At 56.2% G+C, this 167,924-nt stretch carries 159 protein-coding genes, 1 tRNA gene, 1 pseudogene and 1 riboswitch (1 of these 162 only partly in view); of the genes and pseudogenes, 91 read left to right on the top strand and 70 right to left on the bottom strand.

Annotation, left to right across the window (positions count from 1 at the left end; translation table 11 throughout):
* A partial coding sequence (locus P4L78_RS19180) for an IS3 family transposase (protein ID WP_309328651.1) occupies positions 1–109 on the top strand: 109 nt, incomplete at its 5' end.
* Between the two features lie 136 nt (positions 110–245).
* Entirely contained in the window at positions 246–512 is a 267-nt protein-coding gene (locus P4L78_RS19175; protein ID WP_309329960.1) for a hypothetical protein, read from the top strand.
* A 235-nt stretch (positions 513–747) separates the two neighbouring features.
* Here P4L78_RS19175 and gyrB read toward each other — a convergent pair whose 3' ends face one another.
* Both gyrB and dnaN read right to left on the bottom strand, forming a co-directional pair.
* Complete coding sequence (gene gyrB / locus P4L78_RS19170) at positions 748–3,180, bottom strand: DNA topoisomerase (ATP-hydrolyzing) subunit B (protein WP_283151160.1); 2,433 nt, start codon at positions 3,178–3,180, stop codon at positions 748–750.
* A gap of 80 nt (positions 3,181–3,260) precedes the next feature.
* A complete protein-coding gene (gene dnaN / locus P4L78_RS19165; RefSeq protein WP_283151159.1) occupies positions 3,261–4,367 on the bottom strand; it encodes a DNA polymerase III subunit beta in 1,107 nt (368 codons plus the stop codon).
* 431 nt (positions 4,368–4,798) lie between these two features.
* Here dnaN and aceK point away from each other — a divergent pair, with 431 nt between their 5' ends.
* Positions 4,799–6,637, top strand: a complete 1,839-nt coding sequence (aceK, locus tag P4L78_RS19160) for a bifunctional isocitrate dehydrogenase kinase/phosphatase (RefSeq protein WP_309329958.1) — start codon at positions 4,799–4,801, stop codon at positions 6,635–6,637.
* A gap of 134 nt (positions 6,638–6,771) precedes the next feature.
* On the opposite strand, the gene P4L78_RS19155 is transcribed toward aceK, so the two are convergent.
* On the bottom strand, positions 6,772–8,493 hold the full coding sequence (locus P4L78_RS19155) for an LTA synthase family protein (RefSeq protein WP_309329956.1): 1,722 nt from the start codon (positions 8,491–8,493) through the stop codon (positions 6,772–6,774).
* A 384-nt stretch (positions 8,494–8,877) separates the two neighbouring features.
* On the opposite strand from P4L78_RS19155, the gene P4L78_RS19150 reads away from it, so the two are divergent.
* Complete coding sequence (locus P4L78_RS19150; protein ID WP_309329954.1) at positions 8,878–10,227, top strand: MFS transporter; 1,350 nt, start codon at positions 8,878–8,880, stop codon at positions 10,225–10,227.
* 281 nt (positions 10,228–10,508) lie between these two features.
* Here the strand turns inward: P4L78_RS19150 and P4L78_RS19145 are convergent, their stop codons facing one another.
* Entirely contained in the window at positions 10,509–10,901 is a 393-nt protein-coding gene (locus tag P4L78_RS19145) for an OsmC family protein (protein WP_309329952.1), read from the bottom strand.
* 141 nt (positions 10,902–11,042) lie between these two features.
* On the opposite strand from P4L78_RS19145, the gene P4L78_RS19140 reads away from it, so the two are divergent.
* The 3 genes from P4L78_RS19140 (at position 11,043) to P4L78_RS19130 (ending at position 13,663) form a co-directional block, all read left to right on the top strand.
* A complete protein-coding gene (locus tag P4L78_RS19140) occupies positions 11,043–12,245 on the top strand; it encodes an MFS transporter (RefSeq protein WP_309329950.1) in 1,203 nt (400 codons plus the stop codon).
* A 105-nt stretch (positions 12,246–12,350) separates the two neighbouring features.
* Complete coding sequence (locus P4L78_RS19135) at positions 12,351–12,959, top strand: DUF2239 family protein (protein ID WP_309329948.1); 609 nt, start codon at positions 12,351–12,353, stop codon at positions 12,957–12,959.
* 86 nt (positions 12,960–13,045) lie between these two features.
* Positions 13,046–13,663: an FUSC family protein gene (locus tag P4L78_RS19130; protein ID WP_309329946.1), complete on the top strand. Its 618-nt coding sequence runs from the start codon at positions 13,046–13,048 to the stop codon at positions 13,661–13,663.
* A gap of 78 nt (positions 13,664–13,741) precedes the next feature.
* On the opposite strand, the gene P4L78_RS19125 is transcribed toward P4L78_RS19130, so the two are convergent.
* A complete protein-coding gene (locus P4L78_RS19125; protein WP_309329944.1) occupies positions 13,742–14,743 on the bottom strand; it encodes an aldo/keto reductase in 1,002 nt (333 codons plus the stop codon).
* Between the two features lie 223 nt (positions 14,744–14,966).
* Between P4L78_RS19125 and P4L78_RS19120 the strand changes: the two genes are divergently transcribed.
* The gene (locus P4L78_RS19120) at positions 14,967–15,866 is read left to right on the top strand and encodes a LysR family transcriptional regulator (protein ID WP_309329942.1); all 900 of its coding nucleotides are present in this window, start codon (positions 14,967–14,969) and stop codon (positions 15,864–15,866) included.
* A 130-nt stretch (positions 15,867–15,996) separates the two neighbouring features.
* Positions 15,997–17,928, top strand: coding sequence for a Cache 3/Cache 2 fusion domain-containing protein (locus P4L78_RS19115; RefSeq protein WP_309329940.1), 1,932 nt, complete (start codon positions 15,997–15,999; stop codon positions 17,926–17,928).
* Between the two features lie 80 nt (positions 17,929–18,008).
* On the opposite strand, the gene rsfS is transcribed toward P4L78_RS19115, so the two are convergent.
* The 8 genes from rsfS to P4L78_RS19075 all read right to left on the bottom strand — a co-directional run bounded on the left by rsfS (position 18,009) and on the right by P4L78_RS19075 (position 24,925).
* On the bottom strand, positions 18,009–18,380 hold the full coding sequence (gene rsfS / locus P4L78_RS19110; protein WP_309329938.1) for a ribosome silencing factor: 372 nt from the start codon (positions 18,378–18,380) through the stop codon (positions 18,009–18,011).
* Between the two features lie 78 nt (positions 18,381–18,458).
* On the bottom strand, positions 18,459–19,115 hold the full coding sequence (gene nadD / locus P4L78_RS19105; RefSeq protein ID WP_309329936.1) for a nicotinate-nucleotide adenylyltransferase: 657 nt from the start codon (positions 19,113–19,115) through the stop codon (positions 18,459–18,461).
* Complete coding sequence (locus tag P4L78_RS19100; protein ID WP_309329934.1) at positions 19,112–20,368, bottom strand: glutamate-5-semialdehyde dehydrogenase; 1,257 nt, start codon at positions 20,366–20,368, stop codon at positions 19,112–19,114. The genes nadD and P4L78_RS19100 overlap by 4 nt, the downstream gene beginning before the upstream one ends.
* Positions 20,369–20,446: 78 nt before the next feature.
* Complete coding sequence (locus tag P4L78_RS19095; RefSeq protein WP_283151145.1) at positions 20,447–21,223, bottom strand: serine protease; 777 nt, start codon at positions 21,221–21,223, stop codon at positions 20,447–20,449.
* Positions 21,224–21,378: 155 nt separating this feature from the next.
* Complete coding sequence (locus tag P4L78_RS19090) at positions 21,379–21,765, bottom strand: hypothetical protein (protein ID WP_309329931.1); 387 nt, start codon at positions 21,763–21,765, stop codon at positions 21,379–21,381.
* Positions 21,766–21,991: 226 nt separating this feature from the next.
* Entirely contained in the window at positions 21,992–23,293 is a 1,302-nt protein-coding gene (locus tag P4L78_RS19085; RefSeq protein WP_309329929.1) for an ATP-binding protein, read from the bottom strand.
* 191 nt (positions 23,294–23,484) lie between these two features.
* Complete coding sequence (rstA, locus tag P4L78_RS19080) at positions 23,485–24,207, bottom strand: two-component system response regulator RstA (protein WP_309329927.1); 723 nt, start codon at positions 24,205–24,207, stop codon at positions 23,485–23,487.
* 55 nt (positions 24,208–24,262) lie between these two features.
* A complete protein-coding gene (locus tag P4L78_RS19075; RefSeq protein WP_309329925.1) occupies positions 24,263–24,925 on the bottom strand; it encodes a pyridoxamine 5'-phosphate oxidase family protein in 663 nt (220 codons plus the stop codon).
* A gap of 118 nt (positions 24,926–25,043) precedes the next feature.
* Between P4L78_RS19075 and def the strand changes: the two genes are divergently transcribed.
* Positions 25,044–25,580: a peptide deformylase gene (gene def, locus P4L78_RS19070; RefSeq protein ID WP_309329923.1), complete on the top strand. Its 537-nt coding sequence runs from the start codon at positions 25,044–25,046 to the stop codon at positions 25,578–25,580.
* A 109-nt stretch (positions 25,581–25,689) separates the two neighbouring features.
* Here the strand turns inward: def and P4L78_RS19065 are convergent, their stop codons facing one another.
* The 3 genes from P4L78_RS19065 to P4L78_RS19055 form a co-directional block, all read right to left on the bottom strand.
* Positions 25,690–25,890, bottom strand: coding sequence for a hypothetical protein (locus P4L78_RS19065; protein WP_283151139.1), 201 nt, complete (start codon positions 25,888–25,890; stop codon positions 25,690–25,692).
* A 485-nt stretch (positions 25,891–26,375) separates the two neighbouring features.
* Positions 26,376–26,585 carry a cold-shock protein gene (locus P4L78_RS19060; RefSeq protein ID WP_283151138.1) on the bottom strand — a complete coding sequence of 70 codons (210 nt, stop codon included), beginning with the start codon at positions 26,583–26,585 and terminating at the stop codon, positions 26,376–26,378.
* A gap of 276 nt (positions 26,586–26,861) precedes the next feature.
* Positions 26,862–27,713, bottom strand: a complete 852-nt coding sequence (locus P4L78_RS19055) for a S1/P1 nuclease (protein WP_309329921.1) — start codon at positions 27,711–27,713, stop codon at positions 26,862–26,864.
* A gap of 341 nt (positions 27,714–28,054) precedes the next feature.
* On the opposite strand from P4L78_RS19055, the gene P4L78_RS19050 reads away from it, so the two are divergent.
* The 7 genes and pseudogenes from P4L78_RS19050 to P4L78_RS19020 all read left to right on the top strand — a co-directional run bounded on the left by P4L78_RS19050 (position 28,055) and on the right by P4L78_RS19020 (position 33,378).
* Positions 28,055–29,377 (top strand): NAD(P)/FAD-dependent oxidoreductase, encoded by a 1,323-nt coding sequence (locus tag P4L78_RS19050; RefSeq protein WP_283151136.1) that lies wholly within the window; start codon positions 28,055–28,057, stop codon positions 29,375–29,377.
* Between the two features lie 341 nt (positions 29,378–29,718).
* On the top strand, positions 29,719–30,204 hold the full coding sequence (gene purE, locus P4L78_RS19045; protein ID WP_309329918.1) for a 5-(carboxyamino)imidazole ribonucleotide mutase: 486 nt from the start codon (positions 29,719–29,721) through the stop codon (positions 30,202–30,204).
* Entirely contained in the window at positions 30,201–30,467 is a 267-nt protein-coding gene (locus P4L78_RS19040; protein ID WP_283151134.1) for a hypothetical protein, read from the top strand. Before purE ends, P4L78_RS19040 begins: the two co-directional genes overlap by 4 nt.
* 5 nt (positions 30,468–30,472) lie before the next feature.
* The gene (locus P4L78_RS19035; protein WP_309329916.1) at positions 30,473–31,612 is read left to right on the top strand and encodes a 5-(carboxyamino)imidazole ribonucleotide synthase; all 1,140 of its coding nucleotides are present in this window, start codon (positions 30,473–30,475) and stop codon (positions 31,610–31,612) included.
* On the top strand, positions 31,609–32,292 hold the full coding sequence (locus tag P4L78_RS19030) for a DNA alkylation repair protein (RefSeq protein WP_309329914.1): 684 nt from the start codon (positions 31,609–31,611) through the stop codon (positions 32,290–32,292). Before P4L78_RS19035 ends, P4L78_RS19030 begins: the two co-directional genes overlap by 4 nt.
* A 51-nt stretch (positions 32,293–32,343) precedes the next feature.
* Positions 32,344–32,832 (top strand): annotated as a pseudogene (locus tag P4L78_RS19025) (FMN-binding negative transcriptional regulator); the annotation flags it as partial.
* 114 nt (positions 32,833–32,946) lie between these two features.
* Positions 32,947–33,378 (top strand): VOC family protein, encoded by a 432-nt coding sequence (locus P4L78_RS19020; protein ID WP_283151423.1) that lies wholly within the window; start codon positions 32,947–32,949, stop codon positions 33,376–33,378.
* Between the two features lie 518 nt (positions 33,379–33,896).
* Here P4L78_RS19020 and P4L78_RS19015 read toward each other — a convergent pair.
* Positions 33,897–34,622, bottom strand: a complete 726-nt coding sequence (locus P4L78_RS19015) for a TIGR01621 family pseudouridine synthase (RefSeq protein ID WP_283151131.1) — start codon at positions 34,620–34,622, stop codon at positions 33,897–33,899.
* Between the two features lie 57 nt (positions 34,623–34,679).
* Between P4L78_RS19015 and rlmH the strand changes: the two genes are divergently transcribed.
* The gene (gene rlmH / locus P4L78_RS19010) at positions 34,680–35,150 is read left to right on the top strand and encodes a 23S rRNA (pseudouridine(1915)-N(3))-methyltransferase RlmH (protein ID WP_283151130.1); all 471 of its coding nucleotides are present in this window, start codon (positions 34,680–34,682) and stop codon (positions 35,148–35,150) included.
* A 35-nt stretch (positions 35,151–35,185) separates the two neighbouring features.
* A complete protein-coding gene (locus P4L78_RS19005) occupies positions 35,186–35,782 on the top strand; it encodes a nucleoside triphosphate pyrophosphatase (RefSeq protein ID WP_283151129.1) in 597 nt (198 codons plus the stop codon).
* Between the two features lie 164 nt (positions 35,783–35,946).
* Here the strand turns inward: P4L78_RS19005 and P4L78_RS19000 are convergent, their stop codons facing one another.
* The gene (locus P4L78_RS19000; RefSeq protein ID WP_283151128.1) at positions 35,947–36,564 is read right to left on the bottom strand and encodes a hemolysin III family protein; all 618 of its coding nucleotides are present in this window, start codon (positions 36,562–36,564) and stop codon (positions 35,947–35,949) included.
* Between the two features lie 273 nt (positions 36,565–36,837).
* Positions 36,838–37,716 carry a phosphoribosylaminoimidazolesuccinocarboxamide synthase gene (locus tag P4L78_RS18995; protein ID WP_309329912.1) on the bottom strand — a complete coding sequence of 293 codons (879 nt, stop codon included), beginning with the start codon at positions 37,714–37,716 and terminating at the stop codon, positions 36,838–36,840.
* Positions 37,717–37,882: 166 nt separating this feature from the next.
* On the opposite strand from P4L78_RS18995, the gene P4L78_RS18990 reads away from it, so the two are divergent.
* On the top strand, positions 37,883–38,512 hold the full coding sequence (locus P4L78_RS18990) for a LysE family translocator (protein ID WP_309329910.1): 630 nt from the start codon (positions 37,883–37,885) through the stop codon (positions 38,510–38,512).
* 813 nt (positions 38,513–39,325) lie between these two features.
* Here P4L78_RS18990 and hslU read toward each other — a convergent pair.
* A complete protein-coding gene (gene hslU, locus P4L78_RS18985; RefSeq protein WP_309329964.1) occupies positions 39,326–40,645 on the bottom strand; it encodes an ATP-dependent protease ATPase subunit HslU in 1,320 nt (439 codons plus the stop codon).
* A 161-nt stretch (positions 40,646–40,806) separates the two neighbouring features.
* Here hslU and yedA point away from each other — a divergent pair, with 161 nt between their 5' ends.
* Complete coding sequence (yedA, locus tag P4L78_RS18980; RefSeq protein WP_309329908.1) at positions 40,807–41,685, top strand: drug/metabolite exporter YedA; 879 nt, start codon at positions 40,807–40,809, stop codon at positions 41,683–41,685.
* Positions 41,686–41,791: 106 nt separating this feature from the next.
* Here the strand turns inward: yedA and P4L78_RS18975 are convergent, their stop codons facing one another.
* On the bottom strand, positions 41,792–41,956 hold the full coding sequence (locus P4L78_RS18975; protein WP_309329906.1) for a hypothetical protein: 165 nt from the start codon (positions 41,954–41,956) through the stop codon (positions 41,792–41,794).
* 95 nt (positions 41,957–42,051) lie between these two features.
* Between P4L78_RS18975 and cysD the strand changes: the two genes are divergently transcribed.
* From cysD to cysN, 3 genes are all read left to right on the top strand, one after another.
* Entirely contained in the window at positions 42,052–42,978 is a 927-nt protein-coding gene (gene cysD / locus P4L78_RS18970) for a sulfate adenylyltransferase subunit CysD (protein WP_283151124.1), read from the top strand.
* A gap of 75 nt (positions 42,979–43,053) precedes the next feature.
* Entirely contained in the window at positions 43,054–43,347 is a 294-nt protein-coding gene (locus tag P4L78_RS18965; protein WP_283151123.1) for a YciI family protein, read from the top strand.
* 100 nt (positions 43,348–43,447) lie between these two features.
* Positions 43,448–44,887: a sulfate adenylyltransferase subunit CysN gene (cysN, locus tag P4L78_RS18960; RefSeq protein WP_309329904.1), complete on the top strand. Its 1,440-nt coding sequence runs from the start codon at positions 43,448–43,450 to the stop codon at positions 44,885–44,887.
* Positions 44,888–45,033: 146 nt separating this feature from the next.
* Here the strand turns inward: cysN and P4L78_RS18955 are convergent, their stop codons facing one another.
* Positions 45,034–45,570, bottom strand: a complete 537-nt coding sequence (locus tag P4L78_RS18955; protein ID WP_283151121.1) for an REP-associated tyrosine transposase — start codon at positions 45,568–45,570, stop codon at positions 45,034–45,036.
* Between the two features lie 711 nt (positions 45,571–46,281).
* Complete coding sequence (locus P4L78_RS18950) at positions 46,282–46,776, bottom strand: pilin (protein WP_309329901.1); 495 nt, start codon at positions 46,774–46,776, stop codon at positions 46,282–46,284.
* A gap of 144 nt (positions 46,777–46,920) precedes the next feature.
* Here P4L78_RS18950 and P4L78_RS18945 point away from each other — a divergent pair.
* Positions 46,921–46,996: transfer RNA gene (locus tag P4L78_RS18945), tRNA-Thr, on the top strand.
* Positions 46,997–47,263: 267 nt separating this feature from the next.
* Here P4L78_RS18945 and P4L78_RS18940 read toward each other — a convergent pair.
* The 4 genes from P4L78_RS18940 to P4L78_RS18925 form a co-directional block, all read right to left on the bottom strand.
* Positions 47,264–48,433 carry a nitronate monooxygenase family protein gene (locus P4L78_RS18940; protein WP_309329962.1) on the bottom strand — a complete coding sequence of 390 codons (1,170 nt, stop codon included), beginning with the start codon at positions 48,431–48,433 and terminating at the stop codon, positions 47,264–47,266.
* A gap of 144 nt (positions 48,434–48,577) precedes the next feature.
* Positions 48,578–49,306: an anaerobic ribonucleoside-triphosphate reductase activating protein gene (locus P4L78_RS18935; protein WP_309329899.1), complete on the bottom strand. Its 729-nt coding sequence runs from the start codon at positions 49,304–49,306 to the stop codon at positions 48,578–48,580.
* A gap of 22 nt (positions 49,307–49,328) precedes the next feature.
* Positions 49,329–49,517, bottom strand: coding sequence for an anaerobic ribonucleoside-triphosphate reductase (gene nrdD, locus P4L78_RS18930; protein ID WP_309329897.1), 189 nt, complete (start codon positions 49,515–49,517; stop codon positions 49,329–49,331).
* A gap of 128 nt (positions 49,518–49,645) precedes the next feature.
* Entirely contained in the window at positions 49,646–51,640 is a 1,995-nt protein-coding gene (locus P4L78_RS18925) for a ribonucleoside triphosphate reductase (RefSeq protein WP_309329895.1), read from the bottom strand.
* A gap of 740 nt (positions 51,641–52,380) precedes the next feature.
* Between P4L78_RS18925 and P4L78_RS18920 the strand changes: the two genes are divergently transcribed.
* Complete coding sequence (locus P4L78_RS18920; RefSeq protein WP_309329893.1) at positions 52,381–52,578, top strand: hypothetical protein; 198 nt, start codon at positions 52,381–52,383, stop codon at positions 52,576–52,578.
* A gap of 95 nt (positions 52,579–52,673) precedes the next feature.
* Here P4L78_RS18920 and P4L78_RS18915 read toward each other — a convergent pair whose 3' ends face one another.
* On the bottom strand, positions 52,674–53,297 hold the full coding sequence (locus tag P4L78_RS18915) for a TetR/AcrR family transcriptional regulator (RefSeq protein ID WP_309329891.1): 624 nt from the start codon (positions 53,295–53,297) through the stop codon (positions 52,674–52,676).
* Between the two features lie 55 nt (positions 53,298–53,352).
* Here P4L78_RS18915 and P4L78_RS18910 point away from each other — a divergent pair, with 55 nt between their 5' ends.
* The gene (locus P4L78_RS18910; protein WP_309329889.1) at positions 53,353–53,925 is read left to right on the top strand and encodes a hydrolase; all 573 of its coding nucleotides are present in this window, start codon (positions 53,353–53,355) and stop codon (positions 53,923–53,925) included.
* Here P4L78_RS18910 and P4L78_RS18905 read toward each other — a convergent pair.
* The 5 genes from P4L78_RS18905 to argH all read right to left on the bottom strand — a co-directional run bounded on the left by P4L78_RS18905 (position 53,922) and on the right by argH (position 58,091).
* Positions 53,922–54,467, bottom strand: coding sequence for an MOSC domain-containing protein (locus P4L78_RS18905; RefSeq protein ID WP_309329887.1), 546 nt, complete (start codon positions 54,465–54,467; stop codon positions 53,922–53,924). The genes P4L78_RS18910 and P4L78_RS18905 overlap by 4 nt on opposite strands.
* A gap of 63 nt (positions 54,468–54,530) precedes the next feature.
* Positions 54,531–55,298: a pyridoxine 5'-phosphate synthase gene (locus P4L78_RS18900; protein WP_309329885.1), complete on the bottom strand. Its 768-nt coding sequence runs from the start codon at positions 55,296–55,298 to the stop codon at positions 54,531–54,533.
* Between the two features lie 127 nt (positions 55,299–55,425).
* Positions 55,426–56,040: an NUDIX hydrolase gene (locus P4L78_RS18895; RefSeq protein WP_309329883.1), complete on the bottom strand. Its 615-nt coding sequence runs from the start codon at positions 56,038–56,040 to the stop codon at positions 55,426–55,428.
* A gap of 77 nt (positions 56,041–56,117) precedes the next feature.
* Positions 56,118–56,606 (bottom strand): GNAT family N-acetyltransferase, encoded by a 489-nt coding sequence (locus tag P4L78_RS18890; protein WP_309329881.1) that lies wholly within the window; start codon positions 56,604–56,606, stop codon positions 56,118–56,120.
* Positions 56,607–56,705: 99 nt separating this feature from the next.
* Positions 56,706–58,091, bottom strand: a complete 1,386-nt coding sequence (gene argH / locus P4L78_RS18885; protein ID WP_283151109.1) for an argininosuccinate lyase — start codon at positions 58,089–58,091, stop codon at positions 56,706–56,708.
* Positions 58,092–58,422: 331 nt separating this feature from the next.
* On the opposite strand from argH, the gene P4L78_RS18880 reads away from it, so the two are divergent.
* Together P4L78_RS18880 and P4L78_RS18875 are read left to right on the top strand one after the other, a co-directional pair.
* On the top strand, positions 58,423–59,103 hold the full coding sequence (locus tag P4L78_RS18880) for an SPOR domain-containing protein (RefSeq protein WP_283151108.1): 681 nt from the start codon (positions 58,423–58,425) through the stop codon (positions 59,101–59,103).
* 116 nt (positions 59,104–59,219) lie between these two features.
* Positions 59,220–59,891 carry a thiol:disulfide interchange protein DsbA/DsbL gene (locus tag P4L78_RS18875; protein ID WP_309329879.1) on the top strand — a complete coding sequence of 224 codons (672 nt, stop codon included), beginning with the start codon at positions 59,220–59,222 and terminating at the stop codon, positions 59,889–59,891.
* 88 nt (positions 59,892–59,979) lie between these two features.
* Here P4L78_RS18875 and P4L78_RS18870 read toward each other — a convergent pair whose 3' ends face one another.
* The 4 genes from P4L78_RS18870 to P4L78_RS18855 form a co-directional block, all read right to left on the bottom strand.
* Positions 59,980–60,432, bottom strand: coding sequence for an SCP2 sterol-binding domain-containing protein (locus P4L78_RS18870; RefSeq protein ID WP_309329877.1), 453 nt, complete (start codon positions 60,430–60,432; stop codon positions 59,980–59,982).
* A complete protein-coding gene (locus tag P4L78_RS18865; protein WP_309329875.1) occupies positions 60,426–61,316 on the bottom strand; it encodes a U32 family peptidase in 891 nt (296 codons plus the stop codon). The genes P4L78_RS18870 and P4L78_RS18865 overlap by 7 nt, the downstream gene beginning before the upstream one ends.
* A gap of 59 nt (positions 61,317–61,375) precedes the next feature.
* Positions 61,376–62,374 (bottom strand): peptidase U32 family protein, encoded by a 999-nt coding sequence (locus tag P4L78_RS18860; RefSeq protein ID WP_309329873.1) that lies wholly within the window; start codon positions 62,372–62,374, stop codon positions 61,376–61,378.
* Positions 62,375–62,584: 210 nt separating this feature from the next.
* Positions 62,585–63,526 (bottom strand): carbohydrate kinase family protein, encoded by a 942-nt coding sequence (locus tag P4L78_RS18855; protein WP_309329870.1) that lies wholly within the window; start codon positions 63,524–63,526, stop codon positions 62,585–62,587.
* 420 nt (positions 63,527–63,946) lie between these two features.
* Between P4L78_RS18855 and P4L78_RS18850 the strand changes: the two genes are divergently transcribed.
* Entirely contained in the window at positions 63,947–65,392 is a 1,446-nt protein-coding gene (locus P4L78_RS18850) for a catalase (protein WP_309329868.1), read from the top strand.
* Between the two features lie 594 nt (positions 65,393–65,986).
* On the opposite strand, the gene P4L78_RS18845 is transcribed toward P4L78_RS18850, so the two are convergent.
* Together P4L78_RS18845 and P4L78_RS18840 are read right to left on the bottom strand one after the other, a co-directional pair.
* The gene (locus tag P4L78_RS18845) at positions 65,987–67,054 is read right to left on the bottom strand and encodes a patatin-like phospholipase family protein (protein WP_309329866.1); all 1,068 of its coding nucleotides are present in this window, start codon (positions 67,052–67,054) and stop codon (positions 65,987–65,989) included.
* Positions 67,051–67,782 (bottom strand): pseudouridine synthase, encoded by a 732-nt coding sequence (locus P4L78_RS18840; RefSeq protein WP_309329864.1) that lies wholly within the window; start codon positions 67,780–67,782, stop codon positions 67,051–67,053. Before P4L78_RS18840 ends, P4L78_RS18845 begins: the two co-directional genes overlap by 4 nt.
* A gap of 88 nt (positions 67,783–67,870) precedes the next feature.
* Between P4L78_RS18840 and P4L78_RS18835 the strand changes: the two genes are divergently transcribed.
* The 17 genes from P4L78_RS18835 (at position 67,871) to gpmA (ending at position 85,572) form a co-directional block, all read left to right on the top strand.
* A complete protein-coding gene (locus tag P4L78_RS18835) occupies positions 67,871–68,455 on the top strand; it encodes a uracil-DNA glycosylase family protein (RefSeq protein WP_309329862.1) in 585 nt (194 codons plus the stop codon).
* Between the two features lie 58 nt (positions 68,456–68,513).
* Positions 68,514–69,029 carry a MarR family transcriptional regulator gene (locus tag P4L78_RS18830; RefSeq protein WP_283151098.1) on the top strand — a complete coding sequence of 172 codons (516 nt, stop codon included), beginning with the start codon at positions 68,514–68,516 and terminating at the stop codon, positions 69,027–69,029.
* Between the two features lie 68 nt (positions 69,030–69,097).
* Positions 69,098–70,528 carry an efflux transporter outer membrane subunit gene (locus P4L78_RS18825; protein WP_309329860.1) on the top strand — a complete coding sequence of 477 codons (1,431 nt, stop codon included), beginning with the start codon at positions 69,098–69,100 and terminating at the stop codon, positions 70,526–70,528.
* 90 nt (positions 70,529–70,618) lie between these two features.
* A complete protein-coding gene (locus P4L78_RS18820) occupies positions 70,619–71,791 on the top strand; it encodes an efflux RND transporter periplasmic adaptor subunit (RefSeq protein ID WP_283151096.1) in 1,173 nt (390 codons plus the stop codon).
* A 140-nt stretch (positions 71,792–71,931) separates the two neighbouring features.
* On the top strand, positions 71,932–73,494 hold the full coding sequence (locus tag P4L78_RS18815) for a DHA2 family efflux MFS transporter permease subunit (RefSeq protein WP_309329858.1): 1,563 nt from the start codon (positions 71,932–71,934) through the stop codon (positions 73,492–73,494).
* 118 nt (positions 73,495–73,612) lie between these two features.
* On the top strand, positions 73,613–73,990 hold the full coding sequence (locus P4L78_RS18810) for an antitoxin Xre/MbcA/ParS toxin-binding domain-containing protein (RefSeq protein WP_283151094.1): 378 nt from the start codon (positions 73,613–73,615) through the stop codon (positions 73,988–73,990).
* Positions 73,965–74,666, top strand: a complete 702-nt coding sequence (locus P4L78_RS18805; RefSeq protein ID WP_309329855.1) for an RES family NAD+ phosphorylase — start codon at positions 73,965–73,967, stop codon at positions 74,664–74,666. The genes P4L78_RS18810 and P4L78_RS18805 overlap by 26 nt, the downstream gene beginning before the upstream one ends.
* 242 nt (positions 74,667–74,908) lie before the next feature.
* On the top strand, positions 74,909–75,925 hold the full coding sequence (locus P4L78_RS18800) for a substrate-binding domain-containing protein (protein ID WP_309329851.1): 1,017 nt from the start codon (positions 74,909–74,911) through the stop codon (positions 75,923–75,925).
* 481 nt (positions 75,926–76,406) lie between these two features.
* On the top strand, positions 76,407–78,035 hold the full coding sequence (locus tag P4L78_RS18795; protein ID WP_309329849.1) for an alpha-glucosidase family protein: 1,629 nt from the start codon (positions 76,407–76,409) through the stop codon (positions 78,033–78,035).
* A 114-nt stretch (positions 78,036–78,149) separates the two neighbouring features.
* On the top strand, positions 78,150–79,253 hold the full coding sequence (locus tag P4L78_RS18790; RefSeq protein WP_309329847.1) for a sn-glycerol-3-phosphate ABC transporter ATP-binding protein UgpC: 1,104 nt from the start codon (positions 78,150–78,152) through the stop codon (positions 79,251–79,253).
* A gap of 215 nt (positions 79,254–79,468) precedes the next feature.
* Entirely contained in the window at positions 79,469–80,674 is a 1,206-nt protein-coding gene (gene malE, locus P4L78_RS18785; protein WP_283151089.1) for a maltose/maltodextrin ABC transporter substrate-binding protein MalE, read from the top strand.
* A gap of 250 nt (positions 80,675–80,924) precedes the next feature.
* Positions 80,925–82,454 (top strand): maltose ABC transporter permease MalF, encoded by a 1,530-nt coding sequence (gene malF / locus P4L78_RS18780; protein ID WP_309329844.1) that lies wholly within the window; start codon positions 80,925–80,927, stop codon positions 82,452–82,454.
* A 3-nt stretch (positions 82,455–82,457) separates the two neighbouring features.
* Positions 82,458–83,348, top strand: coding sequence for a maltose ABC transporter permease MalG (gene malG / locus P4L78_RS18775; protein WP_283151087.1), 891 nt, complete (start codon positions 82,458–82,460; stop codon positions 83,346–83,348).
* A 282-nt stretch (positions 83,349–83,630) separates the two neighbouring features.
* Positions 83,631–83,828: a hypothetical protein gene (locus P4L78_RS18770; RefSeq protein WP_309329841.1), complete on the top strand. Its 198-nt coding sequence runs from the start codon at positions 83,631–83,633 to the stop codon at positions 83,826–83,828.
* Between the two features lie 162 nt (positions 83,829–83,990).
* A complete protein-coding gene (locus tag P4L78_RS18765; RefSeq protein ID WP_309329839.1) occupies positions 83,991–84,467 on the top strand; it encodes a CreA family protein in 477 nt (158 codons plus the stop codon).
* 47 nt (positions 84,468–84,514) lie between these two features.
* Positions 84,515–84,715 (top strand): SlyX family protein, encoded by a 201-nt coding sequence (locus tag P4L78_RS18760; protein ID WP_283151084.1) that lies wholly within the window; start codon positions 84,515–84,517, stop codon positions 84,713–84,715.
* A gap of 167 nt (positions 84,716–84,882) precedes the next feature.
* Positions 84,883–85,572, top strand: a complete 690-nt coding sequence (gene gpmA / locus P4L78_RS18755; RefSeq protein ID WP_309329837.1) for a 2,3-diphosphoglycerate-dependent phosphoglycerate mutase — start codon at positions 84,883–84,885, stop codon at positions 85,570–85,572.
* Positions 85,573–85,679: 107 nt separating this feature from the next.
* Here the strand turns inward: gpmA and P4L78_RS18750 are convergent, their stop codons facing one another.
* Positions 85,680–85,853 carry a hypothetical protein gene (locus P4L78_RS18750; RefSeq protein ID WP_309329835.1) on the bottom strand — a complete coding sequence of 58 codons (174 nt, stop codon included), beginning with the start codon at positions 85,851–85,853 and terminating at the stop codon, positions 85,680–85,682.
* On the opposite strand from P4L78_RS18750, the gene P4L78_RS18745 reads away from it, so the two are divergent.
* Positions 85,839–87,434, top strand: a complete 1,596-nt coding sequence (locus P4L78_RS18745; protein ID WP_309329833.1) for a bifunctional metallophosphatase/5'-nucleotidase — start codon at positions 85,839–85,841, stop codon at positions 87,432–87,434. The two genes, P4L78_RS18750 and P4L78_RS18745, sit on opposite strands and share 15 nt — an antisense overlap.
* Positions 87,435–87,486: 52 nt before the next feature.
* On the opposite strand, the gene P4L78_RS18740 is transcribed toward P4L78_RS18745, so the two are convergent.
* From P4L78_RS18740 to P4L78_RS18725, 4 genes are all read right to left on the bottom strand, one after another.
* Positions 87,487–88,434 (bottom strand): DegV family protein, encoded by a 948-nt coding sequence (locus P4L78_RS18740; RefSeq protein WP_309329831.1) that lies wholly within the window; start codon positions 88,432–88,434, stop codon positions 87,487–87,489.
* A 708-nt stretch (positions 88,435–89,142) separates the two neighbouring features.
* Positions 89,143–89,628, bottom strand: coding sequence for a gluconokinase (locus P4L78_RS18735; RefSeq protein ID WP_309329829.1), 486 nt, complete (start codon positions 89,626–89,628; stop codon positions 89,143–89,145).
* A 60-nt stretch (positions 89,629–89,688) separates the two neighbouring features.
* The gene (locus P4L78_RS18730) at positions 89,689–91,026 is read right to left on the bottom strand and encodes a GntP family permease (RefSeq protein ID WP_309329827.1); all 1,338 of its coding nucleotides are present in this window, start codon (positions 91,024–91,026) and stop codon (positions 89,689–89,691) included.
* A gap of 309 nt (positions 91,027–91,335) precedes the next feature.
* Complete coding sequence (locus P4L78_RS18725; protein WP_309329826.1) at positions 91,336–92,604, bottom strand: amino acid deaminase; 1,269 nt, start codon at positions 92,602–92,604, stop codon at positions 91,336–91,338.
* Positions 92,605–92,726: 122 nt separating this feature from the next.
* Between P4L78_RS18725 and P4L78_RS18720 the strand changes: the two genes are divergently transcribed.
* The 10 genes from P4L78_RS18720 (at position 92,727) to P4L78_RS18675 (ending at position 101,980) form a co-directional block, all read left to right on the top strand.
* On the top strand, positions 92,727–93,596 hold the full coding sequence (locus P4L78_RS18720) for a MurR/RpiR family transcriptional regulator (protein ID WP_309329825.1): 870 nt from the start codon (positions 92,727–92,729) through the stop codon (positions 93,594–93,596).
* Positions 93,597–93,642: 46 nt separating this feature from the next.
* Positions 93,643–95,097 (top strand): D-aminoacylase, encoded by a 1,455-nt coding sequence (locus tag P4L78_RS18715; protein ID WP_309329824.1) that lies wholly within the window; start codon positions 93,643–93,645, stop codon positions 95,095–95,097.
* A 101-nt stretch (positions 95,098–95,198) separates the two neighbouring features.
* Complete coding sequence (locus P4L78_RS18710; RefSeq protein ID WP_283151075.1) at positions 95,199–95,588, top strand: RidA family protein; 390 nt, start codon at positions 95,199–95,201, stop codon at positions 95,586–95,588.
* A gap of 36 nt (positions 95,589–95,624) precedes the next feature.
* Positions 95,625–95,963, top strand: coding sequence for a 2Fe-2S iron-sulfur cluster binding domain-containing protein (locus P4L78_RS18705; protein ID WP_309329823.1), 339 nt, complete (start codon positions 95,625–95,627; stop codon positions 95,961–95,963).
* Between the two features lie 99 nt (positions 95,964–96,062).
* Positions 96,063–97,061 (top strand): sulfate ABC transporter substrate-binding protein, encoded by a 999-nt coding sequence (locus P4L78_RS18700; RefSeq protein ID WP_309329820.1) that lies wholly within the window; start codon positions 96,063–96,065, stop codon positions 97,059–97,061.
* A 121-nt stretch (positions 97,062–97,182) separates the two neighbouring features.
* Entirely contained in the window at positions 97,183–97,821 is a 639-nt protein-coding gene (locus P4L78_RS18695; protein WP_283151072.1) for a peroxiredoxin, read from the top strand.
* A 114-nt stretch (positions 97,822–97,935) separates the two neighbouring features.
* Positions 97,936–98,754, top strand: coding sequence for an EAL domain-containing protein (locus P4L78_RS18690; protein WP_309329818.1), 819 nt, complete (start codon positions 97,936–97,938; stop codon positions 98,752–98,754).
* Positions 98,755–98,756: 2 nt separating this feature from the next.
* Positions 98,757–99,338, top strand: coding sequence for an alpha/beta hydrolase (locus P4L78_RS18685; RefSeq protein WP_283151070.1), 582 nt, complete (start codon positions 98,757–98,759; stop codon positions 99,336–99,338).
* Positions 99,339–99,627: 289 nt separating this feature from the next.
* Positions 99,628–100,677 (top strand): NADP(H)-dependent aldo-keto reductase, encoded by a 1,050-nt coding sequence (locus P4L78_RS18680; protein ID WP_309329816.1) that lies wholly within the window; start codon positions 99,628–99,630, stop codon positions 100,675–100,677.
* An 88-nt stretch (positions 100,678–100,765) separates the two neighbouring features.
* Positions 100,766–101,980, top strand: a complete 1,215-nt coding sequence (locus P4L78_RS18675; protein WP_309329814.1) for an MFS transporter — start codon at positions 100,766–100,768, stop codon at positions 101,978–101,980.
* Positions 101,981–102,194: 214 nt separating this feature from the next.
* Here P4L78_RS18675 and P4L78_RS18670 read toward each other — a convergent pair whose 3' ends face one another.
* The 3 genes from P4L78_RS18670 to P4L78_RS18660 all read right to left on the bottom strand — a co-directional run bounded on the left by P4L78_RS18670 (position 102,195) and on the right by P4L78_RS18660 (position 106,029).
* Positions 102,195–103,520: a hemolysin family protein gene (locus P4L78_RS18670; protein ID WP_309329812.1), complete on the bottom strand. Its 1,326-nt coding sequence runs from the start codon at positions 103,518–103,520 to the stop codon at positions 102,195–102,197.
* A gap of 144 nt (positions 103,521–103,664) precedes the next feature.
* Complete coding sequence (gene hemB / locus P4L78_RS18665; protein WP_283151066.1) at positions 103,665–104,672, bottom strand: porphobilinogen synthase; 1,008 nt, start codon at positions 104,670–104,672, stop codon at positions 103,665–103,667.
* Between the two features lie 40 nt (positions 104,673–104,712).
* Positions 104,713–106,029 (bottom strand): D-amino acid dehydrogenase, encoded by a 1,317-nt coding sequence (locus tag P4L78_RS18660; RefSeq protein WP_309329809.1) that lies wholly within the window; start codon positions 106,027–106,029, stop codon positions 104,713–104,715.
* Positions 106,030–106,146: 117 nt separating this feature from the next.
* Between P4L78_RS18660 and P4L78_RS18655 the strand changes: the two genes are divergently transcribed.
* The 4 genes from P4L78_RS18655 to P4L78_RS18640 all read left to right on the top strand — a co-directional run bounded on the left by P4L78_RS18655 (position 106,147) and on the right by P4L78_RS18640 (position 109,260).
* On the top strand, positions 106,147–106,635 hold the full coding sequence (locus tag P4L78_RS18655) for an Lrp/AsnC ligand binding domain-containing protein (protein ID WP_283151064.1): 489 nt from the start codon (positions 106,147–106,149) through the stop codon (positions 106,633–106,635).
* Between the two features lie 365 nt (positions 106,636–107,000).
* Positions 107,001–107,330 (top strand): helix-turn-helix domain-containing protein, encoded by a 330-nt coding sequence (locus P4L78_RS18650; RefSeq protein WP_309329806.1) that lies wholly within the window; start codon positions 107,001–107,003, stop codon positions 107,328–107,330.
* 82 nt (positions 107,331–107,412) lie between these two features.
* On the top strand, positions 107,413–108,591 hold the full coding sequence (locus P4L78_RS18645) for a HipA domain-containing protein (RefSeq protein WP_309329804.1): 1,179 nt from the start codon (positions 107,413–107,415) through the stop codon (positions 108,589–108,591).
* A 480-nt stretch (positions 108,592–109,071) separates the two neighbouring features.
* Complete coding sequence (locus P4L78_RS18640; protein ID WP_309329801.1) at positions 109,072–109,260, top strand: hypothetical protein; 189 nt, start codon at positions 109,072–109,074, stop codon at positions 109,258–109,260.
* Positions 109,261–109,478: 218 nt separating this feature from the next.
* Here the strand turns inward: P4L78_RS18640 and P4L78_RS18635 are convergent, their stop codons facing one another.
* Together P4L78_RS18635 and P4L78_RS18630 are read right to left on the bottom strand one after the other, a co-directional pair.
* Positions 109,479–110,681: an ammonium transporter gene (locus tag P4L78_RS18635; protein ID WP_283151060.1), complete on the bottom strand. Its 1,203-nt coding sequence runs from the start codon at positions 110,679–110,681 to the stop codon at positions 109,479–109,481.
* 264 nt (positions 110,682–110,945) lie between these two features.
* Positions 110,946–111,848, bottom strand: coding sequence for a 5'-nucleotidase (locus tag P4L78_RS18630; RefSeq protein ID WP_309329799.1), 903 nt, complete (start codon positions 111,846–111,848; stop codon positions 110,946–110,948).
* Positions 111,849–112,119: 271 nt separating this feature from the next.
* On the opposite strand from P4L78_RS18630, the gene P4L78_RS18625 reads away from it, so the two are divergent.
* Positions 112,120–112,794, top strand: a complete 675-nt coding sequence (locus tag P4L78_RS18625; protein WP_309329797.1) for a glycine zipper 2TM domain-containing protein — start codon at positions 112,120–112,122, stop codon at positions 112,792–112,794.
* A 130-nt stretch (positions 112,795–112,924) separates the two neighbouring features.
* Here the strand turns inward: P4L78_RS18625 and P4L78_RS18620 are convergent, their stop codons facing one another.
* From P4L78_RS18620 to prmC, 3 genes are all read right to left on the bottom strand, one after another.
* Positions 112,925–113,902 carry a glycosyltransferase family 9 protein gene (locus P4L78_RS18620; RefSeq protein ID WP_309329795.1) on the bottom strand — a complete coding sequence of 326 codons (978 nt, stop codon included), beginning with the start codon at positions 113,900–113,902 and terminating at the stop codon, positions 112,925–112,927.
* 147 nt (positions 113,903–114,049) lie between these two features.
* Entirely contained in the window at positions 114,050–114,355 is a 306-nt protein-coding gene (gene grxD / locus P4L78_RS18615; protein ID WP_309329793.1) for a Grx4 family monothiol glutaredoxin, read from the bottom strand.
* 69 nt (positions 114,356–114,424) lie between these two features.
* Positions 114,425–115,267, bottom strand: a complete 843-nt coding sequence (prmC, locus tag P4L78_RS18610; protein WP_309329791.1) for a peptide chain release factor N(5)-glutamine methyltransferase — start codon at positions 115,265–115,267, stop codon at positions 114,425–114,427.
* Positions 115,268–115,384: 117 nt separating this feature from the next.
* On the opposite strand from prmC, the gene corA reads away from it, so the two are divergent.
* From corA to P4L78_RS18565, 9 genes are all read left to right on the top strand, one after another.
* Positions 115,385–116,344 (top strand): magnesium/cobalt transporter CorA, encoded by a 960-nt coding sequence (corA, locus tag P4L78_RS18605; RefSeq protein WP_309329789.1) that lies wholly within the window; start codon positions 115,385–115,387, stop codon positions 116,342–116,344.
* A gap of 202 nt (positions 116,345–116,546) precedes the next feature.
* Positions 116,547–117,845, top strand: a complete 1,299-nt coding sequence (gshA, locus tag P4L78_RS18600; RefSeq protein WP_283151053.1) for a glutamate--cysteine ligase — start codon at positions 116,547–116,549, stop codon at positions 117,843–117,845.
* Between the two features lie 139 nt (positions 117,846–117,984).
* The gene (gene gshB, locus P4L78_RS18595) at positions 117,985–118,932 is read left to right on the top strand and encodes a glutathione synthase (RefSeq protein ID WP_309329787.1); all 948 of its coding nucleotides are present in this window, start codon (positions 117,985–117,987) and stop codon (positions 118,930–118,932) included.
* Positions 118,932–119,984 carry an FAD:protein FMN transferase gene (locus P4L78_RS18590; protein ID WP_309329785.1) on the top strand — a complete coding sequence of 351 codons (1,053 nt, stop codon included), beginning with the start codon at positions 118,932–118,934 and terminating at the stop codon, positions 119,982–119,984. The genes gshB and P4L78_RS18590 overlap by 1 nt, the downstream gene beginning before the upstream one ends.
* Positions 119,985–120,186: 202 nt before the next feature.
* On the top strand, positions 120,187–120,588 hold the full coding sequence (locus P4L78_RS18585; RefSeq protein WP_283151050.1) for a PTS sugar transporter subunit IIA: 402 nt from the start codon (positions 120,187–120,189) through the stop codon (positions 120,586–120,588).
* A 17-nt stretch (positions 120,589–120,605) separates the two neighbouring features.
* Entirely contained in the window at positions 120,606–120,875 is a 270-nt protein-coding gene (locus P4L78_RS18580; RefSeq protein ID WP_283151049.1) for an HPr family phosphocarrier protein, read from the top strand.
* Positions 120,876–120,937: 62 nt separating this feature from the next.
* Positions 120,938–122,665: a phosphoenolpyruvate--protein phosphotransferase gene (ptsP, locus tag P4L78_RS18575; protein ID WP_309329782.1), complete on the top strand. Its 1,728-nt coding sequence runs from the start codon at positions 120,938–120,940 to the stop codon at positions 122,663–122,665.
* Between the two features lie 227 nt (positions 122,666–122,892).
* Positions 122,893–123,222, top strand: a complete 330-nt coding sequence (locus P4L78_RS18570; protein ID WP_283151047.1) for a YegP family protein — start codon at positions 122,893–122,895, stop codon at positions 123,220–123,222.
* A gap of 249 nt (positions 123,223–123,471) precedes the next feature.
* Positions 123,472–124,848, top strand: coding sequence for an MFS transporter (locus tag P4L78_RS18565; protein ID WP_309329779.1), 1,377 nt, complete (start codon positions 123,472–123,474; stop codon positions 124,846–124,848).
* Positions 124,849–124,851: 3 nt separating this feature from the next.
* On the opposite strand, the gene P4L78_RS18560 is transcribed toward P4L78_RS18565, so the two are convergent.
* The 3 genes from P4L78_RS18560 to thiC form a co-directional block, all read right to left on the bottom strand.
* Positions 124,852–126,255 (bottom strand): phosphomannomutase CpsG, encoded by a 1,404-nt coding sequence (locus P4L78_RS18560; RefSeq protein ID WP_309329777.1) that lies wholly within the window; start codon positions 126,253–126,255, stop codon positions 124,852–124,854.
* Positions 126,252–127,691 (bottom strand): mannose-1-phosphate guanylyltransferase/mannose-6-phosphate isomerase, encoded by a 1,440-nt coding sequence (locus P4L78_RS18555; protein WP_309329775.1) that lies wholly within the window; start codon positions 127,689–127,691, stop codon positions 126,252–126,254. The genes P4L78_RS18560 and P4L78_RS18555 overlap by 4 nt, the downstream gene beginning before the upstream one ends.
* 351 nt (positions 127,692–128,042) lie before the next feature.
* Positions 128,043–129,959 (bottom strand): phosphomethylpyrimidine synthase ThiC, encoded by a 1,917-nt coding sequence (thiC, locus tag P4L78_RS18550; protein ID WP_309329773.1) that lies wholly within the window; start codon positions 129,957–129,959, stop codon positions 128,043–128,045.
* A gap of 56 nt (positions 129,960–130,015) precedes the next feature.
* A riboswitch (TPP riboswitch) is annotated at positions 130,016–130,112 on the bottom strand.
* Positions 130,113–130,200: 88 nt separating this feature from the next.
* Between thiC and P4L78_RS18545 the strand changes: the two genes are divergently transcribed.
* The 12 genes from P4L78_RS18545 (at position 130,201) to P4L78_RS18490 (ending at position 142,143) form a co-directional block, all read left to right on the top strand.
* Positions 130,201–130,854 (top strand): protein-L-isoaspartate O-methyltransferase, encoded by a 654-nt coding sequence (locus P4L78_RS18545; RefSeq protein WP_309329771.1) that lies wholly within the window; start codon positions 130,201–130,203, stop codon positions 130,852–130,854.
* 81 nt (positions 130,855–130,935) lie between these two features.
* The gene (locus tag P4L78_RS18540; protein ID WP_309329769.1) at positions 130,936–131,259 is read left to right on the top strand and encodes a rhodanese-like domain-containing protein; all 324 of its coding nucleotides are present in this window, start codon (positions 130,936–130,938) and stop codon (positions 131,257–131,259) included.
* A 157-nt stretch (positions 131,260–131,416) separates the two neighbouring features.
* A complete protein-coding gene (rfbB, locus tag P4L78_RS18535; protein WP_309329767.1) occupies positions 131,417–132,475 on the top strand; it encodes a dTDP-glucose 4,6-dehydratase in 1,059 nt (352 codons plus the stop codon).
* Position 132,476: 1 nt separating this feature from the next.
* The gene (rfbD, locus tag P4L78_RS18530) at positions 132,477–133,370 is read left to right on the top strand and encodes a dTDP-4-dehydrorhamnose reductase (protein ID WP_309329764.1); all 894 of its coding nucleotides are present in this window, start codon (positions 132,477–132,479) and stop codon (positions 133,368–133,370) included.
* Positions 133,371–133,380: 10 nt separating this feature from the next.
* Positions 133,381–134,271: a glucose-1-phosphate thymidylyltransferase RfbA gene (gene rfbA, locus P4L78_RS18525; protein ID WP_309329762.1), complete on the top strand. Its 891-nt coding sequence runs from the start codon at positions 133,381–133,383 to the stop codon at positions 134,269–134,271.
* Positions 134,271–134,813 carry a dTDP-4-dehydrorhamnose 3,5-epimerase gene (gene rfbC, locus P4L78_RS18520; RefSeq protein WP_309329760.1) on the top strand — a complete coding sequence of 181 codons (543 nt, stop codon included), beginning with the start codon at positions 134,271–134,273 and terminating at the stop codon, positions 134,811–134,813. The genes rfbA and rfbC overlap by 1 nt, the downstream gene beginning before the upstream one ends.
* 2 nt (positions 134,814–134,815) lie before the next feature.
* A complete protein-coding gene (locus P4L78_RS18515; protein ID WP_309329758.1) occupies positions 134,816–135,634 on the top strand; it encodes an ABC transporter permease in 819 nt (272 codons plus the stop codon).
* Entirely contained in the window at positions 135,624–136,994 is a 1,371-nt protein-coding gene (locus P4L78_RS18510) for an ABC transporter ATP-binding protein (protein WP_309329756.1), read from the top strand. Before P4L78_RS18515 ends, P4L78_RS18510 begins: the two co-directional genes overlap by 11 nt.
* Positions 136,995–136,999: 5 nt before the next feature.
* On the top strand, positions 137,000–138,085 hold the full coding sequence (locus tag P4L78_RS18505; RefSeq protein ID WP_309329754.1) for a class I SAM-dependent methyltransferase: 1,086 nt from the start codon (positions 137,000–137,002) through the stop codon (positions 138,083–138,085).
* A gap of 63 nt (positions 138,086–138,148) precedes the next feature.
* Positions 138,149–139,441, top strand: coding sequence for a glycoside hydrolase family 99-like domain-containing protein (locus P4L78_RS18500; RefSeq protein WP_309329752.1), 1,293 nt, complete (start codon positions 138,149–138,151; stop codon positions 139,439–139,441).
* 14 nt (positions 139,442–139,455) lie between these two features.
* Positions 139,456–141,030 carry a rhamnan synthesis F family protein gene (locus P4L78_RS18495; RefSeq protein ID WP_309329750.1) on the top strand — a complete coding sequence of 525 codons (1,575 nt, stop codon included), beginning with the start codon at positions 139,456–139,458 and terminating at the stop codon, positions 141,028–141,030.
* A gap of 6 nt (positions 141,031–141,036) precedes the next feature.
* Positions 141,037–142,143, top strand: a complete 1,107-nt coding sequence (locus P4L78_RS18490; protein ID WP_309329748.1) for a glycoside hydrolase family 99-like domain-containing protein — start codon at positions 141,037–141,039, stop codon at positions 142,141–142,143.
* Between the two features lie 92 nt (positions 142,144–142,235).
* Here the strand turns inward: P4L78_RS18490 and P4L78_RS18485 are convergent, their stop codons facing one another.
* From P4L78_RS18485 to P4L78_RS18455, 7 genes are read right to left on the bottom strand one after another with little or no spacing between them, the layout of a single operon-like run.
* Positions 142,236–144,032 carry a hypothetical protein gene (locus tag P4L78_RS18485; RefSeq protein WP_309329746.1) on the bottom strand — a complete coding sequence of 599 codons (1,797 nt, stop codon included), beginning with the start codon at positions 144,030–144,032 and terminating at the stop codon, positions 142,236–142,238.
* Entirely contained in the window at positions 144,029–144,838 is an 810-nt protein-coding gene (locus P4L78_RS18480) for a glycosyltransferase family 2 protein (RefSeq protein ID WP_309329744.1), read from the bottom strand. Before P4L78_RS18480 ends, P4L78_RS18485 begins: the two co-directional genes overlap by 4 nt.
* 23 nt (positions 144,839–144,861) lie before the next feature.
* Positions 144,862–145,218 (bottom strand): hypothetical protein, encoded by a 357-nt coding sequence (locus P4L78_RS18475; RefSeq protein WP_309329742.1) that lies wholly within the window; start codon positions 145,216–145,218, stop codon positions 144,862–144,864.
* Positions 145,215–146,051 carry a sugar phosphate isomerase/epimerase gene (locus P4L78_RS18470; RefSeq protein WP_309329740.1) on the bottom strand — a complete coding sequence of 279 codons (837 nt, stop codon included), beginning with the start codon at positions 146,049–146,051 and terminating at the stop codon, positions 145,215–145,217. The genes P4L78_RS18475 and P4L78_RS18470 overlap by 4 nt, the downstream gene beginning before the upstream one ends.
* Complete coding sequence (locus P4L78_RS18465) at positions 146,048–146,836, bottom strand: pyridine nucleotide transhydrogenase (RefSeq protein WP_309329738.1); 789 nt, start codon at positions 146,834–146,836, stop codon at positions 146,048–146,050. Before P4L78_RS18465 ends, P4L78_RS18470 begins: the two co-directional genes overlap by 4 nt.
* A 31-nt stretch (positions 146,837–146,867) precedes the next feature.
* Complete coding sequence (locus P4L78_RS18460) at positions 146,868–147,980, bottom strand: FAD-dependent oxidoreductase (RefSeq protein WP_309329736.1); 1,113 nt, start codon at positions 147,978–147,980, stop codon at positions 146,868–146,870.
* Between the two features lie 20 nt (positions 147,981–148,000).
* Entirely contained in the window at positions 148,001–149,017 is a 1,017-nt protein-coding gene (locus P4L78_RS18455; RefSeq protein WP_309329734.1) for a glycosyltransferase, read from the bottom strand.
* Between the two features lie 670 nt (positions 149,018–149,687).
* Here P4L78_RS18455 and P4L78_RS18450 point away from each other — a divergent pair.
* A complete protein-coding gene (locus P4L78_RS18450) occupies positions 149,688–150,512 on the top strand; it encodes a glycosyltransferase family 2 protein (RefSeq protein WP_309329733.1) in 825 nt (274 codons plus the stop codon).
* 58 nt (positions 150,513–150,570) lie between these two features.
* On the top strand, positions 150,571–151,677 hold the full coding sequence (locus P4L78_RS18445) for a glycosyltransferase (RefSeq protein ID WP_309329731.1): 1,107 nt from the start codon (positions 150,571–150,573) through the stop codon (positions 151,675–151,677).
* A 45-nt stretch (positions 151,678–151,722) separates the two neighbouring features.
* Here the strand turns inward: P4L78_RS18445 and rng are convergent, their stop codons facing one another.
* From rng to leuS, 4 genes are all read right to left on the bottom strand, one after another.
* Entirely contained in the window at positions 151,723–153,174 is a 1,452-nt protein-coding gene (gene rng, locus P4L78_RS18440; RefSeq protein WP_309329729.1) for a ribonuclease G, read from the bottom strand.
* Positions 153,175–153,276: 102 nt separating this feature from the next.
* Positions 153,277–154,296, bottom strand: coding sequence for a DNA polymerase III subunit delta (gene holA / locus P4L78_RS18435; RefSeq protein ID WP_309329727.1), 1,020 nt, complete (start codon positions 154,294–154,296; stop codon positions 153,277–153,279).
* Positions 154,262–154,777: an LPS assembly lipoprotein LptE gene (gene lptE, locus P4L78_RS18430; protein WP_309329725.1), complete on the bottom strand. Its 516-nt coding sequence runs from the start codon at positions 154,775–154,777 to the stop codon at positions 154,262–154,264. Before lptE ends, holA begins: the two co-directional genes overlap by 35 nt.
* A 39-nt stretch (positions 154,778–154,816) precedes the next feature.
* On the bottom strand, positions 154,817–157,429 hold the full coding sequence (gene leuS / locus P4L78_RS18425; protein WP_309329722.1) for a leucine--tRNA ligase: 2,613 nt from the start codon (positions 157,427–157,429) through the stop codon (positions 154,817–154,819).
* Positions 157,430–157,914: 485 nt separating this feature from the next.
* Here leuS and P4L78_RS18420 point away from each other — a divergent pair, with 485 nt between their 5' ends.
* The 3 genes from P4L78_RS18420 (at position 157,915) to P4L78_RS18410 (ending at position 160,439) form a co-directional block, all read left to right on the top strand.
* Positions 157,915–158,454, top strand: coding sequence for an iron transporter (locus tag P4L78_RS18420; RefSeq protein WP_309329720.1), 540 nt, complete (start codon positions 157,915–157,917; stop codon positions 158,452–158,454).
* Between the two features lie 160 nt (positions 158,455–158,614).
* Positions 158,615–158,947: a cupredoxin domain-containing protein gene (locus P4L78_RS18415; protein WP_309329718.1), complete on the top strand. Its 333-nt coding sequence runs from the start codon at positions 158,615–158,617 to the stop codon at positions 158,945–158,947.
* A 97-nt stretch (positions 158,948–159,044) separates the two neighbouring features.
* Positions 159,045–160,439, top strand: a complete 1,395-nt coding sequence (locus P4L78_RS18410) for a 4Fe-4S binding protein (protein WP_309329716.1) — start codon at positions 159,045–159,047, stop codon at positions 160,437–160,439.
* 261 nt (positions 160,440–160,700) lie between these two features.
* On the opposite strand, the gene P4L78_RS18405 is transcribed toward P4L78_RS18410, so the two are convergent.
* The 4 genes from P4L78_RS18405 to P4L78_RS18390 all read right to left on the bottom strand — a co-directional run bounded on the left by P4L78_RS18405 (position 160,701) and on the right by P4L78_RS18390 (position 163,944).
* Positions 160,701–161,381: a VC0807 family protein gene (locus P4L78_RS18405; protein WP_309329714.1), complete on the bottom strand. Its 681-nt coding sequence runs from the start codon at positions 161,379–161,381 to the stop codon at positions 160,701–160,703.
* Positions 161,378–161,890 carry a helix-turn-helix domain-containing protein gene (locus tag P4L78_RS18400; RefSeq protein WP_309329712.1) on the bottom strand — a complete coding sequence of 171 codons (513 nt, stop codon included), beginning with the start codon at positions 161,888–161,890 and terminating at the stop codon, positions 161,378–161,380. Before P4L78_RS18400 ends, P4L78_RS18405 begins: the two co-directional genes overlap by 4 nt.
* 97 nt (positions 161,891–161,987) lie before the next feature.
* Positions 161,988–162,953, bottom strand: coding sequence for a phosphatase PAP2 family protein (locus P4L78_RS18395; RefSeq protein WP_309329710.1), 966 nt, complete (start codon positions 162,951–162,953; stop codon positions 161,988–161,990).
* Positions 162,946–163,944 (bottom strand): integrase domain-containing protein, encoded by a 999-nt coding sequence (locus tag P4L78_RS18390; protein ID WP_309329708.1) that lies wholly within the window; start codon positions 163,942–163,944, stop codon positions 162,946–162,948. Before P4L78_RS18390 ends, P4L78_RS18395 begins: the two co-directional genes overlap by 8 nt.
* Before the next feature lie 1,718 nt (positions 163,945–165,662).
* Between P4L78_RS18390 and P4L78_RS18385 the strand changes: the two genes are divergently transcribed.
* A complete protein-coding gene (locus tag P4L78_RS18385) occupies positions 165,663–166,847 on the top strand; it encodes an acetyl-CoA C-acyltransferase family protein (protein ID WP_309329706.1) in 1,185 nt (394 codons plus the stop codon).
* A 204-nt stretch (positions 166,848–167,051) separates the two neighbouring features.
* Positions 167,052–167,924: the 5' portion of a fatty acid--CoA ligase gene (locus P4L78_RS18380; protein WP_309329704.1), read on the top strand. The gene runs 765 nt beyond the window's last position; only the first 873 of its 1,638 coding nucleotides appear in the window; its start codon is at positions 167,052–167,054; the stop codon falls past the right edge of the window.

Here is a 167,924-nt window from a genome sequence, read left to right as displayed (position 1 = left end):
GGATGTGTTCGATTACATCCGGTTTTACAACCATCATCGCCGCCATTCGACGCTGGGGTATCTGACCCCGGCGGAATTCGAGCTGCGTAATTCAGCACTCAGTGCTTAACCCGGTGTCCGTTGAGGCCGGGCCAGACCAATGAGTCGTGCCAGAACAAGCAGTCATCATTCACCTGGATGGAGTCGGTCTACCTGCGAATGTCTATGCGCAGCATGATATTGCTATCCTGGCTATGGGGTGAGGAATGAATGATGCTGTCCATTTAGTACCACTTGAGCAGCCGCTCTCGACCTTGCCGCTCGAAGCCCCGCAGGCGAGACTTTCTTTAATGGCGGGGCTGAATGCGCCAACAGACTATTGGATTGAACTAGCTCTTTCCTGGCTGGAGGATGGATTCCCGGTTGACGAAGAAATCAAAGCAGTTCTCACACGGATTGTAGCCACTCGCATCTATTCGCAACGCACCCGACACCGGGCTCAAGCGCTGGTCGCGAAGAGCAGACCAAAGTAGCTCTGTATCCCCCAATAAGCATTTATCTTGCTCTAGATGCTACGAAAAAGTCGATTCATAGCTTGTCCTCGGCTGGGCAGCAGCCTCCGAATTGGTGAGGGTTGTAATTGATATCGCCGAACAAAATCTGGCTAGAGCATAAAAAGACAAAGGCCCCGCGATAACTGCGGGGCCTTTGTCTTTGTGTCACTTTATGGTTCCAGAAATGACACTTTATGGGTAGCTCTACAACATATCAAATATCAATATTCCGAGCCACCAGCGCATTCTGCTCAATGAAATGCCGACGCGGTTCAACCTGGTCGCCCATCAGGGTAGTAAACACTTCATCCGCCGCAATGGCGTCTTCTACGTTCACTTTCAGCAGGCGGCGGACGGTGATGTCCATGGTGGTTTCCCACAGCTGTTCCGGGTTCATTTCGCCCAGGCCTTTGTAGCGCTGGATGGTGACGCCACGGCGCACTTCGTTCAGCAGCCAGTCCAGGCCTTCTTTGAAGGTGTTGATGGCGATGTCGTGGTCGCCACGGCGGGCTTTGGCGCCTTCGGTGATCAGGCCAGACAGCATGTCGCCGGTCTTTTTCAGCTGGGCGTAGTCGCCAGACAACACAAAGTCTTCATCGATGTACTGGATGGTCACCACGCCGTGCAGGTGGCGTTCGATCTTCAGCACGCTGCCAGCGTCTTCAAAGGTGCTGGCGTGGACGATGAAGGCCGGATGCTTGAGCGCGGCGGTCAGGCGGGCGGCGGAGTCTTCTGCCGCTGCGTGGGTGGATAGGTCCATTGCGCCGCTGTAGAGCAGGGCGTTGAGCACCATCGGGTCGATAAAGCGGCTGCAGCGCGCGATCACGGCGTTGGTGATCAGGTATTGGCGTGACAGGCTTTCCAGTTGTTCCTGGGCAATGGCCGGTTTGTCGGTGCCGGGAATGATTTCGGCGCCGTTCACGGCCAGTTTCAGCAGGTACTGGTCCAGTTCCTGATCGTCTTTCAGATACGCTTCGCTCTTGCCGCGCGCTGCACGGTACAGCGGCGGCTGGGCGATGTAGATGTAACCACGCTCAACCAGTTCTGGCAGCTGGCGGTAGAAGAACGTCAGCAACAGCGTACGAATGTGCGAACCGTCCACGTCGGCATCGGTCATGATGATGATGCGGTGGTAGCGCAGTTTTTCGATGTTGAAATCGTCTTTGCCGATACCGCAACCCAGCGCGGTAATCAGCGTGCCAACTTCCTGGCTGCCCAGCATCTTGTCGAAACGCGCGCGTTCGACGTTCAGGATTTTACCCTTAAGCGGCAGAATGGCCTGGAACTTGCGGTCACGGCCTTGCTTGGCAGAACCACCGGCGGAATCACCCTCGACCAGGTAGATTTCAGACAGCGCCGGGTCTTTTTCCTGGCAGTCGGCCAGTTTACCTGGCAGGCCCAAGCCATCCAGAATGCCTTTACGACGGGTGAGGTCGCGCGCTTTGCGGGCGGCTTCACGGGCGCGGGCAGCTTCTACCACCTTGCCGCTGATGATCTTGGCGTCAGCCGGGTTTTCCAGCAGGTAGTCGTTCAGTGCCTGGCCCAGTACTTCTTGCACGACCGGGCTGATTTCGCTGGAAACCAGCTTGTCTTTGGTCTGGCTGCTGAACTTGGGATCTGGCAGTTTCACGCTCAGTACGCAGGTCAGGCCTTCGCGCATGTCGTCACCGCTGGTTTCCACCTTGGCTTTCTTGGCGACTTCGTTCGCCTCAATGTAATTATTGAGGGTACGGGTCAGCGCCATACGCAGCGCGGTCAGGTGAGTGCCACCGTCGCGCTGCGGAATGTTGTTGGTGAAACACTGCACGGATTCTTGATAGGTATCGTTCCATTGCATGGCCACTTCAACGGTCATGCCATCGCGCTCGCCCACAGAGTGAAAGATGTGCGGGTGCAGAACGGTCTTGCTGCGGTTCATGTATTCCACAAAGCCGCTCACGCCGCCCACGTAGGCAAAGTTTTCTTCTTTGCCGCTGCGACGGTCGATCAGCGTAATGCCCACGCCATTGTTCAGGAACGACAGTTCGCGAATCCGCTTGGCGAGGATTTCATAGTGGAATTCGATCAAACCAAAGGTTTCGATCGAAGCAAAGAAGTGGACTTCGGTACCACGGCGATCGGTGTCACCGGTGATTTCCAGTGGCTTGACGCGTTCACCCTGGCGGAACTCCATGGTGTGCACTTTGCCATCACGGCGCACAGTCAGCTTGAGCCAGTCCGACAATGCATTCACCACCGACACCCCCACGCCGTGCAGGCCGCCAGACACCTTGTAGCTGTTCTGGTCAAACTTGCCGCCGGCGTGCAGTTCAGTCATGACGATTTCAGCGGCAGAGCGCTTGAACTCGTCGTCTTCTTTGATCTGCGTAGGAATACCACGGCCGTTATCTTCCACGCTGATGGAGTTGTCGGCGTGGATGATGACGCGAATGGTGTCGCAATGGCCGGCCAAAGCTTCGTCAATTGCGTTGTCCAGGACTTCGAACACCATATGATGCAGACCGGTACCGTCGCCGGTATCGCCGATATACATGCCGGGGCGTTTGCGTACGGCTTCCAGACCCTTGAGGATCTTGATGCTATCGGCGCCGTATTCCTGGCTGGTACTGGAAATTTGCGGGGCTTGCGGGTCGATATTTTCGCTCATGTCGATGCTTGTTCCTGGACTGCAATAAAAGACGAAAGGCCGGGGAAGCCCCAGCCTGACGGTGATTTCAACGGCGTACGTTAGATACGCATCGGCATCACGATGTACTTGAAGTGTTCATTGTCTGGAATGTTGACCAGCACGCTGGATGTCACATCACCGAAGACAAAGTCGAGGGTTTCGACTTGCAGGTTGGTCAGCACATCCAGCAGATACTGAATGTTGAAGCCGATATCCAGCGGCGCGCCGGTGTAGTCGATCTCGACTTCTTCTTGCGCTTCTTCTTGCTCGTTGTTGTTACACAGGATCTTGATCACGCCATCAGTCAGCACCAGGCGCACGCCACGGAATTTCTCGTTGGAGAGAATTGCGGCACGTTGCAGGGCAGACAACAGAGTCTGGCGTTCAATCTTCAGGAATTTGTCGTTGTTCTGCGGAATAACGCGTTGGTAATCCGGGAACTTGCCGTCAACCACCTTGGAGTGGATCACGATATTGCCAAAGGCAAAGCGCACCTGGTTGCTGGCGATATCAATGGTGACTTCGTCATCCACTTCGGCCAGCAGTTTGTACAGTTCCAGAATGGTTTTGCGCGGCAGGATCACTTCGTTTTTCTCGAAGCTGGAATCCAGCTCCGCCGAAGCAAACGCCAGGCGGTGACCGTCAGTGGCAACCAGTTTCAGATGGCTGCCTTCAGTCACAAAGAACAAACCATTGAGGTAATAACGGATGTCTTGATGCGCCATCGCAAATTGCACGCGGCCCAGCAACGCTTTGAGCTGGCCTTGCGGCATGCGGATGGTGGCTTTCAGGTTGGTATCCACCGCCAGTGTCGGGAAATCGCCCGCTGGCAGGGTTTGCAACTGGAAGCGGCTCTTGCCGGCTTTGAGCGTCAAACGGCCTTCGTTGTCTTCAAACGTCACCACGGCGCGATCCGGAATGGCGCGCAGGATGTCGGAGAGCTTCTTGGCCGAAACGGTGATGGCGAAATCTTCGCCAGAGAAACCTTCGTTTTGCTGGCTGGCGATCTGGATTTCCAGATCAGTCCCGGTAAAGGCGAGGGTGTCGCCTTGTTTGCGGATCAGCACATTAGACAGAATTGGCAGCGTATGACGGCGCTCGACGATACCGGTCACGGTGGCGAGCGGCTTCAGCAGGGCATCACGTTCGGCTTGCAACAAGGGCATGGCTACAGGTCCGCAAAAGTGGGTTCAAATAGGAAAAGATTTTACCCGAAACCGGGCCTCAAGACACGTGCAAGCTACCTTTACCGCCCTGCCATGTTTGCCAGAGGACGGTTATCGGCTGCAAGGCTTCGTTTAGCGGGCAGAAAGGGAGTGCAAGGCGGGGAGGGAAAGGTGAACGTAGCCCGGATGGAGCGTGAGCGGGAATCCGGGATTGCAATGCTTCCGCGGGCAATGAGCTTTGAACTTGCCAACGGCATCCCCGGATTCTCGCTTTGCTTCATCCGGGTTACGAAGTCACTTACCGCTTCAAACACCCGCCTGCGGGTTTGGCCCAATCGTCTGTTGCAATGCACCACGCTAACGTGGTCCCACGCAATCGGCAGTACCGCCCTAAACTGGACTGAACGCGAACCGAGCGTTGTGGAGGTTGTATGGGACACCTGGAGCAAGCTGTTGTCGCGCCGTCGGTGAGCGATATCGCCGCAAATGGTGATGCCGCTGAACTGGCACTGGCGATTCTGCAAGGCTTTGATTTCCACTACCGGCTGTTTCGTGAGTGTACCCAGTCGGCCAAGGGGCATTTTGAGTCCGGCGACATTGCCGCGTTACGGGAGACGGTGCGCCAGCGGATTGCCTTTTACGATGCGCGGGTGGATGAGGCCGTTGCGCGCATCGAACAACGCTTCGCGCTGCAAACCCTGCCCGACGAACTGTGGGCCAGCGCCAAAACTGCGTATATCGCGCTGCTGATCAACCACAAGCAGCCAGAGCTGGCCGAGACCTTCTTCAACTCGGTCTGCTGTCGCATCCTGCATCGCACGTATTTTCACAACGATTTCATCTTCTACCGGCCAGCGGTGTCCACCGAATACATCGAGGCGCATCACCCGCAGGTTTATCGCACCTACTACCCGTCGCGTAGCTGGCTGGAAGACACCCTTGAAAAACTGCTGACGGATTTTGGCTGGAGCCTGCCGTTTGAAGACCTCAAGCGCGATGTGCGCTACATTCTGCGGGCGGTACACGCGCATCTGGGACACTGGCCCAAGCTGGCGTTCAACGCCCATATCCAGGTGATGGCCTCGCCGTTTTATCGCGGCAAAACCGCGTACATCATTGGCCGGGCGATCAATGGCGATGTGGAAATCCCGTTCGCGTTGCCCTTGTTCCGCAATGCTGCCGGGCAATTGTATGTAGACGCCGCGCTGTTCAATCACTATCACATCCGCCATTTGTTCTCGCTCTCGCGAGCGTATTTTCTGGTGGATATGGAAGTCCCCTCCGCCACCGTGCAGTTCTTGCACGAAGTGTTGCCGGATTGCTCACGCGCCGAGCTGTACACCATGCTGGGCCTGGGTAAGCAGGGTAAAACCATGTTTTACCGCGAGCTGTTTCACCACCTGCGCCATTCCACCGACCGCTTTACCGTCGCGCCGGGGATCAAAGGCATGGTGATGATCGTGTTCACGCTGCCGTCATTCCCGTTCGTGTTCAAGGTCATCAAAGACGTGATCCCGCCACCGAAAGAGGTCGACCGCAAACTGGTACGCGCCAAGTACCAGATGGTGAAGCAGCATGATCGGGTAGGGCGCATGGCCGACTCGTGGGAGTTCTCCAACGTGGCCTTGCCGCGTAACCGTTGTGATCCGGAATTGCTGGAAGAACTGGCCCGGCTGGCGCCGACCATGTACGAGGAAGACGGCGACACTGTGGTGATCCGCCATCTATACATTGAGCGCCGCATGGTGCCGCTGAATATTCTGCTGGATAACAATCGCGGCGAAATCGTCGAAACCGTCATCCGCGATTACGGCAACGCGCTGCGCGAACTGGCCATTGCCAATATCTTCCCCGGCGACATGCTGTTCAAGAATTTCGGCCTGACCCGCGCCGGGCGCGTGGTGTTTTACGATTACGACGAAATCGAATACATGACGGACTGCGACTTCCGCCGCATTCCGCCACCTTTGGCACCGGAATACGAATTAAGTGGCGAGGCGTGGTACACCGGCCACAAGAACGAGGTCTATCCGGAAGAGTTTGGTGATTTCTTGCTCAACCGCGCCGACATGCGCGAAGCTTTCCTCAAATACCATGCCGATTTGCTCAAGCCCGAGTTCTGGCAGCAAACCAAAGCACGTATCCAGCAGGGGATTGTGGAGGACTTTTATCCTTATCCGCAGGACGCGCGGTTTTGTAACCGCTTTAAGGCGGTGGCGGCTTCAGATGCGGCAGATGGGTTGGCTCCCCACCCAAACCCATTCCCGTAGCCCGGATGGAGCGCAGCGGGAATCCGGGATTGCTGTGTTTGCCGTGTCCGCCGCAATCGATCCGGCCACTGGGTTTGCCCCGGATTCCCGCCTGATGGCTTCATCCGGGCTACAGTGTTTCTAATTAATGCAGGCTAAAACAACCGCTCCGCATACAACGCCGGTGGGAAGGTATTCTCCCAACCGTGCTCGCCATATGGCATGCCGTTCATTTCATCGCACACTCGGGCGAGCGAGCCGAAGAACTGACCCTGGCGTTCGGTGGTTTGGGCCAGTTGCGACGACATGCACAGCAGCGGTTTGCCGGTCATATTGTCGGCCATCTCGCCCGCCAATTTCTTTTGCTTGCCGACGTACTTCACCAGCACCGGAATGCTGCCGCGTTCGGCCAGTTGTTCGGGAGACAGGCGTGGCACAAAGCGGAAGTCTTCATTGCGCTCGCCCGCACTGGCGAACAGGTTGTTGCTCAGCACACCGTCGCGATTGAACACGGCGGTCAGGCCGGGTTTGTGATCGCCAAACACCACAATCAACAATGGCCGTTTGCGCTTGGTTGCGGCCTTTTGCAGGTTGGTCACAAAGCTCTGCATGTCGGCAATGGATTTATCCAGGCGGTTGCGGTAATCCGCTTCGCCGTTGTCATCATTGGCGCCGACGTATTTGCCATGGGTCATTACCGTGGCCAGGAACATCATGGTTTTTTGCTTGCGCGGACTCTTGCCGTACAGGTCCAGCACCTTGTTAAACAACAAGGAGTCATCCGGCCAGCCTTCTTCGCTCCAGTCCATTTCATCGACAAAATACGTCTCGTCAAAGCCGAACTTTGGATAAATGATGTTGCGCTTCCAGAAGGTCGAGTAATAGTCATGCAGGCCGTAGGTGTGATACCCCTCGTGGCGGAAGTGGCTGACGATGGTATGCGCATCGCTGCGATACTGGTTGGCAAAGTTCTGGTAATCCACCCCCGGGAAAACCTTGCTGGACAGGCCCGTTAGCACTTCAAATTCGGCCTCCGCTGTGCCGCCGCCGTATACCGGGCTCACCATGTGAGTCAGTGCAAAGCCCTGGTCTTTGAGCTTGAGTACAGACGTGGGAAAGCGCTGGTCTTCGGTGGTGAAGCAAGACTCACACAGGACCACGAATACATCTGGCGTGGAGGCATCAAATTGGCGCAGTGGCGCGGCGGCGTAGAAATTATGCGGGCCATGCTCCGGCGGCGGCACGGTTTCGGCGTTCAGGTACAAGTGCCCCAGAATGCCGTTGCTGCGCGCGTTTTCACGGAAGTTGTATGACAGATACTGGGTATCGAGGGCATCGGTCAGGCGCGGGGTAATGTAGTCATCCAGCCGGGCCGGGTTATCCATGCGGATAAAAAACAGGGCGGGCAGGATGGTGGCCGGTAATAGCCGCCACGACAGTATTTTGGGATGCCGATACAGGCCATAGCCCACAGCCAGCAAAGTCAGCACCACGTAGAACACCAGATGCCAGTCGGCATAACCAGTCAGCGCGGCGCCCTGCGACACTTCAAACAGATCCCGCGTCAGCAACGGCTCGCCCGTCGCGTCTTCCTTGATCCAGCTACCGTTCAGCAACGCGCCTTCCAGCCCGATGGTGGCGGCTACCGCGGACCAGCGTTCCAGAAAAGCAAAAAAGAAGCAGAACAACAGCAATTGAAACAGCACGCGCGGGGCGGCCCAATCGGTATCGACCAGAATGCGCATGGCCAACAACAGAAGCACTGGCGCGACGGGGCTGACTTTTTTCCAGGCAGGCGCTAGCCATGCCGGCACGGTGGCCGGGCGCAGTTTGCGGAATCCAATATCCGCAATGGCGGCGGGGCTGAGCAATTTCATGGGCGCAATGAGGTGGGTGGCAGCGGCAAAACCCCCGACCTTAGACCGAGAGCCGGGGCCACGCAAACGGCAATTTTTACATTTTTGTGAAAATCCTGAAGAGAGACTGACGAAAAGCATGGCGGGTTCCCCTGCTTGCAGGTTTTTTTGCGCATCCTTATCATCTTTTCCAGCTTATCCAGCCGCAAACGCATTCCGGTTCGAGACCCAGCCCGCGGCACATCCGCCGCCCGTTGTGTCCTGGTGCAAATTCGCACCCGTCGTCCGCCCGTTTGCCAGACTCTCCCCATACATACCTGACGGCATGACTGGAGGATGGCGGCTGCTGGATCAGCAACTGGCGTTCTCTGCCACGCAATGTCATAAAAATACAGAGAACCAGCCATGACGACTTCTGCGATCAGCCCGCCTGCCAATTCCACGGCGCGGGTTGCGGTGGCCAGCTTTATCGGTACCGCCATCGAATTTTTTGATTTCTATATCTTTGCGACGGCCGCCGCGCTGATCATCGGCCCGACGTTTTTCCCCAAAGAATCCAGCACCGCCCAGGCGCTCAATGCGTTTGTCACTTTCGGCATCGCCTTTCTGGCGCGGCCGATTGGTTCTGCGCTGTTTGGTCACTTTGGCGACCGCATCGGGCGTAAATCGACGTTGGTGGCTTCATTGCTGGTAATGGGCGTATCGACCACGCTGATTGGCTTCTTGCCGGGCTATGACAGCATTGGCACGTTGGCGCCGCTCTTGTTGTGCGTGCTGCGCTTTGGTCAGGGCATCGGACTGGGGGGCGAATGGGGCGGTGCCGCTTTGTTGGCCACCGAGAATGCGCCCGCAGGCAAGCGTGCGTGGTTTGGCATGTTCCCGCAAATGGGGCCGTCGATCGGCTTTCTATTTGCCAATGGTTTGTTCTTTGGCCTGGCTGTGCTGCTCAGTGACGAACAATTTAAAAGCTGGGGCTGGCGCGTGCCGTTTATTTTCAGCGCCGCGCTGGTGATGGTCGGCTTGTATGTGCGCCTCAAGCTGCACGAAACCCCGGTGTTCGCCCAAGCCATGCAACGCAATGAACGCGTGAAAGTGCCGCTGTTCGAGACTTTCTCTGGCCATCTGTTGCCAGTGGTGCAAGGCGCTTTCTCGATGGTGGTGTGTTACGCGCTGTTTTACATCTCCACCGTGTTCTCGCTGTCTTATGGCGTGAAAGTACTGCATTTCTCCAAGCCCGAATTCCTGGCGTTGCTGTGCTTTGCGGTGCTGTTTATGGCACTGGGCACGCCACTGTCAGCTTGGGCCAGCGACAAATGGGGCCGTCGACCGGTGCTGTTGCTGGGTACTGCGCTGGCGATGTTGTCCGGTTTTGCCATGGCGCCGCTGCTTGGCGGTGGCACCACCGTTTCGGTCGGGCTGTTCCTGGTGATCGAGCTGTTTCTGATGGGCTTTACCTTTGGACCGATGGGCGCGTTGCTGCCGGAAATCTTCCCGACCCGCGTGCGTTATACCGGGGCCTCCATTGCCTATAACGTCGGCGGGATCATCGGGGCCTCAATTGCGCCATTCATTGCGCAGGTGCTGGTGGAAAAAGGCGGTCTGAGCTGGGTGGGAGGATATGTATCGGTGGCGGCGTTGTTGAGCTTCCTGGCGGTGTTGTCGATGCGTGAAACCAAAGGGGCTGATCTGGTGAGCGATGTGGTTACCAGTGAGGCTGCAGAAGTGGGTGCGCAGCCGGTGGCTCAGCGGGGCTAGTTCACTTGCATAGGGTGCAATACCCCAAAAGGGCGTTGCACAGATCAAAGTCATCTGCCCCAACAAGCCAAGGTTATGTGGTGCTGTCATTGAGGCGGCATTGCCGGTGGGTTACGCCGGGTCGGCTAACCCACCCTATGTGCTCATTGAGTGTCGTGTCTAGTAGGGTGGGTACAGCGCCGCCGCGTGCTTTGGGCGGATACTGATTCGGGCGGAGCGCGGCGGGTTGTAGCCGCCCTGCATATGTTTATGCGAAGGGGTGAAGCTAGCCGAGCTAACCGTTAACCCACCAACTCAGTCGCAATCTCAAATCGCCCGCTCAACGCTTTATGAATCGGGCACTTCTCCGCTACCCGCAGCAAATCGGCGCGGGCGGCGTCATCCAGATTACCGCCCAAGGTGATCTGGCGTTGCAACCGGTACACCCCGTCTTCCTCGTGCCGCGTCACACTCACTGCAATGTCTGCCAAAGCATAACCACGGCGTTGCGCGTACATCTGTAGCGTCAGCACGGTGCAGGCACCCAGCGCGGAATCCAGCAAATCGTGGGGGTCTGGCGCTTTGCCGTTGCCACCGGCGGCCGGGCTGATATCTGCCACCCATTGCGCGGTACCGTTGCTGATATGGGCTAGCGACTCACCGCTGGCCGCTTGCCAGTTCACATTGATAATCATGATTACTCCGCCAGAAAAGTGAGACCTTACCCAGGTGGTCTGCACAGTGTAGCTCGCCAATTGTTTCACCACGCGCCGGCACCGCTAGAATCCAGACTCTGACGCCGGCTGGTCCTGGGCGTCGAAACTTGGGGAGCTTGCATGCTGGAGCGGCACGTCTGGCGGGATTTTGTGGCGGTGACATTCAGTGTGGCGATTGTCGGCATCGGTTTGGGCTGCACCTTGCCGCTGACCGCGCTGGCGCTGATCCGGCAGGGCTTTGGCCCGGAAGTGGTCGGCTGGCTGGCCGCGGCCAGTGCGCTGGGTGGGGTGACCGGCACCTTTGCCGCGCCAGCAATCACCCGACGCCTTGGGCGGCGCACCGTCATGTTGTCTTGCATGCTGCTCGCGACCGCTGCGGTGATGCCGTTGCAGTTCACCTCTTCGCTGGCGAGCTGGGCGCTGCTGCGGTTTTTGTTTGGTTTGTCGATGGCGCCGCTATTTGTGCTGGGCGAAGCGTGGATCAACCTCTTGCCGCCCGATGCTTCACGCGGCCGCGTGGTGGCGATCTACTCCACCAGTTTCAGCCTGTGCCAGATGCTGGGACCAGGGCTGACCACTTGGTTGTCCGGCTTGCCTGATACCGGCTTTTTGATTGCCGGTGCATTGTTCTTGCTGGGCGCGCCTGGCGTTGCCCTGGCCCGTGGCGGCACGGATGACGACCACGCCAGCGAGATCGCCCCAGCCGACGCCACCCAGAATGCCAACGCCTCCTGGTGGGCCATTATGCGATTCGCCCCGGTGATCATCGCGGGCACCGCATTCTTCGCCCTGTTTGATACCGTCACCCTGAGCTTTCTGCCACTGTTTGCACTGGATTACGGTTTCTCGCGCGAGCAAGCATTGCTGGCCGCCGCAGTGGTCATGGCTGGAGATGCCATGCTGCAATTTGCTGTGGGCTGGCTGGCCGATCACTGGGGCCGCGCACGCATCCATCGCTTATGTGGTTTGCTGTTGTGTCTGCTGTTGCCGCTCATGCCGTGGGTAGTGCATGCCTCGTGGCTGTGGTGGCCGTATCTATTTGTGCTTGGCGGGCTGGCGGGCGCGGTGTACACGCTGGCGGTCGTGGCCAGTGGCGATTACTTTACCGGCGCGGCCTTGCTGCGTTCTGCCGGGTTGATAGCGCTGACCTGGAACGTGAGCAGCAGCGCCGGTCCGGCCATTACCGGCATGGCGATGCAGGCTTGGGGTTCGGCCGCCATGGTCGCAGTGTTGCTGGTGGTGGCAGTGGGATTCTTGCTGGTGGCGCGGGTCCGCCCGAATGGCAAGTTGGTCGTTGCCGATGCCGTTACTGAGCGGGCCTGAGCGAATTTGGCGGAATCGGGATATATTTACCCGGATAAAATATTGACATGGTTATTATTGTCCGGGTAAATTATGTCGATCGAATGCGCCTGAAGGGGCCGATCCATGAATTCCAGTCAATCACAAACCTGTTCCGCTTTTGCCGGAAGCAACCTGCTGGCGTCGGGTGCGCTGGCACAAGTAGCCGTTGCGGCCAAAGCCGCGCTCGATGGCGGTGAATCGGCATCTATCCTCATTTTTGATGACGTTACCAGCCAGCTTGTTGAGGTGGATTTTCGTGGTACTGCTACCGATGTGGCCCAGCGTCTGGCCGCATCCACCGTAGCCGAACCGGCGCTCGAACCCGCAGTGCAAGCAAACGACGAACCAGCGCGTGGTCGAGGTCGGCCCAAGTTGGGTGTCGTGCCGCGCGAGGTCACTTTGCTGCCGCGCCACTGGGAATGGCTCAATGCCCAACCGGGCGGCGCCTCGGTGGCATTACGCAAATTGGTAGAAGCTGCGCGGCACGCCAATGAAGGTAAAGACCGGCAACGAAAAGCGCAGGAGGCGTGCTATCGCTTTATGGCGGCCATGGCGGGCGATCAGCCCGGCTTTGAAGAGGCCAGCCGCGCGCTGTTTGCTGGCGATGCCGTGCAGTGGGCGAGCCAGATTGCCCGCTGGCCGACGGATATCCGCAACCATGCAGACAAGCTGGCCGCAGCTGCATTTGCCTGAGGCCAAGGCGCCAGCGATTGGACGCAACTCGCCGCGCGGCCTACGCTGAACTACCAAAAGGTGTCGGTTGAAAATCGGGAGTACCAATGGAAGTCGAGTTCCGCCACCGGGCGTTTGACATGATGAGCTTTGTGATCCGCTGCGCCGGATCGGCCACGCTGGCATATTTGCTGGCGTTGGTACTGCAGTTGCCGCATCCGGTGTGGGCGTCGATGTCGGCGCTGATCGTTTCGCAAGAGAACATCCACGCCACGCGCGACTCCATGTCCGGGCGGATTATCGGCACCTTGCTGGGCGCGCTGATTGCCTTGATCGTGCATCGCTCAGGTTTGTGGCTAAACGTGCCGTTGGCATGGCAGCTGGCGCTGGCGGTGGGTATTTGCGCCGTCATCGCCAAAGGGCGCCCGACCATCCGGGTCTGTTTGTGGACCGCGCCGTTGGTGTTGTTAACGTCTTCAACTGACGTCACGCCGGAACTGACCGCGCTGTTTCGCACCGGTGAGGTCTTGCTGGGCGTGTTGATTGGCGGTGTTTTGCATTTTGCCGAGGCCAGTTTGATGACGCTGTTCAAGCTGGGGCGCTATCGGCACATAGAAGAACAACCGGCGCTGCCCGCCAAGTTGTTTGAAGCGCATCAGCGCGGTGTTTTGCAGCATCGCAAAGACGTGGCGCGCGATTATCGCGGTGGTCAGGCGGATGATTGAGCCGCTATCGCAATTGATGTGAATGGCGATCTGAAATGGCCGGGCAGTTAACTCACCCGGCCATGCCCGTTGGCTGGATCAGCCGTGCTTCTCGCTATCCATATGCGCCAGCTGCGCTGCCGGATAACGCTCACCGGCGGCGGCATCGGCGGGGATGGCATTCTCGATTTGTGCGAGATCGGCGGCGCTCAGCGGTACATCCAGCGCGGCCAATGATTCGGCCAGACGTTCACGCCGGCGGGCACCCACCAGTGGCACGATATCCTCGCCACGCGCCAGCACCCAGGCAATGGCAATCTGCGCCACGGTGACGCCTTTGGCTTGCGCAATGCCACGCAGCGTATCTACCAGTGCCAGGTTGTGGACCAGGTTGTCGCCCGAAAAACGTGGGCTCACGCCGCGGAAATCACCCTTTTGCAGTGACCGTTCTGGCGTCCAGTGACCACTGATCAAGCCGCGCGACAACACACCATAAGCCGTGATGCCAATGCCTAGTTCTCGGCAGGCGGGCAGAATGTCCGATTCCAGCGAGCGCGAGATCAGCGAGTATTCAATTTGCAGATCGGCAATGGGCGCTACTGCCGCAGCGCGGCGGATGGTTTGCGCGCCCACCTCAGACAAACCAATATGGCGGATGTAACCCGCTTTGACCAGATCGGCCATCGCGCCAATGGTTTCTTCAATCGGCACGGTCGGGTCCAGCCGGGCGGGGCGATAGATATCAATGTGATCCACACCCAGGCGCGTCAGCGTATAGGCGAGGAAATTCTTGATCGCCGCCGGGCGGGAGTCATAACCAGACCAGCCGCCCGCCGGATCACGCAGTGCGCCAAATTTGACGCTGATCTGTACCTGATCACGGTTTTTGCCTTGCAGCGCTTTGCCGATCAGCATTTCGTTGTGACCCATGCCGTAAAAATCACCGGTATCCAGCAAAACCACACCTGCGTCCATCGCGGCGTGAATGGTGGAGATACTTTCGGCCTCGTCCGCCGGGCCATACATGCCAGACATGCCCATGCAGCCCAGACCCAGCGCAGAGGTCAGCGGGCCGGTCTTACCAAGTTGTCGTGTTTGCATTGTCAAACTCCAGTCTCAAAACAGTGGATGGGCAGCGGCAGATATTTGTCGATGCCTCAGTGTAGTAACCCTGTGCTTGCGTTTGATGATTCTCTGTTGGGGCAGAGGCCAGCGCGTTGGAGTGCATTGTTATTGATCGCGATACCTGGATAAATACCGCAAAACTGGATTTATTATCCGAATGTAAATAACAATTAATGTATCAACCTCTCAGAGCTCAGCAATGGATCGCATTCAGGCCATGCAGGTTTTTCTTAAAGTGGCCGAGTTTGGCAGCTTCACCAAAGCGGCGGACTGGCTGCATTTGCCGCGCGCTACGGTCAGCAATGCCATTCAGTCTCTGGAAAAACGTCTTGGCGCGCAGTTATTCCAGCGCACCACACGCCGGGTCAGTTTGACGCAGGAAGGCTTGTTATATCAGGAGCGCTGCACCCGGCTGGTGGCCGAACTCGAGGAGACCGAAACCTTGTTCAGTGGCGCCACGCAGCAACCCACGGGCGTTGTTCAGGTGGATATGCCCGAGCGCATGGCGCGGTTTGAGGTGATTCCACACCTGCCGGATTTCTTCGCTCGTTATCCGGATATCCAGCTGCGTTTTGGCGCGTCGGACCGGTTTGTCGATCTGGTCGGCGAGGGTGTGGACTGCGCCGTGCGCGTGGGGCCGCTGGCCGATTCCACATTGATGGCCCGCCGCGTTGGCATGATCGAGCAAATCAACTGCGCCTCGCGTAGTTATCTGGAACAGTACGGCACGCCTCAAACGCTGGCGGATCTGGCTTCGCATCTGGCGGTGAATTTTCATTCCAGCCGCGCCGGGCGCGATCTGGATTGGGAATACTTCGTGGCCGGCGAGCCGCGCACGCTGCGGATGCGCAGCCTGATCTCGGTTAGTAGCTCGGAGGCCTATGTGGCTTGTTGCCAGGCCGGGCTGGGGCTGATTCAAGCGCCGCACGCAGGTTTACAGGAGCTGTTGGCCAGCGGCGAGTTACAGGAAGTCTTGCCGCAATATCGGGCGGCGCCGCTGCCGGTTTCCGTGGTCTATGCTCAAAACCGGCGCTTGTCCGCCCGTGTTCGGGTGTTTGTGGATTGGGTGGCGGATATTCTGCTGGCCACTTCACGCTAGCAAAGATTTGCGCGGATGAAATTGTCTGGATTGTCGCCGTTTGTCGGTGAATAAGTCGTACTGTCACGTGCTCAGCATTCATTTGGCATAATCCGCGCATTATAAAATGCTGATACAACCAGGATTCCCCATGCCGCACTCTTTGCAGGGTCGTGTTGCCACGGCTGTTGCTGCGATTTTACTTCCGGTTATTTTGGGAGGCGCACTGCTGTTTGCCTTGAACGAGAGCGATCGCGTTCATCAACAAACCGATGCCCAAGCTGAACAGGCCGCCCAAAACGCAGTCGATCAACTGCAGTTGACCAACGACCAGATGCAAGCGCGGGTTCAGGCCTCCATGAAGCTGCTCAAGTCGCGCGGTATAGCGACGGGCGTTCCCGCCGCCGGGCCTGCGGTGGCAGTCAAAGACAAACAAGTCCCCGAATTACTGTTAGGTACGCAGCCGCAAGCCAATCATTTTGAGCTGGTCGATGGCCTGTTCGACATCATGGGCGGCACCGCCACGTTGTTCTCCCGTTCCGGTGAAGACTTCGTGCGCGTGTCTACCAACGTCAAAAAGGACGGCGTGCGTGCCATTGGCACCATGCTTGATCCAAAGGGCCGTGCCATCGCTGCCATCCGCCAGGGCCAGCCGTTTTATGGGCAGGTGGATATTCTGGGCAACCCGTATATCACCGGCTATGAACCGATTCGCGATGCCGCCAATGCGGTGATCGGCATTTGGTATGTCGGTTACAAAGTGGATCTGACGCCGCTGCAAACCACGGTCGGGCGCACGCGTCTGCTGCAAAGTGGTTTTGTGGCGGTGGTCGATGACAAAGGCAAAGTGCGCTTTCATTCCTCTGGGGTAGACGACGCCACGGCGCAGCAAGTGATCGAAAGTACGCCTGCGGGTTGGGCCAAGGTCGAGCGCCCGTTTGATGCCTGGCAATTCAAAGTGGTGGCGATGTGGCCGGAATCTGAGGTCAACCAGATCGCCCGTCAGCGCGCATTGGTGATTGGTGCCAGTGCAGTGCTGGTGGCGGTCTTGCTGCTGTTGGTATTGCTGGCGTTATTGCGGCATCTGGTACTCAAGCCATTGGGCGGTGAGCCGGAACTGGCTGTTCGTGCGGCACAGGCCATTGCCGACGGTGATTTGTCGTTTCCGCTGAAGATCAGCAATGCAGCGCCAGGCAGCATGCTGGTAGCCATGTCGCGAATGCGCGATGCGCTGCGGGCCATGATTGAAGAAATCCAGCAAGAAGCGCGCGGGGTGAACGAGATTGCCGCCCGCTTTAAAGCGACGTCCCGGCAGATCGCCGAGGGCTCGGCCCGCCAGAGTGATGCCACGACGACCATGGCAGCGGCGCTGGAAGAACTGACCGTGAGTGTGAATCATATTGCGGCCAGTGCGCAGACGGCGCTGGAAAGCACGGACGAAAGCGCGGCGTTGTCGCGTCAAGGCGGCCAGGTGATCGCCCGCACCGTGACGGAAATCCAGGGCGTGGCGAATCAGGTTGATGAAACCGCCAAAGTGATTGAAGCCACTGCGCAGCAAACCGGCGCGATTGCCAGCGTGGTGCAGGTGATTCGTGAAGTGGCCGATCAAACCAACTTGCTGGCGCTGAACGCGGCCATTGAAGCCGCGCGCGCCGGAGAACAAGGCCGTGGCTTTGCGGTGGTCGCGGACGAAGTACGCAAGCTGGCCGAGCGTACAGCGCAATCAACCCAGGAAATCAGTCGCACCATCGAAGCCGTCCAGACCAGTGCCAACGACACGTCCAGGAACATCCAGATGACGCAATCACGGGTGACGCAGGGCGTGGATATGGCGAATGAGGCAGGCGAAGCCATCCGCCGGATTGAAGGTGCATCCAGTGAGGTATTGCGGGTGACGCGTGAGATTACCGGCGCACTGCGCGAGCAAAGCCAGGCCAGCAATGAGATTGCCACCAACGTGGAACGTGTGACGCAGATGATCGTGCAGAACGAAGCCGCGTCGCGCGAGGCGGCGGCGGAGGCAGAAGAAATGCATCAGGTGGCAAGCAACCTGAATACCACGCTGGGGCGTTTCAGGCTCTAGCGCGTTGTCAGCGGCGGCCGGTTTGTGGCCGCGCCAGAAACACAAAAGACCGGGTCAAACCGGTCTTTTGCATTCAAGCCTTATACCGCAGACCAGCTCTTGCCCAGCGGATTGAAGGTTGGCTTCTGGCCGCCCCACAATTGTTCCAGGTCGTAGTAGTCGCGTACTGGCGGCAGCATCACGTGCACGACCAGATCACCCGCGTCGACCAGTACCCATTCGCCGGAGTCTTCGCCTTCGGTGCTGACGATCTCAAAACCCTTGGCCTTGAGCTCAACACTGACGTTGTTGGCCAGGGCGCGAACCTGGCGGTTTGATTCGCCAGTGGCGACGATCATGCAATCAAAAAGATCGGTGAGCTGCGTGGTATCCAGGACCAGGATTTCTTTGCCCTTGATATCTTCCAGTGCCGCTACGGCAACTTCGCGCATCTGCTGTGTGTGTTCGTTCATGCATCCATATCCTGCGGTGACCGACGGAACCGGCAAACAAGTCTGACTGACGTTTGCCCATCCGGCGGTAAAGCCGCTTCAAGTTAGGTAAAGCCCGGACTGCCGAATGGCTTCGGCGACCGGAGTCAGGCCGTTGATATCTTCACCGCGCGCGAGTTTTTCGCGCAGATCGGTAGCAGAAAACGGCATGAGCGGAGTTGGCAGGATGCTGATCCTGCCTTTGCCCAACGCGTCGGTTTGCGCTGGCACTTCGCGGGATTGCAATACCCGCGTGAGTTCTTCAGAAAGCTTAGTCCAATCGTAGCCGGGACGTGCGGCAATCACCATATGACCGGCTTCAAGCAGGTCGGTCCAGCGCTGCCAGGTGGTCAGGTGGTGGAACGAATCTGCCCCGATCAACCACACCAGCAAGGTATCCGGCAGAGCCTGTTGCAACTCGGCCAAGGTATCTACCGTATAACAGTAGCCGTCGCGGCGCACCTCCCGGTCGTCGGCTGTCAGCCCGGATTCGCCAGCCAGGGCTTGTTTCACCCAGTCAAAACGTTGCTGCGGCGAAACCGGTGGGACCGGTCGATGCGGTGGCAAACCGGTGGGGATCAGCCGTACTTCGGGCAAGACGAACGTATCGCGCAAGGCCCGGGCCAGGATCAGGTGGCCATTGTGAATCGGGTCAAAGGTGCCGCCGAAAATACCCAAAGTGGCTTTCGGCGGCATGGCTATATCAGGGGTACTCAAACGCGGACTTCTCCGTTACCGAGCACAATCCATTTTTCGCTGGTCAGGCCATCGAGCCCAACCGGGCCGCGGGCGTGGATTTTGTCGGTGGAGATACCAATCTCTGCACCCAGCCCGTATTCAAAACCATCGGCAAAACGGGTTGAGGCGTTGACCATCACCGAAGCCGAATCCACTTCACGCAAGAAACGGCGCGCTTTGGAGTAGTTTTCGGTGACGATGGCGTCGGTATGGTGCGAACCATAAGTGTTGATATGGTCCATCGCCGCATCCAGATCGTTCACGATCTTGATCGACAGAATCGGCGCCAGGTATTCGGTGCGCCAGTCGTCTTCAGTAGCCGGAATCGCGTCAGGCAGGATATCGCGCGTTGCTGCACAACCGCGCAGTTCTACGCCCTTGGCGCGATAAATATCAGCCAGCGGCGGCAGAATGGCTTGCGCCACTTTGGCGTTCACCAGCAGCGTTTCCATGGTGTTGCAGGGCGCGTAACGATGCGTTTTGGCGTTATCGGCAATGCGGATGGCTTTGTCGGCATCTGCTTCTTCATCGATATAAACGTGGCAGATGCCATCCAGATGCTTGATCACCGGCACGCGGGCATCTTTGGCCACGCGCTCAATCAGACCCTTGCCGCCACGCGGCACGATCACATCCACGAATTCGGTCATGGTGATCAGCTCGCCCACCGCAGCGCGATCTGGTGTTTCGATAATCTGTACGGCGGTTTCCGGCAAACCGGCCACGGCCAGGCCTTCTTTCACCAGTTTGGCAATCGCCTGGTTGCAGTGGAACGCCTCGCGCCCACCGCGCAGGATGGTAGCGTTGCCGGATTTGATGCACAGCCCGGCCGCATCAGCGGTGACGTTGGGGCGGGCTTCATAAATGATGCCAACCACGCCCAGCGGCACACGCATCTTGCCGACCTGAATGCCGGAAGGCTGATATTTGAAATCGCCCATCTCGCCCACCGGATCACGCAAAGAGGCGATCTGACGCAAGCCTTCGGCCATGGTGCGGATGGTTTTTTCAGTCAGTTGCAGACGATCGAGCAGGGCAGGTTCAAGGCCATCAGCGCGGGCTTGTTCCATATCCTGGTTATTGGCGGCGATCAGCAACGCAGCATCGCGTTCAACAGCGGTGGCAATTGCTTCCAGGGCAGCATTTTTGGCGCGGGTGTCAGCCTTGGCCATGGCGCGACTGGCCTGGCGTGCTTTACGACCAACATCCTGCATGTATGCCTGAATATCCATCTTCTGCTCGAAAATCAAGGGAATAGCATGTCATTGTAGCGAAATGGCATGCTGCTGTCCGCTCCGGCTGCTGCTGGCTTAACGTTGCGGCAGTACCGGCATTTGCAACACGGTAACGCCAACGTTGTCGGCGATCTTGCGATTGAACCAGTCTGGCGCCGAACTTTGCACGCCAATCAGCAACGGGCCGTGAGCTGTTTCCACCCAGATGGGCGAGCCGCTGTCGCCAGACAAGGTGTCGCAGCGGTGATAAATCGTGTTGTTGCTACGTAGCTTGGTGATGCTGCAACCACGATGCGCAGTGAGCGCGTCGTCGTGGTCTTCGGCAAAACCAGCCTGGGTGACCGTGAACTTGCTTTGCTTGAGCAGCGCTTCAAGCTCAGCGCGATTGCCGCTGAAAGCGGGGATAGGCTGCGGCGCGGTGCCATCAACCAGCTCCAGTTTCAGGATGGCCATATCGTAGGGCGCGGCGGCAGGCATGATGTAGACATCATCACCTTTGTATTTCAGCCCGGCTTGAAAGCGGGGATTAAAAATCTGGCTGACCACGCGATAACGGGCGGTGTATTTGCCTTTGTTAAAACCCGCGAGGAACCAGCGGCCCGGATCAACGGTGCGGCCTTCCATCAAAAAACAATGCGCAGCGGTAACGGCGGTAGTGGGGGAAATTAGTGTCGCGGTGCATTCGCTTTGTTTTTCGGTCTGCAATACGCCAATCGCATTAAACGGCGCAGCATACGGCGCGGGAATAAACACGCGGTCATCGTGACCAAAAAACAGCGCCTTGCGTTCTTGCTCAGGGTTGGCGTGAGCCAAAGCGGCGGCAAAAGAGAGCAGAACGATTAACCACTTCATGAGAAACCTCGAAAACCAGTCCAACTAAACCAGGGAAATAGCGCTGACCCCATGTCAGGCTTTGTGCCTAGGTGGCAGACGCCTGGCACGCCGGGTAGTTCAAAAACAAAAACGGGGACAGAAGTCCCCGTTTTTGTTGGTATTACCGGAGCCAATTACTTAGCTGCGGATGCCTTCACTGCGGAAGCAGCGGAAGCCTTGTGCTTTTTAGCTTGAGCTTTTTGGGCTGCGGAAGCTGCCGAAGCCTTGTGCTTCTTGGCTTGAGCCTTTTGCGCTACGGAAGCAGCAGAAGCCTTCTTGGCTTGTGCTTTTTGTACCGAGGAAGCTGCGGAAGCTTTCTTGGCTTGAGCCTTTTGTGCTACGGAAGCAGCGGAAGCCTTCTTCGCTTGAGCTTTTTGCTCGGTAGCGCCGGAAGCCTTCTTGTGAGCGTGTTTTTCAACCTTCACCGATTTAACGGTGGAAGCAGGAGCGTCAGCAGCAACGCCAAAAGCAGCGGCGCCGGCAAACATGGTAGCGACGAGAGCAGCAACCAACTTGTTCATGGTGTTTCTCCAACAATATTTTGAGGAATGCGGGACACGTGTGTTTCGTGTTGGAGTGGATTATTGAGAATTGCGAGCGTGCGGTCAGTGCGGGGATGGTTGCGTGTTGTAACTGAATGTACTTCGGCGGTGCATGAATCGTTCTTTTTGTTATTAGCCGCACCAGCGTGGGGCTGGTTTTTCCTTACAATTCAAAGGGCTGATGGGGTGGCATCAGCCCTTTAACTTACAGTTTATCGGCGTCTTTCATGTTCGTTGGCCAGAACAACAAGGCGCGAGCCCCGCCCAACGGTGAGGTTTCTATGCGCAAATTGCCGCCGTGCCCGCGCATGACCATGGCCACAATCGCCAAACCCAGGCCATATCCGCCCGTAGTCCGGTTGCGGCTGCTTTCCAGTCGCTCGAACGGCTGCAACAAACGTTCGCGTTCTGCTTCGGGAATTCCGGGGCCGTTGTCGTCCACCATCAGGCGCGCTACGCCGTCGGACCAGGTCAATACCACCTGGATTTTGCCGCCACCATAGCGGCGGGCGTTGCTGATCAGATTACCCAGCACGCGCGACAGATAATAGCTATCGGCCGACATCAGCGGCGCACGCATACCGGTGGCGTTTTCCAGTGGCACCGGCGTGCCGCCGACGGCCAGTTCAGTCAGCTGGCGCTCCAGCCACGGCAGCATTTCAATGGGCTGGACTTCCAGCTTGAGTTGCGAGCGTTCCAGTTTGCGCAGCGTGAGCCATTCTTCGACCAGCTGATCGATCTGTTCCAGATCGCGCTCCATACCTGCGGCTTGCGAGTCCGTTTCAGCGCCGGCTTTGAGCGCTTCCAGCCGATAACGCATGCGGGCCAGTGGTGTACGCAGATCGTGCGAGATGGCGTCGATCATTTGCTGGCGGCTGGCGGTCAGCTCTTGCACGTCGTGCGCCATGCGGTTGAAGGTGGAGCCCAGTGTCGACAGCGGCGAGTTCTCGGAAAGCTCGGCGCGCACTTGAAAGTCACCGCTGCCCATTTTGCGACTCTGGCGAATCAGCGAGCGCAAATCACGATAGAACGGTCGCAGCCATAACCACGTGGGCAAGCCCAGCGCCGCGCACATCAGCAGCAAACCGAGAATGTCGGGCCAGGAAATATTGTCCAGCCGGTTCAGATACGGCACCGGTCCCAGCACGACAATCAGTTGGGTGTCCGGAATGCGGTGCAGATAGATGTCTTCATCTTCCAGCAAAATGATGTCGCCATCGGCCAGTGCCTTGCGGTTGGGCGTACTCAAGGTATAGGCATCGAGTTGCTCGATCTCGACCGGTACCGGCAGCTTGCCACGTAAACGGCTGATTTCGCTATGCCAGATCGATTGCGGCAAATCGCCCAGTTCTTCTTCCACAATGCTGATGGTGGTCTGGAAGATATCGGTGAGGTAATGCTGGTTGATGCGCTCGATCATGTGCTTGTACAGGCCGCCGATGATTAACGCCGAGGCCAGAAAACACAGCACAACCGTGAGATAGAAACGCAAAAAAAGCTGGCGCATTGCAAAACCCGCCGGGAAAGAACGCCGGGAACGGCGCAGGGTTAAAGTCAGACGTGTCAGGCGATGGCGACGTGGGCGGGCAGACATGGTCAGTCACGGCGCTCCGGCAGGGATGCCACGCCCGCGCAGGACCGGGTGAGGTCGGATCCTGGCGCCGGGGGGGCATCCGGTTCACTTCCTGGCAGCAGGCCTTATTCTTGCCACCAGATGTCGGTCGCAAACAAATAGCCTTTATGGCGAATGGTCTTGATCTTGCGTGGCTCGATCGGATCATCTGCCAGTTTCTTGCGCAAACGCGAAATCGCCACGTCCACACTGCGATCAAGCCCGTCGTATTCAATCCCGCGCAAACGCTTGAGCAAATGATCGCGCGAGAGGATTTCCCCAGCGTGGCTGGCCAGCTCCCACAACAAGTCAAAGTCACCGGTCGACAGGTGCAGCGGCTCGGTGCGGTAAGTTGCAGTGCGGTTGCGCGAATCAATGATCAGATGACCAAAGTTGGTGGTCGTGCGGTCATCTTTGGCGGCGCTGATGGTCGGGGTGACGGTGCCGGTGGACTGACGTAGATGCGCTTTGATGCGAGCCACTAGTACCGACGGCGGCGTGGTCTTGACCACGTAGTCGGTGGCGCCGATCTCAAACCCCAGAATCTGGTTCATGTCGCTATTGAGCGAGGTCAGAATCACAATTGGGCCAGTGTAGAACTCGCGCAGTTCGCGGCAGATGGTCATGCCGTCTTTGCCGGGCAGCATCAGGTCCAGCAAAATCAGTGTGGGTGGGTTGGCGCGCACGTTTTCGATCACGTGGTTACCGTCAGCCAGGTGTTCTACTTCAAATTCAAAGTTCTTCAGGAAACTGCCGATCAAACCGGCCAGTTCCAGATCATCCTCAACGAACAGAATGCGTTGGGTCATCGATTACTCCGAATCCACTCATCAGTTAATACGTTATTAAAAATGGCCACGATGATCAGCCGGCGCGCAGTTGGGCGAGTACCGCTTCGCGCAGCGCCGGGATATCGGTCGGGCAGGTGTCGAAGGCATAACGGATGAACCTGCCATTGCGGTGGACATCCATCCCGTCAAAATCTACGCCGATGAGTGATACCTCACTTTGTGGGGCCAGTTCACTCAACAGCGCGTGTTCGTCTTCCAGCGATAAAACCGGTGCAGCTTGCCACTGTTCGGTGTTGCTCCAGCCCATGCGCCCGAACCCGGCAATGTAGCGCAGAACCTCTACCTGCAAGCGCCAGACCGAAAAGTCCCCCAACGCCAGAAATTGCGCTGCCTGTGGCTGATACCGCTGGAGTCGCGCCATAAGCAAGGGCGTGGCGGCAACCGGCTGCGCAATGCCGACCAGCGTGACACGCTCGGCAGCAACGGCGTCGTCGGTGCTGTCATATACCAGCAGACTGGACCTGCCATCGGCCAGCAGGTTCTGGGTATGTTCGGCCAGACGACTGATCACAAACAGTGGACTGGCCGTTTCATCGCAGGCGTAGGGCAGCCAGGACGCATACGGAAACCCGGCCAGCTGGGCTGATTGCGTTGCCAGCGCGCCTTCGCGACTGCGGCGTAATAACTTGCGGGCCGACGGCACCCACTCGGGGGCCGCGTTCGCGGCATGGGACATGACAGCCAGCTATTGTTTTGGGAATATGTCGATTGTAGCGGCAGCCGCCGCCGCGCGTCCTTTTTATGGGGCCGCAATCTGCACACTTTGTGAGCCCAGCGGGCTGGAGCAACTGAAAATGACCGTACGTACGGTGCTGAAAATGGGAACGCCGAGCCTGCAGGAGCCATCGCTGCCGGTTGCGGCCTTTGATACCCCTGAACTGCATATGTTGATCGAAGACCTGTTCGACACCATGCATGCCTATAACGGCGTGGGCATCGCCGCCCCGCAGATTGGCGTTAACTTGCAGGTGGTGATTTTTGGTTTTGAAGCCAGCCCGCGTTACCCCGACGCCAAGCCGGTGCCGCAAACCATACTGATTAATCCGGTCATTACGCCGCTGAGCGATGAGGAAGAGTCTGGCTGGGAGGGTTGCTTGTCCGTGCCTGGTTTGCGTGGTGAAGTGCCACGTTATACCCGCATCCGCTATCAAGGGTTCGACGAGCACGGTCACGCCATCGACCGCATTGCCGAAGGCTTCCACGCCCGCGTGGTGCAGCATGAATGTGATCATCTGTGGGGTGTGTTGTACCCGCAGCGTATCCGGGACATGACGCGCTTTGGTTTTCTGGACGTATTGTTTCCGGATCTGACCGATGCGCCGGATGATTGATTGAACGGTGTTGCGACAATGCTCAACGCCGAAAACAAAAAAGCCCTGCAACTGCAGGGCTTTTTATTGCGCGTCACCACACGGTGCCGGGCATTTGACTCAACAATAATTACTCAACGATCAGGGTCAGGTCGCGTACAGATTCAACGCTCTGGTTGCCCGGGCCCCAGCACACTTTGGCCTTGTTGCCCTTCTGGAACATCACGATGCCATCAACTGCTTCTGGCTTGCTGACGGTCGCTACGCGGTTCACGCGGGTGTTGCGTTCAAATTGTGCGGACTTGCCGAAGAAAGGGATGCTGATTGCCATGATGTTTCTCTCCAGAGAACTGATTGAATTTTGATGACGTCAGTATAACTGTTTCGTAGTTATACTACGTAGTAATTATTTACGGAATGTACACGTAACAACTACATGGTGCTCAGTGCTCTGGAGTGGCTTTGATTGTACTTATATCATTGTTTTTAAATAACTAAATATAAAATCATGCTTTCTTTTGCATCACCAAACAATCATGTTTTTGTCATAATCGTGTAGTTTTAGTTCTTGTTTTGTACGTAGTCCATGAAGAATTTAATGCGTTTTCATGCATTAGTACGGTTTTACACTTGCTGGGCGTAGCCGACTTGTGGGCGCGGATGATCAATATCTGCGTGTCACAGCAGATGTTGATCAACGGGTTGGGCAAGTTTCGGGGGCCAAGGAGCATAGCTCGGTGCAGGGCTGGCCCGGCAGGGGCAATAAAAAAACCGCAGCAAGCTGCGGTTTTTTTCAAGCAAATCTAATCGGAAGGATTAGATGGCGCGGATGGCACCAGCTTGCAGACCCTTAGGGCCGTTCTTTACTTCGAACTCAACGCGTTGGTTTTCTTTCAGCGTCTTGAAGCCTTGACCGGTGATTTCGGAGAAGTGCGCGAACAGGTCGTCGCCGCCGTTATCAGGGGTGATGAAGCCGAAGCCCTTGGTGTCGTTAAACCATTTAACAGTACCGGTAGTAGTAGACATGCTACGTTCCTTTGAAACAATTTTTTAAAAATGGGCTGAAAGCCCGGTGGTGCATACGATCAGGAAACGTACCGGAAACTCTGGCAAAACGCCTACAAGGGCAAAGCAGGGTAAACCGTGGTCATGCTGAATCGAGAAGTGCAAGGCCGCACCATACACAGGTTTTTTTTTACTGTCGATAGCTACAAATGATTTTCGACAAGTGGCGCAGGGCCATGATTGGTGCGGGCTGCGTGGCAATTCTGCCTGTTTTGCGTTAGTCGTTTGCCGCCAGCTTTAGCGATAGCCGCTCGCCGGCAAGTTGCCTTGACTGTCGGAGTCGCCGCCCCGGTAAACAGCAAAGGCCTGATTCAGAGTGCTGGCAATTCTCGCAGCGCTTTTAGCCAACTGGTGCCGCAAAACGGGGGCCATGGCGTCGGCGTAGGCCAGCGGCACATCATTCGTCACGCCAGCGGTGCGCTGCGGACAAGTGAACCCGCCTGGCAACTCGCCATACGCCAGTGCGCGTGCCAGAGCGTTGGATTCATCGGCCCAGTCTTGGGGCGTACCCGCTGCCCACGCCGCCAGTTGCGGCGCGAAATCACTTAACAATTGATCGGCAAAAGCAGCTTCACTGGTGCCACGCAACAGCCGCTTGAGCATGACGCTGTCCCACAAGGCATGCAGATTGGTCGGGCGACCCGCAAAGGTCACTTGTTCGTCATTGCCGCCACGGTCGGCATTGTTGGCCGCGTGTAGTGGTTGGCTTATATCGGCAGCCAGGTGAATGACAATGCGCAAAGCGAGCTGTTTCGCCTCGCGCGTGGCTGCGGAATCACTCAAGGTAGCGCTCTCGCGGCGCAAGGTATCAGTCGCGCATTGGCCGTTCGGACAGTAGCTACTGTAATCAGCGGTGCTACAAAGAGGGATGTCGTCGTAATGCCACTGCGCGGAGCCCGGGTGACTAAGGGCGAGAGCAGCGCGGTTACGATCCAGCCAGGTTGTCGCATCAGCCAGATTGTCGGAGCCCAGCAGGTCACGTACCGCAGCCCGGCTCTGTGGCGTAAGCAGGTTCCATGCGGCCAGTCCGGTAATGCGGTGGCCTTGGGCTCCCCACGCCAGGGCCGGCTGGTTTACAAGACAAAGCATCAAGCTGGCCAAAGCAAGGAGCCAGGGGAAGGGGCGGTGTTTCTTGCTTGTTCTCATATAAATGTTCGCAAGGGATTGTGCAAACTTGTAATTAGAACGCTGTTGGCTACGTAATTTTTTTGTTTTCAAGCAAGGTATTTGGCAGGCATTCTCCGGTTATCCGTGCGAAATTACGCCAAAAGTTAACCATTGGGCTTGAAATTGCCAAAAGCCGTGGGCCGGGTGTCCAGAAAGTCGCCGCTTCAGCTTGCCGTTGCCCGGCAACTGACTGCGTTGCGTAACCAGCCAGCGCACCGCTTGATACCAGATTCGCTACTTATATTGAAGATTCGGGGAACACCATGAGCATCGCTACAGAACCAGGAAAGCCGCATCGTATTGTCATTGTTGGTGGAGGTGCAGGCGGACTGGAGTTGGCAACCCGGCTTGGCCACAACCTGGGCCGCACGCATAAGGCCAAGGTGACGCTGGTAGATGGATCGCCGACGCATATCTGGAAACCACTCCTGCATGAGGTCGCAACCGGCGCGCTCAATACCGGCGAGGATGAAGTGAACTACTTCGCCCACGCTCATCGCCACGGCTACGAGTTTGAATTCGGCTTCATGAGCGATCTGGATCGGGAAGAGAAAACCATCCGGCTTGATGCGGTGCGCGATGAGGATGATGGCACGGTGCTGACCGGCCCACGCTTGATCCCCTACGACACGCTGGTTCTGGCGGTAGGCGCCATCTGTAATGACTTTGGTACACCAGGTGTGCAGGAAAACTGCATGCAACTGAATACCCCGACCGAAGCCGACCGCCTGCGCAAACGCATTTTGGGTCAGTCGTTTATTGTTGGTACCGCCAACGACCCACTGCGTGAGCTACGGATATCCATCATTGGTGCGGGCCCGACCGGTGTGGAATTGGCGGCGGAGATTCATCATGCGGTGACGGAAGCGCATAACTACGGCTCGCATCTGGCCCCGGCCCAACTGCGCATCAACATCATTGAAGCTGCGCCGCGTATTTTGTCGGGTGCGCCGGAATCGCTGTCTTTATATGCCACGACTGAGCTGGAGCGCCGTCATATTTCGGTGCTCACCAACAGCAAAGTGGCGCAAGTGAACCCGGACAGCGTGTCGCTGGCGGATGGCCGGATCATTCCGTCGGACATCATCGTCTGGGCCGCCGGGGTGAAGGCCGCGCCGTGGTTATCGACGCTGGGTTTGCAAACCAACCGCAACGGCCAGATCGAAGTGACTTCGGTCATGCAAACCGTGACCGACAAACATATCTTTGCCATTGGCGATTGCGCGTTTGCGACCGACGGTGAAGGTGGTCCGCCGCTGAACGCGACGGCGCAAGTGGCTCACCAGCAGGCGCGCTGGCTGGCACAAATGCTGGAGCAATATTTTGAAGGGCGCGAAGTGGCGCCGTTCCGCTTCAAGCCGCAGGGCATCATGGTGTCGCTGGGCAAGAGCACGGCGGTAGGCAGTCTGGCCGCGGTGGTCGGGCCCAAGCGCGATTATTACGTGGAAGGGCTGGGCGCCAAGCTGATTTACTCTTCGCTGTACCGCATGCACCAAGCCGCGTTGCACGGCTGGTTTATGGCTACTTTGCTGTATCTGGGTGACAAGCTGCGCCGTATCGCCAACCCGGCGCTCAAGCTGCACTAAGCAGTGGGCGTGTGCCATATCGCGTTGGGCAGTCAGAAGCCACTCGCGTTTGGTACAGGCAAAAAAAACGCCGACCTATCGAGGCGGCGTTATAAACAGAGGATGGAAACGAAACCGCGCGGCGTGGTAACACGTCGCGCAATACGAATCCTCTGCTTGCCTGCACCGACGGTCATTATCGCGATCTAATTATTGACTGTTTAATAAAATTGTGATTTTTGGTTTGTCGTCCCCACTTCCTGTCTTTTATTGCGTATTTCAGCGCACACTGACCAATGGCAATTGGCAGCATGCCCCCTTTCTTCGGTAAGATTTGGTGTTTTTCCCGTGAGTGATATCGCATGGCGCAAGTTGGCGTAGTCATGGGCAGCAATAGCGACTGGGACGTCATGCGTCAGGCCGCCGAGCAGCTCAAAGCATTTGGCATCGAGTTTGAATGCAAAGTGGTCTCGGCGCACCGTACGCCGGATCTGATGTTTGAATACGCAGAAACCGCCAGGTCGCGCGGGCTGAAATGCATCATTGCCGGTGCTGGTGGCGCCGCCCATTTGCCGGGCATGATTGCAGCAAAGACAACGGTTCCAGTGCTGGGCGTGCCCGTGCCATCCAAGTATTTGCGCGGCGAAGACTCTTTATTGTCTATCGTTCAAATGCCTAAAGGTGTGCCGGTCGCCACCTTTGCCATTGGCGAGGCCGGTGCGGCCAATGCGGGCCTGTTTGCGGTGGCCATCCTAGCTGCTGAAAACCCTGAACTGGCCGAGAAACTGGCTCAGTTCCGCATGCGCCAGGAACGTACCGTGCTGGATATGACGCTGCCAGAGGTATGAATCAGGATGAGTTGGCACGCTACCAAGCCGTCGTTTCCGGCGGCTGGTGGCGCTGTGTGCTGTGGCGTGGCGTAGTGTGTTGGGGTGTTCCGACCAGTGCGCTGTTGTATTTAGTGCGTACGCTAAATGGTATTAGCAAAGACCCTATTTCAGGGCTGTTACACACGTTTCCATTGGGTTTGACGGCCGGTTTTGTCTATGGACTGGCCTTATGGGGCTTTGCGCAGTTGCAAATCCTCAAAGCAAAACGAGAAAAGGACTGAAAATAATGGCGATCAAGCCGATTCTTCCACCCGCGATGTTGGGTATTCTGGGTGGTGGCCAGCTTGGCCGCATGTTTACAGTCGCTGCCAAAACCATGGGCTATCAAGTCACCGTGCTTGATCCGGACCCACATTCCCCCGCGGCAGACTTCGCCGACATCCACATTGCGCGTCCGTACACTGATCCGCAAGCGCTGGCGCAACTGGCACAAACCTGTGCCGCCATCACCACCGAATTCGAGAACGTCAACGCCGACAGCATGCGCTGGCTGGCACAGCAAGGCGTGCCGGTCAGCCCATCGGGTGAATCAGTCGCCATTGCGCAAGATCGCATCGCCGAGAAAACCTTTATTCGTGGTGCGGGTCTGGATACCGCGCCATTTCTGGCCGTGAATAACGCGGGTGATCTGGCGGGTGATTTGTCACCATACTTGCCCGGTATTCTGAAAACCGCGCGTATGGGCTACGACGGCAAAGGCCAGGTCCGCGTCAACAGCGCTGAAGAAGCGCGCCTCGCCATGTCGAACATGAAGCATCAGGCCTGCGTGCTGGAGAAAATGCTGCCGCTGGTGGCAGAGGTTTCGGCCATTGTCACCCGTACCTGTGCCGGCGAAGCAGCGTGCTTCCCGGTGGCGGAAAACCAGCATGTTAATGGCATTCTGGATATCTCGATTGTCCCGGCGCGCATCAGCCAGGCCTTGCTCGACAAGGCGCGCAGCATGGCGCTGCAACTGGTAGAAAAACTCGATTATGTCGGCGTGCTGGCGGTCGAGTTCTTTGTGCTGGAAGGCGATCGTCTGGTGATCAACGAAATGGCGCCGCGCCCGCATAACTCCGGTCACTACACGCTGGACGCCACCGTCACCAGCCAGTTTGAACAGCAAGTGCGCGCCATGTGCGGCTTGTATCCTGGCCGCCCGGATTTACTGCGCCCGGTGGTCATGGTCAACTTGCTGGGCGATAGCTGGGGCGAGAACAACGCCGAGCCGCATTGGGAAGTACTGCTGACCGCACCCAATACCAAGCTGCATTTGTACGGCAAGAAAGAAGCGCGCATTGGCCGCAAGATGGGTCACTTCAACGTGCTGGCCGACACGCCCGACGCCGCACTGGAACAAGCCGTGGCCATCAAGGACACGCTGTGACAGAGACCACCGCAGCATGGCTTGAGCGCTATGTTGCGGTGCTGGCACCGGCAGCTGATCCGCTGCGAGCCCCACAAATGGTCGCGTATATGCGCGGCCATTTTGTATATCTGGGTGTCGCAACGCCGCAGCGGCGCATCCTGACCAAACCGCTAGAGAAAGAAGCGCGCCAAGCGTTGGCCGAGGCGGCTTTGCTTGATCTGGCCGATGCGTTGTGGGCGCAAACCGAGCGCGAATACCAATACGCCGCTTGTGATCTGCTGGCCGCCTGCGCAAAAGCGCTCACGCCCGTCGCCTTACCGCGTCTGCTGGCGCTGGTGGTGGCCAAGTCCTGGTGGGATTCGGTCGATACGCTGGCGGGCCGCATCATTGGTACTCTGGTGTTGCGCCATCCAGAGCTCATCCCGCAAATCGATCAACTGGTACTCGCCGAGAACCTGTGGCTGCGCCGTACCGCCATCATTTATCAGTTGCACTGGAAAGCCAGCACCGACGTATCACGGTTGTTTCACGCCTGCCTGGCCAATGCGGCCGATACCGATTTCTTTATCCGCAAAGCCATAGGCTGGGGTCTGCGCGAACACGCGTGGACTGATCCGGATATCATCCGGGCGTTTGTGCAGCAGCATGCGGAGCGGTTATCACCGTTGTCGATTCGCGAAGCCAGCAAGCACCTCTAGCCGAGCGCCCTCGCTGGGCGTCACTAGCCGCACCGGGCCTGGCGTGGCACGATGCCGGTTCACCTTTGCCCAGTGCCCGCCATGTATATTCCCAGCCATTTTTCGGTCACCGAGACTCAATCCATCCACGACTTTGTGCGGGCGCACGCCTTTGCCACCGTCATCAGTACGGTCGATGGCATGCCTTACGCCAGTCATGTGCCACTGGTTTTGCATACCGGTGCTGACGGTGATCGACTGCAAGGCCACGTGGCACGGATCAATCCACACTGGCAGGCCTGGTCTGACGATGCGCAGGTTCTGGTGATTTTCCGTGGGCCGCACGGATATGTTTCGCCAACCTGGTACGCCGCTGGCCCAGCTGTACCAACGTGGAATTACATGGCGGTGCATGCCACGGGAACGGTGAGCTTGCTGGATGATCCGGCATCTACCCTGGCGGCGCTTATTGGCAGTTACGAAGCCGCGCCGCTGTCTGCCGAGCTGATGCCGCCGGCTTATGTCGAAAAGCTGTCCGCGCATATCGTGGCGTTCGAGATTCGGGTCGACCGGTGGGAAGGCAAGTCCAAACTCTCGCAGAATCGCCCCCAGGTAGATCAAGCCAAAGTGGCACGTGCGCTGGCTGCACGCGGTGAAGCGGAACTGGCTCATGCCATGCAAACGGCCGACGCACCTGCTGCGGCTACCGGTTTGAATCACCTGACACTGGCCGTGGGTGATGTGAATCGCGCGGTGCGGTTTTATGTGGCTGGCCTGGGCGCGCAATTGCATGCGCAGTGGGATGGCGGCGCGTATCTCACCGTCGGCGCGCAATGGCTGTGTTTGTCACTAGACCCGGCGCGAATTCATTCAGCCAGCCCGGATTACACACATATCGCGTTTGGCGTTGCCGCTGCGCAATTTGCCGAACTGAGCCAGCGCGTGCTGGCCTGTGGCGCTCGGGAGTGGAAGGCGAATCGCAGCGAGGGTGAATCGTTCTACTTTCTGGACCCGGATGGGCATCAACTGGAACTGCATGTGGGCGATCTCGCCAGCCGTCTTGCGGCCTGCCGGAACAAGCCTTATGCCGGGATGATTTTCTCCTGAGGTTCATGCCGTCAAACTGTGCTCTCCCAAAAAAAGGCGGCCCCATGAAGGGGCCGCAAGGTGGGCGCGTACAGCACTGCTACTACCACTACGGTGAAACCGTGAAACTCAATTGATCAGACAGCGGGAATTTGGTGTTTTCTGGAACAGGTAAGCGAGCCATGGCGCAGCATCGCCTGGCGTCAGGCAAGGGATTAGTAAATGCTCACCTGATGGCGTGCACTGACACATGGCTGATGGTATCTGGTGTTGTAACTGACTATGCTTGCGGACGCATGCACGCGTTCGGTGTGGCATGTGGGGTATGCCGCGCAGGAGTGGGCTGCATTTGGCGCAGCCGATAGCGCGGATAAGGCAGAAGGCCGGATCCATTGCATCGTGTTTCATCCTCGTCAATCTCTTGTCTACCCGTCTTTTGCGAGCAGTGAGCCGATGGTAGCGGAGTTACGCACGGCAAAGCACACCGCTGACCTGGCCACTGCAGCCGGTTGGCAGAATTGCTGACTTTAATCTGACGATTATTTATCTGTTTTGGCTGCGGGCCAGGGCAAATTCCACGGTGCCTGCAGATCGGGCTGCGCCAGTAATGGCCACTGCTGTGGCCAATGTTCGCCAGACTGTGGCAATAGCCGAAACGCCCAACTCTGGTTTTGCCAGGTAAAGCGCAGGGCAAAGGCATGCAGATAACCACGATCAGCCGCCTCACCACCGTAACGAATATCGCCCAGAATCGGTGCTGACAAGCTTTTGAGCGCCACCCGCAACTGGTGAGTGCGACCCGTGCGCGGGCGCAGCAGAAAGCCGCGCAAGCCGTTACCCAAGCCGTAGCTGAAAAACTGGGTGACGGCATGGTTGGCGGTATCGCGGGTCAGCAGCCAGTTACCGCCGCGCCCGGACTGCATGCCACCGGCGATGGTGCCCTGCTTTTTGAGCGGCTTGCGTGAAGAGAGTGCCAGATAGAATTTTTCCAGCTGGCGTGAGGCAAACATCTCGCCAAACTCGCGTGCGGCGTTCTCATTGCGGGCGATCAGTAGCAAGCCAGAGGTAATGCGATCCAGCCGGTGTAGTGGAAACAACGGACCATCCTGCTGCTGGCGCAGGATATCCATAACGCCCGGCTCGTCGCCTTCCCGATGAAAACTCATGCCAGGTGGCTTGTAGATCACCAGAAAATCAGCGTGGGTAAACAGGGTGGATAACTGCGCAGGATCGGCGCAGTGCAGAGCATGATCAACATCGGCCATTTCGGTCTGGGCGGCTTGCGGGTAAAGTTCGACCCAACATATATACCTTGAAACGCCATGAAACTCATCATCATTGCCGTCGGGCACAAAATGCCCGGCTGGATCGAAGACGGCTTTGGCGAATACGTCAAACGCATGCCGCGCGAGTTCGCGATCAGTCTGGTTGAACTCAAACCGGATAAACGCTCGGGCGGACGCACGCCACAACAGGTGATGGAAGAAGAGGCCGGGCGCATTCTGGCCGCCATTCCGCAAGGTGCACGCGTGTTTGCGCTGGATGAACGCGGCGCCAACTGGACCACCATGAAGCTGGCCGAGCAAATGAAAGACTGGCACACCGATGGTCGCGATGCGGTGTTTATCATCGGCGGCACCGACGGGCTGGACCCATCTGTTAAAAAGCGCGCCGACCAGTTACTGCAATTGTCTGCCCTGACTTTGCCGCACGGTATGGTGCGGGTGTTGCTGGCCGAACAGCTGTACCGGGCGTATTCCATTTTGCATAACCACCCGTATCACCGCGAATAAGTGGTTCGGGTAAACCCATCAAAGAATCTGATCATATGATTGATATTGACTTGTACCTCGCCTCCGCCAGCCCGCGCCGCAAAGAACTGCTGACGCAAGTAGGCGTGATATTTGAACGCATCGCCGCGCCGGTGGATGAAACGCCGCTGCCAGGCGAAAATCCGCGTGATTACGTATTACGGCTGGCGCATGACAAAGCGGAAAGCGGCTGGGCGGCGATGGTCAAACAAGGGTTACCGGTGCGCCCGGTGCTGGCTGCGGATACGACCGTGGTGCTGGGTGAGTACATCCTGGGCAAGCCGGAAAATGCCACGGATGCCACGCGCATGCTGCGGGACCTATCCGGCTCCAGTCACGAAGTGCTGACCAGTCTTGGCCTGCGCCATGCTGGAGGCGTGGAGGTGGCGTTGTCAGTGAGCGTGGTGCATTTTGCCAAACTGACTGAAGCGCAAATTGCCGCTTATGTAGCCAGCGGCGAACCGATGGATAAAGCCGGGGCGTATGGCATTCAGGGCGGTGGTGGTTTGTTTGTCTCGCGGCTGGAGGGCAGCTTTACCGGCGTAATGGGCTTGCCGCTGCATGAAACTGCGGTGCTGCTGGGCAAATATGGGATGGGGTTGCTGGCGCTGTGAGTGGGGCCGTCGTTGTGTGGGGTAGATGCGCGTAGCCATCCCCATTCAAATTCACCCCATGATCTATCACAGAGCATTACGGCGGGTTTCACCCGCCCTACGGACACCAGCCCGATAAAGCCAGCTTCGCAGGGCGGGTGAAACCCGCCGTTACCGTTACTTCCTTACTTCACGTATCCCAAAATACTCACAAACTGGCACGCGCTGCCCGCCAGCACAAACATGTGCCAGATGCCGTGAAAGTGTTTGACCTTCTCGTCGAACAGAAAGAACACAATCCCCACGGTGTAGATGATGCCGCCCGCTGCAAGCCAGTAAAAACCAACGATAGGCAGCGCCGCCATGAGCGGTTCGAGGGCAAACACCACCATCCAGCCCATGGCCACGTAAATCAGCATGGAGAACAGTCGGGTGCGCTTGCCGATCAGGATTTCCTGCACGATGCCAATCACCGCCAGCGCCCAGTTCACGCCAAATAGCGTCCAGCCCCACGGCCCGCGCAAGGTGACCAGCGCAAATGGCGTGTAGCTCCCGGCAATCAGCAGGTAAATGGCGCAGTGGTCCAGCTTCTGGAATACCGCTTTGGCCTTGCCATGCAGGCTGTGATAGAGGGTTGAGATGGTGTACAGCAACACCAGCGTGCTGCCGTAAACAGCGGTGCTGACCACTTTCCAGGCATCGCTATGCATGCTGGAATAAACAATCAGCAACACCAGGCCGATGACCGAAAGAATCGCACCGGCCAAATGGCTATAACCATTGAATCGTTCGCCGCGATACATAGAAGCCTTTTCTTGAAATCTCGTTTCGCAAGTGCTCTAACTTACCTGCTTGCCTGGTTTCAGGGGTGGTATTTATGCAGAATGGTTAAATCCACTGCAACCATCCGGCCCGACAAACCTGCCGAGCGGCATTCTTGACCTAATCGGACAACTAGTTCTCAGAAATAGCTGAATTTATTGCGCTTGGACAACTTTTTTTGTGCGGCGCAATGCAGACAAACAACAAAGGGCCGCTGTGGGCCCTTTGTATTTACAACAATGTGACACCGGTGATCAGCCCGTGAGCTTTTCCAGCGCTTCGCGATATTTGGCGGCAGTGCGTTCTGCCACTTCCAGCGGCAGTGCTGGTGCGGGTGGCGTTTTGTTCCAGCCAGTAGTTTCCAGCCAGTCGCGCACAAACTGCTTGTCGTAGCTGGGCGGGTTGCTGCCAGGCTTGTACTGGTCGGCAGGCCAGAAACGGCTGGAATCCGGCGTCAACGCTTCGTCCATCAGCGTCAGAGTGCCGTTTTCATCCAGGCCGAACTCAAATTTGGTGTCAGCAATGATGATGCCGCGAGTCGCCGCGAATTCAGATGCCGTCTTGTACAGGCGAATGGCGGTGTCGCGCACTTGTGCAGCCAGATCGGCACCGATCAGTTGTTCGCACTGTTCAAACGAGATCGGCTCGTCGTGGTCACCCACAGCCGCTTTGGTCGACGGGGTGAAAATGGGTTCGGGCAGCTTGTCGGCTTCTTGCAGGCCAGCAGGCAGCTTCACGCCGCTGACGATGCCGGTAGCCTGGTAGTCTTTCCAGCCACCGCCCACGATATAACCACGCACCACGGCTTCAACCGGCACCGGTTTCAGGCGCTTGCACACCACGGCGCGGCCTTGAACTTGCGGCAGGTCTTCCGCACTGACGACGTCTTCCGGTTGCTCGCCGGTGAAGTGGCTGGGCACCAGACCCTTGAATTTGTCGAACCAGAAATTGGAAATAGCGGTCAGGATCTTGCCCTTTTCCGGGATCGGTTCGGCCAGGATCACGTCAAACGCGGACAGGCGATCGGTGGCGATCATCAGCATGCGCTGGTCATCAATCTCGTACAGATCGCGTACTTTGCCGGAGTAGATTTTCTTCAGGCTTTTCAGGTTGGTGGTCGTCAGTCCGGTCATGGGGCATCCCTGCGCTGGCAAAAATGCGAATTATGCCTGTAGTTGATGGCGGCGGGCAGCGTTGATGCACTTTCCGCCTGACCAGAGGGGCGTTGCGGCCGCAGTTTCGCCGTCAGCCGTGGCGACGTAAGATGCGTCATTCCCACGCATCTCAAAAAGACTTTATATGCTGCTCGCACCCGAACAGTTTTTTGGCTTTCTGGCCGCAGCCATGCTCATCACCGTATCCCCCGGCCCAGATAACCTGATGGTGCTGGGCATCGGCATCTCGCGCGGGCGCAAACGCGGGATGGTGTTTGGTCTGGGCTGCGCGTTGGGTTGTCTGAGTCATACCGTGCTGGCGGCTGTGGGAATCAGTGCGCTGATCGCGGCATCGCCCATTGCGTTTACCGCGCTCAAGGTAGGCGGAGGTTTGTATCTGGTCTGGCTGGGGATTCAGGCTTTGCGCAGCAGCGGCGGCGCCCGCGTAGCCGATGGCCGGGCAGCGGACGAATCGTTGCGCAAGCTGTTTGCCAAAGGCTTGTTTGCCAATGCCATTAACCCAAAGGTGGTGCTGTTCTTTCTGGCATTTCTGCCGCAGTTTGTGGTCACTGCCCACGGTGCGGTGGGTTGGCAGACTGCGCAGCTCGGGCTGGTGTTTACCGCGCAGGCGGCGGTGTTGTTTGGATTGTTGGGATATTTTTCTGGTGCGGTAGGGCAGTGGCTGAATCGCCGGCCACGGGCTGGGTTGTGGCTGGATCGTATTGCGGGGACGATTTTTGTGGGGTTAGGGGTGAGGTTGATTGTGGCGAGATGATGAATGTAGGGCGGGTGTAACCCGCCTTGAGATTCTGGTTCTTACTTCGACGTCAAATGCCTGTTTTGTTAGTGCCTTGCGGCACGGGCCTTTAAAAGCGTTTGATACCCCGGGGTGCCGGGGAACACATTACTTTTCTTTGCTTCGCCAAAGAAAAGTAACCAAAAGAAAGGCGACCCGGGACGCGAGCGTCCGACGGGGCCTGAAGTCAAAAGCCGTGCCCCTCGGGGGTACCCCCATAACGATGCAGAATGCTTCGAATGCAGGTTGCAGGGGGGAACGAACAGTTTGTTTGTGGGTGTTCTTTGCGCGCCTCCGGCGTTCCCTCGGTCGGTCGGAGCCTGAGGTCTCCGACTCTCGGTCGGCGTGGTTTGCAGGGTGGAATGCTTGGGTCAGTTCCAACAGCAGATACCTCATGAATATCACTTACACCGTCATTCCTGGCCTTGGCGGCCCCCTTGGCGGGAATCCAGTGCAACGGTGATTACCAGTAGTGGTAGCGACAATCAGCAATAACTGGCCAACAGACGGTGTGCTCTACCTCCCCTGTCAGGCGCCAAGCGAAGCACGATTGACCCGGGGTTTCGGGTGACGCTTGTCCGACGCCCGCGTGCGGGCTAGTTCGTCGACCCGCCGGGGTAAGCGTGCGAGAGCGCGGGTATCCAGCCGCAGGCTGGACGCTCGGGTGGGGGCGACTTTCTTTTGGTTTCTTTTCTTTGGCGACGCAAAGAAAAGAAACGTGCTCCCGGCACCCCGGGTATCAAAATCAACCCGTGCCGTAGGCACTCAAGCGATTAACTACCCCACGAACAGTTAAAGCATATACCGCGACAAATTTTCATCCCCCACCAACGCCCCCAGCTTGGCATCCACCGCTGCCGCATCAATCCTCACCGGCCCGGATTTAGCCTCATACGACAAATCTTCCAGCAGCTTTTCCAGTACTGTCGACAGGCGCCGGGCACCGATATTCTCGGTACGCTCGTTTACTGTCCAGGCAATCTCGGCAATGCGTTGAACCGCGTCATCGGTCAGATCAAGCTGAACGTCTTCGGTAGCCAGCAGTGCTTCGTACTGCTTCACCAGGCAAGCATCGGTCTGGGTCAGGATGCGTACAAAGTCTTCCACCGACAGCGACGAGAGTTCCACCCGAATCGGAAAGCGCCCTTGCAACTCCGGGATCAAGTCCGACGGTTTGGCCAGATGGAATGCGCCGGAGGCAATAAACAGAATGTGGTCGGTTTTGATCATGCCGTACTTGGTGCTAACGGTAGTGCCTTCTACCAGTGGCAGCAGATCGCGCTGCACGCCCTGGCGGCTGACTTCACCGGCAGAGCCCTCTGCGCGGCTGGTGACTTTGTCGATTTCGTCAATGAACACAATGCCGTTCTGTTCTACGGCTTTGAGCGCCTCAGCGCGGGCCTCTTCCTCATTCACCAGCTTGGCGGCTTCCTCTTCGGTCAGCAGCTTCATGGCTTCGCCAATCTTCACCTTTTGCGTGCGCGTCTTGCCCGCCATTGCGCCTTTGAACATGTCCTGCAACTGGCTGGTGAAGTCTTCCATGCCCGGTGGGCCCATTACATCCATGGCAGGGGCCGTAGCAGAGACTTCAATTTCGATCTCTTTCTCGTCCAACTGGCCTTCGCGCAGCATCTTGCGAAATTTCTGGCGGGTTTCGCGACCGGCCTCATCCAGCTCTGGGTTGGGCGCAAACGGGCCTTTTGGCGCACGCGGCACCAGCACGTCCAGCACGCGATCTTCAGCGGCGTCTTCAGCGCGGCCACGGTTTTTGGCGATGGCGCGGTCGCGGGCGCCTTTAACGGCGATTTCGGTCAGATCACGAATGATGCTGTCGACGTCTTTGCCGACGTAGCCGACTTCGGTGAATTTGGTCGCTTCAACCTTGATGAACGGGGCATCGGCCAGCTTGGCCAGACGGCGGGCGATTTCGGTTTTACCAACACCGGTCGGTCCAATCATCAAAATGTTCTTGGGCGTTATTTCGTGGCGCAGCGGCTCGGCCACTTGCTGACGGCGCCAGCGATTGCGCAGCGCAATCGCCACGGCTTTCTTGGCATCTTTCTGGCCAACAATGTGTTTATCCAGCTCATGGACGATTTCGTGCGGCGTCATGGTAGTCATGGTGTATCCGGGTCCTTCAACTTGGTTAGGATCAAGGTTCAGGCTGTAGCGGCCTTTTTCAAGGCCGGCTGTACGCTGCGCCGCCCGGATAAACATGGCAGCATTACCCATCCTGCGCTGGCCTCTTGCCAGCCGGTTACCGGAACACCCTCGTGCAACACACCCAGCCCGCCCGCCCTGCCATTCTCATTCTGTGTCTCGCCATCGTTTACGTTGTCTGGGGTTCCACCTATCTGGGTATCCGCGTTGGGCTGGAAGGCTTTCCACCGCTATTGCTGGCGGCCATTCGCATGACCACGGCCGGCTGTCTGCTGTTGGGCTGGTTCAAATGGCGCAAGGTGGTTTGGCCCAGTGCGCGCCAATGGAAGAATGGCATCATTATCGGCACCATGATGATGAGTATCGGCAATGGCTTTGTTTGCCTCGCCGAGCAAAGCGTGCCGTCCGGGCTCGCCGCCTTGCTGGTCGCCAGCGGCCCGGTGTTTGCCATATTGTTCGGTTGGCTGTTTGGCACGCGCCCGAAGGTCATGGAGTGGCTGGGAGTGGGCTTGGGGATTACCGGCGTGGCGTTGCTCAATTTTGATGCCAGCGCCGCAGCCAGCCCCGGTGGGGTGATTCTGGTAGTGATCGCCGCCGCGACCTGGTCGTTCGCCACCATATTGCAGCCGCGGTTGGATATGCCCAAAGGCGGCATGTCGGCAGGCGTGCAGATGCTTGGCGGCGGGGTGATGTTGTTCATCATGAGCCAGATCCATGGCGAGCATCTGCCCGCGCACATTCCGGCGGCCAGTATCGGAGCGCTGCTGTATCTGATTACCTTCGGCTCGATCATGGCCTACAGCGCGTTTGTGTACGTGATCAACCACTCACGCCCGGCGCTGGCGACCAGTTACGCCTACGTGAATCCGGTAGTGGCAGTGCTGCTGGGTGCCGCGTTTGCCGGTGAGTCGATCAGCCTGCCGTTGCTGGGCGGCATGGCGGTGATTCTGGCGGGCGTAGCGCTGATCGTGATCGGGCACGCGCGCAAGTAGGGTTTGCAAGCGCAGCTTGCGAACGCGTTCAATGGTGTTTAGAGCGAGCACCGACACCAAAAGGCGATGCTGTTCACGGTGCGCGTAAACGCACACCCTACATCCGTCATATGAGGTATCCGGTGGCGTTGCGGGCGCGTCTTCCCAGAGCGGTAGTTGCATCCAGGCTACGTGAATTACCCCCCATCGCCATATCCAGCGCGCCCTGCAGCGCCGTTTCCATATCGTTATAACGATTGAATCTTTCTTGATACCTGGCGATCCGGTACATTCGAACGTTTCCGCGTTCGCCAGGCGTAAACACGCCCGCCCAAAGCGATAAACAAAGTCCAAACGCGTATCCACTCTCAGGTAAAGCAAGCAGCAATGACAGGCATTAGCGAAGCGAGGCTGACTCACCTCAAGCAACTGGAAGCCGAGTCGATCCATATCATCCGCGAAGTGGCAGCCGAATTTGAAAACCCGGTGATGCTCTATTCCATCGGTAAAGACTCCGCCGTCATGCTGCACCTGGCAAAAAAGGCGTTTTTTCCTGGCAAGCCGCCGTTCCCGCTGATGCACGTGGACACCACCTGGAAATTCCAGGAAATGTACAAGCTACGTGAAAAACAGCGTGAAGAAGGCTGGAACCTGATCACTTACGTGAACGAAGAAGGCGTCAAAGCCGGCATCAACCCGTTCACGGCAGGCAGTGCCAAACACACGGACGTGATGAAAACCCAGGGTCTCAAGCAGGCGCTGGATAAATACGGTTTCGATGCCGCCTTTGGCGGCGCACGCCGTGATGAAGAAAAGTCCCGCGCCAAAGAGCGCGTGTACTCGTTCCGCGACAAGAACCATCGTTGGGACCCAAAGAACCAACGCCCGGAGCTGTGGAACATCTATAACTCGCGCATCGACAAAGGTGAGTCGATTCGCGTGTTCCCGCTGTCCAACTGGACTGAACTGGATATCTGGCAATACATCTTTCTGGAAAACATCGAGATCGTGCCGTTGTACTTTGCGGCCGAGCGCCCAGTGGTGGATCTGAACGGCACGCTGGTGATGATCGACGACGATCGCATCTTGCAGTACCTGACGCCGGAACAGAAAGCCAGTATCGAGACCAAGTGGGTGCGCTTCAGAACGCTCGGCTGTTATCCGCTGACCGGCGCTGTGGAATCACACGCTCAATCACTGGCCGAGATCATCCAGGAAATGCTGCTGACCAAAACCAGCGAACGCCAGGGCCGGGTGATCGACCACGATTCGTCTGGTTCGATGGAAAAGAAAAAAATGGAAGGTTATTTCTGAGCCTGCGTAGGGTGGATTGGCTGCTTTGCGTTGATCCACCTGCCCGCGTAGCCCGGATGACAACTGGAAAACCCGATGCCCAAGTTCGTTGTGCTGGTTGATTACATCCGCCCACTGACAGAAATCGATGCCCTGGTGCCCGCGCACCGGGCGTTTCTGCAAACGCATTACGATGCGGGCGTGTTCTTGTTGTCTGGCCCGCGCTCGCCACGTATTGGCGGGGTGATCCTGGCGCAAGCCCAATCGCGCAACGCGCTGGAAAGTATCCTGGCGCAAGACCCATTTGCTGTGGCCGATGCCGCGCGTTATCAGGTGGTTGAGTTCAATCCCAACCTGAGCGCCGCGTCACTGGCTGCGTTGATTGCATAATTGAATTGTAGGGTGTGCATTTGTGCGCACCGGTCGACCTATCGTAATGACGCGTTCGTGGGCAATGCCCACCAAGCATGCAAACCCTACTGGAACTACCATGTCTCACCAATCTGACCTGATCGCCAGCGACATCCTCGGCTACCTGAAACAGCATGAGAACAAAGACCTGCTGCGCTTTATCACCTGCGGCAACGTGGATGACGGTAAATCCACGCTGATCGGCCGCCTGCTGCATGACTCCAAGCTGATCTTTGAAGACCAACTGGCTGCCATCGCCAAAGACAGCAAAAAGTACAACACCACCGACGAAGAACTCGATCTGGCGCTGCTGGTCGATGGCCTGCAAGCTGAGCGCGAGCAAGGCATTACCATTGATGTGGCGTATCGCTACTTCAGCACCGACAAGCGCAAGTTCATCATTGCCGACTGCCCGGGCCACGAGCAATACACTCGCAATATGGCGACCGGCGCATCCACCTGTGATCTCGCCATCATCCTGATCGACGCCCGTTACGGCGTGCAAACGCAGACTCGCCGCCACAGTTTTATTGTGTCGCTGCTGGGCATCAAGCACGTGCTGGTGGCCGTGAACAAGATGGATCTGGTGGATTTCTCTGAAGCGCGCTTCAACGAAATCCGTGCCGAATACCTGCAATTCGCCGATCAACTGGACATCGACGACATCCGCTTCGCCCCGATCTCAGCGCTGCGCGGCGACAATGTCGTAACCCCGAGCGAACGCACCCCGTGGTACGACGGCGGCACGCTGATGAACCTGCTGGAGTCGGTTGAAGTCTCCCGCCACGCCAAACTGGATGCCTTCCGCCTGCCGGTGCAATACGTCAACCGCCCCAACCTCGATTTCCGTGGTTTCTGCGGCACCATCGCCGCTGGCCACGTCTGCCCAGGCGACGAAGTGGTGGCGTTGCCTTCCGGCAAATCCAGCAAAGTCAAAGCGATTGTCACCTATGACGGCGACCTGCCCAGCGCCTTCGCCGGCCAAGCCGTCACGCTCACACTGGAAGACGAAATCGACGTCAGCCGTGGCGACTTGCTTGTGCGCGCACAAGACATCCAGCCCAGCATCAGCCAGGCCTTCGACGCCCATATCGTGTGGATGAGCGAATCCCCGCTGCAAGCCGGCAAGGAATACCAGTTCAAACTCGGCGGCAAAACCGTCTTCGGCCGTGTGCGCGCGATCAAGCACCGTATTGACGTGAACACACTGGCGCATATCTCCGCCGAAAAGCTCGCGCTGAATGAGATTGCCTTGATCACCGTAGAAACCAATGCGCCAGTGGTGTTCGACAGCTACGCGCTGTGCCGTGGTACAGGTGGTTTTATTGTGATCGATCGCTTGAGCAATGCGACGGCTGGGGCGGGGATGGTGACTGGTGCGGTTGGCACAGACGCTGCTTCTGCCACTTACGACATCGCCGCTATGAGTGAACTGGAGCGGCTGCGTGCGTTTGAGCTGGAAATGAACGCGCTGGTGCGCAAGTATTTTCCGGGATGGGGTGCGAAAGATATTTCGTAGGGTTTGCACGCCCGCGTGCGAACGCGTGCAATGTCACAAAAACAAAACACTCGTTGCAATGCATGGATGTTTTGCGGTGTTGTGTATTCGATTGCCACTGAACGCGTTCGCACACGACGTGTGCAAACCCTACGTCGTGTTTGCAATCATTCCATGGTATCAATCAACGGATGGTCGCGAGTCCAATTCAATGGGTAAACTCCGGCCTCCACATATCTGTGGAAGCTCGACCAAGGCCAATCGGCTACGCTCCTGACCAAGCCGTGTTTCAATGGATTGAGATGGATGTAATCCATATGCCGATTAAAATCCGCCTGATCAAGCAATTGATGTTCCCAAAACCGCCTTTGCCAAATGGTCGATTCGCGCCGACTGGTTTTGGATTGGCTCATCCAGCCCGGTTGGTGATATTCCGGCAACTTACGTGACGCCATGCTCTTGATTAGGCTCCAGCGCCCGGAGTAATCATGATCGCCATCCGGCAATGTCCAGATGCAATGCATATGGTCTGGCAGCAAAACCCAGGCATCAATAACAAACGGGCGGGTTGTTCGTACCTTTTGGATTGCGGCCCGTAATGCGTCGCGAAGCGTTTCGTCAGTCAGTATTTTCCGGCGACGAAAAGTAACCACCGTAAAGAACCAGGACGCGGAAGGCGTGTGCGAACGGCGATAGCGAGACATATTCGCAGGTTAGCAATTCGCCGTTCCCCAAAGGTTGATTGCGCGTAGGGTTTGCACGCCATGCGTCCCGATGAATCGGGATAAATGCGAACGCGTTCAGCGGACGGTTCGTTAATCAAATCCACAAAACAAAACACCCGCCGGAATGCAGCGGGTGTTTGGGTGTGGTGGTGCGCATGCATGCGCACCCGTAGGGTTTGCACGCCACGCGTGCGAACGCGTTCAGTGGACGGTTCGTTCATCAAACCCATAAAACAAAACACCCACCGGAATACAGTGGATGTTTGGGTGTAATGGTGCGAATTCATGCGCACCCGTAGGGTTTGCACGCCGTGCGTGCGAACGCGTTCAGCAGACGGTTCGTTCATCAAATCCATAAAACAAAACACCCGCCAGAATGCAGCGGGTGTTTAGGTGTAACGGTGCGCATAAATGCGCACCCGTAGGGTTTGCATGCCGTGCATGCGAACGCGTTCAATGGACGGTTCGTTAATCAAATCCACCAAACAAAACACCCGCCGGAATGCAGCGGGTATTTGGGCGAAATGGTGCGCATAAATGCGCGCCCGTAGGGTTTGCATGCCGTGCATGCGAACGCGTTCAGCGGACAGTTCGTTCATCAAACCAATAAAACAAAACACCCGCCGGAATGCAGCGGGTGTTTGGGTGTAATGGTGCGCATAAATGCGCACCCTACAGGGCTGGTTTAAATTATGTACGGCAAGCTGCAGGAGCGTACTTGGCCAGCAGTGTGCCCACAACAACGCCATTAGGACTTGTAGCGGCAGCAGCACCACATTTCCATTGAATTGCGTCCGTTGGGACTGTACCGACTACCAGTTTGGTTGCACCAGTGGTTACACCATTTGCAACGGTGCCACCGTAATAAGGAATCAGGCGAAGTGTGCCATTACCTGCAGTTGCGGTATAGGTAATTTCAATGAAGGCATCTGTTGGATCGATGGTTACGGACGTAACGTTTGGAGTGGGAGAGGGCTGGGTCCAGCCAGTACCAAAGGCGGAGCCGTTAGAAGCGTTTTCTGCTACGGTTGTTTTTGCCGCATCAGCCAAACTCAAGCCTTCAGTTACCTTGGCGCGAACGATGTAGTCTTGGTAAGCCGGGATAGCCACAGCAGCCAGAATACCGATAATCGCAACCACGATCATCAGTTCGATAAGGGTGAAACCCTTTTGCATACGTTGCATGTTCAATCTCCAAAAATATTTGTTGGTGTGCGGCGTACCCGCGCAGTAGCTATTGAGCAAAAGCCATGCCAGTGTCCTGTATGCCGCCGGCGCATTGTGCCCGGGTTGGTATCCCTTGCAAAGTTGCTTATAATGCCGGCTCTTGCCGTTGTAGCTCAGTTGGTAGAGCAACTGATTCGTAATCAGTAGGTCGAGTGTTCGATTCACTTCAACGGCACCAGATGCAGCAGGGGTCAGGCTTTCAGCCTGGCCCTTTTTGTTTTTGGGCCTGCAGGAACGGGCAGATTTTCGATGGGATTTGTTATGGCTGCGTGCCAGGGCGTTTGCGCCAGGCGGCGACGAGTGGTGGGGATTTTGTGGCAAAACAAAAGGCCGGTTGTTTGCACAATCCGGCCTTTCTCATAAAAGTGACGTTTTTTGTCACGTTCAATTTCTCTAATTCGTCAGATTTCTCTTATATAGCTCTGGGAATCCCGCCAAAACGCGATCAGATAGCAGCCAAGTTTTGTGGGCGTTGGCCGGTGAGCAGGTAGTCGATCAACTCACGCACCGGGCGGATGGCGCTGCCGAAGGGCAAGCTGTCGGCGCCGCGGAAGAACAAGCCACGGTTCACTTCACCACGCATGGCAGCGGCGAGTTTCAGGTCGATGCAGAACTGGCCGACTTTAGCCAAGCCGTCACGCAGGCCGCAGACCGACAGGCAGTTCATACCTTGAGTGCAGCGGGCCGGGTCGGCCTTGGCGTTGGATTGCAGACGCGCTTCGCGATTGATGTAGTTCTTCAGCCATGGTGTGAGCACGGCACGGGCGGGCAGACCAGCCACACTCATGAATTCCACGATGTCTTCATCGCGAGCGTTGGCCAGCACTTCTTTGAAGTTGGGATGAGCATCACCTTCTTCAGTAACGGCAAAGGCCGTTCCCAGTTGCACGCCACTAGCGCCGTTGCTCAGGTAATGCAGAACCTTCTCGTGGCTATTGATGCCACCGGCGACGATCAGCGGAATGCGTGCGCTTTCCAGACCCAGGTCTTTGAAGATCTGATGGGTTTCGGTGAGCACACGGTCGAAATCAAATTTCTCGTTATGAATTTCTTCGATCTTGGTCGCACCCAGGTGGCCACCGGCGTGGGCGGGGTGCTCGATCACAATGGCATCAGGCAAACGGTTCTTTTTAAGCCATTTTTTCAGAACCACATTGATGCCGCGGCTGTCCGAGAGGATCGGTACTAGGGCAACGTTCGGGTAGTCCGCGGTGACTTCCGGCAAATCCAGCGGCAAGCCCGCACCCATGACGATGGCGTCGGTGCCGGCTTCGCAGGCTGCGCGTACGTAGTCGGTATTGGAAGCAACAGCTTTCATCACGTTCACGGCAATCAGCCCGTTACCTTGTGCAGTGGCCTTGGCCAGCTTTACTTCGCGGGCTAACGCCTCAAAGTTCAGGGCATCCAGTTCGGCTTGAACTTTTGTTGCTTTGCTTTGCTCCAGCAGGTCCGGGTGATGATGACGCAGATCAACAGAAGCGATGGTGCCTAGCGCGCCTTCTTTGGCGACGGCACCGGCCAGTTTGTGGGCCGAGATACCAACCCCCATCCCGCCCTGCACGATTGGTAGCAGCGCTTTACCCTTGATGAGCAGCGGTTTGAAAGTGTGGTGCAGCATGAATGCGATCTCCCGCCACAATGGCGTTTTCTTTGTTGAGGGGTGGGAGTCTGCGGGTTTGGTCGTCGAGTGATTTTGATCTAGATCAAGGCGTTGCTGCGCTGATGATGCCGTGTATAAAAATCACGAGATGAGCGGTGATTAATGCGCCCTTATACGTGTGCCAGGTACCAGTTTGCTCAGCTGCTGCAATGTGGCGGGGCTCGGATAATTGGCTGGTGCCGGTTGCTGCAGCAATTGGCTGGAGGCGCAGCCGTTGGGCCGGAAAGGTTGCAGCACGAAGTCTTGCACGCCATAAACCGCCAGTGTTCCGGCCAACCGCAGCAAGGCATCGTCGTTCAGCAAAGATGGGTGGATGGTGGTGCGGCACTCATAGGCCACGCCGCTATCGCGTATGAGCCTTAGCGATTCGCGCGCGGGGTCGCCACTTGAGCGAATCTGCGTTACGCCTTCATATTCGGCAAAGGGGGCTTTGACATCAAAGCCCACCCAGTCCAGATAAGGCAGGCATTGTTTCAGTCGCTCCGGATAGGCGCCGCCGGTATGCAGCGCTACCTCGAACCCCATGGCTTTGACTTGCGCCATCATCAACGGCAACCAACGTTCGGTCAGCGGCTCACCACCACAAAAGACCACGGCATCCAGCAAGCCTTTGCGTCCCTCCAGCCAGTTGACGATGTCATCCCAAGTTGGTTCGGTCGGTGTTTTGCTGCGTGTTTGCAAATGCGGATTATGACAATAGTGACAACGCCAGGGGCAGCCAGAGATGAACACCACGCAAGCGAGCTTGCCCGGATAGTCGCAACTGGAGAACGGCACAAGTCCGCCCAGCTTGGGTGGATGCGGCGCGTGTTCGTCTGGCGTGGTCATATCGGCGTGCTCTTGATGTTATTCAATGTTGTTCGGTAAAGAATTGGCGCTCGGCGAACTCACCCTGCTTGCCGATATTGAATGCGGAAACGGGCCGGTGATAACCCATTACGCGTGTCCACACTTCGCAGCGGGTGCGTTCTTCATCTTTGAGCTGGATGGCCTGTTCTGTGGCGTTGTGCAGATGTTGCTGGATGCTGAGGTCGTTCATGGCGTGCTCCTGTTAGATCACTGGCCCAAAAGATTGCTTGGGTTTTGGGTTGGAAGAGAAGAAAAGAACGCGGCTGGAATTCCGTGGCAACCGTTCAGCCGCGTGCGCTGCATGCATATGCAGCAAACCTAGGCGCAGCAGGGCTGCTTTTTGCTAATCAAGTCGGCATCACATTTCGGGCAGAACTCATGGTGTCCGCTCAAATAGCCGTGCTTGGGGCAGATTGAAAAAGTGGGCGAAATCGTCACATAGGGCAGCCGGTAATTCGCCAGCGCACGTTTAACCAAGGTGCGGCAGGCGTCGGCGCTGGAGATGGCCTCGTTCATATACAGATGCAGTACCGTGCCGCCGGTGTATTTGCGCTGCAGTACTTCCTGGCGCGCCAGCGCTTCGAACGGGTCGTCGGTATAACCCACCGGCAATTGGGTGGAGTTGGTGTAATAAGGTTGCGCCACGGTGCCCGCTTGTAGGATTTCCGGATAACGGCGTTTGTCTTCTTTGGCGAAGCGATAGGTGGTGCCTTCGGCTGGCGTGGCTTCCAGGTTGTACAGATGGCCGGTTTCTTCCTGGAATGTCGTCATCTGATCACGAATGTGATCCATAAGCCGGTTGGCAAAGTCGTAACCCCACGGCGTGGTGATGTCGTGTTCGTTATCCGTAAAGTTGCGGATCATCTCGTTGACGCCGTTCACACCCAGAGTGCTGAAGTGGTTGCGCAGCGTACCCAGATAGCGCTTGGTATAGGGATAGAGGCCGCCCGCAATCAGCCGATCGATCAGTTTGCGTTTGATTTCCAGGCTTTGTTTGGCCAGTTCCATCAATTCATCTACGCGGGCAAAAGCACCGACTTCATCCCCCTTGAATTCGTAGCCAATGCGGGCGCAATTAAGCGTCACCACGCCAAGACTGCCGGTTTGCTCGGCAGAGCCAAACAGCCCGTTGCCGCGCTTGAGCAGCTCGCGCAAATCCAGCTGCAAACGGCAGCACATGGAGCGCACCATGTGCGGCTCCAGATCACTGTTCAAAAAGTTCTGAAAGTAGGGCAGGCCGTATTTGGCAGTCATTTCGAACAGCAAAACGGTGTTGGGGTGATCCCAATCGAAGTCTTTGGTGATGTTGTAGGTGGGGATCGGAAAGGTGAACACGCGGCCCAGCGCATCGCCTTCCATCATCACTTCGATGTAGGCGCGGTTGACCATATCCATCTCGGCTTGCAGTTCGCCGTAGCTGAACGGCATTTCCTGACCGCCCACATACGGGATTTGCTCGCGCAGATCTTCCGGGCAAACCCAGTCAAAGGTCAGATTGGTAAACGGCGTCTGCGTACCCCAGCGGCTAGGCACGTTCAGGTTGTAGATCAGTTCCTGAATGTACTGCTTGACCTGCTTGAAACTGAGTTGGTCGACGCGGATAAACGGCGCCATATAAGTATCGAAAGACGAGAACGCCTGCGCGCCCGCCCATTCGTTTTGCAAGGTGCCAAGGAAGTTGACGATCTGGCCGATGGCGCTGGACATATGCTTGGGCGGCGTAGCGTCCACTTTGCCCGGCACGCCATTGAAGCCTTCGTGCAGCAAGCGGCGCAGCGACCAACCGGCGCAATAGCCGGAGAGCATGTCCAGATCATGGATGTGGATCGCACCCGAGCGATGTGCCGCGCCGATTTCCGGAGGATAAACGTGGTTGAGCCAGTAATTGGCAATGACCTTGCCGCTGGTGTTCAGGATCATGCCACCCAGACTCCAGCCCTGGTTGGCATTGGCATTCACACGCCAGTCAGACTGGTTCAGATATTCGTTGATGCTGGATTCAACGTCCACCACGGTACGGGTGTCAGCGCGCAGGCGGGCATGCTGGCTGCGATATGCAATATAGGCCCGCGCGGTTTGCAGGTGATGCTGCTCCAGCAGGGCTTCTTCTACCTGATCCTGAATCGCTTCAATGCCCGGCGCGTTGGTTCCGGCCAGACGCCCGGTGACCAGTTGGGCTAGTTCCAGCGCCTGGGGTGCATTGAATTCGCCACTCAACTGCGCTGCTCGCTCTAACGCACTGGCGATCTTGGCCGCTTCAAAGGGGACGATACGGCCGTCGCGTTTGCGCACGTAGAGTGGCTGAGTGGTCACGATAAAACCTCTATATATGGTTAACTAATCAATTAACGACACCATATATAGTGTTTATCGAGGGCGATAGTCAGAAGCCGCTACTGTTTGTCGGTTATCAAAAAAGGTGAGACTTTAAAGCCAAAATATGAGACACCCGATATGGCTATCTCACGGGCGCTGTCATCAAGGTCAGCGACGACGCATCACAAGACAAGAAGCTGTGTCTCGTCTACCCCGCCCGCATCACCCTGCCGACCAGCCGCATCCATATCGACAACAGATGGATGAACCAGACCCCCGGTATGGCGGTGACGGTGGGAGTGAAAACCGGACGCAGGCGCGTGGCGGAGTATTTCCTGAGTCCGCTGATTGAATATGCGAGTGAAAGTTTGCGGGAGAGGTAAATTATTTATAATTTAATTATTCTTATTTTTCTTGGGGGGAGGTCTATGGAATTAGCAGTTCATATTTGGTCTGTTCTGTATGGATTGGTATTCCTATTTTACGTTGTTTTTTGTGTTCTTTATTTGCTTGATCGAAGACGACGCCCCAGGGTTCGCGATGCGAATTATCGGTTTTTACAGGATGTGAGAAATAAGGCCCAAGAGGGTTATTGGGTGGCAAAAGTTCTTCTGTTTACGCATTGGGCTATTTTTTCACTTGGTGTTGTGGCGGTTTTTTTTCTAATCAAAAAGCAGTAATTCAGGAATTAACTGGTGGTATTTTTTATATCAAAAAATTAGAGCAGGGGGAGTGCGATGGAAGCTTTGGGCATGATCGGCACATTGAATCAAGCTATTGCAGCTGCGGTACACAGTGCTACCAGTCTCATCTTTGGGCTGTATTTCATTTCATTTATTTTTGTTGAAGCCCAGCCTAAATACCTTAAATTGTTAGCCCCGTTGTCTCATCTTTTCGTAGTCACGACACTGTTTGATGCCGGTCAATTACGATAAAAATGAGAGGCGTGAAGAATGCCCAGTCCAAACTCTGGACAGCTTCTCCACGCTGAGCCCCGACACAGAAGCGGGTCTGCCCAAGACATCAGTTTTCAGGACGTAGCTGGTCCTAACCGGCTTTTTATCCACCCTAGCAGCATCTCGCGTAAAGCTTGCAGCGCGGCGTCGCGCTGGGGGAGATCAGTTTCACCGTTGAGTGCTACCGCGGCTTTCATGATTTGCAGGATCGCAATGGCAATCGGCGTTAGTTCTTCATCGCTGATGGCTGGGGCTTTGCGGCGCAAGATATCCAGCACTTGCTCGCGCAAGCGTTGGCGAATGCCACTGGCGCGCACGAAAGGTGCGCCTCGTGCTTCTACCAGAACAGCAAAGGCAGGATGTGCGGCGCGAAACTCGATCAGCGCGGCGAATAGCTGTGACCCTGTTTCTTGCAGACTCAGGCTGTTGGCCCGTGCCGCCAAGGCACTCATTTGCAAGTGTAGATCAGCCGCGTGTTCGGTCAGGATTGCATCCGCCACATGTTCTTTGGTGGGGAAAAACTGATAAAGCGAGCCAATGGATGCCCCGGCCTGCGCGGCAATCCCGGTCATGGTGGTCGCTTCAAAGCCTTTGGCCGCAAACAGGGTAGCGGCGGCGTCCAGCAAGGCGGCAACCCGTTGGCGACCGCGTTCACGCTGCGGTTGTTTAGCGGTGATACTTGCGTTTTGTGAGGTCATCCTCATATACTCGTTTTTGTGAGGAGTTCCTCACATAATGATGGAGTGCAACGACATGGTAAAGCTTGATCCGCAAACCACCGCATTGGTATTGATTGATCTGCAACAAGGCATTCTGCCGTTTGCTGGCGGCCCGCACACCGCACAAACGGTGGTAGAGCATGGTGATGCATTGGCTCGGCGCTTCCGTGAGTTAGGCGCTCCTGTCGTGCTGGTCCGCGTGGGCTGGGCCGGTGATTTTGCCGATGCGCTTAAGCAACCGGTGGATAAGCCTTCGCCCGCTGCCACTTTGCCGGCCAACTGGCTGGAATTTGCCGCAGACCTGGCAGTAAGCGATCAGGATATCAAGATCACCAAGCGCCAGTGGGGCGCATTTTATGGCACCGAACTGGACTTGCAATTGCGCCGCCGTGGCATCAAAACCATTGTGCTGGCCGGGATTTCGACCAACATCGGTGTTGAATCAACCGCTCGCGCAGCGTGGGAGCATGGTTATGCACTGGTGATTGCGGAAGATGCCTGCAGTGCAGCGAATGTCGAACAACATGCGTTTGCATTCGCGAATATCTTTCCCCGTTTGTCGCAGGTACGCAGTACCGCTGAGGTGCTGGAAGGTCTGGCTGGCTAAACGCGTTCGAGCTTGTGGTGGGGTAGCGGTGGCAACTCGACCCGGATGATTTCGCCGGGACGGGTTTCGCCGCTGCCCAGCACCACGCCCATTACACCCGCTTTGCGTACTAGATTGCCAGCCCCATCTCGCCCCAACACAGCGGCCGTCAGTCCTTGTTGATAGTGATCCAGTTGCGCACATGGGTTACGCAGGCCGGTAATCTCCACCACCGCCTGCTCGCCGATATGCAAACGGGCTCCTCGCGGTAAACCCAACAGATCGATACCGCGGGTGGTGATATTTTCGCCCATTTGCCCCGGCAGCAAATCAAACCCGCGTTCACGCAATTCGTCATGCAGTTCGGCGTGAATCAGATGCACCTGGCGCAAGTTGGGCTGGGTTGGGTCAACCGCCACACGCGAGCGATGCTTAACCGTCGTCCCCATGTGAGCGTCTCCTTCCACCCCCAAACCTGCCAGCAGCCGGATGCTGACCACGTTGGGTTTGCTGAAAGTGTGGCTGGCGCTCACGCTGACTTGCATTACAACGCCGGACTGCATTGGGGTTCCTTGCCGGAGAAAATGCTAAACAAGTTGCGGGATCAATCCCGTATCTGGGCAGGCTTAACGGGCTGCGTGGCAAATGGCGACGTACTGTCGCACCACATTGGCAAAACCGCTTTCCAGTGACTCCACCACCAGCGCATGGCCGATCGAGACTTCATCCACCCCCGGCACCGCCTGCAGAAAATCGCCCAGATTCTGCAGGTTAAGGTCATGGCCTGCATTCAGCCCTAACCCGGCTTGATGCGCTGCTTTGCCGGCTGCTACATAGCCATCCAGCACCTGCGCATGGCTGCCTTCGCCATGGCGCACCGCGTATTCTTCGGTGTAAAGCTCGACTCGCGCCGCGCCGGTTTGCGGGGCCAGAGCAATCTGCTCCACGTCCGGGTCAACAAACAGGCTCACACGAATACCCGCGGCGTTCAGTTCTGCCACGACCGGTTTGAGAAAATCCAGCCGCTCGCGAATGTTCCAGCCATGGTCAGAAGTCAGTTGGCCGGGTTCATCCGGCACCAGCGTGCATTGGGCCGGGCGCGCTTGCAGCACTACGTCGAGGAAATCGCGCGAAGGATAGCCTTCAATGTTCAGCTCGGTGCCGGGAAAGTCGCGTACCAGCGCGGCCAATGCCAAGGCGTCGGCATTGCGGGCATGGCGTTGATCCGGGCGCGGGTGGATCGTGACGCCAGCGGCGCCATTTTCCAGCGCGAGACGGGCAAAGTGCAGCACCGAAGGGTAATCACGTCCGCGCGAATTGCGGATCAGGGCGATCTTGTTGAGATTGACGCTGAGCTGGGTGGGCATGGTGTAGGGCGCGCTGCGGTTTGCCAAAGAAGAGCATTTTTCCCTGAATGACCGTGGGTGTCCATCGCGCCGACCTGCTTTGGGAGGCGTTTCGCAGAAAAAACCGGGTGCTGGCGCTGGATAGCAGGGAGTGAATGCTGTTCCGCCGGTGTGATCAGTCGAAATCAACCCCGCCGCTGGCCCGTAATTCAAACAGCCGCGCAATCTGCTCGGGCAGGATGCGTTGCAATGACAACGGCGGCAGATCATCGAGCGCAAAGAAACCCACGCCATCCGTTTCGATCCCGTCTGGCTGACCTTCGCTGAGGATTTCGCCCTGAAAGATCAGCTTCCAGATATGGAACGGCTCGGGTGGATGAGCATGCTGGTGCATGTCGATCAGCTTCATAAAACGGCTAATGCGCACTACAAAACCCGCTTCTTCCAGCACTTCCCGGGCGGCGATCTGTGCTGGCGTTGAGCCCACGTCGGCCCAGCCTCCGGGCAATGTCCAGTAGCCGTCGCTCAGTTCGCGCACCAGCAAAATGCGATCATCCCGGAACACGGCGGTGCGCACGTCCAGCTTGGGGTTGGCATAGCCCTTTTCAGGGATAAACAACTGCGTGATTTGCTCCGTGGTGGCCGCGCCAGTCAGCTCGGCCAACTGGGCATGGGCGATGGCGGCGATTTCCTGGTAGCGCTGAATATCGAACGGATCGCGGGCGTAATGCAGCCCGGTTTGGGCCACGGCTTGCAGGCGGCGAGCTTGTTCAAGGCGGGAAGTCGTCATCGGGATCATCCTGGGCGAAGGGTGGCCACCATCATTTGACGGCAGGAGCGAGCTTGTCAAACCACTCGTTCACAGCTTCAGTTCGCTGCGGTCGAGTGCGGCGACCAAAGCATGTCTACATGCAGAATGCCATCTTCATCGTAAGGCTCACCCACTGGCTCAAAACCCAATGACTGATACATGCGCTGCAAATGCGCCTGCGCACCAATCCGGTTACCAAGGCCTGGCCAGATTTGCGCCGACTGCCGCAACCCTTCGGCCACCAATCGTTTACCCATGCCACCCTGGCGTGCAATCGGCGCAACCACAACCCGGCCGATCGAAGGTTCGGCATATTTCAAACCAGGCGGCACTAGGCGCAACGCGGCAACGACTTTGCCCTGGGCGTTTTGTCCAACCAGGTGCCACGACGGCGAGTCCAGATCATCCAGATCGGGGTAGACACAGTTTTGCTCAATGATGAACACGTCCTGACGCAGCTTGAGATAGTCAAACAACGTGGGGATATCGAACTCGGCAAAGGCCAGCCAGTGCCATTGGATATCAGCTTGGGAAGGCATAGTCATCGAAGGTAAGTCCAGAGTGTCGGAGCTTGAAACAAAACAGGCCGCAATGGCGGCCTGTTGGGGTGTGCAAATCGGGTTTGACCGATCAAGGCTGCCGGGTCAGACGCCCAGGCGCTGGCGCCATTTGCCAATCTGCAGTCGCACCTGATTGGGTGCGGTGCCGCCGACGTGGTCACGTGCCGCAATGCTGCCTTCGGGTGTGAGCACTTCGGTGATATCGGAATCAATCAGCGACGAGAAGCTTTGCAGTTCTACCAGTTGCAGCTCGGACAAATCCTTGCGCTTTTCTTCGGCGTAACGCACCGCCAAAGCAACGGCTTCATGTGCATCGCGGAACGGCAGGCCTTTCTTGACCAGATAATCGGCCAGATCGGTGGCAGTGGCATAACCCTGTTTGACCGCAGCGGCCATACACTCCGGGCGCACGGTAATGCCACGCATCATGTCGGCGTAAATGCGCAGCGTGTCGACCAAGGTATCCACGGTGTCGAACAGCGGCTCTTTGTCTTCCTGATTGTCTTTGTTGTAGGCCAGTGGCTGGCCCTTCATCAATGTCAGCAGGGATACCAGATTGCCATTCACGCGACCGGTTTTGCCGCGCACCAGTTCTGGCACATCCGGGTTCTTCTTCTGCGGCATGATCGACGAGCCGGTACAGAAACGGTCGGCGATATCAATAAAGCCGAAGCGCGGGCTCATCCACAGGATCAGTTCTTCTGACAAGCGCGACAGGTGCGTCATGGTCAGCGCGGCGGCAGAGGTGAATTCGATGGCGAAATCGCGATCAGACACTGCGTCCAGCGAGTTTTCACAGACGGCTTCAAAATTGAGCAGTTCGGCCGTGTAGTTGCGATCAATCGGGAAAGTCGTGCCCGCGAGCGCGGCAGCGCCCAGCGGCATCCGGTTAACGCGGCGGCGGGCATCGGCAAAACGCTCGGCATCACGGCCCAGCATTTCCACATACGCCAGCATGTGATGACCAAACGTCACCGGCTGCGCCACTTGCAGATGGGTAAAGCCCGGCATGACGGTGGACGCGTGTTTCTCGGCCAGTTCCAGCAGCGAAATTTGCAGGTCGTGCACCAGGCCAATCAGCAGATCAACCGCTCCGCGCAGATACAGGCGGATATCTGTGGCGACCTGGTCGTTGCGGCTACGTCCGGTATGCAGACGTTTGCCCGCGTCGCCGATTTTTTCGGTCAGGCGACGCTCGATATTCATGTGTACGTCTTCGAGATCCAGCGACCACTCAAAAGTGCCGTGACGGATATCGTCCAGGATGTCGGCCATGCCAGACTGGATGGCACGCAGGTCTTCTGCCGTCAGGACGCCCGCGCGTTGCAGCATGGTGGCGTGTGCCAGCGAACCTTGAATGTCCACCTCAGCCATGCGCTTGTCGAAATCGACCGATGCGGTATAGCGCTTGACCAGATCGGAGACGGGTTCGGTGAACCGGCCGGACCAGCCTTTTTTTGAATCCTGCATGGGGAAAAACCCTGGAAACACGAGACGAGGGGCTGATTATATGACGGCCAGACTTCTGTTGCACTGCACCGTCACTTCCTGAGAAGCAAAATTACTCTTTATTATCTGCGGCAAGGCCTATTGCGGGTGCTAGAATTCCGCCGTTTGCCGCGCTAGGCGCCGGTTTCGGGCACATTGACCGTCCGGCGCCCGAAATGAGCCTTTTAGTATCAGGCATAAATCGATATCGTGTTGATTACGGTAAAAACCCGGCCAGGCTGGCGCGATTGTCAGCGAATTGGCGGTACAGGCGTTATGGGAAGCGCCGGAGAAGGAATACATGAGTAGAGATATGAAGCGCACCCGTTCAAGTGGCACATCGTCGCGCGGGGGCGGTGGGGGAGGCGGTGGTTCTTTATTGACGGGGCTTGTGCTGGGAGCACTGGTCGGCGTTGCCGTTGCAGTCGGGGTCGCGTTCTACATCAATCGTGGTACCAATCCGTTTGCCAACAAGGCCGCATCGCCACCGCCGGACGCGGTGTCCAGCGCGCCGGTTTCGGTGGCGAATCAGCCCGAAGTCTTGCGCCCGCAAGGTGAAGGTAAGGATGTTGCACAGCCCTTGCCGCAGTCTGGCGGTGCGGCCACGCCAACACCGGCGCCCAAGGTTGCCAGTGAAGGCGAACGCTTTGATTTCTACAAAGTGTTGCCGGCCATGTCAGATAAAAGCGACAAACAGGCTGCCCCGACCAAAAAACCGGTTCAGCCTGACGCTACTCCGCCCGCTACGGTAGAGGCGCCCAAAGGGGCTTATCTGCAGGTCGGGGCATTCCAGGATGAGCAAGAAGCGGACAACCTGAAAGCCAAGCTGGCATTGATCGGGATTGAAGCGCGCATTCAGACGGTGGAAACCCAGGACAAGGGCGTCTGGCATCGGGTGCGGGTTGGTCCGTTCAGCAGCGTGGCCGATATGGATAAGGCGCGGGGCGATCTCAAGTCCAATGGCATTGTCGCCGCGACTGTGAAAGGGCAGTAACCAGGTCAGTGACTGAACTTGGGTAGTCGCAACATAAAATGGCAAGACAGTGAATTTATGCGGGCAAAGGCGGTCACAGCCGCCGTTGCCATCTAAACAATAAAGGAACGTTAGCAATGACCCGCTGGATCAAATCCTTGCTGCTCGCAGTTGGCCTGGTGGCCGCGGTAGCAGCGCATGCCGATATCAAAGAAGGCACCGAATACAAACTGATGACCAATCCCGTGCCGGTGCAGCAACCTGGCAAGATCGAAGTCATCGAGTTCTTTTGGTACGGCTGCCCGCATTGTTTCCACGTTGAACCGTATGTAGAGAAATGGGCTGCCGCGTTGCCCAAGGATGTGAACTTCATCCGTTATCACGTGGTGTGGCAAGGCCGTAGCGATATCGTCGCTCACGCCAAAATTTTTGTGGCACTGAACCAGATGGGCATTGCGGCCAAGTACCAGCAAGCCGTGTTCAATGCGGTTCAACGTGACGGTCTGGAACTGCGTCGCGATGAAGTCCTGTTTGACTGGGTGAAGAAGCAAGGCATCAATGTCGACAAGTTCAAGGCCGCTTATAACTCGTTCTCGGCCAACGCTGAGTTGGGCAAGCTTTCGCAACTGGTGAACACCTACCAGATTGATGGCGTCCCGACCTTTATCGTGAACGGCAAATTTGTAACTGCGCCGTCCATGGTAGGCAAGGAAGACGGTACCGTGCTGACGGTGATCGACCAGTTGATCGCCAAAGAGCGCGCAACACAGAAAAAACCTGCTGCCGCCGCAACCACCAAGAAAAAATAACAGCACGCTAGTTCGCTGCATGTGCTGTGAAAAGCAAAACGCCCGGTCAGATACTTGCCGGGCGTTTTCTTTTTGGCGGGCGAAACCGTTAGCTGGCGAGATGGCCGGGCGTGAGCCAGCGGGCAATGGGCTTTGGCAAGCTTTGATAGAGCGCGTCCCAATCGGTCGCATCCAGCCGGTTTTTCAGATGCAGGCCTAACTCGGTGTCGCCTTCAATCAGCAGTTTGCGCTGAAAGAACAGCGTGTCCGGATCAGCCTCGTGTCGCATCAACGCCGCCAGATCGCGCCAGTTGGCGGCCAGCGTGACCGAGGCAGGCGCGTTGCTGGCAGCAAAGCGGCGGCCATTATGGGTAAGCGTCAAACCACATCCCAGATCATGGATGGCGATGCGCACTGTCTGCCCGTTCAGCCAGGAAAAATCGTCATCCGCCCACAACCTGGGTGCCAGCCGGTTAAGTACAAAGCCAGCAACCAGCGCCGGTGGCGCTTCGGGTAAACGTGGCAGTACCTTGCGCGGCAAAGTGGTAAAGAAGTTCAGCATGCGACGCTCCCGATCAGATGTTCGATCCCGGCTTTGCCGTACCAATAACCGTTGGCAATACCTTCGGGTTGCCACGTGGCGATATCGGGCTCGACGGCTTCTCCGGCCAAAGCTGCCGCATAGGCGCGCACCCATTCTTCGGTGAAGTGCGCTTGCGGGCTGATGCGCAAAACATCCACGCCGCTGGATTTCAGCTCAGGCAGTGCGCTGAACAGACTTTGGCAAGCGGCGGACTGGGTCTGTATACCATTGATGCGCAAGAACGGCCGACCATCACGTGTGTTCACGTCCAGCCCGTCCGGATGTTCAATACAGCGAAATTCACAGGCATCTTTGCTCAGATCAAAATGCCGTGCCGTGAAACAACGGGCGGAAAAGGCCAGCGGCACATGACCATGGGCGAAAATTTCGGTGGGAATGCTGCAACTGCGTTCTGCCAGCAACTGGCGTAATGCTGCGCCGGGCATTTCTACTGGCGGCACCCAGCTGGTGGCACCACGTGCGGCGTACCAATCCAGCGTAGCGCCGTTGTAGATATTCAAATGCGGGCCAGCTACAAACGGCACGTCCGCGTCCTGGGCAATCTTGACCGCGCCAAGGTCGTTGGCTTCCAGCGCGAACCCGGCGTCGGCCAGTTTGCGCAGGCTGATCAAATCACCCGCCGATTCCAGCAATGCTTGCGACGACAACACCACAGTTTTGCCTGCTTGCTGGAGCGTTTGCGCCAATTCAATCCAGTCGGCAGTACGTAGCTCGTGGCGGCGGGCACAGACCACTTCACCCAGATAAATGATGTCCACCGGCCAGTGGGCGGCGGCGGCGTAAAAGTCGCTGACCTGGCTGCGCGGCCAGTAATACAGCAGAGGGCCTAAGGCGATTTTCATGCGCGTTTCCTTGATCATTGCTTGTTCTGGTTTGGTAGTAACCGCAGGCGTTAGCCGGTTCAGCGCCACGGCCGGTGATAGGCGCCCAGCGTTTGCTGATGCCCTTCCGAGACGTCGGTCAGTTGGCGGGTCCAGTCTGGTTTGACGGCATAACGGCTGCTGGCTGCGGCATCGATGGCCTCACGCATCACTTTGGTCACCTGGGCGGTGTAGGTCGGGCTGCGTTGGCGGCCTTCGACCTTGATGGCGGCGACGCCGATACGTAATAGCTCTGGCAGGATCGCTAGCGTGTTCAGGCTGGTAGGTTCTTCCAGCGCGTAATACGTATCACCGGAGACCTCAAAACGGCCTTTGCACAGGGTCGGATAACCAGCCGGTTCACCTTCGGCAAAGCGGTCAATCAAAATGCCGTTGAGACGGGCATTGAGCGTGCCGCCGGTTTGCTCCCAGCGCACATGCGCAGCGGGTGAGCACACGCCGTGGGTATTAGGCGATTCACCGGTCGCCCACGATGACAGCTGGCAACGGCCTTCTGCCATGACGCACAGGCTGCCAAAACCGAATACTTCGACCTCTACTTTGGTATGTGCGGCCACGTACTCTACTTGCGGCAGGGTCAGCACCCGTGGCAGCACCACGCGGGAAATCCCGAAATGATCGCGGGCCAGGTTGATCGCGTCAGCGTTGGTGGCAGAGCCCTGTACCGAAAGATGGCGCCGCAATTGCGGATGCGTGCGGGTGGCGTATTCCAGCAGACCCATATCGGCAACAATCACTGCATCTGCACCCAGGTCAGCGGCGCGATCTACGGCGCGATGCCAGTGTGTGGTTTGCCCGGCTTGCGGGTAAGTGTTGATCGCCACCAGCACTTCGCGCTGGCGCTGGTGGGCGTAATGCACGCCGTCGGTGAGCTGCTGATCGGTGAAATTGAGTCCGGCAAAATTGCGGGCATTGGTGGGGTCTTTGAAGCCGACGTAGATCGCATCGGCGCCGTGGTCCACGGCTTTTTTCAGGGCTTGCAGGCTGCCAGCGGGGCAGACCAGATGAGGAACACGCATGCAACGCTCCGCCAGAGGCAAAGCGGAGCAGCTTAGGCTGGTTGCCGTGAATGGCCCTTAATCCTGATCAAGATGAATTCTTGTAATTGGCAGGCGCCGACAAAGCGAATGCGGTGAATATCAGGTAGTGCCCAAAGCAAAGACCCGATACGCCGTCATGTACTACTGACGGCGTATCGGGTCTGAGGTTTTGCCAAGCCAGGGGCTCAGTTAACTGGGCCAGCTTTCACCAAATGCCGCTTGATAACGCTGCTTGATATCGGCCAGTTCAACGTGATGATTCTGCGCACCGCGCTGAGCGATCTTGAGTGACCCCAAGAGGGACGCCAGCTTGCCGGTGCTCGGCCAGTCCCAGCCATGGCTGATGCCGTGCAACAAGCCGGCGCGGAAGGCGTCACCGCAACCGGTCGGGTCCACCACCGCTTCGGCTTTGACGGCCGGAATGCGATAAGTCTGGCCATCGGCAAAAATCTCCGAACCCTCTGCGCCATAAGTGACGATCAATGCTTTGACCTTTTGTGCCAGTTGCGCAATCGAGAAGCCGGTCTTTTTCGACATCACTTCGGCTTCGTAATCGTTCAGGGTCAGGTAGTCGGCCTGTTCGGTCATTTCCAGCATTTCTTCGCCCGAGAACAACGGCATGGCCTGGCCCGGATCAAAGATAAACGGCACGCTAGCAGCGGCCAGTTGGCGACAGCGTTCCTGCATGCCCAGCTTGCCATCCGGCCCGACGATGCCCAGCGTGACCGGCACGCCGATTTCAGTGAGTTGCACGAAGTGCGACAGATTCATGGCGCCTGGGTGGAAGGCAGCGATCTGGTTGTCGTCCAGATCGGTGGTCACAAAGCATTGCGCGGTGAAGTGTTCTGGCAATTCTTTGATCCCGACGCGGGAGATGCCCAGTTTATCCAGGCGAGCGGCATAGGGGCCGAAGTCGCTGCCGACCGTGCCGACCATCAGCGGCTCATCGCCCAAGCCTTTCAGGCTATAGGCAATGTTGCCGGCGCAACCACCCAGTTCGCGGCGCATCTCCGGCACCAGGAACGAGATGGAAAGAATATGTAGCTGGTCGGGCAACAAATGATTTTTGAACTGGTCCTGGAACACCATGATGGTGTCGTAGGCAATGGAACCACTGATCAGGATAGCCATGATGCGCTCGGTGCTGGAAATGTTCGCATTATGCCATTGCCCTGACGCGACGGGCGCTGGCGACATGCAATGCCATTTAATCGCACGCAGTGTTTATCCAGTTCTGCATAAATCTGGGCCAAATCCGGTCTATACCGATTGCAGCGCCCCAAGTGGTTGATCCTCGCGGTCGATCAAAGCGGGCAACGGTGGTGAGTCCCAATATAGTTTTTAACTACCAAAGAAGTATGGATATTCAATTTTTATTATTGGCTGGCGTCGCCCACAATCAGTTCATCCCCTCAGGCAAGAGTGCGCATCATGCAGCTATTCAGACGCAGCGAGTGGGCAGAGCTTTGGGCGCATTACAGCGGATCGTATTAGCCGGATTGTTCATCTGTCCCAACCCTTTTCAGAGCACATAGTTCAGGAGCCTTAACCATGTCTGACCGTCCGATTCTGACGTCCAATTTTGGCCAGCCGATTCCCGATAACCAGAACAGCGTGACCGCTGGCCCGCGCGGGCCGGTGCTGCTACAAGACATTCATCTGGTGGAAAAACTGGCCCACTTTAACCGTGAGCGGGTGCCAGAGCGGGTGGTCCATGCCAAAGGCTCCGGCGCATACGGCACTTTCCGGGTGACTGCGGATATAACCGCCTATACGCGCGCCAAGCTTTTCAGTGAACTCGGCAAAGAGACCCCGGTATTCCTGCGTTTTTCTACGGTGGGTGGGGAATCTGGTTCTGCCGACACCGAGCGCGATCCACGCGGTTTTGCGGTGAAGTTCTACACGGAAGACGGCAACTGGGACATGGTGGGCAATAACACGCCAGTATTCTTCATCAAAGACCCGCTCAAGTTCCCGGACTTTATCCACACCCAGAAGCGTAATCCGCAAACGCACCTGAAAGACGCCAATGCCAAATGGGACTTTTGGTCGCTCTCGCCCGAGGCGCTGCATCAGATTCTCATCTTGTTTTCGGATCGGGGCACGCCTGATGGCTTCCGTTTTATGCATGGCTTCTCCAGCCACACCTTCAGCCTGATTAACGCCGCTGGCGAGCGCGTGTGGGTGAAGTGGCATTTCAAGAACAAGGCCGGCATCAAGAATCTGCACCCGAGCGAAGCGGGCCGCCTGGCCGGGGCCGATCCGGATTACGCCCAACGTGATCTGTTCAACGCCATCGACAAGGGGGACTTTCCCAAGTGGCGTGTCTGTATCCAGGTGATGACAGAAACCCAGGCGCAACAGTTCCGGTGGAACCCGTTTGATCTGACCAAAATCTGGCCGCACGCCGAGTTCCCATTAATTGAAGTCGGCGAGCTGGAACTGAACCGCAATCCGCAAAACTACTTTGCCGAAGTTGAACAAGCCGCCTTGTCGCCCGCCAATATTGTGGATGGCATGGGCTTCTCGCCGGACAAAATGCTGCAAGGTCGTCTGTTTGCCTACAACGATGCGCATCGCTATCGCATCGGCAGCAACTACGCGCAGTTGCCGGTGAACGCGCCGCAATGCCCGTTCCACAACTATCAACGCGATGGCTCCATGCGTTTTGACGGTAATGGTGGCGCGGCGCCGGTGTATGAACCCAACTCGCTGGATGGCTCTGCCGAGCAAGCGCCAGGTTACGCCGAACCCGCGCTGGCGCTGGGTGAGGTGAGTGCTGATCGCTATAGCCATGCTGAAACCGAGCATGATCATTACTCGCAACCGGCAGCGTTGTTCCATTTGATGGATGGCTCGCAGCAACAATTGCTGATCGATAACATCGCTGGCTCAATGGCCGCCGTGACGCAACCGGGCGTGGTGCAGCGGATGCTGGGGCATTTCGAGAAGGTCGATCCGAAGCTGGCGGCGGGGATTGCGGCGAAGCTGGGTTAATTTAATTGATGCCGGAGAAAAAAGCGCGGGCCGGGATGGCTTGCGCATTTTTTCGTGGATTGAGTTCATGCCCGTGAAGCTGAGCGTATCTGCATCGCCACCCCGGATTCCCGCTTCGCTCAATCCGGGCTACGGTTCTTGTTTTACGCTGAAGGCGTGTTTTTGTTAGTGCCTGCGGCACGGTTGTGAAAAGCGTTTGATACCCGGTGGTGACCGGGAGCACGACACCTTTCTTTGCGTCGCCAAAGAAAGGTGTCCCAAAGTCCCGCAGAGCGGGATAGCAAAAGGCGACCCGACAGCGCAAGCGCAAACGCAAGCGCAAACGCAAACGCAAACGCAAACGCAAACGCAAACGCAAACGCAAACGGGGCCCGAAGTCAAAAGCCGAAACGAACAGACTGGTGACCAGTTGCCTTTACGCGCATCCTGCGTTCCCTCGGTCGGCCGGAGCCTGAGGTCTCCGGCTCTCGGTCGGCGTGTTCCGTTGCTTTGTCTGCCAGGTAAAGATCAAAAGCCAGGCAAAAGGGTGACGTGGTAACCAGTAGCCCGGATGAAGCGAAGCGAGAATCCGGGGGTGCAATGCCCCAGCGACCCTCACCGCCGCCCTGGCAATGGCTCAACAAACTGTACCGGTTCCCGGCTGTGGATCAACCTCGCAAAGTCCTCCGCCAGATACTGCCCGGCCTCAATCGCCACCTTCCAGTCGCGAACCCGTTCGGCATCGCGGCCTTCGTAACGGATGAAATCTTTGCGATCCGGCACACGTTGGTTTGGCAACAGCTTGAGAAACTCATCGGTCGGTGCCAGCAATACCGTGCGTTCCATAAACAGCGGTTTGCGCCACGGCAGAAATTTATCCAGCCAGCCGGTGGTGACTTTGCTGGCAAAGTGCGGCAACAACATCAGTCCTTGCGGCTCGGCCAGCGCCAGATCCATGTGGTAATCAATCAGCCCGCCATCCAGATAAGTCCCGGCAGGTGCACCGGGGATGTCTTTCACTGCTTCCAGTACGCCAGGGATGGCGCCGCTGGCCAGCAAAGCATCGCTGAAATTGGCGGTATTGAGTGGCACGGCGGTATCACCAAAGCCGTCGTCGATAAAGCGGGCGGGGTGCGCGCCGGTGTGAAATACCACGCGCTGAAAGAAATTGGCCATATGCCGACGGCCACGGGCGTTGGCGAAAACAGCTCGGACCAGCGCTTTGCGGTCACTGCGGCTGCCTGAGCCATCCACGCCGTTCAGGCCGCGTGCGGTGAGGATATGCAAATGCAGCTTGGGGTTGCTGATGATCTGCTCGACGCCATCGCTACCGAACATCGCCGTCATGATCTTGCGGGCTTCGTGGGTGACTTCGCTGGCCGGTGGCTTGACGGTGTAGCGTTGCTCCAGATACGCGGCTTCAAAGCGCTCCAGCCCGGCCAGCGGATCATTCATGGCCACCGCAGCCAGTCGCCACGCGCCTATCGATGCGCCTACGGCTTGCAGCGGCGTGCTCCGCGCGGCCAGCCATTCGCCAAATAGAATGCGATCCAGCCGTGCCAGCACTTGCCACTTGGGACCGCCCGCTGCCGCACCCAGATGAGAGAACATATCCGGCGTGAAACCGGCAGACTGAATCTGCGCCAGGGCTGCTGGCCCGGCCTGGATCTTCAGATACTTCATGCGGAGAGATCCGGTTCCCGGTTCAGTGCGGCGATGTGTTCATCAGTCAGATAACGCCATTCGCCTTCGCCCAAGTCCAGCGATGCCAGTGTCAGTCCGCCAATGGCCACGCGGGTCAGTGCCGCGCAGTGATTGCCCGCTGCGGCCAGCATGCGTTTAACCTGGTGATACTTGCCTTGGTCCAGCACCATCTCGATATGGAATTCGTCGACCATGCGTGCCGACAAAGCGGCAATCGGTGCGGGTTCGTCATGTAATTGCACGCCGTCGCGCAAGTGTTGCACCAATTTCTCGGTGGCCGCTTCGGCGACGGTTGCCAGATACGTTTTAGGCTGATGATGGCGCGGGTGCGATTGCGCGTGGATAAACGCGCCGTCGTCTGACAACAGCAACAGGCCGGTGGTGTCATGGTCAAGCCGCCCGACCGGCTGGATGTCGCGTTCAATCAGCGGGTCCGGCAACAGCGTAAGAATGCCCGGATGATGGCTTGGTTTGCGCGAGCATTCATAATTGGTAGGCTTGTTCAGTGCCACATATAGCCGTTCGCGATAGGGCCAGTCTTCTTCACCGAACAAGGTGATGAGCATGCCGTCCGTTTCGAAAACGGTGCGGTAGTCGGTAGCGAGCTCGCCATTAATGGCGACTTCGCCGTCGGCAATGAGTTCGCGGCAGCCTTTGCGCGAGCCAAAGCCTTGGGATTGGAGAATGCGATCGAGTGCTAGTTTCATGGGCGCAACTTTAACGCGAGTGCGCGTTGACTGAAAGTAGGGCGGCCGCTATCAACGCCGCCGCCTTTTCATTTTTTTGCAGGTGGTGATGAGCGAGCTTGATTTACTGTTGACCGAGATCCGCGCCTGTACGCATTGCGCCGCATCCTTGCCACTTGGCCCAAGGCCGGTATTGAGTGCGTCGACCACTGCGCGAGTGCTGATTGTCGGACAGGCGCCAGGGACCAAAGTCCATGCCTCGGGCGTGCCGTGGTCAGATGCTTCTGGCCGACGCTTGCGCGAATGGTTGGGGGTGGATGAAGCCACTTTTTATGATGCGTCGCGCATCGCCATCGTGCCGATGGGTTTTTGCTATCCCGGCAAGGGCAAGTCCGGAGATTTACCGCCGCGGCCAGAATGCCGCCAGTTGTGGCATTCGCGCTTGTTGCCACTCATGCCACAGGTTGAGCTGGTGCTGGCGATTGGTCAGTACGCGCAGGCATATTTTCTTGGCGCCCAACGCAAAGCCGATCTCACCGCCACGGTGCGCGCATGGCGCGAATACAGCCCGCGCTGCATTCCGCTGCCTCATCCCAGCCCGCGTAATCAGGCGTGGTTAAAACAAAATCCGTGGTTTGCCGAGGAAGTCTTGCCCGAATTAAGGGCGTGCGTAGCGCACGCATTGACCAGATAACCGACTGACGGTTCAAATAATTCTTGCTATAAATAGTACAAATATTTACTATTTATCCATGAACGAAATCCATGATCACACCGATATCCCCAGTTTTGTGGATATTGAACAGCGAATCGAGCGTGTTTGCTCCCGCGTGCCGGGCAGCGATCGGCAGGGCGTATTGCTCAAAATGCTGCTGCAGCACGTCGCCGGTGGCCTGAACGCGCGCATGAATCAAGTGCTGCGTGAGTACAGCCTGAACCGCATCAGTTTTCTGGCGCTGGTCATGCTGGTCAGCTCGCAAGGCAAGCCGTTAAACCCGTCAGATCTGGCTGATTCGACTGGCGAATCGCGCGCCAATGTCACGCGGATTTGCGATGAGCTGGTTGCCAAAGAGTTGTTGACGCGTGAACCCAACCCGGAAGACCGGCGCCGCATCGATCTCTACCTGGCTCCGCATGGCGAAGAACTCGTAAAAGAGCTGCTGCCAAAAATCCAGAATTACGCCTTCGCACCATTTGAGGTGCTGACCGCCGAAGAGCGTGATGTGCTGGAAAGCGTATTGAAAAAATTGTTGGCTCGTCTGACTTGATCAACTACGGTTGATTGTCGCTGGCCACTTTTTTTTGCCTAAATAATTCCACTTTTGATTATAACGATATGAAACAAAAGCTTGCATTTGGCATATTAGTACTGTTGGCGGGATGCGCGAGCGTTCCGGATGACCACCCCTCGGTCAAGATGCGCGACGCCGCCGCCGCCCAGCTTTCCACCCAGCTCAAGCTGGCGCAGGAAGACTGGCCGCAAGCACGCTGGTGGACGCGTTATCAAGATGATCAGCTCAACGCATTGATGGATGCCGCCCTTAAGGGCTCGCCGTCGCTGGCCGTGGCGCAGACGCGCGTGACACTGGCGCAGACCGGCATCAGCCAGGCTCGCGCCGCCGACGGTGTGAACATTCGCGCCAGTGTGAACGTGACGCGTGAGATGACCTCGCAATACGGTATTTATCCACCGCCCCTGGCTGGCACCTGGATCACCGATAGCGAACCGATGGTCAACGCCACTTACCAGTTTGACTGGTGGGGCAAGCACAAGGCCGAGATCGCCGCCGCATTGGGCGAAACCGCTGCCAGTCGTGCGGATTACGCCGCGGCTGAACAAGCGCTGACCGCCGCTGTGGCGCAAGCCTACTTCGCCTGGCAAGCTGATTTGGCACGCATTGAACTGGTCAAGCAGCAGCGCGACGTGCAAAACAGGCTGCAAAAAATCGCGGTACGCCGCGTGCAAAGCGGTCTGGAAAACGACACTGTGCAGCGTAGCGCGAGTGGTGACGTGGCCAATCAGGACAGCGTGATCGCGCAACTGCAAACCAGTGAGCGCAAAGATCGTGAATCGCTGCGGGCTTTGGTTGGCGTGACCGGTAGTGATAGCGGCATCGACCATTTGGGCGCGCGGCCATTGCCGGTCACTGCCGGAGGCGTACCGACCGATCTTGGCCTGAATCTGGTGGCGCGTCGCCCCGACCTGCAAGCCGCACGCTGGCGCGTTGAAGCCAGTGTGCAGCGCACCGATGCCAGCAAAGCTGCGTTTTACCCCGATGTAAACCTGAGTGCCTTCTTCGGTTTCTCCAGCCTGAGTCTGGACGATTTGCTCAAACGCGGCACGCGTACCTATGGCATCACGCCAGGGATCAGCTTGCCGATCTTTGACAGCGGTCGCCTGGCGGCTGGCTTGCAAGGTGACCGTGCGCAGCGTGATGTTGCCATTGCCCAGTACAACCAGACATTGGTAAACGCCGTGCAGGACGTGGCCAATCAGGGCATTGCGCTGCAAGGCTTGAGCGATCAGGAAAAAGCGATGCGCGCTTATCTGCATGCCACTGAAGGCGTGCGCGACAGCCAGCAAAAACGGATGCAAAGCGGCCTGACGGATCAAGGCGCGGTACTGCGCGCCGAACTGCCGGTATTGATGATCCAGGACCAGTTGCTGGTGCTGAAGAATCGCCAGCTGGAAGCCGAAGTCGCGTTGGTTCGCGCCTTGGGTGGCGGTTACGAAGCCCCTGCCGATACCGCAGCGCAGGCCGAATAGGCGCCTGCCAAAGATCAGCATTTAAAAAATTGAGCAAAAGTGGTCAGCACTGACCACGCAAAAAGACAAAACAGATTCCGGAGAAACACCATGACGACAGAAACCAACGCCGCCCAGCCGGCAGCTACGCCTGAGCAAAAAAAGCGCAAACCGATAATGGCCATTATCACCACCGTATTTGTGCTGGCCGGGATCGGCTATGGCATTTACTACGCCACGGTGTTGTCGCAGCGCGAAGAAACCGATAACGCCTACGTGGGCGGCAACCTGGTCACGCTGACCTCGCAGGTCACCGGCACCGTGACTGAAATCCGTGCTGACGAAACACAATTTGTGAAGAGCGGCGAAGAAGTGGTCAAGCTGGACCCAGTGGACGCCAAAGTGGCGTTAGCGCAATCCGAAGCCGCCTTGGGCGACACCGTGCGCCAGTTGCGCCAGCAATATGCCAACGCCGCCCAGTACGATGCCGTGCTGGCCCAACGCAAGATTGATTTGTCCCGCGCTAACGATGACTTGAATCGCCGGGCGCCGCTGGCCGCCGACCATACTGTGTCGACGGAAGAAGTGTCCCACGCCAAAGATGCAGTCGAGAACGCCAAAGCCGCGCTCGATGTGGCGGTGAAGCAATCCGAAGCCCAGCACGCCAGCATTGATGGCGTGGATATCCCGCACCACCCGACCGTATTGCGCGCCAAGGCCAACTTTGAGCAAGCGTGGTTGTCGGTGCAACGCAACGCCATCGTCGCGCCGGTGTCGGGTTACGTGGCCAAGCGTGGTGTTCAGGTTGGTGCGCGTATCGCCCCGGGTCAATCGTTGCTGTCGATTGTGCCGCTGGATCAATTGTGGGTGGATGCCAACTTCAAGGAATCCGAGCTGCGCAATATCCGCATCGGTCAGGCCGCCAAAATCACCGCCGATATCTACGGTGGCAAGGTTGAGTATCACGGCAAAGTAGTTGGCCTGGGTGCCGGTACCGGTAGCGCCTTCAGCCTGCTGCCAGCGCAAAACGCGACCGGCAACTGGATCAAGGTGGTGCAGCGCGTGCCAGTGCGTATTCAGCTGGATGAAAAAGAACTGGCAGCGCATCCACTGCGGGTTGGCCTGTCGACCGTTGTTGAGGTCGATACCCATAACCGCGACGGCGATGTGCTGTCCGCCACCGCCGCCAACAAACCGCTATTCGCCACCGAGGCTTTTGCTCAACCGATGCAAGACGCCGAAAAGCTGGCCAACAACATTGTGACGAAGAACCTCGGCAAGTAAGACGCACCTTGGCGTGGCCGCCGGTGACAAATCAGGTGCGCCACGCAATCCAGCACATCAATTCGTTGATCATTGAATAAAAGAAAGCCAGCCGTCGCCCAAGGTAACGGTTGTGCCAGTTCTTACCCTGGAGGGTAATCATGGCTTCCAGCGACCAGGCGGTTGCACCCAGCCCCGCGCCTTTACATGGCGCCAAGCTCGGGCTAATGACGGTGGCATTGTCGTTTGCCACTTTCATGGAAATTCTCGACACCACCATCGTCAACGTGTCGGTGCCGCATATCGCCGGGGATCTGGCAGTGGCGGCCAATCAGGGCACATGGGCGATCAGTTCGTACGGTCTGGCGGCGGCGATTGCCGTGCCGCTGACCGGCTGGCTGGCTGGCCGCTTTGGCCAGGTGCGCTGTTTTTCGTTATCCGTGCTGTTGTTTACGGTGATGTCGATCATGTGTGGTCTGGCGAACAGCCTGCCCATGCTGGTGGCATTCCGTTTCCTGCAAGGTCTGGTCTCCGGCCCGATGGTGCCGTTGTCGCAAACCTTGCTGCTGAACAATTATCCACCCGAGAAAAAAGGCGTAGCGCTGGCGTTATGGTCGATGACGGTGATTGTTGCGCCGATCTTCGGGCCCTTGCTGGGCGGCTACATCACCGACCAGTTCAGCTGGCCGTGGATTTTCTACATCAATGTGCCGATTGGTCTGGCCGCCGGGATCATGTCCTGGCAGTTGCTCAAGCACCGCGAAACCAAGACCGTCAAACTGCCTATCGACGTGGTTGGGCTGATCTTGCTGGTGGTGGGCGTGGGTAGCCTGCAAGTCATGCTGGATAACGGTAACGATCTGGACTGGTTCAACTCCACCTTCATCGTTACCCTGGCTGTGATCGCAGTAACCGCGCTGACCTACTTCGTGGCGTGGGAGCTGACCGACAAACATCCGATTGTTGACCTCACCTTGCTCAAGCGGCGCAATTTCCGCATTGGCGTAATTGTGCTGTCGCTGGGCATGTTCTGCTTCTTTGGTTCGACCGTGCTGTTCCCGCTGTGGCTGCAAACCGTGATGGGTTACAACGCCACGTGGGCGGGGATCGCCACCGCGCCAGGCGGCGTGCTGGCGCTGCTGCTCTCGCCGATCATTGGCAAGAACATCAACCGGCTTGAGTTGCGCGTGGTGTCGTCAGTGGCGTTCACCGTGTTTGCCGGCACCATGTTCTGGTACGCCAGTTTTACGCTGGATACCAATTTCGGCTACATCGCACTGGCGCGCTTCTCGCAGGGGATTGCGATTGCGTGTTTCTTTATCCCGATCAACCAGATCATTCTGTCGGGATTGGGCGCGCAACAAATGGCTTCGGCTTCGGGCTTGTCCAACTTCTTCCGGACCATCTCGGGTAGCTTTGCCACGGCCATTGCCGTGTTCTTGTGGGATCGGCGCGAAACGTTTTCGCATGCCCGCCTGACCGAAAATATCACCAATGCCAGCCCGGCCACGACGGACTATCTGGCCAAGCTGCAAGACCTTGGTTTATCGGCGCAGGCGGCGTATGCCCAGGTGGATCAGGTGATCAATCAGCAGGCGTACATGATCGCCACAAAAGAAGTGTTCTGGCTGCTGGGTGTGATCTTCCTGTCGCTGGTGGCCATTGTCTGGCTGGCTAAACCGCCATTCACCAACAATGCCGGTTCGGGTGGTGGCGGTCACTGAGTCCACGTGACGACTCAGGCGGGTTCATCAAGACTCACAGAAAAACCCCACGTTGATCGGTGGGGTTTTTCTGTGGAAACAATAAAGTGGTATATTTTCCTCAGAAAGGAGTTTTGCCATGACTGCACTTGAAAAAGTCACGCCGCAAGAAGAAGCAGTAATCACCAAAGCTGTAGTGCGCACGGCAGAGAAGCTCGATTTTCGCCAATCTGACCTGGGCCGACTGCTTGGGTTGTCTGGCGCCAGCGTCAGCCGCATGGTGCACGGTCAGTACGAACTGAATACGCATCGCCCGGAATGGGATGCCGCGCTGGCGCTGATTCGTGTTTATCGCTCGCTGTCGTCGATTCTCGGCGGGCAGGAAGACCTGATCCGGCGCTGGATGCACTCACCCAACACCGATCTGGGTGGCGTGCCGTCCGATATCGTCCGGCGCGGTGCCGGTGGCTTGTTTCAGGTAGGGATTTATCTTGATTCCATGCGCGGCCGAATCTAACGCAGAAGTCGCCCTCAAACCCTGGCGTTCGGTGGAAACCCAACGCGAGGTGGCGACACTGGCGCTGGTGGATAACGATCCGGATGAACAAGCCCTGCTTGAGGCCATTCTGGATGACAACAAACCGCCGCTGCCGACCGATGCCGCCAAACTGCATTACCTGTTAAGCACGCCGTTTCGCTATCCGGCGCATCCTCCCAATGGCAGTCGCTTTGTGCGGCCCGGCGCGCTGGGAATGCTTTATGCCGCCGAAAACAAACTGACGGCCATGGCGGAATCCGGTTACTGGCAGCATCGCTTCAACCGGGCTTCGGCTGGTTTGCGCGATACCCATATCACGCTAGCCCGCACCTTGTTTCAAGTTAGCGTCGCGGGCAAAGCCATTGATTTGCTCAAGCCACCGTTTGCTGAACATGCCAGCCTGTGGAACGCACCAGACAACTACACCGCCACGCACGAACTGGGCAGCGCCGCGCGTGAGAACAGCGATGTCGATCTCATTCTGTATGAATCCGTACGCGACCCGGACCACGGTGTGTGTGTGGCGGTGGTAAACGTGCGGGCATTCAAACGGCGCAAACCATTGGCCAGCGAAGAATGGCATTTAACGCTGCAAGGCCCCAACGTGCTGTTCCGGCGCGGCGTGGAAACCATCTCTTTTCGCTTTGAAAACTGAATCGCGCTTCCGATACCGGAAAAATGGCGCCGTCGATGCCGGTAAACCCGCCAATTAGCCAGGGATACGGCATTCGCTGGATGGCTTTGGCCGGGACGGGCCCGCAGAATGTGCGGCAATGGCAAAACGTGGTCGATCTATCTTGCTGATCGCGTAACAGCATCAGGCAATTAGCCATTTTTGCGCACAACCGTTTAACATCCGCATTTCGTCGCTCTGTTGCCGATCCATACCTGGTGCCCATGAACCTTCGTCAGCTCGCTGCCCATTTACAGCTTTCCCCAACGACCGTCAGTCGCGCGCTCAATGGCTTTCCTGAAGTCAATGCCGAAACCCGCGAGCGCGTTGTAGAGGCGGCGGCGCGTTTGGGTTATCGCGCCAATACTGTGGCGCGGCGTTTGGCGACGGGCAAAACCGACAGCATCGGCATCATTTATCCGTTTGAGCCGTCTGATCTGGGCGATCCGGTATTTCTGGACATCATTGCCGGGATTACCGAACGCCTCGGTGAGGCCGCGATGGACTTGGTGATTGTTTCGGCCGCGCAAGAGAACGAACTGGAAACCTATCAGCGCGTGGTTTCCGGCGGGCGTGTCGATGGCTTGATTGTGGCGCGTACCCAGGTCAGCGATGCGCGTCTGCAATATCTGCAAGAAAAGAACTTCCCGTTTGTGGCGCACGGGCGCAGTGATCTGGCCAAGCCCTATGCCTGGTTCGATTACGACAATGAATACGGCATGCGTATCGCGGTGGACCGCCTGACTGCGCAAGGTCACCGCCATATTGCGTTGATCAGCGCGCCGCTGAGCATGAATTTCGCCGCACAACGGCGCATGGGTTATCTGGTCGGCTTGCACGCAGCGGGCGTGCAAGTGGAACCCGAATTCATGGTGCAAGGTGGCCTGAGCCCGGCGGAAGGCGCTGCCGCGCTTAACCGGTTACTGGCCTTGCCGCAGCGCCCGACGGCGGTGGTGGTGGATAACAACGTCTCTGCGGTTGGCGTAATGAACGCCTTGCGCCAAAGCGGCCTGCAACCAGGGCGCGATATCTCGGTGATCGTGTTTGGTGGTTTACCGGCTTTGCTGGCCGACAGCATGACCGTGAGCGCCATCGTCCAGCCACAAGCGCGCGAAGCCGGTCGCACCATGGCCGAATTGATGCTGGGCCGTCTTGCCGGCAACCCGCCGCAAACACTTAACCGCCTGTGGCGGCCGGAGTTTGTTTGCGGCAGTACCGATATGGCACCGATCACCGCCTGAACTGCGAATTCCTCCTTTTTGCAACGCCCGGTAAAGCATGCAGATGCCTTTATCTGCTGACGCTGAACCCGCGTTCGTCCTTTGCTGCTTGGGTTTGCGGCCGCGGTATGCGTTTCTGCTTCCTCTCTCATAAGTGATTTACCGTAGTTTCTGATTGCTTACTACCAGGTTTAAGATGCGCTCTACGCTGATTCAAACCGGTTTGATTGATGTGAATGCCGGATTTGTCCATCAAATTGAGCTGAAAGTGGCTTGGTCTGGTGCTGGCAAAAGAAGCTGGTGGTAATTGCACTACGCAATAGCCCGCATCATCCGCCGCGCGGATAAGGCACAAACCTGGTTCTCGCAGCGTGCACGGGCGGTCTATAACTGCTACGCACCCGGCGCGCAACGAGGCAGTTGAGTAAACCGGTAACCCGGGTCATTAACCAAAGTATCGGGCAGGACGTTTTGGTTAATGACTCTTTTCAAAGAAGAAATCATGAGTAAGCAACAGGCAGCTTCAGGCAGCACAAAGTGGTGGCGCGGTGCGGTGATTTACCAGATTTATCCGCGCAGTTTTGCCGACAGCAATGGCGATGGCGTGGGTGACCTCAATGGCATCAGCGCGCATCTGGATTACGTCGCCAGCCTGGGTGTCGATGCAGTCTGGATCAGCCCGTTCTTCAAGTCGCCGATGAAAGACTTTGGCTACGATGTTTCTGATTACTGTGCGGTTGATCCACTGTTCGGTTCAATCGAGGACTTCGACCGCCTGCTGGCCAAAGCGCATTCGCTTGGTCTGAAGATCATCATTGATCAGGTGTTGTCGCACACCTCAGATCAGCATGCCTGGTTCAAGGAAAGCCGCCAGGATCGTACCAACGCCAAAGCCGACTGGTACATCTGGGCCGATCCGCAAGCTGACGGCACGCCGCCGAACAACTGGCTGTCGATTTTCGGCGGCCCGTCGTGGCGCTGGGATACTCGCCGCCTGCAGTACTACATGCACAACTTCCTCGGTAGCCAGCCGGATCTGAACTTCCATAACCCGGAAGTACAGGATGCCACGCTGGAACAGATCGAATTCTGGCTCAAGCGCGGTGTGGATGGCTTCCGCTTTGATGCGTGTAATTACCATTTTCACGATCAACAACTGCGCAGCAATCCGCCAGCGACCAAGCGTGATACCGCGTCGGTGAGCATTGAAAATCCGTACGGTTACCAAGCGCATTTGTACGACAAGACCCAGCCGGAAAACGTGGCTTTCCTGCAGCGCATCCGCAAGCTGCTGGATCAATACGGCGCGATGAGCGTCGGTGAAGTGGGCGATGACAATAGCCTGAGCATCATGGCCGAGTACACCAATGGCGGCGACAAGCTGAACATGGCGTACAGCTTTAACCTGCTGACGGCTGACTTCTCCGCCGAACATATCCGCAGCCAGGTCAGCGATCTGGAAGCCGAAATCAAAGACGGCTGGGGCTGCTGGACTACCGGCAACCATGACTCGATCCGCGTTGTTACCCGCTGGGGCAAAGACACGCAACATCCGCGCTTTGCGCCCATGATTCTGGCCATGGAAACCGCCTTGCGTGGCTCCAGCTGCCTGTATCAGGGCGAAGAACTGGGCCTGCCCGAAGCGCAACTGACCTTTGAACAACTGCAAGACCCGTACGGCATTACGATGTGGCCGGAATTCAAAGGCCGCGACGGTTGCCGCACGCCCATGCCGTGGCAGTCTGGCGCGGTTAATGCCGGTTTTGGCGCGCACGAACCTTGGCTGCCAGTTGCCGCGACACATGTACCGCTGGCCGTGGATACGCAAGAGTCGAACAGTGAATCCACGCTCAACGCCTATCGCCGCATTCTGCACTGGCGTAAAACCCAACCGGCCTTGATTGAGGGCGATATCGCGTTCCTCGGATCGGCTGAACCGGTGCTGGCATTCACTCGTAGCTGGCATGGCCAGACGATTGTGGCGGTGTTCAATTTGAGTGAACAAGAAACAACGTTTGAGTTGCCGGTTGCTGCAACCGAACTGGCTGGCCACGGTCTGGCAGGCGCCGAACTGGCGGGCAAGACCCTCAAGCTGGGCGCGTGGGGTGGCTGGTTTGGCGTGGTGGTTTGAAGTTGGTGAGGTGGCGGTGCGCATGAATGCGCACCCTACGTGAGCAGATTTTGCAGGGTTGGCACGCGCAGCGTGCGAACGCGTCCAGCTTGATGCGGTAAACAGAGAGACAGCATGGCAACAGTTAGTCTGAAGAACATCACAAAGCGTTTTGGCGAAGTCACCACGCTGCATGGCATTGATCTGGAAATCAACGACGGCGAGTTCATCGTTTTTGTTGGCCCGTCCGGCTGTGGCAAAACCACGCTGCTGCGCACGATTTCCGGTCTGGAAGACATCAGCGAAGGTGAGTTGCAGATTGGCGGCGTGCGCATGAATGAGCTGCCGCCGGTCAAGCGCGGCATTGCCATGGTGTTCCAGTCTTACGCGCTGTATCCGCACATGAGCGTATTTGAAAACATGGCATTTGGTTTGCGCCTGGCCAATATGAAAAAGGCCGAGTACACGCCGATTGTGCATGACGTCGCCAAAGTGCTGCAGCTGGATCACCTGCTGGAACGCAAGCCGCGCGAATTGTCGGGTGGCCAGCGCCAGCGTGTAGCCATTGGCCGCGCGATTGTGCAAAAGCCGGAAGTCTTTCTGTTCGACGAACCACTATCCAACCTGGACGCCTCGCTGCGTGTACAGATGCGGATTTACATCGCCCAGCTGCATCGCAAACTGGGCGCGACCATGATCTACGTGACGCACGATCAGGTCGAAGCCATGACTTTGGCCGACCGCATTGTGGTGTTCCAGGCCGGACGGCTGGAACAAGTCGGCACGCCGACCGAGCTGTACTACGAACCAGTGAATCTGTTCGTGGCCGGTTTCCTTGGTTCGCCCGGCATGAACTTCCTGACTGGCCGCATTGCCCAGATTGACGCCAGCGGCGTCAGCGTGACGCTGCCGGACAACCAGCAAGTGCGCGTGGCGGTAGATGCCAGCGGCGCGCAAGTAGGTGATGAAGTCACCGTCGGCGTGCGTCCGGAACACTTGAATGTGGCGATCCAGGACAATGTGGTCAGCGGCAAAGTGGTGGTGCTGGAACGCCTGGGCGATTCATCTGTGTTGTATATGGAACACGTCGGCAGCAAGGCGCCGATGGCCGTGCGTATCCCCGCACTCAAGCACGTTGAGATTGGCGAATCCATGTCGATCGGCTTCAAACCGCAGCATGGTTACCTGTTTAACGCGCAAGGCATTGCCTTGCGTCGGCTGGACCCCCTGGCTGAGTGAAGATCGCCCGGAAACCCACATTGTCGTAATGGCTTTTACTGATCGCACATGCGGTGATCTGGTTGAACAATGTGGCTTCCGGCGCTATTCAAACCGGTTTAGGGACTGGAGTAGTCAGTAAAATCTGCCTGGTACGACTCTGAAGCGCCATCAGGTTGGTTTTGCCGGTCACTCACTATCAAAACTCTGAAAATATATCGATGGAGAGTCAAGCAATGGATATCTCGCGCAGTCGTTTGGGTCGAGTAGTGTTGTCGTCGGTTGCAGCTGCAGTCATGGGGCTGGGTGCAATGTCTGCAGTGGCCGCTGAACCTGGCAAACTGCTGATCTGGACCAATGGCGACAAGTCATACAAAGGTTTGATGGCCATTGGTGCTGAATTCACCAAGGCGACCGGCGTGCAAGTGGTGGTAGAGCGCCCGGAAGATGCACCGAACAAGTTCCAGCAAGCTGCCGCTGCTGGTAAAGGCCCGGATATTTTCATTTGGCCACACGACCGCATGGGCGAATGGGCCACTGCCGGTTTGCTGAGCCCGGTTAATCCTAGCGCCAAGGTCAAGGGTGAAATCGATCCGCTGGGCTGGAAGGCCTGGACTTCGGGCGGCAAGACTTGGGGTTACCCGATCGCCATCGAAGCTGTGGCGCTCGTGTACAACAAGGATCTGGTCCCCACACCGCCCAAGTCGTTTGACGACGTGATGGCGCTGGACAAAAAACTCTCCGGCGAAGGCAAAAAAGCCATTCTGTGGGACTACACCAACACCTACTTCACCTGGCCGCTGCTGGGCGCGGGTGGTGGTTATCCATTCAAGCACAAGGCGGACGGCTCTTACGATGCCGACGATGTCGGCGTGAACAATGCCGGTTCGGTTGCTGGTGTGAACACACTGATGAAGCTGATCTCGACCGGCGCGATGCCCAAGAGCGCTTCTTACGCTGAAATGGAAGCAGGCGTGAATCAAGGCAAGGTTGCCATGATGATTACCGGTCCGTGGGCTTGGGAAAACCTGAAGAAGAGCAAGATCAACTTCGGCGTGGCGCCAATCCCGACCGTGAATGGCAAGGCATCTGCGCCGTTCGTGGGCGTGCTGGGCGCGATGATCGTGCAATCGAGCCAGAACAAGGATCTGGCTGTTGAGTTCCTGGAAAACTACATGCTCAGCGTCAAGGGCCTGAAGACCATGAACGACGATGTGCCGCTGGGCGTACCGGCCAACAAGGCGTTCTACAACGAACTGAAGGCTGATCCGAACATCGCTGCCACCATGAAGAGCGCACAAGCGGGTTCGCCAATGCCGAACAACCCGGAAATGGGCAAGTTCTGGTCGACCATGGCTACCACGCTGCAGAACATCACCCAAGGCCGTCAAGGCGTGAAGGATGGTCTGGACGCAGCTGCTGCCAAGATCAAGGCCAAGTAATTGACAACACCGTAGGGTTTGCACGCACTGCGTGCGAACGCGTTCAGCCAAGGCGGGACGGTGCGCATAACGCCGCTGTGCGGCACAAGTGCGCACCCTACGTGAGCAAAGTAGTAAACCCCGGCAATAGCGCTGCCACGCTGTAGCCGGGGTGTTTCCCGCCAGATATCAAGTGGTGGGAGTTCTCGATGATTTGGGTTGTTCCGGATCGCGCGCATTGATGCCGTAGAGCCGGCAAGGAAACACGGAAATGCAAAGCAAACTGGCCCGCTGGGCCGGCCCTGCACTGGGGCTGCTGTTGATACTGGCCTCGATATGGCTGATTGTGGCGGTCTACACCGCCGGGCATACCTGGACAGCCATGGGGTTCACCGTGATCCTGGCGGCATCGATCTGGCTGCTCAGCTCGCCGCGTCTGTATCCATGGCGCTATTTGTACCCCGGTGTATTTGCCGCACTCGTTTTTGTGGTGTTCCCGGCCGCCTATACCGTGAGCATCGGCTTTACCAATTACAGTTCTACCAATCTGCTGACGTTTGATCGTGTCACCCGCTATTTTCTGGATCAGACCTATTCCGCTGGCGGCGACGCGCTGGATATGGCCATTTACCCGGCCGGTGCCGACGCCCGCATTTATCTGAGTTCCGCCGATGGCCACAACTGGGTGAGCGACAGCGTCAACCTGGACCACGCCACTGGCAAACCGGTTGAACTCAAAGTCACCCCGGCCACTGCTGCGCCTGCAGGCGAGAAGATCGCCATTCGCGCCGTGATCGCCATGCAGCCCGCGCTCAAAGAGTTGCGCATTGTGGTGCCGGATCACGTCTCGAAATACCAGATTTCAGGGTTCTCCAAAGTCTCGCCTTCCGCGCCGTTGTACAGCCAGAACGCAGATGGCTCGCTGAAGAACTTGCAAACGGGCGATGTGCTCAAGCCCAATATCAAGACCGGTTTTTATGAAACCGCCGCTGGCGAGAAAGTCACGCCAGGCTTTACCGTCAAAGTGGGTCTGGCCAACTTTGTGCAGTTGTTTACCAGCAGCCAGTTCCGTGGCCCGCTGCTTAAAATCTTTGTCTGGACCGTCTGTTTTGCCGCAGGCACTGTGTTGCTGACCTTTGTGGTGGGCTTCTTGCTGGCGGTGGCATTGAGTTGGGAATCGCTCAAGTTTCGCGGTATCTACCGCGTTGCCTTGTTCTTGCCCTACGCCGTGCCGGGGTTTATCTCGATCTTGATCTTCAGAGGCTTGTTCAACGAGAACTTTGGCGAGATCAACTACGTGCTGCACGCCATGTTTGGCATCAAGCCGGAATGGTTCTCCAACCCGTGGTTGGCCCGCGCCATGTTGCTGCTGGTGAATACCTGGCTGGGTTATCCGTACATCATGCTGCTGGTGATGGGGCTGATCAAATCGATCCCGAGCGACTTGTATGAAGCCTCGGCCATTCACGGTGGCGGCGCGTGGACCAATCTCACCCGCATTACCCTGCCGTTGATTGCCAAGCCGATCATGCCGTTGTTGCTGGCCAGCTTTGCCTTTAACTTCAATAACTTTGTGTTGATCTCGCTGCTGACTGCGGGCGGTCCGGACTTTGCCGACAGCATGACGCCAGCCGGTGCAACCGACATTCTGGTGAGCTACACCTATCGCATTGCCTTCCAGGATTCGGGCCAGAACTTCGGCCTGGCGGCAGCGATCTCGACGGTGATCTTCATCCTGGTGGGCGCGCTGTCGCTGCTGAACCTGAAGCTCACTCGCGTTAATGTGCAGGAAAGGAAATAAACCATGGCCATGGTGCTGGATAAAAGTCATACCGGACGCGTTGCTGCGACCCACATTGCCCTCATCGCGTTTATTGCGCTGTGTTTGTTTCCGTTCTTGATGATCGTGTCGATCTCATTGCGCTCCGGCAACTTTGCTGCTGGCGGCATCATTCCGGATCACATCAGTCTGGAGCACTGGAAGCTGGCGCTGGGCTTTTCGTATATCGACCAGTTCGGGCATCAGGTTGACCCGCCGTTCCCGGTGCTGCACTGGCTGTGGAACTCCTGCAAGGTGGCGCTGATGACCGCCGTGGTGGTGCTGGTGTTGTCCACAACTTGCGCCTATGCCTTTGCCCGGCTCAAGTTTGTGGGCCGCAAGTTTGGCCTGAATGCCTTGTTCTTGATGCAGATGTTTCCGTCGGTGCTGTCGCTGATCGCCATCTACGCCATCTTTGACCAGATCGGCAATTACGTGCCGTGGCTGGGCATTGATAGCCACGGCAGTCTGGTGCTGGCTTACGCCGGTGGCGTGGCGCTGCATATCTGGACCATCAAGGGCTACTTTGAAACGATTCCAGTCGAAATCGAAGAAGCCGCGCTGGTGGACGGTGCCAGCCATTTTCAAACGTTTCGCTACGTATTGTTGCCTATGGCGGTACCCATTTTGATTGTGGTATTTCTGTTGGCATTCATTGGCGCCATTATTGAGTATCCGGTGGCGTCGGTTTTGTTGCACCAGGAACAAAATCTCACGCTGGCTGTGGGATCAAAACTTTACTTATACACACAGAACTATCTGTGGGGCGACTTTGCCGCCGCTGCAATTTTGTCTGGCCTGCCCATTACGCTGCTGTTTTTGTTATCGCAGAAGTGGATGGTGAACGGGCTGACATCGGGCGGGGTGAAGGGCTAAAAGCCGGTGGCAACGTTGTCCTAGCGACGAAACCACAGGCTTCAAGAGGACGGAATAGAAACATTGCAGTAGCAATCCTGGTTATCTTTTGCACGCGACTTGGACCGGTCCCTCCCGCAGGGGGGCCGGTTTTTTTACGTCTGCAGTTCAGGCTGCCGTTTGGCGGGCCGTTGCTGTCGCGGCGGATAGAACTCGCATGCCAAGGCGACTAAAGCTATAGCAGCGCAGACTGGATATCCCTCCGTAATGTGGCTGCACCTTCGGGTTTCCTGGAGAAATCACATGAAGCAAGTCGCACTCACTCTGGCTCTTTTATCCACCTTGGCTATCCCGACAAGCAGTTGGGCCGATGGCATGGGCGCTGGCGGCACCGCTGGTGGTTCACAAGGCGCCGTGCGCCGTCCGCCGCCATGGGAAAAGAACAGCACGCCCATGCCGGTACCCACCATGCAAAAGCATCAACAAGCGGGTCAGATGTAAAGGGTCAGCCATACAGGCGAGACAGATACCCCAGATCAAGCGGCATAAAAAGACTGACGGCGACGCCAGTCTTTTTTTGTGTTTGCGATGCCGCCGATAGCGTATTCATATATTCGTCGCCGTGGCGCAGGTATGCTGGCAAAAACCACTGGAGACGTGACAATGAAAACCTGGCTTGCCGTTACAAGTGGCACGCTGTTGCTAGCGATTGCCATGGGTGCGCGGGCGGAAGAAATCGGCTCGGTGGATACTGCCTTTCAACTGGTCGGGCCGGACCACAAGATCGTGGTCGAAGCCTTTGATGACCCGTCCGTTTCGGGCATTTCTTGCTACGTGTCGCGTGCCAAAACCGGTGGCCTGAGCGGTGCCGTGGGCATGGCCAAAGACCCGTCGCGCTTCTCGGTGGCTTGCCGCCAGGTGGGCGAGATCAAGTTTCTCAAGCCGATCCCGAAGCAGGAAGAAGTCTTCAAGCAAGGGGCATCGTTTATCTTCAAACATGTCCGGGTGGTGCGGCTGGTGGATGCCAAACGCAATACGCTGGCTTATCTGACGTATTCGGACAAAGTGGTGGATGGTAGCCCGGATAACGCCATTGCGGTGGTGGCGGTGAGCGGGCAAACCATTCCGCTCAAACCGTAATCCTGGCCGTAGAATCGCGTCCTCAAAGCTTGAAGACGGAGGCATTTATGGAATCGCGTATCACTGAACTGGAAATCAAGGTCGCCCTGCAAGACGATCTGCTCGAAACGCTCAATAAAATTGTGGCCGAGCAATCGCAACAAATCAGCCGCTTGCAGCAAGATTTGCGGGAGCTGGCAGGCAACGTGCGCACGCTGGAAAACTATCGCCCGACTTCACTGGCCGACGAAATTCCGCCGCATTACTGAGGTCGGGTTCGGCTTGGTCGGCAGGAGAGGTCCCGTAAATAAGCCGGATTGGCGAACTGCATACGCCAGGCTGCGTCAAACTGCGCTTGCCTGCTATTCTTGAAGTCCTGGACCACTGGTAGCCGCAAGGCGACTGCCCGCGCATATTCCTCTCACCGGAGAACCTCATGGCCAAACTGGTACTTGTTCGCCACGGCGAATCGCAATGGAATCTGGAAAACCGCTTTACCGGCTGGATTGATGTCGATCTCACCGAAAAAGGCGCGGCCGAGGCACGGGATGCCGGGCGACGTTTGAAAGCGGCGGGTTACACGTTCGACATTGCGTATACCTCGGTGCTGAAACGGGCGATCCGCACGCTGTGGCATATCCAGGACGAAATGGATCTCATGTGGATTCCGGTGCAGATCGACTGGCGACTGAATGAACGTCATTACGGCGCGCTATCTGGCCTGAACAAAGCCGAAACAGCGGCGCAGCACGGCGATGAACAAGTACGTATCTGGCGTCGCAGTTATGACGTGCGCCCGCCGGCGCTGGAGCCTGGCGACAAGCGCGATGTGTTTGGCGATCCGCGTTACGCCGGAGCGCCACGCGACGAAGTACCGCTGACCGAATGCCTGAAAGACACCGTGTTCCGGGTGCTGCCGTATTGGGAATCGCACATTTCGCAATCGCTGCGCGAAGGCAAGAATGTGCTGATTGCCGCGCACGGCAACTCGTTGCGCGCATTGGTGAAATACCTGGAAAACGTATCTGATGCGGACATCATGGGGGTGGAAATTCCCAACGGTGCACCGCTGATTTACGACTTTGATGCGGACCTGAAACCCACCCGCATCGGCTATCTGGACTGAGCCAGTACCCATAGCACCCAAGGGATTTGCCGTTTCATCTCGGGAGCCATTCCTGCTGCAACAATTTGCGGCGGCATGGCTCCCGGTTTTTGTCTGTTGATCCGTTATCAACCACTGACCCACGTCTGATCTGGATTTGCTTCGTTGCCGCCATGCGCTTTTCGCTTCTGACCGCCGTTTTCTGTTGTGCCATTTTCCTGGCCCGTTTTGCCCAGGCTTCCGAAATGCCAGTGGCGGGCAAACCGTTTGAGGTCGAAATCCTTGCCTTGAATGATCTGCATGGCAATCTGCTGCCCACGCCGTTTTACGCGCCGCAGCCCGATGGCAGTCGCAAGATGATTCCTGCGGGTGGCATAGACGCGCTGGGAGCCATGGTGCGCCAGGAACGCGCCCGCAATCCGCATTTAATATTTGTCGGCGGCGGCGATTTGATCGGGGCCAGTCCGCTCACCTCCGGGCTGTTGCGTGACGAGCCGACCATTGACGCACTCAACCAGCTCGGGCTGGAGTTCAGTGCGCTCGGCAACCACGAACTGGACCGGGGCCGCGATGAACTGCTGCGCATGCAGAACGGCGGTTGCCAGTCCAACGAAGCGCAGCGGGCCTGCAAGTATCAGCCTGGTTACAGCGGCGCAAAATTTCGCTGGATCGCCGCCAACGTCATCGACACCGTTACGCGCCAGCCGTTGTTGCCGCCGTACGTGATCCGCGAGGCTCACGGTGTACCCATCGCCTTTATTGGCGCGGTGCTCAAATCCACTCCGCTGATTGTCGAACCCGATGGCGTTGCCGGTTTACGTTTTGAAGATGAAGCCGAAGCCATCAACCGCACCGTGGCGCAACTGCGCAAACAGGGCATCAAGGTTTTTGTGGCGCTGATTCACCAAGGCGGCGACACCCGCCAGCGCTTTGACGTGAGCGATTGCGATACCTTGACCGGCGAGATTGTCGGCATTGCCAAACGGCTGGACCCGGACGTGCATACGGTGATCTCCGGCCACACCCATCGCGGCTACCAATGCCGGGTAGACCACAAGCTGGTGACGCAAGCGGAAGACTACGGCCACTTGCTGACCCGCATCACGCTGACCATTGACCCGGTCACCGGCAAGGAAATCCGCCAGCGCTCGGTGAACCTGGTGCTCGACCCTGTCCGTTTGCCCGCCGACCCGGCCATGCAGGCGATTGTGGCTCGCGCCGAAGCGCTCACTGATCCCGCCGCGCGCCAGACCGTCGCAAAACTGGCCGTCGAGCAGGTCGTGCGCGCCGGTAAAATGCATCCGGATACGGGCGAAGCGCCACTGGGTGACTTGGTGGCAGACGCTTATCTGTCGGCCACCAAAATCTACGGCACGCAGATCGCATTTTTGAATCGCGGCACCATGCGCGACGATTTGCCGCATGCTTTGCCCAATCCGCAACAGACCGTCAATTTTGGCGATGCCTTTGCCACGCTGCCGTTCAATAACAATCTGGTGGTGATGACGTTGACCGGTGCGCAGATCAAGTCGGCGCTGGAACAGCAATGGGTGCTGACGGCCTCCACCGCGCATGTCATGCAGGTATCAAGTGGATTCAGCTATGCCTGGGATGCGGGTCTGCCCATCAACGAACGTATCGACGCCACTTCAATGATGCTTCACGGGCATCCCGTTGAGCCGGAGCAAAACTACCGTGTGGTGATGAACGATTTTCTGGCGGAAGGGGGAGACGGCGTGACCGTGTTTCGCGATGGGTTAGACCGCGTGGTCACGCCGGTGCTGGATCTGCAAGCGCTGACCGGTTATCTGCAGCACAAGGCCGCAATGGGCCAGCCAGCAGGCCGCAAAGTTGCCGCAGACCGGATTATCCGGCGCAATTAACAACCGCCTCGGGCCTGTGACTGGCGCGGGCGATGACCAACGTGGCCGGGTCTTAGTCCAGCGTGGCTTCGCGCGGCGAAGCGAATGCCACGGAAACCCCGCCAGTGCCGATATTCACCCCCGCAGTCAGGCTCATCTCGCACACCAGCACTCGCACTTCATGCTGGCGGGCGACTTTTTCCAGTCTGCTAAAGCCTGGCAGCGCCGCAACCCGTGCCGGATCGCCACCGTAACTCACGCTGATTGTCGGAGCGTCCAGCCCGCTTTCGATATGCGTGACGGCCAGATCAAACAGTTTCTGCACACCAGCTTCAAACCCGCGCACGCGGCCAACCGGTTGCGTATCGCCCTGGAAGCCACGCACTACCGGTTTGATATCCAGCGCCGAACCCATCATGTAAGACATCAGACCCACACTCTTGTCGCCTTTGCGCCGCGCCTGGGTGCGTAACTGGCCGAGATTTTCCGGAATCAAAAACGCTTGCGTGGTTTTTTGCAGGCGCTCGATATGACGGATGATCTCCAGCGTGGAACTCTCCGCCGCAGCCATCCGCGCCACCTCGGCCACAATCAGCCCTTGCCCGGTAAACAGGTTATTGCTGTCAAACACGCGCAATGAAAACGGCCCGGTAACGCCAGCGCTTTCCCGGATGGGTTTGTAGCTATTGAGAATGCTCAATGACGCTTGCGTGGCGTATTCGTGAATCCGGCTGCGGCTGGACATCACCGTCAGACAAAACACGTAATCGAATTCGACCACCAGTTTGTCCAGGAACAGCTTGCGGATTTCATCGGTGGAAAACGGTGACGATTCAAATCCGGTAGCGCCACCAGTAAGGCGGTCGCGATAAAACGCCTGGGTCGCTTGTGGATCTCGACTATCCAGAAATGTTTGTCCATCCGAGCCGTGGATGGTGATGGGCAGAATCACGATGCCATGTTCGTCCAGGAACGAACGTGGCAAGTCGCAGCAGGAATCGGTAACGATGCCGATGCGCATGCAGAACTCCTCCAGAGTGGTACCGCTATGTGAGTTGTTTTGTTTTTATGTTTTGTGACGCCATCATGACGTCCTGATATAGCGCAATGATGCCAGTTACATTACAGATAGCAAGATGATGAGAGGTTGGGCAACCGGGATGATCGGTAATAGGGGTGTTTGATTGGGGAGATGTGTTGCGGATTTGGTGATTTGCGGGTGTGGGAGGGACGTTGGCGGGAATGTAGGCCGGGTATAACTCGCCGTTGCGGTGGTTTTGTTAGTGCCTTTGGCACGGGGTTTTAAAGGCATTTGATACCCGGGGGTGCCCGGGAGCACGTTTCTTTTCTTTGCGTCGCCAAAGAAAAGAAACCAAAAGAAAGGCGACCCGGGTGCAAGCACCTGACGGGGGCCAAGGTCAAAAGCCGAAACGAACAGACTGTTTACCAGTGTTCTCTGCGCGCATCCTGCGTTCCCTCGGTCGGTCGGAGCCTGGGTCTCCGACTCTCGGTCGGCGTGGTTTACAGAGCGGTATGCTTGTGGCGGAAGCAAAGGCAAAGGCCCGGTGGCACACCCATCACGTCGTCACTCCTGACCTCGGCGGTCCCCTGGGCAGAATTCGGTGCCGGAGTGGATAGCCGCTGCCAACAACAAACAAAAAACCCGGCCAAAGCCGGGTTTCTCACAAGATATTGTCCGGCGACCAATTCGCCGCAGGCCACCAAAAATCTACTTCAACCGCCGCAAAACCTCATCGGCAATTTCATCCGGCGCTGGGGCAATATCCACCACAATCGCGTTGTCCGGAATCTCCAGAATATCAATCTGGCTTTGCAGCAGGTGCGGGTCAAAGAAGTGGCCTTTGCGTTGCGCGAGGCGCTGCTGCAGCAGTGCAACCGAACCATTAAGCAGCACAAAGTGAATATCGCTCTCACCGGGGTGAGCCAGCTTCTCGCGGTAGATTTCCTTCAGCGCGGAGCAAGTAAATACGTGCGTGATGCCGCGGGCGCGGTAGTCCTCGATGGCGGCGCGGATCGACGCCAGCCAGGGCCAGCGGTCATCGTCGGTTAGCGGGATGCCGTTGTGCATCTTTGCAATATTGGATTCGCTGTGAAACACATCGGCATCCGAGAAACCGCAGCCCAGTTTTTGCGCCAGCAGTTGGCCAACGGTGGTTTTGCCGCTGCCAGATACACCCATCAAGATCAGAATCATGCTTACCGCTCCAGATAAAAACGCGGCCCACCTGCGTGGCGGGCCGTTTGCTGCATTGGGTTAAACCACTGTGGCCAGCGCCAGGGTTAGCAACAATGCCACTACCGAGATAATCGTTTCACACACTGACCAGGTTTTAAGCGTCTGCGGTACGGTCATGTTGAAGTATTCCTTCACCAGCCAGAACCCACCGTCATTCACATGCGAGAAGATCAGCGAACCCGCGCCGGTAGCCAGCACCATCAGTTCAGCATGTGCGCCGGCTGCCATGGCGATTGGGGCCACGATGCCGCAAGCCGTGGTCATCGCCACGGTAGCCGAGCCAGTAGCCAGGCGAATCAGCACTGCCACCATCCAGCCCAGCAGCAGCGGCGAGATATGCGCGCTGGTGGCCATATCCACCACTACCTTGGATACGCCGCTATCCATCAGGATGCGGCCAAAGCCGCCGCCCGCGCCGACCACCAGAGTAATGGTGGCGGTTGGAGCCAGACATTCGTTGCTGAACTTGAGGATGGTCTCGCGGCTCAGGCCGCGGGCAAAGCCCAGAGTCCAGAAGCTGACGAGCGTGGCAATCAGCAGCGCCATCACCGAATTGCCGATCAAGCGCAGGAAGTCATTCCCCAGCGAGCCCTTGGCAAAGAAGACGTCAGCCCAACTGCCGATCAGCATCAGCACAACCGGCAACAAAATGGTGGCCAGCGTAATGCCAAAGCTTGGCAGTTCACGCTCTTGCTGTTGCGCGAACTGCTTCATCATCGGGTTTTCGCCATCCAGCTTCACGTACTTGCTGATCTGTTTGGCAAATACCGGGCCAGCCAGAATGGCGGTCGGGATACCGACAATCAAGGCGTAGAAAATGGTCTTGCCGATATCGGCATGATAAGCCGTCACCGCCAGCAACGCCGCAGGGTGAGGCGGGATCAAACCGTGCACCACCGACAAGCCAGCCACCATCGAGATGCCGACCAGCACCATCGAAGAGCCGGTACGTTTGGCAACGTTAAAGGCAATCGGGATCAGCAACACAAAGCCGACTTCAAAGAACACCGGCAGACCCACGACGAGACCGATGGTCACCATGGCCCAGTGCACGTTTTTCTCACCGAACCAGCGAATCAGCGTCAGCGCGATCTGCTCCGCGCCGCCTGATTCGGCCATCATCTTGCCGAGCATGGTGCCCAGCGCAATCACCAGCGCAATATGCCCCAGCGTATTGCCAACCCCCGTTTCAAACGATTTGACGATGGTGGTCATGGGCATGCCGACCGAAACGGCCAGCACAAACGACACCACCAACAAGGTAATAAACGGATTCATCTTGAAGCGCGCGATCAGAACGATCAGCGCCACAATCGCCACCAGGGCGTAAATCAGCAGCATGCTTCCCTGCACCATTTGAATCGACTCCTGCTAATTGGCTGGTAAAGGAACTGGCTCCTTCAGCCTTTGTAGTTGGTTTGCGTCACCTTTCATGCAAAACCTGCACAATTATTTTGCGTCAGGATTGTGGCGACGATCCGTACTTGCCATCCAGCTCTGGGCGGCCGGTTTTTATAACACCATGATTTGCAGCAAATGTTAACGTTAACATTGGCAAAGTTTGTCGTGTATCAGGGATGCACCGTAGTTGCACAACAGCCCGGCCAAATTGCGCCGGGCTGTTTATCGTAGTGCGAATGACGACCATTTCCAGGCGGATTCTGATCAGAAGAAGGTCTGGACTACATCGACAACCCTAAAATCGGCGTCCAGCACCGGGATATGCCGCCATTTGTCGAAGGTCAGGCAGGGGTGGGAGATATCAAAGGCGATCAAATCGCCCACTTGCAGATCATCGCCGGGCTGGATTTGCATATAGGCGTGCTGATCCATCATGCCGGTCAGCTGCCAGTGCACCGGAACAGCAACCGGTGCCGCACTGCCGGGGCGATAGCGTTGCGCCGGCGTAGGCAGGCCGGCATCAAAGGCGGCGTCGCGTTTGCCCAGTGCGATGATGGCTTTCTCTGGTTCCGGAATGGATTGCACGCAGGCCCACAGTTGTAGTGCCGGTTTCAGGCTGGAACGCAGCTTGCGCGCAATCGGGTTACGGGTCTGGATTTGCGCTTGCGCTGCCTTGTAAATGCCCACGTCATGGGTCAGATAACAGCCGGGCCGCAACACCACGTCCAGCGGCATGCCAATATCGGCTTTGGAGAACTCTTGCGCCACCACGTCGTACCAGGCCGAACCGGCACCGGACAACACGGCGGGGTAACGCTTGATCCAGCCGCTTTGGGCCAGCTCACGGGCAACGCCCACGGCGCGCTGCAAAAAGGCGCGGATATCGGCCTCTTCTTTCAGCACGCCTTCGTAGACTTCAACCCCGGCCAGCTTGAGCGCATCCGGCCAGCGGGCAAGGGCGGCGATAATTTCGGCTTGCTGCGCGGCATCGCGCGCGCCGGTACGACCACCGGCCACACCCAGTTCCAGCAGCACTTGTAGCGACTGGCCGCGCTCACTGAAAAACTGCCCCAACAGATTGACCCCGGCGGCGGAGTCGACCAGACAGAAATATTCAAAGGACGGGTCGCGCAGCAGATCGGCCACGATCTCCATATTGCGGCGGCCGACCAGCTGATTAGCCATCAGCACCCGGCGAATACCGTGTTGATAGGCCACTTGCGTCTGATGCGCCGTGGCCAGAGTAATGCCCCAGGCACCCGCAGCGATTTGCCGGGCGAATAGTTTGGGTGCCATGGTGGTCTTGCCATGCGGCGCCAGTTTGGCGCCGTACTCGCTGACAAATTGCTGCATCCATTGCAGATTGTGCTGGATCAAATCTTCATACAGCACGGCGGCAGGCAGGCTGATTTCTTCGTCCAGCAAGCGCCAGCCCAAGCCGGTGGCGGCAGCCGGAGCAACGGGTGCATCCAGTGCGCCCAGCCCCTTGTTGAGCGGATCAATCATGCCGCTTTGGTAGTTTGTATCAGTCATGGAATCCACCATTTATCAGGAGATAGAACAATCAGCAACGCAAGATCGTGTTACCTTCAAATCTGATCTGTTATAAAGTAACAGTCAAGCCCAAAACCTTCCTGACTGGATCAGCGGCGTACATGGAACCCACCTTCGACATCGTTACCCGCATTGCTGAACGCAGTGGCGAGCTGAGCGTATCCGAGCAAAAAGTGGCGCGGCTGATCCTGTCTGATCTGGCCGCCGCCAGTGCCGCCAGTATTGATACGCTGGCCGAACAAGCCGGGGTGAGTAAAGCCAGTGTGACGCGCTTTGCCAAGGTGCTCGGTTGCGCTGACGTGCGCGAACTCAAACGTCGCCTGGCGCAGGCCAGCGCTATCGGCACCCGTTTTTTGCAGCCACGTTCTGACGCGCCTGCCAACAGTGCCGATGTGGTGTATCAGGACATCGTGGCGCTGCTGCAGGCCAATCGCGAGTTGATCAATCTGGATGTAGTACGCAAGGCGGCTAGCGCGGTTGGCAGCGCCCGCATGGTCTATGCATTTGGTATGGGTGGTGGTTCCACTGTAGTCGCTGATGAGGCGCGTTTCCGGCTGGTGCGCCTGGGCGTGCCCGTGGCCACCTATCAAGACGCCGTACTGCAGCGCGTGGTTGCCGCCACCATGGATACGCACAGCGTGGTGCTGGCATTTTCAGTTACTGGTCAGGTGCCGGAGTTACTCGCCAGCGTAGCCATCGCCCGCGAATACGGTGCGCAAGTGGTGGCGATTACCGCGTTGGGATCGCCACTGGCCAAGTTGGCCGACCACCTGTTGCCGATCCAGACCATGGAAACCGACTTTGTGTTCAAGCCATCCAGTTCGCGTTACGCGATGTTGATGGCGCTGGATATTCTGGCCACCGAAGTGGCGTTGCTGGAGCGTGACCAGAGTCAGGAGCTATTGCGGCGGATCAAATACGTGCTCGATACAAGCCGTGGCGGCGATGACCGCCAGCCGCTGGGCGATTGATGAATTGGTCGCGAAGGTTGGGCAAGAACAAATAGGGAGTATCGGTATGAACCAATGCGAAACGCTCATCATCAATGCCCGTATCGTGGACGGCAGCGGCGCCCCCGCATACCCGGCTGATGTGGCTATAAACGAGGGCCGCATCGCCGCCATCGGCCAGCTGCGAGACTGGCAAACAGCCCAAACCATTGATGCCAACGGCAAGGTGCTCAGCCCCGGGTTTATTGACGTGCATACCCACGACGACACCAACGTGATTCGTCAGCCGCAAATGTGGCCCAAGCTCTCGCAAGGCGTGACCACGGTGATTGTCGGCAACTGCGGCATCAGCGCGTCGCCAGTGACGCTCAAGGGCGATCCGCCGGACCCGATGAACCTGCTGGGTACCGCCGAGGCGTTTCAATATCCGACCTTCAGCGCGTATGTGGATGCAGTGAATCAGGCGCAGCCTTCGGTTAACGTCGCTGCGTTGATTGGCCACACCGCCTTGCGCCAGAACCATATGAGCACGCTGGATCGCACTGCTACGCCAGAAGAAACCGCCGCCATGCGTACGCAGTTGAGCGAGGCGCTGGAGCACGGCGCGTTGGGGTTATCCACCGGGCTGGCCTATGCCAATGCCTATGCCGCAAGTCCGCAGGAAATCATGACGCTGGCAGAACCGTTGGCTGATGCTGGTGGCATCTACACCACGCATCTGCGCAGCGAGTTCGCCGAGATTCTCGACGCCATGGACGAAGCCTTCCAGACCGGTAAACACGCTCGCGTGCCAGTAGTGATCTCGCATCTGAAATGCGCTGGTGTCGAAAACTGGGGTCGCACCGTAGATGTGCTCAAGGCGCTGGATGAAGCGCGTAAGGATCAAGTGGTCGGCTGCGATTGCTATCCGTATACCGCCAGCTCATCCACGCTGGATTTGAAACAAGTCACCGATGAGATCGACATTCTGGTCACCTGGTCGCACACCCACCCGGAAATGGGCGGCAACTTGCTGGCCGAAATAGCCGCGGAATGGCGGGTGGAGCAGATCGAAGCGGCCAAGCGGCTGCAACCGGCGGGCGCCGTATATCACTGTATGAGCGAGGCTGATGTGCGCAATGTACTGCGCCACCCGGCCACCGCAGTGGGTTCGGATGGCCTGCCCAACGACCCGTTGCCACATCCACGCTTGTGGGGCGCATTCCCGCGCGTGTTGGGTTACTACTGCCGCGAACAACAGATTTTTGAATTGCCAGAAGCCGTCCACAAAATGACCGGCTTGTCGGCAGAGCGTTTTGGATTGGCCGAACGTGGTTTTGTCCGCGCAGGCTATTGGGCGGATCTGGTGCTGTTCGACCCGGAAACCGTACGCGATGCCGCGACATTTACCGACCCGCTGCAACCGGCGGAAGGGATTGCCGCAGTGTGGGTGAACGGCGTGTTGTCGGCACAAAACAAGCAGCCGACCGGCCAGCGTGCCGGGACGTTTCTGGCGCGGGGAAGAGTAGGCGGCGCGGGTTGATTCCGGGATATCTCCGGCCAGATTGAAGTGGATTGAGCGTATTGGCGGCCTGATGCTGCCCATACCTGATTGATGTGTGTAACTGAAAAAGGAAAGAAACCATGAGCGATATCACCCGGTATGGCGTAGGTGGCGGCACCGGTACTGGTGGTCAGCACCTGCCGTTTGCCCGTGCGGCAGGCGCGGATGGCTGGTTGTTTGTCTCTGGCCAGACCCCGATGGAAAACGGTGAAGTGATTGAAGGCGGCATCGTCGCGCAGTCACACAAGACCATCCAGAACGTACTGGCGATTTTGCAAGAAGCCGGTTACGGCCCGGAACACGTGGTGCGCTGTGGCGTGTGGCTGGACGATCCGCGTGACTTCCAGTCATTCAACAAAGTGTTCAAGGAATACTTTGGCGAGAACCCGCCTGCGCGCGCCTGCGTGGTGTCGAGCATGGTCATCGACTGCAAGGTTGAAGTCGATTGCGTGGCGTACAAGAAGCCATAACTTGATCGTCCAGGCATTCGCTCAGGATAACCACCCATGCCCGCAGTGACGTTTGCTTCAGAAAAACTGGCACAGCCGCTGACAGTCCAGGGTGAGCCGGGTCAGCGGCTGATTGACGTGGTGCGCGACCAGGTGGCGGCGGGCAAGCTGCCCATGGCCTGGCGCTGCGGGCAAGGCACCTGCGGCGCGTGCGTGGTGCGCTTGCTGCACGAAGGCCAGCCGCACCCGGTGCAATTGGGCGGGATTGAACGCAATGTGTTGATCCGCGCCGGGCTGATGGCCCCCTCTGCGCCGCGCACTTTACCCGACAGTCCAGAGCTGCCAAGGCTGGCGTGTCATATCGTGCTGGAGCGCGAAATTTTCGTATATTTCTAAATGGAATTACGATTTAGTTTATTAGTCTTTCACGCCTAAATAACTAACTGGCAGACTTCGGCTTGTTCTAATAAAAAACAAGCCTAAGGGATCGCCGCCATGCAGTTGAAGCCATTGTTGACCTCGCTCGTATTCGCTTTTGCCGCCACCTCGTCGCTGGCCGCCAGCTATGAATTGCTCAACGTGTCGTACGACCCGACCCGTGAACTCTACCAGGACTACAACAAGTCCTTCGCCAAATACTACAAAGCCAAAACCGGTGATGACGTCACCATTCGCCAGTCGCATGGTGGCTCCGGCGCGCAATCGCGTTCGGTACTCGATGGCCTGCAGGCCGATGTGGTAACGCTGGCGCTGGCCTATGACATCGACGTGCTGGCCGACAAAGGCAAGCTGCTGGCGCCCGACTGGCAAGCCAAACTGCCTGATCACGCTACGCCGTATACCTCCACCATCGTGTTCCTGGTGCGTAAAGATAATCCCAAGCACATCAAGGACTGGACCGATCTGGTTCGTAGCGACGTGAAAGTAATTACCGCCAATCCGAAAACCAGCGGCGGCGCACGTTGGGCTTATCTGGCGGCCTATGGCTGGGCCAAGAAGACCTACGGTACCGATGAAAAAGCCAAGGATTACATCCAGAAGGTTTACAAGAACGTGCCCGTACTGGATGCCGGCGCGCGCGGTTCGACCATCTCTTTCACCCAGCGCGGTTTGGGTGACGTCTTGCTGGCCTGGGAAAACGAAGCCGTCTTGTCGCAAAAAGAATTCGGTGCTGACAAGTTTGACATCGTGACGCCGTCGATCTCGATCAAGGCCGAGCCGCCGGTTGCCGTGGTGGACAAAGTGGTCGACAAGAAGGGCACCCGCAAAGTGGCCGAGGAATACCTGAAGTACCTGTACAGCAAGGAAGGCCAGGAGATTGCCGCCCGCAATTTCTATCGCCCGATCGACAAGGATGTGTACGCCAAGTACGCCAACCAGTTCCCGAAAGTGGCGCTGTTTGATATCGACGACGTGTTCGGCGGCTGGACCAAAGCCCAGCAAACCCACTTCTCTGATGGCGGTGTGTTCGACCAGATCTACAACGCACACTAAGCCGCAAAACAGACTATAAGCAGGTAGCGGATGCCGTGATCGCAAGATCGGGGCATCCGCGAGGGCGGTGCTGATGGTGCATGCCAGCACTGAAAATCAATGAAATTGAAGGAGTACCGCAATGACTCTGCGTCTGGGCGATGTCGCCCCCGATTTCTCGCAAGACTCGTCCGAAGGCCCGATTCATTTTCATGAGTGGGCTGGCGACAAGTGGATTGTGCTGTTTTCGCACCCGGCAGACTTCACGCCCGTGTGCACCACCGAACTGGGTTACACCGCCAAGCTGGCGGACGAATTCAAAAAGCGTAACGTCAAACCGTTGGCCGTGAGCGTTGATCCGCTCGAATCGCATCACAAGTGGATCGATGACATCAACGAAACTCAAAACACCCGGGTCAACTTTCCGATCATTGCCGATGCCGACAAAAAAGTGGCCTCGCTGTATGACATGATCCACCCGAACTCGCTGGCCAATGCCACGGTGCGCACGGTGTTCATTATTGATCCAAGCAAAAAGATCCGGCTGACGCTGACCTACCCGGCCTCGACCGGTCGTAACTTCAATGAAATTTTGCGGGTGATCGATTCACTGCAACTCACCGACAACTACAAAGTAGCCACGCCAGCCAATTGGCAAGACGGTGATGAAGTCGTGATCGTGCCTTCGCTGCAAGACGAAGCCGAAATCAAACAGCGCTTTCCCAAAGGGTACCGTGCCGTACGTCCTTATCTGCGCCTGACCCCGCAACCCAACAAGTAAGACCGCCCGCACTGCACGCCAACGGTCTGCCAGCCAGGTCCTGTGGGCCTGGCTTTTTTTCGCCGCCGATTTGTGGCCGCTATTTGCCGTTGTTGTAGAACCAATGAGATATCCATGACCGGCTTTACCTCCTTGCCTGGCGCATTAGCCATGCCTTTGCCCGATTTCGTTCGCCAGGACTGGCCTGAGGCCGAGTTCAATGTCGACGGTGCTCGCGGCATTGGCGTGCGGGCGCTGGGCTTGGCCTTGAACAGCGTATTCCAGCCGATTTTTGATGCGAAAGGGAACGTGCAGGGGCACGAGGCGCTATTGCGCGCATCGGCCCGCAGCAAGCCGATGTCGCCACAAGCCGCATTTCAGGCGGCGGCGGCACATGGCCGCCTGATCTCGTTTGACCGGCTGGCGCGCACGCTGCATTTGTACAACTACGCCACTTTCCAGACCGGCCTGACGGGCTTGTATCTGAACGTGCATCCGCAATTGCTGACCGGAGTCGAGCGCCACGGCGTGGTGTTTGAGCGCGTGCTGCAGACCTTGAACTGGCAACCGGAGCAGATCGTGCTGGAAATCGTCGAGGATGAAATCGCGCCGGGCGAATTGAGCCGGGTACGCGAGGCCGTGAACAACTATCGCAGCGTGGGCTACCGCATTGCCATTGATGACTTTGGCAGTCGTCACGCCAATCTGGACCGCTTGTGGCAGCTGGAGCCCGATGTGGTCAAGCTGGATAAAGCCTTGATCGCCCAGGCTGCGACATCGCCGCGTCTGCAGCGGGCACTGCCCAGGTTGGTGGAGTTGCTGCACGAGCTGGAAGCCACTGTGGTGGTGGAAGGAATTGAAACAAAAGCTCAGCACGCCATTGCCATCGATGCCGGGGCTGATCTGTTGCAAGGATTCTATCTGGGCGAACCACGCCCGCTGGGAAGGGGATAAGCATGGTGGTTGATCCAATTGAGCGCTGGCTGGAAAGCGGCAACAGCATAGTGATTGCGCCGGGCTGGCGCGGATCGGGTGACGAACACTGGCAAACGCGCTGGTGCGAACAATATCCGGAATTGATCCGGGTGGAACAACACGATTGGGAAAACCCGCGTGCCGCCGAATGGGTGGCCGGGCTGGAGCGCACGCTGCACAAAGCGCAGGGTAAAACGGTGCTGGTGGCGCATAGCCTCGGTTGCGTGACGGTAGGCCACTGGTCCGCCTTGTCGCGCCAGGTGGAGCAGATTGTCGGCGCCTTGCTGGTGGCTCCGGCTGATGTCACTCGCGACGAAGCGCCTGACAGCTTTCAGGGCTTTTTGCCACTGCCGGCCAGAGCGTTGCCTTTTCCCAGTCTGATGGTCGCCAGCGATAATGATCCGACTTGCTCGCTGGATCGCGCTACCGCATTGGCCAGCAGCTGGGGCAGCGATCTGGTGCCGTTGTCTGGCGTCGGGCATATCAACGTCGATTCCGGCCATGGCGAATGGCCGGTGGGTATCAAGCTGCTGCGCCAGCTTTTGCGTAAACTCAGCAAGTAAATCGCGCGGGCTAACGGTAATATACGACCGGTCGGGTCAACGTTTACCGGCGCTGCACCGTTACCCATGCTTGGGGAACACAAACGACGCTGGTTCCAGACATCGGGCAACGCATTGCGGGCCGACCTGGAAAAGCCGACAGTCACCGCAGCAATCAATTTCTTCAGCCAGCAAAACCAATGCATGCCGCACCTTGCCGGCATGACGCGCATTGAGTGCATAAGCAATTCAAGCGCTACGGTTCGCTGGGCGAGGGCGCTACGGCGCTCCCGGATAACAAGGAGCCACAATGGAATACCGCAAACTCGGCCTCACCGATCTCGAAGTCAGCCTGATTGGTCTGGGCACCATGACCTGGGGCGAACAGAACACCGAAGCCCAAGCCCACGAGCAGATTGATTACGCCCTGACCCAAGGCGTTAATTTTCTGGATGTGGCCGAAATGTATCCGGTGCCACCCAAGCCAGAAACCCAGGGTCGTACCGAGCAATACATTGGTACCTGGCTGGCTAAAACCGGTCGCCGCAGCGAGGTGGTGATTGCCACCAAAGCGGCAGGCCCGGTGCGCCAGCCGCATCAACCCAACCACATCCGTAACGGCCAGACCAACCATAACCGCGCCAGCTTGTTTGAAGCGGTAGATGGCAGCCTCAAGCGTCTGCAGACCGATTACATCGATCTGTACCAACTGCACTGGCCAGATCGCAGCACCAACACTTTCGGCCGCCTGGCGTACCCGTGGGTGGACGGTGAAGAAACCGTAGCGATTGAAGAATCCGTGCTGGCGCTGGCTGAACTGGTCAAATCCGGCAAGATTCGTCACGTTGGTGTATCGAACGAAACCCCGTGGGGCGTGGCGCAGTTTCTGGCCGCCGCCGAAAAACACGGCGTGGCGAAGATTGTGTCGATCCAGAATCCGTACAGCCTGGTGAACCGCACCTTTGAAATTGGTCTGTCCGAGTTCAGCCACCGTGAGCATGTCGGTCTGCTGGCTTATTCGCCGATGGCCTTTGGCGCACTGTCCGGCAAGTATCTGAACGGTGCGCGTCCAGCCGATGGCCGCATCACGCTGTACGAACGTTTCACCCGCTACACCAAGCCAGAAGTGGAAGTTGCCATCAATGGTTATGTGCAGATCGCCCGTAAACACGGCATCAGCCCGGCGCAACTGGCACTGGCATTCGTAAACAGCCGTCCGTTTGTGACCAGCAACCTGATTGGCGCCACCACCATCGCGCAGCTCAAAGAGAACATCGAGAGCATCAACGTCAAGCTGGGCGCCGAAATCCTCGCGGAAATCGAAGCAGTACACGTCAAGCAGCCTAACCCGGCACCTTGATGTCGGTACCTGAGGAACATCTCAGGCAGTAATAAAAGGAACGGATGCCCACGCATCCGTTCCTGTTTTTTCCTCAGTGGAAAACCGCATGGATTCTTCTTTACTGGCGCTCAAGCCTTATCGTCATTTTCTGGTGAGCCGCCTTGGCTCGTTTCTCGCCTACCAGATGCTGGCCGTCGCCGTAGGCTGGCAGATGTACGACCTCACCCACAGCGCACTCAACCTCGGTTTTATCGGCATTGCCCAGTTTCTGCCGCAATTGCTGTTGACGCTGGTGGTCGGGCATGTGGCGGATCGCTATGACCGTCGCCGCATCGTGACCATTTGCCAGATCGTGGAAGGTACTGCCGCCATAGCGCTGGCCGTGGGCAGTTTCTACCATCTGCTTACGCCGCTGGCGCTGTATATGGGCGCGTTCTGCATTGGCGCAGGCCGGGCGTTTGAATCGCCCAGCTTGCAGGCACTGGTGCCCAACCTGGTGACTGAAAAAGACCTGCCGCGTGCGCTGGCGTTGAACTCCGGCGTAATGCAGATGGCCATCATCTCCGGCCCGGCGCTGGGCGGTTTCATCTACGCCGTGGGGCCGGACGCCGTGTACACCGTGAGCGCGGTGTGCTGGTTGATCGCCGCGCTGGCCATAGGCACGTTGCCGCTGTTACGCCAGGTTCAGCGTACTCAACCTCCGGCATCGCTGGAATTTCTCTTCGCCGGTATCCGTTATATCCGCGAGAAAAAAGTCATCCTGGGCGCGATCTCGCTCGATCTGTTTGCCGTGCTGCTGGGCGGCGCGACCGCGCTGCTGCCCATCTATGCCCGCGACATCTTGCACACTGGCCCGTGGGGCATGGGTGTGCTGCGCTCGGCCCCGGCAGTGGGCGCATTGAGCATGTCGATCTATCTCGCCCATTACCCGCTCAAACAACGCGTCGGCAAAATCATGTTTGGTGCGGTGGGTGTGTTTGGCCTGGCGACCATTGTGTTTGGTTTATCCAGCAACTTCTTTGTGTCGCTGGTCGCACTGGCATTTCTGGGCGCCTCGGACATGATTAGCGTGGTGGTTCGTTCATCGCTAGTGCAATTGGAAACCCCGGACGCCATGCGTGGTCGGGTGAGCGCAGTCAGTTCGATCTTTATCGGCGCATCCAACCAGTTGGGCGAGTTTGAGTCCGGCGTAACCGCCGCCTTGCTCGGGCCGGTTCCCGCCGTTGTACTGGGCGGGATCGGCACGCTGGTGGTGGTGGGTTTGTGGATGCGCTGGTTCCCGCAACTGACCCAGCGCGAGACGCTGGTGAGTGCAACTTAGCCACAGCGCGGCGAACTAGTAGCCCGGATGAAGCGCCAGCGGGAATCCGGGGTTGCGATATTGGCAAAATCAAATGTCGGTCGCCCACTCATACGTTGCCGGCCCGGATTCTCGCTTCCCCACAGCAACCGCTATACGTGATATCCGAACGCTTGATGGGGGTACCCCCGAGGGGCACGCTCCATCCGGGCTACGGGACTCCAACGGTAACTGGCTAAAATCGCACGTGGTCCTGATCTTGTGTGGTCTTTTTCGGGAACACCCGCACCAGCAATATTCGCGGCCCGCGCATTTTCTTGATTACCACACTGAAGTGGTCAAATTCGATGCGCTCGCCTTCTTCCGGCACGCGACCGGTTTTCAGTTGCACCAGCCCGCCCACGGTATCCGCCCCGTCGATATCGATATCTATGCCCAGCGCGCGCTCCAGTGTCACCACGGTGAGCGTGCCTTTGCCGATCATTGAACCGTCGTCCATCAATGTCCAGTCATCCTGACTTTGACGGAACTCATCGCGAATCTCACCGACCATGGCGCTCAACAGATTGTCCATGGTGACAAAGCCGACGGGTTCCTCATCATTCCACGCCACGATGGCAAAGTGCGATGCCCCTTGGCGCATACGCTCCAGCAAGGTACGGGCGGGAATCGTCGGCAACACTACTTCAGCCGGGCGTACCAGTGAATCGAGCGTGGATTCCAGCCTGCTAAAGCGATGCGCCAGAAAAATATCCTTCACGTGGACCACGCCCTTGATCCGGCCATTTTCATCCAGATACGGATAACGGCTGAAACGGTTACGGGCGATGCGATCCAGGTTCTCGTCCATCGGCTGACGTGCATCCAGAATCACCGCGTCGGTGAACGGGTGCATCAGGTCCGCCACGTCCAGTGTCGGGAAATCCAGCGACTGCGCCAGCGTGCGCCATTCCTTGCGCGAGAACCCGGCTTCGGGTTTGCTGGTGCGCATGATCAGCTTGATTTCGTCCGCCGAGTAATCGCTCTCGTGGCCATGTTCCGCGCCGAGCCCAACCAGCTTGAGCACCCACGCCGCGCTGGCATTTAACAGCCAGATCGCCGGATACATGCCCCAGTAAAACAGATACAGCGCCGGAGCCGTCCACAGCCCAATAGTGGTGGACTTGCGGATCGCCATGGATTTGGGGGCAAGTTCACCCACCACAATATGCAAAAACGAAATGGTGAAAAACGCGACGGCAAACGACACGCCGCTGACCAACTCCGGGCTGGTCACCCCAATCCAGCCCAGTATCGGCTCGATCAAATGGGCAAAAGCGGGCTCGCCCACCCAGCCCAAACCCAGCGAGGCTAACGTGATACCCAATTGGCAGGCGGACAAATACGCGTCCAGATTGGCGTGGGTTTTCGCCAGAATGCGCCCGCGCCAGCCATAGGCACGCGCCATGGCTTTGACCTGCGTCTGGCGCAGCTTGACCAGACCGAATTCGGCGGCCACAAAAAAACCGTTTAACAACACCAGCACGATGGCCAGTAGAACCAGCAAAAAGCTGCTACTCATTGAGTCCTGAGGAAGGGGATTACGAAGGGGATTTTTATAATGTAACCGACGCAGACCGGCTTTGTGCCGGAATGTTCCGGTGGCACAAACGGCAAAGCCCGCATTTGGCCTGCGGGCTTTGCGAGGTAAAACCGTCAAATCAGCTTAGAACTGGCCCTTGATCCAGCGGGCAGCATCCAGCGCAAAGTAGGTCAGAATGCCATCGGCCCCGGCGCGTTTGAACGCCAGCAGGGATTCAAGCACCACTTTCTTTTCATCCAGCCAGCCGTTGCGAATGGCCGCCTGCAGCATGGCGTATTCCCCGGACACCTGGTAAACAAAGGTCGGCACACCGAATTCGTCTTTTACGCGGCGCACGATATCCAGATACGGCATGCCCGGTTTGATCATGACCATGTCCGCGCCTTCGGTCAGGTCCATGGCGACTTCGTGTAGCGCTTCGTCCGAATTGGCCGGGTCCATCTGGTATTGCGCTTTGTTGCCTTTGCCCAGCGTGGCCGAAGAACCCACCGCGTCGCGGAACGGGCCGTAGAAGGCGGAGGCATATTTGGCCGAATACGCCAGAATGCGCGTCATTTCATGGCCAGCTTCGTCCAGCGCCTGGCGGATGGAACCAATGCGGCCATCCATCATGTCGCTGGGGGCGATCATGTCAGCACCGGCATTGGCGTGACACAGCGTTTGTTTGATCAGGGCGACGACGGTTTCCTCGTTCAGCACATAACCGTCTTCGTTGATGATGCCGTCCTGGCCGTGGATGGTGTACGGGTCCAGTGCCACATCGGTAATCACGCCCAGTTGCGGAAAGGCTTCTTTCAGTGCGCGGATCGTGCGTGGCACCAGGCCATCCGGATTCCACGCTTCTTCCGCGCCCAGTGTTTTGAGCGAATGATCAATCGACGGGAACAACGCCAGCGCCGGTACGCCCAACTCCACCGCTTCGGCTGCTGTTTTGAGCAGCAGATCGATGGATTGACGCTTTACGCCAGGCATCGAGGCGACGATTTCTTCTTTGTTGACCCCTTCATGCACAAACACCGGCAGGATCAGGTCGCTCGGCATCAGCACATTTTCGCGCATCAGACGGCGGGAGAAATCATCACGACGCATGCGGCGCATACGCGTTGCGGGGAACTGGCGTAGATAACTCATGGCAGGCACTTTGGTCAGAATGAATGGCGGTTGATGTAGATCAATCCGCCCATTTTATCTGACCGGACGTTTTGCTGCCTTCGTGAATACGGGCATTGCCTTTGGCATAACGTGCCATCGACAACTCGCGGGCATCGATTTCCGGGCGGCGACCAAGCACGGTATCGGCAATCACCCGCGCGCTGCCGCAAGACATCGTCCACCCCAGCGTGCCGTGGCCGGTGTTGGTGAACAGGTTGTCATATGGCGTGCTGCCCACAATCGGCGTGCCATCGGGCGTCATCGGGCGCAGGCCGGTCCACTTGCTGGCTTTAGACAAATCACCCGCATGTGGGAACAGATCGTTGGTGACCATATTGAGCGTATCGACGCGCACTGGATCAATGCGTTTGTCGAACCCGGCCACCTCGGCCATGCCGCCCACGCGCAGGCGATTATCAAAGCGGGTCAGCGCGATCTTGTAGGTTTCATCCAGCACGGTGGAGCGCGGCGCGCCTTCCGGGTTGGTGAGCGGCACGGTAATCGAGTAGCCCTTGACCGGGTAAACCGGCAAATCCAGCCCCAGTGGCAAAGCCAGCGCACGTGAAGCACAGCCAGCGGCCAGCACCACCGAGTCAGCGTTTAGCGTTTCGCCACTATCCAGTTCGACCGCGCTAATGCGTTTGCCTTCGGCCACCAGCGACTGCACGGTCACGCCAAAACGGAAATGCACGCCCATCTCGACGCAAATCGCCGCCAGACGTTCGGTGAACAGTTTGCAGTCACCGGTTTCGTCGTTGGGCAGCAGTAGCGCGCCGGTCAGCTTGTGAGCCACGGCTTTCAGGGCGGGTTCGGCTTGGAGCAAACCATCTTGATCGAGCACCTGATTGGCGACGTTCATTTGATCCAGCAAGCCGGAGTCACGGCGCCCGGCCGCCAGTTGTTTGTCGTTACGGAAAATCTGCAATGTGCCCAGCGAGCGCTCTTCGTAATGCAGATTGAGGTCTTTGCGCAGATCACGCAGGCAATCGCGGCTATATTCGGCCAGCGGCACCATGCGGCTCTTGTTGCGGGCATAGGCGGCCTCGGTACAGTTGGCGACCATGCGGGCCATCCATGCCAGCTGAAAGAACGTGCCATCCGGGCGGATACGCAGCGGGGCGTGTTCCGACATCAGCCATTTCATGGCTTTCCACGGAATGCCCGGCGCGGCCCACGGCGCGGCGTAGCCAGGCGACACCTGCCCGGCGTTGCCGAAGCTGGTTTCATCCGCTGGCGCTTCGAGTCGATCCAGCACGGTGACATCGACACCGGCTGCCCTGAGGTAGTACGCGGTGGTGACGCCCACGACACCTGCACCGATCACAATTGCTTTCATCGCTCGACCCGGGGACACACTGTTGTATGTCATATAGTTGGAGAATAAGCCGAGTATATGAAGCGTTAACTAGTGATACTCTCCATTTGTTAGGTCAAAAACAGAGACTACATTGCAATGCGCACTCGTTATCAATCCGGACGCACGCTGGATCGCATCGATTACAAGATTTTGCGCTTGCTGCAGGCCAATGCCCGGCTGCCAATTACCGAGTTGGCCGAGAAGGTCGGCCTGACCGCCACGCCCTGCGCCGAGCGGGTAAAACGGCTGGAAGAAACCAACGTCATCACCGGTTATCACGCCCGCTTGAACCCGCAATTGCTGGAAGCGCCGCTGCTGGTGTTTGTAGAGCTCAAGCTGGGGCGCAAGTCGGGCGAGGTGTTTGATGACTTTCGCCGCTCGGTGGCCACCATCCCGGAAGTGCTGGAATGCCATCTGATCTCGGGCGACTTTGATTACCTGATCAAAGCGCGGCTGCCGGATATGACCCACTACCGGCGCTTGCTGGGCGACATTCTGCTGCGTTTGCCCAGCGCCGCCGAATCGCGCAGTTATGTGGTGATGGAAGAAGTCAAAGAGACGCTGGCGTTGCCATTGCCGGATTGAAGCTGGTGGTGCACAAATGAAAAACGCCGCTCGATGGGAGCGGCGTTTTCGTATTTAGTCGATGAATCGGCGCTGGTTCTAAAAATGCGGAATTAAACCAGGCATCGGGGGATTAAGTCCGGCAAACTGACGCCGGTCTGTAGGCCGTGTAAACGTCTGAAAGCAGGCAAATTGGTCTCGTTTCTGAGAAACACATTTGGTGAAAACAGAGACGGTTTCAAGATCGATAACATCAAAATATTGGTGTTTTAAAGGTATTAACTCCAAAATTTTGCATATTGTTCTGGTTTATTGGCGGGTTATAGAAAAAACCGCAAAATTTTGCTTTAATCAGTAAATAAAGTTCAGAATTTTGAGGTGTTGCCATGAAAATAAAAATTGATCTGCGCACGCCTGCGCAAGGCAATGAGGCGCTGGCCGAGCTCGGCGCCCGTCTGCGCTTCCTGCGCAAAGAAAAAGGTCTGACGATTCCGGATCTGGCCGGCCGTATGTTGATCAGTGAGAACACGCTTCGTTCTCTTGAGCTGGGTGCATCAGGGGTGTCCGTTGGTACGCTTGTCAATGCGTTGTACCACCTTGGTGAACTGGACAGCCTCGCCCGCCTGGCCCCCGTTGATGCGACGTTGGTGCGCAAATCCCGCAAGCAGTCGAATGCCGGGCTTAAGCCGGTAAGGGATGACGAGCGTGACTTCTGACCATCGTTTTTATCTCAGCCTGTTCCAGCCAGATGAATCCGTACCCACACCCGCTGCCGTGGTTCGCTATGGGGCGGGAGCCATGCCGGCCGGCGACTTGTCATACGGTCTGCAATACCTGGCCAACCGCTTCACGATTGCCCTGAACCCGGCATGGCTACCCAAATCACAGGCACCTTTTGAGATTGGGCCCACCCGCTGGCGTGATGGCGGCCCGATTCCGCTGACTATCCAGGATGCGCTGCCTGACGCGTGGGGAGACCTGGTGCTGACCGCGTGCTTCGGCCGCAAGCTGTCACCCGTAGAAGTCCTGATGGAAACCAACCGCGAAAGGGTAGGCGGGCTCGTGTTCTGGGGCAAGGACAAGGCCCTGCAAGAGGCACAGCAACCATCAGCGGCCGACCATGCGATAGAAATGGCCACACTGGAGGAGCTGCAGATCGCCGCAGACCAGATTGCCCAAGGCATTGAGGTGCCCATAACAACGCGCCGCATGTTGAATCCCGGTGCGAGCTTGGGTGGCGCGCGGCCGAAAGCGAGCCTCGTCGATGCGGATGAGCTTTGGCTGGCCAAGTTTGCCGCGCCGGCCGACACCATGGATGTGCAATTGCTGGAAGCTGGGACGCTCACCCTGGCAGCACAGTGTGGTATCCGGGTTCCCGAATTCAGGCTCCGCAAAATCGGGCATCGCAGTGTTTTGCTGCTACGGCGCTTTGACCGCCCAGGCTCGGTAACCTCCGGTCATCGCATCCATTATTTGTCCGGCGCAGCCATGACCAATTGCGCGTATCAAGGCAATGAGGGCTCGTACGTCAAACTGGCCCAGTCGTTGCGTGAGCACGGGGTTTCCGGTGCAATGCGGCTGGATCTGGAAGAGTTGTTTATTCGCTTGCTCTTCAACCTGTTCGTAGACAACACGGATGATCACATCAAAAACCATGGCTACCTGCATGACGGGGCCAATCGTTATCGCCTTTCGCCGGTGTTCGATGTGGTGCCCCAACTAACGAACCTGGGCTATCAGGGGATCAGGGTCAAGGAAAGCAACAACGCAAGCCTTGAAGATGCCATGTCGATTGCGCGCGAGTTCGGTGTAGCGCCCAAAGCAGCCGACCGTGCTCTGCAGAAAATAAGCGATGTTCTTGCCGAGTCTGCGGATGTGTATCGGTCGGTGGGCCTGCCGGAACGGGATGTGCAGCAAGTGATGGCGTGCTTCGCTCGCCAGCGTGCGCTTATCGAGGGGCGAGACGGTACGAGCTGAAGTCAGGGGCATGAGGCATGGTACAGAACCACCGGAAAGAAAGACCCACACCGCTGGAATACGCACCGTGAGCGCATAGCGCCGGGTTGTTGATCCATCCTCCGAGCAAGCGCATTTATACTCATCCCCAACTTGCGCGCGTTCCGGTTTAGGGGCTGCCAATGGCCTCATTGGCCTTCAGCACCTTGATTCGATTCCAGATCATCTGCCGTGGCAGACTTCTATTCAGGCCACACCCAACGTTGGCGACGTCCAGTGTGAGTATCTGCAGCAGGCCAGAAGCGACAGCTGCACGGCACTTTAGCCAAAACGTTCGAACGTCGAGTTTGCGCAACAGGCCGATTATCTCGCTGCTGCATCGTTGGCCGTTGCTTGCAGGCGCATAGGCCGTACTGGATGGCCGGCAGAACCGTCAGAAGGGCATCCCACGGTAAATCCCGATGCTATCCTTGAGGGGACTTCTGCCATGGGACGCAAGATATGACTTCTGATGATCGGAGAATCTGGACACTCCCGCTACAGGACTGCCGCGACGGCAGTGGAGACCGGATACTGGAATTGCCAGACACCCTGCTCGCAGAGTTGGGTTGGTCTGAAGGTGATACTTTGGTCATCGAGCCGCAGGCGACCGGATTTTCGCTCAGAAAGATCAACAACGAAGATGTTTAACTGGGCCTGCTTGCAGGCTCCTGCCTGATCTGCCCACAAGGCTATGGACAGATCACAATGCCCAGCGCGCTACAATGGGTTGGCATGGCGTAGGCCGGTGTCCGCGAAACCAGTCGCAGCCACGCCAGACTTGGTGCAATTTTCCTGCTTTATTGAATCGTTTAAAAACATTGGCTTATTGTGATGTGGATGCCAGTTTTAATTCTTCAATATCAGTTCTACCAGTGGCTCTCGCGCTCGGGCGTGGCGCTGATGCGGTGAATCGACAAGTCCGCGCCGTTGTATTCCTCTTCGTCACTCAAGCGCAGCCCCACGGTTTTCTTGAGCGCGCCGTAGACCAGCCAGCCGCCCGCAAAGGCGACCACAATACCCAGCAGCGTGCCGATGATCTGGCTGACAAAACTCACCCCGCCTGCGCCGCCTAGCCAGGTCTGGCCAAAGATGCCGGCTGCGATCCCGCCCCAGGTGCCGCACAAGCCGTGCAATGGCCACACGCCCAGTACGTCGTCAATCTTCCAGCGGTTCTGGGTAATGGTGAACAGGTAAACAAACATCCCGCCCGCGATGGCGCCGGTGATCAGGCTGCCCAGCGGGTGCATGACGTCGCTACCCGCGCACACGGCGACCAGACCAGCCAGTGGGCCGTTGTGGATAAAGCCAGGGTCGTTCTTGCCACAGAACATGGCGGCCAGCGTGCCGCCCACCATCGCCATCAGCGAGTTCATGGCGACCAGGCCAGAGATACCGGCAACGCGCTGCGCGCTCATTACGTTAAAGCCGAACCAGCCGACAATAAGAATCCACGCACCCAGCGCCAGGAAAGGAATGGATGAAGGTGGATGCGCGCTGACGCCGCCGTCTTTGCGATAACGCCCTTTGCGCGCACCAAGCAGCAACACTGCGGGCAGGGCAATCCAGCCGCCTACGGCGTGAACCACCACCGAACCGGCAAAGTCATGAAACTGCGCACCAAAATGGTATTGCAACCACTTCTGCACGCCGTAATTGCCGTTCCACATCATTCCTTCAAAAAATGGATAGACGAAGCCGACCAGCAAGAAGGTGGCGGCAGACTGTGGATGGAATCGCGCGCGTTCGGCAATGCCGCCAGAGATGATCGCCGGAATCGCCGCAGCAAAGGTCAGCAGGAAGAAAAACCGCACCAGACCATAGCCGTGGTTGGTATTGAGATCATGCACCGGCAACATGAAGTGCACGCCATACGCCACGCCATAGCCAATGAAAAAATAGGCAATGGCTGAAACCGCGAAGTCGGTCAGGATTTTAACCAGCGCGTTGACCTGATTTTTCTGGCGCACGGTACCAAGTTCCAGAAAAGCAAACCCGGCATGCATGGCCAGAATCATGATGGCGCCGATCAGGATGAACAGGACGTCATCACTTGCAGGTAGTTGATTCACTTAAAGCTCCAGGAATTGCAGCAGTGCGCCACTTGCTCGGGCGCCTCTTTTTTAGTGGAGGTGCACCAAAAGCAATCCCTGTGCCAAAGCCATATCTATCTGAAATTTAAAGGAATAGGTGTTTTGTGATTTGCTGCTGGTGCGTTATTCGAACCAAATTGGCGCAATACGGTGATCACAATTTATGTAAACGCACTGTTTTGATGCTTTTGTTGAATGAGTGGATGAAAAACGATCCAATCAAGTGCGATTGCGTAAGCCGGATCAGGATTCGACTTCGTTGGCGACCCCGGCGATCACCTGGCCGGTTGGTCCGGCTAAGGCGCCAGACAGGCAATGGCCGGTTTGATCATCGAAGAAGAAGTCGGGCTCAAATTCGCGCAAGAACGGGCCTTTTTCCAGTCCACCCAGAAACATCGCTTCATCCACTTCAATTTGCCAATCCATAAGGGTACGGATCGCCCGTTCATGCGCCGGGGCGCTGCGTGCAGTGACCAGCGCTGTGCGTAAACGGATTGGTGATGCCGCACGTTGTAATCGGTGCAGGGCTTCGAGCAGTGGCTTGAACGGGCCGGCCGGTAACGGGCGGGTGACGTGCTCGTGCTCATGCTGGTGGAATGCCGGCAGGCCATCGCGTTGATAAATGCGTTCGGCTTCATCGGAAAACAGCACGGCATCGCCATCAAATGCAATGCGGATTTCATGCGGATGCAATCCGGCAGCATGCACCGATTGCGGATAAACCCGAGCCGCGGGAAAACCGGCGGCCAGCGCTTCGCGTACGTCGGCTTCGTTTACGGACAGAAACAGATTGGCGTTGAGCGCATTCAGATATTTGAAGGGGGCACGGCCTTGCGTGAATACACCGCGCTCGAGCGTCAGACCGTGATGCTGGGCCGAGCGAAAAGTGCGCAAACCGCTCACCGGGTCATTGCGCGAAAGAATGACTACCTCAACGCGGTGGGCGCTGCCCTCGTTGAAAGCGAGCAACTTTTGCACCAGGGCGAAGGCCACGCCCGGCGTTGCGGGTTCATCCAGTTTTCGCAGTTGTAATGATTTATAGGCTGAGGCATCCCCCGTTTCGAAGAGGGTGTTTTCTTCTTCGAAATCAAACAGGGCGCGCGAGGAGATGGCGACGACCAATTGATTGGCCAAAGAGTAGGACATGCAAACCTCGCGGATACGTTCGATGGGTATTTGCATCATAACCGCTGGTCGCGCGAACAGGCTGGAAATGGCTGGTCCGGTGACAGATTGTAAAGAATGCGAAAAACGCCGAACCAGATGGCATCCTGGCCATCCAAGTTACTGAACGTAAAAGTGTTTACTGTGAAGCGCATCCTGGTACGCCAGATGCAAAAGCGCGAGAATAGATAAAGTGTGATGTCCCCAATCGGGGTGCAAAGCGCAGCCAGTGTGCTGCAAGCGAGTGGATAAAATGAAAAGAATCGTTCTGCTAATGACCCTTGCCGGAATCGCCGGTGCAGCGCAGGCCGCAGAGTACGGCCGCGTTATCAATACCACGCCGGTGGTGCAGCAAGTTTCAGTGCCGCAGCAGTCATGCTGGGATGAGCAAGTCCAGGTGCAACAACCACGCACCTATGGCGGTGCCATCCTCGGGGGGATTTTTGGTGGTTTGCTGGGTAACACGGTAGGGCACGGTAATGGCAACGTGGCGGCGACAGCTGCCGGTGCCGTCGTCGGCGCACTGGCTGGTGACAACCTGGCGAATCAAAACAGCGGTGTGAGCACACAAACCGTGCGCCGTTGTTCTACCACGCAGACCCAGCAACAACATACCGTTGGCTATGACGTGACTTACGAGTACGCCGGTCAGCGCTACACCACTCGCATGGCCTACGATCCAGGTCGCGAGGTGCCGATTCAGGTAAACGTGGATGGCGGCAGCGCGCCGCAGCAACCGGCTACCACCACTGCCACGACTACCTATGTTGATCAGCCGCAAACCGTGGTCGTACAGCAACCTGCTGTGGTGTATCAGGCCGCGCCGGTTTACTACGGCGCCCCGGTGATCTGGCCTGCTGTGTCCATCAACTATGGTTATTACCATGGCTGGGGTGGTTGGCATGGTGGCGGCTACTACCATCACTAATTGGCTGGCGCACCTGATGCGAATGAAACGGTATGAATTACCCCAATACAAAAAGCCCCGCAATTGTGGGGCTTTTTGTTAGCGGAGCGTGGCACTTCCGAGTAGTGCGAGTGCTGACCTGCTCCTGCACTCAAGACTCGTATGGAACCGTCCTGTCTGATGTGATGGTAGCTACCGGGGGTATTGCCGGTAATGGCGGCCTTAGTTGTTTTTGTGCTGTTTTTCTTAACTTTGCAAACGCGGCCATAACCCGGCTGACCGGAATCACTTCGCGCCAGAAGCGGTCACGTAAAGTTGCGGTGGGTAGAAACCAGGGATAAATCACCCGCGCAGGCGACCACGCCGGCCGCCACATCCGGGCACGTTTGCCGCGACCGGCAATCCACAAAGTAGGGATGCCCAGATTGGATGCCAGATGTCCAATGCCAGATTCATTGCCAATCAGCCAGCCCGAGGCGTGAATGAAGCTGGCGATGGCAGCCAGCGAGGGGAACTCGGGGACTTCAAGGCCATAAGGCTTGATCCACGCCCACTTGTCGTACTCTTCCGGGCCGACAATAAATACGGGCTCAAATCCCTTCTGTTTGAGGGCGAGCCCGAGTTCCATAAAACGCTCTGGCGCCCAACGACGTAGCTCTGATGTCGAAGATGGGTGAATCACCACGCGATTGGCATAGCGGCGATACTGCACGCGCTCGATATCACGCAGCCCGTTGTCGGTGCTGGCATCGCCCAAGCCTAGATGCCGTTTGCAGAACAAGGCAATCTGATCCAGCTTGACGATGCCGCGGCCCGTGACGGCCATGATTTCATCGTAATAGACCACGCGGGCGTGATGCTTGCGCAGCTCCAGCGGCCAGCCCACATGCATGTGCAGCACCAGTTCAAATTCTTGCAGGCTTTGTGTTGCTGTTGCTTCTTCCAGTGCCGGGCGTAAATCGAAGTCGGGAAACCATGGCGCCAGTAACCGCGGATAGTTGCCAAATACCACCACCTCCTTGCCGGCAAGCCGCAAATTCTGCGCCACCACCATCAGTAGCAAGGAGTCGCCCAGGCGGGGAGCCAGAACAACAGCAACGCGGTGATAAGAGGAAGGGAGCACCAGCATGCTTGGGAGGCCTTGTACAAGAGAAAGGACCGGGTTCCAGATCATATAATGCTGAAGAGCAACGCTGCGATGGTACTGGCCCAATGGCACTCAAACAAAAAACGCCAGTGGTCAGCTGGCGTTTAGGCGTGCGTTACTGGCAATCAATCAGTCTTGCAGCAATTGCTGCAGTTCGCCGGAGCTGAACAGTTCTTTCATGATGTCCGAACCGCCGACGAATTCGCCCTTGATATACAGCTGCGGAATGGTTGGCCAGTTGGAGAACTCTTTGATGCCCTGACGGACTTCCGGGTCTTCCAGTACGTTAACGGCAACAAAATTGGCGCCGCAGTTTTTCAGCATCTGCACAGCGGCGGACGAGAAGCCGCACTGTGGAAAAGTCGGTGTGCCTTTCATGAAAAGGACAACCGGGTTTTCGGTGACGGTCTGGCGGATGGACTCTTGAACGCTCATGGGGTGACTCGCTAGGTTGCGGCGCGTCGCAAGCGCAGCGCCTTTAACTGATTAATTTACTCGGGTATTTTAACCAGCGCGACTCGCCGGGGCAAGCCCACCACTGACGCGATCCAGGCCAGCCAGATCTTGCCAAGTCTGCACTGCGGAAAAACCAGCGGCGTCGAGGATGGATCTGGATGCTTGGCCCTGGTCGTAGCCATGCTCAAACAGCAGCCAGCCACCACCGTGCAAATGGGACGGCGCCCCCGCCACAATGGTGCGAATGTGCGCCAGGCCATCGGCTTCATCAGTCAAGGCCGAGCGTGGCTCAAAGCGCAGATCGCCTTGGGCCAGATGCGGATCGTGTTTTTCGATATACGGCGGGTTGGAGACAATCAGATCAAATTGGGCGTCACCCAAGGCTTGGTACCAGTCGCTCAACAACAAAGTGACCTGCGGGGCATGGCGTTCGGCGTTGACCTTGGCAATGGCCAGCGCCGCAGGCGAGGCATCCAGAGCGGTGACGCTAGCAATCGGGCATTCATGTGCCAGGGTGATGGCAATAATGCCGCTGCCGGTGCCCATATCCAGAATGCGCGGCGCGCCGGCTGGCAGGCGCTCTAAAGCCAGTTCCACCAGTAGTTCGGTTTCCGGACGCGGAATCAATACGCCCGGTGCAACGCGGAATGGCAAACTGAAGAACTCTTTTTCGCCGGTGAGATACGCAATCGGCTCGCCATTACGGCGCCGTTCGGCCAGCGCGTTAAAGCGGGCGACGAATTCGTCAGGCGCGGGATCGTCGCCGTGCGCAATCAACCAGGCGCGCCCGAAGCCGCCCAGATGACCAAACAGCGCGTGGATATCGGCCCGGTCCAGCCCGCTTTGGCTGGCAAGATTCTGATAGGTAAGCATGGGCGCAGTGTAAAACATTTTGCCTGGGCCTCCGAATTCGCGCCTGCTGGCGATGTCTGAAGCAGATACACAGCGCAAGCGTGGGCCGGTGACATCTCCTATAATCCGCGCGGTATCTCACGCAGGGCGACACAAATGCTAACCGCATATGGTTTTGTGGAAGGACGACTACGGCCGGTGGCCGTGGAATCGGCGGACGATCTCACGCGTGAGGGCGTGGTCTGGATTGATTCTGTGGAGCCCAACGAGCACGAACGCGCGCTATTGCAGCAGGTGTTCCGGCGCAAGCTCAATGACGACGAAGTAGAAGATATCGAGGATTCTGCCCGTTGCTTTGTTGACGAGGCCGGTATTCATCTGAACTCGTTTTTCCTGCACCAGTTTAATGATGGCGCAGACGTGGTCACGGTGTCATTCCTGCTCAACGACGGGCGCTTGCTGAGCATCCGCAATGAAGAACTCGCCGCCTTTCGCCTGTTCCGGATGCGGGCGCGCATGCAGGCGGACTATGTGCATTCAGCGGAAGACGTACTGCTGGCCATTTACGACGTCGCGGTTGAGTACGCGGCGGATATGCTGGAAGGCGTTTATGCCGATCTGGACAAGGTTAGTCGGCGGGTACTGAACCGCCATAACGTCATGACCGACACTGTCATGGCCGATACGGTGGCCGACATCGCCACGCAGGAAGACTTGAACGGCAAAGTGCGGCTGGATTTAATGGACACGCGGCGTTCGCTGTCGTTTTTGCTGCGTTGTCGCGTCCTCAAGCAAACGCAGGAAGATGACCTTCGCGAAGTGCTGCGGGATCTGGAGTCACTGAACAATCACACCGGCTTTCTGTTCGACAAGATCAACTTCTTGATGGACGCGTTGATGGGCTTGATCAATTTGCAGCAGAACAAGATCATCAAGATTTTCTCGATTGCCGCGGTGGTGTTTCTGCCGCCAACGGTAATCGCCAGTATTTACGGCATGAACTTTGGCGCGATGCCGGAATTACAGTGGCACTTTGGTTATCCGTTTGCGCTCGTGTTAATGGTGCTGTCTGGCATTGCGCCGTACTGGTTTTTCAAGCGCAAAGGCTGGCTGTAGCCGCAAACTGCCACGCGGATTGCCTGTGTTGCGGGCGTGGCTCGTGAATGTTTTCGGCAGTGCGCGGCGTGGTTGTCCCGATTTGTCGGGATAAATTCACACCCTGCAGCGCCGAGTTAGGGATGAAACATATGCATGCGGGTTGTATTATCAGGATGCCGCCCGCATTTCTGGCTGACGCTGTTTTTGATGAGTGTTCCCCATGACCGTTCCGCATCTCACCACCGCGCTTTCTGGCCCATTGCTGGATCTGGAGCGCCGTATTCTTTCCGCCCAGCCTGAAATCGAGCACTGGTTTCGCAATCAATGGCAAGAATCGACGCCGCCGTTTTATGGCTCGGTGGACTTGCGCAACGCCGGGTACAAGCTCGCTCCGGTCGACATGAACCTGTTCCCGGGTGGTTTCAACAACCTCAATCCGGCATTTCATCCGCTGGGTGTGCAGGCGGTGATGAGCGCGCTGGAAAACATGTGTCCCGATGCGCGGCGCGTGTTGTTGATTCCGGAAAACCACACCCGCAATACTTTCTACCTGCAAAACGTGGCCGCGCTGGTGCGCATCATGCGCATGGCGGGCCTCGTGGTGCGTCTGGGCACGTTCAACCCTGAAATCACCGAGCCAACCACGTTTGATCTGGTGGATGGCCAGAAGCTCACGCTGGAGCCGCTGGTGCGAAATGGCCGCCGGATTGGCGTAGCCGGGTTTGATCCATGTGCGGTGCTACTGAATAACGATCTGTCTGCGGGTATTCCGCCGCTGCTGGATGATGTCGAACAAATCATTGTGCCGCCACCGCATGCCGGTTGGTCGGTGCGCCGCAAGACCAATCACTTTGGCGCGTACGACCATGTGGCGGACGACTTCGCCAAACTGATCGGGATTGATCCGTGGACCATCAACCCGTACTTTGCACACGTCGATGGTCTGGATTTCCACAATCGCGCCGGTGAAGAACAACTGGCCGATGCCGTGAACAGCACGCTGGCCAAGATCCGCGTCAAATATGCCGAACACGGCATTGATCACGACCCGTTTGTGATCGTCAAAGCCAATGCCGGTACTTATGGCATGGGCATCATGAGCGTGAAGTCGGCGGACGAAGTGATCGGCCTGAACCGTAAACAACGCAACAAGATGTCGGTGGTGAAGGAAGGGCTGGAAGTGCACGACGTGATCGTGCAAGAAGGCGTGCCGACCTTTGAAAGTATCAATGACGCTGTGGCTGAACCTGTGGTGTACATGGTTGACCGCTTTGTGGTCGGCGGCTTCTATCGCGTGCATACCGGCCGTGGCCCGGAAGAGAACCTCAACGCGCCAGGCATGCATTTCGAGCCGCTGGCGTTCGCTTCGCCGTGTACCACGCCAGATTGCGATGGTGCACCGGATAGCGCACCGAACCGCTTCTATTCTTATGGCGTGGTGGCGCGGCTGGCGCTGCTGGCTGCATCGCATGAAATCGAAGCGACTGCACCCGAGCCACAGTTGTCGTTTGCGGCTTGATCTCATGGTGGAGGGTGGATGTTGGCGTAGCCAATCCACCACTTCACTGCTGCAAAAGCTGAGGCTACGGGAGCGGCAAATTAGCTGCTGTTCCCGTCATCGCCCTGGCTCAGTCATCCAGAATTAACGGGATTCCCTCATGCGCCTGCTCGTCATTGCCGACCCTGTAGCCGGGTTCAAAATCCACAAAGATTCCACCTATGCCATGCTGCGCGAGGCCAACAAACGCGGTTGGGAATTGTGGATCACGCTGGCCGACGATATCCGGGTGAAAGAAGGCGTGGTGCAAGCCCACGCGCAGCGGCTGCGCTTTACCGCTACCCAGGAATACAAGCACTGGTTTGAGCTGGAAGCCCCGCAACACGAAGCACTGAAAGACTTTGGCGCGGTGTTGATGCGCAAAGATCCGCCTTTCGATGCGCAATATCTGTATGCCACGCATCTGCTGACGCTGGCCGAGGCGCAAGGCGCACGCGTGTTCAACCCCGGTCAGACGCTGCGTGACTACAACGAAAAGCTGGCGATCCTCAAGCATCCGCAATTCACCGCGCCCACTCTGGTGACGCAACGCGGTGCCGATATCCGGGAGTTTCTGGCTGAACATCGTGACGTGATTCTCAAGCCGCTGGATGGCATGGGCGGCGCGGGCATTTTCCGCATTACCGCCAACGACCCAAATGTGGGTTCGATTATTGAAATGCTAACCATCAACGAAACCAGCACCATCATGGCTCAGCGCTATCTGCCCGCCATCAAAGACGGTGACAAGCGCGTACTGATCATTGATGGCAAACCGGTGGACTGGTGCCTGGCGCGCATTCCCAAAGCGGGCGAAACCCGCGGCAATCTGGCGGCGGGCGGCACAGGGGTGGCGCGACCACTCACTGCCAAAGACCGCGAAATTGCCGAAACGCTTGGCCCACAACTGGCGGCCAAAGGCTTGTTCCTGGTGGGGCTGGACGTAATTGGCGAGAATGTCACGGAGATCAACGTGACCAGCCCGACGTGCTTCCAGGAAATCACCGATCAATCCGGTATTGATGTCGCGGCGCTGTTTATCAGCGCGCTCGAACGCAAGCTGGGTTGATGTCTGTGCGGACTTTGTTTAGCGCTCTGCGCTGGCTGGGCATGCTGGTGTTGCTGGCCGGTTTAACCAGTTGCAGCAAACCGCCGTTGTTTCAGCAAGACGGTTATGTCTTTGGCACCGCCGTGCAGATCACCATTTACGGCGTCGACGAAGACAAAGCAAAAGCGGCTACGGCCACCATTCTGGCTGATCTGGATCGGCTGCATGCCAAACTGCACGCTTGGCACCCGTCTGACATTACCCGTTTGAATAACGCATTTGCCAAGGGCGAAGCGACGCAGGCCGATCCGGAAATGGTCGCCATTTTGCAGCAGGCCAAAGGCTACGCCGAGCGCTCGGACCAGTTGTTTAATCCGGCCATTGGCGACTTGGTAGCAGCGTGGGGCTTTCATAACGATACCTTCGCGCCCGTGCTGCCTGATCTGGACAAGATTCGCCAACTGGTGGCGATGAAACCGACGCTGGACGATCTGCAATTTGACGGCCCAAACGTCTCCAGCACCAATCCGGATGTGAATATCGACTTGGGTGGCTTCAAAGGGTTTGCGCTGGATCGTGCCGCCGCCTACCTGCGTAAACATCACATGTATAACGCGCTGATCAATATTGGCGGTAACGTGCTGGCGTTGGGCAAGAAGGGCGATACGCCGTGGAAGGTTGGCTTGCAGCATCCGCGCAAACCGGGCGCGATGGCGGTGATCACCTTGGGCGATGGCGAGTCGATCGGCACTTCGGGCGATTACGAACGTTATTTTGAGGTTGATGGCAAACGCTACTGCCATTTGATTGACCCGCGCACCGGCTGGCCCGCGCAAACCATGCAATCGGCCACGCTGATCGCACCCAGCTCGCAAGAAGCTGGCGCCATTTCGGATGCTATTACCAAGCCAGTCTTTATTGGTGGTAAAGACACCGCCGTGCACTACGCCAGCCGCTTTGGCGTGAAAGATGTGCTGATCGTGGGCAATGACGGCAGCGTTTATCTCACGCCATCGATGCAAAGCCGTGTGCAGTGGTTGCAGGCACCGCCGCACATTTACCGGCTGCGTTGATACCGCCTGAGTTGTCGCTTATTTGATTGCTGCAATGCATAAGGGAATTCGGTTATAAATTCAGGAAACGGACGTCAGGTATGATCACAAGGTTGCGGCAGGGCCTTGTGTGTCTGCCGCGCTCGAACAAGACGGATTCGGCCAGCTCGCTTATGGGGGGAGTGCCTGAATCTGCGGTGGTCATGCACAAGGAAGGTCCTGAATGGTAGGTATCATCATCGTCACGCACGTATCGCTTGGCGAAGCGCTGATCTCGTGTGCCGAGCACATCATGAGTCGGCCATTGACCAATATCGGCCAGCTTTCGGTGAGCAAAACCGAAGACCCGGACGACGTGGTACTCAAAGCGCATGACCTGATCGAGATGCTCGATGATGGCTCGGGAATATTGTTGCTGACCGATATTTACGGCGGCACACCATCCAACGTGGCCAACCGGCTGATCCAGCCTGGTCGCGTGGAGGCGGTGGCGGGGGTCAACCTCCCCATGCTGGTGCGCGCGTTGACTTATTGCCATCAGCCGCTGGAAATCGTCGTGAGCAAGGCGATCACCGGTGGACTGGAAGGCGTTTTGTATATGTTGCCCAATGCGGCACAGGGTTGATCAGGGGTTGATGTGTCATGCCGGTAAAAGAACTCTTAATCGTGAACAAACTTGGGCTGCATGCCCGTGCGTCCAGCAAGCTGACCCAACTGGCCAGCCAGTTTCAAAGTGAAGTCTGGATCAGCCGTAATCAGAAGCGGGTCAACGCCAAATCGATCATGGGCGTCATGATGCTGGCGGCGGGCAAAGGCAGCACGGTGACCATCGAAACCACCGGCCCGGACGACCAGAACGCGCTGGATGCGCTGGAAGCTCTGATCGCCGATTATTTCGGCGAAGGCGAATAAACCCCATCCACCGTGCAGCAACAGGCTGTGACGGTGGTTCATTTCTCGGTACTGGAGTCGTAATGAGCCTTACCTTGCACGGGATCGGCATTGGCGGCGGGGTTGCCATTGGCCATGCTCACCTCATATCGCATACCGATATCGAGATCGCGCATTACACGGTGCGCCCGGAAGATATTGCCGGCGAGGTAACGCGTTACGACTCGGCGGTGAAGACTGCCCGCCAGGAGCTGGAAATGCTCTGGGGCAGCATTCCGGATAACGCGCCCACTGAACTGGGCGCGTTTCTGAGCTTGCACATCATGCTGCTCAACGATCACACGCTGTCGGTTGAGCCGCGCGAGATTATTGAAAAGCGCAAGTGCAACGCCGAATGGGCGCTCAAGCTGCAGCTTGATGCCCTGCTGGCGCAGTTTGACGAGATCGAAGAAGAGTATCTGAGAGAACGGCGTACCGACGTCATTCAGGTGACCGAGCGTATCTTCAAAACGCTGGCTGGCCACGACATGGCCATGCATACCCCGGCACCGACTGATCGTGATTCCATTCTGGTGGCGCATGATCTTTCGCCCGCCGATATGGTGCTGTTCAAAGACAGCGAATACACCGCCTTCATTACCGATGTCGGCGGCCCGACTTCGCATACCGCCATTCTGGCGCGCAGCCTGGATTTGCCTTCTGTGCTGGCGTTGCGCCATGCTCGTTCGCTGATTCATGAAGACGAACTACTGATCGTTGACGGCGTGAATGGCGTGGTGATCGTCAATCCGGACGAACGCACGCTGACCGAATACCGCGCTCGCCAAGATGAATGGACTGTCCGCCAGGCCAAACTGCAGGACATCCGGACCAGTCTGCCGGTGACGCAAGACGGCATTGAGATCGAACTGTTCGGCAATATCGAATTGCCGGAAGACACCGACCAGGTGCTGGAAAACCACGCCACCGGTATCGGCCTGTTCCGCTCGGAATTCCTCTTCCTGAGTGAAGACGATCTGCCGACTGAAGAAGAGCAATACCAGGCCTACCGTTCTGTGGCCGAGCAAATGGCCGGGCAGCCGGTGATCATCCGCACCATCGATCTGGGCAAAGACAAGATTCCCAAGTGGCAGGAAGAGTCTGACGCGCCCAACCCGGCCATGGGTTTGACTGGCATTCGTTTGTGCCTGGCCGAAGCACAGCTGTTCCGCACCCAGTTACGCGCACTGTTGCGCGCTTCGGCACACGGCAAGATCAAACTGTTGGTGCCGATGCTGTCGCATGTGGGCGAGGTCAAACAAACCCGCCGCCATCTGGAAGAAGTCAAAGCCCAGTTGCGCGCCGAGAACATTCCGTTTGATGAACAAATTGAGCTGGGTGGCATGATCGAAGTGCCGGCGGCAGCGTTCACGGTTGAGCATTTCCTGCACCACCTGGATTTCGCTTCTATTGGTACCAACGACTTGATCCAGTACACGCTGGCAGTTGACCGCAATGACGATGCGGTTTCGCATTTGTACGACCCGGTGCATCCGGCGGTGATCCGCCTGTTGCATCACGTCATCAGCACCTGCAATCGCGTCGGCAAACCCATCTCGATGTGCGGTGAAATGGCGGGTGACCCCGCGCTGACACGTTTGCTGCTGGGGCTGGGTTTGCGCCGCTTCTCCATGTTGCCAGCGCGGTTGCTCAAGGTGAAAGAACAGGTGTTGTCGACTGATCTGGCCGCAATCCAGCCACTGATTACCCAGTTGCTGGAAGCCGACGAAATCGACGGTTTGCGCCAGGTGATGGAACAACTGCAAGCCTGATTTGCCACCGACGCCCACACAAAACCTGCATGCTGCATCAGCGGCTGCAGGTTTTTTGCTATTGACGCAGCTAAAAACTTTAAAAATGCGTCAGCTTGTTCCAATACTGACCTGGTAGGGTTTTTTTGCCCGCACCCCAGCCGCTGGCGTTGAGTGCCAATTGATCCGGGCACAAGCGCCGTGGCCTTACCGCTGATTCCTGGTTCATAAGCAGATAAGGAACAACCATGTCAGGCAAATTCCATTTGAAACAGGCCAAAGATGGCCAGTACATGTTCAATCTACATGCCGCTAACGGTCAGATCATTTTGACCAGCGAGCTATATCATGCCAAGGCTTCGGCTCTCAACGGGATCGAGTCGGTGCGCAAAAACGCCGCCGATGACGACAATTACGAGCGCAAAGAAAGCAAAGACGGGCATCCCTACTTTGTACTCAAGGCGGCCAATCACCAGGTCATTGGCAAGAGCGAGCTGTACAACAGCAAGGCATCGCAAGAAAACGGCATCGAGTCGGTCAAGAAAAACGGCCCGGAAGCCGTTTTGGTAGAAGACTGATCCAGACCTCGTTGATGGCTGTATCAAACGAGCCAACTGCAAAGAGCGCAGATCGTTGTGGGAGAGAAACCGGATATTGCCCGCAGATCTGCGCTTGACCGATGACAAATCGGCTTGGTAACTTCCCCTTTATGCCTGCGTCATAGCTGCGCGATGTCGCCCACACCGTGGCCGCGTTTGACGCCACTCATGTTCAATCGCCGCCTCCGGCGTTCTAAAGCTCTTGTTTCCACTCCACAGTAGTCACCCATGAATCCAGCCTCGCCCCGGTTTTCTTTTGTCGTTGGCACAACCAGTCTGGCCTTTGTGGTGGGGCAGCTTGATGTAACCATCGTTAACGTGGCGCTGCCGCATATCGCGACCGAGTTTTCCGCCCGAGTGGCCACGCTGCAATGGATTGTCGATGCCTATACGCTGGCTTTTGCGATTTTCATGCTATCGGCTGGTGCGCTGGGCGATCGTTTTGGTAGTCGCCGTGGCTTTGTGATGGGCTTTGCCGTGTTTGGCGTGGCTTCTTTGCTGTGCGGGCTGGCGCCCGATTCTTTGAGTTTGATCGCCGCACGGGCATTACAAGGCTTGGGGGCGGCGGTGATGCTGCCCAATTCACTGGCACTACTTAATCACGTATTTTTTGACGCACCCACTGAACGCGGCCGGGCCATTGGCTGGTGGACTGCGGCGGGTAGCATCTCGATTGCCGCCGGACCGGTGATTGGTGGGCTGCTGATGGATACCGTCGGCTGGCGCTGGATTTTCTTCGTCAATTTGCCGCTCTGTTTGGCTGGCATGTTGCTGGGCCTGCGTTTGCCGGAAACCGAACGCCACGCGCACTCACACCGGATCGACTGGACTGGCCAGATACTAGTGACGCTGGCACTCACCGCACTGATCGCCGCCGTGATTGAAGCCCGACCCTTGGGTTTTGGTCACCCCTTTATCTGGGGCGGATTTACCTTGGCGTGTTTGCTCGGTTTCGCGTTTCTTCGGGTGCAGCAGCGCGTGCCTGAGCCGACCATCCCACTCGACCTGTTTCGCAATCGGACATTCAACGCCGCCGTGATATTCGGCATGGCGGTGAATCTGACCTATTACGGCATGTTGTTTGTGCTCACGCTTTATCTGCAACGCGTGTTGGGATATTCCGCTTTGCACGCCGGACTGGCGTTTCTGCCGCTCACCGCCGGGTTCTTTTTGTCCAATGTGATCAGCGGCTGGGTGATGGGCCGCTTCGGCCGGCGCTTGCCGATTTTGTTGGGCGCGTCGCTGGATGCGGCAGGGTTTCTGTTGCTGCTCAGTGTGGCCGGAGCAAGCTCACACATATTGTTGTTTGTGGCGTTCTTGCTGATCCCGACCGGCATGGGATTGGCGGTGCCAGCGATGACCACCACCGTGTTGGCCAGCGTACCCAAGCAGCGTTCCGGCACGGCGTCTGCGGTGCTTAACGCCGCCCGGCAAGCTGCGGGCGCAATTGGTGTGGCAGTGTTCGGGTCTTTGGCCAACGGGGATGCCGCACAAACCATAAGCGGCCTGCGCGAGGCCGCCTGGGTGTCGATCGGTTTGCTGCTGCTGGCGGCATGGGGCATTTTCAAAGCGCCCATGCCGCATGTCGTGCCCGCAAAGGTCTGAGCGTTAGTGTGTTGCTGCCTCGGTTGGCTGCAGTGCAAAGCCATCCAGTACCTTGAGGATGTCATCGGTATGGCGCTGCATCAGTGCCGGATCACCGCGTGACTCCACATTCAGCCGTACCACGGGCTCGGTGTTGGACGAACGCAGGTTCAGGCGCCATTCGGCAAACTCCAGACTAATACCGTCGGTCTCATCCACCGCCAGTGCTTCGGGTTCATATCGGCGACGAATCTCGGCAATGGCTGCGGGTGCATCGGCCAGTTTGCGGTTGATTTCCCCCGATGACGGGAAGCGCGCAATGCGATCTGCCACCAGCGCCGACAAAGGCTGACCAGTGATGCTCAGCAACTGGCACACCAGCAGCCACGGAATCATGCCACTGTCGCAGTAGGCAAAATCGCGGAAGTAGTGATGTGCGCTCATCTCGCCGCCATAAATGGCGTCTTCCTGGCGCATGCGCTCTTTGATAAAAGCGTGGCCGGTCTTGCTTTGCACCGGTACGCCGCCAGCGGTTTTCACTACGTCGATGGTATTCCAGGTCAGGCGCGGGTCGTGGATGATTTTGGCGCCAGGCTGGCGTGCCAGGAACGCTGCGGCCAGCAGCCCGACGATGTAATAGCCCTCGATGAATTCGCCGCGTTCATCAAACAAAAAACAGCGGTCAAAGTCGCCATCCCAGGCAATGCCCATATCGGCGGCGTTCGCTTTGACGGCGTTGGCCGTATCGGCGCGGCACTCCGGCAGTAGTGGATTGGGAATGCCGTGGGGAAAGGTGCCGTCGGGTTCGTTATGCACCTTGATGAGCGTGATCGGCACATGCAACCGGGTAAACGCTGCTTCCAGCGCATCGACCACGTGGCCCGCAGCGCCATTACCGGCGTTGACCACCAGTTTGAGCGGCTTGAGTGTTGCCAGATCGACATAACCCAGCAGATGCTCAATGTACGCATCCAGAATGCTTTGACGGGTTAACGTGCCGCGCCGGAGTGCAGGGGCGAAGTTGCGCGTTTCGGCCAGATGCTGCACTTCTTTCAAACCGGTATCGCCACTGATGGGACGGGCACCGCGCTTGACCAGCTTCATGCCGTTGTAGTCGATCGGATTGTGGCTGGCAGTGACTTCAATGCCGCCATCTACATCCAGATGAAACGCGGCAAAGTAGACTTCCTCAGTGCCGGTCATGCCGATATCGATGACATCGGCACCGCCATCCATCAAGCCGTTGGCCAGCGCGGCTTTGAGCCCATCGGTAGATGTACGCACATCCCCACCGATCACCACCCGTCTGGCCTGCAGAAACTGGGCATATGCGCGGCCAATGGCGTAGGCGATGTCTTCGTTCAGTTCATCGCCCAGCCGACCACGGATGTCGTAGGCCTTGAAACAACGCAAGCTACCGCCACTCATTTGATCACCGCAGGCGCTTCAACCCGGCCGTAGGTATCTTCAAAGCGCACGATGTCATCCTCGCCCAGATACGGGCCGGACTGCACTTCAATCAATTCCAGTGGAATCTTGCCGGGGTTTTTCAGGCGATGGGTGACCCCGAGCGGGATATAGGTGGACTGGTTTTCCGTTAGCAAGATGTGCTGATCGCCGTTATCCACCAACGCGGTGCCCTTGACGACAATCCAGTGCTCCGCGCGATGATGATGCATTTGCAGACTCAGCTGCGCGCCCGGGGTGACGATAATGCGTTTGACTTGGAAGCGATCGCCATTGTCGATACCTTCGTAGGAGCCCCAAGGCCGTACCACTTTGCGGTGCGTGATCGACTCGGAGCGCTTGGAGGCATTGAGCCGCTCCACAATCTTTTTGACGTCCTGCACTTTGTCTTTGTGCGCGACCAGAATGGCGTCGGCAGTTTCGACAATCACAATATCCTTCAGGCCGATGGCGGCAATCATGCGGTGATCGGCGCGGATATACGAACCGCTCACGTCATCAACCAGCACGTCGCCGACCAGCGTGTTGTCACGCTCGTCCTTGTCACCGATATCAGCCAGCGCGCTCCACGAGCCAATGTCATTCCAGCCCAGATCTGCGGCCTCAATCACGGCGGCTTCAGTGGTTTTCTCCATCACTGCGTAATCAATGGAATCAGACGGGCAGGCGGTGAAGGCGTCTTTGTTCAGCCGGGTGAAGTCGCCATCGCGCATGCTGCGTTCCAGCGACAGCTGGGCGTTGACCAGCATTTCTGGTTGCAGGCGACGCAGCTCATCCAGATAGACCGAGGCCTTGAGCATGAACATACCGCTGTTCCAGTAATAACTGCCAGCGGCCAGGAATTGCTCAGCAGTGACCAGATCCGGTTTTTCTACAAAAGCGTCAACGTGATAAGCGCCATCGGTAGTGAGCGACGCGCCGCGGCGGATATAGCCATAGCCGGTTTGTGGCGAGGTTGGCTTGATACCGAAAGTGACCAGCTTGCCCATCTGTGCCACCGTTGCCGCTTGCGCGACCAAGGCGTGGAAAACTGTCTCATTCTGGATCACATGATCCGACGGTAGTACCAGCAGCAATCCTTCCGGGTCTTTCTCTGTGACCAGCAAGGCGGCGATGGCGACGGCAGGCGCCGTATTTCTGCCGACGGGCTCCAGCACGATGGTTTGTGGCGTGACATCCACTTTGCGCACTTGCTCCGCCACCAGAAAACGCTGCTCTTCATGCGATATCAACAGCGGCGGATTGACCTCGGCAATGCCCTTTAAACGCTCTACAGTCTGCTGCAACAGGCTGTTTTTGCCGGTCAGCTTGAGATATTGCTTGGGATACCCGCCGCGCGACATTGGCCACAGCCGCGAACCGCTACCACCACATAGAACGACTGGATAAACAGACATGGCTTGCTCCTGTTGGATATTGACGGCGCAAAATGGCATTGAAGTTTATTTACTATAGGAGACAAGTTTGTCCCTGTTGTTAGTAATTTTTGTGCAATGCAATACAAGGAGTCAAGCATTAACTTCACTGTTTATCTATAAGTAAACGCTGATCCTTCCCGACTGACTCCGCTGCGGCGTCCGAATATTTCAATATGGAAAGCATAAAACTTACAAAATGTCGCGACTAACGGGGTAATCCTGCAGTTGAAAGGCACTTCAGGCCAACTTGGCCCCGCGGGCAAAAAAATGAGCGCCGCAGCGCTCATTTTGTGTCTCACTCGTGGCCCGATAGACGGGCCCGGACGTGGGTTATTCCTTGTGATAAACCTCGGCACCGCGTTTCACGAACTCGATGGATTTGGCTTGCATACCCTTGTTCAGCGCTTCCGCTTCGTTGATGCCTTGCTGCGCTGCATATTCGCGCACGTCCTGGGTGATCTTCATTGAGCAGAAATGCGGACCACACATGGAACAGAAGTGCGCCAGCTTGGCGCCTTCTTGTGGCAGCGTTTCATCGTGGAAAGAACGCGCCTTGTCTGGGTCCAGACCCAGGTTGAACTGGTCTTCCCAGCGGAATTCGAAACGGGCTTTGGACAAAGCGTTATCGCGAATCTGCGCGCCTGGATGGCCCTTGGCCAAGTCCGCAGCGTGTGCAGCCAGCTTGTAAGTGATGATGCCTTCCTTGACATCATCTTTGTTCGGCAAGCCCAGGTGTTCCTTCGGTGTGACGTAACACAGCATCGCTGTGCCATACCAACCAATCTGTGCCGCGCCGATGGCGGAAGTGATGTGGTCGTAACCGGGGGCGATATCGGTGGTCAAAGGCCCGAGGGTGTAGAACGGGGCCTCAGAACAGTCTTGCAGTTCCAGGTCCATATTCTCTTTGATCAACTGCATCGGCACGTGGCCCGGGCCTTCGATCATTACCTGTACATCGTGCTGCCACGCAATCTGCGTCAGTTCTCCCAGGGTGCGCAATTCGCCCAGTTGTGCTTCATCGTTGGCATCCCAGATCGAACCTGGGCGCAGGCCATCGCCCAGCGAGAAGCTCACGTCATACGCTTTCATGATTTCGCAGATGTCGGCGAAATGGGTGTAAAGGAAGTTTTCTTTGTGATGCGCCAGACACCACTTGGCCATGATCGAGCCGCCGCGCGACACAATCCCGGTCATGCGGTTGGCGGTGAGCGGCACATAGCGCAGCAGCACGCCTGCATGGATGGTGAAGTAATCGACCCCTTGTTCGGCTTGCTCGATTAGAGTGTCGCGGAACAGTTCCCAGGTCAGGTCTTCGGCTTTGCCATTGACCTTTTCCAGCGCCTGGTAGATTGGCACCGTGCCAATCGGCACCGGGCTGTTGCGCAGAATCCACTCGCGGGTTTCATGAATGTTCTTGCCGGTCGACAAATCCATGATGGTGTCCGCACCCCAGCGGATGCCCCAGGTCATTTTGTCCACTTCTTCATTAATGGACGAGGTCACTGCCGAGTTGCCGATGTTGCCGTTGATCTTCACCAGGAAGTTGCGGCCAATAATCATTGGCTCGACTTCAGGGTGGTTGATGTTGGCAGGGATAATCGCGCGGCCACGGGCGATTTCGTCACGTACAAACTCGGGGGTGATCTTGGCCGGGATGGATGCGCCAAAACTCTGACCTGGATGCTGACGCAGCATCAGGTCCGCCATGCGCTTGCCTTTGTCGCCACCGATATCCAGCAGGCTTTGCATATATTCTTCGCGGCGCATGTTTTCGCGGATCGCCACGTATTCCATTTCTGGCGTGATGACGCCTTTACGGGCGTAATGCATTTGCGACACGTTGGCGCCGTCTTTGGCCTTGCGCGGCTGGCGATGCAGCTCAAAGCGCAGTTCATCCAGCGTTTTGTCGGCGGCACGCTGGCGACCAAAGTCGCTGGTTAATTGGTCCAGCAAGATGGTGTCATTGCGTTCTTCAATCCACGCGCCGCGCACACTGGGCAAGCCTTTGCGTACATCAATCGTTGCGGTTGGGTCGGTGTACAAGCCGGAACAGTCATACACGGTGATCGGCGGATTCTGCTCGCCGCCAAACGCGGTCGGCGTATCGTTCTGGCTGATCTCGCGCATGGGCACGCGCAGATCCGGGCGGCTGCCTTGGACATACACTTTGCGGGAATTGGGCAGCGGCTGGATGGCAGCTTCGTCCACATGGGCCTGGGCTGCAGTGAAATCTGCACGATTGTTCATGGCGTCTTCCTTGTATGAAAAGGGCGCGGGGATGCGCAAAAGACGCCATGCCAGAGGGGACGGCGGCTTCGCTTCCCTACGCCGGTGTGAACCGGATCAGGTGCAAAGGGACTCTCTCATCCGCCGAATACAGCGGAACCCCTAGCGAAACTCTATGTGGCAAGGTACTAACTTTATGCGATAATCGCAAGTTAATTTGACAGTGCGCGCGCCAGTTTGCGGCCGAATTCAAGGTGAAAATATGGATTGGGAACATGCCCGTTACTTGCTGGTAGAACAGCAAATCCGTCCTTGGGACGTTCTGGATCAGAAGGTGCTGGATCGGGTTTTGACGGTCAAACGCGAAGACTTCGTGCCGGCCGACAAAAGGGCGCTGGCCTTTGTGGATTCCGAACTGCCTATCGGCCATGACGCAACCATGCTGGCACCGAAAGTCGAAGCCCGCTTCTTGCAAGAAGTAGAGCTGCAGCCCACCGACAAGGTGCTGATTGCTGGTGCTGGCACCGGCTATCTGATGGCGCTGGCAGCCGGCTTGGCCGCCAACGTGTACGGCATCGAAATCGAACCCGCCCTGGCTTCGCAAGCTGAAGCCAATCTGGCCGCAGCGGGTGTGCGCAATACCCGCGTTATCGTCGGCGACGCCGTGCATGGTCTGACTGAGCAAGCGCCGTTTGATGTAATCATCGCCACTGGCTCTTTTGCCTCTGTGCCTGCTACGCTGAAAGATCAACTGGCCGTAGGCGGTCGCCTGATCGCGATCGTCGGCGAATTGCCAATCATGAGCGCAACGCTGGTAAAACGCGTTGACCATGGCGCGTTCAGCGAAGAAAAGCTGTTTGAGTACAACCTGCCGCGCATGAAAAACGCACCGGCAGCACCGGCCTTTCACTTCTAAGGCCGGGTTGCTCGGCAACGCAAGGGCGTGGCTGCGTGCCACGCCTTTTTTATGTAGTTACATGTATCCGGAAAGTAACAAATGCAGCAATTATCCGCGCGTGACCTCGCAGCCTGGCTGGCAGACGAAACCCGAACCAATCCGGTTTTGCTCGACGTGCGTGAGCCATGGGAATTTGCCATGTGCCACCTGGAAAACAGCCAGCCCCTGCCGATGAATGAAATCCCGTCGCGTTTTCAGGAGCTGGATGAAGACGCAGAGGTGGTGGTGATCTGTCATCACGGCATGCGTAGTTATCAGGTGGGTGTGTTTCTGGAGCGTCAGGGTTTTGGCCATGTTTACAACCTGGCCGGCGGGGTGGATGGCTGGGCGGGTGAGGTTGAGCCGGCGATGGCGCGTTATTGATATCGCTAAATAACCACAGATTGTTTTGAATTGTCAGATTCACAAGCGTATTGCTGGCGAGTTTTGTCAAAATATCTGATCATTTCTGGTTTTACGACAGAGCATGCGCACATGACGCTCTGTCGGTTTCTATCCATACCATGGACGCATTGAAATTATGATTCTGGTCACCGGCGGCGCCGGCTTTATCGGCGGTAATTTTGTTCTCGACTGGCTGGCTGAAAGCAACGAAGCCGTCATCAATCTCGACAAGCTCACTTATGCGGGCAATACCGATACGCTCAAGTGCCTTGGCGACGATTCCCGGCATGTCTTCGTGCATGGTGATATTGGCGACCGTGAACTGGTCGCTCGCCTGCTCGAAGAACATCGCCCGCGCGCGGTAGTGAATTTTGCGGCGGAGTCGCACGTTGATCGCTCAATCCACGGCCCAGGCGATTTTATCCAGACCAATGTTGTTGGTACCTTTAATTTGCTGGAATCGGTTCGCGCCTACTGGAGCGCATTGCCGGATGCGGAACGTGCGGCGTTCCGGTTCTTGCACGTCTCGACTGACGAGGTGTACGGCACGCTCGGCGCTGACGATCACCCGTTTCGTGAAACGAATGCCTACGAGCCTAATAGCCCGTACTCGGCATCCAAAGCGGCATCAGATCACCTGGTCCGGGCGTGGCATCACACCTATGGGGTGCCAGTACTGACGACCAATTGCTCCAATAATTATGGTCCGTACCACTTTCCGGAAAAGCTGATCCCGCTGGTTATCCTTAATGCCTTGGCTGGGAAACCGCTGCCTATTTATGGTGACGGCCAGCAAATTCGCGACTGGTTGTACGTGAAGGACCATTGTTCAGCCATCCGCCGAGTATTGCAGGCTGGCCGTTTGGGTGAAACCTACAATGTGGGTGGCTGGAACGAGAAAGCCAATCTGGACGTGGTTCAGCACATCTGCAGTATCCTGGACGAGTTACGCCCGCGCGAGGATGGTCAGTCCTATTTTAGCCAGATTACCTATGTAACCGACCGCCCTGGTCATGATCGCCGTTATGCGATCGATGCAACCAAGCTGGCGGATGAACTGGGCTGGAAACCGGCCGAGACATTTGAAAGTGGCATTCGTAAAACAGTGCAGTGGTACCTGGATAGCCAGGAATGGGTCCAGAATGTGACCAGTGGTGCCTATCGTGACTGGGTCAACCAGCAATACGGAAATTGAAATGACGCGGATTCTGGTTACAGGAAAACAGGGGCAGGTTGGCTTCGAATTGCTGCGCAGCCTTTCCGTTCTGGGTGAGGTCATTGCCGTTGGACGGGATGAGTGTGATCTTGCCGATGAGCATGCGGTTGCTGCTTTGCTGGATAAATATGCGCCGGACGTCATTGTAAATCCGGCTGCTTATACCGCAGTGGATCGCGCAGAAACGGAAAGAGAGATGGCGTTTGCGATCAATGCTACCGCTCCCGCCGTGATGGCCGCTGCGGCGGTAAAGTCAGGCGCACTGCTGGTACATTTCTCTACCGATTATGTATATGACGGTGACAAAGCCGGGGCGTATCTTGAGTCTGATGATACCGGTCCGCGCTCAGTTTATGGACAAAGCAAACTAGCCGGCGAACAGGCCATTGCCGCATCAGGTGCGCGGCATCTGATTTTTCGTACCAGCTGGGTTTTTGGTGCGCACGGCAATAATTTTGCCAAAACCATGCTCCGTCTGGCGGGTGAGCGCGAAAGCCTTAAAGTCGTTGCGGACCAGTTTGGCGCACCTACCGCTGCGTCTGTCATTGCGGACGTGACTGCTCAGGTTATCGGACAGTATCTGCACGCCAAGAGCACAGACGCTTTCCCCTATGGAATCTACCATTTGGCCGCTGCAGGCGAAACCAACTGGCGTGATTATGCGGTTGAGGTTGTCGACCAGGCACGCGCCCTGGGAGCTGCGCTTAAGTTAAAAGCCAGCGATATCGAGCCGATTCCCACGTCCGGCTACCCGTTACCTGCGCCTCGTCCAGCCAATTCCCGGCTATCGACCGACAAGTTGCGTGACACGTTCGGGCTGGCATTGCCTGAATGGCGCGATACGCTGCAACGCACTCTTCAATTAATGCTTTGAGAATTTTGCAATGACGACTCGTTCCAGAAAAGGGATCATCCTCGCGGGCGGATCCGGTACACGCTTGTACCCGGCGACCCTTGCGGTGTCCAAGCAGCTCCTGCCGATTTACGACAAGCCGATGATCTATTACCCGCTAAGCACACTGATGCTGGCGGGTATTCGCGATATCCTGGTGATTTCCACCCCCCAGGACACCCCGCGGTTTGAGCAACTGTTAGGTGATGGCAGTCAGTGGGGCATTAACCTGCAATACGCCGTACAGCCGAGCCCGGACGGTTTGGCTCAGGCCTTTATCATTGGCGAATCATTCATTGGTAACGATGATTGCGCGCTGGTTCTTGGCGACAACATTTTCTACGGACACGATTTTGCTGGATTGTTGGAAGATGCGGCTGCCAAGACGAGCGGTGCAACCGTTTTTGCATATCGTGTTCATGATCCAGAGCGTTACGGCGTCGTGGAGTTCGACTCCACCGGGCGAGCAATTAGTCTTGAGGAAAAACCCGCCCTGCCGAAATCAAACTATGCCGTAACTGGCTTGTATTTCTACGACAACAAGGTAGTTGAGATTGCCAAGGGGATACAACCGTCGCCACGCGGTGAGCTTGAAATTACCGATGTCAACGCTGCATATCTTGCAGTCAGTGAACTGGAAGTCCAGACGATGGGGCGGGGTTACGCGTGGCTGGATACGGGAACGCATGAATCTATGCTCGAGGCCAGCCAGTTTATTCACACCATCGAATCGCGCCAAGGACTGAAGGTTTGTTGCCCAGAAGAAATTGCATATCGGGCAGGGTGGGTGGATGCTGCGAAAATCGAAGAGTTGGCTCAACCGCTGAAGAAAAATGGCTATGGTCAGTATCTGCTGAAAATGCTGAAGGATAAGGTTTACTAATGAGAGTGATCGATACCTCGATACCAGATGTAAAAATCATCGAGCCTCAGGTCTTTGGGGATGATCGAGGCTTCTTCTTTGAGAGTTTTAACCATGACAAATTTGAACAAGCCATTGGTCGTGAGGTGAAGTTTGTCCAAGACAATCATTCGCGATCAGCAAAAGGTGTTTTGCGCGGGTTGCATTATCAGATTCAGCATCCACAGGGAAAGCTAGTGCGTGTTGTGGCTGGCGAGGTTTTTGATGTCGCAGTGGATATGCGTAAATTATCCGCAACCTTTGGCCAGTGGGTAGGTGTGACGTTGAGTGCAGAGAATAAACGGCAGTTGTGGGTTCCCGAAGGGTTTGCCCACGGATTTGCCGTGACCAGCGACTATGCAGAGTTTCTCTATAAGACCACCGATTATTGGTTCAAGGACTACGAGCGCAGCTTGGCGTGGGATGATCCCGAGTTGGGGGTCGTTTGGCCATTGAAAGAGGCGCCGATTATTTCGGATAAAGACGCGCAGGGTCTGTTATTCGCGGCAGCTGAGGTTTATTAAAAATGCAGCAGTTTTCGACGTCACCGATTGCATTGATACACAGCCTCTATCAAAACAGAAATCTGATTAATGCATTAGTTAGACGGGAAGTTGTAGGTCGTTACCGAGGTTCAATGTTTGGGACGCTTTGGTCTTTCATTAATCCTCTAATCATGCTGTGCGTATACGGTTTCTTTTTTAGCGTTGTATTCAAAGCGCGCTGGGCTGGCGGCAATGGCACAAAAAGTGAATTTGCTCTTATCCTATTTATCGGGATGATAGTATTTAACGTTTTTGCCGAATGTTTTAATAGAGCGCCTGGACTGGTTGTTTCTAATTCCAGTTACGTTAAACGGGTAGTGTTTCCATTGGAAATATTGCCAGTGGTTGCTTTAGGTGCTGCTTTTTTTCATTTTATTGTCGGGTTTGTTGTCTGGTTAATGTTTTATATAGTTGTTGAAGGGTTGCCTCATCCTTCGTTATTGCTTTTGCCCGTAATACTTTTACCTTTTGCGCTTTTTATTCTTGGTCTGAGTTGGATTATCGCATCTCTAGGGGTCTTTCTAAGAGACGTATCGCAAGTGGTAGGGGTTTTGACAACCGCTTTGATGTTTTTAACCCCGATATTTTTTTCGGCCGCCTCGTTGCCCGCGCAGTATCAGGTTTTGATTCATCTAAACCCAATCGCGGTAGTTGTCGAAATGGTGAGATCTGTTGCGATATTTGGAGTCGGTGTCAATTTGAAGTTGTTTGCTTTGTGCGCAGTAATGAGTGGGTTGACGTGCTGTATTGGTTTCGCTTGGTTTCAAAAAACAAGAAAAGGTTTTTCCGATGTCCTTTGAAGAGCAGGGTGTTGATGTCTCCGCTATAAGCCAGAGCATTGCAATTCAAGTGGAGGGATTGGGAAAGTGTTATCAAATCTACGAAAAACCGCGTGACCGACTTCTGCAGATGCTCGCGCGTGGCAGAAAAAAGCTTTATCGCGAGTTCTGGGCTCTGAGTGGAGTCTCCTTTAGTGTAAAGAGAGGCGAGACGGTTGGTATTATTGGCCGAAATGGTTCGGGCAAGTCCACACTATTGCAGATGATTTGTGGGACACTCAATCCCACATTGGGCGGAATAACAGTTAACGGTAAAGTAGCCGCTTTACTTGAGTTGGGGGCAGGCTTTAATCCAGAGTTTAGCGGGCGAGAGAACGTCTATATGGCAGCTTCGCTCTATGGCCTTAGCCGATCACAAATTGATCAGCGCTTTGGTAAAATTGCAGCGTTCGCTGATATCGGAGATCATCTTGATCAGCCGGTGAAAAATTACTCAAGCGGGATGTACGTTCGGCTCGCTTTTGCGGTCATCGCTCACGTAGATGCGGATATTCTGGTGATAGATGAGGCTCTTGCAGTTGGTGACGCGGTATTTACCCAAAAATGTATGCGGTTTATCCGGCAATTCAGAGAGAACGGCACTTTATTATTTGTAAGTCATGATATGACTTCGGTTCTTAATCTATGCGAGCGTGCTATTTGGCTTCACGAGGGTAAGGTTAGACAAATTGGGCACGCGAAGCTCATTGCGGAAGAGTATTTGCAGTACACTCTTCAACAGGTTTACGGGGGGGATGCCAGTCTTGAAGCCTTTAAAGGCCGAGAGGCAGATGAAGGCAAAGAGCAGGACGAGCAGCAGTTTGTAACCGAAATAGATCAGCCCCCTGTCATTGACTATAACAGCCAATATTCAGTTGACGAGAACCTCACTGAAGCCAACGGATGGAAAACGGGCTCTGGTGAAATATTATCAGTCGAGCTTGGTCGGGTCGATGAGGCTGTATCTATAGTATTTGAGGGGGGCGAAAAGGTGCGCCTGGTTATTCGCGCCATTGCACATCAACCGTTGGAAAGCCCGATTATCGGCTTTCTTTTAAGAGACCGATTAGGGCAGGATTTGTTTGGCGAAAACACCATCCCGTTTACCACATCACATCCACGAGCAATGCAATCGGGGCAGACGTTTTGCGCTGAATTTGTGTTTCGGTTGCCAATGTTGCCAAATGGGCAATATGTAATGATGACTTCACTGGCCGACGGTGACCAATACAGCAACATTCAGCATCATTGGTTGCATGATGCCGTCGTCCTCAATGTGTCCTCCAGCAAAATTCGGTGGGGCTTGGTGGGCATTCCCTTTGAAAAAGTTGTGTTGAATTAAATTTCATGAATTCACTAATTGAACTCTATCGCCAGCATGCAGGAAAGGTATCAGATAAATGGATGCTGTATTTAACTGAATATGATCGATTGCTTTCTGGCTATCGAGAACAGCAGATTAGTTTGTTGGAAATTGGAGTGCAGAATGGTGGCTCGCTAGAGGTGTGGGGTAAATATTTTCCTCAGGCACGACACTTCATTGGATGCGACATCAATCAAGATTGCTCAGTTCTTTCTTATGACGACCCTCGCATCTCTTTGATCCTTAGCGATGCGAATTCGGACGCCGCAGAGTTGCAGATTGCTTCGATTGCTCCACTGTTCGACGTCATTATCGATGATGGATCGCATACTTCTGCAGATATCGTCAGATCCTTTGCTCGCTATTTTGAGCGCCTGAAGGAGGGTGGGCTCTTTATCGTAGAGGACCTCCATTGCAGCTATTGGCAGGAATTTCAGGGAGGGCTCTATTATCCTTATTCCTCACAGGCATTTTTCAAAAAGCTAGCGGATATAGTTAATCACGAATTCTGGGGCATTGAAAAATCCAGAGTTAGTTTTCTTGACGGATTTGCGGCAGAGTTTGGATGCCGGTTTGAAGAGTCTGTTTTAGCTAAGGTGCACTCCGTCGAGTTTATAAACTCAATGTGTGTTATCCGGAAATATGCGCCGGAAATGAATGTACTTGGTGGTCGTTTTATCGCGGGTACGAAAGAGCAAGTAGTTCCTGGTCACTTAGAGCTTAAAGGCGTGCATCTGGTTGGGCCGAGCCAGACCGGAAATACGTGGTCAGCGCTGGAAAAAGCACCGGAAGAAATGTGGGCACCGCTGCGCACCGAACTCGCTCGGGTGCAGGAACAAGTCACATCTTTACAGGCGCAGCAGATGGAGATGGTGAAAAGAAGCGATGCTGATGCTTCTTTTATACAACAATTGCGGAGTCGGGTTGAGCTTCTCGATGCCGAATTAAACGAATGGTCGGCAAAGGCTGCCACTCAGCAGCAGCGCGTATCTGAAATTTTGGGTTCACGTAGTTGGAAGATAACTGCACCGTTACGTATGTTGGCTGGTTTGCTACGGCGTAAGCCGTAAGTTGATGGATGGTGCTAGACACACCAATCCATTACATGCGATGCATTTTCAGGGTTAATTCCGATGTTTGAAAAAGACATTAAGGCAATTTCGTTTTATTTACCCCAATTTCACCCCGTGAAAGAGAACTCCGAGTGGTGGGGTGAAGGCTTTACCGAGTGGACCAACGTAGCTAAAGCGGTTCCGAATTTTGATGGGCATTACCAGCCTCATATACCAAGTGACCTTGGCTTCTATGATTTGCGCCTTGTAGATAACATGCGTAAACAGGCACAACTGGCTGAGTCTTATGGCATATACGGCTTTTGTTTTTACTATTATTGGTTTGATCAGCGACGAATTTTGGAGCTACCTTTAAATCAGTATCTAGCGAGTGATATTGATTTTCCGTTTTGCTATTGCTGGGCAAATGAAAACTGGACAAGGACGTGGGATGGCCTGGACAAAGAGGTATTGCTGGGGCAGCAACATTCCGATGAGGACGACACGGCATTTATTCGCAACTTGTTACCGGTTTTTGCAGACCATCGCTACATCAAGGTAGATGGCAAGCCGATGTTGCTGGTTTACCGTGTTGACCTTTTCCCCGATATGCAGCGAACTGCCAAAATCTGGCGTGAAGAAGCGAAAAAGGCTGGGTTCCCCGATTTGCACCTCTGCGCGGTGCAATTTTATGGAATTGACGATCCAACAGAGTACGGTTTTGACGCAGCTGTGGAGTTTCCTCCGCATAAATTTGTTGGGCCGGAAAATAGGCCAGATGTTATCCCGCCGATTGCCAACAGCCGGTTCACTGGCGGACTGGTTGATTACCGCAAAGTGATGGCTCAGGGGATGCAACGACCAACGCAATCCTATCGTTGGTATCGAGGTATTGTTCCATCTTGGGATAACACTGCGCGTCGCCAACATACCGCTCACACGCTGATTTATTCCAGCCCCAAGTTATTCCGGTTCTGGTTGCAATACCTGGTCGACTTTACCCGTAAATATAATCCCGAAGATGGCCAATATGTATTCATTAATGCATGGAACGAGTGGGCGGAAGGTGCGCATCTGGAGCCAGATCTGAAGTACGGCCACGCCTACCTTGAGGCTGTTCAAAAAGCACTAAACGGGAAAAAGCTTGATCTTGCAGACTACATGGGCAACGCTGACCTTTCTGGGTTTTTACTTGCTCAACTTACTCCAGATGAACGCGCGGTGGTGCAAAGGGCCTTAGGCCTTGAGATGGCCGCACCAGTTACCATCTACGCTGCAGCAGGGACATCCGCTCTACGGTATCGTGATATTTTGCGCATCAAATTTCCGACTTGCTATCGCTTATTGCGTAAGCTTTATTCGCTCACTCGTTGAACGGATTGCCCTCTATGAAACGTGTCGCAATCATTGCCCATTACGATGTGAATGGTGTCATTGACGCTTATCTCAAGCGCTTGCTGGAACAAGTCGCGTCTTTGTGCGACCGGGTCGTGCTTGTAAGCACTTCGGGCCCCATGGATACCTTCTCGGTGCTTCCGGCCGGTGTAGAAGTAATCTCCCGTGAAAATAAGGGTTATGATTTTTGTAGCTATCGTTTTGGTATCGAAGCGATTGATGGGATTGAGCAGTATGATCAATTGCTGGTCTTGAATGACAGCTTTTATTGCGGCCCGAGGTTTGATCTTGCCAAGCTGCTGTCTTCCACAAACGGTGATATTGTTGGATTAACCGCGAGCCGACAGTTTAACTTTCATCTTCAAAGCTATTTTCTGGTCTTCAATAAGCGTGCGATACAATCGCGGTGGTTCTGGCAATTCTGGGCGCGAGTTGTGCCCTTGAAAGACAAGCTGCAAATCGTTTTTAGATACGAGATTGGCCTTAGTCAGACGGCAATGGATGCCGGACTGAATCTGACCAGCATCTTGCTCGTTCAAGATGCTTCCGAGCCCTCCTCTAATCCAGTTCACCAGATGTTTGAATTGGTCTATCGGGAGCTCGGGATTATCAAGGTCGATTTATTTCGGTTAAATATTCAGAGTAAATCGGTAGCAGAAGTTGTCCAAAATGATGATTTTGCGCAATTGATAATTTCTCATCAGGAGCGTACAGCCAAGCATTATGAAGGAAAAAAACTTTCATTCGACAATACAGTGCAGTTGGCTGGGGGCTTCTTCGATTTTGTGCGTAGTGGAGATCGGAAAGCATCAGTTGCAGTAGTTCTGCACTTGTTTTATCCCGAGTTGGCCGCAGGAATAGCTGAATATCTTGAACGCATCCCCGTCGATGTGGATTTGTATATTTCAATAACAAATTACGCACACTTGGACGAGATTGTTGCTGCTTTCCGCCGGCGTGTGAATTCGATATATGTATATGTTGTTGAGAATAGAGGGCGCGATGTTCGTCCGTTTCTACTTCTGTTAAAGAATGCCAACCTTTTGCAATATACCGCAGTGCTCAAAATTCATGGCAAGAAGAGTAAGTATAGTGAGCGGGGAGACGAGTGGCGCGACGCACTCTTAAGTGGTCTTTTACCCCAAGGCAAGAATAATAATCTCGGAAGGATGTTGCGCAGGTTTGAGAAGGATCCCACCTTGGGAATCGCCGCTCCCCGTAGCTCCTATCTTTCAAACGAGAACTATTGGGGAGCCAATAAGTCCCGCATTTTTGAATATGGCGGGCGACTGGGTCTTACGCCTGACCAGATTGAGTTGTTTTTCGTTGGGGGAACCATGTTCTGGTTTTCCCCCAGAGCGCTGCTGCCATTGGTCAATATAATTAGAGACGAAGATTTCGAGTCTGAAAATGGTCAGCAAGACGGTACATTGGCGCATGCGACAGAAAGGCTCTTTTGTCTCGCTGCCCATAGCAATGGCATGTCCTGCACTTATATTGACAGCCTGGATGAGCGCGCGGATAGCGTGCGAGTTGGAAGTAACCGCATCATTGTATTGCCACATTAATTAATCATGCACCGTATCTATGCTTTTTATTTCCCCCAGCTTTATAGCATTCCGGAAAATGATCTATGGTGGGGAGAAGGATTCACTGACTGGAAACTAGTCCAGCAGGCAAAACCAAATTTTCCTGGGCATATGCAACCGCGAGTACCGGCCTTAGGGTACCTCAATCAATCGCTTCCGGAGGTGATTGCCAAGCAGGGCCGTTTGGCAGCGCAATACGGCGTAAGCGGATTCAATTTCTATCATTATTGGTTTGACGATCGTCCTCTGTTAGAGAAACCGTTAGAAAATCTGCATGCAGACAGCAGTATCCCGGTCGAATTCATGTTGACTTGGGCCAATGAAAGCTGGACCAGACAGTGGATTGGCAAACCTAATGATTATCTAATCAAGCAGACTTATCAGATGGATAGTAATGGGTGGATGCGACACTATCGTTACCTCGCCCGATTCTTTGCTGACCCGCGATATGTAAAGGTTGGCAATGCACCCGTATTTTGCATTTACAGGCCAGAACTAATTCCGGATTTGCCGCAACGGCTTGAAGCATATCGGCAATTTGCGCGGGCTGATGGATTTAGCGATCTTCATATCTTGGCTTGTCGTGCATACGATATAGCAGGTACGGGGCAGTGGACCCAATTATTCAATGGTGTTATCAATTTTAATCCTCGTTATATCTTAAATCGTTATTTGCGCAAAGTAAGTTACCTTCAGGCAAAAGGTGAAAAATTGCTGCGAGTTTTACCGGAGCGGATTCAATCCGCGATGGTTGGATTTTTACGAAATAAACAAAATTATTCAGTATATGATTATCAAGAATTTCTGATGAGGTTGGCAAATCCAGCTGACGCAATCTGCGGCGGTTTGCCAGCTTACTCCTCCGTATTTCCAGATTGGGATAATACAGCCCGTTATTCTGAGCGCGCGACACTATTTCGCAATGCCAGCCCTGCGGCTTTTCGTGACGCGTTACGAATTGTGAAAGGGCAATTGAGTCCTCGTCATCAACCTTGGGTATTTATCAATGCTTGGAATGAATGGTCCGAGGGGGCTTATTTGGAGCCGGATAAAATTACCGGTTTGCGGTATTTACATGAGCTTTTAAGTTAACTAGATTGATCAATGAAAAACCCATAGCAAACAAAAAAGACCGTATTTGAATTTTTGAAGGCGTGTATGCGAGAATGCACGCCTCAAATTTATTAGGATATTGGACACCCTGGAGTAAAGGACTTTTGCCTATTTTTATATATATATATCATGCAAGTGTAAATCTCGTTTTTTTCACCATGACTTTCCCAAGTGCTAACGCCGCCGCCATTCACAGATTGAATGTTTCCAGACGTGAATTCCATTGAATCTACATCAAAATAATAATATTTGTTGTCTTCCAATGCGGCCAAAGAAAAGCGTTGAACAAACTGAGTACCCTTTGCCCCTTCCAATCGCAACTCGGCGTCTCCAGGGTTTTGCCTACCATAGGTGCCGAATAATATTCCAACTCGCATGAGGTTGAGGTGTACATTCTTTTGCGGCAATTTCAATAAAATCGAAATGGGAGCCGATAGCGTGAGTTGGTTACTGGGTTCTTTCGAAGATTTATAGTCTGAGCCTGGGATGCCAATTTCACTCTTGCTGAGAAACCCACATGTAGCTTTATTGATGTATTTCGTTGGAACCTCCATCAGCCATCCTGGTTGGTCCGGATATATTTGTATTAGCGAGGTCGACCCCATTTTTTTTGACGGCATACTGAAACATATCTGATCGGAAAAATTTAAAGCGGTTTTTATGGGAAACTTTGGCGGAGTTGACTCAAAGATGATCTCGCTATAAATGACGTGCACACCAATTGCTATTAAACCCAGAGTTATGCACAATATTTTCCCGATTTTTGCTCGGAAAAATTGCGCTACGCATATTGTGACAAGGAACAATACTAAAGCGTTCAGTCCCATGAAATACCTGTCAGGGAACGTGGTTTGGTAATTCGCAAGTAGCCCGGTTAATCCGGGCCGATTCGCAATAGTCGCGGTGTCGTAGACTATCAACGCAAGGAAGGTTAGTAAAATTAACTGCCGCGCTTCGGTATTGGCTGATCGCTTGTAAGCCAGCCAGAAAAATACGAATGCTGAGATAGAACATATGATCGAGAGTGTGTTGGATAAATTTCCATACCAAGGAAACGCGAAAGGATAGATCAACGGCCTAGCGAAAAGGCCTTCAATGATGTTGCTCTCAACAAGACTTCCCCGAACACCTCCACTCCCTCCCATACGAGGCAATAAATAAATAAGCAGAATAACGAAAGGGATTGTTAGGGATAATGTATTTTTTATAGGGGTTAAGGTAATTGGAAATTTTTTAAACTTATCAATTAAATATATAAATACCACCGCCATTACCACGGGGTTTGTGGCAGCGCAAAGAAATAAAATCAAATCGATTGCTAAGCGCGCCAATTTAAATGTGACTTTGTCCCGCCAAAAAAGCAACATTACCGCTAAGAGCGGCATGTAAAATCCTATTTGTAATATTCGCCCTATTATTTCGTTTTGTGTTATGCCTAGAGGGATGAAAATGAATAGTAAGAACCCAGCTAGCGAAAAGGATAAATTAGTAATTCTCTTTATCGTGAAGAAAATTAACGTTGCTATCGCTGATAGGAAAAAATAGGAAACAAATGCAATGGCCTCAGGCAGAAGGGATAAGGGGTTGCCGCTGGCAATGGTACTAATAACCGTTGAGAGCAATAAAAGTAATATATTGATTACCACCAAATAATCCGGCCTTGCATGGATCAATGTGTTCATCCAGCCATTACTGAGTCCTTGACCAACCCATACTCCATCTTCGGCGTATATTATTGGATTTATAATTGGATCTGGGTTGCGCCAAAAAAGCAGTGCGGCCCCCGAAATAATTAAAAGTACGGCGAACGAGATTCGCGATGTCTTTCCCTGCGGGAAGTTATTAGCGAATGAATTGAAAGACATCATGATGGATTGTATTTCCCGGCGCAAGCGGAGAGCAAAATCGAAAATACAGATAGATTCCCTCTGAGAGAGCTAATTTTTGTAGGAACTTCCCCTTCGGGATATCGCCTGGTCGTCGGGAGCTCAATGCAACGATATCCGAGTTTCGGGGCCCTATACGAAAGATAGGCAAGTAACTCATACGTCATAAAAATATCGCGGAAGGGGGCGATCTTCGGGTCAAGTAGCATACTTCTGCTGTATGCCCGGAAGCCTTGGGTTGTATCTGTCCACTTGAAGCCGGAAGCGAGGCTCAGCAACGGGGCATGAATAAACTTTATAGCAAAATTTCGTGATTTAGGGGTGTTCTCTGCCATGCCACCGGCAATGAACCGTGAGGCTTGAACGAAATCTACCCCCTCCTTAAGTGCACGGATGAAGTCTGGTATCGCTGCGGGATCGTCTTTGTCATTGCCGTCAATGCTTATGATTCCCTCATAGCCCTGCTCCAGAGCAAATGCATAAGCGCAGCGAAGTTGAGCACTCAACTTGCCTTGCCCCGTTTTTATCAAGAGCCCGCGCACCCCGTGATGACGCAAAAAACTTGTTTCTAGCGAGTTGTCAGTACTCCCGCCATCTACAATGATTATGTCTGCGATGTCACAGATATTCAGCGCACGCATTCTTGAAAGCAAATTCTGGATTCGCTTGCCTTCATTTATAACTGGGATAATGACACACCACGCGCTTTGCCGACCAAGCCATAACGAGGTATCAAATGTTGGAACTTGCCATCCGCTGCGAGTTGTCGGGGTAATATCAAGCTGCATTATTGTTTCCTATGCATAACGCTTCAAGCGATGCGAGCAGTAATTAGAGCAACACCCGCAATGATCAACAAAATTCCTGCGCCTGTTGTCCAAGGGAACGGTTCGCGAAAGATGACGAACGAACACAAAGCGACGGTAGCAATAGCTCCCGCGGTTAGTATTGGGTGAGCTATATTGAGAGGCAATCGGGCCAGCGCGGCTGTGTAGAGCAGAAATGCTGCGCCGTAAAGTCCCAAGCCTGTCCAGAATGGCCAATTCTTGAATATGACCAACGGTTCGCTGAGCGTTGGAAGCTTTCGAGGGGGCATCATAGCAATCTTGACCAACACACTGGCAGACGCATTGGCTGCTATTCCAAAAATTAGAATGAGCCATTTCATTGGCGAGTCCCGCCTTCATTGTCCCTGTAGAAATGAATCGCAAATTTTAGCGCGCGCTCAATCGACGCATTGTGGGGTTCAGTTTTTGTGGCCAGCATTTCAATAGTTACCACTTGACTTGGTAAGTATTGTTTGAGGGCCTTAAATACGTTGGCGTGATCTGTTCCTCCTTCGCCGAGTGGGAGTAGATCAGGCTCGCTCGCATGAGTGTGCCCAATGAGAGGGGCATAATCCTCCAGAACCTCTTTGGGGTTTTCGCCATTAATGTTAAGCGCCCCGGTATCAAATTGCATTCTGATTGCGGGATGGGCGATTGACCGTACTAATTGTGCAGTCTCTTTGCTGGTGGTCATGAAATTGGCGCCATATCTCACGGGATTGGGTTCAAGGCAAATCTCCACGCCGCTGGAGTGAGCAATATCACCGAGGCGTTGGAAAAAGGGTATCGCTATGTCCGTTGCTTCGTGATCGGAGAGGCCAGAGCGGTCTCTGTTTTTGGGTGAGCCGAATACGAGTCGTGTGCTACCCAGAAGCGCCCCGATACGGCACACAGCGGAAAGATGCTCCAGCATTGCCCGTTGGGAATTATGCGGGCCGAAAACATTAAGACCTGAAGTACCGAAGAGTAGGGCCTGCATGCCCGTAATGGCTATCCCTCGTTCAGACCACCATCGTTTCACCCGGTTAATATCTTGATCCGTTGCCTTTTCTGGGTCGGGGAAGTACTTTCCTGGCGCTATATCAATCGCGTCGACATCGAAACGTTGGAGTAGCTGGGCTATGCCCTCATCCTCTGCGGGGTCCCATGCAATGTTCGATATGGATAGCCTCATGGCTTCATCTCCTGCGCGATGGTGACCGATTCTGTTTGCGCATAGGCTCGAATTGCCAGAATTACTTCTCGCCTATTGTATTGATATTTCCCCAGTGCCCCAAAAGCCGCCGCGTGGAGGGTTTGCATATCGTATGCCACTGGTTCGCGTACCAATCGCTGGTCAAACGCTTTGCTAAAACCTTGATTGAAAGCCTCAGCAACACTGATCGGTTCTGATGTCAGATGGATTAGTTGCAGACCTGCATCAAGCGCAATTTGGATGTCATACCAGAGGTTTACCATTGGATAGAACTGAAAAATATTTCGGCTTTCTATAGCGCTAAGATTATTATTATTCAATAAGTCAAATAGCACGTTCTTGCGAAGCCCGGAGCCAACGAGCCCCGGCAAACGTACGATAAGGTGATTCGGAAAATGTCCTGCAACGAATTTCTCGAGTCGCCGTCTATGTAGCCCATAAGCGTGAAGCCCCGCTTCATCTACTATAGAGTCTTCATCGACGCCTCTGGAATCTTTGAATACATCTACTGTACTGATTAGTATGAATTTTTTACATTCAACTGTACTCAAATGAGCAATCAGGCTGTCGATTTTCTGGAGGTCGGCTCCGGGTTCCTGATTTGCTATCCATTTCTGTGCCGGTGCGCCGGCACAGACTACAGTATCGAATGATTCTCCATTGATGTCGGCGATGTTTGTTGAACGATACAATGACTCAAAATCAGCTTGCTTAAGAAGGGTACTACCCACAAAACCGGAAAAACCTATTAACGCATTGGCCATTTTTTACTCCCAATTCAGTATGCGCATGAATTCAAATTCGGCTAAAAATTTCCTCGTCCAATTTTTCAAGCACGTCATATATATTGTCAATTTTTCCACCAAGCACCGAATAGCAGCCAGGTAGTTCAGGATGTTTTTCAAACAGAATTGGCCTTCCGTCGTCCCCTTCATTTTTTACTAAAACTGTTTTTACTTCGAAGAGGGACTCGATATATTTGGCATTTAGCACAGAAGGTAGATAGCGGCCAACATCCCTAACCATGCGATCGACACGGGTTGCACGGTTGTATTGATTCAGTTTTTCATAAGGGTTGAGCCCATTTTTGTCATTCCAATGCATGTGGGGGGTGTAACGGACATGGGAGAGCGTATGGAGCCCACGTGCTGGAAACGGCATCATCGAGAAGAATGGTCCATCCATCACTGTGATGCCCACTCCCGCAAGCTCAGGAGGAGCCCGCATCAGTGCCATTTCGGTAATTTCGTGCTTTAAGCCGGTTTGCGTGCCTATATAATCGCCCTTGAACTGATTAAGTCCGCTATATGTGCAGTTGAATACATATTGGCTGGCGATGATCTCTTCAATCCCATCACTTCGTTGGATGGTGGTATATAGGCCGCCTTCGGGACACATAGAAATTGCAGTGACGTTAGTTCGAAGTTCAGTTTGCACACCGCATTCCCTGAGCTCATTTTCCGCCCAATTGGCTAATTTGGTGCTGTCAAAGGCATATTCTTCGACAAGAAACACGTCTTCTATCAGTCGGGGTTCAAATAGGTCACGAAGCGAGGGCTCGGCAGGGAGAATTTTTGCGCCGATTTCGTGACAGAAACGTTCAAATTGGCGAGCTGTGACTTTGGAGTTTCGACGCGCAATTGCGTATAGCTTGGTAAAATCTTGCTTAATCGCATTTGGCCAATCTTTTACGAATCTGGGCAAATTGACTTGGCTTCGATAGGCAGTCGTAAAACTACGTGGGTAGTGATATCCGTTATGAACGCGCGCTTGATTGTTATACGAGGCCCTGCAAAGAAGCGCGGCCTCGCGTTCTACTACGACAATGCGTTTGAAACCACGCTGCTTGGCGAGGTAGATGGCAATCGCGGAACCATAAAACCCCCCTCCGATAACAATTGCGTCCAAGCTTGCATCTCTGGGGGGCATCAGAAAAGACGCCCCGACGTAACGGAGGGCAGTTTTGTTGCCACTTCTTCGATATTTAATTTCTCATGCCGAGTCAAACGTGCGCTGGTGAATTCCTGTGCAACATGGTAGGGCGGGCCCTCGTTTGAAAGGCTTACCATTTGTAGAATGTATTCACCCAAGACAAGGAGAACAAGTGAGATAAGAAAAAACATGCCAGATTGCTGCAGCGATAAGCTTATCCAGCCGGGGGCAACATTCGTCTTCAATAAGCCGACGGCAACAACGTATATAGAATAGAGCAGGTTCGCTGCGGCCCCAAATAGCGAAAGCGATGTTACGAGCCGCATCGGCGCGCGGGTCGTCGATACCAGCAACCTCATGCCGCGGTCGATACTCTCTCCCAGTCGCTTAGTCGGAGGGCTTTGCGGTGGCGAGCTATATTCGAGGTTGACTCGCGTGAAGCCACCTGTGACAGGGAGGTGGCGATATGTCATCGCCGGTTGCGGGTGCTGAAGAATGAAATTGACTATTTTTTTGCTTAAAACTCGATATTGTGGAGCCTCTTTGGCCAGATGGACTCCATTGAAATATTTATAGAGGCCATTGAAAACGGCATATGAGACTCGATAAGTCAAGGCGGGAGCCGCTTTGCGTTGATTGCTGGCAAATACGACATCGGCGCCACCGACAGCTTTATCAAGCATTTCCAGCAAAAACTCGACACCGTCTGCTAATGGGTCAACAACGGCAATGAAATCACCCAAAGCGTTTTCTAGTCCAACCCACGACGCCGTGTCTGCGTCGACCTCTTTGGTCAGTGCGTAAATCTGTAAGTTTGGCAGCCCATTTTCGCCAGTAAGAAGTTTAAGCATGGAAACGCTATCGTCATCTGACGCGTTATCAATCACGATTAGCTCATAATCGCTAACATGCGAGGCGATACACGTTGCCGCGCTGGATAGTAAGTTTTCAATCGTGGCGGACTGGTTGCGTACAACGAACACGACTGACAAAAAAACCGGAAAAGGTACCATTTAAACTCCGTTGAAACGATCGCGGCCTAAAACGACAGTTCTATCGCCGCATTACGCCCAACCATTTTACTTTCTGCGGTTGGAGGTGTCACCCAAATTGGCGTGCTCACGGCCCTGTTGAGGTGATTCATTTGGCGCAATGGCGGTCGTTCGAACAGATTGCGGTTTTCGGAGCGCTCCCTTTGCACGTGTTTTTTTGGGGGGGCTTGTGTGGCTCCAGCTGCTCTCCTGCATTGGGCGGGCGACTTTTGAGATCACACGCCGAGGCTTGTGCCTGAGGCTTCCTGGGTCAGCGCGACTCAAGTTGACAGGTGAATAAGTGTGTGGAGTCAAATGGCTAGCTAATTTGAAGACGATTTTGGTGTTATGTGAAGACGGCGCAGTCACTTATAATGGGAGGAAAGCCGAATGAGCTCGTAACTTGATTGATTCAGAAAGCGACTGATATATACATTTTTATACGCTTTGGTTTCCTCTTTAAGAGGGATCTCAGATTTTAAATTTAGCTTGTTAGTCAAGCTAGGCTTGGTGCCGAGACACAGATGGGCAAGCCAAAAATGAGCGCCCCCTCCCTTGCGATTCGGATGTCGGGACATAGTAAGAGCAACGCGCTTTTGGCGCGCTGCTGCTCCGGGTTGACAATAGCAGGCACTGATATGACGACGTACCGATGAAGACCATTCCGATACTTACCATTTCGGTTGTGGTTTATAAAACCCCGACTGAGCAGCTTTTGCCCTTGTTTGCTTCAATATTGCAACTGGAAAATATTGCCGTCTGTGTGGTCGATAACTATGGAGATCCGGCATTAGAGGCCGAAGTAAGTGGGCGAGACTGGACCTATGTTAGGCCCCCGTCCAACTTGGGCTATGGCCGGGCGCACAATCTAGCTTTCAGTTACTTGAGGCCACTCCAGGCTGAATTTCATCTGGTTGTCAATCCGGACATCAGCTTTGAAGCTCAGGGAATGCAAGCAATGATCTCGCATATGCGAGATCATCCGGAGGTGGGACAGTTGATGCCGCGCATAGTGTTCCCCGATGGGCGCCAGCAATTTCTGTGTAAATTGTTGCCCACACCCGCTGATTTGATATTGCGGCGATTTTTGCCGAGTGGGCAACTAAAGCGAGCATTGCGTGATCGTTACGAATTACGCAAGTGGTCTTATGCTGAGGTTGCAGATATTCCTTCTTTATCTGGCTGTTTTATGCTTTTGAGATCTATGGCCTTTGAGGAGTGTGGTGGGTTCGATGAACGGTACTTTATGTATCTTGAAGACTTGGATATATGTCGACGGATTGGAATGCGGTGGCGCACCCGGTATTTTCCGTTAGTTCAAGTTACTCATGCATATGCTCGAGGTTCATATAACAACGCCCGTATGCTTACATATCACGTGGCATCAGCAATTCGGTACTTCTCTCGCTGGGGATGGGTGTTTGATTCTTACAGAAAGATGAGAAATAAAAAGGCTAAAATCGAGCTTGGTCTGTGAAACCGGTCCATAATGATTAACAAATTCGTCTAAATTTAATTAAAGAAAGAACTGCCGCGTGCTCCCAATTGTCTTTTCCTTTGCAGTAGCTTTTCTAGTGTCTATGTGGCTGGTTCGTAGTAGCCATCTTCATGGGCGCTTTAGTGCTGATTCAGATTTGCGTGGGGTGCAAAAATTCCATGTTTTGCCGGTTCCGCGGATAGGTGGGCTGGCCATCGCCGCCGCGCTCGTGGCGTGCTGGGCCGCGCAATGGTATCGGGGTAAACCGGATCATTTTTTCTTTCTGCAGTTATTCTTGGTAGTCCTGCCGGCATTTGGCAGTGGCCTGTTTGAAGACATCAGCAAGCAAGGCGGCGTTAAGCTCCGGATGGGCTGTATGATCATATCTGCCATACTCGCATGGTGGCTGTTGGACGTTCGTATAACTCGCATCGATGTTCCTATGCTGGATACGATTCTCGGTATTCCGGCCATTTCATTACTGTTTTCGGTGGTCGCGCTGGCTGGCGTAACTAACGCGATGAATTTTATCGATGGTTACAACGGTTTGGCGTCAGCAGTTGCCGCCATCATGCTGGCCGGGATTGGTTACGTTGCATTTCTGCAGGCAGATCTGCTGGTCTGGGCACTGTCTGCCGCGGGTATTGGCGCCTGCCTCGGTTTCCTCTTCTGGAACTGGCCGCGCGGTTTGATTTTTCTGGGCGATGGTGGCGCGTATATTCTTGGGTTCTGGATTGCATCACTTGCAATCTTGCTAGTAGCACGGAACCCACAAGTTTCGCCTTGGTTTGCCTTCCTGCTCGTGAGTTATCCTGTGGTGGAAACCATCTTTACCGTGCTCCGGCGCTTGTCGCGGCAGAGCAACCCGGGAATGCCCGATGCGGCCCATCTACATCAATTGGTGTACAAGCGGTTGATGCGCTGGACCGTAGGAAGTCCGGACCCACGCCATAAAGTTTTTCGCAATTCGATGACTTCTCCCTATTTATGGCTATTGTCATCGCTTGGTGTTATTCCCGCAGTTTTACTTTGGAATAATACTCTGGCATTGCAGTGCTCGGCTCTGATGTTTGTTCTTGCATACATTTGGCTGTATCGGTGCATTGCCCGCTTTCGTGCCCCGCGATGGTTGGTGGTGCGGCGGCGGCGGCCTCCGCGGCAGTGATGGAAGAGTGGAAGTATCTTCTACTCCATCAAAAGTAGCCACTGGCTAAATCAGCACCACATCAAACTGCTCCTGCGTATACGCTGTCTCTACCTGCAAATAAATCGGCTTGGCGATAAAGTCCACCAGTTGCGCCAGGCTGGCAGACTCTTCATCCAGAAACATATCAATCACATTCTGTGACGCCAGGATGCGGTATTCGCGGGCTTTGAATTGGCGTTCTTCGCGCAGGATTTCGCGCAGGATTTCGTAGCAGACGGTTTCGGCGGTGCGGATCTGGCCGCGGCCCTGGCAGGTGGGGCAGGGTTCGCAGAGGACGTGTGCCAGGCTTTCGCGAGTGCGTTTGCGAGTGATCTCGACAAGGCCAAGGCTGGTGAAGTTGGAGACCGTCACTTTGGTGCGGTCGCGGCCGATGGCTTTTTGTAGTTCGTCCATCACGGCGTTGCGATGGGTGTCGTTGTCCATGTCGATGAAGTCGACGATGATGATGCCGCCAAGGTTGCGCAGGCGCAGCTGGCGGGCAATGACGTGGGTGGCTTCCAGGTTGGTTTTGAAGATGGTGTCGTCAAACGAACGATGGCCGACAAAGCCACCGGTGTTGACGTCGATGGTGGTCATGGCTTCGGTTTGATCGATGATCAGGTAACCACCAAACTTCAGATTCACGCGGCGGGCCAGCGCGCGCTCGATCTCGGCTTCGACGCCATAAAGTTCAAACAATGGGCGCTCGCCTGAATAATGCTGTACACGTGGGAAGACGTCGGCTACAAAGGCTTGGGCGAATTCGCGCATCTTCTGCACGTTCTCACGTGAATCCACCAGTACTTCTTCGGTCTCACTGTTCACCATGTCACGCAACGTACGCAGTTGCAGCGATAGGTCTTGGAACAGCAATGATTTGGGCGGCTGGGTTTGCGATTTCTGGCGGATGTCGGCCCAGATCAGGTTCAGGTAGTCAATATCGGCCAGCAGTTCGGCATCGGTTGCATGGTCGGCCGAGGTGCGGATGATATAGCCGAGGTGATGCGACGGCAGCAGGCTTTCCAGTCGGGCGCGCAGGCGGTCGCGTTCGTCGTTGTTCTCAATGCGCTGGCTGATGCCGATATGGGTTTCTTGCGGCAGAAACACCAGGAAGCGGCCGGCAATGCTGATTTGGGTGGAAAGGCGGGCGCCTTTGGTGCCGATCGGATCTTTGATTACCTGAATGACTACGGGCTGGCCTTCGTGTACCAGACGCTCGATGCGCAATTCTTCGTTGGGATGTTGGCGTTGTTCGATGACGTCGGCGATATGCAGAAACGCAGCGCGTTCCAGACCGATTTCGATAAAGGCACTCTGCATGCCTGGCAAGACTCGTTTAACCACGCCCAGATAGATGTTGCCGACCAGCCCGCGGTGGGTGCTGCGCTCGATATGAATATCTTGCACCACGCCGTCTTCGACTGTCGCTACCCGCGTTTCCTGCGGGGTGATATTGACCAGAATCTGTTCTTTCATCGTCGAATCTCTCACGTATTTGTTATGTTCTGGCCAGGTTATCTGGCGTTGGGTCGGGCGTGAGGCAGGTATTTGCGGTGCAATGCCCGAGATCGCTCCGGCCTATTTGAGCAAGGGCAGGCACATGTTCAGTAATTCGTCCCAAGCATCACCCTGGCCTACACCTTTATTGATCTGATCGATTTTTGCTGCCGTACTGAGCGCGGCTCGCAGTTCGGTTCCGCCTACGCGATTGAGTGCTTTGTCTACCAGGCCTTGCTTGGCACCCCACACCCGGTTTTCTTTATATAGCTGTGCCATATTGGCACCGTTGGCGCGGCCTTGTGCCAGCCGCCACAGTGCGCGGATTTCTTCGGCGAGCGCCCACAATACCAGGTGTGGCGCTTCGCCTTCGGCCCGCAAGCCATCCAGCATGCGTACAAAGCGGGTGGCATCGCCAGCCAGAAGCGCTTCGCCCATCTGGAAGACATCATAGCGGGCAACATTCGCCACTGCTTCGCGCACTTGCTCCAGCGTCAACGTCCCGGCGGGGTGTAACAGTGCGAGTTTTTGTACTTCCTGATGCGCCGCGAACAGGTTGCCTTCCAGCCGGTCGACCAGAAATCGCATGGCATCCGGTTCCAGCGACTGTTGCTGGGCCGTCATGCGCGCGGCAATCCAGTTGGGCAATGCGGCGCGTTCAATCGGCTTGGCTTCGATGACTTCGCCGTGCTGACTCAGCGCCTGAAACCATTTGCCATTCTGGGCGGTGCGATCCAGCTTGGGGCACTGGATGACGGTGACCGTGTCTTGCGGCAGGCGAGCGGCATAGGCTTCCAGCACTTTGGCGCCTTCGACGCCGGGCTTGCCGGTGGGGATGCGCAATTCAACCAGTTTTTTCTCGGCAAACAGCGAGAAAGAATTGCCGATGTGGCCGAGCTGGCTCCAGGAAAATCCGCTTTCCACGGTCAGCACTTCACGCTCGCTGAAGCCGTTACGCATCGCCGCTTCGCGAATGGCGTTGGCCGATTCCAGCGTGAGAAACCCTTCTTCGCCATGCAGCAAATAAAGCGGCGCCAGCCCGCCTTTCAGGTGGCGGGCCAGATCATCACTGCGCATTGTCGCCGTGTGTAGCAACAGCATTGATACGACGCAGGATCAGTTGCGAGGCATCCTGCTGCATGTCTTTGACCAAGCGGTTGGATTCACCGGTCATGGCAATCGGGTTATTGGGGTCGTACGAGTAACTGCGCGACAGCGTCACTTGCTGGCTTTCCATAATGGCGGTGCCATCGGGGCGGAAGGCGCTGAAGGTGGCCACAAACGAGGTTTTGTATTCCGTAGCCTGGCCTGCACTATTAATGGTCAGCACGGCGTTGTTGGTGCCCTCGCTGAGGATGGCAATCTTGGCGACATCTTTTTGTGTGGCGTCTTTGATCAACTTGACGTTAGGCAGCAGCGGCAGATACAGCCGCAACTGCTGAGCGACGCCGCCGTTGCCTTCCACGTACACCGCAGGATAAGCAAAGCCCGAATTCGGGCCTTGCCCCCGCAAATGAAAGCCGCAGGCCGCCAGCAGGCTAATCAGTAAAATGGCCGTCAGGCGGCGCAGCGTTGCAGTCATTGCGTAAAACCCTGGTGGTTGTTGGACGGGGTTGATGGGTCAGGCGACGATATTAACCAGTCGGCCCGGGACCACGATGACTTTCTTCGGCGTGCCTTCCACAAAGCGCTGCACGTTCTCGTCACCCAGCGCGATCGCTTCAATGGCCTCTTTGCTGGCGTCCTTGGATACACGAATCGTCGCCCGCAGCTTGCCATTTACCTGCACCACCATGTCGATCTCGTCTTGCACCAGCGCGGTCGCATCAATTGCTGGCCAGGCTTGTTCGGCCAGGCGTGTGCCCGGACGCAACGCCGCCCACAGCGCGTTGGTGGCGTGCGGTGCGATTGGTGACAGCAACTTGACGGCGGTTTCCAGTACTTCTTGCGCCACAGTCCGCGCGCTAGCATCGCTGCCTGCATGCTTGCTCAAAGCGTTGAGCAACTCCATGACTGCGGCGATGGCGGTGTTGAATTGCTTGCGCCGACCGTAGTCATCGCTCACTTTCTGGATTGTGCTGTGCAAGGCAAAGCGCAACGCTTTGAGTTCTGCGGACAACTCGCCACCGGTATACGCCGTGGTGACGCCACCAGCAACGTGGTCATTCACCAGCTTCCACAAGCGCTTGAGGAAGCGATACGCGCCTTCCACCCCAGCATCCGACCACTCAAGACTCTGGTCTGGCGGTGCGGCAAACATCATGAACAAGCGGGCGGTGTCAGCGCCGTATTTCTCGATCAGCGCTTGCGGGTCAACACCGTTGTTTTTGGATTTAGACATCTTTTCGATGCCGCCGACTACCACCGGCAGACCATCACTCTTCAGCGTGGCGCCAATGATCTTGCCCTTGGCATCGCGTTCGATTTCCACATCTGCCGGAGCAATCCAGTCTTTCTTGCCGTCGTCATGTTCGCGATAGAACGTTTCGCAGATCACCATACCTTGCGTGAGCAAGTTGCGGAACGGTTCATCGGTGTGAATGAGGCCTTCGTCGCGCATCAGTTTGTGGAAGAAGCGCGCGTACAACAGGTGCAGGATGGCGTGTTCAATCCCGCCGATGTATTGGTCGACATCCAGCCAGTATTTGGCGCGCTCGTCGACCATGCCGGTGGTGGCATCAGGCGACGTGTAACGGGCGTAATACCAGGACGACTCCACGAAGGTGTCCATGGTGTCGGTTTCGCGCTTGGCTGGCTTGCCGCAACTTGGGCAAGTGGTTTCGTAGAACTCTGGCATGCGTGCCAGGGGGTTGCCACGGCCATCGGGAACCACGTTTTCTGGCAACACGACGGGCAGTTGGTCTTCCGGCACCGGCACATCGCCACAATCGGCACAGTGGACGATTGGGATCGGGCAGCCCCAGTAACGCTGACGGCTGATACCCCAGTCGCGCAGGCGATATTGGGTGCGCTTGGTGCCGTGAGTACCGGCTTCCAGATCGCTCACGATGCCATCAAACGCACCTTGGTAATCTTTGCCGTCGTACTTGCTGCTATTGATGGTACGGATCGAGTCATCCTTGGCGCCGTACCAGTCTTGCCAGACCTTGGCGTCGAAGTTGTTCTCGCCATTAACCGGCGCATACACCTGCACAATCGGCAGGCTGTATTTGTTGGCGAATTCAAAATCGCGTTCATCATGCGCAGGTACGGCCATCACGGCGCCTTCGCCGTAGCCCCACAGCACGTAGTTGGCGATCCACACCGGCAGTTTTTCGCCGGTCAGAGGATGGATCACAAACTGGCCGGTCGGCATGCCTTTCTTTTCCATGGTGGCGACATCCGCCTCTGCCACGGAACCGGATTTGCACTCAGCGATAAACGCTTGCAGTTCTGGCTTGTTCACGGCGGCGAGGGTTGCCAGTGGGTGTTCGGCAGCTACAGCCACGTAGGTCGCGCCCATCAGCGTATCGGGACGAGTGGTGTAGACCTTGAGTTGGCCTGCTTCGCCGGTGGTAGCAACGTCATAATCAAACGCTACTTCGGCACCAAAGCTCTTGCCGATCCAGTTGCGTTGCATGGTTTTGACTTGCTCTGGCCAACCACCCAGTTGGTCCAGATCCTGGAGCAGTTGCTCGGCGTAATCGGTGATGCGGAAGTAATACATCGGGATTTCGCGCTTTTCTACCAATGCGCCCGAGCGCCAGCCACGGCCATCGATCACTTGCTCGTTGGCCAGCACGGTTTGGTCGACCGGGTCCCAGTTCACCATCCCGCTTTTCTTGTAGATGATGCCTTTGGCGAACAGGCGGGTGAACAGCCATTGTTCCCAACGATAGTAATCCGGCTTGCAGGTGGCGACTTCGCGTTCCCAGTCGATCGCCAGACCCAGCGATTTAAGCTGGATCTTCATGTAATCAATGTTTTCGTAAGTCCACTTGGCCGGAGCGACCTTGTTCTTGATTGCCGCATTTTCTGCCGGCATGCCGAATGCATCCCAACCCATCGGCTGCAGCACGTTGAAACCATTCATGCGCATGTAGCGACTGAGCACATCACCAATGGTGTAGTTGCGCACGTGGCCCATGTGTAGCTTCCCGGACGGGTAGGGGAACATGGATAGACAGTAGAACTTGGGCTTGGAAGTGTCCTCAAGGGCACGGTCTGTCTGGTGTTGTTCCCACTCGCTTTGCGCGGCGGCTTCTACTTCTGCCGGGATGTATTGCTCTTGCATGGCTTGGTCCGGGAAAAAAGTCGGTCAAAAGGAGTGAATTATACGGGGAGCAGGGCCGGGGCGTCACGGCGCGTGCGATGCATTGCCCAAAAAGAGTGAGGTGAACGGTGGGGAATTGCGGATATCGGGCGGCGTGGGCAGAAATAGCCAGTCACTCACCGTGCTTCGCCATTCCCTCGCTGGAGAGCCCAGTCCGGTACTCCTGTAGCCCGGATGAAGCGCAAGCGGGAATCCGGGGTTGCAATGTATCAACGTGCCGACCGATCGCCCGGAGTTGATTTGTCCTGCATGACTCCCGGATTCTCGCTGCGCTTCATCCGGGCTACGGGCAGGGCGCTGCCACAGGTCTCTCCCGAAGGAAATCTGATGCGGATCAAACATTTTTGTTACTGAGCACTTGAGCTAAGCGGCACGGTCAGGCATCATTCGTGAAATGATAATGCTTCTCAATTGATAATTAATTCAATTTTCCGATGAGGTTCACAATGCGTGTTTCGATTCTGGCCGGCGCTGTTGCTGCGCTGACCCTGGCTGCATCAGCCTTTGCCGCTGAATATCCGATTGGCAAGCCGCTGCTCAAAGGCGGCATGGAAATCGGTGCGGTGTATTTGCAGCCGATCAAGATGGATCCGGAAGGCATGATGCGCAAAGCCGAAGAATCGGACATTCACCTGGAGGCGGATATCCACGCGCTCAAGCACAACCCGAACGGTTTTGCTGAAGGCGAATGGATGCCGGCGCTGCTGGTGAAGTATGAAGTCACCAAAGTGGGCACCAATCAGAAAATCTCTGGCGACATGATGGCCATGGTGGCCGATGACGGCCCGCATTACGGCGATAACGTCAAACTGTTCGGACCAGGCAAGTACAAACTCAAGCTCACCATTTTGCCGCCATCGAAGAACCCCATGGCTCATTTTGGCCGCCACGTGGATAAGGAAACCGGCGTTGGTCCATGGTTTGACACCATCACCAACGACTACGAGTTCAACTTCGCAGGCACAGGCAAGAAGGGCGGTTACTAAGCCTGAACTAAGCCGGGCCAGACATGATCCGGCTCTGGTTTTTGCCTATGGGCGCGCGGCTGATTAGGCTGCGTGCCCTTTTATGCTTTGCGGGCGATGGTTCTGACTGTGCAAGATTTGGCAATGCCTGCCACCTGCGGCGGGCAAGGGGAAATACAAGATGCGCAAACATCTGTTGGTATTAGCGCTGGCTAGCGCTGCGTTAACCGCGACCGCCTGGGCGGAAGAACCATACGAAATCAAGATCGAATTCAAAGACGGCAAAGCGTCGCCAACCGAACTGGTTGTGCCGACGGGCAAGAAGATTCGCGTGGTGGTTTCCAATACCGGCAGCCAGGCAGTGGAATTTGAAAGCACGCAGTTGCGCAAAGAAAAGGTGCTCGGCCCTGGCGTGACGTCATCTGTGATCCTCGCGCCCTTGTCCGCTGGCGAATACACCTGGTTTGACGATTTCCATCAGACCACCGCCAAAGGCAAGATCATCGCGAAGTAATTGCCAGTCATCCTGACGGCTAAGCGGCAGGTTTTACAGTTCGAAATGATTCGCATGCCGGTAAGATGCGCATCTTCGGAAAAGAAAGGCAGCAGCAATGCAGCAAGCGTCAAGTAGCACTCCAACTCAAACCCTGTTGGCCCAAGCCGGTAACTGGCTGGCCCGGCATCGTGGCGCGATCATCGCGGCGCAATGGGTCGTCGTGGTGTTCTACGTGGGCTTGCTGGTGTTGCCGGTGATCAGCCCGCTACCGGATTCCGACGCCCGTATTTTCAATAACCTGACGGTATTCGCGCAGTTCCTGTTCTGGGGCATCTGGTGGCCGTTTGTATTGCTGAGCATGGTGCTGTTTGGCCGCTTGTGGTGTGGCGTGCTCTGCCCGGAAGGCGCCTTGTCAGAGTTCACCAGCCGCTTTGGTCTTAACCTGCCCTTGCCACGCTGGATTCGCTGGTCCGGCTGGCCGTTTGTGGCCTTTGCCGGCACCACCATCTACGGCCAGATGGTCAGCGTCTACCAATATCCCAAAGCAGTGATCGTGGTCCTGGGCGGTTCCACCGTTGCCGCAATGATCATCGGTTTTCTGTACGCGCGTGACCGGCGCGCCTGGTGCAAATATCTGTGCCCGGTCAACGGCGTCTTCAACATGCTGTCACGTTTGGCGCCCGTGCATTTCAAGGTGAATGGCGATGCCTGGAAGAAGTCTTACCACGGCAAGAAAGTGATCCCCATTGTCTGTGCGCCGCTGGTGCCCATCCGGCATATGGAAGGGAATGCGGAATGCCATATGTGTGGCCGTTGCAGCGGTCACCGCGATGCAATCGAGCTGACAGCGCGCTCCGCCAGCGAAGAAATCGTCAAAGTTGGCCCGACTAAAGACGCCGGTTGGCAAACCATTTTGCTGCTGTTTGGCATGCTCGGTCTGGCCATTGGCGCGTTCCAGTGGACAGTCAGCCCGTGGATGGTTGACCTCAAGCAAGGCATCGCCGAGTGGTTGATCAACCGTAACATCATGTGGCCGCTAGAAAAATCCTTGCCGTGGTTCATCTTTACCAATTATCCGCAGCAGAATGACGTCTTTACCTTGCTGGACGGCTCGCTGGTGGTGGCATGGATTGTGGCCATCGGTCTGGCGTTGGGCACTGCGCTGAGTACCATTCTGGCTGTTGCCAATCGTTTGCTGGGGCGTTGGGATACCCGGCGCTTTCACCATCTGGCACTGGCGCTGATTCCGTTGGCGGGCTGTGGATTGTTCCTAGGCTTGTCCGCAACATCAATCACCATTCTCAAGCCGGAAGGCGTGTCGTTGCTGTGGGTCAGTCCGGTCCGTATCACCATGCTCACCCTGGCCAATCTGTGGAGTCTGTGGCTGGCCGCTGGCGTGTTGCGCCGCTACAGTGCGAACATCGGGCAAAAAACCGCATCCTGGCTGGTGTTTGCCGGAGCGCTGGCGTTGATTGATACCAGCTGGTGGCTGATGTTCTGGGGCTGGTAATCCAGAGTTTGCGTTGCCTAAGGTGATGCTCCCAAACCTGTAGCCCGGATGGCGTGTTAACGAGAATCCGGGGTGGCAATGCATCAACGAATCACCCGGTTCTCTCGGGCTGACATGCCCCGGATTCTCGCTACGCTTCATCCGGGCTACGTGTTGGTAATCCAGAAATTGCGTTGCTGAGTGCAGCGCACAGTTAAAAGACCCGCCAATATGGACGGGTCTTTTTTATAAATGGTGCGTTGGAACAGGACGGGCGATAGGTCAGGGCTGCACTTGCGCCAACGTACCGGCTTCCTGCCGCTGGTGGCGATTGCGCAGCTGCCGGCGATACCACCAGGTCCAGCCGCCCAGCGCGGCATAGATGCCATAACTCAACCACGGTGAAATCAGCAGAAAACGCTCGATCGACAAGGTTTGCGCCAGCCACAGCCGCAGTGCCATTTCGGCCAGCAAACCTCCGCCCCAGACCAGACTCATCACAATCAGCCAGCGGGCGATTTTGCCGTTGCCATCAGTGCAATATTGCTCGAAGCGGGCCATGGCATCGCCCTTTTCCCGTGCCACGGTGGCGCGGGCGAGATAATAAATCAGCGGGCGGCGCAAACCGGCGGAGATCAAAAATGCCAGGCCGAAGGCGCCGGTAATCAAGGACTCGCGCATCAGCATCAAGGTTGGGCTGCCACCGAGCGCCACGGCGCCCACCGAAAGCACAATCCCGGCGATGACCAGCAGGCTCAGCGCATCGAGGCGACGATGGCGAACAAGCTCCAGTACGCTCCACAACACAGGCGGAATAGCCGACGCCAACAAGGCATTGTGCGAACCCCACTGCGCTTCAACCTGGCGGTAAACCAGCCACGGCAACACAAAATTGACCAGAATCTCGATAATCAGTCCGGTGCGCAGTTTTGGGCGCTGGGCGATAGTTGTTGTGTTGCTCATGTTTTGGCCCTTAAACGTTGTAAACGGCGTTCTTGCCAGACTGGCCCGAACCCGCCAAATAGTTGAAATACCCGCAAAGCTCGCGACACCAGCGCCAAACCCCAGCCTAATGCCACCCATTTCACCCACAAATAACTCGGGCTGGTCAGCAGATTGATGATCAGTAAAACCACCAACAAGGCGCCGAATCGCTGCATCTGCCCCCAGAAGCGAGCTTCCCGCTCAACCTGGGCGCGCAATTCTGCTTCTTGCGATGCGGCTTGTGGGTCCGGAGCATCTGCTGGCGGATTTGCGCTGGCTGACAAGGGCGGCGGTGCAATGGCGGATTCCTGCAAATCCTGGACCGGCACTTCAAAGACCGCGGCCAGGGCTTGCAATGTTTCCGCGCCGGCAGGTTCGCCATTTTCGATGCGCTGAATGGTGCGCACACTCAGGCCGCTGCACTGGGCTAGCTGCTCTTGAGTCCACGCGCGCTGTTTGCGCAAAGACTGAATACGGTTCTCGGACACGCTGGTCTCCGCAGGTCAATTTATGACATTAGTATGAGGGATTCTGGCTGGAATGAGCACGACAAAAACCCGCCACCGAGCCGACGAGAGCGCGTCATTACTCGGTTTGCGGTGTTTTTCCAGGAAAACGGTCGTAAGCCGGATTGCTCGGTGAGAAGTGGTGCGGATGGCTGCCCGGCCACGCGGTATAGCGGTTGTAGGGCACCGGACGATGCGACATCGATATCGCCCACCGCGCAATGAACCCCTGCGTTGGGGCCCGCTCGCCATGCAGCCCGCCGATCAGCATCGCCAGAATGCCAACCGCCAGCACAAAGTGGTGGCTGGGCCGGGAATCGAGCGCCGACAGCCAGGTCCAGGTCAGGCTCACCGCCGTGCCCAGAGCCACCCCGGCAACCACTTCGGACAGCGAATGCTTGTTCAGCGTCAACCGGGACACGCCAATCACCAGTGCAAACAGCCAGCCCAATACATAAGCACGAAGATGATGACGGGGGTGCATGCGCTGCACTATCCACACGGCCAATGCCGGATAGATCGCCATTGAGAGCGTGGTGTGCCCGCTAAATCCGGTGAAATCCAGCCTTTCGATGCCGATGCCCCAACCCAGAAAGGCCAGTTTGGTAGCCACTACCAGAACCATGGCCGGAACAAACAACGCCACCCAGATCGATGCGCAGCGCCAGGCTTGCTCGTAGAGCATCCAGCCGATCAACACAACGGCCACCGGAAGCAGCAGTGCTGAATCGCCGAAATTGGTCAGTACCTGCCAGAAATGCATGGCTACCTTGAATGGATTTACGGATTGGCAGCGCGACGCAATGAATGTCGCTGCTGCTTCATGTTGCGACGCAACTTCGCAGAATGCCAGAAAACACTGAGAAAAAATCAGGGATGGCGTGATGTGCGTCGCGAGCGAATGGGGCACGTGACGGTGCCAGTCTTTAGTTAAGCGTGAAAAATAAAAAAGCCGGCATTGTCTGCCGGCTTTTTTATTTTGTTGTGCTGCTAGACATGGGTGTCCGATGTTCAGCATGTCGGGGCTAAGCAATTGCTCAATCAACCTCATTTTTTAAATGCATTGGTATGGCTAATTCGGTTGCTGGCTTTCGTGGTACCAAAAGTCCATTTTTGATCAGGTACTCGCGGCAGTAGCGTGCGCAAATTTCATTTCCGCGGCCCTCTCCGTGCCCCAGATCAAGCGCCACTGCCGCTTTGGCTTCACGTAAAGAGAGCTTTGCCGTGTTGAGGTAATGATCCAGCTGGGCTGTCGCCCACCTGTAACGCAAGGTATGGGGGCCTGCTGGGTTAGCAAGACCGACTTTGCGGCAGTGTTCGTGGTAGCGGTTATCTGCGTACTTGAGCCGATCATTAACCATGAGTCGATTGTGCTGTTTTTTGGCGACCCGTTGTGCGCGCTCAATCCAGATCAAAGCCCCTTCGCGATTATCTGGGGCCAAGTTCACGAACCGTTGCCGCCCCCCTTTGACCCCGTAGATGATATGAAGAGGTTGATTTGTACGTGCACGATGTAACCAGGTCGCGAGGCTATTGGCGCTCATCAATGCCTCGGTGGCACGCAAGCCAAGATATCGCTGCAGGCCAATGATGGCGATGACACCTTGAGGGAGCCGAAGTGTTTCCGCCTGAAGCATGATTTCATTAAAGCGAAGATCATTGCAGGGTCGGCGGGTGGAAACGCGGGATGCTGTTTTGCCCAGGAGTGCCAAATTGTTCAAAACGGGGTGGGTCGGTGAGGCAAGACGAGAGAAACCCCAGTGTGCCAAGACCTTCCGTATGGCTGCCAGTTGGTTGTGAATGCTTCGCACACTCAGGCCTTCTAGTCGCGAGACATAAATTTTGACTATTGCAATCATTTCGGTTTCAGGGACCTTTTCCGGGAAGCGCAAGTCGTGTCCGCGCTCTTTCAACAGGTTCCACAAACGATTGGTCCAGTGTGCATAGTTAACCTTGGTCCTGGATGCCTTGCTTGCAGTTACAGCATTTAGCAATGCCTTGCGTTCCCGCCGTGTCTTGGATGGTCGATTTGCCACATTTCTCTCCGTTGGGTGATACAAAGAAAATCGGACGCCCTTCCGCCCATGAACCGTGCTGTGATGAGATGAGGTCTGAACCCGTTGTGATAACCGGGCTGAATTGCAGGGTTCTGTGGAAGGGGTATGGAGAAGTGACTGTTCGAGTTGTCGACAGTGAGCGGGACGGGTGCACGTCCAGGCCAGTGGCTAGTGAAACCACTTATGCAAGACAATCCAGGAGAGAGGTCAGCATGGCATTAAGGTGTGCTGATGCCTGGAAGAAAAAGCCGGAGTGAGCGAAAAGCGCACTCCATGTTTCTATTGAGGTTTAAGGCGCGAGCCATCGCGCGGGGGAAATGCGAAGGGGGATCGATTTGGTCTGCCGTGCGCAGCGGCTAGTGGGCCACAATCGGGCCAAGGAGGGTGAAGCGGTGTATTCGGGAATTTACGGTTTGGTTGAATAACCAGCCATGAAGGCTTGCTGAAATAAATTTTCAGGCTTTAGCGGGGCAGGGGCGAAGAGAACATAGTTTGCAGTGGGGCAAACTGTCTCAAAGACAGGCGAGATCAAAACGCAACTATTGGCCGTGTTGATGTCGTGGTAGCAATAATGGGTTGTGGCATTGAACCACGGAAGAAGCCGTTGATATGCTTCTTCGGTAACGCGTTAAATTTAGCATCAGAATAGAAGCGATGCAACTACTGTCGTTTTCGTTTGTTTGCGGTAGCGGATTGGATAGCGCGGCCACCCGCCCTGCTCATTCCCAGCTCGCCCGCGAGCACCGTAAGATGGTCAGGTACTGGATTTTTTTTGCGATCTCGTCATACGCTTCACCAGTGATGCCCCTGGCCGCAAGTTTCTCCAAGACCAAATCGATTTTTTTTAGTTCTTTCTGACGCTGGTTCCTGCGTTCTGATTGCGTAGGCATCTTGTTGACCTCCTATTCAATTAGGACAAAACGGTTTACCCGCCTGAGGGGTTAGCCTCGGCGCATGACGTAAAAATTGCTGACGGTGGTAGCGTATTTTTTCGGGCCCAAGAGATGGCCACGAATATGCATTCGTGCCGAAAACCGTGTCGACGCAGGCACAGGCCATAAAAACCAGACTGCTCCCTGCCCTGATTTTCCGCCAAATTTTCGCGCCTTGACGAACTGATGCGAGAACGCCGGTACCCACAGTTCGGAGTTTTCCTGCAGCCGCGTCGTTACTAGATACCTTGGCGAGCAGTCCGCTAACACTGGTGGCTGCCACGCTGGCATCGATTTGACTAAATCCGCTCTGCACTCCGCTTTCCATATTTTCGACTTTGTTTAGTTCGCGTGTAGCTGAGGTACCCGGCTGCGGGCACACGCCGCCGCCACGCGATACGCGATAGGCAATCACGCTACCTATCGCATAAATCTGCCCCAATCCTTTCTGATTGACACCAGAAGCCCTGATCAAATATTGGAGTATCTGGGCTGGCCCAGCTCCCAAAGGGGCTCAAACGCAAACGTTATGCACGCAGGAAACAGACGAACGCGGAACGCTGGGGTGTCGCGAGCGGGATCGTGAAGCGCTCTGTTGCTCAAGGTAGGAGGTAGCGGCGGGAATTGAAGTGCGGGGGAGGCTCCGTACCGCCCCCCTGCGACTAGGGGGGGGAATTTCATGGAACAGCCTCTAGTATCGAATCGGTCATATAACGCATAGAGCCGAGTCGCAGGTAATGCGCTTGCGAGGCGAGAGGAATATCCATGAATCCAAAAGAAATTTTTATCGTTGGCGCTGCCCGTACCGCGATTGGCGCCTTTGGCGGCTCGCTCAAAGATGTTGCTCCGGTTGAACTGGGCACTACGGTGATCCGCGCCGCGCTTGAACGCGCCGGAGTTGATCCGGCGGCGGTGGGTCAGGTGGTGATGGGCAATGTGATCCCGACCGAAACTCGCGATGCGTACCTATCTCGGGTCGCGGCGGTGGATGCGGGCATCCCGCAGGAAACTCCGGCCTTCAACGTCAACCGGCTGTGTGGTTCTGGCCTGCAGGCGATCTTGCTGGCCGCGCAGAGCATTATGGTGGGTGATGCCGACATCGCTGTCGGCGGCGGTGCTGAGTCAATGAGTCGTGGCCCTTACATGATGCCCGGCGCTCGCTGGGGCACGCGCATGGGCAATGCGCAGATGATCGACTACATGCTCGGCATTCTGCACGACCCGTGGCAGCAGATTCATATGGGCATTACCGCCGAGAACGTCGCGACCCGTTATGGCATCAGCCGCGAGGCACAAGATGCGCTGGCGCTGGAAAGCCAGCAACGCGCCGCTCGGGCAATTGCCGAAGGGCGCTTCAAAGAACAGATCGTCCCGGTCGAAATCGCCAGCCGCAAGGGCACGGTGGTTTTCGATACCGATGAGCACGTGCGCGCCGATGCCACGCTGGAGCAACTGGCCAAGATGAAGCCCGCGTTCCAGAAAGACGGTTCAGTTACCGCCGGCAATGCTTCTGGCCTCAACGATGGCGCGGCTGCAGTAGTACTGGCGGACGGCGCACGGGTAGAGGCGCTTGGCCTGAAGCCGCTGGCGCGGCTGGTGTCGTGGGGACATGCCGGGGTTGATCCTGCCTATATGGGGATCGGCCCGGTGCCAGCCAGCCGCATTGCGCTGGAGCGTGCCGGGCTGACCGTTGCTGATCTCGACGTGATTGAAGCGAATGAAGCGTTTGCGGCCCAAGCCTGCGCGGTGGCGCAAGAACTCGGCTTTGATCCAGCCAAGGTAAATCCGAACGGTTCCGGGATTTCGCTCGGCCATCCGGTGGGCGCGACCGGCGCGATCATCACAGTCAAGGCGCTGCATGAACTGCAACGGATCGGCGGGCGCTATGCACTGGTTACCATGTGCATCGGCGGCGGTCAGGGCGTGGCGGCGATTTTCGAGCGCGTGTGATGCCATCGGCCATTTCTGAACTTGCTGTCGTGCCCGCTTGATTGGGGCACGATATTGCAAGCTCAGCATGGCTGGCTGGTCTATTTGAACGATTTCAAGTGAGCTTGAGTGGCGTGGTTTCGGGAGCGGTCATGTGTTCCCGGCCGCGCCATCCTGCGGCAGCCCGCCACTCCAGCGCACGGTTCGACAGGAAGCATCGTATTTATGGAAACAAATACCATCCCGGTTACGGCCTCCGCTTATACCTATCCGCTGCTGATCAAGCAGCTGTTGCACACGCCGCTGGCCGTAGCGCCGCAACAGGAGATCGTCTACGCGGACAAGCGACGGCACACTTATAAAGAGTTCTCGCTGCGCATCAACCGCCTGGGCAATGCTCTCACTAATATGGGGGTGAAAGGCGGCTGTACGGTGGCCGTGATGGATTGGGATAGCCACCGTTACCTGGAGTGTTTCTTCGCGGTGCCGATGCTGGGCGCAGTGCTGCAGATGGTGAATGTGCGGCTGTCACCGGATCAAATCTTGTACACCCTCAACCACGCGGCGGCTGATGTGCTGCTGGTGAACGAGGACTTCCTGCCCGTTCTGGCAGAGATTCAGCCCAAGCTCACCAGCGTCAAGAAATTCATTCTGTTGTCTGACGAATCTGCAGCTGTTCCCGCTCATTTCGAAGGCGAATACGAGAGCTTGCTGAGCAACAGCACAGACCAGTTTGATTTCCCCGACTTCGATGAAAACACGCGGGCGACGACGTTCTATACCACCGGTACCACCGGCACACCCAAAGGTGTGTATTTCAGCCATCGGCAGCTGGTTCTGCATACGCTGGCGGTCTCTAATACCTTGGCCCTGGCGCCACAGCAAGGCGGCCTGCATCGCGGCGATGTCTATATGCCGCTGACGCCCATGTTCCACGTTCACGCATGGGGGCTGCCGTATATCGCTACGCTGGCTGGGCTCAAACAGGTTTATCCGGGGCGCTATCAGGCTGGCACCATTCTCAAATTGATTGAGAAAGAAAAGGTGTCCTTCACGCATAGCGTACCGACGATCCTGAACATGTTGTTGTCCGACCCG

The sequence above is a fragment of the Silvimonas sp. genome (assembly GCF_031291215.1).
In the GTDB taxonomy this organism is placed as follows: Bacteria; Pseudomonadota; Gammaproteobacteria; order Burkholderiales; family Chitinibacteraceae; genus Silvimonas; species Silvimonas soli.
This window is presented reverse-complemented; position numbering and strand designations above follow the sequence as displayed.

Excerpts from the sequence above, each read along its gene's own strand:
- P4L78_RS18510 (WP_309329756.1), top strand. The coding sequence starts at position 135,624 with ATGTCCTTTGAAGAGCAGGGTGTTGATGTCTCCGCTATAAGCCAGAGC.
- P4L78_RS18490 (WP_309329748.1), top strand. The coding sequence starts at position 141,037 with ATGCACCGTATCTATGCTTTTTATTTCCCCCAGCTTTATAGCATTCCG.
- P4L78_RS18475 (WP_309329742.1), bottom strand. The coding sequence starts at position 145,218 with ATGAAATGGCTCATTCTAATTTTTGGAATAGCAGCCAATGCGTCTGCC.
- aceK (WP_309329958.1), top strand. The coding sequence starts at position 4,799 with ATGGGACACCTGGAGCAAGCTGTTGTCGCGCCGTCGGTGAGCGATATC.
- P4L78_RS19095 (WP_283151145.1), bottom strand. The coding sequence starts at position 21,223 with ATGAAGTGGTTAATCGTTCTGCTCTCTTTTGCCGCCGCTTTGGCTCAC.
- P4L78_RS18405 (WP_309329714.1), bottom strand. The coding sequence starts at position 161,381 with ATGAGCAACACAACAACTATCGCCCAGCGCCCAAAACTGCGCACCGGA.
- cysD (WP_283151124.1), top strand. The coding sequence starts at position 42,052 with ATGACAGGCATTAGCGAAGCGAGGCTGACTCACCTCAAGCAACTGGAA.
- hslU (WP_309329964.1), bottom strand. The coding sequence starts at position 40,645 with ATGACGCCGCACGAAATCGTCCATGAGCTGGATAAACACATTGTTGGC.
- P4L78_RS19055 (WP_309329921.1), bottom strand. The coding sequence starts at position 27,713 with ATGCTTTGTCTTGTAAACCAGCCGGCCCTGGCGTGGGGAGCCCAAGGC.
- P4L78_RS18540 (WP_309329769.1), top strand. The coding sequence starts at position 130,936 with ATGCAGCAATTATCCGCGCGTGACCTCGCAGCCTGGCTGGCAGACGAA.
- P4L78_RS19125 (WP_309329944.1), bottom strand. The coding sequence starts at position 14,743 with ATGCAAACACGACAACTTGGTAAGACCGGCCCGCTGACCTCTGCGCTG.
- P4L78_RS18480 (WP_309329744.1), bottom strand. The coding sequence starts at position 144,838 with ATGCAGCTTGATATTACCCCGACAACTCGCAGCGGATGGCAAGTTCCA.
- malG (WP_283151087.1), top strand. The coding sequence starts at position 82,458 with ATGGCCATGGTGCTGGATAAAAGTCATACCGGACGCGTTGCTGCGACC.
- cysN (WP_309329904.1), top strand. The coding sequence starts at position 43,448 with ATGTCTCACCAATCTGACCTGATCGCCAGCGACATCCTCGGCTACCTG.
- thiC (WP_309329773.1), bottom strand. The coding sequence starts at position 129,959 with ATGAACAATCGTGCAGATTTCACTGCAGCCCAGGCCCATGTGGACGAA.
- P4L78_RS18820 (WP_283151096.1), top strand. The coding sequence starts at position 70,619 with ATGACGACAGAAACCAACGCCGCCCAGCCGGCAGCTACGCCTGAGCAA.
- P4L78_RS18385 (WP_309329706.1), top strand. The coding sequence starts at position 165,663 with ATGAATCCAAAAGAAATTTTTATCGTTGGCGCTGCCCGTACCGCGATT.
- P4L78_RS18465 (WP_309329738.1), bottom strand. The coding sequence starts at position 146,836 with ATGGCCAATGCGTTAATAGGTTTTTCCGGTTTTGTGGGTAGTACCCTT.
- P4L78_RS18850 (WP_309329868.1), top strand. The coding sequence starts at position 63,947 with ATGTCTGACCGTCCGATTCTGACGTCCAATTTTGGCCAGCCGATTCCC.
- P4L78_RS18515 (WP_309329758.1), top strand. The coding sequence starts at position 134,816 with ATGCAGCAGTTTTCGACGTCACCGATTGCATTGATACACAGCCTCTAT.
- P4L78_RS18760 (WP_283151084.1), top strand. The coding sequence starts at position 84,515 with ATGGAATCGCGTATCACTGAACTGGAAATCAAGGTCGCCCTGCAAGAC.
- def (WP_309329923.1), top strand. The coding sequence starts at position 25,044 with ATGACCGTACGTACGGTGCTGAAAATGGGAACGCCGAGCCTGCAGGAG.
- P4L78_RS19150 (WP_309329954.1), top strand. The coding sequence starts at position 8,878 with ATGACGACTTCTGCGATCAGCCCGCCTGCCAATTCCACGGCGCGGGTT.
- rlmH (WP_283151130.1), top strand. The coding sequence starts at position 34,680 with ATGAAACTCATCATCATTGCCGTCGGGCACAAAATGCCCGGCTGGATC.
- nrdD (WP_309329897.1), bottom strand. The coding sequence starts at position 49,517 with ATGAACGACCTCAGCATCCAGCAACATCTGCACAACGCCACAGAACAG.
- P4L78_RS19000 (WP_283151128.1), bottom strand. The coding sequence starts at position 36,564 with ATGTATCGCGGCGAACGATTCAATGGTTATAGCCATTTGGCCGGTGCG.
- P4L78_RS18585 (WP_283151050.1), top strand. The coding sequence starts at position 120,187 with ATGGTAGGTATCATCATCGTCACGCACGTATCGCTTGGCGAAGCGCTG.
- P4L78_RS18790 (WP_309329847.1), top strand. The coding sequence starts at position 78,150 with ATGGCAACAGTTAGTCTGAAGAACATCACAAAGCGTTTTGGCGAAGTC.
- P4L78_RS19145 (WP_309329952.1), bottom strand. The coding sequence starts at position 10,901 with ATGATTATCAATGTGAACTGGCAAGCGGCCAGCGGTGAGTCGCTAGCC.
- gshA (WP_283151053.1), top strand. The coding sequence starts at position 116,547 with ATGACCGTTCCGCATCTCACCACCGCGCTTTCTGGCCCATTGCTGGAT.
- P4L78_RS19005 (WP_283151129.1), top strand. The coding sequence starts at position 35,186 with ATGATTGATATTGACTTGTACCTCGCCTCCGCCAGCCCGCGCCGCAAA.
- P4L78_RS18705 (WP_309329823.1), top strand. The coding sequence starts at position 95,625 with ATGCCCGCAGTGACGTTTGCTTCAGAAAAACTGGCACAGCCGCTGACA.
- gshB (WP_309329787.1), top strand. The coding sequence starts at position 117,985 with ATGCGCCTGCTCGTCATTGCCGACCCTGTAGCCGGGTTCAAAATCCAC.
- rfbD (WP_309329764.1), top strand. The coding sequence starts at position 132,477 with ATGACGCGGATTCTGGTTACAGGAAAACAGGGGCAGGTTGGCTTCGAA.
- P4L78_RS18965 (WP_283151123.1), top strand. The coding sequence starts at position 43,054 with ATGCCCAAGTTCGTTGTGCTGGTTGATTACATCCGCCCACTGACAGAA.
- P4L78_RS19135 (WP_309329948.1), top strand. The coding sequence starts at position 12,351 with ATGAATTCCAGTCAATCACAAACCTGTTCCGCTTTTGCCGGAAGCAAC.
- P4L78_RS18860 (WP_309329873.1), bottom strand. The coding sequence starts at position 62,374 with ATGCGTGTTCCTCATCTGGTCTGCCCCGCTGGCAGCCTGCAAGCCCTG.
- P4L78_RS19075 (WP_309329925.1), bottom strand. The coding sequence starts at position 24,925 with ATGTCCCATGCCGCGAACGCGGCCCCCGAGTGGGTGCCGTCGGCCCGC.
- rsfS (WP_309329938.1), bottom strand. The coding sequence starts at position 18,380 with ATGAACGAACACACACAGCAGATGCGCGAAGTTGCCGTAGCGGCACTG.
- ptsP (WP_309329782.1), top strand. The coding sequence starts at position 120,938 with ATGAGCCTTACCTTGCACGGGATCGGCATTGGCGGCGGGGTTGCCATT.
- P4L78_RS18800 (WP_309329851.1), top strand. The coding sequence starts at position 74,909 with ATGAACCTTCGTCAGCTCGCTGCCCATTTACAGCTTTCCCCAACGACC.
- dnaN (WP_283151159.1), bottom strand. The coding sequence starts at position 4,367 with ATGCCCTTGTTGCAAGCCGAACGTGATGCCCTGCTGAAGCCGCTCGCC.
- P4L78_RS18455 (WP_309329734.1), bottom strand. The coding sequence starts at position 149,017 with ATGGTACCTTTTCCGGTTTTTTTGTCAGTCGTGTTCGTTGTACGCAAC.
- P4L78_RS18650 (WP_309329806.1), top strand. The coding sequence starts at position 107,001 with ATGAAAATAAAAATTGATCTGCGCACGCCTGCGCAAGGCAATGAGGCG.
- P4L78_RS19065 (WP_283151139.1), bottom strand. The coding sequence starts at position 25,890 with ATGGCAATCAGCATCCCTTTCTTCGGCAAGTCCGCACAATTTGAACGC.
- P4L78_RS18935 (WP_309329899.1), bottom strand. The coding sequence starts at position 49,306 with ATGACCACGCCAGACGAACACGCGCCGCATCCACCCAAGCTGGGCGGA.
- rfbA (WP_309329762.1), top strand. The coding sequence starts at position 133,381 with ATGACGACTCGTTCCAGAAAAGGGATCATCCTCGCGGGCGGATCCGGT.
- P4L78_RS18625 (WP_309329797.1), top strand. The coding sequence starts at position 112,120 with ATGAAAAGAATCGTTCTGCTAATGACCCTTGCCGGAATCGCCGGTGCA.
- corA (WP_309329789.1), top strand. The coding sequence starts at position 115,385 with ATGCTAACCGCATATGGTTTTGTGGAAGGACGACTACGGCCGGTGGCC.
- P4L78_RS18815 (WP_309329858.1), top strand. The coding sequence starts at position 71,932 with ATGGCTTCCAGCGACCAGGCGGTTGCACCCAGCCCCGCGCCTTTACAT.
- P4L78_RS18880 (WP_283151108.1), top strand. The coding sequence starts at position 58,423 with ATGAAGCGCACCCGTTCAAGTGGCACATCGTCGCGCGGGGGCGGTGGG.
- P4L78_RS18995 (WP_309329912.1), bottom strand. The coding sequence starts at position 37,716 with ATGACCGGACTGACGACCACCAACCTGAAAAGCCTGAAGAAAATCTAC.
- P4L78_RS18855 (WP_309329870.1), bottom strand. The coding sequence starts at position 63,526 with ATGGCTATCCTGATCAGTGGTTCCATTGCCTACGACACCATCATGGTG.
- P4L78_RS18630 (WP_309329799.1), bottom strand. The coding sequence starts at position 111,848 with ATGTCCTACTCTTTGGCCAATCAATTGGTCGTCGCCATCTCCTCGCGC.
- P4L78_RS19015 (WP_283151131.1), bottom strand. The coding sequence starts at position 34,622 with ATGGCCGATGTTGATCATGCTCTGCACTGCGCCGATCCTGCGCAGTTA.
- P4L78_RS18915 (WP_309329891.1), bottom strand. The coding sequence starts at position 53,297 with ATGACCTCACAAAACGCAAGTATCACCGCTAAACAACCGCAGCGTGAA.
- P4L78_RS18500 (WP_309329752.1), top strand. The coding sequence starts at position 138,149 with ATGTTTGAAAAAGACATTAAGGCAATTTCGTTTTATTTACCCCAATTT.
- P4L78_RS18690 (WP_309329818.1), top strand. The coding sequence starts at position 97,936 with ATGACCGGCTTTACCTCCTTGCCTGGCGCATTAGCCATGCCTTTGCCC.
- P4L78_RS19020 (WP_283151423.1), top strand. The coding sequence starts at position 32,947 with ATGCAAACGGCCGACGCACCTGCTGCGGCTACCGGTTTGAATCACCTG.
- P4L78_RS18715 (WP_309329824.1), top strand. The coding sequence starts at position 93,643 with ATGAACCAATGCGAAACGCTCATCATCAATGCCCGTATCGTGGACGGC.
- P4L78_RS18700 (WP_309329820.1), top strand. The coding sequence starts at position 96,063 with ATGCAGTTGAAGCCATTGTTGACCTCGCTCGTATTCGCTTTTGCCGCC.
- P4L78_RS18555 (WP_309329775.1), bottom strand. The coding sequence starts at position 127,691 with ATGTCTGTTTATCCAGTCGTTCTATGTGGTGGTAGCGGTTCGCGGCTG.
- P4L78_RS18735 (WP_309329829.1), bottom strand. The coding sequence starts at position 89,628 with ATGATTCTGATCTTGATGGGTGTATCTGGCAGCGGCAAAACCACCGTT.
- P4L78_RS19100 (WP_309329934.1), bottom strand. The coding sequence starts at position 20,368 with ATGGATATTCAGGCATACATGCAGGATGTTGGTCGTAAAGCACGCCAG.
- P4L78_RS18875 (WP_309329879.1), top strand. The coding sequence starts at position 59,220 with ATGACCCGCTGGATCAAATCCTTGCTGCTCGCAGTTGGCCTGGTGGCC.
- P4L78_RS18730 (WP_309329827.1), bottom strand. The coding sequence starts at position 91,026 with ATGGTGCAGGGAAGCATGCTGCTGATTTACGCCCTGGTGGCGATTGTG.
- P4L78_RS18975 (WP_309329906.1), bottom strand. The coding sequence starts at position 41,956 with ATGTACCGGATCGCCAGGTATCAAGAAAGATTCAATCGTTATAACGAT.
- P4L78_RS19040 (WP_283151134.1), top strand. The coding sequence starts at position 30,201 with ATGAATCAGGATGAGTTGGCACGCTACCAAGCCGTCGTTTCCGGCGGC.
- P4L78_RS19035 (WP_309329916.1), top strand. The coding sequence starts at position 30,473 with ATGGCGATCAAGCCGATTCTTCCACCCGCGATGTTGGGTATTCTGGGT.
- rfbC (WP_309329760.1), top strand. The coding sequence starts at position 134,271 with ATGAGAGTGATCGATACCTCGATACCAGATGTAAAAATCATCGAGCCT.
- P4L78_RS18765 (WP_309329839.1), top strand. The coding sequence starts at position 83,991 with ATGAAAACCTGGCTTGCCGTTACAAGTGGCACGCTGTTGCTAGCGATT.
- P4L78_RS18840 (WP_309329864.1), bottom strand. The coding sequence starts at position 67,782 with ATGAAACTAGCACTCGATCGCATTCTCCAATCCCAAGGCTTTGGCTCG.
- P4L78_RS18835 (WP_309329862.1), top strand. The coding sequence starts at position 67,871 with ATGAGCGAGCTTGATTTACTGTTGACCGAGATCCGCGCCTGTACGCAT.
- P4L78_RS18415 (WP_309329718.1), top strand. The coding sequence starts at position 158,615 with ATGCGCAAACATCTGTTGGTATTAGCGCTGGCTAGCGCTGCGTTAACC.
- P4L78_RS18955 (WP_283151121.1), bottom strand. The coding sequence starts at position 45,570 with ATGTCTCGCTATCGCCGTTCGCACACGCCTTCCGCGTCCTGGTTCTTT.
- P4L78_RS18580 (WP_283151049.1), top strand. The coding sequence starts at position 120,606 with ATGCCGGTAAAAGAACTCTTAATCGTGAACAAACTTGGGCTGCATGCC.
- rstA (WP_309329927.1), bottom strand. The coding sequence starts at position 24,207 with ATGACCCAACGCATTCTGTTCGTTGAGGATGATCTGGAACTGGCCGGT.
- P4L78_RS18795 (WP_309329849.1), top strand. The coding sequence starts at position 76,407 with ATGAGTAAGCAACAGGCAGCTTCAGGCAGCACAAAGTGGTGGCGCGGT.
- P4L78_RS18910 (WP_309329889.1), top strand. The coding sequence starts at position 53,353 with ATGGTAAAGCTTGATCCGCAAACCACCGCATTGGTATTGATTGATCTG.
- P4L78_RS18830 (WP_283151098.1), top strand. The coding sequence starts at position 68,514 with ATGAACGAAATCCATGATCACACCGATATCCCCAGTTTTGTGGATATT.
- P4L78_RS18725 (WP_309329826.1), bottom strand. The coding sequence starts at position 92,604 with ATGACTGATACAAACTACCAAAGCGGCATGATTGATCCGCTCAACAAG.
- P4L78_RS19115 (WP_309329940.1), top strand. The coding sequence starts at position 15,997 with ATGCCGCACTCTTTGCAGGGTCGTGTTGCCACGGCTGTTGCTGCGATT.
- P4L78_RS18750 (WP_309329835.1), bottom strand. The coding sequence starts at position 85,853 with ATGCAGATCATTCAAGGCAAGGATTTCGACCTCAAACGGTTTGCCCGC.
- P4L78_RS18470 (WP_309329740.1), bottom strand. The coding sequence starts at position 146,051 with ATGAGGCTATCCATATCGAACATTGCATGGGACCCCGCAGAGGATGAG.
- P4L78_RS18825 (WP_309329860.1), top strand. The coding sequence starts at position 69,098 with ATGAAACAAAAGCTTGCATTTGGCATATTAGTACTGTTGGCGGGATGC.
- P4L78_RS18560 (WP_309329777.1), bottom strand. The coding sequence starts at position 126,255 with ATGAGTGGCGGTAGCTTGCGTTGTTTCAAGGCCTACGACATCCGTGGT.
- P4L78_RS18670 (WP_309329812.1), bottom strand. The coding sequence starts at position 103,520 with ATGAGTAGCAGCTTTTTGCTGGTTCTACTGGCCATCGTGCTGGTGTTG.
- P4L78_RS18685 (WP_283151070.1), top strand. The coding sequence starts at position 98,757 with ATGGTGGTTGATCCAATTGAGCGCTGGCTGGAAAGCGGCAACAGCATA.
- P4L78_RS18505 (WP_309329754.1), top strand. The coding sequence starts at position 137,000 with ATGAATTCACTAATTGAACTCTATCGCCAGCATGCAGGAAAGGTATCA.
- P4L78_RS18620 (WP_309329795.1), bottom strand. The coding sequence starts at position 113,902 with ATGCTGGTGCTCCCTTCCTCTTATCACCGCGTTGCTGTTGTTCTGGCT.
- P4L78_RS18420 (WP_309329720.1), top strand. The coding sequence starts at position 157,915 with ATGCGTGTTTCGATTCTGGCCGGCGCTGTTGCTGCGCTGACCCTGGCT.
- P4L78_RS18570 (WP_283151047.1), top strand. The coding sequence starts at position 122,893 with ATGTCAGGCAAATTCCATTTGAAACAGGCCAAAGATGGCCAGTACATG.
- P4L78_RS18640 (WP_309329801.1), top strand. The coding sequence starts at position 109,072 with ATGACTTCTGATGATCGGAGAATCTGGACACTCCCGCTACAGGACTGC.
- P4L78_RS18720 (WP_309329825.1), top strand. The coding sequence starts at position 92,727 with ATGGAACCCACCTTCGACATCGTTACCCGCATTGCTGAACGCAGTGGC.
- grxD (WP_309329793.1), bottom strand. The coding sequence starts at position 114,355 with ATGAGCGTTCAAGAGTCCATCCGCCAGACCGTCACCGAAAACCCGGTT.
- P4L78_RS18660 (WP_309329809.1), bottom strand. The coding sequence starts at position 106,029 with ATGAAAGCAATTGTGATCGGTGCAGGTGTCGTGGGCGTCACCACCGCG.
- P4L78_RS18845 (WP_309329866.1), bottom strand. The coding sequence starts at position 67,054 with ATGAAGTATCTGAAGATCCAGGCCGGGCCAGCAGCCCTGGCGCAGATT.
- P4L78_RS19155 (WP_309329956.1), bottom strand. The coding sequence starts at position 8,493 with ATGAAATTGCTCAGCCCCGCCGCCATTGCGGATATTGGATTCCGCAAA.
- P4L78_RS18905 (WP_309329887.1), bottom strand. The coding sequence starts at position 54,467 with ATGCAGTCCGGCGTTGTAATGCAAGTCAGCGTGAGCGCCAGCCACACT.
- P4L78_RS18695 (WP_283151072.1), top strand. The coding sequence starts at position 97,183 with ATGACTCTGCGTCTGGGCGATGTCGCCCCCGATTTCTCGCAAGACTCG.
- P4L78_RS18870 (WP_309329877.1), bottom strand. The coding sequence starts at position 60,432 with ATGCTGAACTTCTTTACCACTTTGCCGCGCAAGGTACTGCCACGTTTA.
- malE (WP_283151089.1), top strand. The coding sequence starts at position 79,469 with ATGGATATCTCGCGCAGTCGTTTGGGTCGAGTAGTGTTGTCGTCGGTT.
- P4L78_RS18810 (WP_283151094.1), top strand. The coding sequence starts at position 73,613 with ATGACTGCACTTGAAAAAGTCACGCCGCAAGAAGAAGCAGTAATCACC.
- P4L78_RS18895 (WP_309329883.1), bottom strand. The coding sequence starts at position 56,040 with ATGACGACTTCCCGCCTTGAACAAGCTCGCCGCCTGCAAGCCGTGGCC.
- P4L78_RS19130 (WP_309329946.1), top strand. The coding sequence starts at position 13,046 with ATGGAAGTCGAGTTCCGCCACCGGGCGTTTGACATGATGAGCTTTGTG.
- leuS (WP_309329722.1), bottom strand. The coding sequence starts at position 157,429 with ATGCAAGAGCAATACATCCCGGCAGAAGTAGAAGCCGCCGCGCAAAGC.
- P4L78_RS19050 (WP_283151136.1), top strand. The coding sequence starts at position 28,055 with ATGAGCATCGCTACAGAACCAGGAAAGCCGCATCGTATTGTCATTGTT.
- malF (WP_309329844.1), top strand. The coding sequence starts at position 80,925 with ATGCAAAGCAAACTGGCCCGCTGGGCCGGCCCTGCACTGGGGCTGCTG.
- P4L78_RS18990 (WP_309329910.1), top strand. The coding sequence starts at position 37,883 with ATGCTGCTCGCACCCGAACAGTTTTTTGGCTTTCTGGCCGCAGCCATG.
- purE (WP_309329918.1), top strand. The coding sequence starts at position 29,719 with ATGGCGCAAGTTGGCGTAGTCATGGGCAGCAATAGCGACTGGGACGTC.
- P4L78_RS18450 (WP_309329733.1), top strand. The coding sequence starts at position 149,688 with ATGAAGACCATTCCGATACTTACCATTTCGGTTGTGGTTTATAAAACC.
- P4L78_RS18710 (WP_283151075.1), top strand. The coding sequence starts at position 95,199 with ATGAGCGATATCACCCGGTATGGCGTAGGTGGCGGCACCGGTACTGGT.
- rfbB (WP_309329767.1), top strand. The coding sequence starts at position 131,417 with ATGATTCTGGTCACCGGCGGCGCCGGCTTTATCGGCGGTAATTTTGTT.
- P4L78_RS18485 (WP_309329746.1), bottom strand. The coding sequence starts at position 144,032 with ATGATGTCTTTCAATTCATTCGCTAATAACTTCCCGCAGGGAAAGACA.
- P4L78_RS18865 (WP_309329875.1), bottom strand. The coding sequence starts at position 61,316 with ATGAAAATCGCCTTAGGCCCTCTGCTGTATTACTGGCCGCGCAGCCAG.
- P4L78_RS18950 (WP_309329901.1), bottom strand. The coding sequence starts at position 46,776 with ATGCAACGTATGCAAAAGGGTTTCACCCTTATCGAACTGATGATCGTG.
- P4L78_RS18655 (WP_283151064.1), top strand. The coding sequence starts at position 106,147 with ATGCGCACTCGTTATCAATCCGGACGCACGCTGGATCGCATCGATTAC.
- prmC (WP_309329791.1), bottom strand. The coding sequence starts at position 115,267 with ATGTTTTACACTGCGCCCATGCTTACCTATCAGAATCTTGCCAGCCAA.
- P4L78_RS18645 (WP_309329804.1), top strand. The coding sequence starts at position 107,413 with ATGCCGGCCGGCGACTTGTCATACGGTCTGCAATACCTGGCCAACCGC.
- P4L78_RS19140 (WP_309329950.1), top strand. The coding sequence starts at position 11,043 with ATGCTGGAGCGGCACGTCTGGCGGGATTTTGTGGCGGTGACATTCAGT.
- hemB (WP_283151066.1), bottom strand. The coding sequence starts at position 104,672 with ATGAGTTATCTACGCCAGTTCCCCGCAACGCGTATGCGCCGCATGCGT.
- gpmA (WP_309329837.1), top strand. The coding sequence starts at position 84,883 with ATGGCCAAACTGGTACTTGTTCGCCACGGCGAATCGCAATGGAATCTG.
- P4L78_RS19120 (WP_309329942.1), top strand. The coding sequence starts at position 14,967 with ATGGATCGCATTCAGGCCATGCAGGTTTTTCTTAAAGTGGCCGAGTTT.
- P4L78_RS18675 (WP_309329814.1), top strand. The coding sequence starts at position 100,766 with ATGGATTCTTCTTTACTGGCGCTCAAGCCTTATCGTCATTTTCTGGTG.
- P4L78_RS19090 (WP_309329931.1), bottom strand. The coding sequence starts at position 21,765 with ATGAACAAGTTGGTTGCTGCTCTCGTCGCTACCATGTTTGCCGGCGCC.
- P4L78_RS18545 (WP_309329771.1), top strand. The coding sequence starts at position 130,201 with ATGGATTGGGAACATGCCCGTTACTTGCTGGTAGAACAGCAAATCCGT.
- P4L78_RS19060 (WP_283151138.1), bottom strand. The coding sequence starts at position 26,585 with ATGTCTACTACTACCGGTACTGTTAAATGGTTTAACGACACCAAGGGC.
- P4L78_RS18890 (WP_309329881.1), bottom strand. The coding sequence starts at position 56,606 with ATGACTATGCCTTCCCAAGCTGATATCCAATGGCACTGGCTGGCCTTT.
- rng (WP_309329729.1), bottom strand. The coding sequence starts at position 153,174 with ATGAAAGAACAGATTCTGGTCAATATCACCCCGCAGGAAACGCGGGTA.
- P4L78_RS19175 (WP_309329960.1), top strand. The coding sequence starts at position 246 with ATGAATGATGCTGTCCATTTAGTACCACTTGAGCAGCCGCTCTCGACC.
- P4L78_RS19085 (WP_309329929.1), bottom strand. The coding sequence starts at position 23,293 with ATGCGCCAGCTTTTTTTGCGTTTCTATCTCACGGTTGTGCTGTGTTTT.
- holA (WP_309329727.1), bottom strand. The coding sequence starts at position 154,296 with ATGCTGTTGCTACACACGGCGACAATGCGCAGTGATGATCTGGCCCGC.
- P4L78_RS18410 (WP_309329716.1), top strand. The coding sequence starts at position 159,045 with ATGCAGCAAGCGTCAAGTAGCACTCCAACTCAAACCCTGTTGGCCCAA.
- P4L78_RS18740 (WP_309329831.1), bottom strand. The coding sequence starts at position 88,434 with ATGCGCATCGGCATCGTTACCGATTCCTGCTGCGACTTGCCACGTTCG.
- P4L78_RS18680 (WP_309329816.1), top strand. The coding sequence starts at position 99,628 with ATGGAATACCGCAAACTCGGCCTCACCGATCTCGAAGTCAGCCTGATT.
- gyrB (WP_283151160.1), bottom strand. The coding sequence starts at position 3,180 with ATGAGCGAAAATATCGACCCGCAAGCCCCGCAAATTTCCAGTACCAGC.
- P4L78_RS18770 (WP_309329841.1), top strand. The coding sequence starts at position 83,631 with ATGAAGCAAGTCGCACTCACTCTGGCTCTTTTATCCACCTTGGCTATC.
- P4L78_RS18590 (WP_309329785.1), top strand. The coding sequence starts at position 118,932 with ATGTCTGTGCGGACTTTGTTTAGCGCTCTGCGCTGGCTGGGCATGCTG.
- P4L78_RS18565 (WP_309329779.1), top strand. The coding sequence starts at position 123,472 with ATGAATCCAGCCTCGCCCCGGTTTTCTTTTGTCGTTGGCACAACCAGT.
- lptE (WP_309329725.1), bottom strand. The coding sequence starts at position 154,777 with ATGACTGCAACGCTGCGCCGCCTGACGGCCATTTTACTGATTAGCCTG.
- P4L78_RS18920 (WP_309329893.1), top strand. The coding sequence starts at position 52,381 with ATGGAAGCTTTGGGCATGATCGGCACATTGAATCAAGCTATTGCAGCT.
- argH (WP_283151109.1), bottom strand. The coding sequence starts at position 58,091 with ATGCAGGATTCAAAAAAAGGCTGGTCCGGCCGGTTCACCGAACCCGTC.
- P4L78_RS18495 (WP_309329750.1), top strand. The coding sequence starts at position 139,456 with ATGAAACGTGTCGCAATCATTGCCCATTACGATGTGAATGGTGTCATT.